The following is a 226,275-nucleotide window of genomic DNA, read 5'->3' as shown; positions in this document are numbered from 1 at the left end:
GAACGCGACGATCGGCCCCGACCGCTCGTACTTCATGGCGATGATGCAGCGCAGCGGCCCCGAGGCGGCCGGGCTCAACCTGCCCGCGTTCTCCCCGGAGCAGCATCTCCCGCTGTCCGGCGGCCAGATCACCATCGGCCGCCGCCGCGCCTCCACGGGCGAGTCCCCCGACATCGACCTGTCGGTGCCCCCGGAGGACCCGGGGGTCTCCCACCAGCACGCGGTCCTGGTCCAGCAGCCGGACCTCAGCTGGGCGGTGGTGGACCAGAACTCCACCAACGGCACCACGATCAACGGCGGCGAGGACCCGATCCAGCCCTACGTCCCGGTCCCCCTCGCCGACGGCGACCGCGTCCACGTGGGCGCCTGGACCACGATCACCATCCGCCGCGGCTGATCTGCTCCTGCGGCGCGACGACCGCCGGGCGCCCCTCACCGGGGCCCGGCGGTTCCCCGCCCGGCGGAGGGCCCGGATACGCGTACTAGTCTGCGCGGGTGCAGCGCCTCGCCCTCTTCGACCTCGACGACACGCTCATCGACCGCCGTCACGCCCTTGACGCGACACTGACGCGCTTCGCCTCCCGCCACGGCCTCACGGCGAACGAGCGGAACGCGCTTCTCGTCCGGCTGGACGAGCGGGCCCGCCCTGCGGACTTCTCGGTGATCCGTGAGCTCCACGGCCTTTCCACCCCGGCCCAGGAGCTGTGGCAGGAGTACCTGACGGACATGGCGACCCTCTCCGTATGCCCGGGCGACGTGCTGGACGGGCTGGACGACCTGAAGAAGCACGGCTGGCTGATCGGCATCGCGACGAACGGCTCCGCCGACATCCAGCGGGCCAAGCTGGAGGCCACCGGCATCGCGCACCGGGTCCACGCCGTATGCGTCTCGGCGGAACTGGGGCTTCGCAAACCCGACCCCCGGCTGTTCGCCACCGCTGCGGAGCTCTGCGGCGCGACCCCGCACGACGGTGGCTGGATGGTGGGTGACGACCCCGTCAAGGACATCGGGGGCGGGCGCTCCGCCGGGCTGGCCACCCTGTGGATCGGTACCCCCGACCGCTGGCCGGGGCAGTTGCCCGCCCCCGACCGGAGCGCTCCCAACGCACTCTCGGCCATCCACCTGCTCCTGGAACACACCGCCTGAAGGGGACGCACCGATGACGGAACCAGCCACCACGGTCGGACTGCTGCACCCGGGCAGCATGGGGGCCGCCTTCGGCGCCCAACTGCGCGCGCGGGGGGTCACCGCCCTGTGGTGCCCCGACGGCCGGAGCGACGTCACACGAAGGCGTGCCGAGCAGGCCGGCCTGGAGCCCGCGGCCTTCTCGGACCTCTTGGACCGCGCCGACGTGGTCCTGTCGCTCTGCCCTCCGGCCGCGGCCGAGGAGCTCGCCGCACAGGTCGCCGCTCACGGCTTCGCCGGGCGCACGTACGTGGAGGCGAACGCGATCTCCCCGGGCCGCGTGAGGCGCATCGCCGCCCTCCTGCCCGACGCGGAGACGATCGACGCCGCTGTGGTCGGTTCGCCGCCCGTCGGCGGCAAGAGGCCGACGCTCTACCTGTCCGGGGAGCCCGGCCGCACGGGCCGGGTCGAGCGGCTCTTCGCCGGGACCGACGTCCGTACGCACGACCTGGGCACCGAGTTGGGAGCGGCGTCGGCCCTCAAACTCTCCTACTCCAGCTACCAGAAGGCATCACGCGTCCTGGCCGCGTTGGCCTACGGCGCCGCCCAGGCGCACGGCGTCGGCGACGATCTCCTGGCCATCGCGGCCAAGCGGACGGGCAGCTACCTGAGCGAGACGGACTACATCCCCAAAACGGCCGCCCGGGCGTGGCGTTGGGGCCCCGAGCTGGCCGACGCGGCCACGCTGCTCAGCGACGCGGGCCTCCCCGACGACCTGATGCTGGCGGCCGTCTCGACGCTCGACCGCTGGGACACGGCGCGCGACGCAACCCTCACCGTGGAGGAGGCCCTGGAGCTGCTGCGCGGCGATCCGGACCGTGGCTGACGGACTTCCCCCGGGGTTGGCCCCGTCAGCGCACCAGCTTCCGGATGACGATGCCCACGGTCAGGGTCGTGAAGAGCAGCCCGCCGCCGGTGCAGCCCACGGCGAGCGCCGTCCAGGCGTGCGTCTTCAGCTCGGACGGGGCACCCACACCGACGTTCAGCCACAGGGCGCAGGCCAGGACGAGCGCCCTCCCCGCAGCCACCAGGTCGAGGACACCACCGTCCTGCGGGTCCCGAGCGGCACCGGAGAGGTGCAGGGCAACGGCCGTGGACAGCATCGCCGCGCCCAGGGTCCGCGCCGGGTTCCGCGCTCTCACACCCCACCCGAGGACGCCGCCGAGCAGCGCCCGGCCCGCGAGACGCCGGAGCAGGGGCCTCTCGGCCGCCTCCCGCTGCCGGGTGAAGTAGTACAGCTGGTCCCCCTCCGACATGCGCCGGCGCCCGGTCAGTGTCGAACGCACGGCCTCCAGTGCCCCGGGGCTCACCCGGGTGAACACCCGGTCGAGGAAACCCGTGACGTGCTCGTCGTTCCGGAAGACCGCGTCGCCGAGGTCCACCTCCTGGACACTGCTCGTGCCGGCCAGCCGGTACCGGGCCGGACCGACGGGCACCGCGAGCGCCCGGACCGAGCTGTCCGCAAGCTCCACCACCACCGGAGCCACCTCGTCGGCGCTGGCGGCGAGGCTGGAGATGATGGACGACCGGAAGACCAGCTCCGCGGCGGCGCCGGGGGCCGGCGCGGTGTCCGGCGCCGTATGCCGGCGCTGTGCGGGCACGGCCTCCGCATGGCGCAGACCCCGGACCACCACCGGGCCCCGGACCTCGCTGTCGAGCAGCGCACTGGCCTCGCCGGGCACCACCATGCCGTTGATGCGCAGACCGTCCCGGCAACGCACCCCCGTCCCGCGGAAGGGCGTGTCCACGCGGACCCGCCGCAGGAGCAGCGCAGCGACGTCGACCTCGTCGAGGGTGAGGGACGCCAGCCACAGGTCGTCGAGGGTGATGGTTTCGGTGACGTGCAGGTTCTCCAGGGACACCTGGGGCCGGCGCTGCCGCCCCACGGCGGCCTGGCTGCGCAGAGCCAGCGTGGCCGCCCGCAGTCGTTTGAGCTGGACCGGCCCCCGCATCGCCGAGATCTGCACCGAGTCGGACACGCGCACGCCCTCGAAGCGCGTCGGCCCGCAGGAGTGGACGTCGAGGGCTTCCAGCGCCGTCTCGCTCACGTCGACCTCGGTGTTGCGCGGGGTGTTGCGCACGACGAGCCGGCCGATCCTGGAGTTGCTCACGAGCAGGGCGTCGGCGGTGCAGTGGTCGACGACCAGCTCCTCGATGACGCACGATCGCAGGGTGATGGCCCCGGCCACGTTCACCCGGTGCAGGGCCAGCCTGCCTGCGGTGAGCGAATCGAGTACCAGGGGGTCGTCGATGTCCTTCTGTCTGATCGTCAGGTCCCGTTCGCGGCCTGTCGACGCGTCCGGGTCCGCCGCACGTGCCAGCGCGTCGAGCGTGCTGATCGTCGCCATGTGTGTCCCCTCCCCACCGTGATGCACGGACCGCCGCGCGACGTCATGCCCGCCGTCTCACCGTTCGGCGGTCGCGGCCTGACCGAGGAAGGCGGTCAGGGTCGCGGCCCGGTTCCGCTCCCCCTGGTGGTGCGCGTGGGCCCGGGCGATGATCTCGGCGGTCCGGTCCGGGTCCGTGTGGTCGGTGCGCAGCAGGAGATCGAACGGCTCCTCACCGTCCTGCACCGTGCCCAGATCGGCCAGCGCCTCGTCCCAGGCGGCGAGCCGGTCGGCGGTGTCCCGGTCGCCCCGGCCTCGGGACCGCTGCTCGCACACGTCGCGGGGCACCCACAGGAGCACGCACAGCCATGGTTCCCGGACGGCGGCGGTGAAGCTGCGCAGGTGCTCGACGCTGCCGATGTGCACGATCGGGATGCGGCCCGCCCCGGTCATGGCGTCCAGGTCGTCTCGGTCGATCGCGTACGTGTTGCCGTACCTCCGGGTCTCCAGCACCAGCCGACCGGCGGCGCGCAGGGCCGCCAGCTCATCGGCGTCGGCCATGCGATAGCCGGTGGTGCGCCCGGATCCCACCTTGATCTTGGTCAGCTGCCCGTATCGCGTGTCCAGGCCGGTCAGCGCGGCGCTGACCGTGTCCTTGCCTGCCGTCGGAGGTCCGAAGAGGACGACCCCTCGGGGGCTCCCGTCACGCTGGGCGTTCACTTTCGCGTTCACGTTCACGCCTGCCCCTCGCCGTATCGACGGGACAGGATCATGGCCACCGATTCCACCTGCTCGGCGAGGGGTGTCATCGCGGTGATCCGGTTGTCGACGAGGTGGAACTCCCCGACGGGGCGCCGCTCCAGGGAGATCGACCCGAGGTACTGGCGCCAGTTCGCGAGCTTCCACGTGTCCCGTGCCGCGTTGCGCGAGGTGAGCCGCTCGCGCATCGACGACGCGTCGCTGTCCACCCACACCACCTCCAGGCCGGCGTCCAGGCGCGAGCAGTGGCGACGTGTCCGGGCGGCCCACTGATCGTCGACGACCTCGGCGAGGAAGGGTGCTACGGCGACCACCGGCACCCCGCACTCGAGGTTCTCCCAGCACGCCTTCATCAGGGACTCGTACTCCAACGGACGCACGTTCTCGGCGTAGACGCTGCTGTGCCGGTCATCGGGGTCGCCGTTGAGATGGGACAGCAGCGACTCCGTGAGCGGCCTCGTCAGTGTGTCCTTGTCCAGCAGCGGCCAGCCCGTCGCCTGCGACATCATCTTCCCCGCCTCGGATTTGCCGGATCCGGCATATCCGGCGACGAGGACGAGCGCGAGCCCGTGCTCGTGTTCCTCCGAACCGATACTCAACGATGCTCCCCCGGGGCGTGACGCGAGCCTTCCATCCTCGGCACTCTAGCGCCAACTGATCAACATCGCGCCGGAGTTCGATATCCGTGGACAGGCAGTGGACAGGCACGGCCGACGCCGGGCAGCGGACCCGTCCCGCGGCTGAGTCAGGGCTCCCCCAGGGGCCATACGTAGGGGCCCTGGGGGTCGTCCAGCCAGGACCACTGGCCCTCCGCGCTGACCGAGACGCCGAAGCGTTCGCGGGACGGGCGGTCCTCGCGGCGCCAGAGGTCCAGGGCCTCGCGGGGGTGCAGGACGCCCGCGGTCAGGACCAGCATGAACTGGAAGCGCTCGTTCTCCACCAGCTCGTACGGGAGGCCGTACTCCGCGGTGGCCGGGTCGGGCGGGGGTGCGGCCGTGGCGCCGCGCAGCGGGACGAAGTACGCCGGGGTGTGCAGGAAGTTGCCCTCGGCGAAATCGGCGTCCCGGACGGTCAGTGCGATCAGGCCGGTCGACAGCGGGGCCAGGATCCGGGCCCCCGGCCGGCACTGGGCCGGCCAGGCGTGCGGGATCAGCGGCAGGGTGCAGGTCACCATGATCCGGTCGAACGGCGCCCGGGCGGGGCAGCCGCGCGCGCCGTCGCCGGTGATCACCGCGGGGTGGTAGCCGAGCTCGGCCAGGTGCGACCGCGCGGACTCGGTGATCTCCTCGTCCAGGTCGACGGTGGTGACGTGCTCGTCGCCGAGGCGGTGGCACAGCAGGGCCGCGTTGTAGCCGGTGCCCGCGCCGATCTCCAGTACGTCGTCGCCGTCGCGCACGTCCAGCGCGGCCAGCATCTTCGCCATCAGGGAGGGCTGGCTGCTGGAGGAGACCAGCCGGCCGTCGCGCAGCCGGGTCGCCAGCGGGGTGTCGACGTAGACCCCGCGCAGCCAGCGGGCGCGGTGTTCGGGGTCGGGGTCCTCGGCCCACAGCCGCTCGTGACCGGCGCCGCGGCCGGTCCAGAAGTACGGGACGAACACGTGCCGGGGGACGGCGGCGAACGCCGCCCGCCAGCGTGGGTCCTCCAGCACCCCGGCGGCGGTCAGCTCCCGCACCTGGGCGGCGTGCGCGGTGTCCCGCAGGTCCCGTGCCTCGATGCGTGCGGTGTGTGCGGCCATGCCTCCACTGTCCTGCGCCCGGGCGCAGCGTGCGAGTGCGAGGGGTCCTAGGACCGGGGTCCTGGTTCCGGGCGTCTGAGACGATGGTCGGGTGAATGAGATTCCGCGGGGCGCACTTCAGGAGCAGACGTTCTACGAGCAGGTGGGCGGCGAGGAGACCTTCCGTCGCCTCGTCCGGCGTTTCTACCAGGGGGTCGCGCAGGACCCGCTGCTGCGCCCGATGTACCCGGAGGAGGACCTGGGTCCCGCCGAGGAGCGGTTCGCGCTGTTCCTGATGCAGTACTGGGGCGGTCCGACCACCTACAGCCAGCACCGCGGGCACCCGCGCCTGCGGATGCGGCACGCACCGTTCCAGGTGGACGCGGCCGCCCACGACGCGTGGCTGAGCCATATGCGGGTCGCGGTGGACGAGCTGGGCCTGGCGCCGGAGCACGAGGCGCAGCTGTGGAAGTACCTGACGTACGCCGCCGCGTCGATGATCAATACGGCGGGATAGGGACCCTCCGGCCGGTCGGACCGGTCGGGAGTGGTCGGAGTGGTCAGACCGGCCGGACCTGGAGGGCGCCCAGGCCGCCCGTGACGCCGGGGCGGCGCATGGCGACGGAGCCGTACGGGGTGCGCAGCCTGAGCCAGGTCCCGGCGGCGAGCAGCGCCACCGGGGCGGGGACGGGGGCGCCGGGGCCGCCCGGTGCGGGAGCGGGAGCGGGCACAGAGGCCCGTACCGGCCGCAGGAAGCCCAGGGACTGCGCGGCGTGCACGGCGCGCAGCGGGAGTTCGGTGTCGCCCAGCGTGCGGGACCAGATCTCGCGGCCGATGCGGTCGCGCTCCGAGCGGGTCCGGTGCTGCACGGGCAGGGCCTCGTCACGGGCCCGGAACTCGGCGACGGCGGCAGCCACGGCCGCCCCCATCGCCTCGGGGCCGGGCAGCCCCGGGACCTGCCGCCAGCCGCCGCGGGGCGGGAGCACCCCGGCCCAGGGCGGTCCGGTGACCGGCCCGGGCACGGCGGCCTCGGCCGCGGACTCGTCGACGGACTCCAGCAGCTCCCCGGCGGACACCGTCAGGTCCAGCGGCGTCGCGACGGGCGCGGCGAGCCGCACCGTCCGGATGGCGAGGATGTCGAAGGACGGCGGCCGCCCGAAGACGGCGAGCGCGCCGCCACCCGCCTGGAGGCGGACGGCGGCGGCGCGGTCGTAGTGCACCAGCCGGCCCAGGAAGGCGGCGAGGTCCGCCGCCTCCCCGGAATCGGCGAAGCGCAACCGGTCGTTCATGCCGCGAGGGATCCGGTCGCGGAGCCGGATCCGGAAGACGACGCGGCCGCTGACGCGGACACGGCCTCGGACGCGGCCTCGGGCTCGTCGAGGTACTCCTGGAGGAAGCGCCTCTCCTCGGCCGTGATGCGGCGGGGCCGCCCGGCGGCGAGGTTGTAGGGCACGACCACGGTCTCGGCGCGCACGTAGACCGTCTCGGGCGCGTCCTCGGTCGCCTCGTCCTTGACCTCGTAGCGGATGGTCAGGGACGCGGCGCCTATCCGGGTCACCCAGGACTCGATGAGGACCGGCTCGTGGCGGTGCACGAGGGGCAGCTTGTAGTCGATCTCGTGACGGGCCACGACGGACCCGCCCGTGAAGGACTCACTGCCCTCCCCCGGCGCGAGGCGGAACATGAAGTCGATCCGCGCCTCCTCCAGGTAGCGGAGGAAGACGACGTTGTTGACGTGCCCGAAGGCATCCATGTCCGCCCAGCGCAGGGGGCACCGGTAGTGGTGTCTGGCCATGACGGCGACCTCAGCCTCGGGTGAGCTTCTTGTAGGTGGCACGGTGCGGACGGGCCGCGTCCGGGCCCAGCCGCTCGATCTTGTTCTTCTCGTACGACTCGAAGTTGCCCTCGAACCAGTACCACTTGGAGTCGCCCTCGTACGCCAGGATGTGCGTGGCGACCCGGTCCAGGAACCAGCGGTCGTGGGAGATGACCACGGCCGCACCGGGGAACTCCAGCAGCGCGTTCTCGAGCGAGGACAGGGTCTCGACGTCGAGGTCGTTGGTGGGCTCGTCGAGGAGGAGCAGGTTGCCGCCCTCCTTGAGGGTCAGCGCCAGGTTGAGGCGGTTGCGCTCACCACCGGACAGGACGCCGGCCGGCTTCTGCTGGTCCGGGCCCTTGAAGCCGAAGGCGCTGACGTAGGCGCGGGACGGCATCTCGACCTGGCCCACGTTGATGTAGTCCAGCTCGTCCGACACGACCGCCCAGAGGGTCTTCTTGGGGTCGATGTTGGCGCGGGACTGGTCGACGTAGCTGATCTTGACGGTCTCGCCGACCTTGACGGAGCCGGAGTCCGGCGCCTCCAGGCCCTGGATCATCTTGAAGAGCGTGGTCTTGCCGGCGCCGTTCGGGCCGATGATGCCGACGATTCCGTTGCGCGGCAGCGTGAAGGACAGGTCATCGATGAGGACCTTGTCGCCGAACGCCTTGGAGAGGTTGTTGACCTCGACCACGATCGAGCCCAGACGCGGGCCCGGCGGGATCTGGATCTCCTCGAAGTCCAGCTTCCGCATCTTGTCCGCCTCGGCGGCCATCTCCTCGTAGCGGGCGAGGCGGGCCTTGGACTTGGTCTGGCGGCCCTTGGCGTTGGAGCGGACCCACTCCAGCTCTTCCTTGAGGCGCTTCTGGCGCTTCTCGTCCTTGCGGCCCTCGACCTTGAGGCGGGTGGCCTTCTTCTCCAGGTAGGTGGAGTAGTTGCCCTCGTAGGGGTGCGCGCGGCCGCGGTCGAGCTCGAGGATCCACTCGGCGACGTTGTTCAGGAAGTAGCGGTCGTGGGTGACGGCCACGACGGCGCCCTTGTACTGGGAGAGGTGCTGCTCCAGCCAGTTCACGGACTCGGCGTCGAGGTGGTTGGTGGGCTCGTCGAGGAGGAGCAGGTCCGGGGCCTCGATGAGCAGCTTGCAGAGCGCCACGCGGCGCTTCTCGCCACCGGAGAGGGTGGTGACCGGCCAGTCGCCGGGCGGGCAGCCCAGGGCGTCCATGGCCTGCTCCAGCTGAGCGTCCAGGTCCCACGCGTTGGCGTGGTCCAGGTCCTCCTGGAGCTTGCCCATCTCGTCCATGAGCGCGTCGGTGTACTCGACGCCCATCAGCTCGGCGACCTCGTTGAAGCGCTTGAGCTTCTTCATGACGTCGGCGGCGCCGTCCTGGACGTTCTCCAGGACCGTCTTCGACTCGTCGAGCTTGGGCTCCTGCATGAGGATGCCGACGGTGTAGCCGGGCGACAGGAAGGCGTCACCGTTGGACGGCTGCTCCAGGCCCGCCATGATCTTCAGAACGGTGGACTTACCGGCGCCGTTGGGGCCGACCACACCGATCTTCGCGCCGGGCAGGAAGTTCAAGGAGACGTCATCAAGAATCACCTTGTCGCCGTGCGCCTTGCGCGTCTTGCGCATGGTGTAGATGAACTCAGCCAAGAGAAACCGTCCGGCAGATCGATGGTGGGCAGATACACCCCATCTTGCCGTACGTCCATACCCGCGGGCGAATGGGTAGGTCAGGACCCCGTGACCTGGGAGGCGTACCGCAGGGGGCGGTGAGCGGGGCGGTCGCCGGTCAGCGGTCTTCGGTCAGCGAGGGACGGTCGTCGGGGGGGCGGTCGTCGGTCAGCGGGGGCGGTAGACGGTCAGGGCGTCGGGGAGCTCGTCGAGGACGAGGGCGGTCGGGGCCTCCGCGTACTCGCCGTCATAGGCGAGCGGGGTGCCGGCGGGGATGTCTCCGATGCGCAGGCTGCGCAGGCGGGTGGCCACGTGGACCGGGGAGCGGCTCAGCGGCCCCGTGAAGGCGGCGGCCAGGAGCCGCGGGCCGGGACGGCCGCCGCCGTAGACGAGCCGCAGGTCCAGCAGGCCCTCGCCGAGGTTGTCGCGGCGGCGGGGGGTGGGGCCGGTGCCGTGGTAGGTGCCGTTTCCGGCGAAGAGCAGCCACACGCTCCGGGGCCGCCCGGCCAGCCGCAGCCGCACGGGCCGCTGGGCGCGCAGCACCCGCCAGGCCGCCAGCAGTGCGGCCGGGCCGCCGCCGATGCGCGGGGCCCAGCGCAGCCGGTGACCGAGCAGTTCCGGATACGCGCCGATGCTGAAGTTGTTCAGGAAGTAGCCGGGCTCTCCGCCGGGCCCCGGGGAGAAACGGCCGACGCCGACGCGAACGGCCTGGCCCTGGGCCACGGCCTCGCAGGTCGCCTGCGCTCCGGCGAGGCCGAGGTCCATCGCGAAGTGGTTGAGGGTGCCCCCGGGGAACACGGCCAGTGGCACCCCGGCGCGCAGTGCGGCGGTGGCGGCCGCGTTGATCGTGCCGTCGCCGCCGCAGATCCCGAGCACGGCGGCCCGCGAGGCCGCCTTCGCGAGGGTGGCGGTCAGCTCCGAGGCCTCGCACTCGATCACCTCGGCCTCGGGGAGGCGGGCGCGCACCGCGTCGAGGCCCGCGGCCGAGGCCGTCCCCGACGCGCTGTTGACCACCACGGTGAGGCCGGCCCCGTCGGGCAGGGCCGGGGCCCCGGCGGCCGGCCGCTCGTCGCCGGGCACGACCCGGGCCTCCTGCGCGTCCCGCGCGAGGCGGCGTACGACGAGGCCCGCGACCACCCCCAGGGATGCGCCCGCGAGTACGTCGGAGGGGTAGTGGACCCCGGTGTAGACGCGGGAGAACGCCACGGACGCGGCGACCGGGGCCAGCACGGCCCCCAAGCCGGGGGACGCCAGCGCCACGCCGGTGGCGAAGGCGAAGGCCGATGCCGAGTGCCCGGACGGGAAGGAGGTGGTCTGCGGCTGCGTGGCCAGCTGCCGGGTCAGGGGCACGCCCTCCAGCAGCGGCCGCGGACGGCGTACGGACCATTTGCCGACGGTGTTGATGGTCGCGGAGGCCAGTGCCAGCGAGGCGACCCCGCGCACGGCGGCTTTGCGGGCACCGTTGGAGCCGAAGACTGCGATCGCGGCGGCGGCCCCGCCCCACAGCACCCCGTGGTTCGCGGCCCGCCCGAGCCGCGGCAGCACCCGGTCGGCCCCGGGCCAGTGCCGCTGGGCCACCGCGTCGAACAGCCGGCGGTCCCATCGCGCGAGGGTGCCGGACCAGGTCAGTTGATCAGCCATCCTGTGCCCCTACCCCGGGCCGCGGATCCGAACCGGGGCCGACGGCCACTCGGCCCAGCCGGAGCACGGGCCCACGGCCGCGGCGCGCCGGGGCGCGGGCCACCGCGGCCCAGCCGGAGCGGCCCAGCCGCCCGGGCCGCGCGGGCCCGGTCCGACCGGCCGGCGCGGCACGGCGTCTCTACGCCTGGTCCTCCTCGTCCTGCGGGCGCTTGCGGAGCAGCAGCACCACCAGCCCGCCCAGGACCACCAGGCCCACCGCCAGGGAGGCGATGACGGGGGTGGCCGCCGAGCTGCCGCTGGTCGCCAGCCGCTCCTCGTCGGGGGAGGTCGTCGGGAGGGCCCCGGACTGCGCGCCCATGGCTTCGACCGTCGAGCCGGAGCCGGCTTCCCCGGCCGTGCCTTCGGCCGCGCCCGGGGTGGTGCCGACCGCGGTCGCCGGGGGCTGCGGCCAGAGCGCCGTGGCGGTGGCGGCGGCCGCGGACTCGCTGGAGCCAGCCACGATCTGCGCCTGCATCGGCAGCTCGCCGGTGAAGACCCGTCCGACCGGCACCTTGGTCGCGCCCTGGACGGTGACCGAGGCCGTCCCGTCCGGGGTGCCCGCGGGCACCTCGAAGTACAGCCGGCTCCCGTTGACCGCGGTGGTCAGCGGCTGCCCCTCGGCGTCCACCACCCGCACCCCCATCGCGACGGCCGCCGCGTCCGGGATCACCGACACGCTCCGCGCACCGGTGCGCACGGTCACCGGGCCGAGCCGGGTGCCCACCGCCCCGGACACGTCCCCCGGGTCCAGCCCGAGCGAGGCCGGGGGCTCCGGGAGCTGCCCCGCCGCCCGCTGCAGATAGTCGGCCAGCTTCTCGGCCGCCGGGTCCGTGGCCTCCACGTTCACCCCGTCCGCCAGCCGCCAGATCGCCACCTGCGTGCCGGCGGCCGCGCTCTCGGCGGTGAGGGATCCGGCCCCGGCCGCCTTGGCGAGGTCGGCCAGATCGTTCAGCTGCGGGTAGGAGTGTTCGAGGACCCAGCGGATCCGGCCCGCCTCCCGGTTCCCGGCGAGCGGGCTGCGGCCCCAGCCGCTCTCGGTGTACCGGGACTGCGGCTGGGCGTTGCCCGTCACGCCGACCCCGTACGTCTGGAGCATTCCGCCGCCATCGACCCGCATCTCGTAGAGCCCGGCCGGGATCTGCCGGACCGATCCGTCCCCGGAGCGCAGGACTGCCTGCCCGTACGTCTTCAGCCCGTCCAGCACGGCGCTCGCACCCTCGGGCGGTCTGGGCGCGCCCTGGCCGGAGTCGGCGGCCGCCCGCGCTCCGGGTGCGGCGGTGAGGGCCGCGGCCAGCAGGGCCGCCGCGAGCGGCCGGCGCGCGGAGCCCCGTACCGCCGCGGGAGATTCGGGAGAAGGAGGGGGAGGACAGGCGGAAGCAGGGGCAGGAGCGGCCGCAGGCGCAGGAGTCGGCGCAGGCGCAGGAATCGGCGCAGGAATCTGCGTAGCCGTCGGCGCAGGCGCAGGAGCGGAATCAGGAGCGGAGGATGCGGGAACGGCAATCGACACAGTCTTCCCCTTCGGGCCAAAGACCCTGGTGCCCGTGAGTACCGGGGAATCCTATCGGCCTCGAACACTCAGACCACCGCCGCGTTCTGAGTGGCCATCAGTGGTGTCTCCGTCCGGACCACGCGCCGGAAGGCGGCCGTACCGCGGTTCAGGTCGTGTCCGATGGCCGTGGCGTCGATGTCCGCCGAGAACCACCGGTTGCCCTCCCCGTCGGGCGGGTCCTCCCGCACGCGCAGCCGCCCGTGCACCACCAGCGGTTCGCCGACCGATACGGATCCGGCGAGGTTCACCGCGAGCGTCCGCCGCGCCCACACCGTGTAGAAGCTGGTGCTCCCGTCGATCCAGGCGTCCTTGCGGCGGTCGAAGTACCTCGGCGTGACCGCGAAGCGGAATCGCGCCGCCGGGCCGTGCGCCGTCTCCTTGTAGTCGATCTGCGTGGCGACATAGCCCACCAGCGTCACCTGGGTGTCGTTCATCCCGGCCGCCCTCCCCCGTGGTTCCCCGCCCGTACGGTCATCCGTACGAGCCTTCGCACGGACCATCCGTACGAGCTACGAACCATGCTGGGGCAGGCCGCCGTCCCCCCGCTCCGGCCTGTGGACTACTGGCGGGTTGTGGACAACTTGCTCCCCCCTGCGGCCACCGTGGCGTACTGCTCCCGCACCTCCCGGTAGCGCAGCAGCTCCGCCGCCACCGGTTCCAGCACCCGGGCCCGCCCGCATCCGGCCGCCGCCTGCCGCAGTCTGCGCTCCGCGTCCTGGCCGTAGCGCCGCGCCGGGCCCCGGGCAGCGATCGAGCAGGACCACTCCACGAGCGGCCCGCCGATGATGCCCGCCACCATCAGCAGCACGGGCGGCAGCAGCTTCGGCTCCAGGACCCCGACGATCTGGCCGACCAGCCACAGCCCGCCGTAGATCTGCAGCAGGGTCATGGCCGCCTGCGCCAGTACGGCCGCCGGCCACCACCTGGGGCGCGGCGGTCTGGCGCTCGGCACCGCGACCGCCGCGCCGAGGGTCACCGCGATCTCGTCCAGTGCCTCCGGGAGCCGGTCGGCGCCGCGCACCGCGGTTTCCCGGACCGCCTGCGCCCACGGCTCGGGCAGCCCGGAGACGGCCTCGTCGGCGACCGCCCGTACGGCCTGCTCCACCCGCTGGCGCGCCGTCACCTCCTCCTCGACCGGGGCCTCCGCGACCGCCGGGCTGCGGCCGCCGATCGCCGCCAGGGCGGCCAGCCCCGCCAGGGTGCGCGGCGCGCGGCGGCTTTCGTACCAGCGCCACAGCCGCAGCCACGGCGTCCCGCACGCCTTCCCGGCGTTGCGCCGCCACGCGCGCTCGGCGGCGAGCCCGGCCGCGTACGCCCCGACCGCCTCGGCGAGCCGGTCCTCGAACTCGGCGCGCGCCGCCTCCCCGATCTCCGGCCCGGCGTGTCCGTCGGCCACGTACAACGGGCGCAGGCGTGCGGCCGCGCGGTCGACGTCGGCGGAGATCCGCCGGGTGGCCGCGCCCTTCTCCTGGGTGAACTGTCCGAGCAGTTCGCGCAGTTCCCAGACGCCCTCCCCGGTGAGCGCGGACAGTCCGAGGACGGTGGCGCCGGGCTCGCCGTGCTCGCCGAGCGCGATCCCGTCGTCGTCGAGGAGCCGGCGCAGGTCGTCCAGTACGAGGTCGGCGGCCTCCCCGGGCAGCCGGTCGACCTGGTTCAGGACGACGAAGGTGACCTCCGCGTGCCCGGCGAGCGGTCGCAGGTACCGCTCGTGCAGGACGGCGTCCGCGTACTTCTCCGGGTCCACCACCCACACCACGGCGTCGACCAGCGCCAGTACGCGGTCCACGTGGTCGCGGTGCGCGCCGACCGCCGAGTCCAGGTCTGGCAGGTCGACGAGGACCATGCCGCGCAGCGCCTCCGCCTCCGAGGTCTCGCGGGGGCGGCGCCGCAGCCGGCCCGGGATCTCCAGCCGGTCCAGCAGTCCGGCTGCTCCGTCCGACCAGCTGCACGCGATGGGGGCGGCGGTGGTCGGGCGGCGCAGGCCCATTTCGGAGATCTGCACACCGGCGAGTGAATTGAACAGAGTGGACTTGCCACTTCCGGTGGCTCCGGCGATGGCGACGACCGTGTGCTGGGGCGACAGCCCGCGACGCGACGCCGCCTCGTCCAGGACCCGCCCCGCCTCGGCGAGGGTCTTTCCGTCGAGCCTGGTCCGGGACAGACCGACCAGTTGGCGCAGTGCGTCGAGGCGCAGCCGCAGGGCCTGTCCCTCGGGGCTGAGCGGGGGCGCGGTCGACTTGCCGCCGTCGCTGCCGGCGCCGGAGACGGCCCGGACGAGGGCGTCGTCGTTCTCGTCGGCCTCGTCCTCCTCCTCGCTCCCGTCGACGGCCCGGGGGCGCGAGCGCGCGATGAGTCCGTCGTCCCAGCGGTCGTCGGTGCGGTCGGTCAGGGCGGTCACCGCGTCACCTCTCCTTCTGCAGTACGGACAGCGCGGCAATCAGCTCGGCCTGTGGTTCCGGGGTCACTTCGAGCGCCTCCAGCGGGGCGAGCCGGCGGTCGCGTTCGGCGCGCAGCACTTGGTCGAGGTGGTCGCCGACCAGCTCGCCGCCCCGGTCGCGCAGTCGCAGGGCGGCCTGCGCGCCGATCCGTTCGGCGAGCTTCTCCCCCGCGGGCCGGGCCCGTTTGCCGCCGAGGAGGGCGGCGACGAGGAGGGCGGCGACCCCGTCGGCGTCGGGTGCGGGCTGCTTGTCGAGCTTGGCCACCTCCTCCTCGGCGAGTTCCTCCAGGACGCGCCGCCACCGGCGGACGGCCATGCCGATGCGTTCGCCGGCCTCCCGGTCGGGCGCGGGCAGCGCGACCGCGCCGGCGGCCGGTTCGCGCCGCCAGGCTTCGGCGATCCGCTCGTCGGCGGCGGCGACGGCGCACTGGAGGAGCGCGGCGAGGGATTCGGCGAGCGAATCCAGCAGTTCGTCGGCGCTCGTGTCGAGCGGGTAGCCGCGCCACCGGGTCAGTGCGTCCCCGGCCAGTACGGCGCCGTGGTCGAGCCGGTTGCGGACCCGCTTGCCCTCCCGCTTGTACGCGTCCTCGACGGCCGAGGTCAGCCGTACGGCGGCGGCGTGCTGGGCGGCGACGGCGGAGGCGAGCTCCGGCATCCGGCGCTTCAGCGAGTCCAGCGCGCCGAGTGCGGTGCGCCCGACGGCGTACTGCCGGGCGGCCGGATCCTGCGCGTGGTGGGCGAGCCAGGCGAACAGCGGGGCTACGGCACTGGCCGGCAGCAGCCCGCCCCCGCCGGCGGACTCGGGCAGTTCGGGAACGGTGAACCGCGGTACGTCGCCCAGCCCGGCCTTGGTCAGCAGGGCCCCGTACTGCCGCGAGACCTCGGTGAGCACCTGGTGCGGGACCCGGTCGAGGACGGTGACGAGGGTGGCCCGGTACTGCTTCGCGGTGCGCAGCAGGTGCCAAGGGACGGCATCGGCGTACCGCGAGGCGGTGGTGACCATCACCCAGACGTCGGCGGCGCAGATGAGTTCGGCGGCCAGGGTCCGGTTCTCGACCACGAGGGAGTCGATGTCGGGCGCGTCGAGGATGGCCAGGCCGCGCGGCAGGCTGGAAACGGTCTCGATCCGCATCTCGCGGGTCGCGTGGGTGTTGGCCGGGCCGCGATCGCGGACCCGGGGCTTGGCGGCGGGGGGCACCTCTTCTTCCTCGTGCGGCACCCAGACCCGCATCAGGTCGGGCAGTACACGCATTCCGGCGAACCAGTGGTGGTCATCCGGATGGCAGACGAGCACCGGGGTGCGGGTGGTCGGGCGCAGTACCCCGGCTTCGCTGACCTGTCGGCCGACGAGGGAGTTGACGAGGGTTGACTTACCGGCCCCGGTGGACCCGCCGACGACGGCGAGCATCGGCGCCTCGGGCGCCTTCAGCCGGGGTACGAGGTAGTCGTCGAGCTGCGCGAGCAGCTCGGCTCTGGTCTGGCGGGCGCGCGGAGCGCCGGGCAGGGGCAGCGGCAGACGCACGGACGCGACCCGGTCGCGCAGGGCGGACAGGGCATCGAGCAGCTGAGGCCGAACATCCAAGGTCACCACATGCGAAGAATGCCCAATTTGGGACCATTTTTGAAGCTTATACGTCCTCTGCGCGCCGACGGCGACTCCAGTGGGACATTCTGGGCACGACGGACGAGTGGGGCGCAGGCATAACGAGTGCACAACACCAGGGGCGTCGCGGCGCAAAAGCGATGCGAGAATCGCACCTGCCTGCGATTATCGGGACCGCTTCACCGAACCTCCACATCGTGGCCCGCGAGTGAAGCAACCGGGACAAGGCAACCGGAGCCCTATCCTTGACCCGGCACGGACCTCAGCCCCACCCCCACCAGGGGCTCCAGGCCCACCAAGGCCACTTTTCGGCCCCCGTAGCTCAGCGGATAGAGCAGGTGCCTTCTAAGCACTTGGCCGCAGGTTCGAGTCCTGCCGGGGGCACTCTTCCCGTCCCACTCGAAGCCCTCCCTCGCGGAGGGCTTTCGTGCAGGTCGGAGCAGCTTAGGGAGCGCCTCGTAGTGGCGCGGTAAGGGCTGGTCCGCGCGCGGACGGCATCCGGGGACAGGCCGCGGGCGTCCGGCGTCGGTCCGGTCCTGTGCGGCCGGGTCCGGGGTCCCTGCCAGCCGTCGCCCGTAACGCCGATTCGTTCGGGACCACTTGGGGTGCGGGTCGGCGTGCGCGGAGCCGGCGGTGGGGTGGATTGCGGCACCGCGGCGTCCATCTCGTACTGATCCAGGGCGGGTTCGACCGGTTCTTCGGCCGGGTCGTACGGCTTCGACAGTGGCCGGCGATCGGTGTCAGCAGGCCGTCAGTGGCTCGTCAGGGGGCGGTCGCATGGTTCTCCCGTCCACCAGGACCAGGACCGGATACGCGCACCCCGAGGAGAGACCTGACATGAGCGACAACGGCAACGGCATGCGGCGGGACGAGCTGGCCGCCTTCGTCGAGGCGACCGCCGAGGAGTTCGGTATCCCCGGGGTGGCCGTCGGGGTGCTGTGGGACGGTCAGGAGGTCAGCGCCGCGTACGGGGTGACCAACCTCGAACACCCGCAGCCGGTCGACGAGAACACCCTCTTCCACCTCGCGTCGGTGACCAAGGTCTTCACCGCCACCGCGCTGATGCGTCTCGTCGCGGAGGGCCGGGTGGAGCTGGCCGCGCCGGTCCGCCGCTACGTTCCCGAGCTGCGGCTCGCCGACGGGGCGGCGGCGGAGCGGATCACCGTCCTGAACCTGCTCAACCACACCGCGGGCCTCGACTGGAATTTCGTCTTCAGCGGCGACGAGGCCGACACCCTGGCCGGCTTCGTGGCCCACCTGCCCGAGCTGCCGCTGATCGCCCCGCCCGGTTCCCGCGCCTCCTACAGCCAGGCCGGATACAACCTGGCCGGCCGGATCATCGAGACCGTCACCGGCCTCCCCTTCGAGAAGGCCATGGACCGGCTGCTGCTGGAACCGGCCGGGCTGACGAACACCTTCTTCGACCTCGACGAGGTCATGGTCCGGCGGTTCGCCGTCGGTCACACCCCCGACGACCGGCGCGAGGAACTGCGGCCCGCCCGCCCGTGGGCCTCCTGGCGGGCGGGTGCGCGCGGCAACCACCCCGGCGGCGGTATCGCCTCCTGCGTGAGCGACCTGCTGCGGTGGTCCCGATTCCAGCTCGGCACGGGCGAGGGCGTACTGCCGGCCGAGGCCCTGCGGCGCATGACGGAGCGGACGGTCGAGCTGCCCGCCAGCACGCTCGGCGACGGGCTCGGCATCGGCTGGTTCCTGCGCGAGGTGGACGGTGTCCGCACCATCGGGCAGGGCGGCTCGGGCAACGGCCAGTTCGCCGAACTGCTGATCGCGCCGGAGCAGAGGTTCGCGGTGGTCTCGCTGGCCAATGCCGGCCCGCACGGCCACCTCTTCAACCAGGCCGTCGTGCGCTGGGCCCTGGAGCGCTGCCTCGGGGCCGTGGAGCAGGACCCGGAGCCGGTCGCGTACGACGGGGCGCGGGCGCGCGAGGTCGAGGGCCGGTACGCGAACGACGCCATGAACCTCGACATCGCCGACGACGGCGCCCGCCTCACGCTGGCGGTGGGGATCAAGCCGGAGATCCGCGGGGCCTCGGACGTGGACATGCCCGCCGACCACCCGCCGGCCGCCATCGGCTTCCTGTCCGCGACCGGCGACGAGTACGTCATCACCGAGGGCGGGCTGAAGGCGCAGCGCGGCCTGTTCCACCGCGACGCGCGGGGCGCGGTCGTGGGCGTCGACCTCGCCGGCCGGCTCTTCGGGCGGGCCGCCGTCACGTCCTGACCGACTTGCGGGAAGGCCGGGGATGCGGTTGCGTCGAAGGAGGTGGGTACGTGGTTTCCGTCTCCCCTGGTTTGGGGGTGAGCCAGCGTGCTGTTCACCCATCGCGCGGATGCCGGCGAGCGGCTCGCCGAGGCGCTCAGGCACCTGGCGGGGGACGATCCCGTCGTACTGGGCCTGCCCCGCGGCGGCGTCCCGGTCGCCTACCGGGTGGCCCGCGCGCTCGGCGCCCCGCTCGATGTGATCGTCGTACGCAAGCTCGGAGTCCCCCACCACCGTGAGCTGGGCTTCGGCGCCATCGGCGAGGGCGGCGTACGCGTCATCAGCGAGGACATCGTCCGCAGCAGCCGGCTCCGCCCGGAGGACCTCGCGGAGGTCGAACGCGCCGAGGAGGCGGAGCTCGCCCGGCAGGCCCGCCGGTTCCGCGGGGACCGGCCCCGGGTGCCCCTCGACGGCCGGACCGTGATCGTCGTGGACGACGGGATCGCGACCGGCGCCACGGCCGCGGCCGCGTGCGAGGTCGTCCGGGCGCAGGGCGCGGCGCACGTGGTGCTGGCCGTTCCGGTGGCGCCGCCGGACGCGGTCACCCGGCTGGGATCCGCCGCCGACGAGGTCGTGTGCCTCTCCACACCGCATGCCTTCCGCGCCGTCGGCGAGTGGTACCAGGACTTCTCCCAGACCTCCGACGAGGAGGTCGTCTTCCTGCTGGCGCGGGCGGCGGCCGATCCCGGCGCCCGCACGTCCGTCCGGGCCGCGGCGGTCGAGGTGGACGCCGGCGGCCTCACCCTGCCCGGGGACCTCGCCCTGCCGGAGGGCGCCGGGGCGGTCGTGGTGTTCGCCCACGGCTCCGGCAGCAGCCGCCACAGCCCGCGCAACCGGTCGGTGGCGGCGGACCTCAACCGGGCGGGCCTCGGGACGCTGCTCCTCGACCTGCTCACGCCCGCCGAGGGGGCCGGCCGGGGCCATGTCTTCGACATCGAGACGCTGGCCGGGCGGCTCGCGGACGCCACCGCCTGGGTGCGCGGCCGGGTGTCCGTGCCGGTCGGCTGGTTCGGGGCGAGCACCGGAGCCGCCGCGGCGCTGTGGGCCGCGGCCGCGGACCCGGACGTCGGCGCCGTGGTGTCCCGCGGCGGCCGCCCCGACCTCGCCGGCCCGCGGCTCGCCGCCGTACGGGCCCCCACGCTGCTGATCGTGGGCGGCCGGGACACGACGGTCCTCGACCTCAACCGACAAGCCCAGCGCGAGCTGCGCTGCGAGAACCGGCTCGAGGTCGTTCCGGGGGCCACGCACCTCTTCGACGAGCCGGGCGCGCTGGAGGAGGTGGCCCGCCTGGCCCGCGACTGGTTCACCGGCCACCTGACGCGTGACCCATGACCGGTGACCGGTGACGCGCGCCCCGTGACCAGTGACCAGTGACCAGTGGGGGCGTAGCGGTGGCGCGGCAGCGGTGCGGCGCGCGACCATGAGGAGATGGAGCAGGCGAGGGATCAGGCGCCTGTGCAGGTCCCGTCCCGGGAGCAGGAACGGGAGCCGCTGCGGGAGCCGGTACCGGAGCAGGTGCGCGAGCAGGTACGGGAGCAGGTGCGGGAGGTCAGCGCCCCGGGCCGCATCGCGGCGCCCGATGAGGACATCAGCCCCGAGGAGCTGGCGCTCGCGGCCCGCAACCACGGACTTCCCCTGGAAGCCCTGCGCTACGAGGTCACACCGCCCGGCCTCCACTACGTCCTGGTCCACTACGACATACCCGCCGCCGACGCCGCCCGCTGGTCCCTCTCCGTCGGCGGCCGGGTCCGTACGCCGCTGGCGCTGGACCTGGCCGCCCTGCGCGCCCTCCCGGCGGTCACCCACCGCGTCACGATGGAGTGCGCGGGCAACGGCCGGGCCCGGCTCACCCCCCGGCCGGTCAGCCAGCCGTGGCTGGTCGAGGCGGTGGGCACCGCCGACTGGACGGGTGTCCCGCTGCGTGTCGTACTCGCCGGGGCCGGAGTGCGGCCGGACGCCGTCGAGGCCGTGTTCACCGGCGCCGATCACGGGATCGAACGCGGCGTCGAGCAGGACTACCGGCGCAGTCTGCCGGTGGCGGACGCCACCGGGCAGGATCCGGAAGTGCTGATCGCGTACGCCATGAACGGCGCGCCCCTGCCCCCGCAGCACGGGTTCCCGCTGCGGCTGGTCGTCCCCGGCTGGTACGGCATGGCACACGTGAAATGGCTGCGCGAGATCACCCTCGTCGACGCGCCGTTCACCGGTTTCCAGCAGACCGTGGCCTACCGGTACCGGCGCTCCGTCGACGATCCCGACGACCCGGGCGAGCCGGTCACCCGGATCGCGCCGCGCGCCCTGATGGTCCCGCCGGGCTTCCCCGACTTCATGACCCGCACCCGCGTCGTGCACCCGGGCCCGGTACCGCTGGAGGGGCGGGCCTGGTCCGGCCACGGGGCCGTGGCCCGGGTGGAGGTGAGCGCCGACGGGGGCCGCTCCTGGGCCCGGGCCGAGGTCGCGCCGCAGGCGCACCGGTGGGCGTGGCAGGCCTGGTCCTGTGTCTGGCGGGCCGCACCGGGCCGCCACACGCTGACCGTCCGCGCCACCGACACCGAGGGCCGTACGCAGCCGCTCGAACAGCCGTGGAACCGGGGCGGCTTCGGCAACAACATGGTCCAGCACGTCCCGGTCCTGTGCTGCTGAGGCTGAGCGGGTCCTGCCGACCCCCTAGGAAATTCCGAGCAGCCGCACCGCTTGGTAGTAGGTCAGTGCGGTGCCCTCGCACGAGATCCTGCGGCTGCCCGAGTAGCGTGCGCAGACCCGCTTCAGGTCCGCGTGGAACGCCAGGTCCAGCCGTTCCTTGGCGGCCGGAAACAGCCCTGCCGCACGGTGGTTGCGGTAGCCGAAGTCGTGGCGCGCGCAGGCGTCCGCGAAGGGGAAGCCGAAGGGGTTGTCGGGGGACGAGGTGCACTGGTCCGTCGACCAGTCGAAGGCGTACGCGGCCCAGGCCGCCCGGTGCTCGCGCGCCTCGGCCCACGCGTGGTAGCTGGCGGCGCCGGTCTGCGTCCAGCGGCTCAGCACCTGCGGCTTGTCGGCCGGGACCTGCGGTGCGGCCCAGGCGGCCGGGGCAAGGGCGAGCAGCGCGGTGGCGGTGGCGGTGGCGAGAGCGGGGACGAGGCGGCGACGGCGCATGGGGTTCCTCGGTGCCTGGGCGGGGGCGGACGGGTCACACCTCGGCCAACTGCTCCGGGCAGCCTGCGGTTACTGCGCTTCGTTCGCTGCGCGCCGGCCGCCGCATTTCGTTCGCCGCGCGCCGTCACCGCACTTCGGCCACCGCGGCTCGCCCCGGCCGAAACCGACACCCTCCCAGGTATGAGTCCGTATGGGACCTCCGGCGCACTTTCGTTTCGTCCTGAGGAGGGACGCGCTGCGGGGCCCGCCCGCCGAGACTGGAAAGCATGAACCGCCGCCCGCTCGTCATCGCCGCAGCCACCGTGGGAGTGCTCGCCACCGCCGCCGTCGCGCTGCCCAACCTGCCGCCGAATCCCGTGACCGACACGATCGACAACAAGGTGTACAAGGAGGCGGGCAAGCGCTTCGCGAGCGCGGCCGATGCCCCCAAGCGTGAGAAGGCGCCGTTCGCCCTGCCGTCCTGGATACCCAAGGACGCCACCGACGTCCGCATACGAATACACACGACCGGCGAGGCCCGGATGATCCGGTTCACCCTCGGCGCGACCCCGCTGGACGGCCCCCAGTGCGGCGCGACCACGCCGAAGCCCGTCGGCGCCCCGGAGCTGCACGCCAAGTGGTGGCCGGGCGGCACCCTGCGGGACGGGGGCCGCTCCGAGTGCCGGGGCGCCCACCAGTACCAGGTCGTGGTGCGCGGCAAGCAGGTCTACGCCTGGACGGACGGCACCCCGGGCACCGGCCCCCGGGACGGCGCCCCCGCGCTCCGCGCCCACGGCTGACCACCCGGCGGTCGGACGGGCGTCCGGGATGGCGTCAGGGATGGCGTCCGGGCGGTTGGTTCCGGCTCCCGGTAGTGCTCAGTCGCGGGCCAGCGCCGCCGCGGTGGCCCGGGCGAAGCCTTCCGGGTTGTCGAGCATGATGTTGTGCCCGCAGTCGGGGACGGACACCACGGCCACGCCCGAGGCCTCCAGGGCTTCGGTGCCCGCCAGCGGGCCGTCCGCCTCCGGCAGCAGGTAGGTGCGCGGGATGTTCGACTCCAGCAGCAGCTCGCGCATGGTGGGAGTGGTCCCCGCGACCAGGTGGACGGCGGTGCGGTACAGGGCGGTTCGGCCGGTGAGCCGCATGGTGGCCCACCAGTGCGCGCCGACCCGGTCCCGCACCTCGGCCCAGCCCCCGCCCAGGAACTCCTCCTCCGTGTAGGAGGCGATCCCACTGCTCCCGGGCATGACGGGCACGGGCTGCTGCGGGTCCAGGTTCGCGTCGACGAGCACCAGCCGGGACACCAGGTGGGGGTGCCGGTGGGCGAGCACGATGGCGACGGCCCCGCCCATGCTGTGGGCGATCAGCTCGGCGCCCTTCGCACCGGCCTCCGTGAGGGCGGCGGCCAGCGCGTCGGCGTGTGCTTCGAGGGTGTAGGAGAACCCCTCGGGGCGGTCGCTGTGTCCGTGGCCGAGCAGATCGACCAGCAGCGAACGCCGCCCCGCCAGCCGCGGATGCGTGGCGCTCGCCGTGAAGTAGGCGGGCGAGGTGGCCCCCAGCCCGTGCACATAGACCCGGGCCGGCTCCTCCCCCGGCAGCTCGACCCAGCGGATCCGGTCGCCCTCCGGCGTGACCACGGCGTTCCTCACGATGCTCCCCCTCGCGTCTTGGCCCTTGACGGCCGGAACAGGCTAAGGGGTGCGCCGGCCGGGGCTTTCGCCGCCGCCACGCCGGGCCGTATATCGCCTGACCATTCGTCATGTGCGCACTATCGTGACCGCCATGGACATCCGCCGGGCCCACACCGCCGCCGAGCTCTCGGCCGCCGAATCCCTCTTCGACGGGCCCGCCCGCACGGAGTGGTCCGAGCGGTTCCTCTCCGCTCCGGGGCACGTGATGTTCATCGCCTACGTCGACGGCGTGCCCGCCGGGATGGTCTCCGGCATCGAGATGAGCCACCCCGACAAGGGCACCGAGATGTGCCTGTACGAGCTCTCCGTGGACGAGGGGTACCGGCGCCGCGGCATCGGCCGCGATCTGACCCTGGCCCTGGCCGAGGAGGCGAAAGCGCGCGGCTGTTACGGGATGTGGGTGGGGGTCGACACCGACAACGAGGCCGCCCTGGCCACCTACACCTCGGCCGGCGCGCGCGACGAGGGCGTCTTCTCGATGCGCGGCTGGCCCCTCGCCCCGTAGGCCGCACGGCCCCTTCCCGCACGGCATCCCCGGCAACCTCCAGGCCCTGCCCGGAGCTTAGGGTGGGCGCGGATCAACCCGTAGGTCGATCCGGGGATCAGGGGATCGGGGGAGGGCGATGAGCAGCGCGACCGAGGTGTTCGAGCCATTGCGGGCGGACGACCCGTCCGCCGTGGCCGGTTATCGCATCGCGGCCCGGCTCGGCGCGGGCGGCATGGGCCGCGTCTATCTGTCGCACACCCAGGGCGGCCGGCCGGTGGCCATCAAGGTGGTGCGGCCGGAACTGGCGGAGGACCCGTCGTTCCGGAGGCGGTTCCGCCGCGAGGTGGAGGCCGCCCGGCGGGTCCGGGGCGCGTACACCGCCGAGCTGATCGATGCCGACGCTGACGGGACGCCGCCCTGGCTGGCCACCCTGTACGTGCCCGGGCCGTCGCTGTCGCAGGCCGTGACGCGGCGCGGGCCGCTGCCCGTGCCCGCCGTGCTGTGGCTGATGGCGGGGGTGGCCGAGGCCTTGCAGGCCATCCACGCCGCGGGCATCGTGCACCGGGACATGAAGCCGTCGAACGTACTCCTGGCCGCCGACGGGCCCCGTGTCATCGACTTCGGTATCTCGCTGGCCTCCGACACCACCGCGCACACCACGACGGGCGCCACCATCGGCACGCCCCAGTACATGGCTCCCGAGCAGGCGTCGGCGGGTGAGGTCACGGCGGCAGCCGACGTGTTCGCGCTGGGGCAGACGGCCGCGTTCGCCGCACTGGGCGAGCCGCTCTACGGCACTGGCCCCTCCGCGTTGGTGCTCTACCGGATCGTGCACTCCGAGCCCGACCTGACCCGGCTGCCGCAGGAGCTGCGCCCGCTGATCGCCCGGTGCCTGGCCGCCGATCCGCGGGAGCGGGCCACGCCCGCGGAGATCGTGGCGTCGTGCCGGCAACTGATGGGCGAGGACGTCGACGCGGACAGTGGCCCGGCCCTCTGGCGGGAGGTGACCGGGCCCGAACCGGCCGTCCCGGCACCGGTTCCGGAGCCGGAGCCGGAGCCGGAGCCGGGCCCGGGAGCCGGACCGGAAGAGCCGGCCCCGACCCCGTCCCCCGCCCCGTCGCCCGCGCCGGGTCTTCCCTGGACGCCCGGCCGAGCACCCGCCGCCCCGCCCCGGCCGCCCCTCTCCCCGGACACGATGCGCCAGGTGTGGCAGCCACCGCAGAAGGCTCCGGAAACCCCGGAGCAACGGCGCAGGCGCCGGTGGCGCAACACACTGGTCACGGCCACGTCCGTGCTGACGGTCACCTTGATGCTGGGCTCGGGCTGGTTGGTCATCGAAGCGGCGGCGGACCGCGTGCGCGACGCCGCGCACTCCCCGACGACCGGGGGCACCCCGTCCGGGGCTGCCCGGGCGGCGAGCGGCAACCCGGCCCCGGGAGCCGCCGCGTCCACACCGAGCCCGGGTGCAAGCCCGAGCGCGAATCCGAACCCGAGCCCGAGTGGCCCGCCGAGGGCGATTCCCTATCCCATGCTGCGCCTTGAGGAGGACAACTCGATCGGGATCCAGGAGCCGGTCCAGCACGCCGACCGCGTGGGGGACCTCCGCCTGGAATGCGGAGACTACGACTGTTCGCTGGCGAGCAGCACCAGTGTGATCACCATGCTGCGGGGCAAGCCGAACGGCTCCCTCGACTCCTGCCTGACCGCCCTCAAGACCGCCACCGAGAAGAGCCGGCCGCTGGCCCTGGCGGCGGCCGGGAGCGAGTTCTGCATCAAGCACCCGTCGGGGGACATCGCGCTGTTCGTGATCACCATCAAGTCGACCTCGGATCCGTCCGAGCTGCCGCCCAGCGTGTCGGCCGACATGACGGTCTGGCGCGCGGGCTGACGGAGCGGGGCACCAGCGCGGCGACGGCCGGACGGCAGCGGGCGCGGATCCGCCCGGACGACAGCGGGCGCGGATCCGCCCGGACGGCGGCGTGTCGTGCGCCCACTCGGCGCACCCTCCGCGCGCCCGCACCGCCGCTCGCAGAGCATCGGCCGCATGACCGCAACCGCATTCGCCGCGCTCCTCCCCGCCGCCGCCCTGCTCGCCGCCACCGTCACCGGATCCCCGCCGGCTCCCGACCCCGGCGCCACCGCCCCTTACGTCGTCGTCCTCAAGGACACCACCTCCCGCGCCCCGACCCGCGCCCTGGCCGCCGACGCCGCGGACGCCGGGGACGAGGTCGGGCCCGTCTACGAGGCCGCCCTGAACGGCTTCGCCGTACGCACGACGGCCGCCCGCGCCGCCGCTCTGGCCGCCGACCCGCGGGTGGCCTCGGTGGAGCCGGACGCGGAGTTCCACACCCTCGACACCACCGACACCGACGCGCCGCAGACCCGGCCGCAGTCGCCCGCGCCCTGGTCCCTGGACCGGCTCGACCAGCGCGAACTCCCGCTCGACGGCTCGTACACGTACCCCACCAGGGCCGAGGGCGTCACCGTCTACGTCATCGACACCGGGATCAACACCGGGCACACGGAGTTCGGCGGCCGCGCGCGCAACGGCTACAACGCGGTGTTCCTCGGCAGTTCCCGTGACTGCAACGGCCACGGCACGCACGTCGCGGCGACCGTGGGCGGGCAGACGTACGGGGTCGCCAAGGGGGTCTCGCTCGTCGGTGTGAAGGTGGCCGACTGCCGCGGCTCCGCCGCCCTTTCGGCCATGCTGAAGGGTCTGGACTGGGTGGTGAAGGACGCCCGCAGGGCTCCTGCCACCCCGGCCGTGGCCAACATGAGCATCGGCGGCACCCGCAGCCACGCGCTCGACGCGGCGGTGAACCGGGCCGTCGCCTCCGGGATCACCTTCACCGTGGCCGCCGGGAACGACGGCCGGGACGCCTGTTCCGGCTCACCGGCCGCCGTCCCCCTGGCCATCACGGTCGGCGCGACCGATGCCGGGGACCGGCGGGCACGGTTCTCCAACCACGGCCGCTGCGTGGACCTGTCGGCGCCCGGCGTGGGCATCACCTCGGCCTGGAAGGACTCCGCCACCGCCACGGCCCGCGCCTCCGGCACCTCGATGGCCGCCCCGCACGTGGCCGGCGTCGCCGCCCTGGTCCTGGCCCGCGGTACGGTGCGCACGCCGGCGCAGGTGTCCCGGGAACTGCTGCACAGCGCCGTGCCCGACCGGATCACCGGCCTCCCGGCCGGCACCCCGAACCTGCTGCTCCACACCCCCACCGGGCGCTAGAGCACCGGAACGGCGGCTTCCCGCCCCACCCCGACCAGTCGGTATCCGATGGGCCATCAGACTCTCCCTGATGGCCCATCAATTTCTGTGTGCTTCGGGCGAAAGCAAGTCATTGACTTCTCATCACGGCGACGCGTCAATATCGGCCACCGCACCGGCTCGGCCTCCCCCACACAGCGGGTGGGGGGAGGGGTTCGTCATGACGAAGGAGTCGCGACCCAGTGAGTACGAGAACGCTCAGACGAAGAGTGCTGGCCGGGGCGGGAGCCCTGTCTCTGGCCCTGACGGGCGGCGTGGTGGCCCTGACGGGATCCGCGCAGGCCGCGACCAAGACCACAGCCGTCTTCGAGAACTGCGACGCCCCGGCGCCGCAGCCGGACGGCTCGGGCAACCAGAACTACACGGTCACCCTGCCCGACGGCGCCAAGGCCGGCGACGTCGTCCCGATCACGATCGACCCGGGTGCGAGCCCCCTGATCCCCTCGTTCTCCGTCACCACGGTGAACACGTCCAAGATCACCCTCAAGGTCGGGACCACCACCCAGGTGGTCACCAGCCCGCCGGAGACCGTCTCCGTCGTGGCCGGGCAGCCGCTCGACCCCAAGGCGTTCTCCGGAACGATCAAGATCCCGGACGGTACCGAGGGCACCACGGTCCAGGTCGCCCTCGACCTGGCGGTGACCGACGCGGACCTCTCCGGTTCGGTCTTCACCACCACCTGCACCCCGGCCCCCCGCCCGAGCGCCTCGCTCGGATCGGTCGCGGTCGAGGCCCTGCCCAAGGACCCGGTCACCACGAAGCTGACGCCCAACAGCGGCCCGGCGGGCACCGCCGTCGCCGTGACCGGCGCCAACTTCCCGGCCGGCCCCGTCACCTGCTCCGCCCTGCTCGCGGGCACGGCGACCGGTGACACCGGTGCGGGCACGGCCGACGCGTCCGGCGCGGCCACCTGCAACGTCACGGTCACCAAGAAGGCCGACGCGATCCGGATCGACGGCTCGATCACCCCGTACAAGGCCTTCGTCTTCCTGGAGGAGCAGGCCGGTGTGAAGAACCCGGTCGACGTCGAGGTCCTGCCCGGACCGCTGGCCCTCGGCCCCAAGGACGGCCAGCCGGCCGTCAGCTTCGGTGCGGTCACCATCAACGGCAAGCCCCAGTCGGTGGTCGGCGTCTTCAACGCCGCGACCGTCCAGGACTTCCGCGGCGGTTCGCTCGGCTGGGACGTGACGGCGACGCGTACGCCGTTCCTGAACCAGACCACCGGGCACTCGATGGCGAAGGCGCAGATCGGCATCCAGCCGTCCTGCACCGTGACCAACCCGGACAGCCCGAGCACCTGCACCGCGGGCACCCCCGGCGCGATCTCCGACGTCCCGATGAAGGTGGCCTCCCAGGCCGCCGGCGGGGACGAGCTGACCGGTGGTGAGTTCGCCGTCGGCGGCGCCGGAATGATCCAGCTCCCGCCCTTCATGTTCGCCGACACCTACCAGACGGTCGTGACGTTCTCGATCGCCTGACCCGTACGGCACACGGTGGTGCGGCGCCCCGGCGCCGCACCACCCCCGTTTTCCCCGTTCCGCGCCGACTGGAGACCGCCCATGCGCCCCCGTAGCCGCCCGCGTCGCCGTACGCGCAGCCGTACGCGCAGCCGCACCCGCACCCTCCTGTACGGTCTGCTCCTCGGCCTGCTGCTCGGTGCGGGCCTGCTGCCGGCCACCGCGGCGACGGCCGCGGACAACGGCACGTGGGGGGTGTTCCCGACACCCGCGGCCGGTGCGGCCATGACCGACCGCGCGTACTTCTTCCACCAGGGCGCGGCCGGGAGCACGCTCGCCGACAGCGTGACGATCCTGAACTCCTCCGACCGGGAGCTGACCTTCCAGGTCTTCGCCACCGACGCCGTGAACACCCCGGCGGGCGGGGCCTTCGCACTGCTGCCGGTGGAGACGAGGCCCAAGGACGTCGGCGCGTGGATCACCCTGGCGCCGGAGGCCGCGAGCACCGTCACCGTGCCCGCCAAGGGCCGCAAGGACATCCCGTTCACCGTGAAGGTGCCGGCGGACGCGACGCCCGGCGACCACGTCGGCGGGATCGTCGCCCTGGGCACCGCCGTGGAGGGCATCCAGAAGGAGGGCAAGGTCCAGGTCGGGGTGAAGCGCTCGGTGGGCGCCCGCCTGTACTTCCGGGTCCCGGGGCCCGTCACGGCGGGGCTGAGCGTGGAGGACGTACGGGTCAGCCGGTCTGCGCCGCTGCTGCCCTGGGTCAAGAACGCCCGCGCCACCGTGTCGTACGCGCTGGTCAACCGGGGCAACGTGGTCGTCGAACCCAGGGTGGCGGTCTCCGCCGAGGGGCTGTTCGGGCGCGAGGTGCTGAACCGGCCCGCCCGCGAGCTGAAGCTGTCCCTGCTGCCGGGCCAGCGGATCGAGCTGACCGAACCGTGGCCGGACGCACCCCAGTCGGACTGGGTGACCGTCAAGGTCACGGCGGGAGCGGCGGCCCACCCCGATCTGGTCTCGGAGTCCGCGACCGACTTCATCGCCGTACCCTGGCCGGCCGTCGGCCTGCTCCTGGTGCTGGCGGGCGCGGGCGCCACGGTGTGGGCGCTGCGCCGCCGCCGTCACGCGCAGGGCGAACATCAGGAACCCGTCCCGGACTTGGCTGGAACCCGCTGACCGGCGAAGGTGTCACTGGGTGACGGTATTCGGCCTCACCGTCGCGAGGGGGGCACCTGCAGTGGAACAACAGCACGACGGCGACGCGGCGAAGGGCACGGGGCTGCTGTCCCGCATCGAACGGGCGCTGGGCACCGGCACCGCCGCCTACCTGCCCGGCAACGGCTGGATCCGGCTGACCCTTCCGCTCGACGACGGCGGCCCGGCGCCCGTGACGGTGGACGTGATCGCGGACACCGTGCGGGCCCCGCAGGGGATCGTCTACCTGCTGCCCGGCGGCGGGCTGAACTTCGCGGCGGAGTTCTTCACCCCCGGCGGCCCGGGCCGCAGCAACCTCGCCCACGCACTGCGCCGCCGGGGCCTGCTCGTCGTCGGGGTCACCCCGCGCGAGGACGCCGCCACCGCGGCCGACATCACCGCCGAGTGGGGGCTCGCGGCGCACCGCCGGGACCTGGCCGGGGTGGTGGGTGCGCTGGACTCCGTACTGGGGCTGCCCTACACGTACGCGGGGCACTCCGCCGGGGCGGTCCTCGCCCTGGACGCGGCCTCCTACGACACCTGCCCGCGACTGCGCCGGGTGGTGGCACTGGACACGACCGGGCCGTACACGGGCGACCTGGCCGTGCGGGCGGCCGCGACGCGCGATGCGTACGCCACCCAGCTCGCGCAGGGCGTCACCACCGTCGATCCGGGGCTCGCGGCCGTCGTCGCGAAGGCGGTGGCCGATCCGGACGGCGTCTCGCCGGTGCCGTGGCCGCCGGACCCGTCCCGGCGCTTCACCCACGCGGGGCTCGCCCACTACGCGCTGCTCCGCACGGCCGCCCTCCCCGGCCCGGCGAACTGGATCTACGTCCAGGGCCACGGCGCCGGGAGCTACGCCTTCGGGCCCACTCCCGCCGAGGACCGGTTCGCGCCGGCCCACACCCCGCCGGCCGTCTGGTACGCGGCCACCTCCGCCCTGGGCAGCGGGCTCGTACCGACCGCCCTGATGCGGGACCTCGCCGCGGTCTGGGCGGGCGACGGCGAGCTGTACTCGATCGCCTGGGACCGGATCCGCGCCGAGGTGGCCTGGGTCAACGCCGAGCTGGGCCGCGGCGACCGGCCGCGCGGCGCCGAGCTGATCCGCGCGGCCGGGAACGAGCGGGTCTCCTTCAGCGTGGTCCCCGGTTACGGCCACGGCGACGTGGTCTGGGGCGCCGGGGCCGCGGCGGACGTCTGGTCGAGGTTCTGAGGGCCGCCGCCGGGCGCGGAGAACGGAACTCGCCCCCCGCGGTGAGGGTTGCGGGGGGCGAGTCGGATCTACGGGGCGTACGCCCGGTCAGTGGTTGCGGGGGAAGCCCAGGTCCACGCCGATGTGGCCCTCGGCCGGGTCCGGCCAGCGGGTCGTGACGACCTTGCCGCGGGTGTAGAAGTGGATGCCGTCGTTGCCGTAGATGTGGTGGTCGCCGAAGAGCGAGTCCTTCCAGCCACCGAAGGAGTGGTAGCCCACCGGCACCGGGATCGGGACGTTGACGCCGACCATGCCGGCCTCGATCTCCAGCTGGAAGCGGCGTGCGGCGCCGCCGTCGCGGGTGAAGATCGCGGTGCCGTTGCCGAACGGCGAGGCGTTGATGAGGGCCACGCCCTCCTCGTAGGTCTCGGCGCGCAGCACGCACAGCACCGGGCCGAAGATCTCGTCGCGGTAGGCGTCGGAGTCGGTCTTCACCCGGTCCAGCAGGGACAGGCCGATCCAGTGGCCGTTCTCGTTGCCCTCGACCGTGAAGCCGGTGCCGTCGAGGACGACCTCCGCGCCCTGGTCGGCCGCGCCCTTCACGTACGAGGCGACCTTGTCGCGGTGGGCGGCGGTGATCAGCGGGCCCATCTCGGAGGTCGGGTCGTTGCCCGGGCCGATCTTGATCTTCTCGGCGCGCTCGCGGATCCGCTCGACGAGCTCGTCGCCGATCGCGCCGACCGCGACCACGGCGGAGATCGCCATGCAGCGCTCACCGGCCGAGCCGTAGGCGGCGGAGACGGCCGCGTCGGCGGCGGCGTCCAGGTCGGCGTCCGGCAGCACCAGCATGTGGTTCTTGGCGCCGCCCAGGGCCTGGACGCGCTTGCCGTTGGCCGAGGCGGTGGTGTGGATGTGGCGGGCGATCGGGGTCGAGCCGACGAAGGAGACGGCCGCGATGCCGGGGTGGGCGAGCAGCGCGTCCACGGCCACCTTGTCGCCGTGGACCACGTTCAGCACGCCCGCCGGCAGACCGGCCTCGCTCGCCAGCTCGGCGAGCTTGTTGGCGGCAGAGGGGTCCTTCTCGCTCGGCTTGAGGATGAAGGTGTTTCCGCAGGCCACGGCCAGCGGGAACATCCACATCGGGACCATCGCCGGGAAGTTGAAGGGGGTGATGCCCGCGACGACGCCCAGCGGCTGGCGGATCGAGGAGACGTCCACCCGGTTGGAGACCGACGTGGACAGCTCGCCCTTGAGCTGCGTGGTGATGCCGCAGGCCAGCTCGACGATCTCCAGGCCGCGGGCCACCTCGCCCAGCGCGTCCGAGTGGACCTTGCCGTGCTCGGCGGTGATCAGGGCGGCGATCGCGTCGCGGTTGGCGTCCAGCAGGGCGCGGTAGGCGAACAGCACCTTGGTGCGGGCGGCCAGCGAGGACTGCCCCCAGGTGAGGAAGGCCTCCTTGGCGACCTGTACGGCCGCGTCGACCTCGTCGGCCGAGGCGAGCGCGACCTGCGTGGTGACCTCGCCGGTGGCCGGGTCGGTGACCGGGCCGTAGTTGCCCGACGCGCCCTCGACGGTCTTGCCACCGATCCAGTGGTTGACGGTCTTCATGCCTTGCTCCTTCACAGATGGCGACGTCGCTGAGCGGCTTGCCGGTCGTACTCTTCACGGGCCGTGGCGGCGGCCTTGCGGGTCGCGGTCTCGGCCACAGGAACATCCCACCACGCCTGTGCCGGGGGTGGGCCCGACACAGTGTCGGGCGTTCGGGTCTGTACGTAGACACATGTGGGACGTGTCGCCGAGCGGGCCTCGGCGAGGGCTTCGCGCAGGTCACGCGTGGTGCGGGCGCGAATGACGGCCATTCCGAGGGAGCTCGCGTTGGCCGCGAGGTCCACCGGAAGGACGTCCCCCGTATACCCGGAGTCGGGTGCCCGGAAGCGGTATGCGGTGCCGAAGCCCTCGCCGCCGACCGCCCCCGACAGGCCGCCGATGGAGGCGTAGCCGTGGTTGTCGAGGATGACCACCCGGATCGGGATCCCCTCCTGGACGGCCGTGACGATCTCGGTCGGATTCATCAGGTACGTCCCGTCGCCGACGAGCGCCCACACCGGCCGGCCGGGTGCGGCCAGTGCCACGCCGATGGCCGCGGGGATCTCGTAGCCCATGCAGGAGTACCCGTACTCCACGTGGTACTGGTCCTGGGACCGGGCCCGCCACAGTTTGTGCAGGTCGCCGGGGAGGGATCCGGCCGCGTTGATCAGGATGTCGCGGCCGTCGACGAGGGCGTCGAGGAGCCCGAGCACCTGGGCCTGGGTGGGCGGGGCGTCCTCGTCCGCCTCGGTGACGGCGTACGCCCGCTCGACGCTGCTCTCCCAGCGGGCCCGCTCCGCCGCGTACCGCGCCCGGTACGCCGGGTCCGTGCGGTGGCCGGCGAGGGCGCCCCGCAGCTCGTCGAGTCCCTCGCGGGCGTCGCCGACCAGGGGCAGGGCGGCGAGTTTGTGGGCGTCGTACGGGTCGAGGTTGAGGCCGACGAACCGGACGGCGGGGTGCTGGAAGAGGGTCGCGGAGGCGGTGGTGAAGTCGGTCAGCCGGGTCCCGGCGGCGATGACGAGGTCGGCCTCCCGGGCGAGCGCGGCGGCCGTGGAGGTACCGGTGTGGCCGATCCCGCCCACGTCGGCGGGGTGCCCGTGCGGCAGGACCCCCTTGCCCGCCTGGGTGACGGCCACCGGGATCCCGGTGGCCTCCGCGAAGGCGGCCAGCGCCGCGCCGGCCTGGCTGTGCCGGATCCCGCCGCCGGCGACGATCAGGGGGCGCGCGGAGCCCCGTACGGCCTGGGCGGCGCGGGCCAGCTCGTGCCGGTCGGGCCGCGGCCGGCGCACGCCCCACACCCGCTCGGCGAAGAACTCCTCGGGCCAGTCGTACGCCTGCGCCTGCACGTCCTGCGGCAGCGCGAGGGTGACGGCGCCGGTCTGCACGGGGTCGGTGAGCACCCGTACGGCCTGGAGCGCGGCCGGGACCAGGGCCTCGGGACGGGTGATCCGGTCGAAGAAGCGGGAGACGGGCCGCAGGGTGTCGTTGACGGAGATGTCCCCGGCGTACGGGACCTCCAGCTGCTGGAGCACGGGATCGGCGGGCCGGGTGGCGAAGGTGTCGCCCGGGAGCAGGAGCACCGGGATCCGGTTGATGGTGGCGAGGGCGGCGCCGGTGACGAGGTTGGTGGCGCCGGGCCCGATGGAGGTGGTGACGGCGTGCGCGGAGAGCCGGCCGCACTGGCGGGCGTAGCCGACGGCGGCGTGCACCATGGCCTGCTCGTTGCGGCCCTGGAGGAAGGGCATGGCCTGCGGCCCGCTCTCCAGCAGGGCCTGGCCGATGCCCGCCACGTTCCCGTGCCCGAAGATCCCCCAGGTGGCGGCGATCAGCCGGTGCCGGTGCCCGTCGCGCTCGGTGTACTGGCGGGACAGGAAGCGGACGAGCGCCTGCGCGACGGTGAGCCTCACCGGTGGTCCTCCGTTCGGGAGAAGGGCAGCCGGGGGTCGACGTCCTGCCCGTCCCAGCTGCCGCGGATCCAGCCGTGGTCGGGGTGGTCGCGGATCAGCCACTCCCGGGTCGCGCCCGGTCCGGCCATCACGTTCAGGTAGTACATGTCGTGCCCGGGGGCGGCGATGGACGGGCCGTGCCAGCCGTCGGGGATCAGGACCGCGTCGCCGGTGCGCACCTCGGTCAGGATGTCGGTCTTCCCGGCCGGGGAGGGGGTGACGCGCTGGTAGCCGAGGCCGGGGGTGTCCCCGTGCGGGGCGATCTCGAAGTAGTAGATCTCCTCCAGGCGGGACTCCTCGCCGGGGTGGTGCTCGTCGTGCTTGTGGGGCGGGTACGAGGACCAGTTCCCGCCGGGGGTGAGCACCTCGACGGCGATCAGGCGGTCGGCGGGGAAGGTGTCCGCGGCGGCGAAGTTGTTGACCTGGCGGGAGCAGTGGCCGGCGCCGCGGAGCTCCACGGGGACGCCTGCGGCGGGGCCGTACCGGGCGGGGAGCCGTGTCGCGCAGGGCGCACCGGCCAGCGCGAATCGCCCGCCGGCGGCCGAGCGGATCTCCGCGTCCGCGTCCCTCGGGACATACGCGAAGTCGGTGGGCCCGCCGAACACCCCCTCCCGCCCGCGGAGTTCAAACACCTGCGGCTCCGCTGCGGGGGCGCCGCCCCCGAACCCCCGCGCCTCAAACGCCGGCGAGGCTGGATCTCCCTCTTTCGGCCCCGCCGGCGTGTGAGGCGCGGGTCCGGGCAGAGCCCGGCAACGGACCCGGCACCCGCCCGACAGGGGGAGCACGATCCACTCGCACTCCCCGCTCGCGTGCGCGTACGCCTCCCCCGGGGCCAGCTCGAGGACCGTCAACCTCGTCCATTCCATCCGCCACTCAGACACCACCGGCACGCCCGAGCACCTCCTCCACCTCGTGGGAGAACGGCATCGCCACCGCACACGCCAGCCGCGAGGCGACGATCGCCCCGGCCGCGTTCGCGTACCGCATCACCGTCTCCAGTTCCCATCCCGCCAGCAGTCCGTGGCACAGGGCCCCGCCGAACGCGTCGCCCGCGCCCAGCCCGTTGACCACCTCCACCGGCACGGGTGCCACTTCCGCGACCGTCCCGTCGCGGTGGACCGCCAGCACGCCCTTCGGTCCGCGCTTGACGACCGCCAGTTCCACGCCCGCCGCGAGCAGGGCCCGCGCCGCCTCGTACGGGTCCGACTCGCCCGTGGCGATCGCGCACTCCTCCACGTTGCCCACGGCCACCGTCGCGGACCGCAGGGCCCGTTCGTAGAAGGGCTCGGGCTTCTCCCGCCACAGCATCGGCCGCCAGTCCAGGTCGAAGACGGTCGTCCCCGTCCGCGCGCGGGCCTCCAGCGCCGCCAGCGTCGCGGCCCGCGAGGGCTCCTCGCTCAGGCCCGTGCCCGTCATCCAGAACACGCGGGCCGCCCGCACCGCCGCCAGGTCCACCTCGTCCACCGCGATCTCCAGGTCCGGGGCCTTCGGCAACCGGTAGAAGTACAGCGGGAAATGGTCCGGCGGGAAGATCTCGCAGAAGGTGATGGGGGTCGGCAGCCCGGGGACCTCGGACACCCACCGGTCGTCCACCCCGAACCCCCGCAGTTCGGACCGCAGGTACCCGCCGAAGGGGTCCGCTCCGGTGCGGGTGATCACTGCCACCCGCCGTCCCAGCCGGGCCGCAGCGACGGCCACGTTGGCCGGGGAGCCGCCGAGGAACTTGCCGAAGGTCTCCGCCTCGGCCAGTGGAATGCCCGTCGCCAACGGGTAGAGATCCACCCCGATCCGGCCCATCGTGATCAGGTCGAAGGCGAGCGGATCGCCGGTGCCGGTCACAGTCAGTCCTCCCATTGGTCCTCCACCCTAAGGTGGCCGTTATGACGTCCTCCCCGCCCGCGTTGACCCGTATCCGCATCGGTTCGGCCCCGGACTCCTGGGGTGTCTGGTTTCCCGACGACCCCCGGCAGACCCCCTGGGAGCGGTTCCTCGACGAGGTCGCGGACGCCGGGTACGAGTGGATCGAGCTCGGCCCCTACGGCTATCTGCCCACCGATCCCGCCCGCCTCACCGAGGAAACGGCCAAGCGCGGGCTGCGCGTCTCGGCCGGAACCGTCTTCACCGGACTCCATCACGGGCCCGCCGTGTGGGAGGACACCTGGGAGCACGTGTCGCGGATCGCGGCACTCACCCGGGACATGGGCGCGGCGCACCTCGTCGTCATCCCCTCCTTCTGGCGGGACGACAAGACCGGGGAGGTGCTGGAGGACCGCGATCTCACGCCCGCCCAATGGCGTGAACTGACCTCCCAGACCGAGCGCCTCGGCCGGGAGGTCCAGGACCGGTACGGGCTGCGGATCGTCGTCCATCCGCACGCCGACACCCATATCGACACCCCTGAGAACGTGGCCCGCTTCCTGGACGCCACCGACCCCGGCCTGGTCTCGCTCTGCCTGGACACGGGGCACTACGCCTACTGCGGCGGCGACAGCGTCCGGGCGATCGAGACCTTCGCCGAGCGGATCGGCTACCTCCACCTGAAGCAGGTGGATCCGCGGATCCTCGCCGAAGTCGTCGCCGAGGGGCTGCCCTTCGGGCCGGCGGTGGGCCGCGGGGTGATGTGCGAGCCGCCCTCGGGGGTGCCCGCGCTGGAGCCGGTGCTCGTGGCGGCCCAGCGGCTCGGCGTGGACCTGTTCGCCATCGTGGAGCAGGACATGTACCCCTGTCCGCCCGACCGGCCGCTCCCGATCGCCCGGCGGACCCGCGCCTACCTCCGCTCCTGCGGCGCCCGCTGACCCTTCGGAAGGAAGAGGAGTACGACATGAGCACGCTCGGCATCGCCGTCATCGGCACCGGGAAGATGGGCGCCGACCACGTGCGCCGGATCGGGCGGACGGTCGGCGGGGCCCGCGTGGTGGCCGTGGCCGACCCGGACGGGGACCGGGTCAAGGAGGTCGCGGGCACCCTGGACGGGGCGACGGCGCACACCGACCCGGCGGCCGCGATAGCCGCGCCCGGGGTCGAGGCCGTGCTGATCGCCTCGCCCGGACCCGCACACGAGGAGGCGATCCTGCACGCGCTGGAGCGGCAGCTGCCGGTGCTGTGCGAGAAGCCGCTGACCCCGGACCCGGCGGGGGCGCTGCGCGTCATGGAGGCCGAACAGCGGCTGGGGCGGCGCCTGGTGCAGGTGGGTTTCATGCGGCGCTACGACAGTGAGTACGAACGGCTGAAGCAGCTGCTGGACGCGGACGGGATCGGGCGGCCCCTCTTCCTGCACTGCCGGCACCGCAACGCCTCCTCCCCGTCGTTCTTCACCAGCGACATGCTGATCAGCGACTCGGTGGTGCACGAGGTGGACGCGGCCCGCTGGCTGCTGGGGCAGGAGATCACTGCCGTCACCGTGCTCTCCCCCCGGTCCTCGGCGGCCGCTCCCGAGGGGCTGAGCGATCCCCGGCTGGTACTGCTGGAGACCTCCGGCGGGGCCGTCGTCGACGTGGAGATCTTCGTCAACTGCGGGTTCGGCTACCAGGTGCAGTGCGAGGCGGTCGGCGAGGCGGGCAGTGCCCGGATCGGTGACGGCCACGCCATGGTCGTGCAGTCGGCGGGCCGCTGGGGCGGCGAGATCGACCAGGACTTCACGGTGCGCTTCGCCGACGCCTACGACCGGCAGCTTCGCAGCTGGGTGGCCGCGGCCGGGCGCGGCCGGGTGGCGGGGCCCGACGCGTGGGACGGGTACGCGGCGGCCGCCGTCTCCGAGGCGGGCATCGCGGCGGCGCGCGGCGGCGTACGGACCCTGGTGGAGCTGGCCGAACGCCCGGCCCTGTACCGCTGACGCCCGGACCCGTCCGCGCCGGTCCCCTGTGGCCGTCTTGTCACGGGGGTCCCCGTTCCGTCACGCATGTCCGCATTACGCGGGTCTTCCGTCACAGGCGGTCAACAGGCGCTCCCCTGCCCTCACTCCGCGTCGTTCCCCGGGCAGAACCCGAGTGATCGTCAGTGTCCACGCGCCGGCTCCCCCGACGGCCTCCCGGCCGGCCCCGCGGCGTGGACAAGGAGGTGTCCAGCATGAGCGACCGACAGCTGTGGTCGTACAAGGAGATCGCTGCCCACATCCGGGTCCAGCCGGACACCGTGCGCTCCTATCGCAAGCACGGGCTGCTCCCCGCCCCCGACCACGTGGAAGGGGGAAAGCCCTACTGGTACGCCGACACCGTGCGTGCCTGGGTGGCCCGCCGGCCGGGGAACCGGGGCCGCCGCGAGGACTGATCACCGCGGCGGCGGGTGAGGGGAGCCGCCCCCGGTCCCCCTCGCCCCCGCCCGGCCGCGAGCCGCCCGGCCCGCCGGTCCGACCCGGCCGGGCCGGGCGGGCGCGTTCCTGAGGGATCCGTATCGGCCATTTACCTACAGTTCACCCATACCGGCCAACTTCCCCATGCGGTTCGGAAGACTGGCAGCGGATGCTCGCTTTTATACCCCCCAGGGGTATAGTCTCGAACAGTCGGGAGGACGGTGGAGCCATCGGCCACCCCTTCCGGTGACCGGCACACGCCCTTGAAGAGGAGAACGACATGACCGCCGAGACGGACACCCAGACCACCACCGTCTACCGGGTGACCGGCATGACCTGCGGACACTGCGAGGGCGCGGTGACCACCGAGATCTCCGCCCTCCCGGGCGTCAGCACGGTCAAGGCCGTCGCCGCGACCGGTGAGGTCACCGTGGTCTCCGCCGCCCCGCTCGCGGACGAGGACGTCCGCGCCGCCGTGGACGAGGCCAGCTACGAGTTCGCCGGACAGGTCTGAGCGCCCGGCCCCTCCCGCACGGCACCCGCGACAGCACCGCGGAACCCTGCCGGGCCGTGCCGGCCAGCTCATACTGGTCCCGTACGGCCCGGCCATCCCCCTGGAGCCGGAACATGACCAGCAGCACAGTGCACGACGGACCGATAGCGGCGGTCGAACTCTCGATCGGCGGAATGACCTGCGCCTCCTGCGCGGCCCGCATCGAGAAGAAGCTCAACCGGATGGACGGCGTCGAGGCCACGGTGAACTACGCCACCGAGAAGGCCCACGTCTCCTACACCGGTGACATCCGGGTCGCCGACCTGATCGCGACCGTCGTCAAGACCGGCTACACCGCCGAGGAGCCCCCGCCGCCGCCCGCCCCCGAAGCCGACGCCGCCACCGAAGGGGCGCCGGCCGGGGACGGGGCCGCGGCTCCCGACCCGGTGCTCGCCGCACTGCGCCGGCGCCTGCTGGTCTCCGTCGCGCTCGCCCTGCCCGTCGTCCTGCTCGCGATGGTCCCGGCCCTCCAGTTCGACAACTGGCAGTGGCTCTCCCTGACCCTCGCGGCCCCCGTCGTCGTCTGGGGCGGCCTGCCCTTCCACCGGGCCGCCTGGACCAACGCCCGGCACGGCGCCGCCACCATGGACACCCTGGTCTCCGTCGGCACCCTGGCCGCCTTCACCTGGTCGCTGTGGGCCCTGTTCTTCGGCCACGCCGGCATGCCCGGCATGCGGCACGGCTTCGACCTCACCGTCTCCCGCACCGACGGCTCCTCCGCCATCTACCTGGAGGTGGCGGCCGGCGTCGTCTCCTTCATCCTGCTGGGCCGCTACCTGGAGGCCCGCTCCAAGCGGAAGGCGGGCGCGGCCCTGCGGGCCCTGATGGAGCTGGGCGCCAAGGACGTCGTCGTCCTGCGCGCCGGCCAGGAGGTCCGGATCCCGGTGGGCGCGCTCGCGGTGGGCGACCGGTTCGTCGTCCGCCCCGGCGAGAAGATCGCCACCGACGGCACCGTCGTCGAGGGCAGCTCCGCCGTGGACGCCGCCATGCTGACCGGCGAGTCCGTCCCGGTCGACGTCACCGTGGGCGACTCCGTCACCGGAGCGACCGTCAACACCTCCGGACGCCTGGTCGTCGAGGCCACCCGGATCGGCGCCGACACCCAGCTCGCCCGGATGGCGAAGATGGTGGAGGACGCGCAGAACGGCAAGGCCGAGGTGCAGCGCCTCGCCGACCGGATCTCCGGGATCTTCGTGCCCGTCGTCCTGGTGCTCGCGCTCGGCACCTGGATCACCTGGCTGCTCATCACCGACGACCCCACCGCCGCCTTCACCGCCGCCGTGGCCGTCCTGATCATCGCCTGCCCGTGCGCGCTCGGCCTCGCCACTCCCACCGCCCTGATGGTCGGCACCGGGCGCGGTGCGCAGCTCGGCATCCTCATCAAGGGCCCCGAGGTACTGGAGTCCACCCGCCGCGTGGACACCGTCGTCCTGGACAAGACCGGCACCGTCACCACCGGACGGATGACCCTCGACGGCGTCTTCACCGCCCCGGGCGTCGACGAGCGCGAACTCCTGCGCCTCGCCGGATCCCTGGAGCACGCCTCCGAGCACCCCATCGCGCGGGCCGTGGCCACCGGGGCGGCGCAGCGGGCGGGAGCCCTCCCCGTACCGGAGTCCTTCGAGAACGTCGCCGGGCTCGGCGTCCAGGGCGTGGTCGACGGCCACGCCGTCCTGGTGGGCCGCGAGCGGCTGCTGGCGGACTGGTCGATCGAGCTGCCGGCCACGCTCGCCGGGGCCAAGGCGGCGGCCGAGGCCGCGGGCGGCACCGCCGTCCTGGTGGCCTGGGACGGGGCGGCGCGCGGGGTCCTGACCGTGGCCGACGCGGTCAAGGAGACCAGCGCCGAGGCGATCGCCCGGTTGCGGGCGCTGGGCCTGACCCCGGTCCTGCTGACCGGTGACCACCGGGCCGTCGCCGAGACGGTGGCCCGCGAGGTGGGCATCGACGAGGTGATCGCCGAGGTGCTCCCGCAGGACAAGGTGGACGTCGTACGCCGCCTGCAGGCGCAGGGCCGTACGGTCGCGATGGTCGGCGACGGGGTCAACGACGCGGCCGCGCTGGCCCAGGCGGACCTGGGGCTGGCCATGGGCACCGGCACGGACGCGGCCATCGAGGCGGGCGACCTGACCCTCGTACGGGGCGACCTGCGGGTCGCGGCGGACGCGATCCGGCTCTCCCGCCGGACCCTGGCCACGATCAAGGGCAACCTGTTCTGGGCCTTCGGCTACAACGTGGCGGCCCTGCCGCTGGCGGCCGCCGGTCTGCTCAATCCGATGATCGCGGGGGCCGCGATGGCCTTCTCCTCGGTCTTCGTGGTGACCAACAGCCTCCGGTTGCGGTCCTTCCGCTAGCGGGGCCCCCTCCCCACGGTCCGCACACTTCCTTCACAGGAGACGCAGATCACAGTGACCGCAACGTAACCATCCGGGGTCGCCATGGGTCTAATGGGGCGATACCAAGAACGTCTTGGGGGACGTTTCACGGAGGCCTGGGGGGTTTCCGTGGGTATCCGCCGGCCGGGACACGTACCCGCGGGAGGCTTTGAGCGGCCCTCCCGGATAACGGGTCCCGGCACACCGACGCCCCGGCTCGGGTCCCGTGGGGGGAATCCGTTTCGGGGAAAAGGGAAGCGCCCCGACCGTCGACCCGTGGGGGGATCGACGGCGGGGCGCTTCTCGCACACCTGGGGTGCCGCCGCGCGGCCGCACGCCGCGCGACGGGACGGCCTCGGGTCAGCGGGCCTCTACGGGAACGAAGTCGCGCAGGACCTCGCCGGTGTAGATCTGGCGCGGGCGACCGATGCGGGAACCCGGCTCCTTGATCATCTCGTGCCACTGGGCGATCCAGCCGGGCAGCCGGCCGAGCGCGAAGAGCACGGTGAACATCTCGGTGGGGAAGCCCATCGCCCGGTAGATGAGACCGGTGTAGAAGTCCACGTTCGGGTAGAGGTTGCGCTCGACGAAGTAGTCGTCGGCCAGCGCGTGCTCTTCCAGCTTGAGCGCGATGTCGAGCAGCTCGTCGCTCTTGCCGAGCGCCGAGAGGACGTCGTGCGCCGCAGCCTTGATGATCTTCGCCCGGGGGTCGAAGCTCTTGTAGACGCGGTGTCCGAAGCCCATGAGCCGGACGCCGTCCTCCTTGTTCTTCACCTTGCGGATGAAGGCGTCGACGTCGCCGCCGTCGTTCTTGATGCCTTCCAGCATCTCGAGGACGGACTGGTTGGCGCCACCGTGCAGCGGGCCCCACAGGGCCGAGATGCCGGCGGAGATCGAGGCGAACATGTTCGCCTGCGAGGAGCCGACCAGACGCACGGTGGAGGTCGAACAGTTCTGCTCGTGGTCCGCGTGCAGGATCAGCAGCTTGTCGAGCGCGGAGACCACGACCGGGTCCAGGTCGTACTCCTGGGCCGGCACGGAGAAGGTCATGCGCAGGAAGTTCTCGACGTAGCCGAGGTCGTTGCGCGGGTAGACCACCGGGTGGCCGACCGACTTCTTGTACGCGTAGGCCGCGATCGTCGGGAGCTTGGCCAGCAGCCGGATCGTCGAGAGGTGGCGCTGCTTCTCGTCGAACGGGTTGTGGCTGTCCTGGTAGAACGTCGACAGCGCGCTGACCACGGAGGACAGCATCGCCATCGGGTGCGCGTCCCGCGGGAAGCCGTCGTAGAAGCGCTTCACGTCCTCGTGCAGCAGCGTGTGCTGGGTGATCTCGTTGCGGAACGACGCGAGCTGGTCGACGGTCGGCAGCTCGCCGTTGATCAGCAGGTACGCGACCTCGATGAAGGTCGAACGCTCGGCCAGCTGCTCGATCGGGTAGCCGCGGTAACGCAGGATGCCCTGCTCACCGTCGAGGTAGGTGATCGCGGACTTGTAGGCCGCGGTGTTGCCGTACCCACTGTCCAAGGTGACGAGCCCGGTCTGGGCCCGCAGCTTCGAGATGTCGAAGCCCTGGTCACCGACGGTGCTCTCGACCACCGGGTAGGTGTATTCACCGTCCGCGTACCGGAGTACTACAGAGTTGTCGCTCACGTCATCCCTCACCGACGTAGTGCCTCTTCTTCGAGGTGCCCTGACTGCCTCTACCTTCCCCCATTTGGCGCAGGAGAGTGCACTCGGGGTCGGCGTTTGGTGCTTTCGACGGCACTCAGTGCCGTCAAGCTGCTCATCCTGCCCCCTCCGCACCGGTGCGGGAACCCCAAATGATCGATCATTTAGGTGATGTTTCCCACCGGTATCCGGCCGGACAGCCTGGCAGCGACCGCCGTGTACCTCCTGCCTGCGGAAACGGTACGCACCGCCTGACCGAGGGCCTTGCGGGACCCGACGAGGACGACCAGTTTCTTCGCCCTGGTCACGGCCGTGTAGAGGAGGTTGCGCTGGAGCATCATCCAGGCTCCGGTCGTGACGGGGATCACCACGGCCGGATATTCACTCCCCTGTGAACGGTGGATGGTGACGGCGTACGCGTGGGCCAGCTCGTCGAGCTCCCCGAACTCGTATGCAATCTCCTCGTCCTCCTCCGTCCGTACCGTCAGGCGCTGTTCGTCCACGTCCAGGCCGGTGACCACGCCGACCGTGCCGTTGAAGACGCCGTTGGCGCCCTTCTCGTAGTTGTTCCGGATCTGGGTCACCTTGTCGCCCACCCGGAAGACCCGGCCGCCGAACCGCTTCTCCGGCAGGTTCGGCCGGGCCGGCGTCATCGCCTGCTGGAGCAGCCCGTTGAGGTGTCCGGCGCCGGCCGGACCGCGGTGCATCGGGGCGAGCACCTGGACGTCCCGCCGCGGGTCGAGCCCGAATCTGGCCGGAATCCTTCGGGCCGCCACGTCCACGGCCAGCACCCCCGCCGCCTCGGTGTCCTCCTCCGGGAAGAGGAAGAAGTCCGGCAGGCCGTCCGTGATCGGCGGCAACCCGGTGTTGATCCGGTGGGCGTTGGTGACCACCCCCGACTGCTGGGCCTGCCGGAAGATCCGGGTCAGCCGCACCGCGGGCACCGGGCCGCCCTCGGCCAGCAGGTCCCGCAGCACCTCCCCGGCGCCCACCGAGGGCAGCTGGTCCACATCGCCGACCAGCAGCAGGTGCGCCCCCGGCGCCACCGCCTTGATCAGCTTGTTGGCCAGCAGCAGGTCGAGCATCGAGGCCTCGTCGACCACGACCAGGTCCGCGTCCAGGGGGCGGTCGCGGTCGTACGCCGCGTCCCCGCCCGGTTTGAGCTCCAGCAGCCGGTGCACCGTGGAGGCCTCGGCCCCGGTGAGCTCGGCCAGTCGCTTCGCCGCCCGGCCGGTGGGCGCGGCCAGCACCACCTTGGCCTTCTTGGCCCGGGCCAGCTCGACGATCGAGCGCACCGTGAAGGACTTCCCGCAGCCCGGCCCGCCGGTCATGACGGCGACCTTGCGGGTGAGCGCCAGCTTGACCGCGTCCCGCTGCTCGGGCGCGAGCGTGGCTCCCGTCCGCCCGGCGAGCCAGCCCAGCGCCTTCTCCCAGTCCACGTCCTGGAAGGCGGGCATCCGGTCGTCCTCGGCGTGCAGCAGCCGGCGCACCTGCCCCACCAGGGACAGCTCGGCCCGGTGGAAGGGCACCAGGTACACCGCGGTCAGCGGGTCCGGTCCGCCCTGCGGATCCGGGACGGGCTCCCGTACGACCCCTTCCGGGTCGGCGGCGAGCTCGGCCAGGCAGTCGATCACCAGCCCCGTGTCCACCTGGAGCAGCTTGACCCCGTCGGCGATGAGCCGGTCCTCGGGGAGGAAGCAGTGCCCCTGGTCGGTGGACTGGGACAGGGCGTACTGGAGGCCGGCCTTGACCCGTTCGGGGCTGTCGTGCGGGATGCCGACGGCCTGCGCGATGCGGTCGGCGGTGAGGAAGCCGATGCCCCAGACGTCGGCGGCGAGCCGGTAGGGCTGGTTCTTCACCACGGAGATGGAGGCGTCGGCGTACTTCTTGTAGATGCGCACGGCGATGGAGGTGGAGACGCCGACGCCCTGGAGGAAGACCATGACCTCCTTGATGGCCTTCTGCTCCTCCCAGGCGGCGCCGATCAGCTTCGTCCGCTTGGGGCCCAGCCCGGGTACCTCGATCAGCCGCTTCGGCTCGCCCTCGATGACGTCGAGGGTGTCGGTGCCGAAGTGGTCCACGATCCGCTCGGCGATCTTCGGGCCGATGCCCTTGATCAGGCCGGAGCCGAGATAGCGGCGGATGCCCTGGATCGTCGCCGGGAGCACGGTCCGGTAGTTCTCCACGGTGAACTGCTTGCCGTACTGCGGGTGGGAACCCCAGCGGCCCTCCATGCGCAGGGACTCCCCGGGCTGCGCGCCCAGCAGCGAGCCGACCACGGTGAGCAGGTCACCGCCGCCGCGGCCGGTGTCCACACGGGCGACCGTGTACCCGCTCTCCTCGTTGGCGTAGGTGATGCGCTCGAGGACGCCGTCGACCACCGCCAGTTGCACCGCCCGCGGCGCCCCGTCTGCTGCTGCCATGACCCGAAACTACCGGGCGCCGCCGACAGCGCGTCAGGCCTGTGGACAACGCAAAGGGGGTCCCGCCCTGCGGCCGGACCCCCTCACGGTTACCCCTCCCGTGTCGGACTTCCCGATCCCCCCAGATCCCTCCCCGGAAGCACCGACGCAACATACGACCCGCCATGTGCGTGAAGGGTTGCATCCGGAATCACAGCTTTACGTTTCCGTTACCCAACGCCTACTCAAGGTGCCGGTGAATCACCACAGAAGTAGCGTTTCAGGCATGAGCGAATCTTCATTCCAGGACGACGTGCTGGGCGAGCTCGGCGACGACAAGCTGACCGAGATCGCGGGCCTGCTCGGCACGGACACCGCCGGCGCCAAGGAGACCGTCGCCGAGACCGTCGGCGCCATGACGGGAGACCTGCAGCAGAAGGCGGCCGCCGGCGACGCCGACGGCGCGGAGGTGCGGCAGGCCTTCGCCGAGGTGGCCGAGCCGCCGCTGGAGGGCGTGGCCGCGTTCGGCGGCCTCGGCGGCCTGCTCAGCGGCGGAATGATGGCCGGGGTACTGGCCAAGGTGAGCAAGCCCGTGGCCAACGCCGTCTCGAAGAAGACCGGCATCCCCGCGGCCACCATCAGCCGGGTCATCGAGATGCTGATCCCGGTGGTGCTGGCGGTCCTCGCCAAGCGCTCCTCCGGCAAGGCTCAGGGCGCCGGGGCGGCGGGCTCCGGTGCTCCGGGCTCCGGGGCGGCGGGCGCGGCTCCGGGCACTCCGGGCACTCCGGGTGCGGCTCCCGGCACCTCCCCCGCCCCGGGCGGCGGCCTCGGCGACCTGCTGGGCCAGATCCTCGGCGGCGGCAAGAAGTAGCCCCTGCGGGGGACCCGACCCGGGCCCGCCCAACTAGAGTTGGCCCATGGCTGAGAGCGTGCGGCTCCGCGACCCGGAACCGGGGGACCTGGGGTGGATCGTGCAGCGCCACGGCGCGCTGTACGCCGCCGAGTACGGCTGGAACAGCGACTTCGAGGGCCTGGTCGCCCGGATCGTCGCGGACTTCGCCCAGGACCACGACCCCTACCTCGAACGGGTGTGGATCGCGGAGCTGGACGGCCGGCCCGTCGGCTCGGTGATGTGCGTACGGGAGGAGGGCGCGCCCGGCACCGCCCGGCTGCGGCTGCTCCTGGTGGACCCGAAGGGGCGCGGCCACGGCGTCGGCACCCTGCTGGTCGACACCGTCGTCGCCTTCGCCCGTTCGGTCGGCTACCGCGAGCTGGTGCTGTGGACCAACGACGTGCTGGCCGACGCCCGCGCGCTCTACCTGCGGGCCGGCTTCACCCTGATCGCGGAGCGGCCGCACCGCTCGTACGGAGCGGACCTGAGGGGGCAGGACTGGCGGCTGCCCCTCCAGGAGGGCTCCCCGCGCTGACGCCCGAACCGACCCCCGTACGGTTCACGGCGCGCGCGGGGGCCAGCGAGGTCAGGGCCACCCCGCCCACCAGCAGGACGGCCGCCAGCCAGCGCAGCCCCGAGACGGACTCCCCGAGGACCAGGGCCGCCGAGGACATCCCGAAGACCGGGACCAGCAGCGAGAACGGGGCCACCGCGGAAGCCGGATAGCGGCGCAGCAGATAACTCCAGGCGACGAAGCCGAAGACGGTGGAAACCCAGGCGACGTAGCCGATGACGGCCACCCCGGACCAGTCCAGGGACCGCAGCGCGGCCAGGTCCCGCTCGGGGCCCTCCAGCAGCAGCGAGAGCGCGAGCAGCGGCAGTACCGGAACCGTGCACACCCACACCATGAAGTTCAGGGCGTCGGGCGGCGAGGCCTTGCGGGTCAGCACGTTGGACACGCCCCAGCAGGCGGCGGCCGCCACGACCAGCGTGAAGCCGAGCACCGGCCCGGAGGTCCCGCCGTCCACGGCGGCGACCGCGATCCCGGCGAGCGCCACGCCCATGCCGAGCACCCGCACCCGGCCCGGCCGTTCGCGCAGCACGACGGCGGCGAGAACGGCGGTGAAGACGGACTGGATCTGCAGGACGAGGGAGGACAGCCCGGCCGGCATCCCGGCGGCCATGCCCGTGAAGAGCAGGCCGAACTTGGCGATGCCGAGGGCGATCCCGACCCCGACGATCCACTTCCAGGCGGCCTTGGGCCGCCCCACGAAGAACACGGCGGGCAGGGCGGCGACCAGGAAGCGCAGGGCGGACAGCAGCAGGGGCGGGAAGTGGTCGAGGCCGATCTCGATCACCACGAAGTTGAAGCCCCAGACGGCGGCGACGAGCACGGCGAGTGCGGTGTGTACGGGACGCATGCTTCGAGCATCGGATGCCGGACCATGTAGCACCAGCGCGGATCTCTTCCGGTATGGATGAAGCGTTGCTTACGGATATCCGCGGTGTCACGATGGGGGCATGCTCGATCTCGCCCGGCTGCGCGCCCTGCACGCCGTCTCCGTCCACGGCTCGGTCGCCGCCGCGGCGGCCGCCCTCGGCTACACCCCCTCGGCCGTCTCGCAGCAGATCTCCAAGCTGGAACGGGAGACCCGCACCACCTTGCTGGAGCGGCGCGGGCGCGGGGTCGCGCTCACCGAGGAGGCCCGCCATCTGGCCGATACCGCCCAGGAGTTGCTGGCGATCGTGGAACGCGCCGAGACCACCCTGGAGGAGCGGCGCGGGCAGCCCGGGGGGCTGCTGACAGTGGCGGCCTTCGCCTCGGCGGCGCGCGGGCTGCTGCCGCAGGTCCTGGCCGATCTGGCCCGCCGGCACCCCGCGCTGGACGTACGCCTCACGGAGGTGGACCCGCACCTGTCCGTGGAACTGGTGGCCCGCGGGGTCACGGATCTGGCGGTGGCTCATGACTGGGACATCGCCCCGCTGCCCGCGCCCGAGGGCATCGAACAGGCGGTGATCGGGGACGACCTCTGCGACCTCGTGGTGCCGGCCGGGCATCCCTTCACCACGCGCCGGGTCATCCGGCGCTCGGACCTGGGCGGCGAGCGCTGGGTCTGCCAGCCGCCCGGCCGGGTCTGCCACGACTGGCTGGTGCGGACCCTGCGCACCGCCGGGTTCGAGCCCGATGTCGCGCACGTCGCGGAGGAGAACCACACCATCGTCGCCCTGGTCGCGGCCGGGCTCGGGGTGGCCGTCGTCCCCCGGCTGGGCACGGGAGCGCTGCCGCCGGGTGCGGTCGCGGTACCGCTGGAGCCGGGCCCCGTGCGCCGGCTGTACGCCCTGTGGCGGACCGGGGCGGCCCGGCGGCCCGCGATCACCGAGGCCGTACGGACCTTGCAGGACCACTGGGCCTCCCACCGGTAGGGGGCGTCCGGGGTGCCGTCCGGGGTGCCGTCCGGGGGCCTTCCGCGTGTCCTTCCGAGTGTCCGTCACTCCCCGGGCCTACCCCGGCAGTAGGGTCCGGCGGGTGCCGTACCACGCCTCGCGCCGGAACCTGCTCGCCGCGGCCGCCATGGCCGCCGTCACGGCCGCCGGGGCCGCTTCCGCGGCCGTCGGCTCCCACCCCGCCCCCGACGACTCGCGGCCCCCGGGCAGCGGGCCCGGCCGCCGCCCCGGCCGGGCGCGCCTGCGCGCCCTCATGGACCGGATGAGCCTCGACGAGAAGATCGGGCAGCTCTTCGTCTCCCGGGCGTACGGGCATTCGGCGACCGATCCCGATCCGGTGGACGCCGAGCACAACCTCGCGGCGTTCGGCGTGCGCACCGCCGCCGAGCTGGTCTCCCGCTTCCACCTCGGCGGGATCATCTACTTCGCCTGGGCCCACAACACCCGCACCCCCCGGCAGATCGGCGCGCTCTCGGTCGCCCTCCAGCAGGCCGCCCTCACCACCGGCGCCCGGATCCCCCTGCTGCTCTCCACCGACCAGGAGCACGGCGCCGTCGCCCGGATCGGCCGGCCCGCGACCCTGCTCCCGGGGGCGATGGCGCTCGGTGCGGCCGGTTCGACCGCGCACGCCCGGCGGGCCGCGCGCATCGCGGGTGCCGAGCTGGCCGCCATGGGCATCCGGCAGGACTACGCGCCGGTGGCCGACGTCAACGTCAACCCGGCCAATCCGGTGATCGGCGTCCGGTCGTTCGGCTCCGACCCGCAGGCCGTGGCGGAGCTGGTCGCGGCCCAGGTCCACGGCTACCAGGGCGCCGGCGTGGCCGCCACCGCCAAGCACTTCCCGGGCCACGGCGACACCGAGACCGACAGCCATGTCGGGCTGCCGGTGATGCGGCACAGCCGGGCCGCCTGGGAGGAGCTGGACGAGCCGCCCTTCCGGGCCGCGGTGGAGGCGGGCGTGGACGCCATCATGACGGCGCACATCGTCTTCCCCGCGCTCGATCCCTCGGGGGACCCGGCGACCCTCTCCCGGCCGATCGTCACCGGCCTGCTGCGTGAACGCCTCGGATTCCAGGGGGTGGTGATCACCGACGCCCTCGACATGGCCGGCGTCCGCCAGAAGTACGGGAACGACCGCGTGCCCGTACTGGCCCTGCTGGCGGGCTGCGACCAGCTGCTGAACGCGCCGGACCTGGGGCTCGCGATCCGCAGCGTGCGGGCGGCCGTGGAGTCGGGCGAGCTGACGCAGGCGCGGATCGAGGAGTCGGTGCTGCGGATCCTGGAACTGAAGGCCCGCCGCGGCCTGTTCGACGAGGCCTACACCACCGGGCGGGAGATCGACTCCCTCGTGGGCGTCCAGCAGCACCTCGACGCCGCCGACACGATCGCGGCCGCCACCACGACCCTGTTGGCCAATCCGGGCGGGCTGGTGCCCCTCGATGCGACGTCCGGGCCACGGCTGCTGGTCACCGGGACGGACCCGGTCTCCCCCACGGGTACCACCGGGCCCCCTACGGTCGTACTGGCCCGGGAGCTGACCGCGCTGGGCTGCCGGGCGACGGCGGTGCCGCCCGCCCGGGCCGTGGCCGCCGCGGCCGGTCACGCGGCGGTGCTCGTGTGCACGTACAACGTCCCGGAGGGCGAAAGTCCGCAGCGCACGCTGGTGGCGGACCTGATCGCGACCGGGGTCCCGGTCGTCGTGGTGGCGGTCCGCAACCCGTACGACCCGGCCCGGCTGCCGCTCTGCGCGGCGGAGCTCGCCACGTACTCCTGGACGGACGTGGAGATGCGGGCGGCGGCCCGGGTGCTCACCGGGGCGGTGCGGCCCGCCGGCCGCCTCCCCGTCCCGGTCCCGGGCCGCTACCCGCTGGGCCACGGACTGACGCCCTGAACCCAGGGCGCCCACCCGCGGCCCGCGTCTCCCGCGTCCCGCGTCCGGTTACGGCCGCAGCTGCGGCTCGCGCTCCAGGTCGCGCTGGTCGAGCTGCGCGTCCGGCGCGGCCAGCGGCGCCGCCCGGCCCGCGTCGGCGAGCGCGGCGGCCGGGGCCACCCCGGCCCACTGGAGGATCTTCGCGGTGGCGAGGGCCTTCTCACCGTCCATCAGCTTGGCCACGTTCGCGCCGTGGTTGGCGCCCGGCGCGATCATCACGTAGCTGTCGCGCACCCCGTAGCCGAGGTGGAACGGCTCGGCGCCCCACGGGTCGTTCTGCCCGTACACGAAGAGCATCTGGTGGGCGTTGTTGCGCACCCACCTGTCGACGTCCGCCATCACCCCAGGCTGGAAGGCCATGGGGATGTCGCGGGGCACGAAGTTGCGCGGCGGCTGGTAGCCGTAGCGGCTCAGGCCCTTCAGGTGCGGCTGCTTGATGTCCGGGGAGCCGAGCTGCGTACCCGCCTGGTAGTAGTACGGCGTGTACGTCTCCAGGCCCTGGTCGGAGTAGGCCGAGAAGCCGGAGATCGCGTCGATCGTGTCCCAGATCTCCTGGTCGCTCGCGGCCTTGGCGTCGGGGACGGAGCCGCAGTCGGCGAGCAGGCTGTACTGCCAGAAGGCCCAGACGTAGTCGAGCACGACGGCCTCGTAGGCCTTGTCGAGGTTGCCGACCGTGGTGAAGGTCCAGCCGTTCTCGGCGGCGGCGACGGCGTACTTGGCCTCCAGCGGCTCGCGGCGCACCAGCGCCTCGCGCTGGACCGCGTTCAGCCTGTCGCGGCACTCCTTGGTGCCGACCTTGGCGAAGAAGCGGTCGTAGGCCGAGTCCTCGTTGTTGACGACGTCGTTGGGCGCGACGTACGCGACGACACCGTCCATGTCGCGCGGGTAGAAGCGCTCGTAGTACGTCGCCGTCATACCGCCCTTGCTGCCGCCCGTGGCCAGCCAGTTCTTCTTGTAGATCTTCTTCAGCGCGGTGAAGAGGCGGTGCTGGTCACTGGCGGCCTGCCAGATGTCCAGGTTCGACCAGTTGGCCGGGTCGGGCCGGGACGGCGTGAAGAATCGATACTCCAGGGATACCTGGTTGCCGTCGACGATGGTCGTCGGCTCACTGCGGCGCGGGCTGGTGTTGACGTTGTAGCCGGAGGTGAAGAACACCGACGGCCGCGAGACGTCCTTGTGCAACAGGGTCAGGCGCTGCTTGAAGGTGCCCTTCCACGGCTGCCGGTGGTCCACCGGCTGCTCGTAGTTCAGTACGAAGAAGCGGTAGCCGGGGTACGGCTTCTCCTCGATCAGGCTCATCCCGGCAATGCCGAGGATCTGGTCCTTGATGTCCGTGGCGGCCGCGGGCTCCGCGGCTGTGGCCGCTTGCGCCGTGGAGCCGGCCGCGCCCATGGTGCCGATGAGCACCACGAGCGACAGCAGCCATCCGAGCGTCTTGCGCATTCACCCTCCCCTTGAGTTCACTTCGGTCGCCGTGAACCTAGCCGGGCCAACACGCCACTGACCAGACCTGGTTGGGCCTGTTCATCAGCACAGGATCCAGCCGGAATCGACGGATCCGGCTCCCACGCTCCCCTTTACATACACGCAGCGGCTGATCGCCCCGACCGTGACAGGCCCGGCATATCGGGTGAATCCCCCGGCCTCGCGGACCGGGGCGCCGCCGCGCGGCTGAATGCTCACCGCCATCCGCCGGCGCTCGCCGAAGTTCCTGGCCACGGCCATCGCACAGGCCTGGTTGCGGCTCTTGTAGACGCGCACCTCGCCCGTCTCGAAGGGCACCGTCCTCGCCAGCCGGCCCGCGCAGCCCTCGGTCGCGGCCCGCGCCGCCGGCGGCGTGAGCAGTCCGCCCGCACAGAGCCACAGCGCCGCCACGAAAACCCCCAGGACCGCGGCCCGGCGGCCACGCCTCCTTCGCCCCTGCAACACCCTGTCCCCCGATCGGCCGTACGTACGGAGCACGCACGCACGTACGACGCCCGAGCCCGCCGGAAGGTTGCCGCGCGCAAGGGTCCTCCCGCCGGCGCCGCCACCCCTCCCTCGTACGAGTGCATCCGCCACCTCCCGGCGGGACAGCGGGAGTTCACCCCCGAAGGGGCGATTACGCTAGGTGACGAAAGACCCGCCCGCCGTAGCCGCACCGATACCCGTACCCGTACCCACCGGCTCAGCCGTGAAAGGCCATGAGATGACGAACGACCTGCTCGACCGCAAGCTGGAGCGCGCCTTCACGCACCTGGACGCCGACGGGAGCGGCGTGATCGACGCCGCCGACATCATCGCGCTCGGCACCCGGCTGCTGAAGGCCCTCGCGGAGCCGGACAGCTCACCCAAGGCGGACCTGGTGATGGGCGGGCTGGCGGACTTCTGGCAGGACCTGTTCACCGAGCTGGACATCGACCGGGACGGCAAGGTCACGCCCGACGAGTACAAGCAGGGCATGACCCGCCTCTACGCGCAGGGCGGCCCCGCGTACGAGCGCTCGTTCCGCCCGATGATGCGGGCGATCCTCACGATCGTCGACACGGACGACGACGGGCGCATCAGCCCGCAGGAGTTCCACCGGGCGCAGGAGGCCTTCGACACGCGGCTCAGCCCGGCCGACACCGAGGCGCTCTTCCGGCGGATCGACGCCGACGGGGACGGCTCGCTGACGGTCGACGAACTGCTCGGCGCGGTACGCGAGTACTACACCGGCACCGACGAGGACGCCCCGGGGAACCTGCTCTTCGGCGAGTTCTGACCCCGGGGCGCTCCGGACGGGCGAGAGACCTTCCGGCCTAGGCGGCGGCGCGCTCGTCCTCGCCGACGAAGGTGCGCCACAGCTCGGCGTACCGGCCGCCGCGCGCCAGGAGCTCGGCGTGGGTGCCGTCCTCCACGACCCGGCCGCGGTCCATGACCACGACCCGGTCGGCGCGGGCCGCCGTCGTCAGCCGGTGCGCGACCACCAGGGTGGTGCGCTTGCCCACGAGCCGGTCCGTCGCCTGGTTGACCTGGGCCTCGGTGGCCAGGTCCAGGGCGGCGGTGGCCTCGTCGAGCAGGAGGACGTCCGGGTCGACGAGCTCGGCCCGGGCGAGCGCGATCAGCTGGCGCTGGCCCGCGGAGAGGTTGCGGCCGCGCTCGGCGACGGTGTGCAGATAGCCGCCGTCGAGGGTGGCGATCATGTCGTGGGCGCCGACCGCGCGGGCGGCGGCCTCCACCTCGGCGTCGCTCGCGCCCGGGAGCCCGTAGGCGATGGCGTCGCGGACCGTCCCCGGGAAGAGGTACGCCTCCTGGGGGACGACCCCCAGACGGTGACGGTACGCCGTGAGTTCCAGCTCCCGCAGGTCGGTGCCGTCGGCGGTGACCCGGCCGGAGGTCGGGTCGTAGAACCGGGCCACCATCTTGACCAGCGTGGACTTGCCGGCTCCGGTCTCGCCGACGAAGGCGACGGTCTGTCCGGCGGGTATCCGCAGGTCGATGCCGGCCAGCGCCTCCCCCTTCTCGCCCCGCTCCTCGGCCGTCCCGTACTGGAAGCGGACGTTCTCGAAGGCGATCTCGCCGACCGGCGTCCGCAGCTCCCGCGGCCGCTCGGGCAGCGGGGTGGTGGTGGGCTCCCGCAGCAGTCCCTGGATGCGGCCGAGGGCGACCGTGGCCTGCTGGTAGCCGTCGAAGACCTGGGAGAGCTGCTGGACGGGGGCGAAGAACAGGTCGATGTAGAGCAGATAGGCCACGAGCGCGCCGGTGGTGAGCGTCCCGGCCTCCACCCGGCCCGCGCCGACGATCAGCACGGCGGCCGCGGCGCCCGAGGACAACAGCTGCACGAAGGGGAAGTAGACGGATATCAGCCACTGGCCGCGGACCCGGGCCTCGCGGTACGAGTGGCTGCGCTCGGCGAAGCGCTTGGCGCCCGAGCCCTCGCGGCGGAAGGCCTGGACGATGCGCAGGCCCGAGACGGACTCCTGGAGGTCGGCGTTGACCAGGCTGACCCGGTCACGGGCGAGCTCGTAGGCGGCCACGGACTTGCGGCGGAACACGATGGTGGCGACGACCAGGACCGGCAGGGTCGCGAAGACGATCAGCGCGAGCTCGACGTCCAGGACGAGCAGGGCGACCAGGATGCCGAAGAAGGTGAACACGGAGACCACGGCGGTGACCAGGCCGGTCTGCAGGAACGAGCTCAGCGAGTCCACGTCGGTGGTCATCCGGGTCATGATCTTGCCGGTCAGCTCGCGCTCGTAGTAGTCGAGGCCGAGGCGCTGGAGCTGGGCGAAGATCTTGACGCGCAGGGCGTAGAGCACGCGCTCGCCGGTACGGCCCGTCATCCGGGTCTCGGCGAACTGCGCGGCCCACTGCGCGACGACGACCACGAGGGCGAGCCCGGCGGCCACCCAGACGGCTCCGAGCACGGCCTGTTCCACGCCCTGGTCGATGCCGTGCCGGATCAGGATCGGCAGCAGCAGTCCGGCGCCCGCGTCCACGGCGACGAGGGCGAGGCTGATGGCGAGCGGCGCCCAGAACCCGCGGAGCAGGCGGCGCAGGCCGTAACTCTCCTCGGCGGCCGCGGCGCGGGTCTCGTCCACCTCGGGCAGGTCGACGGCGGGCGGCAGCGCGGCCACCTGTGCGAGCAGTTCCGGGGTGGCGGGCATCCCGGCGACGGCCCCGGCCATGGACGGCCCGGGTCCGGGCGCGCCGCCCCCGGCCGCGGGAGCCGCGCCGGACACGGTGGCAGTGGCGGTGGCGCCGGCGGCCGCGCTCTCGGCGTCCTCCTGGCGGCGCCAGAGCTCGGGGGTGACCCCGCCGGAGACCCGGCGCTTGGCATTGACGGGCTCGGAGTCGATCTCGGCCTCGAGCTCGATGCCGCGTTCCAGGTCGCGGTCGAGCTCGCGCTCGAACTCGGTCATCGTGCGGGCGTCCGGGGTGCGCGGCGAGCCGGCGCCGAGCGCCTCGGGGTCGGTGAGCAGCCTGCGGTAGAGCGCCGAGCGGCCCTCCAGCTGCTCGTGCGTCCCGATGTCGGCGAGGCGTCCGCGGTCGAGTACGGCGATCCGGTCGGCCAGCGCGAGAGTGGAGCGGCGGTGCGCGATCAGCAGGGTGGTCCGGCCGGCCATGACGGACCGCAGGGCCTCGTGGATCTCGTGCTCGACGCGGGCGTCCACGGCGGAGGTGGCGTCGTCGAGGAGCAGCAGCCGCGGGTCGGTGAGGATGGCCCGGGCGAGGGCGATGCGCTGGCGCTGGCCGCCGGAGAGGGTGAGCCCCTGCTCGCCGACCTTGGTGTCGTACCCGGCGGGCAGCGCCCGGACGAAGCCGTCGGCCTGGGCGGCGCGGGCGGCGGCCTCGATCTGCTCCTCGGTGGCGCCGGGGTGCCCGTAGGCGATGTTGGCGCGGATGGTGTCGGAGAAGAGGAAGGAGTCCTCGGGGACGAGGCCTATCGCGCCGCGCAGGGAGTCGTAGGTCAGCTCGCGGACGTCGTGGCCGCCGACGCGGACCGCGCCGCCGTCGGCGTCGTAGAAGCGGGGCAGCAGGAGGGCGACCGTGGACTTGCCGCTGCCGGAGGACCCGACGACGGCGACGGTCTCCCCCTCCGCCACGGTGAGCGAGAACCCGTCGAGGACGGGCCGCTCGGGGTCGTAGCCGAAGCGGACGTCGTCGAATTCGACGGTGGCGGGCGCGTCGGCGGGCAGTTCGTGGGCGCCCTCGTGGATCTCCGGCTCGGTGTCGATCAGCTCGAACACGCGCTCCGCGCCGGCCCGGGCCTGCTGGCCGACGGTGAGGACCATGGCGAGCATGCGGACGGGTCCGACGAGCTGGGCGAGGTAGGTGGAGAAGGCGACGAAGGTGCCGAGGGTGACCTGGCCGTTGGTGGCCATCCAGCCGCCGAGGGCCAGCATGGCGACCTGGGCGAGGGCGGGCACGGCCTGGAGGGCGGGGGTGTAGCGCGAGTTGAGGCGGATGGTCCGCATCCGCCCGGCGAACAGCCGGCGGCCCGCCTCGCGCAGCTTGCCGGTCTCCTGCTCCTCCTGCCCGAAGCCCTTGACGACGCGGACGCCGGTGACGGCCCCGTCGACGACGGTGGCGACGGCGGCGGCCTGGCCCTGGGCCCACCAGGTGGCGGGGAAGAGCTTCTTGCGGCTGCGCTTGGCTATGAACCACAGCGCGGGCGCCATGAGCAGGGCGACGAGGGTCAGCAGCGGCGAGAGCCAGAGCATGATCCCGAGGGACATCCCGAAGAGCAGGAAGTTCCCGATGGTCATGGGCAGCATGAAGAGCAGGCCCTGGATCAGCTGGAGGTCGCTGGTGGCACGGCCGATGACCTGGCCGGTGTTCAGCTCGTCCTGCCGCCGCCCGTCGAGGCGGGCGATCGTGGCGTACATGTCGGTGCGCAGGTCGTGCTGCACGTCGAGGGCGAGCCGCCCGCCGTAGTACCTGCGTATGTAGGTCAGCACGTACACGGTCAGGGCCGCGGCTATGAGCATGCCGGCCCAGGGCGCCATGGGCTTGGTCCCGTCCCCGATGACGTCATCGATGATCACCTTGGTGACCAGCGGGACGACCGCCATGACGGCCATGCCGGCCAGGGAGGAGCCGAGCGCCAGCAGCACATTGGTCCTGTACCGCCAGGTGTAGGCCGCCAGCCGCCTGCCCCAGCCCTGTTTTTCCCCAGCCGCTGTCTCTGCCGCCGCCACGTGAGGCCTCCCCGTTCGTCCTGACCTGCCGGAAGCCCCAACGCTCCGACCGGCGGATTTCATCCCGCCGCAACAATCGCACTGCCGTACGGCGAGGGCGCGCGGGCCGCGTCCGACCGGGGCGGGGCCAGGGGGGGGCGGGGGCGCGTCGGAGGGGAGGCAGGGGCGGGGCGGGGGCGGGGCGGGGGGCGCGAGTGGGCGGTGCCGGACCCTGTCAAGTCCCGACTTTCCGGATCTGGGCCCGAGGGGGTCCGCTGCCGATGCTGGAAGCACAGCCGATGCCGACCGCCGACCGGGGCGGCGGGACCGAAGGGATCCAGGGCCATGAGCACTTCGCAGCAGCAGACCCCCCACAGTCACAGCTTCGTGCAGCGGACCGCCCGGGCCGTCGTCCCCTTCGTCACCGCCTTCTTCATCGCGCTGTTCGCGGCGAAGGTCGTCAGCCTGGTGACCGACAACGGCTGGACCCGGCTGGCGACGGCGGTCGGGGTGGCCGTGATCAGCCTCCTGTTCCACCCCTACGAGGAGAACGAGAACCGGGCGGGCGCCTGACCGGCGCCCCGGGCCGCGGTGCCGGTCAGGAGGCCGGCAGGGGCTTCACCACGGGGGGCTTCTCCAGCGGCTTGTTCTCGCAGCCGAGCGCGTCGGTGACGCGGCGGGCCATGAGGTAGGTGAGGGCGGTCTGCCGGTCCTTGGCCGCCTGGTCGATGTCCGTCCGCCCGATATTGACCGTGTACGAACCCCTCGCGTACAGCCATACCGACTTCGACGGCTCGTCGAGGTCCCCGGGCATGTCGCACGGGACGAACAGCTTCGTGAGGAAGTAGTTGCTCTCACCGAAAGCACCGTTCACATCGAAGCGGCCTCCGTCGGACATGGACGGTTCGGCATCCTTCGAGGTGCGGGGCACCCACCCGACCTCGAACCGCGCGCGCTCGACTCCGGCCTGAGCAGCCGGCTTGTACGCGCACAAGGAGGTCGACAACGTCTTCGTGCCCGATCCGATCGCCCGCAGATCCCGCTCCAACGCCTCCACCACACGGCTCGTGCGGTTGGGGATGTCGGTCTCGAAGGCATCTGCGCGAAGGATCTCCCGAAGGAGCGCTTCCTCTTCCGAGGCAGCGCTGACAGTGCACAGGTGCTCGATCTTCGCCTCGGGCTCGCCCAAGGCGCACGAAGCCAGCATCACCACGGAGAGCAGGGCGGTCGTCGATCGCGCGAAGGCCTTGAGCACCTTACGGCCGGAGGTGAGCACGTGCAGCCTCCCGGCCCGTCGTGTATCCGTCGCCCGCCCCGTCCTTGGCATGCTCGAACGCAGGGTCTTGCCCCAGGTGGCGCTCGTCCCTCCATGCATCGAGCAACTTGTGGGTCCCCTCCAGGCCAGCCGTGTAGTTGTTGCTGGACTCCTTCTTGCTCTGCTCCTCGGCCGCGTCCTTGACGCTTTCGACCCAGTCGTACTTGGCGACGTCGATCAACGAACCTCCGATCGTGCTCACGACCGGGATCTCGCCGATGAGCGCGTTCCCGGCGGCAGCCGAGTACTCGGCGGTGCCCTCCGCCCACTTGACCTGGTCGTCTTCCTTGTCCTTGTAGACGTCGGCGCCGATGCCGTTGAGGGCGCCGTTGGCCACGCCGATGTCGTGTGCGCGGTTGTCCCAGTCGGCGCTCACCGAGTGCGGGGAGTCGGCCTTGAACGGGACTGCGGTCGCGAGCTGCTCCGCCGAGTACGCCTGCTCCGCCTCGACCAGCAGGGCGTAGGCCGGGCCGTCGTCCGCGATGCCGCGCATCACCCGGATCAGGCTGCCCTGGCCGACCGCGATCCGGGCCTTGTCGCCCGAACCGTGGATCCCGTCGTTGCCACCGATTCCACCCAGGTCGGAATTCTGGCCGCCGAGGATCTCGTGGGTGTCGCCGACGTAGTCGACCAGTGCCTTCGCCATCGGCTGGCGCAGGCCCTCCAGGTCCTCCGTAAACTCGTCCCCGCCCATCTCGTCGTCGAGCATCCGGATGGCGTGGTGCATCACGCGGGCCTGGCCCTCGGTGTGCGGGCCGGGTGCGCCCAGCCTCTCGCCGTCCACGTGACCGGTGGCCGCCGCCTGGATGGCGGCGCCCAGGCCCGCCGTCTTGTTGCCGTCCATCTCGATCGGCGGGCCGTAGCCGGTCGAGATCCAGGGATCCGGCATGTCACGGTCGGTGAGCATGTACTTCAGGTGCTCGTTCTTGTTGCCGGGCGCCTCGGGGTCGAGGAAGTACGTCGCCGAGTCCGGGTCCTTCGCCATGATGCCCAGGAGGCCGTCCAGCGGGTCGGAGACCAGGTTCGGGCGCTGCGAATCGTAGGCGTGGGAGTACATGTGCGGCTTCGACTTCTCGGCCCCGATCATGCCGTCGCCGAGGTCGTTGAGGAACTGCTTGCCGTAGCCGTCGCCGTTCGCCATCAGGGTGACGAGTGCCTGGTAGCCGTAGGTGGGGCGCAGGCCCTTGGCCACCAGTTCCGGGCCCTGCTCCTTGAGCCCGTCGACGAACGGCTTGTACGCGTAGCCGCCCGGGTCCTTGGTGCCCGAGGCGATCGTGCCCGCGAGGCCGGAGTTGATCGACTCGTAGAGCTTCTTGTCGGCCGCCGAGGCACCGCGGTCGTTCGACGCCAGATTCATCTGGTCCGCCAGCAGCAGGGTGTCCTTCGCTCCCAGCGCGTGCAGGTAGGCCTCGCCGAAGTGCGGGTCGGCCGAGTTCTGGCGCAGCAGGTCGCTGTAGTGCCGCAGCTCCTCGTCGGAGGCCTTGCCCGAGCGGATCTTGCTGGTCAGGGCCAGCGCCTCCACGGCCTCGACGTCGTTGACGGGCGTGGAGTTGAAGCCGAACATCGAGGTTCCGTCGGCCCCCGACGCGTTCAGCAGGGCCGTCTTGACGTCCTGGTCGAACTCGGTGACCGCCTTGACCGTGTCGCTGATCCGGCTCGTCCAGGACCGCTCGATCCCCGGGAGGTCGGGGTCGTGGCGGATCGCGTTCACGCTGGCCGGGTCGGCCTTGGAGAAGTCGTAGCTCGCTGTGCCGGAGTCCGAGACCTTCATGCCGGCGGCCACGGCGTCCGCCACGGCCGACACCACCCGGCCCTTGAGGTCGGTGAACCTGGCGTGCGCGTCCCGGAGCAGGGACTCCATGGCCAGGGCCTCCTTCTGCGCCGCCGCGAACTCCTTGCGCGTCATGGCGGAGTTGGTGGCGGCGGTCGTGGCACTGGAGCCCAGCCAGCCGTTGCCCGCGGAGACGCTCTGGACCTCGTCCTTGTAGACGTCCTCCATGGTCTTGAACTGCGTCGCCATGGCCTTCCAGCCGTCGGCGGCCGTGGTGAGCGCGGCCAGGTCCGTCCGCATGATCTCGGCGTAGTTCGGCACGTCTCCCCCTACAGTCCCGCGACCTTGGACTGCACGGGCTGGAAGCTGCTGCCTGTCAGCTGGTCGTTCCCGGTGAACAGGTTCGACGCGCCGCGCAGGGCCGTCTTCTCCGAGTTCAGGCGTCCCATCAGGCGTTTCACCTGGTCGTCCCAGTGCGTGTGCGCCTTCGACAGGCCCGACGCCGTCTCCCAGCCGCTGAAGGCCTTGACGGCGGTCCTGGTGGGCTCGTCGGCCGCGTCCGCAGCCTTCGTGGTGCCGGGCTGCAGGACGTTCTCGATGGTGTTGGCCGCCTTCTTCTTCTCGGGCGGGGCCGTGGCCAGCACCCCGTAGCCGGTGCCGGGCGCCGAGGGGCCGCCCTGGTCGGCGGGGAGCTGGTTCAACCGCATCTGCGGCGACGGTTCCGTCGGCCCGGCCGTCTGCTTGTGACTGCCCCATTCGGTCTCGAACGACACTGCTCCCCCTCGCGCTCCCTGCCCGGACTGATCGCGCCCACCCTAGCCAGCCCCGCGGAGCCCTCTAGACGTGCGTCGGGGCGAACATCCTCAGGGTGGCCGGAAGGACCAGCACCGAGGGGCCCGGGGTCGCCAGCGCCTTCTTGAGGTCGGCGGTCAGGGACTCGGGTGCGGTGGTGGCGGCCGGGACGCCGAAGGACTCCGCCAGGGCCGCGAAGTCGGGGCCGGGCAGCTCCGTACCGGTCGTGCAGCCGTAGTCGCGCAGGATGCCGTAGCCGCCGTCGTCCACGATCAGCCAGGTGACGTCGAGGTCGTGCTGGCGGGCCGTGGCCAGCTCCGCGACGGAGTACATGGCTCCGCCGTCGCCGGAGACCGCCAGGACCGGGGTGTCCGGTTCCGCGAGGCACGCGCCGAGGGCCGCCGGGAAGGCGTAGCCGAGACCGCCCGCGCCCTGGGCCGAGTGCATGGTGTTGGGGTGCTTCGGGTCGAAGGCGGACCAGGCCCAGTAGGACAGGATCGTCATGTCCCAGAACGACGGGGAGCGGGCGGGCAGGGCCGCCCGGATCGAGGTGAGGAGCTGCTGCTCCTGCGCCAGGCCCTGGGTGGCGAGGCGGGCCGCGATGTCGGCGAGGACCAGCCGGACGCGCTCCGGAGCGGAGGGGTCCGCGCGCTCGGACACCGTCTCCAGCAGGGCCTGCAGCGCCAGGCGGGCGTCCGCGTGGATGCCGAGGCCCGCGTGGTTGGACTCCAGCTTGCCGAGGTCCGCCTCGATCTGGACGACCCGGCCCGTCGGGAAGAACGTGTGGTAGTTCGACGAGAGCTCACCGAGTCCCGAACCGACGACCAGCAGGACGTCCGCGTCCTCCAGGAAGTCCGTCATGTGGCGGTCCTCCAGCCAGGACTGGAGGGAGAGCGGGTGGGTCCAGGGGAAGGCGCCCTTGCCGCCGAAGGTGGTGACGACGGGCGCGTTCAGCCGCTCGGCCAGCTGCTTGAGCTTGCCCGCCGCGTCCGAGCGGACGACGCCGCCGCCCGCGATGATCACCGGTCGGGTGGCGTTCTCCAGCCAGTGGGCGGCGAGCGCCGTGAGCTCGGGCCGCGGCGCGAGCTCGTGCGGGGTCGCGTCCACGCCCGTGACCTGCGGGACGATCGTCTCGGCCCGCAGCACGTCCTCCGGGATCTCGACGAACACCGGGCCGTGCGGGGCGCTCAGCGCCGACTCCCAGGCCTCGGCGATCACGGAGGGGATCTGGGAGGGGGTGCGGACCGTGTGGACGGACTTCACCACGTCCCGGAAGGAGGCCGACTGGTCCCGCAGCTCGTGCAGGTGCCCGCGCCGCCCGCCGCCCAGGCCCGCCACCGGGACCTGCGAGGAGATCGCGACGACCGGCGCCGATGCGGCCGCCGCCTCCGCCAGGGCGGGCAGCGCCATCAGCGCGCCCGGGCCGGTGGAGAGCAGCAGCGGCGCCGCCTCGCCGGTGATCCGGCCGTACGCGTCGGCCGCGAAGCCCGCGTTGTTCTCCGTGCGCAGTCCCACGAGGCGCAGGTCGCTGCGGCCGACCGCGTCGAAGAGGGCGAGCGCGTGCTGCCCCGGCAGACCGAAGACGGTGGTCGCGCCGAGGCCGCGGAGCGTTTCCACGACCAGGTCCCCGCCCGTCCGGCCCGGCGGCGGCGCGAGCGCGGCCGCCTTCTGGGCTTCGGTGGGACGGAGTACCAGGTCGTGGTCGTGCGTCACTTCGCTTACTTGCCCTTCGCCTGCGCGATCTGTCGCGACATGATCGTGGTCAGCTCGTACGCGGTGTGCGAGGCCGCGACCGAGGTGATCTCGGCGTGATCGTACGCCGGGGCGACCTCGACGACGTCGGCGGAAACGAGGTTGCAGGAGGACAGACCGCGGATGATCTCCAGCAGCTCGCGGGAGGTCATGCCGCCCGCCTCCGGGGTGCCGGTGCCGGGCGCGTGCGCCGGGTCGAGCACGTCGATGTCGATGGAGATGTACAGCGGGCGGTCGCCGATGCGCTGGCGCAGCTGGTCGGCGACCTCGTCGGCGCCGCGGCGGTAGACGTCGGCCGAGGTGACGATGCCGAATCCCATCTTGGCGTCGTCGTCCAGGTCCTGCTTGCCGTAGAGCGGGCCGCGGGTACCGACGTGGGAGAGCGCCTCGGTGTCGAGGATGCCCTCCTCCACCGCGCGGCGGAACGGGGTGCCGTGGGTGTACTCGGCGCCGAAGTAGGTGTCCCAGGTGTCCAGGTGGGCGTCGAAGTGGAGCAGCGCGACCGGGCCGTGCTTCTTCGCGACCGAGCGCAGCAGCGGGAGGGCGATGGTGTGGTCGCCGCCCAGGGTCATCAGGCGGGAGCCGGCGCCGATCAGCTCGTCGGCCGCGGCCTCGATCGTCTCGACGGCCTCGTTGATGTTGAAGGGGTTCGCCGCGATGTCACCGGCGTCGGCGACCTGCGCGAGCGCGAAGGGGGAGGCGTCTTGGGCGGGGTTGTACGGGCGCAGCAGGCGCGAGGCCTCGCGGATGGCGTTGCCGCCGAAGCGGGCGCCGGGGCGGTAGGACACGCCGGAGTCGAAGGGCACGCCGACGACGGCGACGTCGGCCTTGCCGCCGACCTCGTCGAGGCGGGGCAGCCGGGCGAAGGTCGCCGGGCCCGCGTAGCGCGGGATGCGGGAGGAGTCGACGGGTCCGCGCGGCTGCGTGCTCATGGCTGTGCCTCTTTCTCTGGCCTGACGTGTGCGGTCCTTCGAGCGTAAGCGGGCCGCCCGGGGGTGGGCAGTGTACGTTTCATCCATCTGGCAGAGCCGATGTGTACGGAGTATCCATGACCGCCGCTCCCCGCGACCCGGAGTACGGCAACGGCCCCGCCGGGGAGCCGCTCACCCCGCCGGTGCTCCTCTCCTCCCTGCTCGCCGACCGCGAGCTCGGCCTGCGCCACCTCGCCGGGCCGGCCGCCGCCGGGGTGCACGGGGTGCACGCCTCCGAGATGCCCGACCCCTCCCCGTACCTGCTCGGCGGCGAGCTGCTGCTGACCGCCGGGGCGGGCCCCGCCGACGACCCCGACGCCTACGTGGCCCGGCTGGCCCGGGCGGGGGCGGCCGGCCTCGGCTTCGGCGTGGCCCCGATGCACGAGGAGGTTCCGGCCGCGCTGGCCGAGGCGTGCGCCCGGCACGGGCTGCCGCTGCTGGAGGTCCCGCCGCGGACCCCGTTCTCGGCGGTCGCCCGCGCGGTGGGGCGGCTGACGGCGGAGGCCCGTACCCGGGAGCTGCGCCGGGTCACCGAGGCCCAGCAGGCCCTGGCGGCGGCCGCGGCCCGCCCCGACCCGGTCCCGGCGGTCCTGGCCCGGCTCGCCGCGAGCCTGGGCGGGTCGGTCGCCCTGTGGCCGGCCAGCCGGGCGGCGGGCCCGGAGCTGCCGGCTGCGGCCCGGGAGGCACTGTCCGCGCTGCTGGCCCGGGTCGGCCGCGAGGGCGGGCCCGTCACGGCCACCGACCGCGCGGGCGGGCACCACTTGGCCGCCTACGCCCTGGCCGGGCGGGCGGCGCTGGGCACGGCGACCCCGGCCCGCGCGCCCGGCGACCACACCGTGGCATCGGTGGCCGCGGTCCTGCTGACCCTGCTCACCGCCGAGCGGCCCGCCGGGGCGGAGGCCGCGGCGCTGACCCGGCTGCTGCTCGACGGGGATCCGGCCGCGGCGCTGACGGCCGGGCCCTGGTACGCCGTGCACGCTCGCGGGACCGGGGATCCGCAGGCCCTCGCGGCCGCGCTGGGCACCGTACTGCTCGACCCGCGCGAGGACTCCGTACGGCTGCTCACCGACCGGGACCCCGCCCCGCAGCCCGGCTGGCGGCTGGGGGTGAGCGCTCCGGCCGCGCCCGCGGCCCTGGCCACGGCCGGCGCGCAGGCCGAGCGGGCCCTGGGGCGCGCGGAGGCGGCCCGCACCCCGCTGGCCCGGCACACGGAGCCGGGCCTCGCGGGCCTGGTCGGCGAGGCCGAGGCCCGCGCCCACGCCGAGGCCCTGCTCGGACCGCTCTCCCCCGCCCTGCGCGACACCCTGCGCGGCTGGCTGGCCCACCACGGCAACTGGGACCGGACGGCCGCCGCCCTCGGCGTCCACCGCAACACCGTCCGCCAGCGCGTCGCCCGCGCCGGCGAACTGCTGGACCGGAACCTGGACGACCCCGACGTGCGGATGGAGCTGTGGTTCGCACTGCGGGTCGCCGCCGAATGAGGGCGGGTCGCAGGACGCGCCCCCTCCGCCGCCCCCTCCGCCGCGGCCACCGTCGTGGCCTCCGTCGCGGCCGCCGCCGGGGGGCCGGGGTGAGCCACCCCACGCTTTCCATGGTGCTTCCGCTCTGGACAGCCAGTTTGACTGGCCGGTAACTTAAGCTGAGCAAGCGCTTAGGCATGGCGGCGGACCGCCGCGACCGAAGGGAGCCGGCCGTGCGCCGTACCGTTTTCAGCGAGGACCACGAGGCATTCCGCGAGACCATCCGCGCCTTCATCGAGGCCGAGGTCGTCCCGGTCTACGACGAGTGGTTCGCGGCCGGCCAGGCGCCGCGCGACTTCTACTACAAGCTCGGCGAGCTGGGCGTGTTCGGCATCAACGTGCCCGAGGAGTTCGGCGGCGCGGGCCTGGACACCCACAAGTTCGAGGCCGTCCTCTACGAAGAGACCTCCCGCGCGGGCGTCAACTTCGGCGGCTCCGGCGTGCACGTGCTGCTCGCCCTGCCCTACATCAAGATGCTGGCCGACGACGAGCAGAAGAAGCGCTACCTGCCGAAGTTCGTCTCCGGCGAGGAGATGTGGGCCCTCGCGATGACCGAGCCGGGCACCGGCTCCGACGTCGCGGGCATGAAGACCACCGCCAAGCTCTCCGAGGACGGCACGCACTACGTCCTCAACGGCTCCAAGACCTTCATCACCGGTGGCGTGCACGCCGACCGCGTGATCGTCTGCGCCCGCACCTCCGCCCCGAGCGCCGAGGACCGCCGCTTCGGCATCTCCCTCTTCGCCGTGGACACCAAGTCCGAGGGCTACTCCATCGGCCGCAAGCTGGACAAGCTGGGCCTGCGCACCTCCGACACCGCCGAGCTGGCGTTCGTCGACGTGAAGGTCCCGGTCGAGGACCTGCTCGGCGAGGAGAACAAGGGCTTCTACTACCTCGGCGCCAACCTGCCCTCCGAGCGCTGGGGCATCGCCTTCGGCGCCTACGCGCAGGCCAAGGCCGCCATCCGGTTCGCCCAGCAGTACGTGACCGAGCGCACCGTCTTCGGCAAGCCGGTCGCCCACTTCCAGAACACCAAGTTCGAGCTGGCCGCCTGCCAGGCCGAGGTGGACGCCGCCGAGGCCGTCGCCGACCGCGCCCTGGAGGCCCTGGACGCCGGCGAGCTGACCGCCGCCGAGGCCGCCTCCGCCAAGCTGTTCTGCACCGAGGTCGCGCACCGCGTGATCGACAAGTGCCTCCAGCTGCACGGCGGTTACGGGTACATGAACGAGTACCCGATCGCACGCCTGTACGCCGACAACCGCGTGAACCGCATCTACGGCGGCACCAGCGAGGTCATGAAGTCCATCATCGCCAAGTCCATGGGCCTCTAGGAAAGTTCGGGCGCTTAGCCTTCACCCATGAACGAGGCACTGACGTCCCTCCTCGATCTGCTCGACCTCGAGCAGATCGAGGAGAACATCTTCCGCGGCACCAGCAGGCCTTCCCTGGTGCCGCGCGTCTTCGGCGGTCAGGTCGCGGCCCAGGCGCTGGTCGCGGCCGGGCGGACCGTCCCCGCGGACCGCACCGCCCACTCGCTGCACTCGTACTTCTTGCGCACCGGGGACACCGGCGCGCCCATCGTGTACTCGGTGGACCGGATCCGCGACGGCCGCTCCTTCACCACGCGCCGGGTCGTCGCCGTCCAGCACGGACAGCCGATCTTCCACCTCTCCGCGTCGTTCCAGAAGTACGAGGACGGCCTCGACCACCAGGTCGCGATGCCGTCGGCCCCCGACCCGGAGACCCTGCCCACCGCGGCCGAGTCGCTGCCCGCGTACCGGGAGATCTTCCGCGATCCCGGCACGGTGGAGCGGCTGATCGAGACCCGCGAGGCGGTGGACCTGCGCTACGCCACGACCCCGCCCTGGGGCAGCGTCGGCGAGCCCGTGGAGCCGCGCTCGCAGGTGTGGTTCCGTACGGCCGGCAAGCTGGACGGCGACGATCCGCTGCTGCACACCTGCCTGGCCACCTACGTCTCCGACATGACCCTGCTGGACTCGGTGCTGCTCGCGCACGGCCGGGGCGGCTGGGCGGTGGGCGACGTGGTCGGCGCCTCGCTGGACCACGCGATGTGGTTCCACCGGCCGTTCCGTGCGGACGAATGGCTGCTGTACGACCAGGAGTCGCCCTCGGCGGCCGCGGGCCGCGGCCTCGGCCAGGCCCGCATCTGGACGCAGGACGGCCGGCTGGCCGTGACGGTCATCCAGGAGGGTGTCGTCCGCGTCCCGCGCGCATGACGCGTCCGGCTCCGCGTCCGAATCCGCGTCCGGATCGCGGCAGGCAGTGATGACAGAAGAAGCCCCGGCCGGGGACACCGGCCGGGGCTTCTCGCCGTGCACCGCGCCCTAGGACGTCTCTTTCGGATCTTGTCGGATCAGCCCGGGTCGTCCGGCGCGGTACATCGCAAGGCGGAGGGGCGCCCGTGTACTGGACGTACTCGGGCGCCCCGACAACGCGGCGAGGTGCCGTGCCGGGCGGACCGGGCCCGACAAGATCCGGAAGAGACGGCCTAGGCCGTCAGGCCCGCCGCGTCCAGGAGGTACGCCACCATCGGGTCGTAGAAGCGGGGGTCGCGGACGTGGTCGTCCAGCGGGATCGCGACCTGGAGGGTGCCCTCGGCCTCGCCGAGGAAGAGCGCCGGGTCGTTGCAGTCGGCGTAGCCGACGGCGTCCAGGCCGCGCTGGGCCGCGCAGCCCGCCCAGCCGTGGTCGGCGACGATCAGGTCCGGCTGCGGGCGGTTCTCGGCCGTCAGGCCGTCCAGGATCGCGGCCATCGGCTCCGGTGAGTGGGTGTGCCACAGCGTCGCGCCCCGCTCCAGGACCGCGACGTCGGCGAACTGCCACACCGAGCCCTCGTCCGCCACCAGCCCGCGGGGGATCTCGACGATCTCGCAGCCCGCCGCGCGCAGGGCCGCCGCCGTCGCCCGGTGGACGTCCAGCAGGCCGCCCGGGTGGCCGGTGGCGAACAGCACGCTCTGCCGGTCCAGCGCCGCCTTGCGCAGCCGGGCCGCCAGCCGGTCCAGGCCGGCCACGGTCAGCTCCGGGTCGATGGTGTCCTGGCCGTAGCGGAACTCGGGGTCGTCCACCACCCCGCACCGCTCCGCCATCACCGCGAGCACGTCCTGCTCGTCCGCCCAGCGGTCCCCCAGCTCCAGCCCGAGCCAGTAGTGCCGGTCGCCGTTGGCGAGCTTGCGGTAGTGGCTGAGGTTGTTCTCGCGCGGGGTCGCCACCTGTCCCGCGATCCGCGTGCGGACCAGGTGGTCGATGAGTTCGGCACGGCTCGGCGTCTCTATCGGCTTCGGCATACGGGCCATTCTGCCGCCGCCGGGCCGGAGCCGGCGCGTCCATTCCGGTCGGCGGACACCCCGGCTCATGCCGACAGCGCCCCGAACGCGCCGTGCGCGAGGCGCCGCAGCAGCGCTTCCGTGGCCTCGCGCCCCAGCGCCGCCAGGTGCGGGGTCGAGTTGAGCAGGCCGAACACCGCGTGCACGGCGACCCGTACCTCGGCCTCGCCGACCTGCGGGTGCAGCTCCCGTACGACCTCCACCCACAGCTCCACGTACTGGCGCTGCAGCTGCCGTACGAGCTTGCGGTCGGCCTCCCGCAGCCGGTCGAGCTCCCGGTCGTGCAGGGTGATCAGCGCCTGGTCGTCGAGCGCGAAGTCGATGTGCCCGTCGATGAGGGAGGACAGGACCCGCTCCGGGGCGCCCGCGGCCTCGGCCACCCGGTGCCGGCCGCCGGTCAGCAGCCGCTCGCTGATGCCGACGAGCAGCTCGGCCAGCATGGCGTCCTTGCCCGCGAAGTGCCGGTACAGGCCGGGGCCGCTGATGCCCACCGCGGCCCCTATCTCGTCGACGCCGACTCCGTGGAATCCGCGTGCTGCGAAGAGACGAGCGGCCTCACTGAGGATCTGCTCGCGACGGGTGGGGGCGGCCGCTCTGGTGCTCATGGGAAACCATTCTAGACAGGGCCGTTAGCGCTCGTTAACCTAAGCCGTACATGCGTTAACGCTTATTAACAGCGTGCACCGAGCAAGGGAGCTCGACCGATGCAGCAGGCACCAGTGCTGACGAGCGCCGCGGACCCGGCGTCCGAGGCCTGGCGGACCAACGAGGCCGCCCACCGCGAGCTGACCGAGGGCCTGCGCGCCCGGCTCGACGCGGCCCGGCTCGGTGGCGGCGAGAAGGCCCGCGCCCGCCACACCGCCCGCGGGAAGCTCCTCCCGCGCGACCGCGTGGACACCCTCCTCGACCCAGGGTCGCCCTTCCTGGAGCTGGCCCCGCTGGCCGCCGAGGGGATGTACGGGGGCGCGGCCCCCGCCGCCGGGGTCATCGCGGGCATCGGCCGGGTCAGCGGCCGCGAGTGCGTGATCGTCGCGAACGACGCCACCGTCAAGGGCGGCACGTACTACCCGATGACCGTCAAGAAGCACCTGCGCGCCCAGGAGGTGGCTCTGGAGAACCGTCTCCCCTGCCTCTACCTGGTCGACTCGGGCGGCGCCTTCCTCCCCATGCAGGACGAGGTCTTCCCCGACCGGGAGCACTTCGGCCGCATCTTCTACAACCAGGCCCGCATGTCGGGGGCCGGCATCCCGCAGATCGCCGCCGTCCTCGGCTCCTGCACGGCGGGCGGGGCCTACGTACCGGCCATGAGCGACGAGGCCGTCATCGTCCGCAACCAGGGCACGATCTTCCTCGGCGGCCCGCCGCTGGTGAAGGCCGCGACCGGTGAGGTGGTCACGGCCGAGGAGCTCGGCGGCGGCGAGGTCCACTCCCGGATCTCCGGCGTGACCGACCACCTCGCGGAGGACGACGCGCACGCGCTGCGGATCGTACGGAACATCGTGGCGACCCTGCCCGAGCGCGGGGCCCTGCCCTGGTCGGTCGAGGCTCCGGAGGAGCCCAAGGTGGACCCGTACGGGCTCTACGGCGCGGTCCCCGTCGACTCGCGCACCCCGTACGACGCCCGCGAGATCATCGCGCGGATCGTGGACGGCTCCCGCTTCCAGGAGTTCAAGTCCGAGTTCGGCCAGACGCTGGTCACCGGCTTCGCCCGGATCCACGGCCACCCGGTCGGCATCATCGCCAACAACGGCATCCTGTTCGCCGAGTCCGCGCAGAAGGGCGCGCACTTCATCGAGCTGTGCGACCAGCGCGGCATCCCGCTGCTCTTCCTCCAGAACATCTCCGGCTTCATGGTCGGCAAGGACTACGAGGCCGGCGGCATCGCCAAGCACGGCGCCAAGATGGTGACGGCGGTGGCCTGCACCCGGGTGCCGAAGCTGACGGTGGTGGTCGGCGGCTCGTACGGCGCCGGCAACTACTCGATGTGCGGCCGGGCGTACTCGCCCCGCTTCCTGTGGATGTGGCCCAACGCCAAGATCTCCGTGATGGGCGGGGAGCAGGCGGCCTCGGTGCTCGCCACGGTCAAGCGCGACCAGATCGAGGGCGCGGGCCAGGAGTGGCCCGCCGAGGACGAGGAGGCCTTCAAGGCCCCGGTCCGCGCGCAGTACGAGGAGCAGGGCAACGCCTACTACGCCACCGCGCGGCTGTGGGACGACGGGGTCATCGACCCGATGGAAACCCGGCAGGTGCTGGGACTGGCCCTGACCGCGTGCGCGAACGCCCCGCTGGGCGACTCGGGCTTCGGCATCTTCCGTATGTGACGTGAGGACCTCACTGATGTTCAGCACTGTTCTGGTGGCGAACCGGGGCGAGATCGCGGTCCGGGTCATCCGTACCCTGCGGCAGCTCGGCATCCGCTCCGTGGCCGTCTTCAGCGACGCCGACGCGGACGCCCGCCATGTCCGGGAGGCCGACACGGCCGTCCGGATCGGTCCGGCAGCGGCCGCCGAGAGCTACCTCTCGGTGGAGCGGCTGCTGGATGCCGCGCGCCGCACCGGCGCCGAGGCCGTCCACCCCGGCTACGGCTTCCTCGCCGAGAACGCGGCCTTCGCGCAGGCCTGCGCCGACGCCGGCCTGGCCTTCATCGGGCCGCCCGCTTCGGCGATCTCCCTGATGGGCGACAAGATCCGCGCCAAGGAGACCGTGAAGGCGGCGGGCGTGCCCGTCGTACCGGGCTCCTCCGGCAGCGGCCTGACCGACGCCGAACTGGCGGCCGCGGCCGCGGAGATCGGCATGCCGGTGCTGCTCAAGCCCTCGGCGGGCGGCGGCGGCAAGGGCATGCGCCTGGTGCGCGACGAGGCGGTGCTGGCCGAGGAGATCGCGGCGGCCCGCCGCGAGGCGCGGTCCTCCTTCGGGGACGACACCCTGCTGGTCGAGCGGTGGGTGGACCGGCCGCGGCACATCGAGATCCAGGTGCTGGCGGACGCCCACGGCCATGTGGTGCACCTCGGCGAGCGCGAGTGCTCGCTGCAGCGCCGGCACCAGAAGGTGATCGAGGAGGCGCCGTCGGTCCTGCTCGACGAGAAGACCCGGGCGGCGATGGGCGCGGCGGCGGTCGACGCGGCCCGCTCCTGCGGGTACGTCGGCGCGGGCACGGTGGAGTTCATCGTCCCGGGCGGCGACCCCTCCTCCTACTACTTCATGGAGATGAACACCCGCCTCCAGGTCGAGCACCCGGTCACGGAGCTGATCACCGGGCTGGACCTGGTGGAGCTCCAGCTCCGGGTGGCGGCGGGCGAACCGCTGGGCTTCGACCAGTCCGAGGTGACGCTGACCGGGCACGCCATCGAGGCCCGCGTCTGCGCGGAGGACCCGGCGCGCGGGTTCCTGCCGTCCGGCGGCACCGTGCTGGCCCTGTCCGAGCCCTCGGGCGGTGCGGTGCGGACGGACTCCGGCCTGACGGCGGGCGTTCCGGTGGGCTCGACCTACGACCCGATGCTGTCCAAGGTCATCGTCCACGGCCCGGACCGCGCGACCGCGCTGCGGATGCTGCGGGCGGCGCTGGCCGACACCGTGATCCTGGGTGTGCAGACCAATGCGGGCTTCCTGCGCAGGCTCCTGGACCACCCGGACGTGGTCTCGGGCGACCTCGACACCGGGCTGGTGGAGCGCGACCTGCCGTCCCTCCTGCCGGAGGGGGTCCCGGACGAGGTGTACGCGACGGCAGCCCTGCTGGCGCAGCCCTTCACGAAGCCGAGGCAGGAGGGGTGGGTCGACCCCTTCGACGCGGGGAGCGGCTGGCGCCTGGGCGGTACGCCCGCCTGGACGGTGCACCACGTCCGCCTTCCGGGCCAGGACCCCGTGGAGGTCCGTAGCCGGCGTTCCGGCTCCGACACCGAGCTCGCACTTTCAGCCTCGCCGGCGATTGAGGCGCGGGGTCCGGGGCAGGGCCCCGGCGCACCGGCCCGGGCCCGGATCCTCACCCGCACCCCCGACACGGTCACCGTCGAACTCGACGGCGTCACGCACCGCTTCAGCCACGCCGCCTCCCCGGAGGGGACCTGGCTCGGGCGCGACGGCGACTCCTGGCACGTGCAGGCGTACGACCCCGTCGTGGCCCACCTCACCGGGGCCGGACGCGGCGGCGCGAACAGCCTCGCCGCCCCGATGCCCGGCACCGTCACCGTGGTCAAGGTCGCCGTCGGCGACCGGGTCGAGGCCGGGCAGAGCCTCCTGGTCGTCGAGGCCATGAAGATGGAGCACGTCATCTCCGCCCCGCACGCCGGCACCGTCACCGAGCTGGACGTGACCCCCGGCACCACGGTCGCGATGGACCAGATCCTGGCCGTCGTCACCCCCGACGAGGACGAGGAGGGGGCCGCGTGAACAGGCTGCCCATGAACGTGCCGGCCCCCGGCCTCCCGGCCCGGGTCCGCATCCACGAGGTCGGTGCCCGCGACGGGCTGCAGAACGAGAAGGGCGCGGTCCCCACGGCCGTGAAGGCGGAGTTCATCCACCGCCTCGCCGCCGCCGGGCTGACCACCATCGAGGCCACCAGTTTCGTGCACCCCAAGTGGGTGCCCCAACTGGCCGACGCGGAGGAGCTGTTCCCGCAGCTGGCCGATGTCGCGGCGGATCTGCCCGTGCTCGTCCCCAACGAGCGCGGCCTCGACCGTGCGCTGGCCCTCGGGGCGCGGCGCATCGCGGTCTTCGGGTCGGCCACCGAGACCTTCGCCTCGCGCAACCTCAACCGCACCGTCGCCGAGTCCCTCGCCATGTTCGAGCCGGTCGTGGCCCGGGCCAAGGAGGGCGGCGCGCACGTGCGCGGCTACCTCTCGATGTGCTTCGGCGACCCCTGGGAGGGCCCGGTCCCGGTCCACCAGGTCGTCTCCGTCGCCAAGGCCCTGCTGGACCTCGGCTGTGACGAGCTGAGCCTCGGCGACACGATCGGCGTGGCCACTCCGGGCCATGTCCAGGCCCTGCTCTCCGCGCTGAACGAGGCCGGTGTCACGACCGACCGTATCGGCGTGCACTTCCACGACACCTACGGCCAGGCCCTGTCCAACACGCTCGCCGCGCTCCAGCACGGCGTGAGCACCGTCGACGCCTCCGCAGGCGGCCTCGGCGGGTGCCCGTACGCGAAGAGCGCCACCGGGAACCTCGCGACCGAGGACCTGGTGTGGATGCTCGACGGCCTCGGCATCGAAACCGGGGTCGACCTGGCCGCCCTCACCGCCACGAGCGTGTGGATGGCCGAACAGCTGGGACGTCCCAGCCCCTCCCGTACCGTCCGCGCCCTCTCCCACAAGGAGTAGTCACACCATGTCCCTCGACCACCGGCTCACCCCTGAGCACGAGGAACTCCGCCGCACCGTGGAGGCGTTCGCGCACGACGTCGTCGCCCCGAAGATCGGCGACCTGTACGAGCGGCACGAGTTCCCCTACGAGATCGTCGCCGAGATGGGCCGCATGGGCCTGTTCGGCCTGCCCTTCCCGGAGGAGTACGGCGGCATGGGCGGGGACTACCTCGCCCTCGGCATCGCCCTGGAGGAGCTGGCCCGCGTCGACTCCTCGGTCGCCATCACGCTGGAGGCCGGGGTCTCCCTCGGCGCCATGCCCCTCTACCTCTTCGGCACCGAGGAGCAGAAGCGCGAGTGGCTGCCGAGGATGTGCTCCGGCGAGATCCTGGGCGCCTTCGGCCTGACCGAGCCGGGTGCGGGCTCCGACGCGGGCGGCACCCGCACCACCGCCGTCAAGGACGGCGACGAGTGGGTCATCAACGGCTCGAAGTGCTTCATCACCAACTCGGGTACGGACATCACCGGTCTGGTCACCGTCACGGCCGTGACGGGCCGCAAGGCGGACGGCCGCCCGGAGATCTCCTCGATCATCGTCCCGTCCGGCACCCCGGGCTTCACGGTGGCCGCTCCGTACTCCAAGGTGGGCTGGAACTCCTCGGACACCCGTGAGCTGTCCTTCGACGGCGTACGGGTCCCCCTGGCCAACCTGGTGGGCCAGGAGGGCCGCGGCTACGCGCAGTTCCTGCGGATCCTCGACGAGGGCCGCATCGCCATCTCCGCGCTCGCGACCGGGCTCGCGCAGGGCTGCGTGGACGAGTCGGTGAAGTACGCCAAGGAGCGGCACGCCTTCGGCAAGGCGATCGGCGACAACCAGGCGATCCAGTTCAAGCTGGCCGACATGGAGATGCGCGCGCACATGGCCCGCATCGGCTGGCGCGACGCGGCCTCCCGGCTCGTGGCCGGTGAGCCGTTCAAGAAGGAGGCGGCGATCGCGAAGCTGTACTCCTCGACGGTCGCCGTGGACAACGCCCGCGAGGCGACCCAGATCCACGGCGGCTACGGCTTCATGAACGAGTACCCGGTGGCGCGCATGTGGCGGGACTCCAAGATCCTGGAGATCGGCGAGGGCACGAGCGAGGTCCAGCGCATGCTGATCGCGCGCGAACTGGGCTTCGCCGGCTAGTCGTCGGGCCCGTCCGCGAGCGGACGGGGCGACGGGCTGAGCGAGGGGGTCCTGAAAAAACTTAGGACCCCCTTATCGTTTCAGGCCAAGGTTAGGCTAACCTTCCCCACGAACGGCTCAGTGGCCGCCCGGTACGCACGAAAACGGACATCGACATGCCCAAGTCCCGAACCTCCTCCTTCACCCGTCGCGGGTTCGTCGCGGCCGGTGGCGCCCTCGGCCTCGTAGCGGTCCTCGCCGCCTGCGGTGGCACCGACTCGGCGAAGGGTGACGGCGGCAAGGACAACGGCGCCGCGGCCTCCGGCCCCTGGACCTTCAAGGACGACCTCGGCAAGGACGTCAGCACCAAGTCCACGCCGAAGAACATCGTCGCCTTCACCGGCACCGCGGCCGCCCTGTACGACTACGGCGTCCCGGTCAAGGGCGTGTTCGGCCCGACGAAGACCGCCGACGGCAAGCCCGACGTCCAGGCCGGCTCGATGGACATCTCCAAGGTCGAGATCCTCGGCAACGTCTACGACGAGTTCAACGTCGAGAAGTACGCGGCCCTCCAGCCCGACCTGCTCGTCACCAACACCTGGGACGGCACGTACTGGTACGTCCCGGAGGCCTCCAAGGACAAGATCCTGAAGCTGGCCCCGGCCGCCGCTGTCAAGGTGGGCGGCGACGTCACCCTCGACAAGGCGCTGGAGCGCACCGCGGACCTCGCCAAGTCCCTCGGCGCCGACATGAACGCCAAGAAGACCGTCGACGCGAAGGCCCGCTTCGAGGCCGCCGCCGCGAAGGTCCGCGAGGCAACCAAGGCCAACCCGGGCATCAAGGTCCTCGTGGGCTCCGGCTCCGCCGACCTGTTCTACGTCTCCACCCCGGAGACCTCGGCCGACCTGAAGTACTTCCAGCAGCTCGGCGTCGAGTTCGTCACCCCCGAGAAGCTGGACGAGGGCGGCTTCTTCGAGAGCCTCAGCTGGGAGAACGCCGGCAAGTACAAGGCCGACGTCGTCCTGCTCGACAACCGCACCGGCACCCTGCAGCCCGACGCCCTGAAGGAGAAGGCCACCTGGGCCGAGCTCCCCGCCGTCAAGGCCGGCCAGATCACCCCGCGCGTGACCGAGCCGATCTTCTCGTACGACAAGTGCGCCCAGCTCCTGGAAGACCTCGCGAAGTCCATCCAGAGCGCCAAGAAGGTCAGCTGACCCTCGGCGCCCGGTGACCCCGGGCGCCAGGCAGGCCGTTCCGACTCCAGGGGGACCTCTCCGCATGACCGCCACCGCATCCGACGCCCCGGCCGTCGCCCACTTCCGGTTCTTCGAGCTCGAAGTCGTCCGCACGCGCCGTCTGGGCCACTCGTTCCTGCGGGTCACGTTCGGCGGGGAGTCCCTCGCGGCCTTCCGTTCGGGCGGCTTCGACCAGAGCCTGTCGCTCTTCCTGCCCCCGTCCGGCCAGGAGCACACGGTGCTCCCGTCCACGGACGAGGACACCTGGTTCGCCGCCTGGCGCGCCGTGCCGGAGGAGGAGCGGCCGGTGATGCGCTCCTACACGGTGCGCGAGCAGCGCCGTACGCCCGAGGGGGCGGACGAGGTCGACATCGACTTCGTCCTGCACGGGGACACCGGCCCGGCGTCCCGCTGGGCGGGGCAGGCCGTGGCCGGCCGCCGGATCATGGCGATCGGGCCGGCCGTCGCGGAGAACAAGTCCGTACGCTTCCAGCCGCCGGCCGGCACCGACGCGATCTGGATGTACGCGGACGAGACCGCCCTGCCGGCCGCGGCCGCGATCCTGGAGCGACTGGCCGACGGGACCGCCGTCCGGGCCTGGTTCGAGGTCCCGCACGAGGACGACCGGCTCGACCTGGCGGCGCCCGCCGACGCGGACATCACCTGGATCGTGCGCGAGAGCGAGGGCCGGGAGCGGACGGAGCAGGTGCTGAACGCGCTGCGCTCGGCCGGACCCGTCGCAGCCGAAGCCCCGTACGCCTGGCTGGCGGGCGAGGCGGGCACGATTCGCGCCGTGCGCCGGCACTTCGTGCAGGAACGTTTCGTCGACCGCCGCGCCGTCCGTTTCACCGGCTACTGGCGCCTCGGTGCGAGCGAGGAGCAGCTCCTCGCCGAGGCGTACGCGGGCAAGGCCCCGAGCGAGGACCCGGCGTCCGAGCTGTAGTCAGCTTCCTTACCCCATAGTGCAGTTGCGACGGGCCCCGGCTTTTCAGCCGGGGCCCATCTGCGTTTGGCGAAATACTAAGGTTAGGCTAACCTAATTCACACACGCCACACACCCCCCTTCTCCCCCCTGCCCGGAGGAAAGTTGATGCGCTCGCATCTGCTGAACGAGACGACCGCGGACCTCTACCGGCGCTCCGTCACCGAGGGCGTCGACCGCGTCGCCGCCAAACTCGCGACGACGCAGCGGCCCCACACCGGTATATCCGTCGACGAACTCGCCCCGGTCATCAACGGAATCGACCTGGACAAGCCGCTCGCGGACGCGGCCGCCGTCCTGGACGAGCTCGAGGACGTCTACCTGCGCGACGCGGTGTACTTCCACCACCCGCGCTACCTGGGCCACCTCAACTGCCCGGTCGTCATCCCCGCCGTGCTCGGCGAGGCGATCCTGTCGGCCGTCAACTCCTCGCTCGACACCTGGGACCAGTCCATCGGCGGCACGCTCATCGAGCGCCGCCTCATCGACTGGACCACCGAGCGCATCGGCCTCGGCCCCGCCGCGGACGGCATCTTCACCTCCGGCGGCAGCCAGTCCAACTTCCACGCGCTGCTCCTGGCCCGTGACGAGGCCTGCCGCCTCGTCATGAAGAAGGCGCTCGACGAGGGACGCGAGCTCACCAAGGCCGAACTCCTGCCGAAGCTGCGCATCTTCACCTCCGACGCCAGCCACTTCAGCGTCCAGAAGTCGGCCGCGATGCTCGGACTCGGCTACGAGGCCGTCATCTCCGTCCCGGTCGACCGCAACCGCCGGATGGACACCGCGGTGCTCGCCCTGGAGCTGGAGGAGTGCGCCGCCGAGGGCCTCTTCCCGATGGCCGTCGTCGCCACCGCCGGCACCACCGACTTCGGGTCCATCGACCCGCTCCCCGAGATCGCCCGCTTGGCCGACGAGCACTCCGCGTGGATGCACGTGGACGCCGCCTACGGCTGCGGGCTGCTGGCCTCCCCGACCCGCCGCCACCTCCTCGACGGCATCGAGCGCGCCGACTCGGTCACGGTCGACTACCACAAGTCGTTCTTCCAGCCGGTCAGCTCCAGCGCCATGCTGGTGCGCGACCGCGACACCCTCAAGCACGCCACGTACCACGCGGACTACCTCAACCCGCGCCGCATGGCCGAGGAGCGCATCCCCAACCAGGTCGACAAGTCCATCCAGACCACGCGCCGGTTCGACGCGCTCAAGCTCTGGGTGACCCTGCGCGTCATGGGCGCCGACGGTGTCGGCTCGCTCTTCGACGAGGTCATCGACCTGGCCGCGGCCGGCTGGGACATCATCGACGCCGACCCGCGCTTCGAGGTCGTCGTCAAGCCGCAGATCTCCACCCTCGTCTTCCGCTACGTCCCCGAGGGCGACGGGATCCGCAGCGACCTCGTCGACGAGGCCAACCTGCACGCCCGCAAGGCCCTGTTCGCCTCCGGCGAGGCCGTCGTCGCCGGCACCAAGGTGGACGGGAAGCAGTACCTGAAGTTCACCCTCCTCAACCCGCAGACCACGACGGCCGACATCGCGGCCGTCCTCGACCTTCTCGCCGCACATGCCGAGCAGTTCCTGGGAGAATCCCTTGCCCTCCACCGCTGAGACCCACGACTTCATCGGCATCGGCGTCGGTCCGTTCAATCTGGGACTCGCCTGCCTGACCGCCCCGCTCGACGAGATCGACGGTCTCTTCATCGAGTCGAAGCCGCACTTCGAGTGGCACGCCGGGATGTTCCTGGACGGCGCCCACCTGCAGACGCCCTTCATGTCGGACCTGGTCACGCTCGCCGACCCCACCTCGCCCTTCTCCTTCCTGAACTACCTGAAGGACAAGGACCGGCTGTACTCCTTCTACATCCGGGAGAACTTCTACCCGCTGCGGGCCGAGTACAACGACTACTGCCGCTGGGCCGCCGACCGCCTCGACAACGTCCAGTGGTCCACCTCGGTCACCGAGGTCACCTACGACGAGCAGGCCGGCCTGTACGAGGTCCACACCGACAAGGGCGAGACCCACCGGGCCCCCCGCCTGGTCCTGGGCACCGGCACCCCGCCGCACGTCCCGCAGACCTGCGAGGGCCTCGGCGGCGACTTCCTGCACAACTCCGCCTACATGCAGAACAAGGCGGAGCTGCAGAAGAAGAAGTCGATCACCCTCATCGGCTCCGGCCAGAGCGCGGCCGAGATCTACTACGACCTCCTCGCCGAGATCGACGTCCACGGCTACCGGCTCAACTGGGTGACCCGCTCCCCGCGGTTCTTCCCGCTGGAGTACACGAAGCTGACCCTGGAGATGACCTCCCCCGAGTACGTGGACTACTTCCATGCGCTCCCCGAGGACACCCGGTACCGGCTGGAGACCCAGCAGAAGAACCTCTTCAAGGGCATCGACGGCGACCTGATCAACGCCATCTTCGACCTGCTCTACCAGAAGAAGATCAGCATGCCGGGCCAGGTCCCGACCACCCTGATGACCAACACCTCCCTCAACAGCACCGCGTACGACACCACCACGGGCACGTACACGCTGGGGCTGCGCCAGGAGGAGCAGGAGCGGGACTTCTCCCTCACCACCGAGGGCCTGGTCCTGGCCACCGGCTACAAGTACAGCTTCCCCGAGTTCCTGAACCCGGTACGGGACCGCCTGAACTTCGACGGACACGGCCGTCTCGACGCCGCCCGCAACTACAGCATCGACACCACGGGCCGCGGGGTCTACCTGCAGAACGGCACCACCCACAACCACTCCCTCACCTCGCCCGACCTGGGCATGGCGGCGTACCGGAACGCGTACATCGTCGGTGAGCTCCTCGGCCGCGAGCACTACAAGGTCGAGAAGTCCATCGCGTTCCAGCAGTTCGCCGCCCCGGAAGGCACCCTCTGATGAGCACCACCGAACTCCTCTTCTCCCGCACCGACAAAGAACTCGGCTCCTTCGCCGTGCGCCCCCTGGACCCCTTCGCCGACGCGGAGCTGCTCCACGGCTGGGTCACCCACCCGAAGGCGTCGTTCTGGATGATGCAGGACGCGTCCCTGCCGGACGTCGAGCGCGAGTACATGAGGATCGCCGCCCACGAGCACCACCAGGCCTTCATCGGCCTGCACGAGGGCCGTCCCGCGTTCCTGATGGAGACCTACGACCCGTCCGAGCTGGAGCTGGTCGGCCTCTACGACGCCGTGCCGGGCGACGTCGGCATGCACTTCCTCGTCGCGCCCAGCGACACCCCGCTGCACGGCTTCACCCGCGCCGTGATCACCACCGTCATGGCCGCGATCTTCGCCGACCCGGCCACCGAACGCGTCGTGGTCGAGCCGGACGTCGCCAACACCGCCGTGCACGCCCTCAACGAGGCCGTCGGCTTCGTGCCGGAGCGCCAGGTCACCAAGCCGGAGAAGGAAGCGCTGCTGAGCTTCTGCACCCGCGCGCAGTTCGAGGCCGCCACGGCTGCCCAGGGGGTCTCCATATGAGCCTCGCCGACGCCGTCGCCCACCTCTCCCCCGAGCTGTGGGCCCGCGCCAACCGCGCCCTGGTCCGCAAGGGCCTCGCCGAGTTCTCCCACGAGCGCCTGCTGACCCCCGAGCCCCTCGGGGACTCCTGGTACGCGGTCCGCAGCGACGACTCCTGCGTCGAGTACCGCTTCAAGGCGGTCCTGCACGCCCTCGACCACTGGTCGGTCGACGAGGCCTCCATCACCCGCCACCGGGACGGCGCCGAGCTGGAGCTGGACGCCCTCGACTTCCACATCGAGCTGCGCGAGACCCTGGGGCTGAGCCCGGAGGTGCTGCCCGTCTACCTGGAGGAGATCTCCTCCACCCTGGCCGGCACCGGCTACAAGTACACGAAGCCGCAGGTCTCCTCCGACGTCCTCGCGAAGTCCTCCTTCCAGGACATCGAGACGGGCATGACCGAGGGCCACCCCTGCTTCGTCGCGAACAACGGCCGGCTCGGCTTCGGCGTGCACGAGTACCTCTCGTACGCCCCGGAGGCCGCCAGCCCCGTCCACCTCGTGTGGGTCGCCGCCCGCAAGGACGTCTCCACCTTCACCGCGGGCGCCGGCCTGGACCACGACTCCTTCATGCGCGAGGAGCTCGGCGACGAGACCATCGGCGTCTTCGCCGAGCGGATGACCGCGCTGGGCCTGGACCTGGCCGACTTCCACCTCTTCCCCGTGCACCCCTGGCAGTGGTGGAACAAGACCACGGTCACCTTCGCGGCCGAGATCGCGAACCGCCGCCTGGTGCTGCTGGGCGAGGGCCCGGACGCGTACCTCGCGCAGCAGTCGATCCGCACGTTCTTCAACCGGAGCGCGCCGCGCAAGCACTACGTCAAGACCGCCATCTCGGTCCTGAACATGGGCTTCATGCGAGGCCTGTCGGCCGCCTACATGGAGGCCACCCCGGCCATCAACGACTGGCTGCACCAGCTGATCGAGGGCGACGAGACCCTGAAGTCGGTGGACTTCTCGATCATCCGCGAACGCGCGGCGATCGGCTACCACCACCGCCAGTACGAGCGCGCCACCGACCGGTACTCCCCGTACCGCAAGATGCTGGCCGCGCTGTGGCGCGAGTCGCCCGTCAACCGGATCGAGGGCGACGAGCGCCTCGCCACGATGGCCTCGCTCCTGCACGTGGACGCCGAGGGCAAGTCCTTCGTCGGCGCGCTGATCGCGGAGTCGGGCCTGACCCCGGCCGAGTGGCTGCGCCACTACCTGCGCGCCTACCTGGTGCCGCTGCTGCACTGCTTCTACCAGTACGACCTCGCGTACATGCCGCACGGCGAGAACACCATCCTCGTCATCGAGGGCGGCCTGGTGAAGCGGGCGATCTTCAAGGACATCGCCGAGGAGATCGTCATCATGGACGCGGACGCGGTGCTGCCGCCCGCGGTCGAGCGGGTCCGGGCGGACATCCCCGAGGACATGAAGCTCCTGTCGATCTTCACCGACGTCTTCGACTGCTTCTTCCGCTTCCTCGGCGCGATCCTCGCGGACGAGGGCATCTGCGAGGAGGACACCTTCTGGCAGGCGGTCGCGGACTGCGGCCACGAGTACCAGGACTCGATGCCGCAGCTCGCGGAGCGCTTCGAGCGGTACGACCTCTTCGCGCAGGAGTTCCAGCTGTCCTGCCTGAACCGCCTCCAGCTGCGCAACAACAAGCAGATGGTCGACCTCGCCGACCCGGCTGCGGCCCTCCAGCTGATCGGCAACCTCAAGAACCCCGTCGCGGCCTTCGCCCGGCGGTGACACACGGGGCGGGGGAGGCATCGATACGGTCCCTCGACGCCTCCCCCGCCCCACCCCCGAGAACCGACGGCGTGACCGCGAAGCCCTGACTGGCCCTCTTCGCGGTCACGCCCTCGCTCTTCCTCCCCCTACGGCCAGGGCACCTCCGGCGCCCGGAAGAAGCCGATGCCCTGCGCGTCCAGCCGGGGCGCCTGAGCGGCCAGCCGCCGGCTGTACGCGGTCCAGTCGAGCGCGGAGGCCGGGGACCAGCCCAGTTCCGCCAGGCCCAGGACCCTTGGGAAGGCCAGCTCCTCCCACTGCGCCCGCGTCTGGACGGTCTCCGTCCACAGCGGCGCCTCCACCCCCAGGACCGCGGACTCCGGGACCCCGGCCAGATACGCCCCCGGGTTCCAGGAGTAGGCGCGCTGCACGGGGACGTACCCCGCCCACGCCAGGCCCGGCTTCGTCGCCGGGTCGTACTTCATGTCCAGGTACAGCCGGTCCGCCGGCGACAGGATCAGCGGGTGCCCGGCCTTCGCCGCCGCCACCACGGCGGCCTTGTCCGCGGCCGCGGTCCGGTCGTGCCCCCAGTACTGGAGCACCGCTCCCGGTGCCGGACGGGCCGCCGCGAGCTGGTGCCAGGCCACCACCGTCTTCCCGTACCGCCCCACCACCTCCTGCGCCCGGTCCATGAAGGCCGCGTAGTCCGCCGCCGGGGTCGCGTGCGCCTCGTCGCCGCCGATGTGCAGGTAGCGGCCGGGGGTCAGCTCCGCCAGCTCGCCGAGCACCTCGTCGATGAACTCGTAGGTCCGCTGCTTCGCCACGCACAGCGAGCTGAAGCCCACCTTGGTGCCGGTGTACCGCTCCGGTGCCTTCCCGTCGCAGTTCAGCTCGGCGTAGGAGGCGAGCGCCGCGTTCGTGTGCCCGGGCATGTCGATCTCGGGGACCACGTCCACGTACCGCTGCTGCGCGTGGGCCACCAGCTCGCGGTACTCGTCCTTCGTCCAGTGGCCGCCGGGCCCGCCGCCGACCTCGCTGCCGCCCCCGTACTGCGCCAGCCGCGGCCAGGAGTCGACCGCGAGGCGCCAGCCCTGGTCGTCGGTCAGGTGCAGGTGCAGGGTGTTGACCTTGTACTGGGCGAGCTGGTCCACGTACCTCTTCACCTGCTCCACCGTGAAGAAGTGCCGCGCGATGTCGACCATCGCCCCCCGGTAGGCGAAACGCGGCCGGTCGGTGACCGTGCCGCCCGGCACCGTCCCCGGGCCGGCCACCGGCACCAGCTGGCGCAGCGTCTGCCCCGCGTGGAACAGCCCGGCCGGCGTCCGCGCGGTGAGGGTGACCCCGCTCGGGTCCGACTCCAGCCGGTACCCCTCGTCACCCACCCCCTGCGCGCCCTCGTCGAGCCGGAGCCGGATCCCGTCGCCCTGCGCCCCGTCGACCACGGGCAGCGGCAGCCCGCTCGGGCCGCGCAGCTGCTCGGCGAGGAGTTCGCCGACCCGGCGGACCTCCTCGCCGCTGCCGCGGCCGGTACGGATGACCGTGCCCGCCCCGAAGGCGTACCCGGGGCCCGCGGCCCGCGCGGAGAGGGGTGCCGGCAGCAGCCGTTCGAAGGGGGTGAGGGCCGCCGGCGGATCGTCACCGGGCCGGGAGTCGTCACCGTGGGCGGAGGTGCAGGCCGTGAGCAGGGCCGGGGTCGCACCGAGGGCGAGGAGGGCGCCGAGCGTACGTCGCAGGACTCTCATGCGCACAGGTATAGGCCAAGTGGGACGTCCCGTCCGCTGCGGTCTTCCGGACCGGGCGGAAATCATCCGAAGGAGGGGCACGCCGAGCCCCCTTCTGGTCCAGACCAGGTGGATCCTGCCCGAAAACGGGCAGGATCTTTGCGTTCACCGCCGTTAGCCGCCAATATCTACGAATGCTCGATCGCCGCCCGTCGCATGACGACCTCGTCGACCACCTGGTGCGCAGCACCGCGCTGCAGCGCGGCGAAGCGGCCCGGGTGGTACTGGACGTGCTCGCCTACTTCGACGAGACGACCGAGGAGTTCGTCCGCCGCCGCCACCGGGAACTGCAGTCCGGCGGAGCGGTCAACGCGGAGATCTTCGAGCGGATCGCGGCCGAACTGCCGCACCGCGCCGTGGCGCCGCCGGAGCTCTCGCTCCGGCAGTTGCGCCGCATCGTCTACGGCTGAGCCGGCGGCCGCGGAGGCGGCTGCGGGCGGGTACACGAACCGAACCTCAGGAGGGGCTAAACCGTATGTGCGGAATCGTCGGTTACATCGGCAAGCGTGACGTGGCACCGCTGCTGCTCGAAGGTCTGCAGCGGCTGGAGTACCGCGGCTACGACTCCGCGGGCATCGTCGTGAACAGCCCGAAGGCCTCCACCCTCAAGGTGGTCAAGGCCAAGGGCCGGGTCCGCGAGCTGGAGTCCCGCGTCCCCAAGCGCTTCGCCGGCACGACCGGCATCGCCCACACCCGCTGGGCCACGCACGGCGCCCCGAGCGACATCAACTCGCACCCCCACCTGGACGCCGAGAACAAGGTCGCCGTCGTCCACAACGGCATCGTCGACAACGCCTCCGAGCTGCGCGCCAAGCTGGAGGCCGAGGGCGTCGTCTTCGTCTCGGAGACCGACACCGAGGTGATCGTCCACCTGATCGCCCGCTCCGAGGCCGAGTCCCTGGAGGACAAGGTCCGCGAGGCCGTCAAGGCGATCGAGGGCACCTACGGCATCGCCGTCATGCACGCCGACTTCGCCGACCGCATCGTCGTCGCCCGCAACGGCTCCCCGGTCGTCCTCGGCATCGGCGAGAAGGAGATGTTCGTCGCCTCGGACGTCGCCGCGCTGGTCGCCCACACCCGCCAGGTCGTCACCCTCGACGACGGCGAGATGGCCACCCTGAAGGCCGACGACTTCCGCACCTACACCACCAGCGGTGCGACCACGACCGCCACCCCGGAGACCGTGGAGTGGGAGGCCGCCTCGTACGACATGGGCGGTCACGACACCTACATGCACAAGGAGATCTCCGAGCAGCCCGACGCGGTCGACCGCGTGCTGCGCGGCCGGATCGACGACCGCTTCAACACCGTGCACCTGGGCGGCCTGAACCTGGACCCGCGCGAGGCGCGCGGCATCCGCCGGGTCAAGATCCTGGGCTGCGGCACCTCGTACCACGCGGGCCTCATCGGCGCCGGCCTCATCGAGGGCATGGCCCGCATCCCCGCGGACGCCGAGCCGGCCTCCGAGTTCCGCTACCGCAACCCGGTCGTGGACCCCGACACCCTCTACATCGCGGTCTCCCAGTCGGGCGAGACGTACGACGTGCTCGCGGCGGTGCAGGAGCTCAAGCGCAAGGGCGCCCGCGTCCTCGGCGTGGTCAACGTGGTCGGTTCCGCCATCGCCCGCGAGGCCGACGGCGGCGTGTACGTGCACGCCGGCCCCGAGGTCTGCGTCGTCTCCACCAAGTGCTTCACCAACACGGTCGTGGCCTTCGCGCTGCTCGCCGTGCACCTGGGCCGCATCCGGGACCTCTCGGTCACCGACGGCAAGCGGATCATCGAGGGCCTGCGCAAGCTGCCCGCGCAGATCCAGGAGATCCTCGACGGCGAAGAGGACATCAAGAAGCTCGCGGCCGAGTTCGCCGAGGCCAAGTCGATGATGTTCATCGGCCGGGTGCGCGGCTACCCGGTGGCGCTGGAGGCCTCCCTCAAGCTGAAGGAGATCTCCTACATCCACGCCGAGGCCTACCCGGCCTCCGAGCTCAAGCACGGCCCCCTCGCCCTGATCGAGCCCTCGCTGCCGACGGTCGCGATCGTCCCGGACGACGACCTGCTGGAGAAGAACCGGGCGGCGCTGGAGGAGATCAAGGCCCGCAGCGGCCGGATCCTGGCGGTCGCCCACCGCGAGCAGGAGAAGGCGGACCACACCATCGTGGTGCCGAAGAACGAGGACGAGCTGGACCCGATCCTGATGGGCATCCCGCTCCAGCTGCTGGCGTACCACACGGCCCTGGCCATGGGCCGGGACATCGACAAGCCGCGCAACCTGGCGAAGTCGGTCACCGTCGAGTAATCGACGTCCCCACAGCGGAGAACCCCCGTGCGCGGTGTGCGCACGGTGGTTCTCCGCTGTGGTGCGGTGGTGCCGTGTGTCCCGCCGCCGCTCAGCTCGCGGCGACCGCCCCGTGCCGGGCCTTGCCGAAGGCCATCGGCCAGTGCGCCAGCGCCGCGGTCGCCCCGTACCAGGCCAGCAGTCCGGTCACCGCGGCGACCCAGCCGCCCGCCTTGGCGAGCGCGCCGTTGTCGACGAAGGCGCCGATGGCCAGCAGGAGCAGCGACAGGGTCAGCAGGGCGTAGACGCCCTGGCTGAACAGACCGCTCGCGGCGGCGACCGTGAGGGTCAGCGCGAGCATCGCGAACAGGACAAGAAACGTTCCGGCGGCTTCGTCGGAGACCGAACCGCCCGCACCCTTGGCCCACGTGAACCAGAAGATGCCGAGGCCCGCGAACGCGGTGCCGTTGAACCCGTTGCCGCCGCGGTACTCGAGGAGCCCGAGGAGGAAGAGGGCCGCGCCGCCGACGTACATCGCGAGCGACACGGAGTTGGCAGCGGACACACCGTCGATGACACCGGTGTGGCCGATACCGAATGCGAGAAGGGTGAGACCCAGGGCTATGTTCCCCAGGGTCGAAGTCGAGGCCGTGCTTCCCGCAGAGACACCATTGTCCACGGCGGGCTCCCTTCGATCTGCAGTTGTTTGCTGCGTCCCAGCAGCATTTATCTACCCTTTACACGGGGGCACAACCGCACAAGCGACTTAACAAAGGGTCACAGGATGACAACGGCGTGCGACCGACCGGGTCGGCCACTCGTTCGAGGGAACGTCGCGAAATACGGGTGGCTCGTGAAGGGCACGGCTTTACGGTCGCGTCATGACGACACCAGGAAGGGCCGAGGATGCCGGGCATTTCGCCCGATACACCTTCAGGCTTCGGGTGTCATCCACTGCCCGTGCCTCCCTACTGGACGAGTGGGACCGAATCCGGTGGATCTGGAACGAGTGCGTGGCCAAGTCCAAGCAAGTCCACGCATGGAACATGACCAAGGCCGACGGCATGGACAAGCGCACCTGCGGTCCGGCGCAACTCGACAGAATGCTGACCGAGGCCCGGAAGGCCAACGCCTGGCTGAGAGAAGGCGCCTCGGTCCCGCAGCAGCAGCTGGTACGTGACTTCGGCAGGTCCAGGGCCAAGGCGCAGAAGGACATCAAGGACCGCCTACCCATGGCACGTCGGGCCGGGATGCCCAAGTACAGGAAGAAGCGTGAGGGCGCCCCGTCGCTGAATTACACAAAGCGTGGCTTCCGCCTGAAGAACGGCACTCTGCACCTGGCCGGGGGCATCATCCTGACGGTGGTGTGGTCGCGGGAGCTGCCCGCCGACCCGTCCAGCGTGCGCGTCCATCAGGACAGCCTCGGACACTGGTACTGCTCATTCGTCGTCCCGGCCCAAACCGAGTTGCTGCCTGCAACCGGACAGGTCATCGGTATCGACTGGGGCGTGCGCGAGACCGCGACCACCACCAGTGACCATCACGATCTGCCGCACGCCGAGCACGGCAGGAAGGCTGCCGCGAAGCTGACCCGGTACGACCGCATGATGGCCCGCCGGAAGCCCGAGAGAGGGCGGGCCGCGTCCAAGGGCCACCGCACGGCGAAGAGACAGCGCGCCAAGCTCCACAAGAAGGTCGCCCGGCAGCGGCAGGATGCAGCCCGGAAGTGGGCCAAGTCGGTGGTGCGCGACCACGATGCCCTTGCGGTGGAGGATTTCCGGCCGAAGTTCCTCGCGAAGACCACCATGGCCAGGAAGGCAGCCGACGCCGCCATCGGCGCCACCAAAAAGGCCCTGATCGAAATGGGCCGCAAGCACGGACGCGCCATGCACCTGGTGCACCCCGCGCACACCACGATGGACTGCGCGCAGTGCGGAGCGAGAGCCAAGCACGCACTGCCGCTGGGAGAGCGCACCTACACCTGCACCGCGTGCGGAGCCGTGTCCCCACGGGACAAGAACTCCGCACGCGTGATGCTCGTCCGGGCAGGCCTGACCCCGGCTGGTGCTGATCGCGGAAGACCTCCCGGGGCGCCGCCCCGGGAGGCTGCGTGAGCCAGGAATCCCCTCCCGTCAGGGAGGGGAGCAGTCAAGGAATGACAACGACGGGTCGCTGCGCGCGCTTGGCCAGGCGGCCGGCGACCGAGCCGAAGATCCGGCCGACGATCCCGTGCGTGGAGCCGACCACGATGGCGTCGGCCGAATACTCCCGGCCGACCTCCTCCAGCTCATGGCAGATGTCACCACCGCGCTCGACCAGGATCCACGGCACTTCCGCCAGGTAGTCCGCGCAGGCGAGTTCCAGCCCGAGCACCTCGGTCCGATGGTCCGGCACGTCGACGAAGACGGGCGGTTCGCAGCCGGCCCACACCGTGGTGGGCAGCCGGTTGGCGACATGGACGATGATCAGACCGGATCCGGAGCGACGGGCCATGCCGATCGCATAGGCGAGCGCGCGCTCGCTCGACGTGGATCCGTCGAATCCCACAACGACCCCGTGCCGGAAGGCCGGATCGCAGTGCGTGCGTGTCTGTTCCACCGCGCGCAGATCGGCGGCCGACGCGGGGTCGGCGACGCGTTTGCGCTTGCGGTCCGCGGGTTCGGAGAATTCGTGACCGGCCATGGGTGTCTCGGCGAGGAGGTCCTTGGAGGAAGCAACAGGGGCGAAATCGGCGACGCAGTGTGACGGAGCTATGTCCGGGAAGCATCTTCCCAAGCCCATACCCACCAGGGTACGGCGACACTCCTGTCCTGCACAGGGCATGCCGCCCTTGGAGAGCGTCCCAGGGAGCATGCCGGAGCGAACGCGCCTTGGCAATGGCCGCTGCCCCCTACAGCCAGTGACGAGACCGGCCAGCGCCACCCGTGCGCGCAGTGACCGAGCCCCGGCACCGGCCGTTGGGACATGCGTCCGACCAACAGGTAAGAGCCCGCAGGGAGCACGCCGTGCCCGGTCATCCGGTTCACCCCGTCCAGCCAGCTCAGCCGACGCAAGTCCCCCGCTCGCCCCTTCACTCGTCCGTGCGTCCCGCCGGGCACCCGCATGACGACCCCGCGGGTGACGTCGTGCGCTGGGCCGCCTTCAGCTGCCTGCTCGTCCCCGTGGTCCTCGTCGTCTACGGAACCTCCTACGGCGGGGCCGCCGTCGCGACCCTCGGCCTGCTCGCCGTCACGGCCGCGTGCCGGGTCCTGCTGCGCCACTCGGAGAAGGCGCAGCGGGCCGAGGCCCGGGTGCGCGCGCACGAGCCGCTGCCGCCCGCGCACCGCGGCCGGCACTCGCGCGGCGCCGCCGGGAACCGCCGCGGCTGCCGGGTCTCCGGACCCGGCTCCCCGCAGGACTGACTCATTCGCACACCCACACACGCATGTTTTCAGCCAACTTCCCGGCAAGGTGCCCTCCTTGCCGGAATGTCCCCCCGCCCCCCTCACCACCAGCGACGACAGACCGCGGGGGGCGTTCTGGCCCTACAGGTACTGGCCATGGCCGGGGAGCACGCTTCCTGTTCGGGTAGCGGAGTGGAACGCTTACTGATCGAATGCTTTTCGCCAAGTTGAGAAGTCGACATAGCGCTGCGTGCTGAACTTGTCACGCCGACACCACGGGACGCAGTAGATTCGATCATGTATTTACGGCGGGGGATCCACGTGCAAGGCCGAGGGGAAACGTGCAGGTGCGACCAGACCAAGGAGTCGCGACACCCAAGGGGGGCTTAGCGCCATGAGCCAGGATTCCACCGCCGTCGTCACAGCAGACGCCGGCCGGAAGCTCGCGGGGCGTCGCCGCAGGGAGATCGTCGCGGTGCTGCTCTTCAGCGGCGGACCGATCTTCGAGAGCTCCATTCCACTTTCCGTGTTCGGCATTGACCGGCAGGACGCGGGAGTTCCACGCTACCGATTGCTCGTGTGCGCCGGTGAGGACGGTCCGCTCAGGACCACCGGCGGACTCGAACTGACCGCGCCATACGGGTTGGAGGCGATCGCCCGGGCAGGAACGGTCGTCGTTCCCGCCTGGCGCTCCATCACTTCACCGCCACCGCCGGAGGCGCTCGACGCACTGCGTCTGGCGCACGAGGAGGGGGCCCGGATCGTAGGCCTGTGCACGGGAGCCTTCGTGCTCGCCGCCGCAGGCCTGCTGGACGGCCGGCCCGCGACGACGCACTGGATGTACGCGCCGACGCTCGCCAAGCGGTACCCGTCCGTCCATGTCGACCCGCGCGAACTGTTCGTCGACGACGGCGACGTGCTCACGTCCGCCGGCACGGCGGCCGGAATCGATCTGTGCCTGCACATCGTGCGCACGGACCACGGCAGTGAGGCGGCCGGGGCCCTGGCCCGCAGGCTCGTCGTACCGCCGCGGCGCACGGGCGGCCAGGAACGCTATCTCGACCGGTCGCTGCCGGAGGAGATCGGCGCCGACCCGCTGGCCGAGGTCGTCGCCTGGGCCCTGGAACACCTCCACGAGCAGTTCGACGTGGAGACGCTGGCCGCCCGCGCCTACATGAGCAGGCGCACCTTCGACCGGCGGTTCCGCTCGCTCACCGGCAGCGCTCCGCTCCAGTGGCTGATCACGCAGCGGGTGCTCCAGGCCCAGCGGCTGCTGGAGACCTCCGACTACTCGGTCGACGAGGTCGCCGGACGCTGCGGCTTCCGTTCGCCGGTCGCCCTGCGGGGTCACTTCCGGCGGCAGCTGGGGTCCTCCCCGGCCGCCTACCGCTCCGCCTACCGGGCACGCCGGCCGCAGGCCGACGTGGCACAGGTGGCCGAGATCAACTCCGGTCCGGTGCCGCACCAGCGCACCCCGCAGCCCCACCGGGCGGCGGCGGCCCTGGCCGCGGCGGGTCCCACGGTGACGGAGCTGTACGCACCGGGGCGGGCGCTGCGGGAACACGCGTAGCCGCTCGGCCCGTACGACGCACGAAGGTCCTCCATCGGTCACGGCCGATGGGGGACCTTCCGCATATGCGGTCCGCGCCACGGGGGACCGCATAAGGTGGGACACATGAACGATCGCATGGTGTGGATCGACTGCGAGATGACCGGGCTCTCGTTGGCGGACGACGCACTTATCGAGGTGGCCGCACTGGTCACCGACTCGGAGCTCAACGTGCTCGGCGAAGGCGTGGACATCGTGATCCGCCCGCCGGACGCCGCCCTGGAAACCATGCCCGACGTGGTGCGCGAGATGCACACCGCCTCCGGCCTGCTCGACGAGCTGGCCGGCGGGACCACCCTCGCGGACGCCGAGGCGCAGGTCCTGGCCTACGTGCGGGAGCACGTGAAGGAACCCCGCAAGGCGCCGCTGTGCGGAAACTCGGTCGGCACCGACCGCGGCTTCCTGCTGCGCGACATGGCCGCGCTGGAGGGCTACCTGCACTACCGGATCGTGGACGTGTCCTCGGTCAAGGAGCTCGCGCGCCGCTGGTACCCGCGGGCGTACTTCAACAGCCCGCCGAAGAACGGCAACCACCGGGCGCTGGCGGACATCAAGGACTCCATCACCGAGCTGCGCTACTACCGGGAGGCGGTCTTCGTGCCGCAGCCCGGGCCCGACTCGGACACGGCCCGCGGCATCGCCGCCAAGCACGCCACGCCCGGCGCCTAGGCGCGTCCGGGCGTCCGGGCGTCCGGGCGTCCGACCAGGCCCCTCCGGAGGGGGTGGCGGGAAACGGGGGAGCGAGCACCCTCCCGGACCCTGTACCCTTTTCTTCGGCCGGTCGGTTTTCCGACCGGACATGGTGGGTGTAGCTCAGTTGGTAGAGCACCTGGTTGTGGTCCAGGTGGCCGCGGGTTCAAGTCCCGTCACTCACCCTGTGGGAAGGCCCCGGTACGCGAAAGCGGACCGGGGCCTTCTGCATGCATCAGGACGATTCCCGGACCACCAGCCGGTTCGGCAGCACGGCGGCCGCCTCGCCCGTCTCCCCCGCGATCCTTCCCAGCAGCATCGCCGTCATGGTCCGGCCCATCTCCTCGATCGGCTGCCGGACGCTGGTCAGCGGCGGGTCCATGTGCCGGGCCACCACGGAGTCGTCGAAGCCGACCAGCGCCACGTCCTCGGGGATCCGGCGGCCGGCCGCGCGCAGCTCCCTGCGGGCGCCGGCCGCCATGACGTCCGAGGCGGCGAAGACGGCGTCGAGCGCGGGGCGGCGCTCCAGCAGTTCGCGCATGGCCCGTCGGCCGCCCTCCTCGGTGAAGTCGCCGACCGCGATCAGCGGCTCGTCGGCGGCGTGCCCGGCGGTGGCCAGGGCCTGCCGGTAGCCGTCGAGGCGGCACTGGGCGCCGTACACGTCCAGCGGGCCGGTGATCGTGGCGATCGTGCGGCGGCCCCGGTCGAGGAGGTGGCGTACCGCCTCGGCCGCGCCCGCCAGGTTGTCGGAGTCCACGCTGGGCAGGGTCTCGGCGGCGGAGCGGCGGCCGCTGATCACCGTCGGGATGCCGAGCTCGGCCAGCAGCTCCGGCAGCGGGTCCCCGGCGTGGACGGAGACGAGGAGCACTCCGTCGACGCGGTGCCCGGCCAGGTACTGGGAGAGGCGGCGGCGCTCGCGGTCGCCGCCGGCCAGGGTGAGGACGAGCTGCACCTCGGTCTCGGCGAGGGCGGCGCCGACCCCGCGGACCACTTCGGAGAAGTAGGGCTCGGCGAAGAAGCGGGCCTCGGGTTCGGGGATCACGAGGGCGATGGCGTCGGTGCGGTTGGCCGCGAGGGCGCGTGCGGCGCGGTTCGGTACGTATCCCAGCTCGGCCACGGCCGCCTCGACGGCGACCCTGGTCTGCTCGCTGACCTTGGAGGATCCGTTGATCACCCGGGAGGCCGTGCCGCGCCCGACTCCGGCGCGCGCCGCCACCTCCTCCAGGGTCGGCCGTCCCCCGCTGCGCCCGTGCCCGTTCATGGCTTCCTCCCGCTTGTGAATCTACCCCTTGACGACTATGGGAGCGCTCCCACACTGTGTCACAGACACCCGGCACGTTTCGTCCGTCAGGGAGGAAGCCCATGCGCGTCCGAGCCCGAACCCGAGCCCGATCCCGAAGAACCCTCCTCACAGCAGTCACCGCCGTCGGAGCGGCGGCCCTGCTGCTCGCGGGGTGCGCCCAGGACCCCGGGGAGGGCGCCGGGAAGGGCGCCCCGGCCGCCGGCAAGTCCGGCGGCGGCGCCACCACCACGCTCACCGTCGGCGTCTTCGGGGCCTTCGGCCTCCAGGAGGCCGGGCTCTACGACGAGTACATGGCGCAGAATCCCGGGATCCGCATCGAGCAGACCTCCATCGAGCGCAACGAGAACTACTACCCCCAGCTCCTCACCCACCTGGGGACGGGCAGCGGGCTCGCCGACATCCAGGCCGTCGAGGTCAACAACATCGCCGAGATCACCGCCACCCAGGCCGACAAGCTGGTGGACCTGGCCAAGGCACCCGGCGTGGACAAGGCCGCGTACCTGCCCTGGAAGTGGGCGCAGGGCACGGCGAGCGCCGCCAAGGGCGGGGCCACGGTCGGCCTCGGCACCGACATAGGCCCGCAGGGCATCTGCTACCGCAAGGACCTCTTCGAGGCGGCGGGGCTGCCCACCGACCGGGCGGCGGTCGGGGCGCTGTGGGCGGGCGACTGGAACAAGTACCTGGAGGCGGGCCGCGCGTACAAGGCGAAGGCCGGTGAGGGGAAGGCCTTCGTGGACTCGGCGTCGGGCGTGATGGCGGCGGTGACCGGCAGCAGCGCCCAGCGGTTCTACGACGAGCAGGGCAAGGTCGTCTACAAGACCAACCCGGCGGTGCGCGGGGCCTTCGACCTGGCGGCCTCCTTCGCCACCGACGGGCTGAGCGCCAAGCTCCAGCAGTTCACCCCGGCCTGGGACCAGGGCTTCTCCAACGGCTCGTTCGCGACGGTCTCCTGCCCGGCCTGGATGCTCGGCTACATCCAGGACAAGGCGGGCCCGGCGGGCAAGGACAAGTGGGACGTGGCGCAGGCCCCGAAGCCCAGCAACTGGGGCGGTTCCTTCCTGGTGGTGCCGAAGGCGGGCAAGCACGCGGAGGAGGCGGCGAAGCTGGCGGCCTGGCTGACGGCCCCGGCGCAGCAGGCGAAGCTCTTCGAGAAGCGGGGCAGTTTCCCGAGCGCGAGCGCCGCCTACAAGCTGCCGTCGGTGTCGGGTGCGCAGCACGCGTACTTCGGCGGCGCTCCGATCGGCGAGATCTTCGCGAAGGCGGCCGAGGGGGTGCCGGTGACCGTGGTCGGTCCGAAGGACCTGGTGATCGCTCAGAACCTGGCGGACATCGGGATGCTCCAGGTCGACCAGAAGGGGCGCAGCCCGCAGGAGGGCTGGGAGGCCGCGGTGAAGGCGATCGACAACGCCTTGGACCAGTGAGGCGCCGGTGACGGACGAGACGGCTGTTCTGTCCCCTTCCGCCGTCGGCCCGGAGCGGCCGGCGGCGGAGGGGGGCGGCCGGGGCCGGCCGGGCCAGGTGTGGCGTTCGCGCCGCTACCGCTGGGACCTGCGCTGGAGCCCGTACGCCTTCGTGGCGCCCTTCTTCCTCTTCTTCGCGGCCTTCGGGCTGTTCCCGCTGCTCTACACGGGCTGGGCGGCGCTGCACCAGGTGGAGCTGACGGATCCCGACAGCATGACGTGGGTGGGGCTGCGGAACTTCACCCGGCTGTGGGACGACGAGTTCTTCTGGAACGCCCTGCGCAACACGGTGACCATCGGGCTGCTGTCGACGGTGCCGCAGCTGGCGATCGCGCTGGGCCTGGCCCATCTGCTCAACTACCGGCTGCGGGGCTCGGCGTTCTTCCGGGTCGCGGTGCTCACCCCGTACGCGACCTCGGTGGCGGCGGCCACGCTCGTCTTCGTGCTGCTCTTCGGCCGGGACTACGGGATGGTCAACTGGGCGCTGTCGGCGGTGGGTTTCGACGCGGTCGACTGGCAGAACGGCACCTTCGCCTCCCAGTTCGCGGTCTCCACCATCGTGATCTGGCGGTGGACCGGCTACAACGCGCTGATCTACCTGGCGGCCATGCAGGCCGTACCGGGCGAGTTGTACGAGTCCGCCGCGCTGGACGGGGCCTCGCGCTTCCAGCAGTTCCTCCATGTCACGGTGCCCTCGCTGCGGCCGACCATCTTCTTCACCTGCGTGGTGTCGACGATCGGGGCGACGCAGCTGTTCGGCGAGCCCCTGCTGTTCAACGGCGGGGCGGGCGCGACGGGCGGCTCGGACCACCAGTTCCAGACGCTCGGGCTGTACCTGTACGAGCAGGGCTGGGTGAACCTGCACCTCGGGCGGGCCTCGGCGATCGCGTGGGCGATGTTCCTGATCCTGCTGCTGATCGCCGGGGCCGCACGGCTGCTGCGCGGACGGAAGGACGACTCCCGATGAGATCACTGCGCGCGGGCCGGCTCACCTACGTGGTGCTCGCCCTGTTCACGGCCGGCTCGCTCTTCCCGCTGGTGTGGACGGCGATCGCGGCCTCCCGGAGCAACACGCGTCTGGCCCAGACCCCGCCCCCGTTCTGGTTCGGCGGGAATCTGGGGCACAACCTCCGGGTGGCGTGGACGGACGCCAACATGGGCACCGCCCTGCTGAACACGGTGATCGTGGCGGGCACGGTCGCCGCCGGCACCGTCTTCTTCTCCACGCTCGCCGGGTTCGCCTTCGCCAAGCTGCGCTTCCGCGGCAGCCGTGGGCTGCTGGCGCTGGTGGTCGCGACGATGCTGATCCCGCCGCAGCTGAGTGTGGTGCCGCTGTACATGCTGATCGCGAAGCTGTCGTGGACCGACCGGCTCCAGGCAGTGATCCTGCCGGGCCTGGTGGGTGCCTTCGGGGTGTTCTTCATGCGCCAGTACCTGGTGCACGCGCTGCCGATGGAGCTGGTGGAGGCGGCGCGGACCGACGGGGCGAGTTCGCTGCGGGTGCTGTGGCACGTGGTGTTCCCGGCGGCCCGGCCCGCGATGGCGGTCCTGGGGATGCTCACCTTCGTCATGGCCTGGAACGACTTCTTCTGGCCGATCGTCGCGCTGACCCAGAACGGCAGCCCGACGGTGCAGGTGGCCCTGACCGGGCTGGGCCGGGGGTACATCCCCGACCAGTCGGTGATCATGGCGGGCGCGCTGCTGGGCACGCTCCCGCTCTTGCTGGTGTTCCTCGTCTTCGGCCGCCAGATCGTCGGCGGCATCATGCAGGGAGCGGTCAAGGGATGACGCACACGAACACGGACGCGGACGCGAGCACGGACGCGAGCACGCACACGATCACGGACACGGACGTCGGGGCGCGGGAACTGCGCTTCCCCGACGGGTTCCTGTGGGGCACGGCCACCGCGGCCTTCCAGATCGAGGGCGCGGCCGCGCTGCGCGGTCCGTCCATCTGGGACACCTTCTGCCGCACCCCGGGCAAGGTGTACGGCGGGCACACGGGCGAGGTGGCCGCGGACCACCACCGGCTGTGGCGGGAGGACGTCCGGCTGATGGCCTCGCTCGGGCTGGGCGCCTACCGCTTCTCGGTGTCCTGGCCGCGGGTGCTGGCCGGCGGGATCGGCTTCTACGACGCGCTGGTGGACGAGCTGCTCTCGTACGGGATCCAGCCCTGCGTGACCCTGTACCACTGGGACCTGCCGCAGGAGCTGGAGAGCGCGGGCGGCTGGCCCGAGCGGGAGACCGCCTATGCCTTCGCCCGGTACGCCGAGCAGGTCGCGGAGGTGCTGGCCGACCGGGTGGAGCTGTGGACCACCCTCAACGAGCCCTGGTGCAGCGCCTTCCTCGGCTACGCCTCGGGGGTGCACGCCCCCGGCCGAACCTCCCCCGCGGACTCGTTGCGCGCCGCCCACCACCTCAACCTGGCGCACGGGCTGGCCGCCGCGGCCCTGCCCGCCCGGGCCAGGGCGGGTATCGCGCTCAACCCCAGCGCGGTGCGGCCGCTGACCGGTTCGGCGGCCGACCTGGACGCCGCCCGCCGGATCGACGCCCTGGCCAACCGGGTCTTCACCGGTCCCCTGCTGCACGGGGCCTATCCCGAGGACCTGCTCGCGGACACGGCCGCGGTGACGGACTGGTCCTTCGTCCGCCACGGCGACGAGGCGCTGATCCACCAGCCGCTGGACTTCCTCGGGGTGAACTACTACACGCCGGCGGTGGTCTCGGCCGCCCCCGGAGGGAACGGCCCGCGCGCCGACGGGCACGGGGCGGCGGAGCACTCGCCCTGGCCCGCGGGGGACACCGTCGCCTTCCACCAACCGCCGGGCGAGCGGACCGACATGGGATGGTCGGTCGACCCGACCGGCCTGTACGACCTGCTGATGCGCTTCACCCGCGAGGCGCCCGGGCTGCCGCTGCTGGTCACCGAGAACGGTGCGGCGTACGCCCCCGACCTGCACGACCCGCAGCGCATCGGCTATCTGGAGGCCCACCTCTCGGCCGTCCACCGCGCCCTGACGGACGGCGCCCCGGTGGACGGCTACTTCCTCTGGTCGCTGATGGACAACTTCGAGTGGTCCTACGGCTACAGCAAGCGCTTCGGCATCGTGCACGTCGACTACGAGACCCAGGCCCGCACCCCGCGTTCCAGCGCCCACTGGTACGCCCGGCTGGCCCGGACGGGAGGCTTCCTCAGCTACGGGGACGAGGCGCTCTAGAGCCGCGCCACGGACTCAGCGGAAGGCCGGGGCGGAGCGGGCCGCCCAGTCCGTGAAGGGGCGCGGCGCCCGGCCGAGGATCTCGCGCACGGCCGGGCTGGGCTCCCGTTCGGCGGGCAGGGGTTCCCCGAGGATCGCGAGGGTGCCCTCCACGACCGGCTCGGGCATGAAGGTCAGCATCTGGGCGCGGGCCTCCTCGCGGGTCTGCTCGATGAAGCGGACGGGCTCGCCCAGGGCCGCGCCGATGGCCTCGGCCCGCTCCCTCGGGGTGACCGGGGCGGGTCCGGTGAGCTCGTGGGTCCGGCCGGCGTGGCCCGGATCCCGCAGGACGGCGGCCGCGACCTCGGCGATGTCGGCCGGGTCGACGGTCGGCAGCCCGACGTCGCCGAACGGCGCGGCGGCCGTGCGCGTCGTACGGATGCTCTCGGCCCAGGCGTAGGCGTTGGAGTCGAGGCCGCCGGAGCGCAGGATCGTCCACTCCAGGCCGCTGCGGCGGACGGCCTCCTCGAACCGCGCGGGGTGGGCGTAGACCTCCGGGCGGGTTCCGGCACCCTGGGACGAGAGCAGGACGACGCGTCGGATCCCGGCGGCCGCGGCCCGGTCCAGGATGCCCTGCGGGTCCTCGCCGGCGACGAGCAGGAACAGTGCTTCGGCCCCGTCCAGCGCGGGGGCGATGCTCTGCGGCTCGGCGAGGTCGCCCGGGTGGTGGCGGACCCCTTCGGGGAGCGGCCCCGGCCGGCGGGAGACGGCGGTGACGCGCTCGCCGCCCGCGGCGAGGATCCGTACGAGTTCCCGTCCCACGTTCCCGGTCGCACCCGTTACTACGATCATGACGATTCCCCCTGTGAGTTAGTCGGCTGACTTAGTTATGACCATAGCCCTCCCCCGGGCGCTCGTCTAGAGTCAGTCAGGTGACTGACTCAAAGAAGGTCCGGCGAGGTTCGGGCAAGCGGGAGCGGCTGGCATCCGCCGCGGCAGAGGTCCTCCACACCCAGGGCGTCGACCGGACCACGCTCGCGGACATCGCCCGGGCGGCCGAGGTCCCGGTGGGCAACGTCTACTACTACTTCAAGACCAAGGACCAGCTCGTCGAGGCCGCCATCGACGCGCACGCCCGGACCCTCGGCGACCTGATCGCCGCCCTCGACGAACTCCCCACCCCCGAGGACCGGTTGAAGGCCCTGCTGAACGGCTGGGTCGAACAGCGCGAGCTCACCGCCCGCTACGGCTGCCCCACCGGCACCCTCGCCTCCGAGCTCGACAAGCGCGCCGACGGACTCGACCGGTCGATCGCGGCGGTCATGCAGGTCCTGCTCGACTGGGCCGAGCGGCAGTTCGCACAGATGGGCCGCGCCGACGCCTGGGAACTCGCCGTCGCCCTGATCGCCGCCTACCAGGGCATCTCGCTGCTCACCAACACCTTCCGCGACCCGGACCTCATGACCACCGAGGCCCGCCGCCTGGAACGCTGGATCGACTCCCTCACCCGAGGAGCGCAGCAGTGACCGTGCACGCAGGTGACGGGCCGAGCCCCACCACGCCCCCGCGCCCCACCACGCCCCCGCGCCCCCTGGACGTGGAGTCCCTCTTCCCCGAACTGGCCGCCCACCGCCGGACAGCGACCCGGCTGCACCCGCGCCCCGGCGCACCCGGTCCGCACGACAGCCACGTCGGCGGGCCGCTGCTGTGGCCCGCCGACGACCCGTGGCCGGTGTGCACGACCCCGCACCGGCGCGCCCCCGGACCGGGGCCGCTGCCGCTGCTCGCCCTGGCCCAGCTCCACGCCGGGGACGTGCCGGACCTGCCGGCCGGGCCGGACGGCTGCGACCTGCTCCAGGTGTTCTGGTGCCCCTTCGACGCCCACGGGCCCACCGGCCACGGCATGTACGTGCACCTGCGGTGGCGCCGTGCGGCGGAGGCCGGCCCGGTGGCGGCGCAGCAGCCGGCGCCCGGGGCCGTCGGCTTCGACGGGTATGTGCCCACGCCCTGCCTGCTGCATCCGGAGCAGGTCACCGAGTACCCGTACATCGAGCTGCTCACCGGGGAGCTGGGGGCGGCGGTCGAGGAGTGGGAGGACGCCCAGGAGGAGGCCGCCTACGAGGCCGAGGAGGCGGCGGAGGCGAACGGCGAGGAGACCCCTCAGGAGGCCTGGCCGCCGTCCTACCAGGGCGATCTCTCCATCGCCCCCGGCTGGAAGGCCGGCGGGCACGCCGCCTGGAACCTCACCGGGCCCGGGTCCGTGGACTGCGAGGACTGCGCCGCTCCGATGGAGCTGCTGCTGACCGTCGCGACGAACGAGTGGTACACGGACAGCCTGAGCTGGAAGCCGGTGCAGGACGGTCCGCGGGATCCGACCGGGGTGGTCGTCGGCAACCACGGCAGGCTCAACATCTTCGCCTGCCCCCGGAACCCGGCCCACCCGCACGGATTCAGCATCCAGTAGCAGCTCCCGCGCCGCGTGCGCTGGAGCGGTGCGCCCTCAGGACCGCATCGCCGCCAGCCCCTTCGCCGGATCCTCGGCCGTCATCACGGGAGCGACCTCGACCTCGGCATTGAACTCCAGGAACAGGTCCTCCGTCAGCGACGGCATCTGCGAGCTGTCCTGGTGGTCGAAGACGATCCAGCAGGAGCGCACGCCCTCGTGCAGGCCGAAGTAGGCGGCCTCCGGCGGCAGGACAAGCCCCCGTCCGGGCCCGGCGAGGAGCCCGCCGGAGATCAGGGTGTCCCTGCCGCGGACCGTACCGGGACGGCGGGGTCACGCCTGCGCGGCGCGCCCCCGGTTACGTCGGGTGCCGCGCCGGCCGCGCCCGGCCCGCCCCGCGCCGGGTCCGCCGAGGCTCCGGCCGTCCAGGCCGATCCAGACCCGGACCTCCGTCCCGCCGAGCACCGAGCGTCCCAGCCGTACGTCGCCGCCGGTCGACTCGGCGACCCGGCGCACGATGTCCAGGCCGAGGCCCGTCGACCCGTCGCGGCCGCCGTCGTTGCCGCGGCGCAGGGCCGCGTCCGGGTCGGCGATCCCGGGACCCGCGTCCGAGACGAGCACGATGACCGCGTCACCCGCGTCGTGCACGTCCACCGCGAAGGGGGTGCCCTCCGGGGTGTGCCGGAAGACGTTGCCGAGCATCGCGTCCAGGGCGGCGGCGAGTTCGGGCCGGGCCACGGGGATCCGTACCGTACGGTCCACGCCCGCGAGCCGCACCTCGCGGCCCTCGTCCTCCGCGAGCGCCGACCAGAAGGCCATCCGGTCGCGGATCACCTCGGAGGCGTCGCAGCCGGCGCCCGCCCCGACCAGACCGGTGGCCGGGCGCTGCTCACGGGCCGTCCGAATGATCGTGTCGACCTCGCGCTCCAGCTGCTCCACGGCCGCCCGGGTCTGCTCGGCGGCCGGGCCGTCGCCGAGCGAGGCCGTGTTGAGCCGCAGCACGGTCAGCGGGGTGCGCAGCCGGTGCGAGAGGTCGGCGGCCAGTTCCCGCTCGTTGGCGAGGAGTTCGACGACCTGGTCGGCCATGGCGTTGAACGCGACGGCCGCCGAGCGGAGTTCCTTGGGCCCGTCCTCGGGCACGCGGGCGCCGAGCCGGCCCTCGCCGAGCTGGTGCGCCGCGTCCGCGAGCCGTTCGGCAGGCCGCACCAGCCGGGCGCCGAGCCGGTCGGCGACCCCGACCGAGCCCACGATCAGGGCGAGGCCGACGCCCGCGAGCACCAGCCAGGCGGTCGCGACCCCGTTGCTGACCTCGCTCTCCGGTACGAAGATCTCCACGACGGCGATGTCCCCGGACCCGAGCGCGGTCGGCTGGAGCAGCGCCGAGCCGCCCCCGGCCACCGAGGCCGTCGTGGCCCGGCCCATCCGCCGGGTCTCCGCGACGGCGCGCTCCCCGGCCCGGCCCTCGCCGATGCTGACCGGCGGGCTGTCGCCGATCGCGGGCACGTGGACGGCCATCCGCCGGGCGGCGCCCATCTGCGTGGACTCCACCGCCTTGCGCAGCTGCACGGGGTCGGTGGTGATGGACAGCGTCGGCCCGATGGTGGCGGCCTGCCGTTCGGCGTTGGAGAAGGCCCGGTCGCTGGCCATCTCCTGGACGACGAGCCCGAGGGGTACGGCGAAGGCCACGACCACCATGGCCGTGACCGCGAGGCACACCTTGACCAGCGCCCATCTCATCGCGCGCTCACCGGGGCGGCTCCAGCTTGACCCCGACCCCCCGCAGCGTGTGCAGGTAGCGCGGCCGGGCGGCGGTCTCGCCGAGCTTGCGGCGCAGCCAGGACAGGTGGACGTCGATGGTCTGGTCGTCCCCGTACGACTGCTGCCAGACCTCGGCGAGCAGTTCGCGGCGGGCCACGACCACCCCGGGCCGCTCGGCGAGGAAGGCCAGCAGGTCGAACTCGCGCCGGGTGAGGTCGAGTACGGCCCCGTCGAGCTCGGCCTGGCGGCGCAGCGGGTCGATGGCGAGCCCGCCGACGCGCAGGACGCGCGAGGGCGGTTCGCCGCCGGCGGCGGCGCGGGCCCGGCGCAGGACGGCGGACATCCGGGCGGAGAGGTGCTCGACGGAGAAGGGTTTGGTCAGGTAGTCGTCGGCGCCGTCGTTGAGCAGCCGGACGATCTCCGCCTCGTCGTCGCGCGCGGTGGCGATGATCACGGGCACGTCGGTGATGCCGCGCAGCATCTTCAGCGCCTCGGACCCGTCCAGGTCGGGCAGCCCGAGGTCGAGGATGACCACGTCGAAGCGGTGGTGCGCGACCTCGCGCAGGGCCTCCAGGGCCGTGCCGACGCTCCGCACGGCGTGCGAGGCCTCGGTCAGGTGCCGGATGAGGGCGGAACGTACGAACTGGTCGTCCTCGACCACGAGCACACTTGCCATGGCCCGCACCGTAGTCCATCCGGGCGACCCAGCGGGGTGTCGGGCTACTCTTGGGGCGCGTGGTGCAGTATGTGCCCTGATGCGACGAGGACTTCTACACGCCATGGCTTGGACGCTGGCGACCGGTGCGGCGGTGACGCTGTCCTGGTGGGGCGTCCACGCCGTCATGTCGGGAACGGCCTACGATCCACCGCTCGCGGTGCCCCTGGCCAGCCGGCCGCTGTCCTCGTCCACGCACGACGCGCAGGAGTCCCGGTCCCCGTCGGGGTCGGGGTCGCCGTCCGGGTCCCCGTCCCCGTCGCCCTCCGGATCGCCCGCCCCGGCCGCCTCACCGAGCACCGGGGCGACCCCGGAGAAGTCCCCGAAGCCCTCGGCCACCCCCGACGGGTACCGGCCGGCGGTGGGGCAGGACGCGGGCAAGGTGCAGGCCTACCCGGTGTCCGGTGGCCGCGTCGTCTTCTCGCTGGGCACGTCCACCGCCGAGCTGGTCTCGGCGACCCCGGCGGCCGGGTGGCGGATGCAGGTGTGGAAGCAGGACTTCTGGATCCGGGTCACCTTCACCCGCGACGGCCGTGAGGTGTCCGTCTTCTGCACCTGGCACGACCACCCGCCGATGGTGGAGATCGTCGACCCCTGAGATCCCTGCCCCGGACCTCGACCCTCGTAGCCCGAGGTCCCGGGACCGGGACCGGGGGTGCTACGCGGGAACGGTGCCGACCAGCACGAACTCGTTGTACGGGAAGACCTTGCCCATGGGGCGGGGGAAGGGGAAGGAGTAGGTCCGCCGGACCGCGATCCCCGCCCTGCCCGCGTGGCTGCGCATCTCCTCGAAGCCGACCCAGCGGATGTGGGTGGCGTCGGTGCGGTAGCCGAGCTCCTGCGGGGTGATCATGACGACCGAGCCGCCCGGCCTGACCAGCGGAAGGTACTGCTCCAGCAGCGAGGCCGCGGTCTCCTCGTCGATGTGCTCCAGCACGTGCGCGATCAGCATGCTGTCGAAGGACCCCGGCCCGCAGTCCGGCGCGGCGGCCAGCTCGTCGGGCGTGTACGCGTTCAGTCCGCGCTCACGGCAGGTCTGCACCGAGTGCGGGTTGTGGTCGACCCCGACGCTGTCGGGTCCGCAGTTCAGGAGGTTGCGGCCCAGGCCGCAGCCGACGTCGAGGACCCGCCCCAGCTGCAGCCGCTGCAGGTTCCACCGGTAGGGCGCCTGCGTGGGCACGAACCGCTTGATTCCGGACTGCTCCAGGCGCGCGAGCCGCTGGGTGTAGTCGGACGTGGCGGTGCTGGGAGCACTCGGGGTGCCCGAGGAAGGAGCACCGGGGGTGGCGGGGGATTCAGACATTGCTCGTGCCATCTCCTGAACGCGTCATAGAAGGGGGTGAACCTCCTCGGGGTTCACAGGCTACGCAGAGCTGGGGCTCACCGGGAGTACTCCCGGGGATCTTATCTGCCAAGGCCGCGTCCACATCGTGGGCCGGAGCCCTACCGGAACACCGAGGGCGGCGGCTGCGGCGAGGCCACCGCAGAGGCGTCCGCCACCGGGGCCGCGCCGCCCGCGAAGTCCGCGAGCGCCCGGCCGTGCTCGACACGGCCCGGGTGCGGGTCGCTCGCGACCCGGCGCGTGAAGTCCGCCACCGGCAGCTCCCGGTCGGCCGCCACCAGGACGGCGTTACCGAATCGTTTTCCCCGCCACACCACCGGGTCGGCGGCGAGCGCCAGCTCCGCGAACCGGGACGCGGCCGTCGCGATCTGGCTCCGCAGGTGGGTCAGCGGCGGGCCGTCCGCGAGATTGGCCACGTACCAGCCGGTGGGCGTAAGGGCACGGCGTACGTCGTCCAGGAACTCGACGCTCGTCAGGTGCGCCGGAGTCCGCGCCCCGCTGAACACGTCCGCGATCACCAGGTCCGCCCAGCCGTCCGGGACCTTCGCCAGACCCGCCCGTGCGTCCACCGCACGCACCCGCACCCGCGCCTGCGGATCCAGCGGCAGGTGCTCCCGTACGAAGGCCACCAGAGCGGCGTCGATCTCCACGATCTGCTGGGTGGAACGCGGCCGGGAGGCGGCGGTGTAGCGGGCGAGGGTGAAGGCGCCGCCGCCCAGGTGCACCACGTTCAGGGGCTGCCGGGCGGGCGCGACGAGGTCGATCAGGTGGCCGATCCGCCGCTGGTACGCGAAGTCCAGGTACCCGGGATCGGCCAGGTCCACGTGCGACTGCGGAGCCCCGTCGATCAGCAGCGTCCAGGCCTCGGCCCGCTCCCGGTCCGGCTCCAGCTCCGCCCGGCCGCCGTCCACCTGCCCGACGACCGCCTCGGCGCCGCCGCGTCCGCGCTGCTGCTTGCCCTTGTTCCTGTCCTTGCCCGCCACCCCACCATTGTGCGGGGCGGCGGACGGCGGCAGCTTCCGGACCGGTCAGCGGCAATTGTCCGCGGCCTCGATCAGCCGGGCCGCTTCGCCGAGCGCCGCCCGCAGCACGTCCGGGTCGGTGACCGGCCCGACCGCCTCCGGCGGGAGCAGCCAGCCCGTGGCACCCGCAGTGGGCGAGGCGGCGGCGTCACCGAAGCGCATCCCGCGCCCGTTGGTCTGCGTACACGCACTGCCCGGCAGGTCCCAGGCGTCGGCCGTGCCGGGCGGGACGAGGAAGCCGAGGGTGTCGCCGGACCCGTCGTGCAGGACCGGCCCGACCCCGCCGGCCTGACTGGCCGCGCGCCGGATGATGTCCACCGCCTCCAGCCCCTGCCGGGTGGGAACGGTCACCAGATCCAGGTCCGGGGCCGCGCCGGTCTCGGACGCGGTATTCGTTCCAGTGCTCTCCATGCCGCCCTCCACCAAGGGAACCCCTCCTCGATCCGTATCCGCATGGGTTCAACGCACGGGAACGTCAACGGGTGCGGTGGCAAGACGCCGCAAAGGATGGCAGTTCATGGCGGATCGCGGGTGAGATATCCGTTTTGTAGCCAAACATCGCATGAACACCCTGTCACTGGCGGTACGTTCATGCGCGCCGGACCCCAAGTCACAGCACCGGTGCTGCGTTCCTTGCCAGAGAGGCCACGTCCATGGCGGCGTCCCCCCACTCACCCAACTCCACGTTCCGGCGGCTGCGCGGTCAGCACTCCCCGGCCGAGTTCGCGGCCCTGGTGCGCCGGGCGGCGAAGGAAATCGGAGAAACGGTTTCCTGCGACGCGCGCTACATCGGCCGGGTCGAATCCGGCGAGATCCGTTGCCCCAACTACGCGTACGAACGCGTCTTCCGCCACATGTTCCCCGGCCGCGCCCTGGCCGATCTGGGCTTCTCCCCCCGCGAAAGCGTCCGAGGCCGCTCGGCCCAGCGCGACCCCTCCCCCGTCCCCACCCACCGTTCCCCTTCCAGTGCCAAGGAGAGCGACGTGCTGCGTCGCGCGTTCATGGCGGGCGGCTCCGCAACCGTGGCGGCCGCGACGCTCAGCCTCACCCTGCTCGGCGACACCCGCCGGCTCCCCTCCCGCGCCGGCGAGTCCGAAGCCGCCGCGGTCGAGGACGCCGTACGCCAGATCCGCCTGCTGGACGACCGGCACGGCGCCGACGCCCTGTACCGCCGGGCCGCCGAGCCGCTGCGCACCGCCTACGCGCTGCTCGACGCGGGAGCCACCCGGCAGTCCACCGAGGACCGGCTGCACTCGGGCGCCGGGGAACTGGCCGTCTCGGTCGGCTGGCTGGCCCACGATTCGGGCCGCTTCGACGACGCCCGCTCCCACTACGCGGAAGCCCTGGCCACGGCCCGGGTCGCCCGCGACGCGGGCCTGGAGGCGCACGCCTTCAGCAACATGTCCTTCCTGGCCCGGGACTGCGGGCGCTCCCGCGAAGCGGTACGGGCCGCCCAGGCGGGCCGCCGCGCCGCGCGCTCCCTCGGCTCCCCGCGGCTGCTGTCCCTGCTCGCCCTGCGGGAGGCCGGGGGCTGGGCGGGGCTGGGCGACCGCAGGGCCTGCGAGGAGGCGCTGACGCGGGCGCACACGGAATTCTCGCGGGGCGCGGCGGACGCCGACCCCGAGTGGATGTCCTTCTTCGGGCAGGCCGAGCTGGAGTCCCTGGAGGCCCGCTGCTGGTCGGCGCTCGGCGAGCACGCCCGCGCGGCCCGGCACGCCCGCCGCGCGGCCGACCTCCAGGACCCGCACTTCGCACGGAACGTGGCGCTGTACACGGCGGAACTGGCGGGCGATCTGGCGCGGGCGGGGGCGCCGGACGAGGCCGCGTGGGCGGGGGGCCGGGTGCTGGACCTCCTCGCGGAGGTGCAGTCGACGCGGGTCCGCTCCATGCTGTCGGAAACGGCCGACGCCCTCGTCCCCCACCAGCGCTCCCCCCGGGTGGCCACCTTCCTCACCCGCCACACCACACCCTGACCCCGCCGCTGCCCGGGCCTCCACCCCGCCGTTGCCCGGGGCTCGGCCCCGGACCCCGCGCGGGTTGCCCTGCGGGCGGCTTGGCGGAGTCGTGGGGTGGGTCGGTGCCCCGCACGAGGATCTCCTCGGCTCGGCGCGCGCGGCGGCGTCATGGCCGTGCGGCGGTGGTCGCGCCTCGTCCTGCGGGGACCCTCCTGCGTGTCCCCGCCCCACGGCAGGCTTCGGCTGTACGCGGGACCCGATTGGGGGGTAGGGCTTTCCCGGGGGTGTGTCGGCGGAGGGGAGTGGGGACGGGGCGGGGTGTCCCCGCAGGACGAGGCGCGACCACCGGGTACGGCCGAGACATGCCCGCGCGCGCCGAGCCGAGGAGACACCCCGGCCCGGCCCCGCGCACCGGCCCAGGCCGACATGCCCGCACCACTCAGCAACGCCGCTCACGAAGGCACGGGCCCGCACTACTCAGCCTCGCTGGCGATTGAGGCGCGGGTCCGGGCAGAGCCCGGCACACCACCGCAAGCCGGACACCGCCGAGCCGCCCGCAGGGCACCCGGCACACCGCCGCAAGGGCTACGCCAGGTGACCGGTGTCGTTCCAGCGTTCCAGGGCCGGCGCGCCGTACGCCCAGCCCAGGACCGACAGGGAGGTCGGCTCGAGACGGATCCGCGCCCCGAAGGCCGCTTCGAAGCCCAGCCAGCGCGCCGCCAGCGTCCGCAGGATGTGGCCGTGCGCGAAGACCAGGACGTCGCGCTCCGCCGCGCGGGCCCACGCGACGACCTCGTCCGCGCGGGCCGCGACGTCCGCCACGGACTCACCGCCCGGGACCCCGTCGCGCCAGATCAGCCAGCCCGGCCGGACCGCCTGGATCTCGGCCGGGGTCATGCCCTCGTAGTCGCCGTAGTCCCATTCCATGAGCGCGTCCCACGGCTCGGCCCTGGCTCCGAAGCCGGCCAGGTCGCAGCTTTCGCTCGCGCGCAGCAGCGGGCTGGTGCGGACCTCCACGCCGGGCAGTCCCCGCCACGGGTCACGGGCCAGCCGCTCGCCGAGCAGTTTCGCGCCCTGCCTGCCCTCTTCCAGCATCGGTACGTCCGTGCGTCCCGTGTGCTTGCCGAGCTGGGACCACGCCGTCTGGCCGTGACGGGCCAGCAGGATGCGGGGGGCCATGTGAATTCTCCCGGTTCGTTCGAGGTCCGTACATCATCCATCACCTGCTTCGACGGCCGGTTTCCGCGCTACGTCCACGATTGTCAGTGGCGGATGGGACACTTCCGCGGGTGAGCTCCTACCCGCCCAGCAGCCCCGCGCAGCCGACGACGCTGCGGCAGCGGCTCGCCGGTCTGCGCGGCCCTGCCGTGCCGCCCCGTCCGCTCGATGCCCGGGCGCTCGCGGCCCTGGCCGCGAATCCCGGCTGTGGCAGACGCGCCCTGCTCGACGGTGCCGGTGTGGACAAGACCGCCCTTGCCACGGCGCTCGGTTCCCCGGCCTCCTTCGGGCAGTCGCAGTTCGCCATAGTCCGCGGGAATTCCTTCGAGGCCAAGGTCAAGGGTGACGGTGGGGCGGAGCTGCTGCGGCTGGTCCACGCGCATCTGGCGCCCGCCGCCGAGCCCCCCGGGTCCCCCGGGGCCGGCGCCCTGGTCCCCGACCTGGCCGCGGCCGGGCCGGAGGGCCGTGCCGCCCGGACGGCGCTGGCGCTGCGCGAGGCGACTGCCGCCGCCCGCGAGAGCGGGGCCTGGACGCTGCTGGACCACCCGATGCTCGCCCTGGAGGTGGCTGGTTCCCCCGCCTACCTGGAGCCGGACGCCGTCGTCGTGCATCCCGACGGCCGCTGGACCGTCGTGGAGATCAAGTCGTTCCCGATGATCGACGGCGTCGCGGATGCCGCGAAGGTGGGCGCTGCCGCCCGGCAGGCCGCCGTCTACGTCTTGGCGCTGGAGAGGACCGCCGAGAAGCTGCCCGGCGCCGAGGTGGGGCACACCGTGCTGCTGGTCTGTCCGAAGGACTTCTCGAACCTGCCGACCGCCGCCCCTGTCGACATCCGCCGCGAGCGCTCGGTGACCCGCCGCCAGCTGGACCGGCTGACCCGTGTCGAGGTGCTGGCGGCCGCGCTGCCGGAGGGCCTCTGTTTCGATCCGGCGACCCGGACCACCGAGGAGCTCGTCGAGGCGGTGTCCGCGGTGGACGCCGCGTACGCCCCCGAGTGCCTGGCCGCCTGCGAGCTGGCCTTCCACTGCCGTGACCGGGCCCGCGCCGCTGACGGGGTGACCGCGCTGGGCCGGTCCGTGCGGGGTGAGCTGGGCGCGCTGACCACCGTCGAGGCGGCCCTCGCGGCGGCCGCCGGGGCCGGCTGCGCCGAGGATCCGACCGCCGTCGCGCTGCACCGCGCCGCCCGGCTGCGCGCCGAGGCCCTGGACGCGGCCGCCGCCCGTCCGCCGCACCACCTTCCGGAGACCCCCGCATGTCCCTGCTGAGCACGCTGGCCCGGCTGGAGGCGGTGCGCGCGGGCCGCGCCCAGCCGCTCGCGACCGTGCGGCACCGCCATCTGAGCGAGCACCCGATGGTCCTCGTGCCGCTGACCACCGCCGGTGAGGCGGGCGCGCCGCTCGGCGCCATGGTCGGTACCGACCGGCACGCGCCGCAGGTGTTCGTGATACCCCAGCCGCGCGACCGCGACCGGCGCTGGGCGTTCCTCGCGGACCTGGCGGTCCAGGTGCTGGCCCACATCGACGCGTACGCGGATGTCGTGGAGCCGGCCGAGCGCAGCGAGACCGACCCGGAGACGGGCAAGCGGGTCAAGGTCGAGACCGAGTTGTGCGTGGACGCGCCACAGTTGATCGTGCCGAGCCGGGCGGGCATCGAGTACGTACGGCTGCTCGGCCGCTCGATGCGGTTCCGGCGCACCGCCGAGGAGGACCCGGACAATCCGTATCCGGCACCTTCGCAGGTGCCGATGCTCGGGCGCTGGTTCACCCATCTCGCCGAGCGGTCCCGGGTGCCCGGTTCCTCGATGCTGCTGTCGGCCACCGACCTGCTGTCGCGGCACTGGGCCACCGGCCAGAGCAACCTGGAGGACCAGCACCTGGGCGCCCTGTTGGGCTGGATCGATCCGCCCGAGGGCCTTTCGGGCGCCGAGGCCGCCGACCGGGCGGAGCTGGGCCGGGACAAGGACGGCCAGCTGGTGTGCCCGCCCGCCGGTCCGGCCACCGACCCTGCGTTCGACAACAAGCTGCTGGCTCCGGCGATCGCCCGGTACGACGCCGCGCGCGCGGCGTCGGCTGCCGGTGCCGGGGGCGACGACCGCCGGGTCCGGGAGGCCGAGCAGGAGGTGCACCGGCTGGTTGCTTCCCAGCTGTCGGGCACGTGGTGGAGGACGTGGGAGGCGATCGACCTGTTGCGGGCGCTGCCGCCGGGTGAGCGTGCGGAGGAGCGCTGGACGCGCGACCGCTGGTCGTACACCGGTCATCGGGACCGCGTTCGGGCGGGTGAGCCGCCGCAGCCGCGCCGCGACGACGCGGTGACGGCGGCCCAGAAGCTGGCGACGCGGGAGACGGAGCAGGTGCGGCTCGATGCCCAGGAGGCCTTGGACGACCCGCTGGTGATGGCGGGCCGGCGGTTCGCGGGCGAGGCCTTCGCCGGTGAGGTCACCGAGGTGGTGATGGAGTGGACGGAGTCGAAGCGGCCGAGCCCGCGCCCGCTGGTGACCGTGGTGACGGAGGACCGGCCGCAGCTTTCGGAGGAGGGCGGCGGGAAGGTGTTCCGTTCGCTGGACGGGCGCCCGCAGAGCGCGCAGTTCGTCCGCTTCGAGGAGGACGGGCGGCTGGTGCTGCGGCTCCTCGACAAGATGGGCCGCGGCCGGGACCCGGAGCCGGGGTCGGTCCCGGAGAAGGGTGATCAGCTCTGCTGGACGCTGTTCGAGCACGACGCGCGCGGCGGCCCGAAGCTCCCGGAGCCCGAGCAGACCCCGTGGACCCATGGCGGCCCGCCCGGGAGCGCGGCCGTCCTCCCCCTGCCCGATTCCGTGACCGACGAGGACCTGCTGTGACCACGACCGCTTCCTTCGACCCGGGTGCCGCGGCGGCCCGGGCGACCGCCGCGATCCTGGCCGACACCCTGCACGGGACGGAGCGGGGGGTGGTCGTCGACTCCCCGCCCGGCGCCGGCAAGTCCACGCTCGTGGTCCGGGCGGCCCGGGAGCTGGCTGCGGCCGGGCGCCGGCTGATGGTGGTCGCGCAGACCAACGCGCAGGTCGACGACCTGGTGCTGCGCCTCGCCGACAAGGATCCCGGGCTGAAGGTGGGCCGGCTGCACAGCAGCGAGGGCGACGCCTACGATCCGGCGTTGCGCGAGCTGCCGTCGGTGACGCTGTCGGCCAAGCCGAAGGACCTGGCGGAGCTGCCGATCACCATTTCCACTGCGGCGAAGTGGGCGTTCGTCAAGGATGTGGAGCCTTGGGAGCACGCCATCGTCGACGAGGCGTACCAGATGCGTTCGGATGCGCTGCTGGCCGTGGCGGGGTTGTTCGAGCGGGCGCTGTTCGTGGGCGACCCGGGGCAGCTGGACCCGTTCAGTGTGGTCGGCGCGGAGCAGTGGGCGGGCCTGTCCTACGACCCTTCTTCGTCGGCGGTGAGCACCCTGCTCGCGCACAACCCTCAACTGCCGCAGCACCGGCTGCCGGTGTCCTGGCGGCTTCCGGCGTCGGCCGCGCCGCTGGTCTCCCGTGCCTTCTACCCGTACACGCAGTTCCGCAGCGGTACGGGCCCGGGCGAGCGGCGGCTGTCGTACGGGGTGCCCTCGGACGGGTCGGGCCCGGACCGGGTCCTGGACGAGGCGGCCGAGGCGGGCTGGGGCCTGCTGGAGCTGCCCGCCCGGCACACTCCGCGGACGGATCCGGAGGCGGTCCGGGCGGTGGCCCTGGTGGTGCGCCGGGCTCTGGACCGGGGGGCGGTGACCTCCGACGAGCAGTCCCCGGCCCCGGCTCCGCTGACGGCGGACCGGATCGCGGTGGGCACGGCGCACCGGGACCAGGCGGCCGCGGTGCGTGCGGCGCTGGCCGCGTTGGGGGTCGCGGGGGTCACGGTGGACACGGCGAACCGGCTGCAGGGCCGCGAGTACGACCTGACGGTGGTGCTGCATCCGCTGTCGGGGCGGCCGGACGCGACGGCGTTCCATCTGGAGACGGGCCGGCTGTGCGTGCTGGCGTCGCGGCACCGGCATGCGTGTGTGGTGGTGGCCCGGGCGGGGATTGCGGAGCTGCTGGACGACCACCCGTCGACGGAGCCGGTCCAGCTGGGTGTGACGGTGAAGTTCCCGGACGGCTGGGAGGCGAACCATTCGGTCCTGGCCCATCTGGCCGAGCACCGGGTGTCGTGGCGTCCCTGAACGGGTCGGGGCCGATCCGGCCCGCCGGCGGGTGGGCCGACGGGTCGGCACGCAGGGGGTGTTGTGGTCCGCTTCGGTGGGTCCGCCGTGCCGGTTGCTATAGATGACACATCAACAGCCGCATGGATCGGAAGCGTTCATCATGACCCGCCTGCACGTCATCTCCGCTGCCACCCGCCCCACTTCGTCGGGGCGCCCGCTCGCCCGCTGGGTCATCGAGCAGGCCCGCGAGCGGGGTGGCTTCGAGGTCACTCCCGTCGACCTCGCCGAGATCGCCCTGCCGTTCCTGGACGAGCCCGAGTACGCCTCCACCGGCCATTACGCGCATCAGCACACCCGTGACTGGAGCGCCCTGGTCGACTCGGCGGACGCCTTCGTCTTCGTCCTGCCGATGTACAACGGCGGTTTCACGGCCCCGTTCAAGAATGCGATCGACTTCCTCTACAACGAGTGGAAGGGCAAGCCGGTCGGCATCGTCAGCTACAGCGCGGGCCCCACGGGCGGTGTCCCGGCCGCGCAGATGCTGCTGCCCGTCCTCACCCGGCTCGGCATGCTGCCCGCCGAGCGCTCGGTCGCGATCCCGGGCATCCCCAAGCTGGTCGGTCCCGAGGGCTTCCTGGCTCCGGAGGCGCTCGCGGGCGAACTCGCCGGGGTCCTGGACGACGTGGCCGAGCTGGCGGCGCAGCGCGCCGCGCAGGCCGTCACGGTCTGACCTCCGCTTCGAGGGCGTCCGCGGGGAACTCCGCCGGGGAACTGCGCGGGCGCCCTTTGCCGTTGGCTCAGCCCCGTACGGCGGCCAGTGCCTCGTCGTAGAGGGACGCCAGGTCGGTGCGGCCGCCGCTGCGGACCCAGGCTTCGGTGGCGGCGTCCACGCAGGCGAAGACGGTCGCGACGACCGCCGCGGCGCGGACCTCGGAGACCGGGCCCTCCCCCGCGGCCATGCGGGCCGTGACGGCGGGCAGGACCAGTTCCTGCCAGCGCAGCCGCTTCTGGAAGTAGCGGGCGCGCAGCGACGGCGTGCCGAAGATCAGCGAGGTGATCTCCAGCAGCTGTTCGGGGCTGCCGTGGGCGTCCATGAGCGCCTCGAAGCCGGCCCGCAGGGCCTGCCACGGGGTGGCGGCGGCGGGCTGGGCCTCCACCGCCGCGCGGAGCAGTTCGCCGTGTTCCTCCTGCTCGCCGCAGACGATGTCCTCCTTGGTACCGAAGTACCGGAACAGCGACCGCTGGGAGATGCCCGCTTCCTTGGCGATCTGCGCGATCGTCGTGGCCTCGTAGCCCTGTTCGGCGAAGAGCCGCATGGCCGTGTCGAAGATGCTCGCGACCACGGCCTGCCGGGAGCGGTCCCACAGGCTCTGCTGCGTTGCGGTGGTCCCCATTCGGCCAGCATATAGGCGAACCGCCCATCTGTCCCTTACTGTCCGGTTGGCAGTGACTGCCAGGCGGGCATACAGTGATGCTCGAAGGTGTCCGTCATCCCATGTGCGAGGAGCCACTGTGAACGCGGTCGACTACCGAGGCAGGACCACCCTGATCACCGGCGCCAGCTCGGGCCTGGGCGCCGAGTTCGCCCGTCAGATCGCCGCGCGGGGCTCCGACCTCGTGCTCGTCGCCCGCCGCGAGGACCGCCTGAAGGAACTCGCCGGGCAGCTCTCCGCGGCCCACGGCGTCGCGGTGGAGACGATCACCATGGACCTGGCCGTCGACGGGTCGGGGGAGCTGCTGGCCGCCGAGGTCGACCGGCGCGGCATCAAGGTCACCGGCGTCGTCAACAACGCCGGCTTCGGCACCTACGGCCGCTTCCACGAGGAAGACCCGCAGCGCCTCCGTCAGGAAGTGGCCCTCGACGTGATGGCCGTCGTCGACATCAGCCGCGCGTTCATCGGGCGGCTGCGCGCCCAGGGCGAGGGCGTACTGGTGAACGTCGCCAGCATGGCCGCCTACCAGCCCGTCCCGAACATGGCCGTGTACGCCGCCACCAAGGCCTTCGTCCTCAGCTTCACCGAGGCCCTCTGGCAGGAGAACCGGGGCACCGGGCTGCGCGTCCTGGCCCTGTCGCCCGGCGCGACGAAGACGGAGTTCTTCGACGTGGTCGGCACGCAGGACGCCACGGGCGGCACGCGGATGCAGACCTCCGAGGAGGTCGTGCGCACCGCGCTGAAGGCGCTGGACCGCAAGAACCCGCCGCCGAGCGTGATCTCCGGGGGCCTGAACCGGGCCATGGCCTTCGCCGGACGGTTCGCGAGCCGCCGCACGGTCGTGCGGATGGTGGACCGGATGTCCGCCCCCCGCGGCGCGTAGCGCGACACCCGGAGCACCACCCCGGCGCACGGTGCCGGGGTGCCTCCCACGGGTGCGGATCCGGGCGCCGGTCGATCGTCCGCTCGACCCCCCCGCCCCGCGGGCCTCCCGTCCTGCTCCCCCGCCCCATCGCTCGTACAGGTGTTCCGGCCCGTCGCGCAGGGGTCTTGCGTGGCGTTGGACAATGGACGGTGGCCCGGAATCACTTCGCACGCGCAGCAGGAGGACACGCATGGCAGAGCCCGAGCGGACCGAGCGGCGGCTGCGGCCGGCGCCTCTGCTCTTCGAGCCCTCGGAGGCCGTGGCGGACCCGGAGCACTTCTTCGACCTGGAGTCGATCGAGGACCCGCGTGAACTGCTGGCCCGTGCGACCGAGCTGACGCTGGCCTTCCGGGCCGCGCAGGAGCGGGCGGTGGAGTTCCAGGCCCTGGCGGCGGCCCAGCTGGCGGACCCCCGGAGGTTCGACCGCCTGACGCCGGCGCTCATCGCCGAGCAGGCGGAGTGGACCGAGGACTACGCCCGCAAGATGATCGAGTTCGGCGAGACCCTCCAACGCGGCACCGGCACCGACCTCACCTGAGGGGTCGCCCCACGGCGGACGTGACGCAGGTCACGGGAACCCGCTCGTGGGTGCCGGACAGCCGACAGGAGTGACAACAGAAATGCGTACCCGGGTGCGGTCCGGGGATCCGGACGCCTATGCGGAGCTGTTCGACAGCTACGCCCGCACCGTCTACAACCATGCCTTCCGGATGACCGGGGACTGGGCCTCCGCCGAGGACGTCATGTCGGCGGTCTTCCTGGAGGCATGGCGGCTGCGCGCCACGGTCGACGCCGAGGGCGGTTCGCTGCGGCCCTGGCTCCTGGGGATCGCCACCAACCTCGCCCGCAACCACTGCCGCAGCAACCGGCGCTACCGGGCCGCCGCTGCCGCCGCCACGGCGGCGGCCGGCGCCGCGTCCGCGCCCGACCACGCCGACGAGGTGGCGGGCCGGCTGGACGACCGGCAGCAGATCGCGGCCACGCTGGCGCAGTTGAGCGCCCTGCGCGGACCCGAGCGCGAGGTCCTCCTGCTGTGCCTGTGCGAGGGCCTGGAGTACGCCGAGGCCGCCCGGGTCCTCGGCATCCCGGTCGGGACCGTGCGCTCGCGGCTGTCACGGGCCCGTTCGAAGCTGCGCAAACTCGCCGACGCGGAACTGAAGAAGAGCAGACGGGAACTCGCGGCTCGCCCCCGACAGACACATGGCGACCGCACGAAAGCGGTCCGGTCCGCACAGGAAGGAACCCGATGAACGCCGACCTTTCCCGCCCCCGCCCGGCCGGCCAGGAGGAGAGCTCTCCGCTCCTGCCGTTCGCCGAACGGGAACTGCCCGCGGGCCGCCACCAGTTCCACAAGGAGCGACTGATGGCCCAGATCCACGAAGACCTCCGCGCCGCCGACACCACCGCCACGGGCCCCGCCCGCACCGGCTCCCGCGCCAGGAGCTCCCGCAACCCGTTCCTGCGCCGCTCGTTCCTCGTGCCCGTCGCGGGCTTCGCCCTGGCCGGCGCGCTCGCCGTCGGCTTCTTCTCGTACGTGGACCGGGGCGCCGCGGACGGGTACGGCTCGACGATCGCCACGGGCCCGGCGCTGACCACCCGTATCGGCACCGCCGACCCCAAGGGCGCGACGCAGCTCCTGGACCGCATCTCCCTGGCGTCCTCGGCCACGGGCTCCGGCCCGGCGGTGCGCCCGGACCAGTTCATCTACATCGGCAGCAAGACGGCCACCACCTACGTGAAGACCGTCGACGACAAGAGCACGCTGGTCAGCCAGCAGCTGCACATGCGCCACGAGTGGAACTCCCCCGACGGCGCCAAGGGCTGGCTGATCGAGCCCGGCAACACCGGACCGAAGGGCGTGTCCCTGGACCGGCGCGTCGTCAACGGTCAGGCCGTGGCGCCGTACCTCAACGCACCCAGCTACGACTACCTCGCGGCGCTGCCCACCGACCCCGACGTGCTGCTCCGGCGGATCTACGAGGAGACCAAGGGCATGGGCCACGGCCCCGACCAGGAGGCCTTCACCACGATCGGCGACCTGCTGCGCTCCAGCTACCCGCCGGCCGAGCTCACGGCCGCGCTCTACAAGGCGGCGGCGAAGATCCCCGGCGTGGTGACGGTGGACGAGGCGGTCGACGCCGCGGGCCGCAGCGGCATCGCGGTCGCCCGGCTCGACGACTCCTCGGGCGTGCGCGAGGAGTGGATCTTCGACCGGCAGACCCTCGCGTTCCTCGGCGAGCGCAGCGTCCAGGTGCAGGGCGAGTCCGGCGAGCAGGGCCTGATCAAGCCCGGCACGGTCATCTTCACCAGCGCCATCACGACGCGCACGGTCGTCGACCGGATGAAGGAGATCCCGGCGGGCTGACTCGGCGTCGGCGCAACATACTCCAGGGGCACCCGCCGCGTCCCGGTTTTCGGTAACTCGGGGCATTCATATCGCTACGGCGGGTACACCTGGCATATGACGACGCTGACGACGGCACCCGCGCTCCCCGCTCCCGCCACCCACGTCACCCCGCAGGGCGCCGCCTGGCTCGCCTCGGCGGCCGCCCACCCCCGGCGCACCCTCGCGGTGTGGCAGGCGCGTCCCGCACTCCCCGCCACGCTGCCCTGCGGGGACCCCTTCGACGTCGTCAACGTCCCCCTCGTCCTCGGGCGCCGCGTCCTGGACCTGCTGCGGTCCGAGGGGCCCGGATCCGGGCCGGTCGCCGTGCACCGCGGCCGGATGCTGCTCTTCGCCGCCCCCGGTACCGCGCAGCGGCTGCCCGCCCTGCTGGCGTGGGAGGAATGGGGAGGTTCCCGTACCGCCCCGGCGCCGCTCTGCCACGGCCGCGGGGACGCCGTCACCGTGCCGCCGCTGGCCGCCGCACCCGGCCCCTCCCGGTGGCTCGTGGCGCCCGACGCGCGCGAGCCCTGGCTGCCCGGGCCCGAGGCCCTGCTCTGGGCCTTCGTCCGGGCGGCCCGTACCCAGGCACCGACCGGACCTGGGGATATCGATTTTTCGTTCCGCGGATCCTCCTGCTAATGTCTTCCTCGTCAGCAAGCGCCGCTAGCTCAGTTGGTTAGAGCAGCTGACTCTTAATCAGCGGGTCCGGGGTTCGAGTCCCTGGCGGCGCACAGACGGAAGAAGGCCTCCACGCGAGTGGGGGCCTTCTTCGTCGTCCGGCGGTGTCGCCCGGCCGTCAGGTCGTGATCTTCACCGTGTAGGCGCCGGACCGGGTGCGGTCCGCCACCTCGATGGTGATCCGCTCCCCCGGCACGGTGTACGTCTCGCCCACCTCCATGGGCGCGTCCGCCAGCGGCGGGTACACCGAGCGGTCCCAGCACGCCTCCGTCGACGGGTGTGCGTCCAGCACCTCGATGGGGCCGCCGCCCGACGCCGCCTCGTTGCGGACCCGGTAGACCAGGACGCCCTCCGTGCAGGTGTCCCCGTCGTTGCCGGCGGAGCCCCGCGCCTCGACGGCGATCGCGCTGCCGGGGCCCGTACGGATCACCGCGAGCCGGGTCCCGCCGGTCCCGCCGCTCGGCGGGGCCTCGGCCAGCGGCTGGAGGGTGTGCAGCGAGGAGCCCGACTGCACGCAGTCCACCTGGGACGCGTCCAGCCAGCCCAGCTTCCACTTGTGCCAGGCGAAGAGGTCCGGGGACATGCCGAACTGGCTGCCCATGACGTCCCAGTCCCCGACGTAGGTGTCCCAGTCGCCCTTGCCGTCCGTGGGCCGGTGGTAGAGGTCGGGCAGATCGAAGACGTGCCCGGTCTCGTGGGCCAGGACGTTGCGGTCCGGCGGGTGGCGCTCGAAGACGGTGACGATCCGCCGCAGTTCCGTGCCGTCCGCGACGATCGGGTGCTCGAAGTTGACGACCTTCGTGGCGTCGGAGTCCACCCCGGGCGCGTCCGGGTCGGCCACGAAGTACACGACGTCGTACTTGCGGAAGTCCACCTGCGCGTCGGCGGTGGCGACCGCGTCCCGCAGGTAGGCCGCCCGGTCCCCGGCGGCCCAGTCGCGCTTTATGCCGTACGCGGTGGACGGCCTGGGCATTTGGATCCACTGCTTCTGCGGGTGCGGGACCAGCCGGAACCGCCCGTACGAGGCCTGCTGGAAGAAGTCGCTGGTGGCGGGGAAGTAGTCGCCGACGATCTCGTCGGTCGTCAGGGCGCTGCGGTGGTCGGGGAAGGAGAGGAAGACCATGACCGCGTCGAGCGTGCGCTCGGGCTTGGGGTAGGCGCCGTTCCAGGTGTCCAGGCCGAGGGAGTGGTGCGCCGTGGTGCGGGTCAGCGCGCAGGGTCCGGCTCCGGAGTCGGCCACCGCGGGTCCGGCGACGAGCGACATAGCTGCCAGCGCCGTCAGGGAAGTGAGCGCCGCGGCGGTACTTCGGATGCGGGAGCGTTCCACTCCCCCGGGTGTCTGCTGTCGCGCCACATCGACCTCCGGTGGTGGATTCGTGCCTGTTCATCCACCTTGAGGCGATTGTCTTACTAATGCCCTGTTCCGCTGCCCCACACGAGTGAGCAATACGTCAAGCCGGTGACCCTCGAACTTCACGCCCCTGCCTACAGAACGTCACGACCGATCACCTGAGATCAGCAGAAGCATCCGCATGCTCAGAGCCGCGCAGAAACGATCGCCCGGTCTTCGGCCCGCGATCCGTCATCACACCGAACTGACCCGTCTCAACCGGTGGCGCCGCTGGATAGGGCCTCCCGGCAGCCTCTATGATCGGCACACTTTCCTGCGCGGACACTCACGAACACTGCGGGAGCCAACGGTGAGCGGAACCTCAGAAGGAACCGGTTCGGCGGCCGACAGCATCCGATCGGCCATTACGGAGCGTCACCCGGCAGTGCCGGCAGTGCCGTCGGCATCGGCCACCCGGGCCGCCCCGGCGGCGCCGCACCGCGCCGAGTCCGACCTGCGCGACTACCGGGCCGCCTTCAACGCGGCCCACCTCGCCATGGCCGTCGTGGACCGCGAGGGCTACGTCGTCGCCGCCAACCAGGCCTTCGCCGGGCTGCTCGGCAGTGAGCCCCGCGCCCTCGTCCACCGGTGCGCCGCCGACCTGGTGGACCTGGCCGCGGAGGCCCGCACCTGGGCCGCGTACCAGGAGGTGCTCCGCGGGCGCCAGGCCCGGCTGCGCTGCACCCGCCGCCTCAAACACCCCGACGGGCACTCGCTCTGGACCGAGGTCACCCTCGGACCCGTCCCCGGCACCGGGGACGTCCTGCTGTCGGTGGCCGACATCAGCGACCGCCGTGACCTCCAGGCCCGCCTGCGCCACCTCCAGATGCACGACCCGGTCACGCGCCTGCCCAACCGCGCCCTCTTCTTCGAGCGGCTCTCCGCCGCCCTGGAGGCCGCCTCGTACGAGCACGGCGGCGGCACCGGCCGGATCGGGCTGTGCTACCTGGACCTGGACGGGTTCAAGGCCGTCAACGACACCCTCGGCCACCGGGTCGGCGACCGGCTGCTCACCGCCGTCGCCGCCCGACTCACCCAGTGCGCCGACCAGTCCGGCTACGGGCGCACCGGCGGGCACCTGGTCGCCCGCCTCGGCGGCGACGAGTTCGCCCTGCTCGTCGAGGACTCCACCGGTACCGAACAGCTCGCGGACCTGGCACGCAGCGTCCTGGCCGCCGTACAGGAGCCCTTCGACCTGGCCGGGCAGCGGCTGTCCGTCTCCGCCTCGATCGGGGTCGTGGAGCGGGCGGCGGCCGGCACCACGGCGACCGGCCTGATGCAGGCCGCCGACACGACCCTGTACTGGGCCAAGGCGGACGGCAAGGCCCGCTGGACGCTGTTCGACCCCGAGCGCAACGCCCACCGCATGACCCGCCAGGCACTCTCCTCGACGCTCCGACCGGCCGTGGAGCGGGACGAGTTCGAGCTGGAGTACCAGCCGCTGGTGGACCTGGAGAGCGGCGCGGTGCGCGGCGTCGAGGCCCTGGTGCGCTGGAACCACCCGCAATTCGGCACACTCACGCCGAATCGGTTCATCGGGATCGCCGAAGAGGACGGCTCCATCGTCCAGTTGGGACAGTGGGTCCTGCGGACCGCTTGCCGGCAGGCCCGCCGCTGGCAGATCGAACAGCCCAGTGACGCCCCGGTCTTCGTATCCGTGAACGTCGCCGTCCGGCAGGTCTGGGACTCGGACCTCGTGGCGGACGTCGCGGAGATCCTGGCCGAGACGGGCCTCGCCCCGCAGCTGCTCCAACTGGAGCTGACCGAGTCGGCGGTGATGGGCTCGGCCGGGCGCCCCCTCCAAGCCCTTCAGGCGCTCAGCGACATGGGCGTGCGGATCGCGATCGACGACTTCGGCACCGGCTACTCGAACCTCGCCTACCTCAGCAGGCTCCCTGTATCAGTTCTGAAACTGGACGGCTCCTTCGTGCGCGGATTCCGCTACGAGGAGGGCACCCACCCGAATCCGGCCGACGAGACCATCGTCGAGGCGCTGGTCCAGCTCGCGCACCGGCTGGGCCTGACGGTCACCGCCGAGTGCGTGGAGACCGCCGGGCAGGCCGCACGGCTGCGCCGCGTGGGCTGCGACACGGGCCAGGGCTGGCTCTACTCGCGGGCCGTCGCCCCGGAGCGGATCGCCGAGATGATCGGCACCCGACCGGGTGCGGAGAACCGCCTCTAGCGTTATTCCACTTAGCTGTTCGGCGGGCAATTTGACGCGGTATGGGCGTTGGACAGCCCAAGCGCCCCCTGAAACGATCATCGAGCGAAAGGCTTTGACCGACTTCCGTGATTCCTGGGGGGAAACCAGCATGAAGCTCACCCGTTCCGCGCTCGCCCTGACCGTCGGCGCCCTGGCCCCGGCCCTGCTCCTCGCCACCCCGGCCCTCGCCGCCGGCCCGTCCGCCGCCGCGCCCGCCACCGCGCCCTCGAAGGTGGCGGCGCTGACGGCGGGGGAGTCTCCGTACGACACCATGTCGGACGCCGAGCTGCGCGCCGAGGTCACCCGGATCCTGGCCGCCAACCCGGGCAAGGGCGTGACCGGTGCCGCCCACGAGGCCCTGGCCGGCACCACCGAGGACGTGCGCACCTTCCTGAAGACGGGTCTGGCCAAGGCCCAGGACGACGACAACAAGGTCGCGATCCTGCGGATCCTGTTCACCAAGCCGGGCAAGGGCGTGACCCGCGAGGCCAACAAGGCCCTGGACGGCACCCCGGCCGACCGCGCCGCCTTCCTCGCCACCGGCCTCGCCAAGGCCCAGGACGACGACAACAAGGTCGCGATCCTGCGGATCCTGTTCACCAAGCCGGGCAAGGGCGTGACCCGCGAGGCCAACAAGGCCCTGGACGGCACCCCGGCCGACCGCGCCGCCTTCCTCGCCACCGGTCTGCGGCTCGCCCAGGCGGAGGACGACCGCGTCGCCGTCGCCACCATCCTCGCCCGCCCGGGCATCAGCGCCGCGCTGTACGCGGAGTGCCAGCGCGTACTGGACGACGGCACCCCGGAGGTGCTGCGCCACTTCATCACGGTCGGCCAGTACCAGTTCTGACACGAGGAGGCCGGACCGCCCGTCGGCGGTCCGGCCTGATCCACAGGACACTCCCTAGCCGCTGACGACCTTGTCGTAGCGCAGTGCGACGTAGCCCGAGGCGGCGTGACCCGCGATACGGCCGTCACTGCCGCCGTTGAGGTAGTCCTGACCGCGCATCATGTCGTCGTTCGTGTTGGCCTCGTGGATGTACGAGAACTTCCCGGCGGCCTTGTCGACCCACTTCTCGAAGAGCACCACGTGCCCGTCCAGGGTGTTCAGCGCGTCGCCGGGCTGCAGGTCGGACTTGGAGATGGTGGCGGTGACGCCCGGCAGGCTCTGCGTCGTGTAGCTGGTACCGGCGTGCCAGACCATGGAGACGAAGCCGGAGCAGTCGGTGCGGTAGGTGTGGTCGCCGTCCGGGTCGGAGGCGTACGCACCCTGGTTGTACGGGACGTCACGGCTCAGCCAGTTCGCGGCGCGGCTCATGATCTCGCTGCGGGCGATCTGCCCGCCCTTGGTGGAGGGCGTGGGGGTCGGGGGCGCCGGCGGCCGGTAGGTGCAGTCGTTGGCGAAGGCGGAGAGCAGGGTCTGCGTCCAGCCGCTCGCATCGACCGGATCGGCGGGGTGGTAGGCGATGTCGTCGCCCTTGCCGTCGGTGGGGTCGGCGTCGTGGTACCAGTACATCCCCCCGTTCGTCCGGCCGTAGTAGAGGCCGCCGCCGGGCGAGACCAGGTTGTCGACAGCCGACCAGCCGGAGCTCTTGAGCTGCGAACTCTCCCAGTCCCCGACACCGTTGATCTGGTACGAGAGCAGCCTGCCGTCGGCGGTGCTGGCGATCAGGACGTCGTCGCCCGCCGCGGCGAGCGTCTTGAGGACGAATCCCGTGTCGATCACCGCGTGCTTGGCGATGTGGGCCGGACCGCTGGGCTTGGCCTGGGAGACGTTGTAGCGGTGCAGCTCGCCGGCGACCGTGCCGTAGAGGTGGCCGGCGCCGTCGTAGGTCAGCTTGTCGAAGGTCCAGCCGCTGTCCCAGATCTTGGTGACTCCGGCCAGGGCCAGCGCGCTGTCGTTGGTCTGGATGTCGACGCGGTACAGCTCGCCGGCCGTCGACGTCACGAGGACGGTGTTGAAGTTGAGCGTGGCCATCGCCTTCGGCGTGAAGCCGAGGTTCGAGCCGATCAGGGTCTTCACCCGGTCGCCGGTGTTGGGGGATATCGCCGTGTAGGTGAGGCGGCCGTCGGCGAGGGTGCCGTAGATCGAGACGTCGCCGCCGCAGACCGCGGCGGCCTGGGCCGGTGCCGAGGCGACGGTGACCATGCCGAGGGTCGTGGCAGAGACGGCCAGGGTGGCGGCGAGGCGGCGCTTGAGGGACGACGGGAACATGGGTGTCTCCGGATTCTGGGCAGCCCTGACGTACGCGCGTCGGGCCGGGGAAGTGAGGGGGAGAGAGCGGGAGAGCGGGAGAGCGGGCGTGACTCGGGGGCCGCTCAGTACCAGTTGTTGTTCAGGAAGTGGGTCCAGGCGCCGCAGGGCGTGCCGTACTGGCCGTCGATGTAGGACAGGCCCCACTTGATCTGGGTGACCGGATTGGTGCGCCAGTCATCGCCGAAGGCATCCATCTTGGAACCGGGCAGGGCCTGGGGGATGCCGTACGCCGTGGAGTTCGGGTTGTCGGCCCAGTAGCGCCAGCCGCTCTCCTTGTCCCACAGCTGCTCCAGGCAGTTCCACTGGGTGGAGCTGTTCCAGGCGCCGCCGTCGTGCTTGTTCATCAGGTCGCGGCCGGCCGTTTTCACGGCGGGGATGTCCTTGCCGTCGAGCGGGTCCGCGGCGGTGGTGCAGCTGAAGGTCGCCGGCTGGGCGGAGAGCAGCTCCTGCGTCCAGCCGCCCGTGTTGACGGGGGTGTCGTTGTGGTGGGCGATGTCGGCGCCGCTGCCGTCGGCCGGATTGGCGTCCTTGTACCAGTACATGGCTCCCGTGGTTTCGATCCGGCCGTAGTAGAGGCCCCCGCCGGGCGATACGACCTGGTCGAAGCCGGACCAGCCGGTGCTCTTGAGGTCGTCGCGGTCCCAGCTGCCGTCGCTGCCGATCTTGTAGGAGTAGAGCGCGCCGGCCGACGTGGTGGCGAGCAGCCGGTCGTCGCCGACGGCCGTGAGGGTCTTCAGGACGAAGCCGGTACCGATCTCCTTGCGCTGCCCGATGTGCGCCGAGCCGGTCGGCTTGGGCTGAGAGACCAGGTACTGGAGGAGGAGCCCGCCGGCCGTGCCGTACAGGTGGCCGTGGCCGTCGTAGGTGAGCTTGTCGTGGGTCCAGCCGCTGTCGAAGATCTTGACGGGCGGGCGCTCCAGGACGAGGGACTCGTTGTTGGTGCGGACGTCGACGCGGTAGAGCGCTCCCGTCGTCGATGTCACCAGCACGGTGTTGAAGTTGAGGGTGGCCATCGCCTTCGGCTCGAACCCCAGGTCGACTCCGACGTGCACCTTCTTCAACTGCCCGGTGGCCGGGGTGATGCTGCTGAAGGTGAGCCGGCCGTCGGGGAGGATGCCGTAGATCGACGCGGTCCCGCTGCAGGTGGTCGCGGCCTGCGCGGTCGGCGCGGTGGCGACGGACGCGGCGGTGAGCAGTCCGGCTCCGATGGCGGCGGAGAGGGCGGCGACCGCGCTCTTGCGGGCAGCCTGACGGAGGGTGGTGGTCAATGCGTTCTCCTCGGGGAACGTTCAGGGGTACGGGCCGGCGGTGCGGTAGCCGTGCGCCCGCAGCGGGACACGGGCGCCGTCGAGGATGGCGCGGGCCTGGGTGAGGGCCGCGGCCTCGGAGGCGGCCCTCAGGAAGAGGTAGACGTGCACGCCGTCGTCGGCGGCTCGGGTCCGCAGGTGCTCCAGTCCATGCACGGCGGGAGTGTGGGCCCAGATCAGATCGGAGACGAGCGCGAGCGCGCCCTCCCGGTCCGGATCGTCACAAGGCCCCGACAGGGACGCTCGGATGACGCGCATGCCCGCTAGTCCCAGTTGATGCTGTCCCGGGCGGACTCCGGCGCCGTGTCCCAGTTGATGCTGCCGTCGACGGAGGCACTGACGTGGTGGCTCCCGTCGGGGACGACCGCCGGGGCGGTGGTGAAGGCGCCGGCGCACAGGGCGGTGAGGACGGCGGCGACAGCGGCGAAGCGGGTGGTACGGGACATGGTTCCCCCAGGTCACAGGCTCGGAAGCGATGCGTTCGGTGCGGTGTGCTGCGCGCTGGTCCGGATCGTCCTTGCGGCTCTGGCCTGAGTCGGGGACTCTCGTCCCCGCCGTCCCGGTGATCACCATGTTGCTGCCCCCGGGCCGGGCGCAGAAGAGGTTCCGGCTGTCACCAACGGGCCAGGCACCTTGGTGACAGATTTCGCCTACGATCGCGAAGGCGGCGCTCGCGGGGGGCGACCCAACTACAGCTGGGGGGCTGGGAGATGCTGCAAACGCTGGGTCTCGGGGCGGACGTGGAAGCCGTGTACCGGGGCATGCTGGCCGACCCATCGGGAGGGATCGCCGAGCTGAGCGCCCGACTCGGCCTCACCGAGACCCGGGTCCGCGAGAGCCTGGACCGGCTCGTCGACCTCGACCTGCTCAGACCGTCGCGGGACTGCCCGGGCGGGTTGCGTGCGGTGCGACCCGAACTGGGCCTGGAGCTGCTGCTGCGCCGCCAGGAGGAGGAGCTGGCCCGACAGCAGCAGGAGCTGGCCCGCAGCAAGGCGGCCGCGGCGCAGGTGGTCTCCGAGTTCGCGGAACTCAGCCCGAACACCGAGGTCGACGGCGCGGAACGGCTCGTGGGCATGGACGCCATCCAGAGCCGGCTGGAGCAGCTCGCCCACGGACTGACCCGGGAATGCCTGGCGATCCTGCCGGGCGGCGCACTGTCCGAAGCGAGCCTGGAGGCCTCCCGGCCGCTCGACCGGCGCGCACTGGCCCGCGGCATCGAGATGCGGTCGGTCTACCAGGACAGCGCGCGCAACGATCCGACGACGCTGGCCTACGCCCGTTGGCTGACGGAACAGGGCGGCCAGGTGCGGACCAGCCCGCTCCTGCCGCCCCGCCTCCTGATATTCGACCGGACGGTGGCGGTGGTCCCGATCGACCCCGACCACTCCCGGCTGGGCGCGCTGTGCACCAGCGCGCCCGGGATCGTGGCTTCCCTGGCCACCCTGTTCGAGCAGACGTGGAACTCCGCCGTACCACTGGGAGCGGACCGGCCCCGCCCGACCGACACCCGCCCCACCGCGACCGAGCTCGAACTGCTGAAGCTCCTCGCCTCGGGCATGACGGACGAGGCCGCCGGCAAACGCCTCGGGGTGTCGCTGCGTACCGTCAGGCGCCAGATGGCCGCCCTCATGGAACGCCTCCACGCGACGAGCCGCTTCGAGGCCGGCCTCAAGGCCGCCCAGCAGGGCTGGCTCTGAGGTCAGAGACTCCGCACGAAGGCGCCGAACGCGTCTGCCGTGACCGTGAAGACCGGCCCGCCGGGGTTCTTGGAGTCCCGGACCGCGACCCGGCCGTCTCCTCCGGTGGTTCCGCTGTACGCGGCCTCGCGCCACGCGGCTCCGCCGAGGGGGGTGCACTCCACGCAGTCGCCGCCGCTGGAGCCGCTGTAGGACGACTTACGCCACCGCGCGCCCGTCAGGTTCTGGATGCTTCCCATAGCGTTCCTCCATTACGCGAGCGATCAGCTCTGCCGACGCCCGGGGAGAAAGGGCCTCGGCTTGCAGGCGAGCGTAGCCGACCGAACGCTCCTTGATCACTTGCGCGTTGGCCGTCATATGGCCGGAGTCATAGCTCTCGCTGTAGTGGATGTCCGGATCGTCGTCGAACCGCAGCAGGTTGAACGAGCCCATCATTCCCGCATGCTGGCCCACTGCGAAGGGCAGCACCTGGATCTCGAGCCACTGCTGGCTCTGAAGGCTCAACAGGTGGGCGAGCTGGGCGCGCATGACTTCAGGCCCGCCGATCTCCCGGTACAGGGCGGCCTCATCCAGCACCACCCACAGCACTGGCGGATTCGCACGACCGAGGATCCGCTGCCGATCCATGCGAGCCGCCACAGCAGTGTCGAGCGTTCCGGGGTTGTCGACGCCGAGCACTGCTCGCGCATAGTCCGTCGTCTGGAGGAGCCCGTAGACCAGCTGGCACTGGTACGTGGAGATGAAGGTCGCCCGGGCCTCCATCTCGGCGTACGGCTGGAACCACGTCGGCAGGACGCTCCGTAGGACCAGCCCCACCAGGCGGGAGAACACACCGCCCGTGCCGAGCGCGGCATCCACCCGTTCCGAGAAGTCCCGTGTCGGGACCCGCTTGCCGTTCTCGATCATGCCGATCAGGGAACCGGTGCAGAAGATGATCGCGCCCAACTGCGCCTGCTTCAGGCCCGCCTCTTCCCTCAACCGCCGCAGCTCGTAGCTGTAGTAGTCCAGCGGCGAGGCGCTGGGATCGATGTCACGGACGACGGCCATGGGAACGGCACCCCCAAGCGGAGAACGAGCTTGTGGCCGAGCGTAGCGATACCGACACGCAGGGATGTCCGGAATCCGGCAACCATGTGACACACCTCCGCCCCGCCCCCGGAGAGGGGACAGGGCGGAGGTGTCGCTCGGCGCGGGGTGGGGGGAGATCAGCAGGCGCCGAGGTCCTTCCAGACACCCCATTCACCGGTGGTGCCCGGCGTCTCGTTCTGCGTCCACCACTGGGCCTTGTACTTGCGGCCGTTGTGGGAGACCTCGTTGCCGGCGGTGTAGACGGTGCCCGCGACGTACGCCGGGGTCGAGCCGCAGCCGGTGGTCGGCGGGGTCGTCGGAGGCGTGGTGGGCGGAGTGGTCGGAGGCGTCGTCGGCGGGGTGGTCGGCGGGACCGTGGTGCCGCCGAGGGCGTCCGAGATCTGGTTCAGCAGGGTGGTGTTGTTGTCCAGGCCGAGCAGGGAGTACATCATCGCGCCGGCCAGGCCGCGCTGCTTGCCGTAGTCGACCCGGGCCTGGATGGACTTCTGGTTCAGGCCGGTGAAGAACTCGCCGTCCTTGTAGAAGTACGAGGCCTTGGCCTGGTCGTCCCAGAAGGTGGTCGCCGCGTTGTCGACGAGGCCGCCGAGCTCCTTGTAGTTGGCGATGCCGGCCTGCTGGCTGGTGGGCCGGGCGCCCGAGGCGCCGGTCGCGGACTGGGCGAGGCCGTTGTTCGCCCCGGCGGGGACGCCCTTCCAGCCGCGGTAGTAGAACTCGTAGCCCAGCGTCAGCTTGCTGGCGGGGAAGCCGCCGGTGATGCCGTAGGCCGGGTTGCCGTCGATCCAGGAGTCGATCGCGTTGTCGATGCTGTACTTCTGGGTGCCCGGGGCGATCGGGTCGGTCGGGTCGCCGGCCGGGGAGTACAGCGGGGACTGGTGGTACGTCGGGCCGTCGCTGTCCCAGGCGCCGTGCATGTCGTACGTCATGATGTTCGCGTAGTCGAGGTACGCGCCGATCTTGTCCGTCTCGATGTACTTGATCTTGTCCTGGCCGGCCGGGAGCGCCGAGGTCAGCAGGTACTTCTTGCCGCCGTTGGCCTGGCCGTAGGCGTCGAGCTGCTCGCGGAACTCCTTGAGCAGGAGGGTGAAGTTCTGCTTGTCCTCGGGGGCGTAGTGGTTGCCGAGGTGGCCGCCGGAGGAGCCCGGGTACTCCCAGTCGATGTCGATGCCGTCGAAGATGCCGGCCGCGACGCCCTGGCCGCCGTAGCCGCCCTCGACGGGCAGGTTGCCCTTGATGTACTGGTCGATGCAGGAGGAGACGAGCTTCTTGCGGGAGGCGTCGGTCTTGGCCGCGTCGCTGAAGTACTTGGAGTAGGTCCAGCCGCCCAGCGAGATGTTGATCTTCAGGTGGGGGTACTTGGCCTTCAGCTGCTTGAACTGGTTGAAGACGCCGACGATCGGCTGGTCCCACTTGTCGGCGACCCCGCTGACGCTGTCCGCGGCGCTGAAGGACTTCTGGTAGTCGGCGTACGAGTCGCCCGCACCGTCACCGGCGTTGGGGTTGTTGTCGTCGCCCGCCGCCTTGTTCGCCTCGAAACAGGTGAGGTTGGTGGGGTGGATGTTGCCGAACGAGTAATTGATGACGTCCAGCTTGCCCGCTATGCCGCGGGTGTCGAGGTGCTTGGGGTAGAAGGCGTTCCCGTACACGCTCCACTGGTCGTAGTAGGCGATACGGACACCGCCCGCCGCGGCGGTGGTGCCGGCGCCGGCGGCCTGGGCCGTGCCGAGTCCCGCGAAGGAGGCAAGCGCTCCGGCTGCCAGCGCGGCCGTGGCGGCGGCCGCGATGAGGGGTTTACGGATGTGCATGAACTGCCTCCGGGGGGCTGGGAGGAGAGAGCAAGAGGTTCGGGTGAGAGAAGTGATAGCGATCACTCCAGCCCCGCGTCAATGGTTCGGACCAAAGAAGGACTAGACCACTCAGACGCTATTTCCCCAAGTCAGAGACTCGAGCGCACATCAGAAACCGCTCGCCACCCCGGGTGACGAGCGGTTTAAGGCTCCCTTCAGGAAGCTCTCCGCAAGATTTCGGCAACGAACCAGCAAAACCCCGTTCGCACTCCGTCAATGAGCGGCGGGCGCCTGCGCCGGCATGCCGTATACATCTGCGACGAGCCCGTACGAACGCAACCGGGCCGCCCCGCTGTGGGCGTTGGCGGTCAGCATCAGCTCGTCCGCCCCCGTCAGCTTCGCTAGGTCGTCCAGTCCGGTGCGGACCTCGTCGGGAGTGCCGTGGACGACGTTCGCGAGCCAGCTGTCCACGAACTCCCGCTCCGGCGCGGAGAAGGCGTACGCCGCCGCCTCCTCGGGCGTCGGGATCAGGCCGGGCCGCCCGGTCCGCAGGCGCAGCATCGACAGCGCGCCCGTCAGCACCTGGGCGCGGGCCTCCCCGTCGGTGTCGGCGGCGAGCGCCGAGACCCCGATGACGGCGTAGGGGGCGTCGAGGACGGCCGAGGGGCGGAAGCTCTGGCGGTAGAGGTCGAGCGCGGGCAGGGTGCCGGCGGCCGAGAAGTGGTGGGCGTAGGCGAAGGGCAGGCCGAGCTCGCCGGCCAGGCGGGCGCTGAAGCCGGAGGAGCCGAGCAGCCACAGCGGCGGGCGCCCGGTGGGGCCCTGCACCGGGCCGGGTACGGCGTGCACGCGGGCGTACGGGTGCCCGTCGGGGAAGTCGTCGTCGAGGAAGCGGGTGAGCTCCGCGAGGCGCCGGGGGAACTCGTCCGCGGCCTCGTCCAGGCGCCCGGGCCCGCGGAGCGCGGCGGCCGTGCGGCCGTCGGTGCCGGGGGCGCGGCCGAGGCCCAGGTCGATCCGGCCCGGGGCGAGCGCCTCCAGGGTGCCGAACTGCTCGGCGACGGCGAGCGGGGCGTGGTTGGGCAGCATGACCCCGCCGGAACCGAGCCGGATGCGGGAGGTGTGCGCGGCGAGGTGGGCCAGGATCACGGCCGGTGAGGAGCTGGCGACACCGGGCATGGAGTGGTGTTCGGCCACCCAGTGGCGGTGGTAGCCGCGCGACTCTGCGAGGCGGGCGATCTCCACGCTGGTGCGGAGGGAGGCGTGGGCGGTGCTGCCCGCACCCACGGTGACGAGGTCCAGGACGGAGAGCGGTACGGTCGCCCGGCCGTGGGCGGTGCCGCGGATCCCGCTCGCGTTCCGGTTCGCCGCCCCGCTCGCGCTCGCGCGGCCCTGCGCGTCGTCCCCTGCGTCACTCATCGTCGCTCCCGTTTCGCTCTTCCGTGCGCACGACATCAGTGCGACACCGTACGAAGAACTCGAACCGTGCGCGGCGGCCGGGCATTCCCGGCCGTGCGGGGTACCGTTCATGTCTGTGGCATATGCCAGAGGAGTAGGTCCAGGCAGACAGTCATGATTGAGCCATCAATCTCCTCAACAGGCGCTCCACATGGGCCTCTTGATGGCTATCGTGGTAGGGCAAGCGGTAACAACCTGCTAGGGGGAAACCGTGGCGCTGAAGCCCGAGCCGACCGCGCCGTTCCACTCGGTGCAGTACGCACTACGCGTACTCGAAACGATCGCGCGTCACACCGGGGGTGTGACGGACGTGCAGATCGCGCGTGAGACCGGCCTGCCCGCAGTCCATCTCGCCCCGATGCTGCTCATGCTGCGCCGGGAGGGGTACGTATTGCAGGTGTCCGACGGGGCGTACGCCATAGGGGACTCCCTCGTCCTGCTCGGCTCGGGCATCGACCGGCAGCAGGCGCTCACCGACAAGCTCCAGGAGACGCTGGACCGGCTGAGCGACTCGGTCGGCGCGGCCGTCTACATCAGCCGGTACGTGGACGGCGAGGTCCGGATCACCCAGTTCGCGGACAGTCCGCGCACCCCGAAGGTCCACGAGTGGGTCGACTTCCGCTCCGCGGCGCACGCCAGCGCGGTCGGAAAGTGCCTGCTGACGCAGCTCGACCTGAACGGGCGGCGCGACCACCTGTCCCGGCACAAGATCGCCCGGCTGACGTCGAAGACGATCGTGAACGAGCGGATCCTGTTCTCCAAGCTGGACGCGCAGCCGGCCACCGTGCCCGTGCTGGACCTCCAGGAATACGCGGTGGGCACGGTCTGCGCGGCGGTTCCGATCACGGCCGGGGCCTCGGTGGGCTGCCTGGCGCTGTCCATGCCGGTCGAGCACGCGCACCGGTTGCGGGCCGCGGCGGACACCCTGAACCGGAAGGCGGCACCGCTGCTGCTGTCGCTCACGCTCTAGGGCGGGGCCGGTGCGTTTGCGGGGCCGGAAAACACTTCGGGCGGTTCCCGGTGAACCGGAAACCGCCCGAAGGACAGGTGCGCCGCCAGGGACTCGAACCCCGGACCCGCTGATTAAGAGTCAGCTGCTCTAACCAACTGAGCTAGCGGCGCCTGCTGACAGAGAAAATACTACCCGGTCCTCGGGGGTGCTCAAAACCATTACCCGGGGGGCCGGTGCGGCCCAAGAACCTGGGGCTCCGCCCCGGACCCCGCGCCTCAATCGCCGGCGAGGCTGGATGCGCACCGGGGCAGGAGGTGGCTGCGGCCCTGGGCTTCGTACGTGGCGAGGAGGGTGGTCAGCGCCGGGGGGCCGAGGGGGGTGTAGGCCCCGGCCGGGGACCGGTGCCAGACCGGGTCCGCGCAGCGGAAGCCCGCGCGGCGGAGCGCGACGCGGTGGACCTTGTTCGTCGCCGTGGTCGGCATGGCCCCGACGATGCGGACGTAGCGCGGGGCCATCTTCGTGCCCAGGTCCGGCTGGCCGGCCAGGAAGGCCGCGAAGGCCTCCGGGGAGAATTCCGCGCCCTCCCGGAGGGCCAGCGCCGCCATCACCTGGTCCCCCGCCACCTCGTCCGGGACGGCGTAGACGGCGACCGCGGCCGCGTCCGCCCAGCGGGCCAGGATGTTCTCGATCATCGCCGCCGCGAGGTTCTCGCTGTCGACGCGGAGCCGGTCGTCGGTGCGGCCCGCGAAGTAGAGGAAGCCCGCCGCGTCGCGGAAGAAGAGGTCCCCCGTCCAGTACCAGCCGTCCCGGGTGCGGTCGACCTCCGCATCGGGGTTGCGCCAGTACCCCTCGAACAGGCTGCGGCCCCGGTTGACCAGTTCGCCGATCGCCGCCGAGCCGTTGAGCAGGCGGCCGTCCGGGGCGAGCAGCGCAGGCGGGCATTCCGCACCCGTCTCCGGGTCGATCACCGCCAGGTCGTCGCCCGCGCCCGCCCGGCCCAGGGCGCCCGGCGGGGTGTCCGGGGTGCGCTGGACGGAGGCGCCGCCCTCGGTGGCTCCGTAGCCCTCCACCAGCCGGACCCCGAACCGCTCGGCGAAGCGGGCCGCGTCCACCGCCCCGGCCTCGGTGCCGAAGCCGAGGCGCAGGGTGTGCGTGCGGTCGTCGGGGCGGGGTTCGGTGGCCAGGAGGTACTGGATCGCCCGCCCGACGTAGGTGAAGTACGTGGCCCCGTATCCCCGAACGTCGTCCAGGAACGCGGAGGCCGAAAATCGACGCCGCAGGGCCACCGCGGCCCCGCCGGCGAGCGCCGGCAGCCAGTCGGCGATGACGGCGTTGCCGTGGAAGAGCGGCATGCAGACGTAGTGGACGTCGTCGGGGGTGACGGAGAACTGGCGGGCCAGTGCCGAGCCGGCCGCGGCGAGCCGGCCCTGCGTGCAGATGGCGGCCTTGGGGGCGCCGGTGGAGCCGGAGGTGAAGTACAGGAGGAGGCGCGAGTCCGGGGCGGGGGTGCGCAGCGCGGCTTCGCCGGGCTCGGCGGCGGCGTAGGGGGCGAGGAGGGTCTCGTACTCCTCGGTGCCGGTGACCAGGATCCGTACGCCGGGCAGGTCGAGGTCGCGCAGCAGCGGCAGGTGGGCCCGCTCGGTGATCAGGATCCGGCAGTCGGTGTGCAGGATGTCGCGGGCCAGCTCGGAGCCGCGCCGGGTGGGGTTGATCCCGGCGACGGCGGCCCCGGCGAGGGCCGCCGCGCCGAGCCAGAACGGGAACTCGGGGGTGTTGTCGAGCAGGATCCCGAGGTGGGGCTCGGCCCCCGGGGGCATGAGGTCGACGAGGAGCGCGGCGCGCGCGGCGGCCTCCTGGGCGGTCCGGTGGTGGCTGAGGAGGCCGTCCTCGTGTTTCAGCCCGGGCCGGTGGTCGCCCCATTGGCGCGCTATGAGCTCCGCGACGGTGTCGGGTGCAGTCGTCGTCCGCATGCCGCCGGAGGGTAGCTGACGTACCGTCAGAATTGAACGTCGGAGCAGGCGTAGAAGGCCATCGGGGTGTCGTTGACGGTCCAGACGGCCAGGATCAGGTGCCGGCCCGACTTGCCGCTCGGCATGGCGCCCTGGTGCACGGTGGTCATGGCGGGGCGGGCGCCGTTGTAGGCGACGGTGAGGAAGGGCTGGGGTTCGAGGTCGGCACGGGTGAGGGCCTTGGTGCCGGTCCAGCCGTTCTTGGTGACGTAGTACTTGAAGTCGGTGGTGGAGTGGTTGGCGGTGAACTGCCACCGGAAGGCGTAGCTCTGCCCGCTGGTCACCTTGGTGGTGGGCCAGGCGCCACCGCGCGGGTTGTCGAGCTCGGAGAACTGGGAGAGTCCGCCGGCACATATCTTGCCGTCGGCGGGGCCGGCGGCCGGGAAGCCCTTGAAGCCCTCGACGCTCTGCGGCTCCCACTGGATCGCGCCGCAGTCGGAGACGGTCTTGTTGGCGCAGAGCTTCTGGCGGCTGATCGGGGTGTCGGTGTAGCCGTGGCTGCTGGCGGTGGGGGCGCTGACGAGGGTGATTCCGGCGACGAGGCCGAGGCCGAGCGCGGCGACGCCGGCGCGTTTGGGCATGCGGATGGGACGCATGATGCTCCTTGAACGTGGGGGGAGTTCGGTGAGAGCGCGCTCGCGTGGGGATTAGGTCTAGACCAAGTTCCAGATTATTGACGAGAGTTGGCCATGTCCATACCAATGGGAAAACGGGTGGTCCGGTAAATTCCGGCCACCCGCTCCCGTACCGCTGAATCTCCCCCCGGCCCCCTGCGGACTCCCCCGGTCGCCCTCCTACTCGGAGCGGCCCGTGTAGAAGGCGACCGTGAGGTCCTTCACCAGCGCCTTGCGCTCGTAGTCGTCGAGCTCCACCAGTCCGCGCGAGGTCAGCCGGTGGACGGTGTCGTCCACGGCGTCCACGACCGAGGTGAGCACGGTGTCCCGGTGCTTGGCGTCGATCGCCGCGACCCGGCGGCGGCGCATGGCCTCGGCCACCTCGGCCGCGTACTCGATCCGGGTCGGCTGGGCCGAGAAGACCTCGATCCCGACGGCCTCGGTCTCGGCCGCCAGCATCCGGGTCAGCGCGTCACCGACGGCCTCGGCGTCACGCAGGGTCGGGGCGTCCTCGTGGAAGGCGTCGGCGGGCAGCTGCGAGAGCACGCGGGCCATCGCCGACTCGACCTGCTCGGCGAGGTACTCCGTGTGGTCCTCGACGGCGAGGGTGGCCCGGGCGGTGTCCCTGACCTGCCAGACGACCTGGACGACGACCTGGAGGGCGAGGCCGCCCGAATCCACGGCGGGCATGGGATCGCTGCGCCAGTGCCGCAGGCGTACATCGACCCGGCGGCGCAGCAGGAGCGGACTCACCCAGGTCAGGCCGGTACGGCGGACCGTGCCGCGGTACCGGCCGAAGAGGGTGAGCACCCAGGCGTGCCCGGTACGGGCCCGGCCGAGGCCGCCGAGCGCCACGAGGGCGACGATGCCGAGGAAGGCCAGCGGGGGCCAGTGGGTGGCGCGCAGGCCGTGGTAGACCCGGGGGGCCGCGCCGAAGGCCGCCACGAAGGGGGCGGGGACGACACCGGCCCGCCAGAGCACGGCCACACAGCCGGCGAGCGCGAGCCCGCCGACGGACACGCCGACCCAGCCCGGCAGCACCGGGCCGCGGTGCTCCCGGAGCCGGTCGTCACCGCGGGGGACGCGGCGACCGGGGGCGGGGCGGGGGGCCCGGGCGGTGGACCGGGCGGGCGCGGGCCGCTCGGGCGTGGGCGCGGGCACCACCGGGAGCTGCTGCGTGCTGCGGAACGGGAGGTGCACCGGCACCTCGACGGCCGAGGCGCCCCGGTGGGCCGAGGGGAGCGGGAGGTCCGGCGCGGCCTCGGCCTCGCCCAGGCCGCGGGCCACGGCCCGGGCGACGATCTCTACCGGCCCGGGGCCGGGAATCCCGGAGTGCGGATGCGCCGCGACCGGCGCTCCGGGAGCGGGCCGCTCGGGCGCGGGCGCCGGCGCGGGTGCGGCTGCCGCCGGTGCGGGTGCGGGTCGCTCGGGTGCGGGCACAGGAGCAGGCGCGGGCGCGGGCGCGGGTGCGAAGGCGGGTGCGGACGCGTGTGCCTGTGCGGGCTCGACCTCGGGCGCGAGTGCGGGTGCGGGAGCGGAAGAGAAAGCGGGCGCGTGTGCGTGTGCGGGCTCGGCCTCGGGAGCGGGAGAGGGAGAGGCTGCCGCCGGTTCGGGCGCGGGCACCGGCTCGGGCGCCGACTCGGGAGCGTGTGCGGGTGCGGGCGCGGTTGCCGCGGGAGCGGGTGCGGGGTCGGATTCGGGGTCCGCCGGCGGCGTCGGCTCGGCGGCCCGTAGGCGCAGGGTGGCGACCCCGGCGTGGGCCTCCTCGTCCTGCGGGTGCGGGATGTCCAGGCCCGCTGCGGCGGCCGACGGGTCGGCGCCCTGGTCCCCCTCGTCGTACGGGTGGGCCCGGGCCGCCGGCACCTCCCACCCCTGCGGCAGATCCGCCGCGGACCGGCCGAAGGGATTCTGCTCCGTCATGGCGGGGCTGCTCACCATGGCCGGCGGCGGGCCCGGCTCGACCGCCTCGCGCGGCGCGGCCACGGCCACGGCCACCGCCGTGTGGGTGGGCGCGGCGGCGTACACAGGGTGGGCTGCGGGTGCGGGCGTCGGTTCGGGCGCGGCTGCGGGCACCGGCACCGCGGCGGGGGCGGGGGCGGGGTCCGCCGCCCAAACCGCCACCGGGGAGGCCAGCGGCGGCACTCGGAGGGTGCCCGTGGTCGAGGTGGTGCGCGTGGGGAACATCGTTACCTCCGTCATGCGAACAGCCGGCGCCAGGTTTCCGGGCCCGGGTAGCCGTTGGCCGAGGCCCCGGTCCAGCCCTGCGCACGCTGGAAGGCCTCGACGTTGCGGCGGTCGGCCTCGCTCCAGAGCGGGCCCGGACCGGATGTGTAGTACTTGCCGAAGCCCTTCTTCACCAGCTGGAGGCCGAGGGCCCTGATGGCCTCGCTCGGCCTGCCCGGGCGGAACACCGAGGCGCCCGGGTAGGCCCGTACGCCACCCGGCCCCGGCGCGCCCGCCACCGTCGGCGGGATGTTCTTGCCCTGCTTGTCGACCAGCAGCCGCCAGGTGTGAGCGCCCGGAATCCCGTCGGCCTCGGCGCCCGACCAGCCCTGCGCGCGCTGGAAGGCGGCGGTGGCGAGCTTGTCGTGGTCGCTCCACGTCCGGTCCGCCACCCCCTTGGGGTAGAAGCGGTAGGCGCCGCGCTCGATCAGCATGCGGCCGAGCTGGGCCACGTGGTCGTTGGTGGCGCCGGGGCCGAACTTGCCCGCGCCCGGGAAGGCCTTCACGTCCCCCGGCTTGGGGCCCGCGGGCGGATCGGCGGGGGTGTCCGGCAGGATCCCGCCCGGCACCCCGTTGAACCGGTACGGGACGTACTTCGTCGCGTTGCTCCAGTACCCGTAGGGCGTGGCCAGCTTCCGCGTGGTCGGGCGCGTCTGCTCGTAGGCGACGTAGTGCGTGTGCGTCTCGTCGACCCAGCCGCCGAAGATGACCACGTGCGAGCCGTTGTTCGGGTCCGCCGGATTGTGGAAGAGCAGCATGTCCCCCGGCAGCAGCTCATCCTTGGTGATCTTGGTGGCGAATTTGTCGAGGCTGCCGGTCCACTCGTTCGTACCGAGGTTCCAGACCATGGAGACGTAGCCCGAGCAGTCCTGCCGGTATCCGTCCGTCCAGTACTCGGACATGCTGTACGGGACCTTGGCGTCCAGCCACAGCTTCGCCCGGTTGATGATCGTCGCGCGGTCGATCCGCCGCACGGCGCCCGGCTTGGCCGGAGCGCCGGGCTTCCCGACCGGGCCGCCCTTCGGGCCGTGCAGCGGGGTCCGCCCGCCCTGCGGGGAACCGGGGTCGTCCAGGGCCACCGGCCCCGGCGCCGGCGTGGTCACGGCCACCGCGGTCGCGCTCGTGCCGCCGAGGACCACTCCCGCGGCGGTGGCCAGCACCAGCGCCCGGCGGGCGCCGCGTGCGGCCGGGTGCCCCCCGTCCCGGAGCGGTATGGCCCGCGCGCGGGCGAGGGCGCGGCGGCGCTGGGCGCAGCCCCGGCACGCACAGTCGCCCGCGGGCTCGTACTCCTCGAAACCGGGCATCGGCATCTGCACATGCGTCGTCGGAGGCTGCATCGTCATGCGGTTCCGTCCACTCCCCTGCTCATCCCACTCGTCCACTGGTCGGCGGAAGCCGCACCTGATAAGGCATCAGATGCGGCACGCGCAGACATATCGTGCACGATAAACCCGTCAAACATGGGTTAATCGGACAAGGCGGGCGTGGCTGGTCACGGACACCCCCGGACGTGGGGTAGAGTTTTCTCTGTCAGCAAGCGCCGCTAGCTCAGTTGGTTAGAGCAGCTGACTCTTAATCAGCGGGTCCGGGGTTCGAGTCCCTGGCGGCGCACAGACGGAAGAAGCCCCTCACAGCGAAAGCTGCGAGGGGCTTCTTCGTGTCGTCCTGCGTTCGTGTTGCGCCTCGTGCTGTGCTGCGCGGTCAGGCCGCGGTGCCCGGCGTGCCCGGGCGGGCTCCGACGCCCGTCAGATAGGCGGAGACCACCACGTTCGCCGTGTACTCCTTGGCCACCTTGTCGTACGAGCCCCCGCAGGTCACCAGCCGCAGCTCGGCGCGGCCGCGCACCCGCTGGCCGTAGGCCTTGTGCGGGTCGAAGGCGGCGCGCTCGTAGACCCGTACGTCCTCGATCGTGAACTCGGCGACCGAACCGTCCGCCCGCACCACCCGTACCTTGTCGCCCGGCTGCGCCGAGCTCAGGCCGTAGAACACCGCCGGCTTCGAACGCGTGTCCACATGCCCCACCATGAGCGCCGTCCCGGCCGCCCCCGGCCGGGTGCCCCGGCCCCACCAGCCCACCGTGCCCGGCTGGTCGTACGGGGGCGGCTCGATCGCGCCGTCCTTGTCCAGGTCCCGGGAGATCACCGGGGCCTGGATGCCTATGGAGGGCAGGTCGACGCGCTGCGGCAGGGACGCGGCGAGCGGGGCGTGCGCGGCCGGCAGCCCCGGACCCACCGTGCCGCCCGCCTGGCCCGCGGTCGGGGCCGGCGCGACAGTGAGCTGGCGGCCCCACAGCCACAGGCCGAGGACCAGCACCGCCCAGGCGGCGAAGGTCAGCAGCCGGCCGCCCGCGGAGGCCTTGTCCTCGCTCACCGTCCTCACTCACCGCTGCGGCGGCGGCGCAGCGTGAGCGCCCGGCCCGCGACGGCCAGGGTGGCCACGGCGGCGAGGATGGCGCCGATCAGCGTGTGCGGCAGCCCCGGACCGTCACTGCCGTGGTCCTTCTTGGCCGTGTCGGCCGCGAGCTCGGCGGCCATGCCGCCGCCTCCCGCGTGGACCGGCCAGACGGGACTGGGGTGGTGGGAGGGGCGGTACTGGGAGATCTGGATCGAGCCGCTGATCTTCTCGTGCCCGTCGCACATCACCCGGACGGAGTGCCAGCCGGGCGAGACGTGCGAGCTGATCGTCCCCTCGCCGTACAGCGGGCTGCGGCCGCCGTCCCGTCCGTAGAGGTCGACGTCGGACACGAAGGCGGCGGACTTGGCCGCTCCGCGGGTGCCGTCGCAGCCCTGGACGCGCAGCTTGACCTGCGCTCCGGGGTGAGCCGGATTCGGGTCGACCGAGATGCTGCCGCGGTCGCCGCGGCCACCGCGATCCTCCTCGCCCGCCAGGGCGGTCGGCGCGGTCACCACCGAGAACGCCGCCAGAGTGGCGGCCATCGCGGTGGCGCGGACAGCGATCGGAACACTGCGCATGGTGAACCTCCTCGACAAGGAGATTCACGCGCGGCGCGCCGCCGCGCATCCGGAGCGGCGCCGTACGTGTCGGCCGTACACCCCAAACGCGGTACGCCCGTTCGGCCGTACGCCGTCCGGGATCCGCGTCAGACCAGGTCGACCAGGTCCGCGATCGAGGCGACCGTCTTGGTCGGGCGGAAGGGGAACTTCTCGGTGTCCCGCTCGGTGGTCAGCCCGGTGAGGACGAGGAAGGTCTGCATGCCCGCCTCCAGACCGGCCAGCACGTCCGTGTCCATCCGGTCGCCGATCATCGCGCTGGTCTCCGAGTGCGCGCCGATGGCGTTCAGGCCGGTACGCATCATCAGCGGGTTCGGCTTGCCGGCGAAGTACGGCTTCTTGCCGGTCGCCTTGGTGATCAGCGCGGCGACGGCGCCGGTGGCCGGGAGCGGGCCCTCGGTGGAGGGGCCGGTCTCGTCGGGGTTGGTGCAGATGAAGCGCGCGCCCGCGTTGATCAGGCGGACCGCCTTGGTCATCGCCTCGAAGCTGTACGTCCGGGTCTCACCCAGGACCACGTAGTCGGGCTCGTGGTCGGTCAGGATGTAACCGATGTCGTGCAGGGCGGTGGTCAGCCCGGCCTCGCCGATGACGTACGCCGTGCCGCCGGGGCGCTGGTCGTCGAGGAACTTGGCGGTGGCCAGCGCCGAGGTCCAGATGTTCTCGACGGGAACGTCGAGGCCCATGCGGTGCAGCCGGGCCTGGAGGTCGCGGGGGGTGTAGATCGAGTTGTTGGTCAGCACCAGGAAGGGCTTGCCGGACTCGCGCAGCCGCTTGATGAAGGCATCGGCGCCGGGGATCGGGGTGCCCTCGTGGATGAGGACCCCGTCCATGTCGGTGAGCCAGGATTCGATCGGCTTGCGCTCTGCCACTGGACTGTTCTCCGCTCTCGGTGACCTGCGACATCTGGTCTCTACCACCCTATCGGGGCCGGGCCGTGGACGGCAGGGACGTCCACAGCCCGGACCCGAGGAGGCACCGGCCCCCGAGAGATCGGACCGGAGGATCAGCCGGATCAGCCCAGACGGACGTCGTCGACGGTCCAGTACCAGTTGTTGTTGCCGCTGTAGCGGAAGCGGACCTGGACGTCGGTGGCGCCGGCCGGGACCTGGAGGGCGATGGACTCGGACCTGGCGACGGCGTCGGCCGTGTAGGACTTCACCACGGTCGGGGCGGCCCCGTTGTAGGAGACCAGGACCTGGGCGGTCTGGCCGGCCTCCTGGCGGTAGTGCGTCCGGAAGGTCAGATTGCGGGTGCTGCCGCCGGTGACCGCCCACTTGGGGGTGATCAGGGTGGAGTCGAAGGTGCCGGTGTGGCTCTTGTCGTCCCACTCGTCGGAGTCGGCGACGGCGAAGACGTCACGGGAGCGGACGTTCAGCTCGCGCCACTGGTCGCGCTGCGACTGGCTCCAGAACTCGTCGGTCGCGAAGGCCCAGCCGGCCCACTCGGCGACCCCGCCGGTGCCCATCTTCGAGTTGTCGACGGACCAGCCGGCGGGCGGGGTGTGCGTGAAGCCCTTCACCCCGGCCGGGATGCCCGTCTCGTCCACCCGGGCCTGGAGGTTCGGCCGCAGGGTGTCGAAGGGGTCGGAGTCGGGGGCGTTCAGCGGGGTGCCGTCGATGCCGGGGGCGCCGACGCCGACCTGGGCGAGGGCCGTCGCGGCGACGTCGACCAGCTTCACGTCGTCGCGTACCGAACCGGCCGGGATGCCCGCGCCCCGGGCGATGACGAAGGTGCCGCGCTCCTGGATGGTGGAGCCGCCGTGGCCACCGGAGTTGGTGTGGCCGTGGTCGGTGGTGACCAGGACCTTCCAGTTCTCCTGGGCGTACGTCGGGCGGTTCTGGACGGCGGTGAGGAGCTGGCCGACCAGGGTGTCCACGCGGGCGATGGTGTCGAGGTACTGCTGGCTGGCCGCGCCGTAGGAGTGGCCGGCCGCGTCGATCTCGCCGAGGTAGACGAAGGCGGCGTCCGGGTTCTGGTCGCGCAGCTCGGCGGCGGCCGCGGCGGCGATCTTCGGGTCCTCGTTGCGGTAGCCGTCGCGGTCGCCCTTGAGGGAGAGGCGCTTGTCCACCTTCGGGGAGAAGATCGGGCCGTTCTGGTCGGTGGAGGTGATGGGCTCCCAGTCGGCGGCCGCATACGTGTTGAGCGCCGGCTTGGCGTTCTCGATGCGGGTCAGGAAGTCCGGGTAGGCCGTGTAGTTCTTGCCGGTGAAGGAGTTGTCCTTCACCCCGTGCTTGTCGGGCCAGGCTCCGGTGGCGATGGTGGACCAGCCGGGGCCCGAGGAGGTGGCAGCCATGGGGCTCGCGTAGAGGGTGCTGCGGGCGGTCAGACCCTGGGCCATCAGGCCGTTCAGGTGCGGTGCGTCGGCGGCCTTGACGCGGTCCAGGACCGCGCCGTCGATGCCGATGACGAGGACCTTGTCGGTGTTGGCGGCCGCGTCGGCGGCGCCGGCCGGGGTGGCCGCGACCGTGGCGGCGATCAGGGCGGAGGTGACGGCGGTCGCGGCGATGGCACGACGTCCGGGCAGGGCAGGGGACACGTACTCCTCCTGGGAGCAAGTGAGCGGCGAAAGGAGCGGGGCGTGGGGCGTGGGGCAGGTGCCGGGTCCGGACCGAAGGTGCGGTCTTCGGTCCAGACCCGTTATGCAAGCGTCACTCTGCCGGTCCTGGGTGGCCAGGAAGTAACCGGTCAGCTTCCGGTTGCCGACTTCCACGCGTCGACGTAGCCGGTCAGGTTCTTGTCGATGTCCGACCAGTCCGGCTCGAAGATATCGACACCCGCCATGAGCCGGGTCAGTTCGACGGCGTTGGCGTCGGTCGGCTTGACGTCCGTACGCGACGGGAAGCCGCCGCCGATCCCGCTGACCATCTCCTGGGCCTCCGTGCTCAGCAGGTGGTCGAGGAGCTTCTTGCCGTTCTCGGTGTGCGGGGCCTTGTCGACCAGCCCGGCCGCGTACGGCAGGGCGAAGGTGGTGGGCTTGCCGCCCTCCTTCGCGGGGAACCAGATGCCCAGGTTCGGCATGGACTTGGACTGCGCGAAGTTCATCTGGACGTCGCCGTTGGCGACGAGCAGCTCGCCCTTGTCGGTCTTGGGAGCCAGCTTGCTGGTCGAGGAGGACGGGCCGACGTTGTTGGCCTGGAGCTTCTTCAGGTACTCCATCGCCGGCTCCTTGCCGCCGAAGTCGTGCATCGACTTGATGAGCACGGCGGTACCGTCGCCCGCGACGCCCGGGGTGGAGTACTGGAGCTTGCCCTTGTACTTGGCGTCCAGCAGCTCCTCCCAGGTCTTGGGGGCCTCGGCGAGCTCCTTCTTGTTGTAGACGAAGCCGAAGTAGTTGTTGACGACCGAGGTCCACTTGCCGTCGGCGGACTTGTCCCCGCCGTTGACCTTGTCGGAGCCCTGCGGGCGGTAGGACTGCAACAGGCCCTTGCCGTCGGCCTGCTGGATGAAGGGCGGCAGGGTGATCAGCACGTCGGCCTGGGTGTTGGTCTTCTCGCGGACGGCGCGCTGCACCATCTCGCCCGAGCCGCCCTCGACGTATTTGACCTCGATGCCGGTCTTCTTGGTGAAGTCGGCGAAGACCTTGTCGTACCAGCCGTCGCCCTTCTCGCTCTTGAGCCCGTCGGCGCTGTAGACGGTGACGATCTTCTCGCCGCCCTCGGAGTCGGCGGCGGAGGAGCCGCCGCAGGCGGTGAGGGAGGAGGCGAGGGCGAGGCTGCCGGTGACGACGGTGGCGGTGCGCAGGAGTCTCGTGCCGGTCATGGAACTTCCTTACGGGGAAAGGGAGTCGGAAAGGGAGTCGCAAGGAGGACTGAAGGGAGGGAAGGGGGGCTGGAGGGGGGACGGTTCAGCGGTAGGAGGCCCTGGTGCGGACGCGGGAGACGGCCAGGAGGACCAGGAGGGTGGTGGCCATCAGGACCACGGCGACGGCGGAACCGCTGAAGAGCGAACCCCGGTCGGTGGCGGTGAAGATACGGACCGGCAGGGGCATCCAGTCCGGCGGGTAGAGCATCATCGTGGCGCTCAGCTCGCCCATCGACAGGGCGAAGCAGAGTCCGGCCGCGGCCGTGAGCGACGGCAGCAGGAGGGGGAGCTTGACCCGCCACAGCACGTAGGCGGGACGGGCCCCCAGGGAAGCCGCCGCCTGCTCGTACGCGGGGTCGAGTCGTACGATCGCCGCCGAAACCGACTGATGGGCAAACGCCGTCACAAGGATCGTGTGCGCCAGGATGACGATCGAGCCGGTGCCGTTGAGCAGGACCGGCGGCCGGCTGAACGCGACCAGCACGGCGAGGCCGACGACCACGGACGGCACGGCCACGGGCAGCATGAACAGCGCGTCCAGCAACCGCTTCCCGCGCTTCTTCAACGCGGCCGCGGCCAGCGCGGCCCAGGTCCCGACGGTCAGCGCGAGCAGGCTGGCGGCGACGGCGGTGACCAGGCTGGTGGTCAGGGCCTGGAGGGATTCGCCGCGCACGGCGCCGGCGTAGTTCTCGGTGGTCGGACCGGAGGGGAAGGCCCCGGACCAGTGGGTCGAGAAGGAAGCGGCCACCACGACGAGCAGGGGCAGGGCGAACAGCGGCAGGAAGAGGAGACCGAAGAGGCCCCAGGCGGCCCAGCGGCCGCTCTTGCTATGCACCAGCACGCTTGCCCACCACCCGGTAGAGGCCGAACAGGCCGACGGATATCGCGATGTTGACGACGGCGACCACGCAGGCGGCCGAGTAGTCGGATTCGAGGATCGCCTTGCCGTAGATGAGCATCGGGAGGGTCGTGACGTCCTTGGCGCCGGTGAACAGGACGATCCCGAACTCGTTGAGGCACATGACCAGGACGAGGCTGCCGCCGGCGGCGAGGGCCGGGAGGGCCTCGGGCAGGATCACCTGCCGGACGATCCGGGCGGGCCGCGCGCCGAGCCCGGCGGCGCCCTCGAGCTGGGCGGTGTCCAGCTGGGAGAAGGCGACGAGCAGCGGGCGCATCACGAAGGGCGTGAAGTATGTGATCTCCGCGAGCAGGACGCCCCAGGGTGTCGTCAGGAAGTGGAAGGGGCCTTCGGCAGCGCCGGTGAGGTCGGCGACGAGGCCGTTGGCCATGCCGACCGTGCCGTAGACGAAGAGGAGGGCGAGGGTGATGAGGAAGGAGGGGAAGGAGAGGAAGACGTCGATGAACTTGGCGACGGCTCGGGCCCCGGGGAAGGGCACGAAGGCGATGACCAGCGCGAGCGCGAAGCCGAGTACGAGGCAGCCGGCCGTGGCACCGACGGCCAGCCAGACGGTGGTCCCCAGGGCCTCACGGAAGCTCTGCGAGGCGAAGACGGAGGCGTACGCGTCGAAGGCGCCGCCGCCGCTCTTGGGACTGAACGACTGCTGGACGACCAGCCCGAGCGGATACAGGAACACGAGCCCGAGCATGACAACGGGCGGCAACACCCACAACCAACGAGCCACCCCGCCCCTCCCCACCGGGGACCTGTCCAGCCCCGCCGGGGACTTCTCGGGCCTCGCCGGGGGCCTCTCCGGCCCCGCCGGCGTTTGAGGCGCGGGGTCCGGGGCGGAGCCCCGATCCTGGGCCGGGACGGCCACGGCGCGCCGCGTGCGCTCAGCCATCCGACACCCCCGCCCCCAACAGCACCGCATCCCGCGGCTCGAAGTGCAGCGTCACCCGGTCCCCCAGCGCGGGCGTCTCCCGCAGCTCGGGGAGGTCCGCCTTCACCCGGTGCCCGCCGACGTCCACGTACAGCCGGTGCGTCGAACCGCGCCACTGGACCTCGGCGATGGTGCCGCTCAGCGCGTTGCGGCCGGCCCCGGCCTCGAGCCCGAGCAGGTGCGGCCGTACGCACAGGGTCGCCTTGGAGCCCGGCGCCGCGCGGCCGCGGTCGAGGGCCAGCGCCCGGCCCTCGAAGACCGCGCCGCCCTCGGCGACCGTCACCGGCAGCAGGTTCGCGTTGCCGACGAACGAGGCGGTGAACTCGGTGCGCGGGGCCCGGTACAGCTCCTGCGGGGTCCCGCAGTCCTGGAGCCTCGCCCGGTCCATGACGGCGATCCGGTCGGCCAGGGTGAGCGCCTCCACCTGGTCGTGGGTGACGTACAGAATCGATACGTCGGGCAGTTCTCGGTGCAGCCGGGCCAGCTCGGCCAGCATCCCGGAGCGCAGCTGCGCGTCGAGGGCGGACAGCGGCTCGTCGAGCAGCAGCACCCCGGGGCGGATCGCGAGCGCCCGGGCGATGGCCACGCGCTGCTGCTGACCGCCGGAGAGCTCGCGCGGGTAGCGCGTGGCGTACGCGGCCATGCCGGTCATCTCCAGCGCCTCGGCGACGCGTCCCGGGATCTCGGCCCTGGGCGCCTTCTGCGCCTTGAGGCCGAAGGCGACGTTGTCCTGGACCCGCATGTGCGGGAAGAGCGCGTACTGCTGGACGACCATGCCGATGCCGCGCTTGTGCGGCGGGAGCGCGGTGACGTCCCGGTCGCCGATCAGCACCCGGCCGTCGGCCGGGCGTACGAAGCCGGCGACGGCGCGCAGGGCGGTGGTCTTGCCCGAACCGGAGGGGCCGAGCAGGGCCATCACCTCGCCCAGTTCGACGGTCAGGTCGAGGGAGTCCAGGACGGTGTTGCCGCCGTACGCGACGGTGACGCCGTCGAAGCGGATCCCGCTCACGCCGACTCCACGAGGAGGGCGGGGAGTTCGGCGACGGAGGCGAGGACGTGCGTCGCGCCGTGCTCGGTGAGCGCCGCGCGGTCGTGGGCGCCGGTGAGGACGCCCGCCACGGTCCCGGCTCCGGCGCGGCGGCCGCTGAGCATGTCGTAGGCGGTGTCGCCCGCGACCACGAGGTCGCGTACGTCGTCCACGGCGCCGGTGCGCAGGAACGCGGTCAGCACCATGTCCGGGAAGGGGCGGCCGCGGCCGCCCGCGTCCGCGGGGCAGAGGGTGAGGTCGGCGAGGTCCTGCCAGCCCAGGGCCTCGAGGATGGCGTCCTGCGTGACCCGGGCGAAGCCGGTGGTCAGGACGACGGTGCGGCCGTCGGCGCGGAGCTTTTCGATCGCGGCGCGGGCGCCGGGGATCGGGGTGACGAGACCGCCGTCGACGAGTTCCCCGTAGGCCTCCTCGAAGGCGGAGTTGGCGCGCCGGGCGAGTTCCTCCGTACCGAAGAGGTGGCGGAAGACGGAGATCTTGGACTCGCCCATGGTGTCGAGGACGTACTGGAGCTTCTCGGCGTGGTCGGGGGTGCCGGGCTCGACCCCGAGGCGCTCGGCGGCCTGCCCGAAGGCGCGCTCGACGAGGCCGCCGTCGGCGACGGTGGTACCGGCCATGTCGAGGACGATCAGGTTCTGCGTGCGGTTCTCGGTCATCAGACTTACCAGCCCAGTTCGTTCGCGGTGGTCTCGGCTATGGCGGGCGAGCAGGTCATGCCGCGCCCGCCGGGTCCGGTCACCAGCCAGACGCCGTCGGCCACCTGCTGGCGGTGGACGACGCGGGTGGTGTCGGTGCACTGCGCGTACACGCCCGCCCATCGGTGGCGGATCCGCGGCAGCGGGCGGCCCAGGAAGGACTCGGCCACGGCGGCGACGTGCTCGTAGGGGTCTTCGAGGGTGTCGAAGGCGAAGGGGTGCTCGTACTCGTGGGTGTCACCGATGGTCAGTCCGCCGTCTCGGCGCTGGACCATCAGCAGCTGCATCTTGTGCGCGGCGGCGATGGGCGCCTGCTCCTGCTCGGCGTTGAGGACGTCGAGCGCGGGGGAGCCGTAGGCCGGGTAGTAGCGGAAGCTGTCGGCGTCCGCGACCGAGGTCGTCAGCTGCTCGCCGAGCGGGTCGGTCTGCATCATCTGGAGGCGGACGCGGCGCACGGGCAGGTCGGGGGCCAGTTCGCGGACCAGGCCGGACAGCCAGGCGCCGGTGGCCAGGACCACGGCGTCGGCGCGGTGCACGTCGCCGTGGTCGTCGCGGGCGGCTCCGGGGCCGACCACCTCGCGGACCTCGCGGCCGGCGAGGAAGGTGTAGCGGCCGGACGCGCGCAGGGCCTCGCGCAGGTGGAGCTGCGCGGTGCGCGGCTCGACGGCCGCGTCCCGCTCGCACCACAGGGCGGCCTCGAAGGTGCCGCGCAGCGCCGGGTTGATCTCCCGCGCCTCGGCCGCGGTGAGCAGCTTGTAGCCGCGGGCGGCGGCGTCCGGGCGGGCCAGGGCCGCCTCGGCGACCGCGAGTTCGCGGGCGGTGTGGACGGGGGTGAGGGAGCCGTTGGCGCGGAAGCCCAGGCCGGGCACCTCCGCGCCGATGCGCTCCCAGAGCTCGCGGGCCCGCAGGGCGGTGTCGAGCTCCTCGCCCCCGGCCCGTCCGCTGACCCAGATCTGGCCGAAATTACGCAGTGACGCTCCGCGGGCCTCCGCTTCTCGCTCGATCTGGACGACCTCGTGGCCGCGTTGGACTGCTTGCCAGGCGTGCATGGTGCCGACCACGCCGCCTCCGACGACTATGACTCTCACGTCGGCAACGGTGGGTGCGGACCGTGACCCGGGAGGGGCGGTGCGGCAACGCTCCGGTGAACAGACCTCGACACTTGGACTAGACCCGTTATCTTTCTGTGATCGAACAGCACCCCACTATGTCCGATACGGCGCGGTACGTCCTGGGCTATGCGGTCTGCAGACGGGTCGTGAAGCTGAACCGATCACCACGGTAGAGCGAACGGACCCGCTCGAGCGGCCGGCCGTCCTGGTCCCGTGAGAAGCGGTGGATGAGCAGCATGGGGAGGGCGGGTGGCGTGCCGATCAGCAGGGCCTCGCGGGGGGTCGCGAGGACCGTTTCCAGCTTCTCGTCGGCCTCGCCGAAGGAGATTCCGAGGCTGTCGCGGAGGTACGCGTAGAAGGAGGAGTCGGGCTGGAAATCGACGTCCAGGCGAGGGGCCCGGGCCACCCGGATGTACGTGCTCTCCAGGCCGACGCGCTCGTCGTCGGCGAGCAGGACCCGCTCCAGGTGCCAGACGGGCTCGCCGGGCTCGGCGCCGATACCGGAAGCGACGTCGGGCGGGCAGGGGAACTGCTCCAGGCCGATGAGGTGACGGCCCGGACGGCGGCCCTGGCGGCGCACGCCCTCGGTGTAGCTGGCGAGGGAGAGGGGCTGCTCCAGCTTGGGCCCGGCGACGACCGTCCCGCGGCCGGAACGGCGCAGCCGGCCCTCCAGCAGCAGCTCGCGCAGGGCCTGGCGGACGGTCTCGCGGGACACCTCGTACCGCTCGGCGAGATCCCGCTCGGTGGGCAGCGTGCCGCCCTCGCCGAGCTCGTCGAGGAGCTCGGCGATCCGGGCCTTGACGGCGTAGTACTTGGGGATGCGGCCGTGCTCGGGAATGCCGGAACGGACGGGTGAGCCGGGGCGGTGACGCTGGGTCTGTTCTTCCACGGTGGGACTCTATGCGGGGCGGCCGGGACGGCACGGTGACGGGCCGCGGCCCGGCACGGCCGCCGGGGTGCCGGGTGCCGGGGTGCTGGGGTGCCGGGGTGCCGGGTGCTGGGTACTGGGGCGCGCCGGGTGCCGGGGCGCGCCGGCCGCGGTCAGCTCGTGGGCGTACGGCGCAGGCGCCGGGCCCCCAGCAGCAGCCCGCCCCCGGTGGCGAGCGCGGTCACGGCCGCGGCGCCGTACGCCCACTCGCGGTGGCCGGTGTGGGCGAGGGAGCCCGCCTCGACGGGGTCGGCCGGTCCCTCGACCGAGAACTGGTAGCCGCCCGCCTCGCCGATCCAGTCGCCGTCGTCGCCCTTGCGCTGGACGAGGGCGGCATCGGCGACGACCTCGCCCACGGGGGCGTCGGGGGCGAAGGCGAGACCCACCTTGACGGTCAGGGAGCCGCCGGGACCGACCGTGAAGCCGGGGAAGGCGTCACCGCCGTCGAAGACGGCGATGATCTCGTCGCGGTCGCTCCGCTCCAGGCTGACGGGGAAGGTGCCGCCCGGGGCGTCGAACTCCATGCGCAGGTGGGCGGGGCGCAGGGTGCGGGCCTTGTCGGTGAAGACGACGATCGGGTGGATGGCCGTGCACTCGGAGTTCGTGGTGTTGGTCAGGTCCAGGAACCAGGTCTGCGGCCCGGCACCGGTGCGGTACACGGCCGGGCCGCCGCGGATGCGCGCCCCGATGGGGAAGGCGGTGCTCTTTCCGTCGCCGCAGGTGGCCTGCGTACGGGAGGGCAGCGCGGGCGCGGGACGGCCGCCGCCCGCACCGATGTCGGCCCCGGCGGTGGGCGCGGTGGCGGCGACCAGGGCGGCGGAGAGAACGGCGGTGAGGGCAAGGGCTTTGCGCAGTCGCATGGAAGACCTTCGCTGCTCGCCGGACGGGACGATGATCGGACCAGGTGACAATCGCCCCGGCCCTGCCCGCACCCTGCCACCCCCGCGCAACCCCCCTCCGGGAGCCACGCCTGAGTCGTTCCGGTTTACGCCCGAATGCCCCACAGGTCAACCCACCCCCTCCAGCCCCCTTCCAGCCTCGCCGGCGTTTGAGGCGCGGGGGTCCGGGGGCAGCGCCCCCCGGCAACGGCGCCGCACCCGGCACGACACCAGGCCCCGCACCCGGCTTGGGACCGTCACTCCGCCCGCCCGAACACCGGCCCGAGCGCCAGCTCCGCCGCCCCCTCCGCCACGCCCGCCCCCGCGAGGGCGACCACCGGCCGGGCCGGATCCAGCGCGCGGGCCGCGAGAACCGCCCCGACGCCGGCCACGAAGACGTCCGGCGCCGCCTCCACCACCCGCCCGCCGAGCAGCACGCGGTCCACGTCCAGCAGCGCGACCAGGTTCGCCGCGGCCTCGCCCAGGATCCGCGCCGCCTCGGGCAGATCGCCCCGGGCCACCGCCCCCAGGCACAGCACCTCCACGCAGCCGCGCGCCCCGCACCGGCAGGGCGGGCCGTCCATCAGGAGGACTTGGTGCCCGAACTCCCCCGCCGCCGAGCGCGCACCCCGGTAGACCCCGCCGCCCAGCCACAACCCCGCGCCGAGCCCCGTCCCGACGTGCAGGTACACGCAGGTGCGGGGCCCGCCGCCCGCATACCCGTACGCATCCGGCACGCCGCCCGCGGCGCCCGCCACAAGCCCCGCGTCCCCGTCCGCATCCGCATCCGCATCCGGCCACGTGGCCCGCAGCCACGCCCCGGCGGCGGCCGCCGCACCGGCGTTCGTGTCCTTGTCCAGCAGGACCGGCAGGCCCAGCCGCCCCTGGAGCACCCCCCGCAGCGGAAAGCCCTTCCAGCTCGGGAACCCGGTGACCCGCCCCATCGTCCCGGCCCGGTGGTCGAGCGGTCCCGGTGCGACCACTCCGACGCCCAGGAGCGGCAGCCCGACCGGGTCCGCGACCCGCGCGACGGCCCGTACGACCGCCTCCACCACCGCTTCCGGGCCGGCCCCGAAGTCCAGCGGGCCACGGCACTCGCCGACGACCCGGCCCGCCAGGTCCACCCGTACCGCCCGGAGCTCGTCGCGGTCCACGTGCACCCCGGCCGCGTGCCGCGCCTGCGGCACCAGGCGGAGCAGGGTGCGCGGTTTGCCGCCGGTGGACGCGGCGCGCCCGGCCTCGGCGATCAGCCCGTCCGCGCCGAGCCGGGCCGTGATCTTGCTGACGGCCTGCGGGGTGAGTCCCGTACGGGTCGCGAGCTCGGCGCGCCCCAGGCCCGCCGGGCCCGCGCCGCGCAGCAGATCCAGCATCAGCGCCTCGTTGTACCCGCGCAGTGCCGGCAGGTTCACCCCGCCGCGTCCGTGCCCGCTTCCCCTGTTCACGAGCCCATTGTCCACCTTCCTTGCACTCCAGCAACACTGTTGCCAAAGTGGCTCCATGAGCACCTCCGCCTCCTCCGCCTCCCCCACCTCTTCCGCCCCCGCACCCCTGCGCGTCGGCGTCATCGGCTACGGACTCGCCGGTTCCGTCTTCCACGCCCCCCTCGTGGCCGCGACGGACGGGCTGGCCCTCGACACCGTCGTCACCTCCGACCCGGCCCGGCAGGCGCAGGCCCGCGCGGAGTTCCCCGACGTCCGCATCGCCGCCACCGCCGACGAGCTGTGGGACCGGGACCTCGACCTCGTCGTGATCGCCTCCCCCAACCGGACGCACGTCCCGCTCGCCACCACCGCCCTCGAAGCCGGGGTTCCGGTGGTCGTGGACAAGCCGCTCGCCGCCACCGCCGCCGAGGCCCGCGAGCTCGCCGCTCTCGCGGACCGCAGCGGAACGTTCCTCTCCGTCTTCCAGAACCGGCGCTGGGACAACGACTTCCTCACCCTGCGCCGCCTGATCGCCGACGGGGAACTCGGCGAGGTCCAGCGCTTCGAGTCCCGTTTCGAGCGCTGGCGCCCGCAGCTGAAGGGCGGCTGGCGCGAGTCGGGCGCCCCGGAGGAGATCGGCGGCCTGCTGTACGACCTCGGCAGCCACGTCGTCGACCAGGCGCTCGTCCTGTTCGGCCCGGCGGTACGGGTCTACGCGGAGACCGACGTACGCCGCCCGGGCGCCGAGACCGACGACGACACCTTCATCGCGCTCACGCACGCGAACGGGGTCCGCTCCCACCTCTACGTCAGCGCGACCACCGCCCAGCTCGGGCCGCGGCTGCGCGTGCTGGGCTCCCGGGCCGGCTACGTGAAGTACGGCCTGGACCCGCAGGAGGGCGCCCTGCGCGACGGGCTGCGGCCGAACGGGGACCTGCCCTGGGGCGAGGAGCCCCCGCACCTGTGGGGCCGGCTGGGTTCCGGCGAATCGCCGCTGACCGGCGGCGGGATCCCGGTGCCGACGGAGCAGGGCGACTACCCGGCGTACTACGCGGCGGTGGAGGCCGCCCTGCGCACGGGCGGGCCCGCGCCGGTGACGGCGCAGGAGGCCGCGCAGTGCCTCGACGTACTGGAGGCGGCCCGCCGGTCGTCCCGCGAGGGTGTGGTGGTGGAGCTGCCCGCCGCGCAGTGAGGCATGCGGAAGGGGCGGGGCCACCACCGGCAGCCCCGCCCCTTCCGTGTTCCGTGTTCCGTGTTCCGTTCGTTGGCGCGCCGCTACGCGCCCTTGAACTCCTGGCGCTGACGGCCGAGACCCTCGATCTCCACCTCCACGACGTCACCGGCGCGCAGGTACGGCTTCGGCTCCGGCTGGCCCATGGCCACGCCCGCCGGCGTACCGGTCACGATGACGTCGCCCGGGTAGAGGGTCATGAAGTGGCTCAGGTACCGGACGACCTCGCCGACCGGGAAGATCTGGTCCGCGGTGTTGCCGTCCTGCTTGAGCTCGCCGTTGACCCAGAGCTTCACGTCCAGGTCCTGCGGGTCCGCCACCTCGTCGGCCGTGACCAGCCACGGGCCGAGCGGGGTGAAGGTCTCGCAGTTCTTGCCCTTGTCCCAGGTGCCGCCGCGCTCGATCTGGAACTCGCGCTCCGAGACGTCGTTGACCAGGACGTAGCCGGCGACGTGCCCGAGCCCCTGCTCCGCGGAGTCCAGGTAGCGCGCGGTGCTGCCGATGACGACGCCGAGCTCGGCCTCCCAGTCGGTCTTCACGCTGCCGCGCGGGATCAGCACGGTGTCGTCGGGGCCGACCACGGTGTCCGCGGCCTTCAGGAACAGGATCGGCTCGGCCGGCGGCTCCGCCCCGATCTCGGCCGCGTGCCCGAAGTAGTTCAGGCCGATGCCCACGACCTTGCCGATGCGGCCGACCGGCGCACCGATCCGCAGGCCCTCGGCGCCCAGCACCGGAAGCCCGCCGGATTCGGCCGCGTCCCGCACCCGGGTCAGCACGGCGTCGTCGGCGAGCAGGGCGCCGTCCACATCCGTGATCAGGCCGGACAGGTCACGGAGGGTGCCGTCCTGGTCGAGCAGCGCGGGGCGTTCCGACCCGACGGGTCCGACACGCAGCAGCTTCATGGGCATTCTCCCGTGGTCGTGGGTGGTCGGCCCATGGGCGTGCCCAGGGCCGGCCGATGGGTTGCGGCCATCGGAGGATTTGGTCGATCCTCCAAGATGGCCACCCAATCCGCAAGACCCTGTTCACAGACTGGAACGCACGCCTCCGTCCACGGAGTGCTCCGCCGCCTGCTCCGCACGCTCCTGCGCCCGATCCTTGCGGTACTGGAGCCAGGCCCGCTCCGCCACCGACCACGCGGTGGTGGTCACCAGGTAGAGCCCGGCGGCCAGGGGCACCACGGCGGCCGTGATCAGCGTCCCGAAGGAGAGCAGGGGCAGTACGCCGCCCAGCTTGCGCATGACCTCCTGCTGCTCGGCGCTTACTTCGGCCATGACCCCCGCCCCGGCGCCGGCACCCGCCCCGGCCCTCTTCGGGGCCCCGGCTTTCTTGGCGGCAGCGGCCTTCTTCGGGGCCGCGGCAGCGGCGGTGGCGGCAGCCTCCGCGGCCGCGGAGGCCGCCCGGCGCCCACGCACCGCGCTCCACGCGGCCACCACCGCGATCGCCGCGAACAGGCCGAGGAACACCAGCCCCTGCGCCCCGAACAGACCGCCCTCGCCCAGCGCCTCCGTCCACCGGGAACCCAGCGGCGCGGCGAAGAGCCGGTGCCCGAGCAACTCGTTGGCCTTCCCGCCCACCTCGGCGGAGGAGAACGCGTGGTACATGACGAAGAACACCGGCAGCTGGAGCAGCACCGGCAGGCACCCCGCCACCGGGGTCGCCCCGCGGAACGCGGCACGGCTCAGCGGGTGCAGGGCGAGCCGTACGAGCACGGTGAACAGCACGATCGCGGCAGCGGTCGCGGACTGCGCCAGCACCGGCTCGAGAAGCCGGCCCAGCTCAGCAACAAGGTGGGTGAAAACGGACACGCGGGCCCTCCGAAGGGTCTCGTCGAACGTCGAAAGAGATGCATTTCGGCGTGACGACCCGCGAGGGGCGACAACAGTGATCAGTCAGCAGAAGGCGGGATGTACTGCGCGCCCCTACGCGGCCGTCGGGACGGGACGACCGGGCGCCCTGGGCCGCGACCGGCCCGAGGCATCGGGATCGCGCTGCGGCAGGAACGCCGTGCGCTGCTCGCGATCACGGATCGCGGTGCGTATTCGGTGCGGCGGCACGGGCCGCACGAGCCGCGCGGCGGCGGCCAGGGCCGCGGTGCCCACGGAGACGGTGGCCGCGAAGGCGACCACCACGGCGCCGAGCCCGCCCTCCCCGGCGAACAGCCCGAGGAGACCCCCGAGCAGCACGAGCGGGAGCAGCACGGCAAGGACCCGAGAGGTCCGGGCGAACAGCGCGAAGGACAGCAGGCGGCCGCCGCCCCGATGCTGTGGTTGCTGCCGAGCCATACGGACCTCCTCCTCTCCACTCCCGCGCACGAACTCCCGTACGAGACCGATAGTAGCCGGGCCCACCGACAACCCACCGGGGCCGGACTACCGGGCCGCCCTGAGGGTCCCCCAGACCACGAGCCGGTACTTCGAGCTGTACTCGGGCGTGCAGGTGGTGAGCGTGATGTAGGCGCCCGGCTCGCTGTAGCCGTGGTCCGGCTTCACCACGCTCCGCGGCACGGGCGCGATCACCCCGGTGTCCCGCTCGGTCGTCTGGCTCAGGGTCTTCCCGACCACATACGTGTACCGGCGCCCCCGCAGGTCGACGATCAGCTCGTCGCCCGCCCTCAGCCGGTCGATGTGGCGGAAGGGCTCCCCGTGGGTGTTGCGGTGCCCGGCGAGGGCGTAGTTCCCCCGCTCCCCGGGCCCCGCGGTCCCCGGGTACTGCCCGGCGTAGCCCTTGTCCAGGACGGCCCGCTTGTCGACCCCCTGCGCGACGGGGACGACGAGGCCGAGGCGCGGGATGCGCAGGACGGCGTACGCCCGGTCCTGCCTGCCGTCCCCGCCCTCCCGGCCGCCCCGCTGCGCGGGCCCGGCCGCCGCGCCCGTCGCGGCGGGTTCCGGACCGCGCCCGGCGGGAGCCTGCGACGGGACCCCCGGCCCGGGACCGCCCCCGGCGGGAGCCTGCGGCGGGGGCCCGGGGTCGGGGCCGGCGCCATCCCAGGAATCCCAGGACCGTTCCAGGGCCTGCACCTGCTCGTGCGCGGCGGCCATCGCCTGCCGGTTGGTCCACCACACCTGGTGCACCACCAGTAACAGGACCACCACGCCCATGGTGACGATCAGCTCGGCGGACGCCCACAGCACACCGGCGAGACCGGCCCGGCGCCCCCGCCGGCCGCCCCCCTGCACCACCACAGGTACGCGATCTCGCACGGGCGGCACCTTAAGACCTCCCCCGTCAACTGACCAGGGCAGTACGGTGTGAACCATGCGCCCCGACACGCCTGCCGAGCACATCGCCGAAGCCGAGCGCCTCATCCGCACGGCGACCCGCTACCCCGAGGACCAGGAGCCCTTGCTCCTCCAGGCCGCGGCCCACCTCGAACTGGCCGACGCACGCGACCGGGCGAGTGCCCTGTACGACCAACTCCTCTCCTCCTCCCCGTCCGACCCCCACCTGGTCAAGGCCCTGCAGGCGGCGAACCTCTGGGAGTACGGCCACGAGGCCGAGGCCCGCGCCCTCATCTCGGGCATCCGGGCCGCCTCGCCGAAGGACCCGGCGCCGTGGGAGGTCATCGCGGAAGCCCTGGAGGCCCACGACGAGTTGGAGGCCTCGCACGACTGCTTCACCGAGGCGGCCACCCTCCTCATCACGGAGGACGACCCGCTGACCCCGGCCACCACCGCCCTCCTCACCGGCCGCCACCGCGTACGCCGGCTCCTCGGACGCCCGCACGACGACTGGGACATGGTCGCGGACACCCGCCACATCGGCCCGATCCCCCTCGACGAGCTCCACGACCCGAAGCGCATCTGGGCCCTGGGCTCCGACGACCCCACCGAGCTGCGCGCCGAGATCGCCCGCCTGCGCGCCGAACTGGGCGACCGCCGCGCCGCGCTCTCGCGCCCCTTCCCGGTGGCGATCCTCCACTGGCCGCAGCGCGAACTGTCCGAGCTGCTGACCAGCTACCCGACCCTCGCCTCCGAGTACCCCTCGCACGAGGCGCACCTGAGGGACATCGAGACGTCCCTGCGCGCCCTGGCCGCCTCGGGCACCACGAACCTCGGCATCGTCACGGCGAGCGTCCCGTCCTACGAGGCCTTCGCCGCGTCGGAGAAGACCTCCCCGGCCTCCCCGTCCCTCCTGGCCGAATACGCCACGACCCTGGCCGCCCGCGGCAAGGCCACCCCGTGGCCCCCGACCCCCACGGCCCCCTGCTGGTGCACCTCCGGCAAGCCGTACTCGGAGTGCCACAGCACCGGCTGAGTACGGGTCGACGGTGGACGGGGGAGGGGCTGACATCATGCGTGCATGACCGGTGCCGTCCCCTCCTCCCCCGGTGTCTCGGCGCGTATGAGTCGACAGGCCTCGCGCGACACGACACAGGAGTTGGCCGTGCGCCGTCTCCTGCACGCGTCCGGCCTGCGCTACCGCGTGAACCTCCCGGTTCCCGGCATACGCCGCCGCACCATCGACATCGCCTTCACCCGCGCGCGGATCGCCGTCTTCCTCGACGGCTGCTTCTGGCACGGCTGCCCCGAGCACGCGACGCGGCCGAAGGCGAACGCCGAATGGTGGCGGGCCAAGCTGGAGAAGAACATGTCCCGCGACCGCGAGACGACCGCCCACCTGGAGACGACGGGGTGGACGGTCCTGCGGTTCTGGGAACACGAAACACCGGAGGCAGTGGCCCGCACGATCACACTGACGCGCGCCGGCGCGCAGCGGGGCTAGGCCGTCTCTTTCGGATCTTGTCGGATCAGCCCGGGTCGTCCGGTGCGGTACATCGCAAGGCGGAGGGGCGCCCGTGTACTGGACGTACTCGGGCGCCCCGACAACGCGGCGAGGTGCCGTGCCGGGCGGGCCGGGCCCGACAAGATCCGGAAGAGACGGCCTAGCTCCGGCGGTCGGCGGCCGCGTACGTGGCCGCGGCCATTGCGGCGGCTGCCGTGAAGACCGCCGGCCAGGCTCCGATGCGCTTCGCCAGGGGGTGCGATCCCGCGAACGCGGCGACGTAGGCCGTGCCGAGGAGCGCCGTGGTCGTCGGGGACGTGCGGCGGTGCCATTCGCGGCCCGCGAGCGTGCCGGCGGCCGCGAGGATCACGCCACCGAGCGGGCGCCGGCCGGTCCAGCGGGCCGTGGCGTAGCCGCCGACGAGGCCGGCCGCCGCTATTGCCGAGGTGGGGATCTGCGCCATCGTGGGGCCTCCGGTCGTTCGAACGTGACGTCGGTACGAGGCTAACGCGCGCGCCGCGTGAAGCGGCGGGCGGCCATCACCCCGAGGACCACGACCGCGCCGCCGAGTACGCCCGGCGGCAGCGTGTCCTGGACGGCTCGGGGCAGCACCGCCATGACGCCCAGGATGATGAAGAACGCCACCGCGCACGCGGTGAGCCCGGCCAGGGCCCGGCGCAGGAGAGAAGTACGCACACGGGTTCAACGCCGCACCGGGGGACGGCGATACGGGCGGCCCGGACCGGGGACGGACGTCGGATTTGTCGCACACCCTCCGGATCCGCCCACGTGCCCTCCGTGGAACCTCCCCGGCGTAGATTCACTCTCCTACACGGGCGATACGACCGAAGACGCCCAAGCCGGCCCAAGGAGCTGCAAACGTGATCTGTTACGGACCGGCCGTGCTGGACCTGTCGGACGAACTGGCCGACACCTACAGCGAGGTCTTCTCCGCACCACCGTGGAACGAGGACGAAGAAACCATTCGCCAGTTCTCCCTCCGGCTCCAGGCCGACAGCCGCCGCGCCGGATTCCGTACCGCCTTCGCCCAGTCACCCGCCGGCATCGACGGCTTCGCCACCGCCTGGCTGACCCCTAAAACCTTCCCCCGCGACCGCGCGTACGGGCAGGTCGCGGCCCAGCTCGGCCGGCAGCGCGTACGGGAACTGCTCATCGGCGCCCTGGAGATCGACGAACTCGCCGTACGCCCCCACGCACGCGGACACGGCACCGGCCGCGCCCTGCTCGCCGAGATCACCGCCGACGCCCCCGACGCCCGGGCCTGGCTGCTCACCGCCCGGGTCGCCACCGACACCGTCGCCACCTACCGGCGCCTCGGCTGGCACGAAATCACCCCGCTGCCCGGAACGGAGAACGGCGTCGTCGTCTTCCTCGCCCCGAACCACCCCTCGGCCTGAGCATCGCGCGCACCCCACCGGGCATACCCCGGGCATGATCGCCTGTAGCGCCTCCCTCGCCCGCGTCGCCCAGCGCCAGCTGAACCTCGCCACCTACCACCAGCTCAAGCAGGCCGGCATCCCGGCCGGCACCATCAGCGGCCGCAGCCGCCGCGGAGGGCCCTGGCAGCGGCTCCTGCCACGGGTGTACCTGCTGCAGACCGGCCCGCCGGACACCCGGCAGCAGGCACTGTCCGCCGTCCTGTACGCCGCCCACCCCGCGGCCGATCCGCTCTCCGGATCCACCGCCGCACTCACGGGCGGCGCCGCCCTCGCGCTCCTCGGCATCCGCGACGCCCCGCCCGAGCCGCTGGACGTCCTCGTACGCGCCCCTCGTTCGCCGGCCGCCGCAGGCCGGGTCCGGCCCTGCCCGACCTCGCGCTGGCCCGCCACCATCCACATCCGCGGCGTCCCCAGCAGCCGCCCCGTCCGGGCCGCCGCGGACTTCGCGGCCCGGACGGACGATCCCGACCTGGTGCGCTCCGTACTGGCCAACGTCGTCCAGGGCGGCTGGTGCCACCCCCACGACCTGCACGCCGAACTCCGCGCGGCCCGGATCCGCGGCCGCCCCGCCGTCCGGGTCGCGGCCGCGGAACTCGTCGCCGGGGTCCGCTCGATCGCCGAGGGCCGCGCACGCGACACCCTCGCCGCCACCGACCTCCCGGCCCCGCTCTGGAACGCCCGCCTCCACGACCCGGACGGGACCTTCCTCGCCAGCCCGGACGCCTACTGGCCCGAGGAGGGCGTGGCCCTGGAGATCGACTCCGCCGAATACCACTACACGCGCGACGCCTGGCAGGCCACCCTGCACCGGCGGCTGCGCCTGGAGTCCCGGGGCGTCCTGGTGGCCAGTACGACGCCGGGGATCCTCCGCGACAGACCGGCGGACGTGATCGCCGCCCTGCGCGCCCTCCTCGCCCTGGGCGCCGCCCGCCCCGCGCCCCCGACGGTCACCGCCCGCGGCCACGCCCAGCTGGAACTGCCGCTCCCGCCGCCCTACGCCCCGAAGGCACGCGACACCGAATAGATCATCAGGCCGGCCAGGGCGCCGACCACCGTGCCGTTGATACGGATGAACTGCAGGTCACGGCCGATATGGGCCTCGATCTTGCGGGAGGTGTGCTCGGCGTCCCAGCCCGCCACCGTGTCCGTGATCAGCGAGGTGATCTCGGTCCGGTACGTGGTCACGACATACACGACCGCGCCCTCGATCCAGCCCTCCACCTTCGCCTGGAGCCGGCCGTCGGTGGCCAGTCGCGCACCCAGCGAGATCAGCGAGGCACGGACCCGCAGCCGCAGCTCGCTCTGCTCGTCCTCCGCCGCCGAAATGATCATCGAGCGGATGGCCGACCAGGCGGACGCGATGACGTCCTGGACCTCGTCACGGGCCAGGATCTCGGACTTCAGCCGCTCCACCCTCGCACGGGTCTCCGTGTCCGACTGGAGGTCGGCCGCGAAATCCGTCAGGAACCGGTCCACCGCCCCGCGCGCCGGATGCTCCGGCATGTCCCGCATCTCCGTGACGAACCGGAGCAGCTCCTTGTAGACGCGCTCGCCCACCTTGCGGTCCACGAACCGCGGGGTCCAGCCCGGGGCGCCGCCCTGGACCGCGTCCGTGATCGACGCCCCGTGCGTGACCAGCCAGTCATGGGCCTTGGCGCAAATGAGGTCGACGGCACGGCGGTGACCGCCGTCCTCGACGACCCGCTCCAGCGTCTTGCCGATGCCCGGCGCGATCTCGGCGGTCTCGGCCCGCCGCGTAATGGCCTCGCCGACGACAGCCTGCACATCGGAATCGCGCAGCACGGTCAGCGCGCCCCGGAGCGCCGCGGCCAGCTCGGCGGTGACCCGGTCGGCATGCTCGGGCTCGGCCAGCCAGGAACCGAGACGGCCGCCGATACCGAGGGCGTGCAGGCGGGCCCGGACCACGTCGGACGAGAGGAAGTTCTCCCCGACGAACTCGCCCAGGGACACACCCAGCTGGTCCTTCTTGGTCGGAATGATCGCGGTGTGCGGGATCGGCAGGCCCAGCGGACGCCGGAAGAGGGCGGTGACGGCGAACCAGTCCGCGAGCGCGCCGACCATGCCGGCCTCCGCGGCGGCCGCGACGTAACCGGCCCAGCCGCCGGCACCCCAGGCGTGCTGGGCGTACTTGGCCAGTACGTAGACCAGCGCGACCAGGACCAGCAGGCCGGTCGCGGTGGCCTTCATCCGCCGGACCCCGCGACGGCGCTCCTCATCGGCGGCGCTGAAGACGAACGCGCCGCGGGTGGGTGGCGCGACGCCGGTACCTCCGGTGGTACTGCGGTTACCTCCGGTGGTGCCGCTACCTCCGGTGGTGCTGCGGTTCTCCACGTGCTCCTGCCTTCCCCCGGGGGCGCCGGTTTTGTCTGCATAGCATCCGACTCCCGGGAGGGACGCGGAGTTCCCGCCACGCCAGTCCGCTCCCGCGGGGGCAGCAGTCCGGGCGCCCCGGCGGTGTCCGGCTCGGCGCCGTTGCCCTGCGGGCGGCTCGGCGGTGTGCGGCTCGCGGCGGTGTGCCGGGCGCTGCCCGGACCCGCGTCTCAATCGCCGGCGAGGCTGAGTGGTGCGGGCCCGTGCCTTCGTGAGCGGCGTTGCTGAGTGGTGCGGGGTGGTCGGCCTGGGTCGGTGCGTGGGGCCGGGGCGGGGTGTCTCCTCGGCTCGGCGCGCGCGGGCATGTCTCGGCCGTACCCGGTGGTCGCGCCTCGTCCTGCGGGGACACCCCGCCCCGTCCCCACTCCCCTCCGCCGACACACCCCCGGGAAAGCCCTACCCCCCAATCGGGTCCCGCGTACAGCCGAAGCCGGGCGTGGGGCGGGGACACGCAGGAGGGTCCCCGCAGGACGAGGCGCGACCCCCGCCGCACGGCCACGACGCCGCCGCGCGCGCCGAGCCGAGGAGACCCTCGTGCGGGGCACCGACCCACCCCACGACCCCGCCACATCAAGCCCCACCGGCGTTTGAGGCGCGGGGTCCGGGGCGGAGCCCCGAGCAACGGCGCGGCGGAGGCCCGGGCAACGGCGCGGCAGGGCTACAGGTCCTTGTGGAGGGACCGGCCGTCCAAGGGGCGTTTGCGCTTCTTGACCTTGACCTCCACGCCGCCCCAGAAGGCGAAGCCCGTCACGACCACCCGCGGAGCGCCCGGTTCGAACGGGCCCGGGTTGTCCCGCTGGTCGAACGCGCCCATGAAGCCGAAGCCGCGGACGTCCAGCTCCACCCCCGGCGGGACCGTGATCTCGATGCCGCCCATGATCGCGACGCAGTTGATCACCACCTCGCGCTGCGCGAAGTCCGCCTCGCGCAGGTCCAGCTCGCCGCCGCCCCAGAACGCCACCGCGTCGAACCGCGCCGGCACCGTCCACCGGCCCTTGCGCTGGAAGCCCGACATGACCGCCACCGCCGCCGACGAGCTGCCCGGCCCGCCGATCCGGCCCCTCCAGGGTTCCGCGGCGGCCTCCGACCGGTGGCCCACGGGACCGCCCGCCGGGGCCGGCAGGTCCCGCGTCAGTGGTTCCAGTTCCGCGTACGTCCGGGACTTGTACGCCGCCTCCAGCCGCTCCTCGAATTCCTCCATGTCGAGCCGGCCCTCGGCGACGGCGTCCCGCAGACGCTCCACCACCCGGTCCCGGTCGGCATCCGACGCCCTCAGCTCCGGCAACGGCTTCTCCGGCCGCTCGTCACTCATACGGACCAGACTATGCAGGGTTGTCGGGGAGTTGTATGGCCCGGCCCCTGAGATCGTCCCGGGATCGACCCCACCTTTCCCCCACCTTTTCCCGAGAACGCCCCGGGCCCGCCCCGGCATCACCCCCGGCCCGCGTACATCCTCGCGATCACGTCCTCGATGTCCGGCTCCCGCACCGACAGGTCGACCAGCGGGTAGTCCGCCGCCACCGCGGCCACCAGCGGCGCCGCCGACGCCCCCGCCGGGAAGGCCAGCCACTGCCGCGGCCCCTCCACCTTCACCACCCGCGCGCCCGGCACGCTGATCGGCGCCAGCTCCCGTTCCAGATCGACCACCAGGGTGCGCTCGCTCTCCCCCGCCGACCCCGCCGCGTGCAGCCCGCCCAGCGGCCCGTCGTACATCAGCCGCCCGTGGTCGATCACCATCACCCGCTCGCACAGCTGCTCGATGTCCTGGAGGTCGTGCGTCGTGAGCAGCACCGTCGTGCCGAGTTCCTCGTTCAGCTGCCGCAGGAAGCCCCGTACCTTCGCCTTGCTCACCACGTCCAGCCCGATCGTCGGCTCGTCCAGGTACAGCACCTCCGGATCGTGCAGCAGCGCCGCCGCGATGTCCCCGCGCATGCGCTGCCCGAGCGACAACTGCCGTACCGGTACGTCCAGCAGCTCGGCCAGGTCCAGCCGGTCCACGCAGCGCTCCAGGTTCTCCTCGAACCGGGCCCGCGGCACCCGGTACAGCCGCCGCATCAGCCCGTACGAGTCCTTCAGCGGCAGGTCCCACCACAGGGTGGTGCGCTGCCCGAACACCACCCCGATCCGGTGCGCGAGCCGCATCCGCTCGCGCGCCGGGTCGATGCCCGCGACCCGCAGCCGGCCGCCGCTCGGGGTCAGGATGCCGGTCAGCATCTTGATCGTGGTCGACTTCCCGGCGCCGTTCGGCCCGATGTAGCCGACCATCTCCCCGCGGGCGACCTCGAAACTGATCCCGTCCACCGCCCTGACGCGGTGTTTCTCCCGGCGCATCAGGCTCACCCGGCGCCGTACGTCAAAGACCTTCTCGACCCCGTCCAGCGAGATCAGCGCATCCGCCACAGCTCTAGCTCCCCGTGCTTCGGTACGAACGGACTCCCGCGCGCCACGCCAGCGACGCGGGCAGGAACACCACGAAGGCCACCAGCGGGCTCAGGTACGCCACCCAGCCGGGCAGCCCCAGCGGATCGGGCCGCCCCAACACGTGCAGTGCGGGCAGCCAGTTGACGAAGGCCAGCGGGACGACGAAGGTCACCCCGCGCAGCAGGTCCTTCGCGAAGATCGTCGGCGGGTACTGGAGCATCGTGCAGCCGCCGTAGGTGAAGGAGTTCTGCACCTCCGCCGCGTCGCCGGTCACGAACTGGAAGGCCGCGCCGGTGACCATCACCGCCGCGAAGATCGCCGCCCCGGCGAGGACCATCCCGGGGACCAGCAGCACCTTCCCGGCCGTCCAGTCCACGTCCAGCGTCCAGACCGCCCAGCCCATCACGCCGAGCCCCTGCCCGATGCGGCCCAGCCGGCGCAGCGCGAACCGGTCCGCCGCGACCTGTGCGAGGACGGGGACCGGACGCACCAGCATCGTGTCGAGCGAGCCGTCGCGGATCCGGGCGCCGATCCGGTCGGTGTTGCCCAGCAGCATGTCCGCCAGGCCCAGGGAGGCCGAGCAGGAGCCGTACAGCAGGGCGATCTCGGGCAGCGTGAAACCGCCGAGGGCCTCCACGTGGGAGAACATGATGTAGATCGCGACGAAGTCCAGCAGGGTGATCGCCGCGTGTCCGACGGTCGTCAGGACGAAGGACGTCCGGTAGGTCATCGTGGACCGGATCCACATGCCGACGATCAGCCGGTAGCCGCGCAGCCCTTCGCGGACCGGGCCGCCGCGCCGGGAATCGTGCCGCACCGGCGCCGGGCGGACCCCCACGACCCCGCCCACGGCCCCGCCCGCCGCCTCCCCCACGGCCGGCTCCCGCGTCGCCGCCACCTCCGCCTCAGCCACCCTGGACCACCACCTTCCGTGTCGCGGCCGACTGCAACAGCCGCCCCGTGCCCAGCAGTACGAGCGCCCACCCGGCCTGGAACCCCAGCGCCTCGGCCGCGCCCCCGGCCCCCGCGTGCTTGCCCAGCAGGACGTCCAACGGAACCTGGAGCATCGCCGACCACGGCAGGGCCCGGACGAACTCGCCGAACCCGCCAGGGAAGACGGTCAGCGGCAGCAGCATCCCGGAGAAGAAGATGGAGGTGACGGTGGCCATGATGTTGACGCCCGCACCGTCCATCAGCCAGAAGGCCACCAGCCCCACCATGTAGCGCAGCGCGAAGCTCACCACCAGGGCGAGCAGGACGGACACCAGGAACAGCAGCCAGCGCAGCGGATCGACGGGCAGCGCCAGCGGGAACGCCAGCGCCCCCGCCACCAGCGGCACCACCCCGCGCCCCAGCAACTGGAAGCCCGCCCGGCCCAGATCGGCCGCGAGCCACCACATCTGGAGGTCCGCGGGCCGGTACAGGTCGACCGCGATGTCGCCCGTCCGGATCCGCTCCTGGAGCTCCTCCTGGAACCCGCCGCCGATCAGCGCACCGGCGGCCAGCAGCGATTGGCTCACCCAGACGAAGGTCAGCGCCTGCGCCTGGTCGTATCCGCCGAGTCCGGGGCGCTCGTCCCACAGCGCGATGTACGTGTACGCGACGATGAACCCGAACACGGTGTTGGTGAACACCCCGGCCGCTGTCGCCGTCCCGTAGGTGGCGTACCGCCTGAATCCGCCTGCCGCGACCGCCAGGTAGAGACGCACTCTCCGGCGCACCGTATCCCTCCGTTTCCCACGTCGTTCCTACGTCGGCCAAAGCGCGCGAGCTTAGTGCGGAGGGGCGAGCCACGCGACCGATTTATGCCCGTCCGGAGCGGAATCAGCGGCCATCGGGTAGACACCATGAGGTACAGAAGTGGATATTTCGAACGGCGTCGAGGAGTCCTGGAGATGAGCGACCAGTCACCACCCCCGGGCTGGACCCCTCGCGACCCCGACACCCCGCCCGGCGCACCCCACGACCTCCCGCACCCGCGGGCGCACGAGCAGGACCGGCAGCAGGCGCCGAAGCCGCCCGGCCGGGGCAGAAAGCCCCGGCGCCCGAGGACCGGCTGGCGCCGCGCCGTCCCCACCTGGCGCATGGTCCTGGGCGGTCTCCTGCTCCTCGCCCTGCTGATCGGCGGCGCCCTCGTGGCCGGCTACCTGCTGGTCGACATCCCGCCCGCCAACGCCGCCGCCACCGCGCAGTCCAACGTGTACCTCTACTCCGACGGCTCCCTGATCGCGCGCGACGGCGAGGTCAACCGCGTCAACGTGCCCCTCTCACAGATCCCGCGGACCGTGCAGGAAGCCGTACTGGCCGCCGAGGACCGGGACTTCTACTCCGAACGGGCGGTCGACCCCAAGGCGATGCTCCGCGCCGCCTGGAACACCGCGACCGGCAAGGGCACCCAGTCCGGTTCGACGATCACCCAGCAGTACGTCAAGAACTACTACTTGGGCCAGGAACAGACGATCAAACGCAAGGTCAAGGAGTTCTTCATCGCGATCAAACTCGGCCGCGAGAAGTCGAAGAACTACATCCTCGAGGGCTACCTGAACACCAGCTACTTCGGCCGCAACGCCTACGGCATCCAGGCCGCCGCCCAGGCCTACTACGGCAAGGACGTCAACAAGCTCACCACCGCCGAGGGCGCCTACCTCGCCACCCTCCTCAACTCCCCCAGCGCCTTCGACGTCGTCTCCCACCCCCAGAGCCGCCCGCGCGCCCTCGCCCGCTGGAACTACGTGCTCGACGGCATGGTCAAGAAGCAGTGGCTGCCCGCCGCCGAACGCACGACGACCGCCTTCCCCGAACCGGGCAAGGTCCGCGCGGCCGCCGGACTGTCCGGCCAGCGCGGCTACCTCGTCGAAGCCATCAAGGACTACATCGTCGACAACAAGATCCTCGACGACAAAACCCTCGCCGAGGGCGGCTACCGCATCACCTCCACCATCGACAAACGCCGCCAGACCGCCTTCGTCGACGCCGTCGACGAACAGATGGTCAGCAAACTCGAACCCGAAACACGCAAGGCCGACCGGCTGGTCCGGGCCGGCGGCGCCTCCATCGACCCGGCCACCGGCAAGGTCGTCGCCATGTACGGCGGGATCGACTACACCAAGCAGTACGTCAACAACGCGACCCGCCACGACTACCAGGTCGCCTCCACCTTCAAGCCGTTCGTCTTCGCCGCCGCCGTCGAGAACGGCTCCCGCACCCAGGACGGCCGCCGGATCACCCCGAACACGATCTACAACGGCGACAACAAGCGCCCCGTCACCGGCGGCCGGATCCGCTTCGCCCCCGAGAACGAGGGCCAGGTCTCGTACGGCAACATCACCGTCAACACCGCCACCGACCTCTCCGTCAACGCCGTGTACGCACAGATGGCCGTCGACGTCGGCACCGGCAAGGTCAAGCAGACCGCCATCGGCCTCGGCATCCCCGAGAACACCCCCAACTTCGTACCCGGCCCCGCCATGGCACTCGGCACCCTCCAGGCCGGCGTCGTGGACATGGCCCAGGCCTACGCCACCCTCGCCGACCACGGCCGCCGCACCCCCTACACCTTCCTCGAAAAGATCACCAAGGGCGGCGACACGATCGGCCTGCCCCCACGCACCCCCACCCAGGCCATCAGCCGCGAGGCCGCCGACACCACCACGTCCATGCTGGTCAGCGTCGTCGACAACGGCACCGGTACGGCCGCCCTCGCCGCCGGCCACCCGGCCGCGGGCAAAACCGGCACCGGCGAACTGGACCGCTCGGCCTGGTTCGCCGCCTACACCCCCGAGCTGGTCACCGTGGTCGCGATGATGGGCCAGGACCCGGACACCGGAACCCTGCAATCCCTCTACGGCGCCCTCGGCGAGTCCCGCATCGGCGGCGGCGGATACCCCGCCCGCATCTGGGCCGCGTACACGAAGACCGCCCTGGAGGGCACCGACCCCGTCGACTTCGACCTGGAACTCCAGCCCGGCGCCGCACAGCCCCCGCCCTCGACCGGCCCCGAGACCGAACCGCCGCAGGAGACCCCCGGCGAACCCTCGCCCAGCACCCCCGAACGCCCCACCCGCCCCACCCCCTCGAACGGGACGGGCGGCCGCAACCAGGGCGGACAGAACAACGGCGGCCAGAACCAGGGCGGCCAGGACAACGGCGGCCGGACGAACGGCGGCCAGGGCGACGGCGGCCAGGGCGACGGCGGCCGGGACAGCGGCGGCACCACCCAGGGCGGCGACCAGGGAGGCACCACCCAGGGCACCCAGGGCAGCGCCCAGGGAGCCACGCAAGGAATCGACGGCGACCCGGCGGAGGGCCTGCGACCGCCGTCGGCGTTCCTCGAATAGAGCGACCGTTTTGGTCGGAATCAGTGACCGGAGGTCGCCTTCAGCCCCACCACGGCGACCAGCAGCAGACAGATGAAGAAGATCCGGGCGGCGGTGACGGGCTCACCCAGCACCGCCATACCGAGCACGGCCGCACCGGCGGCGCCGATACCCACCCACACCCCGTACGCCGTGCCGATCGGCAGGGTCTTCGCCGCATAGGACAGCAGCACCATGCTCGCGACGATCCCGGCGCCCGTGAACACACTGGGCCACAGCCGGGTGAAACCGTCGGTGAACTTCATGCCGATCGACCAGCCGACCTCGAGCAGACCGGCGACGAGAAGAAGAACCCATGCCATGACGGCACCTCCGAGACATCGAGCGATACGGGGTGCGTCGTCTTGTCGTACCCGGTACGGCGCGTCTCGTCGGGTTCCCCTCCACCGTAGCAAAAGGCAACGAAAAGGGCCGGTGACCTGCGCCACCAGCCCTCTCACAAGGTCCTACAGGTACAACCCGGTGGAGTCCTCCGACCCCTCCAGCCGCTCCGCGGCCACCGCGTGCAGGTCCCGCTCGCGCATCAGCACGTACGTCGCACCCCGCACCTCGACCTCGGCACGGTCCTCGGGGTCGTACAGCACGCGGTCCCCGGGCTCGACGGTCCGTACGTTCTGCCCGACCGCGACCACCTCGGCCCAGGCCAGCCGCTTGCCCACCGCGGCCGTCGCGGGAATCAGGATGCCGCCGCCCGAGCGGCGCTCGCCCTCCGGCAGATCGGACTTCACGAGCACGCGGTCGTGCAGCATGCGGATGGGCAGCTTGTCGTGGGTGGTGTTCTCGCTCACGCCCCGAACCTACCTGTCCGTACCGGCCCCGTACCGCTCAGGGTCATCCGCGCCTGCGGCGCGCCGACACCACGAGCAGCCCGACCAGGCCCACCGCGACCAGGGCCACGGGCACGATCCGGTCGACGCGCGGAGCCCCGTCCTCATGACGCAGGCCGTCCTTCAGGTCGGTCACGACCCGGTTCACCGTGGCGAAGGCCCGCCCGGCGGTGTTGTCGACGGTCGAGGCGACCCGCGCCTTCGCGTCCCCGATGATCGTCTTCGGGTGCATGCGCACGCCGATCTCGTCGAGCGTCTCGGCGAGCTGCTCGCGGCGGCGGACGATGTCCGCCTCGATCTGTGCGGGGGTCCTGGCTTCCGACACCGCGCTGCCTCCGTCGTCGTGGTCCTGTGGGGCGTAGTCCGCCATGAACAGTCTGTCAGCTTAGTCTCATGGCATACCGATCCCCTCCCGAGGAGAGTGTCAACGATGAGCGAGCGGCTCCAGCCGGGCGACACCGCCCCCGCCTTCACCCTGCCCGACGCGGACGGCAACGAGGTCTCGCTCGCCGACCACAAGGGCCGCAAGGTGATCGTCTACTTCTACCCGTCCGCGCTGACGCCGGGCTGCACGAAGCAGGCCTGCGACTTCACGGACAACTTGTCCTTCCTGACGGGACACGGCTACGACGTCATCGGCGTGTCCCCGGACAAGCCGGAGAAGCTGGCGAAGTTCCGCGAGAAGGAGGACCTGAAGGTCACCCTGGTCAGCGACCCGGAGAAGGAGACGCTGACGGCGTACGGCGCGTACGGCGAGAAGAAGCTGTACGGCAAGACGGTCACCGGGGTCATCCGCTCCACGGTGGTCGTCGACGAGGAGGGCAAGGTCGAGCACGCCTTCTACAACGTCAAGGCGACGGGCCACGTTGCCAAGATCATCAAAGACCTGGGCCTCTGACCCCCCGCCCTCCCTTCCACAAGCGGCCCGCACCCCCGGTGCGGGCCGCTCCGCTTATCGGACGAAACCAGCCGTAACCGTCCGACTATCGGCCCGTTACTCCATACGAGAGCCGCACAGGCGGCCGGACGTCACGGAAGGGCCACACCATGGGAGAACCGCACGACCGCGACACCCTGACCGCAGCGGTCGCCGCATCGAGGGGCTGGGCCGACCTGATGCGGCGCCTCGGCTTCAAGGAGAGCGGAGGGCGACGCCGCATGCTGCAGGAGAAGGTCACCGCCTACGGAATCGACACCAGCCACTTCGCGAAAAGGAGCCCGTGGCGCAAGTACCCCGATGAGGTCATTGCCGCGGCGGCAGCGACGTCCACCACCCTGCGTGAGGTTGCGGTGAAGCTCGGCGCACCCCCCGCCACAGGCACTCTGTCTCACATCGTCCGCCGCATAGCCGCCGCCGGTGTGGACATCAGCCATTTCTGCGGCATGCAACGGAGCGGCGTCGAGCTCCCGTTCACCAGGGAGGAGCTTGCCGGTGCCGCAGCCTCCGCGGACAGCGTGCGCGGCACGGCTCGCGCCCTGGGGGTGCCGGACGACAGTCGCTCCCGTGCCACCCTCGGAAGGATGCTGAAGGTGCACGGAATAGACACCACCCATTTCCGGAACACACGGATCCGCATCCCCGAGGACGCGCTGCGCGCAGCAGTTCCGGCAGCGCTGAGCTACGCGGACCTCATGCGCGCCCTCGGCCTGCACGTCGACGACGTGAACCACCGGCGCGTTCGGCGCCTGGTCGCTCGGCTCGGACTCGATGTCAGCCACTTCAAGCGGCGGGCCTGGGCAACCACTCAGGCAGCACCCCGGCGAAAGGATCCCGCCGACACCGTCCTGACCAGGCTTCCCGAGGGGGCGTCACGCGTTCATCGCCCCCGTCTGCACCGGGCACTACAGGAGATCGGTGTTCCCTACGCCTGCGAAGGCTGCGGCAACACCGGGGAGTGGCTCGGGCGACCGATCACCCTTCAGATCGATCACATCAACGGGGACTGGCGCGACAACCACCGCGAGAACCTCCGACACCTGTGCCCCAACTGCCACTCACTGACCGACACGTGGTGCCGAAACCGTCGCGCCAATGCTGGGACCCTGCCCGTAGACTGAGCACAGCCCAGACGGACCGAATATCCGAATTAGGCTACATGTCGCGGTTGTGGTGGAATTGGCAGTCACGCTTGGTTTAGGTCCAAGTGGGGTAAAACCCGTGGGGGTTCGAGTCCCCCCAACCGCACGTCCACACCGAAGGCCCCGTACGCACCACGCGTACGGGGTCTTCGGCGTCGTCGTGCGGGGCTCAGCCCAGGAGGGCGCGGACGAAGGGGACCAGGGCGCGGAAGGCCTGGCCGCGGTGGGAGATGGCGTTCTTCTCCGCCGCCGTCAGCTCCGCGCACGTGCGGGTCTCGCCCTGCGGCTGGAGGATCGGGTCGTAGCCGAAGCCGCCCGTGCCGGACGGGGTGTGGCGGAGGGTGCCGAGGAGGCGGCCTTCGACGACGCGTTCGGTGCCGTCCGGCAGGGCCAGCGCCGCCGCGCACGCGAAGTGGGCCCCGCGGTTCTCGTCGGCGATGTCCCCGAGCTGGGCCAGCAGCAGGTCCAGGTTGGCCTTGTCGTCGCCGTGGGTGCCGGCCCAGCGGGCCGAGAAGATGCCGGGGGCGCCGTGCAGGACGTCCACGCAGAGGCCGGAGTCGTCGGCGACCGCCGGCAGGCCGGTGGCGCGGGCCAGGGCGTGGGCCTTGAGGAGGGCGTTCTCGGCGAAGGTGACGCCGGTCTCCTTGACGTCCGGGATCTCCGGGTACGCGTCCGCGCCGACCAGCTCGTGCGGCAGGCCGGCGTCGGACAGGATCGCGCGGAGTTCGGAGACTTTGCCCGCGTTGCGGGTGGCCAGGATGAGGCGGCTGGGCGTCGAGGTCATGCCCCCATTATCCCGGGGGCCGGATCAGCCCGGGGTGCAGACCTTGGAGAGCTCGCTGGCCGCGTCCGCGACCGGCTGGATGTTCGGGGCGGTGTTGCCGCTCTCGATCGAGGTGCGGACGTTCTTGACGGCCGTGTTCATCGAGTCGATCGCCTTGCCGAGGTCGGCGTTGTCCGTCTGGTCGCCGATCTTCTTGAGGTTCGACTCGATCTGGTCGAGCGCGTTCTGGGCGTCCTGGGGGCTGTTGCCCGCCTGGGAGACGGCCTGCTGGAGGTCGTTGGCGCCGTCGGTGATGGCCACGGCCGTGTTCGCGCAGTCCATCGCGGTGGAGATCGCGTCGCAGGACGTCAGGGCCGGGACGGTCAGTACGGCTGCCACGGCCACGGCGGCTATGCGGAGCTTCATGCGGTTCTCCCCCTGAGGAGTTGACGATGCGGGCTTGGACGGACGGCTACGAGGACGGGCGCACGGCTGTGACACCGTGCGCCCGTATCTTCCTGGACGCCGGGCGGGGCCCGGCGGTTGCCCTACAGTTCGAGCGCGCCCAGCTGGATGGCTTCCAGGTCCGCGCAGCCACCGGCGGCGAGGTCGAGGAGGGCGTTGAGTTCCTTGCGGTCGAAGGGCTCGCCCTCGGCGGTGCCCTGGACCTCGACGAAGCGGCCGTCGCCGGTGCAGACGACGTTCATGTCGGTCTCGGCGCGCACGTCCTCCTCGTAGCAGAGGTCGAGGAGCGGGACGCCGTCGACGATGCCGACGCTGACGGCGGCGACGGTGCCGGTGAGCGGCTTGCGGCCGGCCTTGATGAGCTTCTTCTTCTGGCCCCAGGCGACGGCGTCGGCGAGGGCGACGTAGGCGCCGGTGATGGCGGCGGTGCGGGTGCCGCCGTCGGCCTGGAGGACGTCGCAGTCCAGGACGATGGTGTTCTCGCCGAGGGCCTTGTAGTCGATGACGGCGCGCAGGGAGCGGCCGATCAGGCGGGAGATCTCGTGGGTGCGGCCGCCGATCTTGCCGCGGACGGATTCGCGGTCGCCGCGGGTGTTGGTGGAGCGCGGCAGCATCGAGTACTCGGAGGTGACCCAGCCTTCGCCGCTGCCCTTGCGCCAGCGCGGGACGCCTTCGGTGAAGGAGGCGGTGCAGAAGACCTTGGTGTCTCCGAAGGAGATGAGGACGGAGCCCTCGGCGTGCTTGCTCCATCCGCGTTCGATGGTGACCGGGCGGAGCTGTTCGGGCGTACGGCCGTCGATGCGAGACATGGCTCCGAGCCTAGTCGGTGCCGGTGAACGCGAAGACCCCGTCCGGGTGGTTGCAGGACGGGGTCTGGTGGGGGCCGGGTGGCGGCCCCTAGGGGGTTCGTGTCACATCATGTCTTCGATGTCGGCGGCGATCGGGTCGGCGTCGGTGCCGATGACGACCTGGATCGCGGTGCCCATCTTGACGACGCCGTGGGCGCCGGCGGCCTTGAGCGCGGCCTCGTCGACGAGGGCGGGGTCCTTGACCTCGGTGCGCAGGCGGGTGATGCAGCCCTCGACCTCTTCGATGTTGTCGATGCCGCCGAGCCCGGCGACGATCTTCTCAGCCTTGGTGGCCATGTGTTTCTCCCTGAGTGATGCGAAGAACGGGTCTCAGCGGCCGGAACATGGATACCCACCCGCACGGCCCGCATTGTCACGGTAACGCACGGTTGGCCCATCTACGCGAGCGCGTGTCCGGTCCCTGCCGAATGATGGCGATCAGCGGCAACCTACCCACAACTGGTCTACACCAGTGTGCCGTAAGTGTTGCGGCAGCCAAAACGGGCCGGTCAGGGAGGACGCCTATGAGCGCGAGCAAGGCCGGAGCAGCTCCACGCCCGTCGTGGCAGAACAACCTGTACCAGGGGCTGCAGAAGATGGGGCGGAGCCTTCAGCTCCCCATCGCCGTACTGCCTGCGGCGGGCATCCTGCTGCGGCTGGGTCAGCCGGACGTCTTCGGTGCGGACGGCCTGCAGTGGACCGACGTCGCCAAGGTGATGGCGGGTGCGGGCGGGGCGCTGCTCGACCCCGATCTCGGCCTTCCCCTCCTCTTCTGCATCGGCGTCGCCATCGGCATGGCGAAGAAGGCCGATGGTTCGACCGCCCTCGCGGCCACGGCGGGCTTCCTCGTCTACCGGGGGGTGCTGCACGCGTTCCAGAAGGCGTGTCCGCCGGGGACCAAGGACATCGGGGGCGGCTGTCTGGGCCCGAACGACACCTTCGCGGCGTACACGTACCAGAACCCCGGGGTCTTCGGCGGCATCATCATGGGCCTGCTGGCAGCCTGGTTCTGGCAGCGGTACCACCGGGTGAAGCTGGTGGACTGGCTCGGCTTCTTCAACGGCCGGCGGCTGGTCCCGATCATCATGTCCTTCGTCGCGATCGCCTTCGCCGCGCTCTGCCTGTGGGTCTGGCCGCCGGTCGGGGACGCGCTGGAGAGCTTCTCCGACTGGCTGCGCGGGCTGGGCGCCTGGGGTGGTGGCATCTTCGGCGTCGCGAACCGTGCGCTGCTGGTGATCGGCCTGCACCAGTTCCTGAACGTGCCGATCTGGTTCCAGTTCGGGTCGTACACGGCGGCGGACGGGAAGACGTACCACGGCGACATCAACATGTTCCTGCACGGCGACCCGAACGCGGGCCTGTTCCTGTCCGGCTTCTTCCCCATCATGATGTTCGCCCTGCCTGCGGCGGCGCTGGCGATCACCCACTGCGCGAAGCCGCAGCGGCGCAAGGAGGTGGGCGGCCTGATGCTGTCGGTGGCCCTGACCTCGTTCGTCACCGGGATCACGGAGCCGCTGGAGTACTCGTTCCTCTTCGTGGCGCCGGCCCTGTACGCGGTGCACGCGCTCCTGACGGGCGTCTCGATGGCGGTGACCTGGGGGCTGGGCGTCCACGACGGCTTCAGCTTCTCGGCGGGCCTGATCGACTACGTCATCAACTGGAGCCTGGCGACGAAGCCCTGGCTGATCATTCCGATCGGGCTGTGCTTCGCGGTCGTCTACTACGCGGTGTTCCGTTTCGCGATCACGAAGTTCAATCTCGCGACGCCCGGCCGGGAGTCGGACGAGGAGATCGCGGCGATGGAGTCGGAGACGACCAAGGCCTGATTCCCCCCTCCCCGGCAGGGGGTTGAGGCGGTCCGTCAAGGGCCCTCGGATCACGATCCGGGGGCCCTTCGGCATACGTCGGGGTATGTGATCCAGGCCACAGGAAAACGAAGGTTCCTTATCTAACCCTCACCGTGTTACAACTGGTCTACACCACGATTGGTGTAGACCACGCGGGCCTGTCCGAGCCCGCGTATCCCCGTATCTGAGACGTCGCCGTCCCCCGTTTCCCTCTGGCGTCGCCTTGCCCACTGGAGGAAGTTGTGTCCACGGCTACCGCCCCCTCGGCGGAAAAGAAGAAGGGCGCTGGCGTGATGGCCGTCATGCAGCGCATCGGCCGGAGCCTCATGCTCCCCGTTGCCGTGCTGCCTGCCGGCGCGCTCCTGCTCCGCCTGGGCGCGGACGACATGCTCGGCGACAAGGACGTCTTCCCGACCTTCGTCCTGAAGATCGCCGGTTACATGGCGGCCGGCGGTGGCGCGATCCTCGACAACATGGCGCTGCTGTTCGCCGTCGGCATCGCCATCGGCTTCGCCAAGAAGTCGGACGGCTCCACGGCTCTCGCCGCCGTCACCGGTTACCTGGTCTTCCAGAAGGTCCTGGCCACCTTCACCGACAGCAACCTGCCCAAGGTCGCCAAGGTCGTCGGCGGGAAGATCGTCAACGTGGACGCTCCGGTCAACGCGGGGGTGCTCGGCGGTGTCGTGATGGGCATCATCACCGCCCTGCTCTACCAGAAGTTCTACCGGACCAAGCTGCCGGACTGGGCGGGCTTCTTCGGCGGCCGTCGCCTCGTCCCGATCCTCTCCGCCCTCGCGGGTCTGGTCACCGGTGTCGTCTTCGGTCTCATCTGGCCGGTCCTCGGTACGGGTCTGCACAACTTCGGTGAGTGGCTGACCGGTTCCGGCGCTGTCGGTGCGGGCATCTTCGGTATCGCCAACCGTGCGCTCATCCCGATCGGCATGCACCACCTGCTGAACTCCTTCCCGTGGTTCCAGGCCGGCTCCTTCGACACCGCGAACGGCGCCGTGCACGGTGACATCGGCCGCTTCCTCGCCGGTGACCCGACCGCCGGACAGTTCATGACCGGCTTCTTCCCGATCATGATGTTCGCCCTCCCGGCGGCCTGCCTCGCGATCGTCCACTGCGCCCGCCCCGAGCGCCGCAAGGTCGTCGGCGGCATGATGTTCTCCCTCGCGCTGACCTCCTTCGTCACCGGTGTGACCGAGCCGATCGAGTTCACCTTCATGTTCATCGCCCCGGTGCTGTACGCGATCCACGCGGTGCTGACCGGTGTCTCCATGGCCCTCACCTGGGCCCTGGGCATGCGCGACGGTTTCGGCTTCTCGGCCGGTCTCGTCGACTTCCTGCTGAACCTGGGCATCGCGGAGAAGCCGTGGATGCTGGCGCTCGTCGGCCTCTGCTTCGCCGCGGTCTACTACGTCGTGTTCCGCTTCGCGATCGTCAAGTTCAACCTGCCCACCCCGGGCCGCGAGTCCGACGAGGAGCTCGCCGAGCTGGTGAAGGCCGAGGCCAAGTAAGCAGCCCCGCAGAACCGAAGAAGCCCCCGCTCTCCCGGAAGGAAGGGCGGGGGCTTCCGCGTGTTCCGCAGGGCCGGACGCCTCAGACCTCGTAGACCGCGCCCGCGTGCGCCAGGTCGACCCGGCCGCCGTAGACCGCGCGGGCGTCGGCGAGGTTCTGCTGCGGGTCCGTCCACGGCGGGATGTGGGTCAGGACGAGCCTGCCGACGCCGCCGCCCGCCGCGTACTCGCCCGCCTCGCGGCCGTTCAGGTGCAGGCCGGGGATGTCCTCCTTGCCGTGCGTGAAGGAGGACTCGCACAGGAAGAGGTCGGTGCCCTCGGCGAGCAGGCCCAGCTCGGGGCAGGTGCCGGTGTCCCCGGAGTACGTGAGCGAGCGTCCGTCGTGCTCGATGCGGATGCCGTACGCCTCGACCGGGTGCGAGACCCGCTCGGTACGGACCTGGAGCGGGCCGATCTCGAAGGTCCCCGGCTTCAGCGTGCGGAAGTCGAAGACCTCGCTCATCGAGCGCTCGTCGGGGACGTCGTCGTAGGCGGTGGTCAGACGACGCTCGGTGCCCTCGGGCCCGTAGACGGGGATGGTGCCGCAGCGGCCGCCTTCGTGCCGGTAGTAGCGGGCCACGAAGTAGGCGCACATGTCGATGCAGTGGTCGGCGTGCAGGTGGCTCAGGAAGATCGCGTCGAGGTCGTAGAGACCGATGTGGCGCTGGAGCTCGCCGAGGGCGCCGTTGCCCATGTCGAGGAGCAGCCGGAAACCGTCGGCCTCGACGAGGTAGCTCGAACAGGCCGATTCCGCAGAGGGGAACGACCCCGAACAGCCGACGACGGTGAGCTTCATGGAGCGTGAACCTCCGAGGACGGTCCGTGGACGGAATGCGGGCCGTGCGTGGGTCGAGCGTAAGGCGCGAAACGTCCGGTCGCTCCTCCGCAGCAGGCCGTTGTGGGGGGAATCACCTGCGCTGTCACCCGGGGGAGCGACAGTGGGCACGGGCGTTGTCATGCCGGGGCGTTCCCGCGCGGCTACGGTCGAAACATGGACACGTCCTGGTGGCCCGCGGTGGCCGCGGTGGTGGCCGTGGCGCTGCTGGTGCTGTTCGCCGGGGGTCGGGCCGGGCTGCCCCGGCGGGTCCCGCCGGCGCACGGGACCGGTCCGCCCCCGCAGCCGAAGGCGGGTGAGCTGTGGTCCCTGGCGGACGGCCGTACGTGCCTGGTCCTCGCGGTGCGGTCGGTACGGGGGCACCGCGCGCGGGTCGCGTGGATCACCGCGAAGTACGACGACCGGCGGGCCGGGGTGATCCCGCTGCCCCCGGGGACGGTGGGGGCGCAGGGCCGGGCTCGTTTCCTGGAGGCGGACCGGCCGGCGGAGGTGTCGCTGTGGGAGTTCCGGACCAGGCTGGGGATGCTGGACCCTGCGGTGTGGGACGAGATCAAGGGCCTGGGAGGCGCGCGGTGACGCGGGAGCCGGTGATCCGCCTGCGGCGGGTGTACGACCCGCCGGAGCCGGCGGCGGACGGGGTACGGGTGCTGGTGGACCGGCTCTGGCCGCGCGGCCTGGCGAAGGCGGTGGCCGGGGTGGACGAGTGGCCGAAGGCGGTGACGCCGTCGTCGGAGCTGCGGAAGTGGTTCCACGGGGGTGGCTCCGCGGCGGAGTTCCGGGAGCGGTACCTCGCGGAGCTGGCCGGGCCGGGGGCGGAGGCGGAGCTGGCGCGGCTCCGGACGCTGGCCGCGGCGGGGCCGGTCACGCTGCTGACCGCGGTCAAGGACCCGGCGTCGAGCCATGCGGCGATCCTGGCGGAGCGGCTGTCGGCCTGACCGTGCGGCGCCGCTGCACGGGGCTCCGCCCCGGACCCGCGCCTCAAACGCCGGCGGGGCTGGATTTCAGCCCGCCCGGCGTCCGAGGACCGGGGTCGGGTTACGCCCAGAGTTGGCCCTGGAGGACCTCGATGGCTTCTTCCGTGGTCGCGGCCGTGTAGACGCCCGTCGACAGGTACTTCCAGCCGCCGTCGGCCACGACGAAGACGATGTCCGCCGATTCGCCCGCGGCCACCGCCTTGCGGCCGACGCCGATCGCCGCGTGCAGGGCGGCTCCCGTGGAGACGCCCGCGAAGATGCCCTCCTGCTGGAGGAGCTCCCGCGTGCGGGTCACCGCGTCCGCCGAGCCGACCGAGAAGCGGGTGGTGAGGACGGAGGCGTCGTAGAGCTCGGGGACGAAGCCCTCGTCCAGGTTGCGCAGCCCGTAGACCAGGTCGTCGTAGCGCGGCTCGGCGGCGACGATCTTGATGCCGGGTACGTGTTCGCGCAGGTAGCGGCCGACGCCCATGAGGGTGCCGGTGGTGCCCAGGCCGGCCACGAAGTGGGTGATCGAGGGGAGGTCCGCGAGGACCTCCGGGCCCGTGGTGGCGTAGTGGGCGCCCGCGTTGTCCGGGTTGCCGTACTGGTAGAGCATCACCCAGTCCGGGTGCTCCGCGGCCAGTTCCTTGGCCACCCGGACCGCGGTGTTCGAGCCGCCGGCGGCCGGCGACGAGATGATCTCGGCTCCCCACATGGCCAGCAGGTCACGCCGCTCCTGGCTGGTGTTCTCCGGCATCACGCACACGATGCGGTAGCCCTTGAGCTTGGCCGCCATCGCCAGCGAGATCCCGGTGTTGCCCGAGGTGGGCTCCAGGATGGTGCAGCCGGGCCGGAGCCGGCCGTCCTTCTCGGCCTGCTCGACCATGTGGAGCGCGGGGCGGTCCTTGATCGAGCCGGTCGGGTTGCGGTCCTCCAGCTTCGCCCAGATGCGGACGTCGTCCGAGGGCGACAGCCGGGGCAGCCGGACCAGCGGCGTGTTGCCGACCGCGGCCAGCGGGGAGTCGTAGCGCATTACTTCGATCCGCCGGCCACGGCCGGGAGGATGGTGACGCTGTCGCCGTCCTTGAGGGCGGTGGAGATGCCGTCGAGGAAGCGGACGTCCTCGTCGTTGAGGTAGACGTTGACGAAGCGGCGCAGCTGGCCGCCGTCGACGATGCGCTCCTCGATGCCCTTGTGACGGGTTTCCAGGTCCGCGAAGAGGTCGGCGAGGGTCGCGCCCTCACCGGAGACGGCCTTCTCGCCTTCGGTGTAGGTGCGGAGGATGGTGGGGATGCGGACCTCGATGGCCATGGCTGTCTCCAGTCGTCTGGGAGTGCGTGAGAAGCGTGAGAAGCGTGAAAAGGTGCGGCGCGCGGTTCGTCGGCCCTGCGCGCGGAAGGGCTCCGGATCAGAGCGCAGGACAGATGGCGCTGGCGAGGCGGCACAGGTCGACGTGCAGCCGCGCCACGAGCAGCAGCCTGCCGGGCGTCTCGATGCTCACGTCGTGGGAAACCATGCGGTCATGTTAACGATTCCCGGTCCCCCGTTTGGAGTGTGATCCCGCATCGTGGACGTCCACCGCTCACATGGTGGTCAGTAGGCCTCGACGACCTGCACTTCTTCCTCGGTGATCACTCCGTCGACGATGCGGTAGGAGCGGAACTGGAATTCGCCGAGGCCGTCCTCGTCCGCCGTCGAGACGAGGACGTAGTGGGCGCCGGGCTCGTTGGCGTAGGTGACGTCCGTCCGCGAGGGGTAGGCCTCGGTCGCGGTGTGCGAGTGGTAGACGATCACCGGGTCCTCGTCGCGGTCGTCCAGGTCGCGGTAGAGCCGCAGCAGATCCTTCGAGTCGAACTCGTAGAACGTGGGCGAGCGGGCGGCGTTGAGCATCGGGACGAACCGCTCGGGGCGGTCGGTGCCCGCCGGGCCGGCCACGACACCGCACGCCTCGTCGGGGTGGTCCTTGCGGGCGTGCTCGACGATCCGGTCGTACAGGTCCTGGGTGAGGGTCAGCATGAGCGACAGGATAAGCAGACGGGCCCTTCCGTACCGAGGAGTGGTACGGAAGGGCCCGCATGGTGGACACGAGGTCCGTGGGAGCGCGGTTCCCGGCCGCGGCAGGCGGCCGGGACCCGGTACTGCGGTGGTGCTCGGGGGTCCTACGAGGCCTTGCTGAAGGCCGCGCCGCGCGGGTCGCGGGACTTCATGACCAGGTAGGAGACGCCCAGGATCAGGCCCCACAGCGGGGCGCAGTACAGCGAGACGCGGGAGTCCTTGTCGGCGCCCATCATCACGATGACCATGCCGATGAAGAGCAGGGCGAACCAGCTGGTGTACGGGGCGCCGGGGGCGCGGAACGCGGACTGCGGCAGCTCGCCGCGGTCGGCCTTGGCCCGGTAGCGGATCTGGCAGACCAGGATCATGATCCAGGCCCACATGCCGGAGATGGTGGCGAAGGAGACGACGTAGTCGAAGGCCTTGCCCGGGGCGACGTAGTTGATCCAGACGCCGACCAGCATCAGCGCGGCGGAGAAGGTGGTGCCGATGAGGGGGGTGCCGCTCTTGGTGAGCTTGGTGAAGAACTTCGGGCCCTGGCCGTTGAGCGCGAGGTCGCGCAGCATGCGGCCGGTGGAGTACATGCCCGAGTTGCAGGAGGACAGGGCGGCGGTCAGCACGACGAAGTTGACGATCGCGGCGCCGACGCCGAGGCCCATGCGCTCGAAGGCGGCGACGAAGGGCGAGACGCCGGGCTGGAAGTGCGTCCACGGGACGACCGACAGGATCATGATCAGTGCGCCGACGTAGAAGACGGCGATGCGCCACGGCACGGTGTTGATGGCCTTGGGCAGGGTCTTCTCGGGGTCCTTGGACTCGCCGGCGGTGACGCCGACCAGCTCGACGGCGAGGAAGGCGAACATCACGATCTGCAGGGTCATCAGCGTGCCGCCGATGCCCTTGGGGAAGAAGCCGCCGTCGTTCCACAGGTTGGAGACGGTGGCGGTGTCGGCCGCGTCGGAGAAGCCGATGGTGAGGATGCCGGCGCAGATCAGGATCATGCCGACGATGGCGGTGACCTTGACCATGGAGAACCAGAACTCCAGCTCACCGAAGAGCTTCACGGAGATCAGGTTGGCGGCGTAGAGGATGACCGTGAAGATCAGCGCGTAGGCCCATTGCGGGAAGCTGTCATGGGTCCAGTACGACATGTACTGCGCGGCCGCGGTGACCTCGGTGATGCCGGTGACCACCCAGAACAGCCAGTACGTCCAGCCGGTGACGTAGCCCCAGAACGGGCCCAGGAACTCGCGGGCGTAGTCCGAGAAGGAGCCGGAGACGGGCCGGTACATGAGCAGCTCGCCCAGGGCCCGCATGATGAAGAAGATGACCAGGCCCGCGATGGCGTACGCCAGGATCAGGCTGGGGCCGGCCTTGGAGATCGCCTTGCCCGCGCCCAGGAACAGGCCGGTGCCGATGGCGCCGCCGATCGCGATCATCTGGATCTGGCGGGCGCCGAGCGTGCGGTGGTATCCCTCGCCGCCGTCGCCCTGCGTGCCCTCGCCGGGCTTCTTGTCGTGCTGCTCGACCTGCACAGAGGTCATGTCTGGTGCGCCTTTCTCCACGCCGACCCGCGCCGTCGTTGGCTGCGGATCGGGTCCTCGATCCCCCCGGATACGGATGGAGTTGCACGCCGGCGGTCAGCCGGTCCAAGCGAGCCGGGGGACATGGGTGGCGTCCCGTCGGCGATCGTGAAGATTTATCACGTGCTTACGGCTGCCCGAGGGGGAGAAATGTGGCGCAGGGCATCAAAAAATCACCCCAAAGCCCTAGAAGTGGATCAGATCACCGCATGGCGGTGATCTGATCGTTATCCGGATTTGAGCGTCCGCTGAGCGAACGATGTTCCCGCTTGAGGATTCTCAGAGGGTTTCGATCAAGGTTTCCTGGAGTCCGCCGAGCCAGAGGTAGGCCATCACCATCGGCTTGCGCGGGTCCTCGTCCGGCAGCCGGAACAGCATCGCGCTCTCGTCGTCCTCGGTGATGTCGAGGCGGGCCGCGATGGTCAGCCGCAGGTCGTTGAGCGCGCCGAGCCAGCGCAGCGGCAGCTCGCCGGAGAGCTCCAGCACCGCCGCCCCGTCGCCGGCCGGGGTGAGCCCGTTCAGGCTGCGTACGACCGCGAGCGCGTCCTCGCGCTTGCGGGCACGCAGGTCGTTCTCGGTGAAGCGGCGGAACTCCGCCGAACGGGCCTCCAGCTCCTGCGGGTCCACCCCCTTGTCGCCGCTCCCGTCCGGGGCCCCGTACGCGTCGGGGAAGAGCCGGGCCAGCGCCGGGTCGGACGGGGGCTCGGAGGGGCCCTCGGCGAACAGCGCGGCGAGCGGGTCGGCGTCCTCGGCCGGCTCCGGCTCGCCGGGGCCGATCAACTCCAGCAACTGGACGGCCAGGGAGCGCAGGATCGAGATCTCGATCTCGTCGAGCGCGATGGCGGCGCCGCCGCCCTTCATGGACTCGAAGGTGCCGCCCATCAGTTGCGGTCCTGCGAGAGGGTCGCCCACAGGCCGTAGCCGTGCATGGCCTGCACGTCGCGCTCCATTTCCTCGCGGGTGCCGCTGGAAACGACGGCCCGCCCCTTGTGATGGACGTCGAGCATCAGCTTGTGCGCCACGTCCTTCGAATAGCCGAAGTACGCCTGGAACACGTACGCCACGTAGCTCATGAGGTTGACCGGGTCGTTGTGCACCAGGGTCACCCAGGGGACGTCGGGTTCGGGGACCGCGAAGGTCTCTTCGGCGGATTCGGTGCGTTCGATCTCAACAGGAGCAACACTCACTCGTCCCATGCTGCCACCTCGACTGCGCCGCTGCCCAAACAGGGGCCGGACGGCCCCCGCCACCGACCGTTCCCCTGCCCCGTGACGGGCCCGTTCCACAATCGGCACCCACATCTCGTCACTTTGACGAAATGTGCGCTAGCATCCCAGCCATGAACCCTGCGGACCTGGGCCTGCCGGTGGACGTGCCGTCGACAGCGCTCTTCACGGACCATTACGAGCTCACGATGTTGCAGGCCGCCCTGGCCAACGGCACCGCCGACCGACGCTCGGTCTTCGAGGTGTTCACCCGGCGGCTGCCCGAAGGACGCCGCTACGGTGTGGTCGCCGGAACCGGGCGGGTGCTCGACGCGGTGGAGAACTTCCGCTTCGACGGCGCGGTGCTGGAGTTCCTGCGCGAGCGGGCCGTCGTGGACATGCGGACCCTGGACTGGCTGGCCTCGTACCGCTTCTCCGGCGACATCTGGGGCTACCCGGAGGGGGAGGTCTACTTCCCCGGCTCCCCCGTCCTGCGGGTGGAGGGCAGCTTCGCCGAGTGCGTGCTGCTGGAGACCGTGATCCTGTCGATCCTGAACCACGACTCGGCGATCGCCGCGGCCGCCTCCCGGATGTCCTCGGCGGCGGGCGGACGCCCGCTGATCGAGATGGGCGCCCGGCGCACCCACGAGCTGGCGGCCGTCGCCGCGTCGCGGGCCGCGTACGTGGGCGGCTTCACCTCCACCTCGGACCTGGCGGCCGGATTCCGGTACGGGATCCCGACGGTGGGCACCAGCGCCCACGCCTTCACCCTGGTCCACGACAGCGAGCGGGACGCCTTCACCGCGCAGGTGGCCTCGCTGGGGCGGGGCACCACCCTGCTGGTGGACACGTACGACGTGGCCGAGGCCGTCCGCACGGCTGTGGAGATCGCCGGACCGGAGCTGGGCGCGGTCCGGATCGACTCGGGCGACCTGCTGCTGGTGGCCCACCGGGTGCGGCAGCAGCTGGACGAGCTCGGCGCGACCTCGACGAAGATCGTGGTCACCTCGGACCTCGACGAGTACGCCATCGCCTCGCTGGCGGCCGCCCCCGTGGACGCGTACGGCGTGGGCACCCAGCTGGTGACCGGCAGCGGGCACCCGACGTGCTCGATGGTCTACAAGCTGGTCGCGCGGGCCACCTCGGCCGACCCGAAGGCGGCGCTGGCACCGGTGGCGAAGAAGTCCTCGGGCGGCAAGACCTCGATCGGCGGCCGCAAGTGGGCGGCGCGGCGGCGGGACGCGGAGGGGGTGGCGGAGGCGGAGGTGATCGGCGTGGGGCCGGTGCCGGCGGCCCTGGCCGACCAGCAGCTCCTGACCCAGCTGGTCAAGGCGGGCGAGGTGGTCGCCCGCGAGCCGCTGGAGGCGGCCCGGGACCGCCACCGCGCGGCCCGCGCGGGCCTGCCGCTGTCCGCGACGCAGCTGTCCCGCGGCGAGGCGGTGCTCCCCACGGAGTACGTGTAGCCGCGCCTCCGCGGCCGGGGCGCCGCCCGGACCCCTACGGCGCTCCGCGCCCGCGTCTGGAACGCCGGCGGGGCCGGTCCGGCCGGGGCCGCCCGCCCGGCGCCGCTCGGGTCGCCCGCAGGGCGATCCCGGCCCCGACGGCGTTTGAGACGCGGGGGTCCGGGGGCAGAGCCCCCACGCGGCGCAGCCGCCGTACAGCACAGCGGGGAAGGGGCCGGGCGGGGCAATGGCCCCCGCAGGGCCCCGCCGCCGCACAGACACATCGAGCCGAAGGACACGTCATGCACCGCGCACTGATCGTCGTCGACGTACAGAACGACTTCTGCGAGGGCGGCAGCCTCGCGGTCACCGGCGGAGCCGACGTCGCCGCCGCCGTCACCGAGTACATCGGCCAGGCCACGCCCACGTACCGGCACGTCGTCGCCACCCGTGACCACCACGTCGACCCCGGGTCGCACTTCGCCCGCCCCCCGGCCGAGCCGGACTACGAGACGTCCTGGCCCGTCCACTGCGTGGCCGGGACCGAGGGCGTGGGCTTTCACCCGAACTTCGCCCCCGCCGTCGCCTCGGGAGCCGTCTCCGCCGTCTTCGACAAGGGCGCGTACGAGGCCGCGTACAGCGGCTTCGAGGGCGCCGACGAGAACGGGACGACGCTCGGCCAGTGGCTGCGGGACCGGCAGGTCACCGAGGTGGACGTGGTCGGGATCGCCACCGACCACTGCGTGCGGGCCACCGCCCTCGACGCCGCCCGCGCCGGCTTCGGCACGCGCGTCCTGCTGGACCTGACCGCCGCCGTGGCCCCGCACACGACCGCACGGGCCCTGGACGAGCTCCGTGCGGCCGGGGTGACCCTCGTCGGCGGCCGGGCGGACACCCCCTAGGCCGAGACGGCCCGGGGACCCCCTGGGCCTAGGTGCCCAGCAGGGCCCGGATGGGGTGCCAGAGCTCCTGCGCCCGGTCCGGTGCGCCCCGCCAGAGCAGCCCGTCCGGGTGGTGCAGGACGGCCGTGACCTCGTCCGGCGTGGGCGGGTGCGCGTTGCCCCGCAGGTACACCGCCCGCATCCCGAGGTTCCGCAGCCTGGTCAGGGCGCGGGCCCGGTTCGCGGCGTGCACCAGCACGCGGACATTTCCACCTTCTCCGGACGGCCTCGGCAGCATGAGTGCAACCACCACACTGCCGCCCGGCAATCTGACAAAACCTCCGCCTGGCATGGCTGTCATCTCCCCCGTCAATAAGAAACTCGTACCGGGCATCTAAACGCGAACGGCCGCCGCCCGCTAGAGGGCGACGGCCGATCATGCTTTGACCTGCGGTTTTACCGAATTACTTCGAGGAGGGACCCACCTCGACGGTCATGACCTCACCGTCGTAGGTCTCCTTCAGGATCTTGATCTTGGTGTTGGTGTCAGTGACCTTCACCGATCCGGTCGGGTTCTCGTCGTAGTAGTACTTGCCCTTGTGGTCGTCGAAGACCAGGTTGGCGGGCTTCGGCTTCAGGAACAGCTCCTCGCCGTTCTTGTGCAGCGTGAAGGCATCCGTCGAGTACGCGCTGAAGGTGGCGTCGTACGGCTGGATCTTGTTGCGCAGCAGGGTGCCGTCCGCCCACTTCATGGGCTTGGCGTTGGCGTCGATCGGCAGGATCAGGCCCTGGCCCGGGTGGACGCTGGTGTTGTTGTCCTTCTGGCTGGTGTCCCACTGCCAGATGAGCAGACCGTCCTGGTACGGGTAGTGCTCGACCCAGTCCGGCTTGGTGTTGCCGAAGCCGAAGTTGTACGGACCCACCTTGAGGGTGGAGTCGTACGACACGTAGCGGCGGTTCTCGGCCAGGTAGTACTGCGCGTACTCCTTGGTGAAGCCGCTGCCGATGCGCGAGAAGCCCTTGCCGGTCCAGCCGTTGTCGCCGTTCTCGGCGCCGTCGGTGAACAGCGCGGAGCCGTCCGCGGTGATGTTGAGGGCGTCGGCCGCGAAGCCCTTGCCGCCCGCGCCGCCGTCCGTCTGGTAGCGGAAGCGGAGGTCGACCTTCTTGCCCGCGTAGGCGTCGAGCGGGAAGTTCAGGTTCTTCCAGGCACCCGAGACACCGGTGAGCGACGGGCTGCCGGAGGCGTCGGCCGGGATGGCCGTGCCGTCGGCGGTGCCGGCGAGGGCGGTCCAGGTGGCGCCGCCGTCCGTGGACACCTCGGTGTAGAGGTAGTCGTAGTCGGCCTCGATGTCCCACCAGCCCTTGAGGGACAGGGCGGCGGACTTCTTGCCCGTCAGGTCGACGGAGCGGGTGAGGGTGTTCTTGAGGTCGTCACCCATGTTGCTCCACCACTGGGCGGAGCCCTCGGCGGGAGCGACGATGTCCGTCTGGACCTTCTTCTTGGGCAGCTCGACGACCAGCGCCTGCTTGTCCTTGGTGTTGAAGGCCGACACGCCCAGCTTGTGGGTGGACTTCGTCGCGGCCTTGGCCGTGTCGTAGTTCAGCCAGCCCAGCTGGAGCTTGTCCCAGGCGGTCATGTCGCCGGGGAGGTCGCCGATGGAGTCCTTGCCCTTGCCGAGCCAGGAACCGGCCGACATCAGGGACCAGAAGCCGACGCTGTTGTCGCCGCCACCGGAGGTGTCGTACAGGTCGGGCAGGCCGAGGTCGTGGCCGTACTCGTGCGCGAAGACGCCGAGGCCGCCGTTCTCGGGCTGCATCGTGTAGTCGCCGACCCAGATGCCCGTGCTGCCGATCTGGGTGCCGCCGGCCTTGTTGTTGTCCGGGCCGGTCTTGCCCGCCGCGGTGCCGTAGGCGTACCAGCGGTGCGCCCACAGCGCGTCGGGGCCCTGCACGCCGCCACCGGCCGACTCGTCCTCGCCCGCGTGGACGATCTGGAAGTGGTCGATGTAGCCGTCGGGCTCGTTGAAGTTGCCGTCGCCGTCGAAGTCGTAGCGGTCCCACTGGTCGTACTGGGACAGCTGCGCCTTGATCTGCGCGTCGGTCTTGCCGGCCTTCTTCTGCGCCTCGGACCAGGCGGTGACGCCGTCCTTGACGGTGTCCCACACGTTGGAGCAGTTGCTCTGGCCGCAGAAGTTGGAGCCGTAACGGGCCTCGTTGTACGGGACCTTGACCCAGTCGGCGACCTCGCCCTCGACCGAGTAACGGCCCGAGGAGGTCTTCTCGTAGTAGGTCTTCAGCGAGTCCTTGCCCTGACCCGTGGCGAAGTACAGGTCCTGGAAGTACTGACGGCTGAAGTCCTTGCGCCAGGCGGTGCTGTTGTCCTTGGCGCGGTCCGGCTGGGCGATCGTGTTGTGCATCGGACCCGGCGTACCGCCGAACTTCGGAACGGCCGGCTTCGGGCCGGGGCCGTCCGGGTCGTGCATGGTCGTGTTGTCGACCTGGTCGCCGAACTCGACGAGGATCGTGAAGATCTTGTCGGTCTTCTCGCGGCCGAGCTCGACGTACTTCTTGTCGTCCAGCTTGACGACCTTGGAGGCGCCGCGCTGCTCGACGCCCTTCTTGCCCTGGAGCACCTGGTCCAGAGCGGCCTTGCGCTGCTGGGCCTGCTGCTCGCTGAACGGGCCCTTGAGGTCGTGCTCGACGACCTTGGCAGGAGCGGTCGGGTCCTGCCCGTCGGCCCCGGCCACGGGTGCGGCCTGGACCTTGCCCTCGGCCTGGGCCGCGGTGACGGTGAAGAAGGTGGCGCTTGTCGCACAAGCGGCCATGGTCACGGTGACGGCGGCAGCACGTATCGCACGCCGTCTGGCGGAATTGCTGGTCACTTGATGTCGTTCCCCTCCCGCGGCCGCAACGTTGGTCGGAACTTCTCCATAGGAGCGGGGGGTTCCGCGCGGCGCGCGTCTCAAGTGACGACATTTGACCGGAGGGAAGCAAGAAAAGACAGACCTTGACTTGACCCTTACAACTGCACTATGCGGTCAGGGAGTTCCGCTATCCGGACGTTCCACAGCCATACGGGGCGAACGCCCCTTCCCGACCCCGCTGACGGTCCGTCCCGTCCCCCTTTCTCCCCCCGGCACCACCCGGAAAATGATCCCGTGCGCCCCCTGTGCTCCGGCACCGTGTGTTAGGTCACGCTTACCGGCGGTCCGGCTCGGGCATCCCGTCGTAGAGTCCCTCGACGCGCGAACCGGTCGAGCCGACTCCCCCTCCCCTCCCGAGGACGGATATCGCCATGCCGCGACCGACTGCCGCACAGCTCGCGTACGGGTCCGCCACGGTCGTCGTGTCGACGATCGCCATGCTGCTGCTCTCGCAGACGACCACCGGCCTCGGCGTCGCGGTCATCTCCGCCGCGGCGCTCGCCCTGGGTCTGCTCGTCGCCCTCACCGTGCCCCTCCCGCGCCGCCGCGGCCGCCATGCGGCCCGTACGGGCGCCCCCGCGACCGACGCGTCCCCCGCGGACCGGCAGGGCGCGACCGGGGCCGCCCGGGTGCCCGAGCCCCGGACGGCCACGGCCGAACACCCCGTGCACCACTGAGGATCCGCTGACGCTCCGCCGGCGATCCGCTGAGGATCCGCGCCCGACGCGGCGCGGGCGGCCTCCCCGGAGGGAGACCGCCCGCGTTGCGCTGCGTGGTGCCCGCGTGATGCCCGCGCCCGCGCCCGGCGCCTAGGTGGTGGCCCGGACCACGACCGTCTTGGCCACCTTGTCGTGCAGGCCCTGCTTGTACGGCTTGTCGACCAGGATCGAGACGATCAGCGCGATCGGCCACAGGCAGGCGCAGCACAGCAGCGTCGGCAGCCAGAGGACCGCGGCCCGGGTCAGCGAGGCACTGGAGCCCGGCACGCTGCCGTCGTTGAGCATCGCGACGCGCAGGCCCATGGCCTTCTTGCCGACCGTCTGGCCGCTCTTCTTGGTGAACCACCAGTCGTAGCCGACGTACGCGACGATCGAGATCAGGGTCATGATCAGGCCGCTGCCGCTGTAGGACCTGGTGACGACCTCGCTGACGTCCTCGCCCTGGTCCGTGTTGAACCGGTAGCGGTTGGTGCCGAAGGCCAGCTGGATGAGTGCCAGCGGGATGGCGATGATCAGGACGTCGATGATGCGCGCGAGGAGCCGCTTGCCGAAGTCGGCGAGCGGGGGCATCCCGGCGAGCGGGTCGGGCATGCCGTAGCCGCCGCTCCCGCCGTACGGGTCCCCGCCGCCGTACGGGGGCGGCGGTGGCGGGTAGCCCCCGCCGCCGCCCGGGCCTCCGGGCGGGGGCGGCGGCGGACCACCGCTTCCGGGGGGCGGCGGCGAGCCGTACGGCGAACCGCCCGACGGAGGCGTCGGTTCCTGGGGCTTCTTGAGGAACGGGTCGTCCTCGGGCGGCTGGCCCGGCGGCGGCTGGTCGGTACTCATGGCCCGAGTCGAACCCGGCTCCGGCGGCCCCGCAACGGGACCGCGTCCATTCGGGGGGAGGGCCGGTTCGGGAGGCGGCGGGACGCGCTCAGCGGGCCACGTACGTCCCTGCCGCCTTGTCGTGCCAGGCCTGGCGGCGCGGGCGGTCCACGAGGCACCAGAGGCTGCCGGGAAGGCCCAGGAGGGCGTACACCAGCCAGCGGCGCAGGGCCGCACCGAAGGTGGGCGGGCGCAGGGTGGCGGTGGCCAGGACCCGGACGCCCAGCAGCTTCTTGCCCGGGGTGCGGCCCCAACGGGCGGTGGGCAGCGCCTCGTACAGGATCCCGAAGAGGAGGACCGCGCCGAGGACCAGGCCCAGCCGGCCGGCGATGGTGGCGTCGAGGAGCCAGACGGTGGTGGTGCGGCCGCTCACCCGGGCGGCGTCGACCTTGGCCTCGATGTGGGCGGTGGCTCCGGGCAGCAGGGGCCGGGCGACCGCGGCCGCGACGGCGGCCAGGACGAGGGAGTCCAGCACGCGGGCCACGGCGCGGCGCACCAGCCCGGCGGGGCGCACGGCCCGTTCGGCCATGCGCTCGAACACTTCCCGGGGCGTACGGGCCCCCGCGGGCCGGGAGCCGGAGTCGCCCGGGCGGGCCTCCTCGGGCCCGCGCGGCTCGGGCGTACGCGGCCGGGGCTCCGCGGCGATCCTCGGGCGCACTCCGGCGGGGCGCGGCGCCCACACCTCGGGCCGGTCGGCGGCCGGGGTTTCGGGGGTGGGCGCGGGAGACGGCGCTGCCGGGCGGGGCCGGGCCGGCGCGGGGGCGGGCGTAGGCGCGGGCGTGGGGGCGGGGGCTGCGGCGGCAGCCTCGGGCCAGGAGGAGGTGAGCCCGGACCCGCCGGCTCCGGGGGCGTCGGGCCACTGCGGGGCCGGGGCCGAAGCCGGGGCCGAAGCACGGGCCGGGGCGGGGGCCGGGTTCTGGGCGGCCGGGGAGCGCACCGACAGGATCCCCGCGGAGGCCTGCTCGGGCCGTCTCGTGGGCGCCTCGGCGGGGGCGGCCGCAGCGGCCGCCGTACGGGCCAGCGAGATGCCCGCCGACCGCGGGGAGGGTTCCGGGACCGGTTCCGGATGGGCTTCCGGTTCGCGTTCCGGTTCGGGTTCCGGATCCGGCGCGCTGCCCCACGACACCCGGTGGTCCCGGGGCCCGCCGAAGCCGGCCTGGTGCACGGGGTCGGCCTGCCACACCACGGGCTCCGCGGCCGCCTCGGCAACGGGCGCGGGGGCGGGTGCGGGGACATGGGCGGGAGCGGGCGCGGGTGCGGGCTCCGGAAGCGCCTCGGTCATGGAGGTCTCGTCCAGGAACACCGGACCGGTCTCGTCGGCGCGCGGAACGTGCCCGCCGCGGGCCGCGGGGGCGGCCGGCGCGGCGAGGGGAGCGGCCTGCGCGGCGGGGGCCGACTGCGGGGCAGGACGGCTCGTGCCCGGAACCCAGGCCGCGCCGTTCCAGTAGCGGATGTACCCCGGGATGGACGGATCCGGGTAGTAGCCCTCGCGGGCCGCGTGCTCGCCGTCACCAGGGGAGGCCGTCATGTCCCCAACTCCGATCGTGGCTTGAGGCTTGTGCAAGGGAGGACCATAGCCAAGAACCTCCCCCCGACAGGTCCGGTAACGGGAGAATCCAAGCAAACGAGCGAACGTCACCCTGCGCGATGGTTTTCGGTCAGCCGAAAGAAATCGGCCAATCTCCGGTTCGCTTCCCGAAGTCGCGTCATACCCGGGCACAAGGGCGCTCTCTGCGGGTGTGGGGCGCCGTCCGGCCCCGCACACCGAACCGAAGTGAGGCCGTCATGCACCACCCCGTCATCGAGCGCGAGCTGGAACTGAAGCTGGTCCTGTCCCCCGAGCGCAGCATCCCCGTCCCCGCGCGGCTCCTCTACCTCACGGACGACCCGTACGCCGTGCACATCACCTTCCACACCGGCTCCCATACGCCCGTGGACTGGACCTTCGCCCGCGAGCTGCTCGTCGAGGGCGTGTTCCGCCCCTGCGGCCACGGAGACGTCCGGATCTGGCCCACCAAGGTCGACAACAGGGCCGTGCTCTGCATGGCGCTCACCTCCCCCGACGGCGACGCCCTCCTGGAGGCGCCCGCGACGTCCGTGTCGGCCTGGCTGGAGCGCACCCTGCGCGTCGTCCCGCCCGGCACCGAGTCCGAACGGCTGGGCCTGGACGCCGCGCTGGCCGAGCTGCTCACCCCGACCCCGGCCGACGACCTGTGGCTGCGCGACCCGTGGCCGTCGGACGAGTCGGCGGACGGGGAGCTGTGATGGCGGGCGACCGCACGCCCGGCGGCCGCCCGCCGCGGGAGGCGTCAGAAGAGCTTGCCCGGATTGAGCAGCCCCAGGGGGTCGAAGGCCTGCTTGACGGCCCGCTGCATCTCCAGCCCCACCGGGCCGAGTTCGCGGGCCAGCCACTCCTTCTTCAGCACGCCGACGCCGTGCTCGCCGGTGATGGTCCCGCCCAGGGAGAGGCCGAGCGCCATGATCTCGCCGAAGGACTCGCGGGCCCGCCGCGTCTCGTCCTCGTCCGCGGGGTCGAAGCAGACGATCGGGTGGGTGTTGCCGTCCCCGGCGTGCGCGCAGACCCCGATGAGCAGGTTCTGGGCGCGGGCGATGGCGGCCGTCCCGTCCAGCATCTCGCCGAGCCGCGAGCGCGGTACGCACACGTCGTCGATCATCGTCGCGGGCCGCAGCGCCTCCAGCGCGGGGAAGGCCATCCGTCGGGCCTGGAGCAGCAGTTCGGTCTCCGCCTCGTCCTCGGCGGGCACGACGGAGGTGGCGCCGGCGGCCGTGCACAGCTCCCCGACGGCCGCGAGGTCCTCGGGGGCGTGCGGGGTGTCGAAGGCGGCCAGCAGCAGGGCTTCGGTGTCCTCCGGGAGCCCCATCCTGCCGAGCCGGTTGACGGCGTGGACGGTCGTACGGTCCATCAGCTCCAGCAGCGAGGGGGTCAGGCCCGCCTCCATCACGGCGCACACGGCCTCGCAGGCGGCCGCGACGGAGGGGAACTCGGCGGCCAGCGCCAGCTGCCGGGGCGGCGCCGGGCGCAGGGCGAGGACGGCCTGGACGACCACGCCCAGGCTGCCCTCGGAGCCCACGAAGAGCCGGGTGAGGTCATAGCCGGCCACGCCCTTGGCGGTACGCCGGCCCGTGCGCAGCAGCCGCCCGTCGGGCAGGACCACGTCGAGGCCGAGCACGTACTCGGCGGTGACCCCGTACTTGACGCAGCACAGGCCGCCGGAGGCGGTGCCGATGTTGCCGCCGATGGTGCACTGCTCCCAGCTGGAGGGGTCGGGCGGGTAGTACAGGCCCTGGCGGGCGACCTCCCGCGAGAGCACGGCGTTCACGACGCCCGGCTCGACCACCGCGATCCGGTCGACGGCACTGATCTCCAGGATCCGGTCCATCTTGACGAGCGAGAGCACGATGCAGCCGTCGGAGGCGTTGGCGCCGCCCGACAGGCCCGTCCGGGCGCCCTGCGGGACCACGGGGATCCGTAGGGCGGTGGCGGTGCGCAGGACGTGCTGGACCTGTTCCACGGTCCGGGGCAGGACGACGGCGGCCGGGGTGCCGGCGGCGCAGAAGCTGGCCATGTCGGTGGCGTAGGAGGTGGTCACCTGGGGATCGGTGAGCAGGGCCTCGGCGGGGAGCCCCTCGAGCAGGCCGGCCCGCAGACGTGCGAAGAGATCGTCATCCATGGGACCAGCGTGGCAGCCGGGGCCATCGGTGTGAACACGCCCGCGCACTGCTTCGGACACCTCGGCGAACTCTTCATATTGACGCACAGTGACCCCATGGACCGTATCGACGAGGAATCGCAGACCCCGGCGCCGCCCGTGACCTTCACCGGCCGCAAGACGCTCGTGGCGGCCGCGGTCGCCGTGGTCCTGATCGCCGGGGCCCTGCTGATCCGGCCCGCCAGGACCGATGACGACGCCCGACCGCCCCGGCCGAGCGAGCGCGCCGCCTCCGCGGTGGGGATGGGCGCGCCCGCGGCGGTGGTGGATCTGAAGGCGCTGGTGGCGGACCGGGAGAAGTGGCTCAGCGCGCATCCGGACGACGAGGCCTCCTGGGCCGTCCTCGGTTCCGCCTACCTAGAACAGGCGCGGCGCACGGCCGATTCGGGCTGGTACCCGAGGGCGGAACAGGCCCTGAAACGGTCGTTGGAGCTCCGGCCGGCCGAGAAGGGCAACTTCGACGCGATGACGGCCATGGGCGCGCTGGCCAACGCCCGGCGGGACTTCGGGACGGCCCGCAAGTGGGGCGAGCTCGTACGGGCGCAGGCGCCCAAGCGGTGGACGGCGTACCCGGTGCTGGTGGACGCGTACACCGGGCTCGGCGACTACAAGGGCGCGCAGAAGGCGATGGAGCTGCTGCTGGAGATGCGGCCGGGCCTGGTCGCCTACGTCAGGGCCGCGCAGGTCTACCGGGACCGCGGCTGGCGCGAGGACGCGGTGGTGGCGATGGAGCACGCGGCGGGCGCGGCGAAGGCCCCGGCGGAGAAGGCGTACGCGCTGTTCCGGCTCGGGGAGCTGTCCTGGGAGCGGGGCGACCCGGCGGAGGCCCTGCGGCAGTACGAGGGCGCGCTGCGTACGGATCCGGCGCAGGCGGAGGCGCTGGGCGGGCGGGCGCGCGCGCTGGCGGCGCTGGGGCGCGGCGGCGAGGCGGTGCGGGACTACCGGATGGCGCTGGGACGCACCCCGGTGCCGGAGCTGGCGCGGGAGCTGGGCGAGCTGCTGGAGTCGCTGGGCCGGGGGCAGGAGGCGCGCGCCCAGTACGGGACGCTGGCCTCGATGGCGACCCGGGACAGCCGCAACGGGGTGGACGCCGATGTGGTCCTCGGCCTGTACGAGGCGGACCACGGCGATGCGGCGGCGGCGGTCCGGCGGCTGTCGGAGGAGTGGTCGCGGAACAAGAGCGTGCAGGTCGCGGACGCGCTGGGCTGGGCCCTGCACCGGGCCGGCGAGGACGAGGCGGCGCTGGAGTACGCGAAGAAGGCCACGGAACCGGGCCTGCGGAGCGCTGAGTTCGCCTTCCACCGGGCGATGATCGAGCGGGGCCTCGGCGACCAGGAGGCGGCCCGGCGGCATCTGGAGGAGGCCGTGCGGACGAACCCGTACTTCTCGCCGCTGCGCGGGCCGCTGGCGAAGGAGACCCTGGCGGCGATCGCCGCTCCGCCGCCGGGTGGGCCGGAGAACATCCGGCCGACGGCCCCGTGGGTGGAACCGGAGCTGCCGAAGGCTGCGAAGCCGAAACCGACTCCGTCGGGGCGCTGAGGTCCGGCCCGGCCGGCGTTCGGGGCGCGCGGGTCCGGGGTCGGGGCCCCGGGAAACACGGCGGCGCCGCACCCGGAAGCGGGTGCGGCGCCGAGGCCCCCCTCGGGCCGGGCCGTCGGCGGCTAGAGGTTGCCGCGCTTGTCCTGCTCGCGCTCGATCGCCTCGAACAGGGCCTTGAAGTTGCCCTTGCCGAAGCCCATGGAGCCGTGCCGCTCGATGATCTCGAAGAAGACCGTCGGGCGGTCCTGCACCGGCTTGGTGAAGATCTGCAGCAGGTAGCCGTCCTCGTCGCGGTCCGCGAGGATCTTCAGCTCGCGCAGCTCGTCGATCGGCACGCGGGTGTCGCCGACCCACTCGCCGAGGGTGTCGTAGTAGGTGTCCGGGACGGACAGGAACTGGACGCCCGCCGCACGCATGGTGCGGACCGTGGAGACGATGTCGTTCGAGGCCAGCGCGATGTGCTGGACACCGGGGCCGTTGTAGAACTCCAGGTACTCGTCGATCTGCGACTTCTTCTTCGCGATCGCCGGCTCGTTGATCGGGAACTTGACCTTCTTGGTGCCGTCCGCGACGACCTTGGACATCAGCGCCGAGTACTCGGTCGCGATGTCGTCGCCCACGAACTCCTTCATGTTCGTGAAGCCCATGACCTTGTTGTAGAACGCGACCCACTCGTTCATCCGGCCGAGCTCGACGTTGCCGACGCAGTGGTCGATGGCCTGGAAGGTGCGCTTGGCCGGGGGCTCGACCATGGGGGCGGCGGCCACGTAGCCGGGCAGGTACGGGCCGGTGTACTCGCCGCGCTCGACCAGCGTGTGGCGGGTCTGGCCGTAGGTCGCGATGGCGGCCAGTACGACCGTGCCGTGCTCGTCCTTGACCTCGTACGGCTCGTCCAGACCGCGGGCGCCCTGCTCGACGGCGTACGCGTAGGCCGCGCGGACGTCCGGGACCTCGATGGCGAGGTCGATCACGCCGTCGCCGTGCTCGGCCACGTGCTCGTCGAGGAAGCGGCCGTGGTCGGTCGTCGCCTTGATGACCGAGGTCAGCACGAAGCGGGCGGAGCCGTTGGTCAGGACGTAGCTGGCCGTCTCGCGCGAGCCGGTCTCCGGTCCGGAGTAGGCCACGAGCTTCATGCCGAAGGCGGTCGAGTAGTAGTGCGCGGCCTGCTTGGCGTTGCCGACGGCGAAGACGACCGCGTCCATGCCCTTCACCGGGAAGGGGTCTGCCTCACGCGCGGTGTGCGGGGTGGTTTCGAGGTTCGCCAGAGACTCAGTCATGAGCGCAGAGTCCCGCCGATCCACAAGCTGCGCAATAGTTTCCTGATCGGCTGTACAAACTGCCCAGGATGACCGCAGGCTGGCTGAAACATCTGTGCACTATGACCACCCGCGAGCACGCGTGGGCACTCGGAGGCATCCATGGGCATCGACGAACTCGACGGCCGGCTCATCGTCCTGCTCGCCCGCGAGCCGCGGATCGGGGTCCTGGAGGCCTCGCGCAGGCTCGGCGTGGCCCGCGGGACGGTCCAGGCACGCCTGGACCGGCTCCAGTCGAACGGGGTGATCCGAGGGTTCGGCCCGCAGGTCGACCCGACCGCCCTCGGCTATCCGGTGACCGCCTTCGCGACGCTGGAGATCAAGCAGGGGCAGGGGGCGGACGTACGGGCGCACCTGAACGGGGTGCCGGAGGTGCTGGAGCTGCACACCACGACCGGAACCGGGGACATGCTGTGCCGGCTGGTGGCCCGGTCCAACGCCGACCTCCAGCGGGTGATCGACCGCGTCGTCGGCTTCGAGGGGATCGTGCGGGCGTCGACGGCGATCGTCATGGAGAACCCGGTGCCGCTGCGGATCATCCCGCTGGTGGAGCAGGCGGCGGAGGACGACACCCGGGGCTGAGGGCGAGGAGTCCCACTCGCATCCGGCAGAAGTTGCAAAGAAATCCTTGCATAGAAGTCTTTGCAACTCTATCGTCGAGCCATGCCCGAGAACCCCGTAGAGCCCAACGTCCGCGCGCTCGACGCCCGTTCACTGCGCGGTCTCGCCCATCCCCTGCGCATGCGGATGCTGACCGCCCTGCGCCACGAAGGACCGGCGACCGCCTCCCAGCTCGCCGAGCGCTTCGGCGAGTCCAGCGGATCCACCAGCTACCACCTGCGCCAGCTGGCCGCCCACGGCTTCGTCGAGGACGCGCCCGGGCACGGCAAGGGCCGCGAGCGCTGGTGGCGGGCCGCCCACGAGGGCACCAGCCTCGACGAATCCCTGATGCGCGACGCCGACCCGGCCACGCGCGGCGCGGCGGACGTCTTCCTGCGGGAGATCGCCGCGACCCACGCGCAGGAGCTCGACGCCTGGCTCCGGGACGCGCACAACTGGTCCGCCCCGTGGCGCGGCGGCTCCGACCTCAGCAACTTCACCCTGCGGCTGACCGCCGGGCAGAGCGAGGAACTGCTCCACAGGATCCACGACGTGATCAACAGCTACCGGGGACTGCCCGAGGCGCAGGACACGCGGACGGTCCGCCTCCACACGCACGTCTTCCCGCTCGGCGCGGCCGAGTAGCGGCCCGGCCGCGCCACCGCCGCCCCCGGCCGTCCACTGCCGCCGCACCGCCCCCACCACCCCTCCCCCGCCATCCGAGGAGTCCAGCCGTGCACGCCTTGATATCCGACGGGTCGCCGCGCGCGGAGCGCCGCAGCGACATGCGCCCGCTGGCCGGCGTACTGGCCGCCAACACCATCTCCATCGCCGGGAGTTCCCTCACCCTCATCGGCGTGCCGTGGTTCGTGCTCCAGACCACGGGCAGCGCCGGCCGGGCCGGGATCGTCGCCTTCTGCGCCACCCTGCCCGTCATCGTGGCCGCTCTGGTCGGCGGACCGGTCATCGACCGGATCGGCCGCCGCCGGGTCTCCGTCGCCTCCGACCTGATCAGCGGAGTGTCGGTCGGCGCGATCCCGCTGCTGCACTACGCGGGCCTGCTGGAGTTCTGGATGCTGTGCGCGCTGATGGCCGTCGGCGGCCTCGTGCACACCCCGGGGCTGACCGCCCGCGCCGTGCTCCTGCCGAATCTCGCCGAGCACGCCGGCACCACCATCACCCGGGCCGCCGGCCTCTACGACGCGGTCTCGCGCGGCGCCCGGATGATCGGGGCCGCGGTGGCCGGCCTGCTCATCGCCGTGTTCGGCGCCGAGACCGTCCTGCTGCTGGACGCCGCCACCTTCGGGGCGTCGGCGCTGCTGATCACCGCCTTCCTGCGCGGGGTCCCGGCCGCCGAACCGCAGCGCACCGCCGGAAAGGTGTCCGTCAAGGCCTACCGGGCCGAACTCGCCGAGGGCTGGGCCTTCATGGTCCGCACCCGGCTGCTGCTGGGCGTCACGGTGATGGTGATGATGACCAACGGCCTGGACCAGGGCTGGTCCGCGGTCCTGCTGCCGGTGCACGGCCGCGAGACCCTCGGCGGCGCCACCGCGATCGGCCTGATGATCTCCCTCTTCGGCGGCTTCGCACTGCTCGGCGCCCTGCTCTACGGGATGTGGGGCGAACGCTTCCCGCGCCGGGCGGTGTTCACGGCGGCCTTCCTGCTCTCCGGGGCGACCCGGTACGTGGTGGCCGCCGTCACCGACACCACCCTGCCGCTCGCGGTCACGATGGCGCTGGCCGGGCTGGGCGCGGGCATGCTCAACCCCATCCTGACCACGGTCATGTACGAGCAGGTGCCGGAGTCGCTGCGCAGCCGCGTCTCGGGGGTGGCCACGGCGGGCTGCGAGCTGACCATGCCGCTGGGCGGACTCGCCGCGGGCCTGCTGGTCGACGGGTTCGGGGTCGCCCCGGCGCTGCTGCTGTTCGGCGGCACGTACCTGCTGACGACGCTCGCCCCGATGGCCTTCCCGGCCTGGCGCGGACTGGACCCGGAGCCGGCCGTCAGCAGCTCGGAACGGCCTCTCCCCGGTTCAGTGCCCGAAGGGAGTTCACCGCATCCGTCAGCGAAGTGACGGGCACGAGCCGCAGCCCCTCGGGAAGCTCCGACTGCGCGTCCGCGCACTCGGCCTTCGGTACGAGGAACACGCTCGCCCCGTCGCGCCGCGCGGCCTGCGTCTTGAGGGCCACCCCGCCGACCGCGCCGACCTGGCCGTCGGCGGTGATGGTGCCCGTACCGGCGATGCTGCGACCGCCGGTGAGGTCGCCGCCGCTGCCGTCGCCGTCGAGCTTGTCGACGATGCCGAGGGAGAAGAGCAGCCCGGCGCTCGGGCCGCCGACGTCGGCGAGGTTGAGCTCGACCTTCACGTCCTTGGGGTCCTTGTGGAGATAGCCGAGGGCGGCGTCGGCGGCGGCCGACTGCGACTTGGCCATTTCCTCCAGATTGTGCTTCTCGATCTCCTCGTCGCTTCCGCCCGTGGAGTAGACGGCCTCCCTGGGCATGACCGCCTGATCGGTCTTGAACCAGTACCCGACGAGCTCGTGCAGCTTCATCGACGAGGACGGGCCGGTGGCGCGGATGGTGGTCATCCGCAGCTCGCCCTTGGTGTCCCGGACCGGGGCCCCGGTGACGCTGATGACCGGCTTGCCCTGATCGGACCCCAGAACGTCGGCCGTGAGCCCCGGAATGGCGACCACGAAGGGCAGCGGCGCGAAGGCCGCCGCGACGAACAGCCCGAGCACGGGCACGGCGCAGACGGCCAGGGCGGCGGGACGCGGCAGACGTGTGAGGCGTGAGAGCACCCGCCCAATCTATCCGCCCACGTCACCCAACCCCGCCACGCTCCCGCCCGACGCCGATCCAGCCCCGCCCGGCGCCCTTCCAGCCGCCGGCGTTTGAGGCGCTCTTCAGCCCCGCCGGCGTTTGAGGCGCGGGGGTCCGGGGCAGCGCCCCCGCAACGGCGCCGCACCCGGCAACGCGGCAGAAGGCCCGGATCCGCCGAGCCCGCGGCCTAGCGAAGGGCGTCGGCGACCTCCCGCGCCGCGTCGACCACCCGCGGCCCCACCCGCTCCGGCACCGCATCCGCCAGCATGACGACGCCGACGCTGCCCTCCAGCCCGGTGACGCCCACGAGCGGCGCGGCAGCGCCACTGGCGCCCGCCTCCAGCTCCCCGTGGGTCAGCGTGTACCCCGGCTCGATGAGGGAGCCCTGACGGGCCGCCAGGATGGCCCGCCCGGCGGCCCCGCGGTCCAGCGGGTGGCGGAAGCCGGCCCGGTAGGCCACGTGGTAGTCCGTCCAGGTCGGCTCGACGACGGCGACGGCGAGCGCCTCGGTGCCGTCGACGAGGGTCAGGTGCGCGGTGGCACCTATGTCCTCGGCGAGGGACCGCAGCGCGGGCAGGGCGGCCTCGCGCACGAGCGGGTGGACCTGCCGGCCCAGCCGCAGCACACCGAGGCCGACCCGGGCCCGGCCGCCGAGGTCACGGCGGACCAGGGCGTGCTGTTCGAGGGTCGCGAGGAGCCGGTAGACCACGGTGCGGTTCACACCGAGGCGGTTGGAGAGCTCGGTGACGGTCAGACCGTGGTCGGTGTCGGCGAGCAGTTTGAGGACTCTGAGCCCTCTGTCGAGAGTCTGGGAGGTTTCCGCGGTCACGACGCCTCTCCCTCTTTCGGTGAGCGGCGGTGACTCTCGAGGTGGCACGTCGCCGGTCCCGCGGCGACGCACGGAGAGGCCGCCGGTAGCGGCCATTGCACCGGCTGCGCTCCCGCGGCGGCGCTGCCACGGTGCGTTTGATGCGGGGACATTAGCGAGCAGGTTCGCTCAGCGGAAGGGCTCGTCCAGAATCCGGGCGCGCGCTACCTGTTTATGCCGTTTCCTGATCGGTCTCGGTGTCATTTCGTGACCTCGATCCGCCGGAAGAGGGGACGGGGCCCGTGCGAACCTCCGCACGGACCCCGTCCCCTCTTCTGTTCCTCCGTATGAACTCACCGCATACGGGTGGCCCACTCCTGAACCTTCTTGATCCGCTCGCGCAGCTGCCCCGCCGTCGCCTCGGCGCTCGGCGGACCGCCGCACACCCGGCGCAGCTCCGTGTGGATCACCCCGTGCGGCTTGCCGCTCTGGTGGACGTACGCGCCCACCATCGTGTTCAGCGACTTCCGCAGTTCCAGCAGTTCCTTGTGCGAGACCACGGGCCGCCGGTCCGCCGGCAGCTCCAGCAGGTCCGCCTCCGCGTCCGGCTTGCGCCGGCTGTGCGCGATCTGCCGCGACTGGCGCTTCTGCAGCAGCATCTGCACCTGGTCCGGCTCCAGCAGCCCGGGGATGCCGAGGTAGTCCTGCTCCTCCTCGCTGCCGGGGTGCGCCTGCATGCCGAACTCGGCGCCGTCGTAGAGGACCCGGTCGAAGACCGCGTCGGACTCCAGCGCCTCGAAGGACATCTGCTCGTCCTCGCCGGTGTCCTCGTCCTCCTGCTTGTTCGCCTCGTCCATCTCCTTCTCGGACTCGGCGTACGGGTCCTCCTCGCCCTGCTTCTTCGGCTTGTCGAGGACGTGGTCGCGTTCGACCTCCATCTCGTTCGCGAAGCCGAGGAGGTAGGGGATGGTCGGAAGGAACACGGACGCGGTCTCGCCGCGCCTGCGCGAACGCACGAAACGCCCGACGGCCTGCGCGAAGAACAGGGGCGTCGAGATGGTGGTGGCGTAGACGCCCACCGCGAGGCGCGGTACGTCAACGCCCTCGGACACCATGCGGACCGCGACCATCCAGCGGCTGCCGTCCTCGCTGAACTCGTCGATCCGCTTCGACGCGCCGGTGTCGTCGGACAGCACCACGGTCGCCTTGCTGCCCGTGATCTCCCTGAGCAGCTTGGCGTAGGCGCGTGCCGAGTCCTGGTCGGAGGCGATGACGAGGCCACCGGCGTCCGGGATGCCCTTGCGGACCTCCGTCAGCCGCTGGTCGGCGGCGCGCAGCACGTTCGGCATCCAGTCGCCGCGCGGGTCCAGCGCGGTGCGCCAGGCCTGGGAGATGGCGTCCTTGGTCATCGGCTCGCCGAGCCGGGCGGCGATCTCGTCGCCGGCCTTGGTCCGCCAGCGCATGTTGCCGCTGTAGGAGAGGAAGATGACCGGCCGGACGACGCCGTCGCCGAGCGCGTTCCCGTAGCCGTAGGTGTAGTCGGCGGAGGAGCGCCGGATCCCGTCGTTCCCCTCCTCGTACGTGACGAAGGGGATCGGGTTCGTGTCGGACCGGAAGGGCGTACCGGTCAGGGCCAGCCGCCGGGTGGCCGGGTCGAAGGCCTCCAGGCAGGCCTCGCCCCAGGACTTCGAGTCACCGGCGTGGTGGATCTCGTCGAGGATGACGAGGGTCTTGCGCTGCTCGCAGCGGTTGCGGTGCAGCATCGGCCGCACGCCGACACCGGCGTAGGTGACGGCGACCCCGTGGTAGTCCTTGCTGAGCGGTCCGGCGGAGTACTCCGGGTCGAGCCGGATGCCTATCCGCGCCGCCGCTTCGGCCCACTGCTTCTTCAGGTGCTCGGTCGGCGCGACGACGGTCACCTGCTGGACGATGTGGTGGTGCAGCAGCCAGGAGGCGAGGGTGAGCGCGAAGGTGGTCTTGCCGGCGCCGGGCGTGGCGACCGCGAGGAAGTCCCGCGGCTGGTTCTGGATGTAGCGGTCGAGCGCCCCCTGCTGCCAGGCACGCAGCTTGTTGGCGGTACCCCACGGGGCACGGCCGGGGAAGGCGGGTGAGAGATGGTGGGAGGCGGTAGTAGTCACGGTCTCCGGTTCGTGCTCTCGGCGTATCTGGTACGGGTGGCAGGCAGTCGTACGTAGGACAACCGGGCCACCCTACCGGCCCGGGCCCGCCCCTCGCGGAGGGACAGGCCCGTGACCTCGGCGGGTGCGGCGAGCGTCACATCTCTTCGAACAGCGCCCGCAGTCGGCGGGCGATCGAGGCGATGCCGCTCTCGTGTCCGGCGGCCACGTCGATGACCAGTGCGTACGCGGCCTCCTGGTCCGCGTCGCCCGGGTCGGCCCCGTTCACGGCGAGGAAGGTCGCCGCGGCGAGCCAGGCGGTGCGCTTGTTCCCGTCGACCAGCGGGTGGTTCGTCGCGATGCCGTGCAGCAACGCGGCGGCCTGCTCGTACGGGTCCTCGTAGGCCGGGGTCCCGTACATCCGGGCCCGGGGCCGGTGCACCGCCGACTCCAGCAGGCCGGGGGCGCGCAGTTCGACGGGCTGGTCCTGGGCCAGGCAGGCGTGCCGGGCCAGGTCGAGGACCTCGGCGAGCGTGAGGTGGCGCACCGGGGCGGGGGCCGCGTTCACTCGCCGAGCCGCTTCAGCAGCGGCGCGTGCCGCAGCGCGAGCCGCTGCGCCTCGGCCCCGACCCGGTCGCGCTCGGCCCGCAGCCGGTCCCGCAGGGCGTCCAGCGCGAGCTCCTCGGGGGTCCGGCCGCTGGCGTCGGCCAGGTCGGCGCATTGCGCGTGCTCGGCGTCGGACAACCGGATGATCAGCTCGTTCATGAACCGGAACGGTAGCGACACGGCCGCGGTGACGCAGCCCCATATCCCGGGGGCTCACGCGTCCCCCGGGGCTCACACGTCCCCCGGGGGCTCACACGTCCCCCGGGGGCTCACACGTCGGCGGGCTCCAGCCGGGTCGCGACCCAGGCGCCGACCAGCGCCACGCAGGCCATCGGCAGGAACACCACGGCGAAGGCGGCCGGGTGCGAGGCGGACGCCCCGTCCGTCAGGGCGTGGGAGGCGCCGACGGCGCCACCGCCCAGCGCGGCGAAGGCGGCGCCCCCGCCGGCCAGCAGCACCACGTTCGCCAGCGCATCGGAAATCTGCAGCGCGGCCGAGTTGGACCCCGCCTCCTCCGGCGCCGACAGCTGGAGCAGCAGCACGCTCGTGGAGCCGATCACCAGGCCCATGCCCAGGCAGCCCACCGCCCAGGCCACCGCCAGCGTCCACACCGGCACCGACGGGATCAGCACGGCGGGCGCCGCGGCGATGGCCAGCGCCACCATCACCATGCCGCCCACCATCAGCCTTTCCCGGTACGGCGCCATCCGCCCCTTGGACTGCACCCACGAGCCGCCCGCCCAGGTGAGCCCGCCCAGCGCGAGCGAGAACCCGGCCAGCGTCGGGCTCAGCCCCCGCTGGGTGACCAGCATCAGCGGGACAAAACTCTCCGCCGCGATGAACGACCCGGCGGCCACCCCGCGCAGCAGCACCACGGAGGGCAGCCCGCGCCGCGCCCGGTAGGTCCCGCGCGGCAGCAGCCCCAGCACGGCGGGCACCAGCAGGGCGGCGCCGGCGATGCCCGGCAGGAGCGACAGCCACCGCAGGTCCTGGGCGGCGTACTGGAGCAGCCCCGCCCCCACCGAAATACCGAGGGCCAGCCGGATCCGCCGCCGGTCGAAGGCCACGGGCGGGGCGTCGGGGTCGACGGGCCCGGACGCGGTCCGCCGTATCGCGGGCAGCGCCACCACGAGGGGGACCACCACCAGCGCCGGAATCCCGAGGAACACCCACCGCCACCCGAGGTGCTCGGTGACCGTCCCGGAAGCCAGCGGTCCGACGATGGAGGGGACCACCCAGCTCGCGGCGAAGGCGGCCATGATCGCCGGCCGTAGCCGCTCCTCGTAGGCCCGGCTGACGACGACGTACAGGGCGACGATGACCAGCCCGCCCCCGAACCCCTGCACGGCCCGGCCGAGCACGAACAGCCACATGGCGCCGGCGGTCCCGGAGATCACGAGCCCGGAGGCGAAGGCGGCGATCCCGACGGTCAGGGGCCGCAGCGGCCCCTGCCGGTCGGCCCACTGGCCGGCCAGGACCATGCCGAAGAGGCTGGTGGTGAAGTAGGCGGAGAAGGCGAAGGCGTAGAGCCCGACCCCGTCCAGCTCGCGGGCGGCGACGGGCATGGCCGTACCGACGGCGGTCGCCTCGAAGGCGATGAGGAAGACGACGGAGATGATCCCGACGCTGAGCGTCCGGTACGCGGGCCCGAGAACCCCGCCCCCGGGCAGGGGCGGAGGCGGTGCGGTTCGCTGGGGCACGCGGGGTTCAAGGGCGCTCATCGCCCCAGAGTAAGGTGCGTAGCCCCGGAGTGACCCTGTCAATTCGACGGATCCCGCCCTCGGCCGGGAGTCCTAGGTCCACCCGACTGTGAACGCGGCATGGCAGTCGCATTGCACGACCCGGCAATCCCTTCCCCACCCTCGCGGGCCCCCGTACGGTCATGCACATCACCACCACACAGCCGTGTGCCCGAGAGGTTTAGGGACTCGCCTGCAAAGCGAGTTACGCCGGTTCGATTCCGGTCACGGCTTCGCGGCGGGCCGCTCAGGGGCAGGCGCACCCCTGAGCGGCCTTCGCCTTTTCCGGGCCTGAACAGCCGCGCTGTTCAGCGGTTGCGGCGCATGACGACCACGGTCACGGCCCCACCGAGCAGTACGCAGGCCCCGAGCCCGAGCGCGATCCAGGTGAGCGAGCTGCCGCTCTTCTTCTCCTCGGCCTTGGCGGCCGGCTTGGACGCCGCAGAGTCGGACGCCTTGGCGTCGGGAGCCCCGGAGGGCGTCCCGCCGGCTGCGGCAGCCAGGTCGGGCAACGGGAACACATCGGCCGGCCCGGGGTCACCGGGCGTCTTCAACGCGACGTTGGGGCGGACGATTCCGTGGCCGACGTAGTCGTTGCGCCCGGAGCCGTCGACGGGCTTGCCGGCGGTGTTCAGGAGGACCCGCAGAACCTGATTGTTGGTCCAGTCGGGGTGAGCGGACCAGATGAGGGCGGCGGAGGCGGAGACGAGAGCGGAGGCGTCACTAGTGCCGTGGGTCTTGCACAGTCCCGACTTGCCGCTGCAAGCCGTGACGATGTCGATACCAGGCGCCGCCAGATCGACCTGAGCTCCGTGCTGTGACTCCTTGGTCGGCTCCCCGTTGGCGTCCACAGCAGCTACCCCTACCACCCCGGGCGTCGCACCAGGGTAGGAGACCCAGTTGGTCGAGTTGCCGGTGTTGCCCACGGCAGCAAAGACCAGCTTGCCCTTCGAAAGGGCGTACTTCACCGCTTCGGCTCGGCCCTTGTCATCCTCTGGCTTGCTGGCGATGCCCAGGGACATGTTGATGATCTTGGCGTCTGAGTCTGCCGCGTACCGAATCGCCGCGACCCACGTCGGCGTTGCCCCTTCCGTGTTGGAGACACGGATTGGAAGAACCTTGGCCCCAGGCGCAAGCCCAAAGCCACCGTCACCAGTCGGATGTTTTCCCGTACCAGCAATCAAGGCAGCCATGGTCGTGCCGTGACCGCTCTGATCGCTCCGCCCGTTTCCTCCTTGCGACACGAGATCCGTGCCGGGGACAACCTGGCCCTCTAGTTCCGGGATCTCCTGGAGGCCATCGTCGATTACCGCGACGGTGACGCCCTTCCCGCTACTGAGTTTCCACATCTCGTCGGCTTTCATGGCGTCGAGATGCCATTGCTGCGATCGGATGGTCTCCGCATGAGCCGGGGTCGCGGCGACCCCGGCCAGCAGGAGGCCCACCAGGGCCGAGGTCGCCTTACGCATGCGCATCCCGTGCAATGTCCGTTCTGCTCAGTCGATCACAGGCGGGGCAACGCGGCGGTTGCCCTGCCAGGTCTCTTCGTCCTCGGTCAGATAGTCGGGGCGCTCGCCACCCTGGTCGTTCCGTCGCTTGCCCGGAGCCTGCGTACCTGCGCCTGCGTGGCCCATGGGACCCGCGCCGTTACGCACGAGACCCGAGCCGCCCTGGGTGAACGGCTGACCGCCGGCGATCGGGCGACCGACCGCACCGGCCTGACGCCCTCCGAGCACGCCACCCGGCTCCGTGGCCAGTCGACGGCCGGCCGGGAGGCCTCCCTGGCCGACGCCGTGGCCGCCTCCGGCACCGTGGCCCATCCCGCCGCCGCCCATGGGACGGCCGGTCTGAGTACCACCTTCGCCGATGACTGTGCCACGCGGGATGCCCGAGCTGGGTCCGGTGGAGGTCACGGGACGGCCGCCCACGATTCCGCTGTCACGCGGGAGCAGGCCGGGCGCACCGACAACCTTGCCGCCCGGGGCACCGGGACCGGTCAGACCCGGGTACGGGCCGATACCGGAACCGCCACCGACGGGACCCTTCAGTCCACCGACCGGCGGGAAAGCCATCGGCGGAGCAATGGGGCCCGGCGTGGGGCCAACAGGGCTGGTCGGAGGCAGGCCACCGGGTGTGGTCGTTACCGGAGGCGCCGTCCGGTCCGGAAGTGTGGTGACGGAGTCGAGGTCGACGTCCACCTCGCGGTCCGGAATCGGAGCAACCGGCGGGAGCGAGCTGTCTGGCTTCGACTGGTGTCCAACCGGACCAAGGTCATCCGATGACGTGCGCCCCGTATCGCCGGAATTCGCATGGTAAGAGGACCCCGTTGAGCCGCTTGAGCCACCGTAGGTAGCTCCGGTGCCTCCAGAGCGGGCCATCTCCTCGCTGCCGCCGAGGTCCGGCGGCACGAGCACATCCGGCGGCGGCGGGAACGTCGGGATCGTGGCCTTGTCCATCTGCGTCGACGACTGCTCGTACGACCCGGCCAGCTTGTTCATCGCGTCCACGGCCCGCGCGTGGTCTCCGCTCAGCTTCGACCACGCCTCCTGGCCGAGCTGCACCGCGTCCGGGTCGTTGTGGTATTCGCGGGACGTCGCGAGGTTCTCCTTGAGGGTCGCCTCCGCCGACGCGCTGTACTTCGGCATGTCGCCCGTACCGCTCTTCGGCTTGACCTCGCGCATGACCTGGGCCGTCTGCGTCATGTACTTGCCGCCCGCGGCGCTGTACTCGGCCAGGACCAGCGTGGCGCTCCCCGCCTGGTTCACCCAGTTCTGGAACGCCTCGGCCGCCTCGCCCTCCCAGCCCTTGACCTTGTGGTCCTTGAGCTTGTTGCCGATCTCCTCGATCGTCTTGGCGGCCTCGGTGAGCTGCGTTCCCCGGGCGCTGACCACCTCGTCGTCGAGCGCGGCGATCATCGCGTAGAGCTGTGCGTGCGTGTAGCTCTCGAATCCGCTCATCCGTAGGACGCACCCTTCTTCTTCCCGTTCGGCTCGGGCTGCGAGCCCTCGGCCGGCTTCACCGCATACGGGTCGCGCTTCTCCACGTACTGGTCGTGGGCCTGCTTGGCGAGGGCGGCCATGCGGCGCTTCGTCTCCTCGTCCACCCCGCTGTAGCCCTTGCCCGCGGACTGGACGGCGATACCCAGGGCCTCGATCTGCACCGCCAGGCCCTTCGACAGCTTCTGCAGCTCCGAGTGGACCTTCTTGTAGGCCGTGTTGAGCTTCTCGGCCGCGGGGAAGCCCGTGCCGAGGACTCCCGCCGGGATCGTGCCGTCCGCAAGCTTCCCGTGGTGTGCCGGGGACTCCTGAAGCTTCGTCAGGAGGCCGTCCACCAGGTTCTTGTAGTCCTTCAGGTCGTCGTACTGGATCCGCAGCGCCGCCGCCGCGCCCTGCGCGGCTGCCTGCGCGGCGATCCCGGCCGCAACTCCGGCCGCGATGTCGACCCCGATCAGACCTACCCCGTTGTCCTCTGCCACGCTGGCCTCCCGACTCCCCGTCATCCCCGTGGTCGCAGCGCTCGCGCCGCTCCCCGTCCCCGTTCGCACCCGCGTGCACACGTACACGCGCATCCGTACCGATCACTCTAGCGACCGGCACGGACAGCCCCAAGTCCGGGGTTGCACGTGCAATGTGGGTCACACGGTCACGAGTTGGACGCACCCACCGCCGCGGAGGGCCTGATCGGCAGGCGGTTGACCGGGCGGCCCGTGGCCGCGCGGACCGCGGAGGCCACCGCCGCCGGGGTCGTGACCACGGGGATCGCACTCGCGGCCTTCGCCCCGAAGGGGGCCACCACGTCGCGTTCCTCGACCAGTTTGACGATGCGGACCGCCGGGGCGTCCAGCGCCGTCGGCAGGGCGTAGCCCGTCAGGTCCGGGTGGCGGACCAGGCCGGCGACCGTGCGGAGGTTCTCGGTCAGGGCCGCGCCGACGCCCTGGGTGACGCCCGCCTCGATACGGGCCTCCAGCTGACGGGGGTTCAGGATGCGGCCCACGTCCTGGGCGACGGCGAGTTCCACGACCCGTACCGAGCCCAGTTCGATGTCCACGTCCACCACCGCGCGGATCGCGCAGAAGGCGAGGCCCACGAAGGCGTCGCCCTGGCCGTCCGCGTCCAGGGGTTCCGTCGGGTGGGGGCGGCACTGGGCCGTCGCCCAGAGTTCCTTGCCGGCCATCGCCTCGGAGACCGACATCGAGAACGCCCCGTCGTACGAGGTGATCCGGCCGTCCTGGATCTGCAGCAGCTCCGTCGACATGCCCAGCTTGTGGGCCATCGGCTGGAGGAGCTGGGTGCGGACCATCTTGGCCGCGCGCTCCACGGCGCCCCCGGACACCCACGTGTGGCGGCCGTGCGCCGCCGGGCCGGCCGGCGGCTGGTCGGTGTCGACCGGGGCCGTGGTGACCTCGTCGACGCCCAGGACCTCCTGGACGATCTGCCGGGCCAGCGTGGCGAAGCCCTGGCCGGTGTCGACGGCCGCGCAGATGACCGTGGCGGCGCCGTTGACCACCTTCACCGTGGCCGTGGAGACCTCGTCCGTGCCCTCCGCGCCGAGCATGTGCACCATGCCGACGCCGTAGCCGACCCCGCGGCGCACCGCGCCCGGCTCGCCCGCGCCCTCCGGGCCGCCCGGCAGCAGCCATTCGTCCTCGGGGGCGTCCTTCGGCAGGGCGGGAAGTTCGAAGTCACGGACCGCGCGGAGGAGTTCGGCCACCGGTGCCGGGCAGGTCACCGTCTGTCCGGTGGGCAGCAGGTCGCCCGTCGCCAGGACGTTGCGCAGGCGCAGCTCGGCCCCGTCGATGCCGAGGGCGGCCGCGAGCTTGTCCATCTGGCCCTCGTACGCGGCGCACACCTGCATGGCGCCCTCGCCGCGGACGTGGCCCGACGGCGGGTTGTTGGTGCGTACCGCCCAGCCCTCCACGAAGGCGTGCGGGACGACGTACGGGCCGCAGGCGAAGGCGACCGCCGCGGCCAGGGATTCCGCGGAGGCGTCGGCGTAGGCGCCGGCGTCCATCAGGATCTGTGCCTCGACCTTGACGAGGCGGCCCTCGGCGTCCGCGTGGTGGCGGTAGCGCAGCAGGGTCGGGTGGCGGTGCGTGTGGCCGAGGAAGGACTCCTCGCGGGTGGCGGCCAGTTTGACCGGGCAGCCGGTGCGCAGGGCGAGCAGGCCGAGCGGGAGCTGGAAGGCGGCGTCCTCGCGGTCGGCCGTGGCGCCCGGCACGCCGGTGACGACGACGCGCACGCGGTCCGGATCCAGTCCGAAGCAGGCGGCGGCCAGGTCGCGGTCGCTGTGCGGGTCGGTGGAGGCGGTGTAGAGCTCCACGCCGCCGTCGGGGCGCGGCACGGCCAGTCCGGCCTCGGCGCCGATGGGGGCGGGGTCCTGGCGGCCGATCCGGTACAGGCCCTCGACGACCACCTCGCCGGTGGCCTCCGGGTCGCCGTAGCGCAGCGGGATGTGCCGGATCAGGTTGCCGTCGGGGTGCAGGGCGGGCGCGCCGAAGGACTGCTCGGGGTCGGTGACCGGGTCGAGGAGTTCGTACTCGACGGTGATCGCGGCCGCGGCGAGCCGCGCCGTGTCCGGGTGGTCGGCGGCGACGGCGGCGATGGGCTCGCCGTGGTGGCGTACGACGTCGTGCGCGAACACAGGCCGGTCCGCGATGCGGCGGCCGTGCGTGGTGGCGCCGGGCACGTCGGCGTGGGTGACGACGGCGCGGACGCCGGGCATCTCGGCGGCGGCCGTGGTGTCGATGGACAGGATCCGGGCGTGGGCGTGCGGGGAGCGCAGCACGGCGGCCCACAGGAGGCCCTCGGCCCACAGGTCGGCGGCGTAGGGGAAGGTGCCCTCGGTCTTGGCGCGGGTGTCCGCGGCCGGGACGGAGGCGCCGATCCCGCGCGGTACCTGCTGCTCGGAGGCCTCCGGGCCGGTGGCGGCGGACAGCGCCGTCACCGTGGTGTTCACCGTTGTCGTCGCGGTCGCCGCGTCCTGCCCGCTCACGCCGTGCCTCCGTGGTGGATGCCGCCCTCGCCGGGCGCTGCCTGGTGCGGGATGCGCGGCTCCGGTGCACCCGGGCCGCCGGTGGCCGCGCCCGAACCGGGGGCCGCGGGTTCCGCGGCCGCCGCCTCGCGCTCGGCGACGACCTCGCGCACGGCGTCGACGACCCCCGCGTAGCCGGAGCAGCGGCAGAGGTTGCCGCAGAGGGCCTGCCGGGTCTCCAGCTCGCTGGGGGCGTGGTTGCCCTCCAGCAGGTCGTGGATGGTCATGGCCATGCCGGGCACGCAGAACCCGCACTGCACCGCGCCCGACCTGCACAACGCCTGCTGGACGTCCGAGAGTTCCCCGTCCGTCGCGAGACCCTCGACGGTACGGACCTCGCTGCCGGCGGCCGTCGCCGCGGGCACCAGGCAGGAGGCGACGAGACGGCCGTCGACCTGCACGGCGCAGGCGCCGCACTCGCCCTGCGAGCAGCCGTCCTTGGCGCCGGCGAGGCCGAGGCGCTCGCGCAGCACGTACAGCAGGGACTCGCCGATCCAGGCGCCGGTGACGGGCCGGTCCGCGCCGTTGACGCGCAGGACGTAGGAGGCCGACGGGTGTTCGTGATGGGCGACGGCCCCGGCGGTCGCTTCTTCCTCGTACGTCGCCACCTCGGCCGGGGGACCCGCGGGGGCGCCCTCGTCCGGGAGTCCGTCCGCGCTGTCGGCGGTGTCCGCGGTCGGCACGAGGCCGGCCGGGGGCTCCTGCTCGGCCGGCCCGTCCCCGCTCCCGGGGTCGGGCTCGGCGGCGGGCTCGCCCGCGTAGGCGTCCTCGTGCGCGACCGGGTGGGCGACGTGCGGCGCCTGCTCCGGCGCAGTTTCCGGTACCGGTGCGGCCCCGGGCTCGGGCTCGGGCGCGTGGCCGAAGGCGCTGAAGCCGTGCCCGTCGGTTCCATCGGTGCCTTCGGAGCCGTCCGGGCCCTCGGTGCTCGCGGCGCCGTCGGGCTGCGCGGACTCGGCGGCCGGAGCCTGCTCCTGCGCGCGCACCCCGCCGAAGAGGTCCAGGCCGCCGGGGGCCGCCGGCTGCTGCTGCTCGGTGGCGGCGACGGCCGCGACGGCCGCGGCGGCCTGCTCGGCGTAACCGGCCGCCTCCGCGTACCCGGCGTACTCGCCCTGCCCCGTGTGCCCCGCGTAGTCCGCGTGTCCCGCGTGGTCGGCGGCCCGGGCGCCCTCGGCCGGCTCCGCCGCCGGGCCGTGCGCCGCCTCGATGTCGTGCGGGGCCTGGTGCACCGGCTCGCCCTCGGGCAGCGGGGTGCCCACGCCGGGTCCGCCCAGTACCCGCGGCCCGCGGCCCGCGGCGCCCACCCCGGGCCCGCCGAGCAGCCGCCCGGCGGCGTGCGCGGTCGCGGCTGCGGCGGCCGAAGCGGCGGCGGCCTCGTCGGTGCCCGGCAGCACACCGGCGCCCGCACCGGCCGCCGTACCCGCACCGGTGTCGGCGTGCGGGTCCGCGGCGGGCTGCTGCGTCAGGTAGGCCCACGGCGCCGGGGCGCCGCCCGGCAGCGTCGCCGGGGCCTGGCTCCAGTCGGCGTCCAGCGCGCCCGGCCGGAAGTCGTTCTGCGGTTCGGGATATTCGTTGTACTCGCCGTACTCGGGCACGGCCCACTGACCGGTCGCCGAGGAGGCCGCCTCGGGCTCGTGCGCCGCCTCCGGGAACCGCCACTCGGCGGTCGCGCTCGGATCGGTGGCCGGCTGCTCAGGCTCCGCCTCGGCGAAGGCCGCCGCGACCGACGCCGGGATGGGGATCGACGCCGGGATGGGCCCGCCCACCGAACCGGCCCCCGGACCCTGCCCCTGGCCCGAGCCGCCGTGACCCGTGCCGCCCTGGCCCGCGCCGCCGTGTCCCGCGTCCGCCTGGCCCGTGCCGCCCGCCTCCGGCCACTGCACCGGAATCGTCCACGTGCCCGTGGCCGCCGGATCCGTACTGGCCGAGCCGAGCGGCACGATCATCGGCGGCGGCACGTAGCCGTGCCCGGGCGCCGCGAGCGGCTCGCCGGTGCCGAGTGCGTCCAGCATGTCCTGCGGCAGTTTCACGAAGGCCGTGGCGTCCGAGTCGTACTCGCCGCCCTGCGGGACCGGTTCCCAGCCCCAGCCCGCCGTGCCGTTCCCCTGGGTCACGTTCTCGTTCTCGTTCTCGCTCATGAGGTCAGCGCCCTCCCGAGGGCCCTGCGCGCCAGCACGGCCACCGTCCGCCGCAGATGCAGTACTCCGGGAGCCACCGGTTCGCCCTGGTCGGGCACGCAGGCCGCCGCGACGTACTCGCCGAAGGCCTCCAGCGCCTCGGGGGCCAGGCTCCGCCCGCCGTCCCAGTCGATCAGCGAGGCCACCCACTGCTCGGCCTCCAGCGGCCGCAGCGGCATCGGGGCGACCGCGCCGATCGCGCAGCGCACGCCCCGGCGCGCGGGGTCCAGGACGAGCCCCACGGAGGCCACCGCGCGACCCGGGCCGGTACGGCCCGTGGCCTTCAGGAACACCTGCGGCGCGTGCAGCAGCGGCACCCGCACGAAGCCGATCAGCTCACCGGGCCGCAGCATCTCCCGCCCGGCCAGCAGGTAGGACACCGGGATCTCCCGCTGCCCGCCCGGGCCGACGATGACGAGTACGGCCTCCAGCGCGGCCAGCACGGGCAGTGCGTCACCCGTGGGCGCGGCGGTGGCGATGTTGCCGCCGAGGGTGCCGGCATTGCGGATCTGCGGGGGGCCTGCGGCGCGGGCCGCGGCCGCGAGCGCGGGGATCAGAGCGGCGAAATCCGGCCGCCCCATCCGTGCGTGCGTGAGTCCCGCGCCGAGCAGCGCGTGGCCGTCCTGGTACTGCCAGCCGCGGATCTCGTTGATCCGGCCCAGGCCCACCAGGGCGGCGGGCCGCAGCAGCCCCGCGTTGACGGCGGCCATCAGGTCGGTGCCGCCCGCGACCGGCACGGCGGCGGGCATGGCGGTGAGCGCCGCCACGGCCTCGTCGAGCGAGGCCGGCAGCGTCACGGACTGCGCCGCCTGCGGGCCCTGCGGCCCCTGAGGTGAATCCAGTGCGTGCGGTGCGTGCGTGGTCAACCCAGCTGCCCCTTCCCGATGTCCCGGTCCCCGGCGCTCACGCCTGTCCGCCGTACGGTACGTGCTCACCGCCGGGACGTGGCAACTCTGGCACATCTTCCGGGCCGCCCGGCGCGAGGGTCCGCCCACCGCCCCCGCCGCCGCGCGCGGTGTCCCGTACGGGGTGCGGGGCCCCGTCGCGCGGCCTTCGGCGACCCTCCTCCCCGATTGCCCGGTTTTCCCCGTATAGCCGGAAATTGAGGCAGAGTTCCGTTCCCGTTCCCTTTCGGTTCCGGTGCGCATCGTCACCTGCTTGTCACACGTTCGGGGGCGCGCCCTCGATCGGGCGCCCCGGCACTCCGGGCCGCCGCTGCCGCGGCAACGGCCCGCCCGGCGGCCGATAATCGACCCCCTGCGCGGCCAACCGCGCGTAGTGCGCGGCCATCCGCCCCTCGAACCGCGCGAAGTCGCGCTCCTCGGGCGCCGGCTGCGACGACCAGACCACCTCGGCGAAGGCCGCCAGCCGCGGGAACACCTGGTAGTCGACCCGGTCCTGGTTCTCCATCACTTCGGTCCAGACGTTGGCCTGCGCGCCCAGCACGTGGGCGGCGGCCTGCGCCGACAGCTTCGGCGGCACCGGCTCGAAGCGGTACACGTCCTCCAGCGTGCGCACGTACCCGATGGGCATCGGCTCGTCCGCGCCGCCCGCCTGCCGGTGGTCCAGGTACACCTGCTGCTCGGGGCACATGACCACGTCGTGCCCGGCCTCGGCGGCGGCGATCCCGCCCGCGTAGCCGCGCCACGAGGAGACCGCGGCGCCGTCCGCGAGCCCGCCCTCCAGGATCTCGTCCCATCCGATCAGCCGCCGCCCGCGTGCGGCGAGCCAGCCGTCGAAGTGCCGGACGAACCAGGACTGCAGCCCCTCCTCCCCGTCCACGCCCAGTTCGCGGATCCGCTCCTGGGCGACCGCCGAGGCCTTCCACTGCGCTGTGGGGCATTCGTCCCCGCCCACGTGCACGAAGGGCGAGACCTCCACGGGGAACAGCTCGAGCACTTCCTCGAAGACGCCTTCGTAGAACCGCAGCACGGCCTCGGTCGGCGCGAGCACGTTCTCGGTGATCCCCCAGTCGTCCCACACCCCCAGGGCGGCGGTGTCGACCACGTCGGTGTTCCCCAGCTCCGGGTACGCGGCGATCGCGGCCTGCGAGTGCCCCGGTACGTCGATCTCCGGGACCACCCGGACGTGCCGCTCGGCGGCGTACGCGACGATCTCGCGGATGTCGTCCCGGGTGTAGAAGCCGCCGTGCGGGGTCTCGTTCCACTGCGGCGAGGCCCGGTGGCCCCGGCGGCTGCGCGGCCGCCAGCCGCCGACCTCGGTGAGCCGCGGGTACCGCTCGATCTCGATCCGCCAGCCCTGGTCGTCGGTCAGGTGCAGGTGCAGGACGTTCAGCTTGTGGGCGGCGAGCAGGTCGATGTAGCGCAGCACCCCGTCCTTGGGCATGAAGTGCCGGGCCACGTCGAGCATCATCCCGCGCCAGCCGAAGCGCGGGCCGTCCGCGACGGAGGCGTACGGCAGGCTCCACGTGCGGCCCGGCAGCGGCGCCTTGCGGTACGCGTCGGGCCCCAGCAGCTGACGCAGCGTCTGGGCGCCCCAGAAGAGCCCGGCGGCCGTCGCGCCCGCCAGCTCCGCCCCGTCCGGGCCGATGTCGAGGCGGTACGCCTCCGGGCCCCGGTCCCCCGCGACGCCCGGGTCGATCCGCAGCCGCAGCTCCGCGACCGCGCCCGCCCCGGAACCGGACCCGGACCCGCTCCCGGACCCGTTCCCGGCACCCGCCCCGACCCCGGGCAGTTCCCAGCCGGTGGCCGCTCCCAGCTCCCGCCGCAGCCAGCGGGCGACGGACCCGGCGCCCGGCCCGGCGTCGAGGACCGGCTCGGGTCCGAAGGCGAAGCGGCGCCCGTCCTCGTCGAGGAGTACGGCCTGCGGTGCGGGGATCAGATCCATGCGTCAGCCCTTCACGACCACGTGTTGCGCGCTGCGCAACGCTCGTTCCGCAGGGCGCTCGTGGCGCCGACCCTAACGCGCCGTGCGGGCACGGCAAAGACCCCCGGACGCGCTGTGGCGCGCACCGGGGGTCTCGGTCCTGCGGAAAAGGGGGGCCGGGGGTCGGACTACTTGTCCTTGCCGCCCTTGTCCTTGTCCCCACCGGGGCCCATGGACTCGTAGATCTCCTTGCACATGGGGCAGACCGGGTACTTCTTCGGGTCCCGGCCCGGTACCCAGACCTTGCCGCAGAGCGCGACGACGGGGGTCCCGTCGAGGGCGCTCGCCATGATCTTGTCCTTCTGGACGTAGTGGGCGAAGCGCTCGTGGTCGCCGTCACCGTGCGACACCTGCGGCGTCGGCTCTACGAGGGTCCCCGTGCCAGTCCCGCGCTCGGGCTCAAGAGTGCTCATGGAACCCAGGGTACTTAACCCCGCGCCAGTCAGTTGAGCGACGGGTCGTCCGGATAGGTGGCGACCATCGCGAGGTCGCTGCGCTGGCGGCGCAGCACCGCCCGCCAGAGCCGCTCCGGGTCGGGGAAGGACACGTCCCCGGGCTCCGACTCGACCACGTACCAGGCGCCCTCGCCGAGCTCCGTCTCCAGCTGCCCCGGTCCCCAGCCGGAGTAACCCGCGAAGATCCGCAGGCCTCCCAGGGCCGCGGCCAGCAGCTCCGGCGGCGCCTCCAGGTCGACCAGGCCGATCGCCCCGTACACGCGGCGCCAGCCCAGCGGACCCTCCTCGCCCGGGATGACCGCGAGGCCCAGGGCCGAGTCCAGCGCCACGGGCCCGCCCTGGAAGACCACACCGGGGTCGCCCGCCAGGGGCGCCCAGGGCAGCAGGACGTCGCCGACGCCCACGGGCGTCGGCCTGTTGAGGACCACGCCGAGGGAGCCCTGCTCGTCGTGGTCGAGCAGCAGCACCACCGCGCGGTCGAAATTCGGGTCCGCGAGGGCTGGGGTGGCCACGAGCAGCCGCCCTGTGAGGGAGGACACCTCGGTCATGCCGCCATGATCCCGCACATCGGCCGATTAGGGGGAGCGGGCGCGGAGATCGGATCGCCCGCAGCTCAGGGCGCACGGCAGCAGCGAGGAGCGCGCACGGACGGAGTAGGCGGAACGCAACACTCCGCCATGTGGTGGATACGGAGGGTGTTGTGCCGAATTCATGACAGTCCTACGGCCACGTCGGCCTTACGAACAAGGGGGTGGTGACCCTTACCCTTTTCCCTGGCCCCCTGCCCACCCCTCTCCGGAACGCGAGATTCATGACCGGCATCAGTGACGATGTACTGCTTGTCCACGGCGGTACCCCGCTCGAGGGCGAGATCCGTGTCCGTGGTGCGAAGAACCTCGTGCCCAAGGCCATGGTCGCCGCTCTGCTCGGCAGCGAACCCAGCCGGCTGCGCAACGTTCCCGACATCCGTGACGTGCGCGTCGTCCGCGGGCTGCTCCAGCTGCACGGGGTGACGGTCCGTCCCGGCGAGGAGCCGGGCGAACTCGTCCTCGACCCCACCCACGTCGAGAGCGCGAACGTCGCCGACATCGACGCCCACGCGGGCTCCTCACGCATCCCGATCCTGTTCTGCGGCCCCCTGCTGCACCGGCTCGGCCACGCCTTCATTCCGGGTCTGGGCGGCTGCGACATCGGCGGCCGGCCGATCGACTTCCACTTCGACGTGCTCCGCCAGTTCGGCGCGACCATCGAGAAGCGCGAGGGCGGCCAGTACCTGGAAGCCCCGCAGCGCCTGCGCGGCTGCAAGATCCGCCTCCCCTACCCGTCGGTCGGCTCGACCGAGCAGGTGCTGCTGACGGCCGTCCTGGCCGAGGGCGTCACCGAGCTCAGCAACGCCGCGGTGGAGCCGGAGATCGAGGACCTCATCTGCGTCCTGCAGAAGATGGGCGCGATCATCTCCGTCGACACCGACCGGACCATCCGGATCACCGGCGTCGACCGCCTCGGCGGCTACAACCACAAGGCCCTCCCGGACCGTCTGGAAGCCGCCTCCTGGGCTTCCGCGGCCCTCGCCACCGGCGGCAACATCTACGTGCGCGGCGCCCAGCAGCGTTCGATGATGACCTTCCTGAACACCTTCCGCCGGGTCGGCGGGGCGTTCGAGATCGACGACGACGGCATCCGCTTCTGGCACCCGGGCGGCCCGCTCAACGCCATCGCGCTGGAGACGGACGTCCACCCCGGCTTCCAGACCGACTGGCAGCAGCCGCTGGTCGTGGCCCTGACGCAGGCCTCCGGCCTGTCGATCGTCCACGAGACGGTCTACGAGTCCCGGCTCGGCTTCACCTCCGCGCTCAACCAGATGGGTGCTCACATCCAGCTGTACCGCGAGTGCCTGGGCGGCTCGGCCTGCCGCTTCGGCCAGCGCAACTTCCTGCACTCGGCGGTCGTCTCCGGCCCCACCAAGCTGCAGGGCGCCGACCTGGTCATCCCCGACCTGCGCGGCGGGTTCTCGTACCTGATCGCGGCGCTGGCCGCCGAGGGCACCTCGCGCGTCCACGGCATCGACCTGATCAACCGCGGCTACGAGAACTTCATGGAGAAGCTCGTGGAACTCGGCGCGAAGGTCGAGCTCCCCGGCGGCGACCTCGTCTGAGCCGTAACGGGACGTACGAGCCGTGCCGCGCGCGGCACGTACGCAACAGCCCCCCGGGCCCCGCACAGGGCCCGGGGGGCTTTCTCGTGGCCTCCTGCGGCCGGGTGGGGCATGCCACGGGCATACCGGGGCCCCGCCAAGGGCCCTGACGGGGCCTCACAGGGCCTGCCGGACCGCCCCGGACCACCGGGGCCGGACCGGCCCCGGACAGGCCGATGGGCGGCCACCCCGCCCGGGGGTGACCGCCCATCGTCGTTCTGCGTGCTACTGCCGTTCCAAAGACCTGTGCGGCCCTCGGCGCCGGGGCAGGACTTACTTGCCCTTGGCGGCTTCCTTGAGCTTGGAGCCCGCGGAGACCTTCACGCTGTAGCCGGCCGGGATCTGGATGGGGTCGCCGGTCTGCGGGTTGCGCGCGGTGCGAGCGGCACGGTGGGTGCGCTCGAAGGTCAGGAAGCCGGGGATGGTGACCTTCTCGTCGCCCTTGGCGACAATCTCGCCGACGGTCTCGGCGAGCGCGGCCAGAACGGCGTCGGCGTCCTTGCGGGTCACCTCGGCGCGCTCGGACAGAGCGGCCACCAGCTCACTGCGGTTCATGTTGTACTCCCGTGTTCAACTTGCCTTAGAGGCGTGAGATCGAAGCCGATGCTGCCAGGGCCCTAGGACAGTCCCCGGACCCGGGTCTGAACGTCAGACCCTCTCGCCCGGTTACGCATCCTGCCCCCACCAGCGGCGGGAAAGCCAATCCGGCACCCGTCGGGGTCACACGAAAAGCGCCACAGTCACGCCGCGGTGACGCTCCGTCCACGCCCTCGCTCACACGCCGCTGCGGACCGCGGACCTCGCGGGCATCCCCGCAACCCTAGAGGCGGCCCGTCGGGCCCGCATCTCGCGACGCGCCGGGATCAGCGCGTCGTGAGGGCCGTCACAGCGGGGCTCACGCCCCCGAGGCGGCCTTGCGGACGGCACCCGCGACCGCACCGGCGACCTTGTCGTTGAACACCGACGGGATGATGTAGTTCGCGTTCAGCTCGTCCTCGCCGACGACGTCCGCCAGCGCGCTCGCGGCGGCCAGCATCATCTCCGTGTTCACGGTGCGGGACTGAGCGTCCAGCAGACCGCGGAAGACACCCGGGAAGACCAGCACGTTGTTGATCTGGTTCGGGAAGTCGGAACGGCCGGTGGCGACGACGGCGGCGGTCTGGCGGGCGACGGCCGGGTCCACCTCCGGGTCCGGGTTCGCGAGCGCGAACACGATCGCGCCCTCCGCCATGGCGGCGACGTCCTCGCCGGACAGCACGTTCGGGGCCGAGACGCCGATGAACACGTCGGCGCCGACCACGGCCTCCTTCAGCGTGCCCGTGTAGCCCTCGGGGTTGGTGTTGTCGGCGATCCAGCGCAGCGGGGAGTCGGCCGCGGCGTCGACGAGGTCGGGGCGGCCCGCGTGCACGACACCGTGGATGTCGGCGCTCACCGCGTTCTTGACGCCCGCCGCGAGGAGCAGCTTGAGGATGGCGGTACCGGCCGCGCCGGCGCCCGACATGACGACCTTGACGTCGCCAACTGCCTTGCCCACCACGCGCAGTGCGTTGGTGAGGGCCGCGAGCACGACGATCGCGGTGCCGTGCTGGTCGTCGTGGAAGACGGGGATGTCGAGGGCCTCGCGCAGGCGTGCCTCGATCTCGAAGCAGCGCGGCGCGGAGATGTCCTCCAGGTTGATGCCCGCGAAGCCGGGGGCGATCGCCTTGACGGCGGCCACGATCTCGTCGGGGTCCTGGGTGTCCAGGCAGATCGGCCAGGCGTCGATGTCGGCGAAGCGCTTGAAGAGGGCCGCCTTGCCCTCCATGACCGGCATGGCGGCCATCGGGCCGATGTTGCCCAGGCCCAGCACGGCGGAGCCGTCCGTCACGACTGCGACGGTGTTGCGCTTGATGGTCAGGCGCCGGGCGTCCTCGGGGTTCTCGGCGATCGCCATGCACACGCGGGCCACGCCCGGGGTGTAGATCATCGAGAGGTCGTCACGGTTGCGGATGGGGTGCTTGGACGCCATCTCGATCTTGCCGCCGAGGTGCATCAGGAAGGTGCGGTCGGAGACCTTGCCGAGGCTGACGCCCTCGATGCCGCGCAGCTTCTCGACGATCTCGTCCGCGTGCGCGGTGGAGGTCGCGGCGATGGTGACGTCGATCCGGAGCTTCTCGTGGCCGGATGCGGTCACGTCGAGGCCGGTGACCGATCCGCCGGAGGACTCCACGGCGGTGGTGAGCTGGGAGACCGCGGTTCCGCTCGCGGGCACTTCCAGACGGACCGTCATCGAATACGAGACGCTGGGCGCCGTTGCCATGGCCGTGTTCCTCTTCTGTCCCTGGTTCGCTGTAACACACAGAGCCCCGCTGCACAGCAGGTGCGGCAGGACCTGTTGTCCGATCGTCCCACCTACCAGCCAGTACAAGGTAACCAGCTACAAAATTCGGAAAGACTCTTCCACCATACGAGATTCCAGGGGGGTTCGGAATGGTGGGGTCATACAAAACAGGTCCGCGCCCCCCACAGGTGGGGGACGCGGACCTGGTCATTCATACGTCTATGACACCGACCCGCCATGCTCGCCTCGCGGCAAGTGGTCGCTCTGAGCGACGAAGGTTGGGCCCGGGGGCTTGGATCGAGTCGGTGCCGTACCCAGGCTAACAAAGGATCGCCGAAAGTGATCCCCCTGCTCGCGCTCGTATCCGAGCACCACGCGCCTGGCCGCGGACCATCCGGCCGTACGGCCCGCCCCTACGGCAGCAGCAGCTCCGGCACCCCGTCCGCGTCGGGCTTGTCCCGGTCCGCCGAGACCACCGTCAGCTGCTGCGTCGCACGCGTCAGCGCCACGTACAGCACCCGCAGGCCCGCCGGGGACTCGTCCGCGATCTCCGCCGGGGAGACGACCACCGTGGCGTCGTACTCCAGGCCCTTGGCCTCCAGGCTGCCCAGCGCCACCGCCCGCTCGCCGAGGTCCGCGAGCCAGCCCGCGGCCTCCGCGCGCCGGTCCATGGCCACGACCACGCCCACCGTGCCGTCCACCTGATCCAGCAGCCGCCGGGTCTCCTCCCGCACCGCGGTGCCCAGATCGCCCGGGGCGGCCGTGAACCGCGGCTCCAGCCCCGTGGAGCGCACCGCGGTCGGCGGCTCCATGCCGGGCATCGCCAGGCGCAGCACCCGGGAGGCGACCTCGGCGACCTCGGCCGGGTTGCGGTAGTTCACCGTCAGGGTGAACCGCCGGCGCGGTCGCGACCCGAGGGCCTCGTCGCGGGCCGCGGCGGCCTCCTCGGGGTCCGTCCAGGAGGACTGCGCCGGGTCGCCGACGACCGTCCACGTGCCGTGCCGGCCGCGGCGGCCCACCATCCGCCACTGCATCGGCGTCAGGTCCTGGGCCTCGTCCACGATGACGTGCGCGTACTCGGTGCGCTCCGCCGCGAGCCGCTCGGCCCGCTCCCACTGGGTCTCCTCGCGGGTCGGCATCAGCTCCTCCAGCCCGCTGAGCTGGTCGAGCGGGTCCATCTCCCGCTTGCGCCTCGGCCGGGCCGGGGCGCCGAGCAGCTGCTGGAGCTCGTCCAGCAGCGCCACGTCGTGCACCGACAGGGGGCCCTTGCCGTCCGGGCCCACCCGGCGCAGCGAGCGGGCCAACTGGCGGGTCTCGCGCGGGTTCAGGTCCCGGCGCGACCAGCGGCCGAGGTGGCGCTCGTCGGCGAGCGCGGCGAGCACCCGGCGCGGGGTCAGCTCGGGCCACCAGGCATTGAGGAAGTCGATGAAGGCGTCCTCGGTGGAGATGTCCTCGTCGAAGGCGGAGCGCAGCTCGGCGGCCAGCTCCGGGTCGCTGTGCCGGCCGGACCCGCCCGACTTCGCGTAGAGGGCGTCGAGCAGCAGCTTGCGGGCGCGCGGGCGCAGCAGGTTGACCGGGGCGGTGCCGCTGAGCACGTTCTGCCGGATCCGGTTCAGCTCGTCGGCCTCCAGCTCTTGGCGGCGGCCGAAGGCCACCACGCGCAGCCGGTCGGGGGCGCCGCCGAGTTCCAGTGCGCCGCGTACGGCCTTGCGGAGCACCTTCAGCATCCGCGAGGAGCCCTTGACGCGGGCCACGGCCGGGGAGTCGTAGGTGGTGGCCTCCGCGCCGTCGACGAGCGAGCCGAGCGCCCGGATCGCCACCTGGCCCTCCTCGCCGAGCGAGGGCAGCACGCCCTCGGTGTACGCGACGAGCAGCGGGGTCGGGGAGACGATCAGGATGCCGCCGGAGTAGCGGCGCCGGTCCTGGTAGAGCAGGTAGGCGGCGCGGTGCAGGGCGACGGCCGTCTTGCCGGTGCCGGGCCCGCCGGCGACCTCGGCGACGGAGGCGGCGGGGGCCCGGATGACCAGGTCCTGTTCGGCCTGGATGGAGGAGACGATGTCGCGCATGGAGTGCGTACGGGCCCGCCCGAGGGCGGCCATCAGGGCGCCGTCGCCGATGGCGGGGAGCTCCCGGCCGTCCAGGAACGCGCTGACCTCCGGGCGCATCAGGTCGTCCTCGACGCCCAGCACCTTGCGGCCCTTGGAGCGGATGACGCGGCGTCGCACCACCCGGCCGGGGTCCTTGGGCGTGGACCGGTAGAACGGCGCGGCCGCCGGCGCGCGCCAGTCGATGACCAGCGGCGCGTAGTCGGAGTCCAGGACCCCGATGCGGCCGATGTGCAGCGTCTCGGCGATGTCGGCGGTGAGGTCCTCGCGGATCGCGTCGTCGGCGGGCTCGACGGAGGTGTACGCGCCGTCCGCGCCGCGTTCCCCGTCCTTGCCGAGCACCAGGTCGATGCGGCCGAAGAGGAAGTCCTCGAACTCGTTGTTCAGCCGGTTCAGGTGGATGCCCGCCCGGAAGACCTGCGCGTCGCGCTCGGCGAGTGCGCCGGGCGTACCCACCTGGCCGCGCTTGGCGGCGTCGTTCATGAGGAACTCGGCCTCGTGGATCTTCTCCTCAAGGCGTCGGTACACCTGGTCGAGATGCGTCTGCTCGACCGCGATCTCCCGATCGCGGACGGAATCCGCCGTGCTGTCGACAGCGGCATTCTGCGCGGCCACCAAGGCCCCCTTCTGACGTGCATGGGCGACCGTCAACCGTACGCGAATCGGCCCCTTGTCCGCACGCCCGTTCCGGAATGGGTCTCGCCTGGTGGTACGCGGGGCGGTGCGCCCGTCTAGCGGGATCCGGCGGCCAGGGCCCGGCGGCGGTGCCGGGCCACCCGCTCGCGGTTGCCGCAGCGCTCGCTGGAGCACCAGCGGCGCCGGTGCCCGCGGGAAGTGTCCAGGTAGACGCGGGTGCAGCCGTCGCCGTCGCAGGCCCGCAGCAGGGCCCGGTCACCGGGGTCGGTCAGCAGCTCGACGGCGTCGCGGGCGACGGCCGCGAGCAGCGCGCCGCACTCCACGCCGCCGCACAACTCCCGTACGAGGTGCCCTTCCTGGTCCCGTACGGCACACAGTCCCGGGGGTGGTCCGGCGGCCAGGGCGTTGACCCGGGCGAGGGCGTGGTCGTCGGGATCGGTGCCGAGCAGCTCCGCCCGTACGAGGGTTTCCACGTCGGCGCGCAGGGCCCGGAAGGCCGCGGCCCAGTCGGGCCCCACCCGGGCGAGCGGCGTGCGGTCGGGGACCAGGCCGGCCCCGGCGAGCCACAGCCGCAGCTCGTCTCCGTCCGGGATCGCCTCGTGGGGGGTGAAGGTGGCCACCAGGTCCAGGCAGACCCGCCCGGAATCGAACCGCATGCCGTCAGCCTCCCGTCGTGGGGGTGCCGTACCAGATTGCCGCCCGGCGGGCCACAGCGGAAGCCCCCGAACCGGTGGGCCCGTCCCAGCCTCGCCGGCCGATCTCAGCCTCGCCGGCGTTCGAGGCGCGGGGTC

205 protein-coding genes, 7 tRNA genes, 2 pseudogenes and 1 riboswitch (1 of these 215 running past the window's edge) are annotated in these 226,275 nt (G+C 72.3%); of the genes and pseudogenes, 92 read left to right on the top strand and 122 right to left on the bottom strand.

The genetic code is table 11. The features are described 5' to 3' along the window. The 3 genes from B6R96_RS23090 to B6R96_RS23080 all read left to right on the top strand — a co-directional run. Positions 1-397: the 3' end of an FHA domain-containing protein gene (locus B6R96_RS23090; RefSeq protein ID WP_081523530.1), read on the top strand. Its footprint begins 617 nt before the window's first position; the window shows 397 of its 1,014 coding nt (coding positions 618-1,014); its start codon lies beyond the left edge, outside the window; its stop codon occupies positions 395-397. A gap of 98 nt (positions 398-495) precedes the next feature. Beyond that, positions 496-1,146, top strand: a complete 651-nt coding sequence (locus tag B6R96_RS23085) for an HAD family hydrolase (protein ID WP_081523529.1) — start codon at positions 496-498, stop codon at positions 1,144-1,146. A 13-nt stretch (positions 1,147-1,159) separates the two neighbouring features. Beyond that, complete coding sequence (locus tag B6R96_RS23080; protein WP_081523528.1) at positions 1,160-2,011, top strand: DUF1932 domain-containing protein; 852 nt, start codon at positions 1,160-1,162, stop codon at positions 2,009-2,011. A 25-nt stretch (positions 2,012-2,036) separates the two neighbouring features. Here B6R96_RS23080 and B6R96_RS23075 read toward each other — a convergent pair whose 3' ends face one another. The 4 genes from B6R96_RS23075 to B6R96_RS23060 all read right to left on the bottom strand — a co-directional run bounded on the left by B6R96_RS23075 (position 2,037) and on the right by B6R96_RS23060 (position 6,006). Continuing rightward, positions 2,037-3,533, bottom strand: coding sequence for a hypothetical protein (locus B6R96_RS23075; RefSeq protein ID WP_081523527.1), 1,497 nt, complete (start codon positions 3,531-3,533; stop codon positions 2,037-2,039). A 57-nt stretch (positions 3,534-3,590) separates the two neighbouring features. Further along, entirely contained in the window at positions 3,591-4,244 is a 654-nt protein-coding gene (locus B6R96_RS37320) for a guanylate kinase (RefSeq protein ID WP_159396357.1), read from the bottom strand. Positions 4,245-4,246: 2 nt separating this feature from the next. After that, positions 4,247-4,870 (bottom strand): AAA family ATPase, encoded by a 624-nt coding sequence (locus tag B6R96_RS23065; RefSeq protein ID WP_081523525.1) that lies wholly within the window; start codon positions 4,868-4,870, stop codon positions 4,247-4,249. A 146-nt stretch (positions 4,871-5,016) separates the two neighbouring features. After that, the gene (locus tag B6R96_RS23060; RefSeq protein WP_081523524.1) at positions 5,017-6,006 is read right to left on the bottom strand and encodes a methyltransferase domain-containing protein; all 990 of its coding nucleotides are present in this window, start codon (positions 6,004-6,006) and stop codon (positions 5,017-5,019) included. Between the two features lie 91 nt (positions 6,007-6,097). Here B6R96_RS23060 and B6R96_RS23055 point away from each other — a divergent pair, with 91 nt between their 5' ends. Then, positions 6,098-6,502, top strand: coding sequence for a globin (locus B6R96_RS23055; protein ID WP_030384741.1), 405 nt, complete (start codon positions 6,098-6,100; stop codon positions 6,500-6,502). A gap of 43 nt (positions 6,503-6,545) precedes the next feature. Here the strand turns inward: B6R96_RS23055 and B6R96_RS23050 are convergent, their stop codons facing one another. From B6R96_RS23050 to B6R96_RS23015, 8 genes are all read right to left on the bottom strand, one after another. Continuing rightward, positions 6,546-7,274, bottom strand: coding sequence for a hypothetical protein (locus B6R96_RS23050; RefSeq protein WP_030384742.1), 729 nt, complete (start codon positions 7,272-7,274; stop codon positions 6,546-6,548). After that, entirely contained in the window at positions 7,271-7,780 is a 510-nt protein-coding gene (locus tag B6R96_RS23045) for an acyl-CoA thioesterase (protein WP_079404957.1), read from the bottom strand. The genes B6R96_RS23050 and B6R96_RS23045 overlap by 4 nt, the downstream gene beginning before the upstream one ends. Positions 7,781-7,790: 10 nt before the next feature. Next, on the bottom strand, positions 7,791-9,455 hold the full coding sequence (gene ettA, locus B6R96_RS23040; protein WP_030384744.1) for an energy-dependent translational throttle protein EttA: 1,665 nt from the start codon (positions 9,453-9,455) through the stop codon (positions 7,791-7,793). A 189-nt stretch (positions 9,456-9,644) separates the two neighbouring features. Further along, on the bottom strand, positions 9,645-11,117 hold the full coding sequence (locus B6R96_RS23035) for a bifunctional phosphatase PAP2/diacylglycerol kinase family protein (protein ID WP_053704074.1): 1,473 nt from the start codon (positions 11,115-11,117) through the stop codon (positions 9,645-9,647). 178 nt (positions 11,118-11,295) lie between these two features. Then, positions 11,296-12,360 carry a thioester domain-containing protein gene (locus tag B6R96_RS23030; RefSeq protein WP_237291497.1) on the bottom strand — a complete coding sequence of 355 codons (1,065 nt, stop codon included), beginning with the start codon at positions 12,358-12,360 and terminating at the stop codon, positions 11,296-11,298. A gap of 371 nt (positions 12,361-12,731) precedes the next feature. Next, a complete protein-coding gene (locus tag B6R96_RS23025; protein WP_081523522.1) occupies positions 12,732-13,139 on the bottom strand; it encodes a single-stranded DNA-binding protein in 408 nt (135 codons plus the stop codon). A 125-nt stretch (positions 13,140-13,264) separates the two neighbouring features. Beyond that, positions 13,265-15,103: a GTPase gene (locus tag B6R96_RS23020; protein WP_081523521.1), complete on the bottom strand. Its 1,839-nt coding sequence runs from the start codon at positions 15,101-15,103 to the stop codon at positions 13,265-13,267. A gap of 4 nt (positions 15,104-15,107) precedes the next feature. Then, complete coding sequence (locus B6R96_RS23015; RefSeq protein ID WP_030384749.1) at positions 15,108-16,724, bottom strand: dynamin family protein; 1,617 nt, start codon at positions 16,722-16,724, stop codon at positions 15,108-15,110. A gap of 332 nt (positions 16,725-17,056) precedes the next feature. Here B6R96_RS23015 and B6R96_RS23010 point away from each other — a divergent pair. The 4 genes from B6R96_RS23010 to B6R96_RS22995 all read left to right on the top strand — a co-directional run bounded on the left by B6R96_RS23010 (position 17,057) and on the right by B6R96_RS22995 (position 21,665). Next, a tRNA-Arg gene (locus B6R96_RS23010) sits at positions 17,057-17,129 on the top strand. 453 nt (positions 17,130-17,582) lie between these two features. Continuing rightward, positions 17,583-18,983: a serine hydrolase domain-containing protein gene (locus B6R96_RS23005; protein ID WP_237291496.1), complete on the top strand. Its 1,401-nt coding sequence runs from the start codon at positions 17,583-17,585 to the stop codon at positions 18,981-18,983. 87 nt (positions 18,984-19,070) lie between these two features. Beyond that, positions 19,071-20,354 carry a phosphoribosyltransferase family protein gene (locus B6R96_RS23000; protein ID WP_081523520.1) on the top strand — a complete coding sequence of 428 codons (1,284 nt, stop codon included), beginning with the start codon at positions 19,071-19,073 and terminating at the stop codon, positions 20,352-20,354. 96 nt (positions 20,355-20,450) lie between these two features. Further along, on the top strand, positions 20,451-21,665 hold the full coding sequence (locus tag B6R96_RS22995) for a sulfite oxidase (RefSeq protein ID WP_081523519.1): 1,215 nt from the start codon (positions 20,451-20,453) through the stop codon (positions 21,663-21,665). A gap of 24 nt (positions 21,666-21,689) precedes the next feature. On the opposite strand, the gene B6R96_RS22990 is transcribed toward B6R96_RS22995, so the two are convergent. Beyond that, positions 21,690-22,154 carry a phospholipase gene (locus B6R96_RS22990; protein ID WP_053704054.1) on the bottom strand — a complete coding sequence of 155 codons (465 nt, stop codon included), beginning with the start codon at positions 22,152-22,154 and terminating at the stop codon, positions 21,690-21,692. A gap of 266 nt (positions 22,155-22,420) precedes the next feature. On the opposite strand from B6R96_RS22990, the gene B6R96_RS22985 reads away from it, so the two are divergent. Further along, entirely contained in the window at positions 22,421-22,933 is a 513-nt protein-coding gene (locus B6R96_RS22985; protein ID WP_081523518.1) for a hypothetical protein, read from the top strand. 78 nt (positions 22,934-23,011) lie between these two features. On the opposite strand, the gene B6R96_RS22980 is transcribed toward B6R96_RS22985, so the two are convergent. Beyond that, positions 23,012-23,782: an alpha/beta fold hydrolase gene (locus B6R96_RS22980; protein WP_081523517.1), complete on the bottom strand. Its 771-nt coding sequence runs from the start codon at positions 23,780-23,782 to the stop codon at positions 23,012-23,014. Positions 23,783-23,894: 112 nt separating this feature from the next. Here B6R96_RS22980 and B6R96_RS22975 point away from each other — a divergent pair, with 112 nt between their 5' ends. The 6 genes from B6R96_RS22975 to B6R96_RS22950 all read left to right on the top strand — a co-directional run bounded on the left by B6R96_RS22975 (position 23,895) and on the right by B6R96_RS22950 (position 31,449). Beyond that, on the top strand, positions 23,895-24,329 hold the full coding sequence (locus tag B6R96_RS22975; RefSeq protein WP_257789500.1) for a GNAT family N-acetyltransferase: 435 nt from the start codon (positions 23,895-23,897) through the stop codon (positions 24,327-24,329). A 118-nt stretch (positions 24,330-24,447) separates the two neighbouring features. Continuing rightward, positions 24,448-26,199, top strand: coding sequence for a serine/threonine-protein kinase (locus B6R96_RS22970; protein ID WP_081523516.1), 1,752 nt, complete (start codon positions 24,448-24,450; stop codon positions 26,197-26,199). A 156-nt stretch (positions 26,200-26,355) separates the two neighbouring features. Next, positions 26,356-27,546: a S8 family peptidase gene (locus B6R96_RS22965; protein WP_237291495.1), complete on the top strand. Its 1,191-nt coding sequence runs from the start codon at positions 26,356-26,358 to the stop codon at positions 27,544-27,546. A gap of 221 nt (positions 27,547-27,767) precedes the next feature. Then, the gene (locus B6R96_RS22960) at positions 27,768-29,063 is read left to right on the top strand and encodes a hypothetical protein (RefSeq protein WP_237291494.1); all 1,296 of its coding nucleotides are present in this window, start codon (positions 27,768-27,770) and stop codon (positions 29,061-29,063) included. An 81-nt stretch (positions 29,064-29,144) separates the two neighbouring features. Continuing rightward, positions 29,145-30,218: a WxL protein peptidoglycan domain-containing protein gene (locus B6R96_RS22955; protein ID WP_081523514.1), complete on the top strand. Its 1,074-nt coding sequence runs from the start codon at positions 29,145-29,147 to the stop codon at positions 30,216-30,218. A gap of 61 nt (positions 30,219-30,279) precedes the next feature. Continuing rightward, the gene (locus B6R96_RS22950) at positions 30,280-31,449 is read left to right on the top strand and encodes a hypothetical protein (protein ID WP_081523512.1); all 1,170 of its coding nucleotides are present in this window, start codon (positions 30,280-30,282) and stop codon (positions 31,447-31,449) included. Positions 31,450-31,536: 87 nt separating this feature from the next. Here B6R96_RS22950 and B6R96_RS22945 read toward each other — a convergent pair whose 3' ends face one another. Genes B6R96_RS22945 through iolC form a run of 4 tightly spaced genes read right to left on the bottom strand, consistent with a single transcriptional unit; the run spans position 31,537 to position 36,815 of the window. Then, entirely contained in the window at positions 31,537-33,036 is a 1,500-nt protein-coding gene (locus B6R96_RS22945; protein ID WP_030384763.1) for a CoA-acylating methylmalonate-semialdehyde dehydrogenase, read from the bottom strand. Between the two features lie 11 nt (positions 33,037-33,047). Further along, on the bottom strand, positions 33,048-34,922 hold the full coding sequence (gene iolD, locus B6R96_RS22940; RefSeq protein ID WP_081523510.1) for a 3D-(3,5/4)-trihydroxycyclohexane-1,2-dione acylhydrolase (decyclizing): 1,875 nt from the start codon (positions 34,920-34,922) through the stop codon (positions 33,048-33,050). Beyond that, positions 34,919-35,827: a 5-deoxy-glucuronate isomerase gene (iolB, locus tag B6R96_RS22935; RefSeq protein WP_081523509.1), complete on the bottom strand. Its 909-nt coding sequence runs from the start codon at positions 35,825-35,827 to the stop codon at positions 34,919-34,921. The genes iolD and iolB overlap by 4 nt, the downstream gene beginning before the upstream one ends. A gap of 7 nt (positions 35,828-35,834) precedes the next feature. Further along, the gene (gene iolC, locus B6R96_RS22930; protein ID WP_079404973.1) at positions 35,835-36,815 is read right to left on the bottom strand and encodes a 5-dehydro-2-deoxygluconokinase; all 981 of its coding nucleotides are present in this window, start codon (positions 36,813-36,815) and stop codon (positions 35,835-35,837) included. Positions 36,816-36,841: 26 nt separating this feature from the next. Here iolC and B6R96_RS22925 point away from each other — a divergent pair, with 26 nt between their 5' ends. From B6R96_RS22925 to B6R96_RS22905, 5 genes are all read left to right on the top strand, one after another. Then, positions 36,842-37,756: a sugar phosphate isomerase/epimerase family protein gene (locus tag B6R96_RS22925; RefSeq protein WP_030384767.1), complete on the top strand. Its 915-nt coding sequence runs from the start codon at positions 36,842-36,844 to the stop codon at positions 37,754-37,756. Positions 37,757-37,782: 26 nt separating this feature from the next. Next, the gene (locus tag B6R96_RS22920; protein ID WP_053704044.1) at positions 37,783-38,793 is read left to right on the top strand and encodes a Gfo/Idh/MocA family protein; all 1,011 of its coding nucleotides are present in this window, start codon (positions 37,783-37,785) and stop codon (positions 38,791-38,793) included. A gap of 233 nt (positions 38,794-39,026) precedes the next feature. Next, positions 39,027-39,227 carry a helix-turn-helix transcriptional regulator gene (locus B6R96_RS22915; RefSeq protein WP_030384769.1) on the top strand — a complete coding sequence of 67 codons (201 nt, stop codon included), beginning with the start codon at positions 39,027-39,029 and terminating at the stop codon, positions 39,225-39,227. 302 nt (positions 39,228-39,529) lie between these two features. Continuing rightward, positions 39,530-39,763 carry a heavy-metal-associated domain-containing protein gene (locus tag B6R96_RS22910; protein ID WP_081523507.1) on the top strand — a complete coding sequence of 78 codons (234 nt, stop codon included), beginning with the start codon at positions 39,530-39,532 and terminating at the stop codon, positions 39,761-39,763. Positions 39,764-39,876: 113 nt separating this feature from the next. After that, positions 39,877-42,153, top strand: coding sequence for a heavy metal translocating P-type ATPase (locus B6R96_RS22905; protein ID WP_081523505.1), 2,277 nt, complete (start codon positions 39,877-39,879; stop codon positions 42,151-42,153). Between the two features lie 381 nt (positions 42,154-42,534). Here B6R96_RS22905 and B6R96_RS22900 read toward each other — a convergent pair whose 3' ends face one another. Continuing rightward, a complete protein-coding gene (locus B6R96_RS22900) occupies positions 42,535-43,824 on the bottom strand; it encodes a citrate synthase (protein ID WP_030010215.1) in 1,290 nt (429 codons plus the stop codon). A gap of 182 nt (positions 43,825-44,006) precedes the next feature. Then, positions 44,007-46,265 (bottom strand): SF1B family DNA helicase RecD2, encoded by a 2,259-nt coding sequence (gene recD2, locus B6R96_RS22895; protein ID WP_081523503.1) that lies wholly within the window; start codon positions 46,263-46,265, stop codon positions 44,007-44,009. A gap of 265 nt (positions 46,266-46,530) precedes the next feature. Here recD2 and B6R96_RS22890 point away from each other — a divergent pair, with 265 nt between their 5' ends. Beyond that, complete coding sequence (locus B6R96_RS22890) at positions 46,531-47,115, top strand: DUF937 domain-containing protein (RefSeq protein ID WP_081523501.1); 585 nt, start codon at positions 46,531-46,533, stop codon at positions 47,113-47,115. A 43-nt stretch (positions 47,116-47,158) separates the two neighbouring features. Continuing rightward, positions 47,159-47,671: pseudogene (locus B6R96_RS22885) on the top strand (GNAT family N-acetyltransferase); the annotation flags it as partial. Here the strand turns inward: B6R96_RS22885 and B6R96_RS22880 are convergent. Further along, positions 47,577-48,557, bottom strand: a complete 981-nt coding sequence (locus B6R96_RS22880) for an EamA family transporter (RefSeq protein WP_081523498.1) — start codon at positions 48,555-48,557, stop codon at positions 47,577-47,579. The pseudogene B6R96_RS22885 and the gene B6R96_RS22880 overlap by 95 nt on opposite strands. Before the next feature lie 100 nt (positions 48,558-48,657). On the opposite strand from B6R96_RS22880, the gene B6R96_RS22875 reads away from it, so the two are divergent. Beyond that, positions 48,658-49,560 carry a LysR family transcriptional regulator gene (locus tag B6R96_RS22875; RefSeq protein ID WP_081523496.1) on the top strand — a complete coding sequence of 301 codons (903 nt, stop codon included), beginning with the start codon at positions 48,658-48,660 and terminating at the stop codon, positions 49,558-49,560. A gap of 103 nt (positions 49,561-49,663) precedes the next feature. Further along, positions 49,664-51,472, top strand: coding sequence for a glycoside hydrolase family 3 protein (locus tag B6R96_RS22870; protein ID WP_237291493.1), 1,809 nt, complete (start codon positions 49,664-49,666; stop codon positions 51,470-51,472). Positions 51,473-51,520: 48 nt separating this feature from the next. Here the strand turns inward: B6R96_RS22870 and B6R96_RS22865 are convergent, their stop codons facing one another. Both B6R96_RS22865 and B6R96_RS22860 read right to left on the bottom strand, forming a co-directional pair. Then, positions 51,521-52,954, bottom strand: a complete 1,434-nt coding sequence (locus B6R96_RS22865; RefSeq protein WP_053177242.1) for a S28 family serine protease — start codon at positions 52,952-52,954, stop codon at positions 51,521-51,523. 84 nt (positions 52,955-53,038) lie between these two features. Beyond that, on the bottom strand, positions 53,039-53,386 hold the full coding sequence (locus B6R96_RS22860) for a hypothetical protein (RefSeq protein ID WP_234437897.1): 348 nt from the start codon (positions 53,384-53,386) through the stop codon (positions 53,039-53,041). Between the two features lie 313 nt (positions 53,387-53,699). Here B6R96_RS22860 and B6R96_RS22855 point away from each other — a divergent pair, with 313 nt between their 5' ends. Continuing rightward, a complete protein-coding gene (locus B6R96_RS22855) occupies positions 53,700-54,254 on the top strand; it encodes an EF-hand domain-containing protein (RefSeq protein ID WP_081523494.1) in 555 nt (184 codons plus the stop codon). Positions 54,255-54,291: 37 nt separating this feature from the next. Here B6R96_RS22855 and B6R96_RS22850 read toward each other — a convergent pair whose 3' ends face one another. Beyond that, complete coding sequence (locus tag B6R96_RS22850) at positions 54,292-58,173, bottom strand: ABC transporter ATP-binding protein (RefSeq protein WP_081523492.1); 3,882 nt, start codon at positions 58,171-58,173, stop codon at positions 54,292-54,294. A 324-nt stretch (positions 58,174-58,497) separates the two neighbouring features. Between B6R96_RS22850 and B6R96_RS22845 the strand changes: the two genes are divergently transcribed. Further along, entirely contained in the window at positions 58,498-58,725 is a 228-nt protein-coding gene (locus B6R96_RS22845; RefSeq protein WP_081523490.1) for a hypothetical protein, read from the top strand. A 25-nt stretch (positions 58,726-58,750) separates the two neighbouring features. Here B6R96_RS22845 and B6R96_RS22840 read toward each other — a convergent pair whose 3' ends face one another. The 5 genes from B6R96_RS22840 to speB form a co-directional block, all read right to left on the bottom strand. Next, positions 58,751-59,428, bottom strand: coding sequence for a hypothetical protein (locus B6R96_RS22840; protein ID WP_081523488.1), 678 nt, complete (start codon positions 59,426-59,428; stop codon positions 58,751-58,753). Further along, positions 59,409-61,559: a DUF6571 family protein gene (locus B6R96_RS22835; protein WP_081523486.1), complete on the bottom strand. Its 2,151-nt coding sequence runs from the start codon at positions 61,557-61,559 to the stop codon at positions 59,409-59,411. The genes B6R96_RS22840 and B6R96_RS22835 overlap by 20 nt, the downstream gene beginning before the upstream one ends. 8 nt (positions 61,560-61,567) lie before the next feature. Then, positions 61,568-62,011 (bottom strand): hypothetical protein, encoded by a 444-nt coding sequence (locus B6R96_RS22830; RefSeq protein WP_237291492.1) that lies wholly within the window; start codon positions 62,009-62,011, stop codon positions 61,568-61,570. Positions 62,012-62,075: 64 nt separating this feature from the next. Continuing rightward, positions 62,076-63,743 (bottom strand): thiamine pyrophosphate-binding protein, encoded by a 1,668-nt coding sequence (locus tag B6R96_RS22825; RefSeq protein ID WP_081523484.1) that lies wholly within the window; start codon positions 63,741-63,743, stop codon positions 62,076-62,078. Between the two features lie 5 nt (positions 63,744-63,748). Continuing rightward, on the bottom strand, positions 63,749-64,714 hold the full coding sequence (gene speB, locus B6R96_RS22820) for an agmatinase (protein WP_030384784.1): 966 nt from the start codon (positions 64,712-64,714) through the stop codon (positions 63,749-63,751). Positions 64,715-64,830: 116 nt separating this feature from the next. Between speB and B6R96_RS22815 the strand changes: the two genes are divergently transcribed. From B6R96_RS22815 to tesB, 3 genes are all read left to right on the top strand, one after another. Further along, positions 64,831-66,234: a PucR family transcriptional regulator gene (locus tag B6R96_RS22815; RefSeq protein ID WP_081523482.1), complete on the top strand. Its 1,404-nt coding sequence runs from the start codon at positions 64,831-64,833 to the stop codon at positions 66,232-66,234. Between the two features lie 212 nt (positions 66,235-66,446). Beyond that, a complete protein-coding gene (locus B6R96_RS22810) occupies positions 66,447-67,604 on the top strand; it encodes an acyl-CoA dehydrogenase family protein (RefSeq protein WP_081525207.1) in 1,158 nt (385 codons plus the stop codon). 27 nt (positions 67,605-67,631) lie between these two features. Further along, positions 67,632-68,510: an acyl-CoA thioesterase II gene (gene tesB, locus B6R96_RS22805; RefSeq protein ID WP_030384787.1), complete on the top strand. Its 879-nt coding sequence runs from the start codon at positions 67,632-67,634 to the stop codon at positions 68,508-68,510. 272 nt (positions 68,511-68,782) lie between these two features. Here the strand turns inward: tesB and B6R96_RS22800 are convergent, their stop codons facing one another. Next, the gene (locus tag B6R96_RS22800) at positions 68,783-69,586 is read right to left on the bottom strand and encodes a phosphatase (protein WP_081523480.1); all 804 of its coding nucleotides are present in this window, start codon (positions 69,584-69,586) and stop codon (positions 68,783-68,785) included. Positions 69,587-69,642: 56 nt separating this feature from the next. Then, positions 69,643-70,221, bottom strand: coding sequence for an SACE_7040 family transcriptional regulator (locus B6R96_RS22795; RefSeq protein ID WP_052871562.1), 579 nt, complete (start codon positions 70,219-70,221; stop codon positions 69,643-69,645). Between the two features lie 99 nt (positions 70,222-70,320). On the opposite strand from B6R96_RS22795, the gene B6R96_RS22790 reads away from it, so the two are divergent. From B6R96_RS22790 to B6R96_RS22745, 10 genes are all read left to right on the top strand, one after another. Beyond that, positions 70,321-71,937, top strand: a complete 1,617-nt coding sequence (locus B6R96_RS22790) for a carboxyl transferase domain-containing protein (protein WP_030388537.1) — start codon at positions 70,321-70,323, stop codon at positions 71,935-71,937. A 16-nt stretch (positions 71,938-71,953) separates the two neighbouring features. Beyond that, positions 71,954-74,002 (top strand): acetyl-CoA carboxylase biotin carboxylase subunit, encoded by a 2,049-nt coding sequence (locus tag B6R96_RS22785; protein ID WP_081523478.1) that lies wholly within the window; start codon positions 71,954-71,956, stop codon positions 74,000-74,002. Between the two features lie 11 nt (positions 74,003-74,013). Further along, positions 74,014-74,931, top strand: a complete 918-nt coding sequence (locus B6R96_RS22780) for a hydroxymethylglutaryl-CoA lyase (protein ID WP_030388539.1) — start codon at positions 74,014-74,016, stop codon at positions 74,929-74,931. Positions 74,932-74,938: 7 nt separating this feature from the next. Beyond that, positions 74,939-76,099 (top strand): acyl-CoA dehydrogenase family protein, encoded by a 1,161-nt coding sequence (locus tag B6R96_RS22775; RefSeq protein WP_030388540.1) that lies wholly within the window; start codon positions 74,939-74,941, stop codon positions 76,097-76,099. A gap of 155 nt (positions 76,100-76,254) precedes the next feature. Next, positions 76,255-77,292, top strand: a complete 1,038-nt coding sequence (locus B6R96_RS22770) for an ABC transporter substrate-binding protein (RefSeq protein ID WP_081523476.1) — start codon at positions 76,255-76,257, stop codon at positions 77,290-77,292. A 64-nt stretch (positions 77,293-77,356) separates the two neighbouring features. Further along, positions 77,357-78,256, top strand: coding sequence for a siderophore-interacting protein (locus B6R96_RS22765; RefSeq protein ID WP_081523474.1), 900 nt, complete (start codon positions 77,357-77,359; stop codon positions 78,254-78,256). A 147-nt stretch (positions 78,257-78,403) separates the two neighbouring features. Next, positions 78,404-79,897 (top strand): pyridoxal phosphate-dependent decarboxylase family protein, encoded by a 1,494-nt coding sequence (locus B6R96_RS22760; protein WP_053704209.1) that lies wholly within the window; start codon positions 78,404-78,406, stop codon positions 79,895-79,897. Beyond that, entirely contained in the window at positions 79,881-81,179 is a 1,299-nt protein-coding gene (locus B6R96_RS22755) for a lysine N(6)-hydroxylase/L-ornithine N(5)-oxygenase family protein (protein ID WP_081523472.1), read from the top strand. Before B6R96_RS22760 ends, B6R96_RS22755 begins: the two co-directional genes overlap by 17 nt. Further along, positions 81,179-81,763, top strand: a complete 585-nt coding sequence (locus B6R96_RS22750; protein WP_081523470.1) for a GNAT family N-acetyltransferase — start codon at positions 81,179-81,181, stop codon at positions 81,761-81,763. Before B6R96_RS22755 ends, B6R96_RS22750 begins: the two co-directional genes overlap by 1 nt. Beyond that, complete coding sequence (locus tag B6R96_RS22745) at positions 81,760-83,541, top strand: IucA/IucC family protein (RefSeq protein ID WP_081523468.1); 1,782 nt, start codon at positions 81,760-81,762, stop codon at positions 83,539-83,541. Before B6R96_RS22750 ends, B6R96_RS22745 begins: the two co-directional genes overlap by 4 nt. Positions 83,542-83,669: 128 nt before the next feature. On the opposite strand, the gene B6R96_RS22740 is transcribed toward B6R96_RS22745, so the two are convergent. Continuing rightward, complete coding sequence (locus B6R96_RS22740) at positions 83,670-85,262, bottom strand: beta-N-acetylhexosaminidase (protein ID WP_081523466.1); 1,593 nt, start codon at positions 85,260-85,262, stop codon at positions 83,670-83,672. A 173-nt stretch (positions 85,263-85,435) separates the two neighbouring features. On the opposite strand from B6R96_RS22740, the gene B6R96_RS22735 reads away from it, so the two are divergent. Both B6R96_RS22735 and glmS read left to right on the top strand, forming a co-directional pair. Continuing rightward, the gene (locus tag B6R96_RS22735; RefSeq protein WP_030008735.1) at positions 85,436-85,711 is read left to right on the top strand and encodes a hypothetical protein; all 276 of its coding nucleotides are present in this window, start codon (positions 85,436-85,438) and stop codon (positions 85,709-85,711) included. Between the two features lie 65 nt (positions 85,712-85,776). Continuing rightward, positions 85,777-87,594 carry a glutamine--fructose-6-phosphate transaminase (isomerizing) gene (gene glmS, locus B6R96_RS22730; protein WP_030388548.1) on the top strand — a complete coding sequence of 606 codons (1,818 nt, stop codon included), beginning with the start codon at positions 85,777-85,779 and terminating at the stop codon, positions 87,592-87,594. Positions 87,595-87,685: 91 nt separating this feature from the next. Here glmS and B6R96_RS22725 read toward each other — a convergent pair whose 3' ends face one another. Then, positions 87,686-88,252 (bottom strand): acetate uptake transporter, encoded by a 567-nt coding sequence (locus B6R96_RS22725; RefSeq protein WP_053704204.1) that lies wholly within the window; start codon positions 88,250-88,252, stop codon positions 87,686-87,688. Positions 88,253-88,454: 202 nt separating this feature from the next. On the opposite strand from B6R96_RS22725, the gene B6R96_RS22720 reads away from it, so the two are divergent. After that, positions 88,455-89,687, top strand: a complete 1,233-nt coding sequence (locus B6R96_RS22720) for an RNA-guided endonuclease InsQ/TnpB family protein (RefSeq protein WP_081523464.1) — start codon at positions 88,455-88,457, stop codon at positions 89,685-89,687. Positions 89,688-89,721: 34 nt separating this feature from the next. Here the strand turns inward: B6R96_RS22720 and B6R96_RS22715 are convergent, their stop codons facing one another. Continuing rightward, positions 89,722-90,255, bottom strand: a complete 534-nt coding sequence (locus B6R96_RS22715; protein WP_030388550.1) for a universal stress protein — start codon at positions 90,253-90,255, stop codon at positions 89,722-89,724. A 443-nt stretch (positions 90,256-90,698) separates the two neighbouring features. On the opposite strand from B6R96_RS22715, the gene B6R96_RS22710 reads away from it, so the two are divergent. The 4 genes from B6R96_RS22710 (at position 90,699) to B6R96_RS22695 (ending at position 93,440) form a co-directional block, all read left to right on the top strand. After that, a complete protein-coding gene (locus B6R96_RS22710) occupies positions 90,699-90,974 on the top strand; it encodes a hypothetical protein (protein WP_384507206.1) in 276 nt (91 codons plus the stop codon). 376 nt (positions 90,975-91,350) lie between these two features. Further along, positions 91,351-92,526 carry a helix-turn-helix domain-containing protein gene (locus B6R96_RS22705; protein ID WP_030388552.1) on the top strand — a complete coding sequence of 392 codons (1,176 nt, stop codon included), beginning with the start codon at positions 91,351-91,353 and terminating at the stop codon, positions 92,524-92,526. Positions 92,527-92,631: 105 nt separating this feature from the next. Continuing rightward, positions 92,632-93,234, top strand: coding sequence for an oligoribonuclease (orn, locus tag B6R96_RS22700; protein ID WP_081523462.1), 603 nt, complete (start codon positions 92,632-92,634; stop codon positions 93,232-93,234). A gap of 133 nt (positions 93,235-93,367) precedes the next feature. Continuing rightward, positions 93,368-93,440 (top strand) — tRNA-His (locus B6R96_RS22695). Between the two features lie 50 nt (positions 93,441-93,490). On the opposite strand, the gene B6R96_RS22690 is transcribed toward B6R96_RS22695, so the two are convergent. Next, positions 93,491-94,516, bottom strand: a complete 1,026-nt coding sequence (locus tag B6R96_RS22690; protein WP_053176416.1) for a LacI family DNA-binding transcriptional regulator — start codon at positions 94,514-94,516, stop codon at positions 93,491-93,493. A 101-nt stretch (positions 94,517-94,617) separates the two neighbouring features. Between B6R96_RS22690 and B6R96_RS22685 the strand changes: the two genes are divergently transcribed. Genes B6R96_RS22685 through B6R96_RS22670 form a run of 4 tightly spaced genes read left to right on the top strand, consistent with a single transcriptional unit; the run spans position 94,618 to position 99,236 of the window. Then, a complete protein-coding gene (locus tag B6R96_RS22685; protein WP_081523460.1) occupies positions 94,618-95,979 on the top strand; it encodes an ABC transporter substrate-binding protein in 1,362 nt (453 codons plus the stop codon). A 7-nt stretch (positions 95,980-95,986) separates the two neighbouring features. Then, entirely contained in the window at positions 95,987-96,985 is a 999-nt protein-coding gene (locus tag B6R96_RS22680; protein ID WP_107089566.1) for a carbohydrate ABC transporter permease, read from the top strand. Next, positions 96,907-97,806: a carbohydrate ABC transporter permease gene (locus B6R96_RS22675; protein WP_051779592.1), complete on the top strand. Its 900-nt coding sequence runs from the start codon at positions 96,907-96,909 to the stop codon at positions 97,804-97,806. The genes B6R96_RS22680 and B6R96_RS22675 overlap by 79 nt, the downstream gene beginning before the upstream one ends. Beyond that, a complete protein-coding gene (locus B6R96_RS22670; protein WP_081523458.1) occupies positions 97,803-99,236 on the top strand; it encodes a GH1 family beta-glucosidase in 1,434 nt (477 codons plus the stop codon). Before B6R96_RS22675 ends, B6R96_RS22670 begins: the two co-directional genes overlap by 4 nt. Before the next feature lie 15 nt (positions 99,237-99,251). On the opposite strand, the gene B6R96_RS22665 is transcribed toward B6R96_RS22670, so the two are convergent. Then, positions 99,252-100,067 (bottom strand): SDR family oxidoreductase, encoded by an 816-nt coding sequence (locus B6R96_RS22665; RefSeq protein WP_081523457.1) that lies wholly within the window; start codon positions 100,065-100,067, stop codon positions 99,252-99,254. 80 nt (positions 100,068-100,147) lie between these two features. Here B6R96_RS22665 and B6R96_RS22660 point away from each other — a divergent pair, with 80 nt between their 5' ends. Both B6R96_RS22660 and B6R96_RS22655 read left to right on the top strand, forming a co-directional pair. Then, positions 100,148-100,741 (top strand): TetR/AcrR family transcriptional regulator, encoded by a 594-nt coding sequence (locus B6R96_RS22660; RefSeq protein WP_081523455.1) that lies wholly within the window; start codon positions 100,148-100,150, stop codon positions 100,739-100,741. Next, entirely contained in the window at positions 100,738-101,679 is a 942-nt protein-coding gene (locus B6R96_RS22655; RefSeq protein WP_237291491.1) for a hypothetical protein, read from the top strand. Before B6R96_RS22660 ends, B6R96_RS22655 begins: the two co-directional genes overlap by 4 nt. Before the next feature lie 36 nt (positions 101,680-101,715). Here B6R96_RS22655 and B6R96_RS22650 read toward each other — a convergent pair whose 3' ends face one another. The 3 genes from B6R96_RS22650 to B6R96_RS22640 all read right to left on the bottom strand — a co-directional run bounded on the left by B6R96_RS22650 (position 101,716) and on the right by B6R96_RS22640 (position 104,092). Beyond that, a complete protein-coding gene (locus tag B6R96_RS22650) occupies positions 101,716-101,871 on the bottom strand; it encodes a hypothetical protein (protein WP_203351645.1) in 156 nt (51 codons plus the stop codon). Positions 101,872-101,991: 120 nt separating this feature from the next. Beyond that, positions 101,992-103,395, bottom strand: coding sequence for a sensor histidine kinase (locus tag B6R96_RS22645; RefSeq protein WP_053704197.1), 1,404 nt, complete (start codon positions 103,393-103,395; stop codon positions 101,992-101,994). 7 nt (positions 103,396-103,402) lie between these two features. After that, a complete protein-coding gene (locus tag B6R96_RS22640) occupies positions 103,403-104,092 on the bottom strand; it encodes a response regulator transcription factor (RefSeq protein ID WP_030388564.1) in 690 nt (229 codons plus the stop codon). A gap of 79 nt (positions 104,093-104,171) precedes the next feature. On the opposite strand from B6R96_RS22640, the gene B6R96_RS22635 reads away from it, so the two are divergent. Next, entirely contained in the window at positions 104,172-104,729 is a 558-nt protein-coding gene (locus B6R96_RS22635) for a hypothetical protein (RefSeq protein WP_081523452.1), read from the top strand. 60 nt (positions 104,730-104,789) lie between these two features. Here the strand turns inward: B6R96_RS22635 and B6R96_RS22630 are convergent, their stop codons facing one another. The 3 genes from B6R96_RS22630 to B6R96_RS22620 form a co-directional block, all read right to left on the bottom strand. After that, positions 104,790-105,434, bottom strand: a complete 645-nt coding sequence (locus B6R96_RS22630) for a class I SAM-dependent methyltransferase (protein ID WP_053704196.1) — start codon at positions 105,432-105,434, stop codon at positions 104,790-104,792. 140 nt (positions 105,435-105,574) lie between these two features. Continuing rightward, positions 105,575-106,456, bottom strand: coding sequence for a spermidine synthase (locus B6R96_RS22625; protein ID WP_081523451.1), 882 nt, complete (start codon positions 106,454-106,456; stop codon positions 105,575-105,577). Positions 106,457-106,501: 45 nt separating this feature from the next. Further along, positions 106,502-106,906, bottom strand: coding sequence for a hypothetical protein (locus B6R96_RS22620; RefSeq protein ID WP_030388568.1), 405 nt, complete (start codon positions 106,904-106,906; stop codon positions 106,502-106,504). Between the two features lie 242 nt (positions 106,907-107,148). On the opposite strand from B6R96_RS22620, the gene B6R96_RS22615 reads away from it, so the two are divergent. Next, entirely contained in the window at positions 107,149-108,468 is a 1,320-nt protein-coding gene (locus B6R96_RS22615) for a transcriptional regulator (RefSeq protein ID WP_081523449.1), read from the top strand. Positions 108,469-109,035: 567 nt separating this feature from the next. On the opposite strand, the gene B6R96_RS22610 is transcribed toward B6R96_RS22615, so the two are convergent. Next, positions 109,036-109,629 (bottom strand): histidine phosphatase family protein, encoded by a 594-nt coding sequence (locus B6R96_RS22610; RefSeq protein ID WP_081523448.1) that lies wholly within the window; start codon positions 109,627-109,629, stop codon positions 109,036-109,038. Between the two features lie 110 nt (positions 109,630-109,739). On the opposite strand from B6R96_RS22610, the gene B6R96_RS22605 reads away from it, so the two are divergent. The 4 genes from B6R96_RS22605 (at position 109,740) to B6R96_RS22590 (ending at position 114,553) form a co-directional block, all read left to right on the top strand. Next, on the top strand, positions 109,740-110,933 hold the full coding sequence (locus tag B6R96_RS22605) for a hypothetical protein (protein WP_107475565.1): 1,194 nt from the start codon (positions 109,740-109,742) through the stop codon (positions 110,931-110,933). Next, entirely contained in the window at positions 110,921-112,504 is a 1,584-nt protein-coding gene (locus tag B6R96_RS22600; RefSeq protein WP_081523445.1) for a hypothetical protein, read from the top strand. Before B6R96_RS22605 ends, B6R96_RS22600 begins: the two co-directional genes overlap by 13 nt. Next, positions 112,501-113,841, top strand: coding sequence for an AAA domain-containing protein (locus tag B6R96_RS22595; RefSeq protein WP_053171697.1), 1,341 nt, complete (start codon positions 112,501-112,503; stop codon positions 113,839-113,841). Before B6R96_RS22600 ends, B6R96_RS22595 begins: the two co-directional genes overlap by 4 nt. Positions 113,842-113,983: 142 nt before the next feature. After that, on the top strand, positions 113,984-114,553 hold the full coding sequence (locus B6R96_RS22590; protein WP_053704772.1) for an NADPH-dependent FMN reductase: 570 nt from the start codon (positions 113,984-113,986) through the stop codon (positions 114,551-114,553). 67 nt (positions 114,554-114,620) lie between these two features. Here B6R96_RS22590 and B6R96_RS22585 read toward each other — a convergent pair whose 3' ends face one another. Next, positions 114,621-115,217 carry a TetR/AcrR family transcriptional regulator gene (locus B6R96_RS22585; protein ID WP_081523443.1) on the bottom strand — a complete coding sequence of 199 codons (597 nt, stop codon included), beginning with the start codon at positions 115,215-115,217 and terminating at the stop codon, positions 114,621-114,623. A 118-nt stretch (positions 115,218-115,335) separates the two neighbouring features. Here B6R96_RS22585 and B6R96_RS22580 point away from each other — a divergent pair, with 118 nt between their 5' ends. From B6R96_RS22580 to B6R96_RS22555, 6 genes and pseudogenes are all read left to right on the top strand, one after another. Further along, complete coding sequence (locus B6R96_RS22580; RefSeq protein ID WP_081523441.1) at positions 115,336-116,139, top strand: SDR family NAD(P)-dependent oxidoreductase; 804 nt, start codon at positions 115,336-115,338, stop codon at positions 116,137-116,139. Positions 116,140-116,371: 232 nt separating this feature from the next. Further along, positions 116,372-116,719: a hypothetical protein gene (locus B6R96_RS22575; protein WP_030388577.1), complete on the top strand. Its 348-nt coding sequence runs from the start codon at positions 116,372-116,374 to the stop codon at positions 116,717-116,719. A gap of 82 nt (positions 116,720-116,801) precedes the next feature. After that, on the top strand, positions 116,802-117,431 hold the full coding sequence (locus B6R96_RS22570) for an RNA polymerase sigma factor (RefSeq protein ID WP_237291490.1): 630 nt from the start codon (positions 116,802-116,804) through the stop codon (positions 117,429-117,431). Then, positions 117,428-118,546, top strand: a complete 1,119-nt coding sequence (locus tag B6R96_RS22565) for a CU044_5270 family protein (RefSeq protein ID WP_081523438.1) — start codon at positions 117,428-117,430, stop codon at positions 118,544-118,546. The genes B6R96_RS22570 and B6R96_RS22565 overlap by 4 nt, the downstream gene beginning before the upstream one ends. Before the next feature lie 96 nt (positions 118,547-118,642). Then, positions 118,643-119,234, top strand: a pseudogene (locus tag B6R96_RS22560) (bifunctional DNA primase/polymerase). Continuing rightward, positions 119,225-119,298, top strand: a tRNA-Lys gene (locus B6R96_RS22555). Before B6R96_RS22560 ends, B6R96_RS22555 begins: the two are co-directional and overlap by 10 nt. 65 nt (positions 119,299-119,363) lie before the next feature. Here B6R96_RS22555 and B6R96_RS22550 read toward each other — a convergent pair. Next, positions 119,364-120,599, bottom strand: coding sequence for a M6 family metalloprotease domain-containing protein (locus tag B6R96_RS22550; protein ID WP_199829409.1), 1,236 nt, complete (start codon positions 120,597-120,599; stop codon positions 119,364-119,366). A gap of 346 nt (positions 120,600-120,945) precedes the next feature. On the opposite strand from B6R96_RS22550, the gene B6R96_RS22545 reads away from it, so the two are divergent. Together B6R96_RS22545 and B6R96_RS22540 are read left to right on the top strand one after the other, a co-directional pair. Beyond that, complete coding sequence (locus tag B6R96_RS22545; protein WP_199829410.1) at positions 120,946-122,817, top strand: putative bifunctional diguanylate cyclase/phosphodiesterase; 1,872 nt, start codon at positions 120,946-120,948, stop codon at positions 122,815-122,817. 130 nt (positions 122,818-122,947) lie between these two features. Then, entirely contained in the window at positions 122,948-123,685 is a 738-nt protein-coding gene (locus tag B6R96_RS22540) for an ALF repeat-containing protein (RefSeq protein ID WP_081523437.1), read from the top strand. A 54-nt stretch (positions 123,686-123,739) separates the two neighbouring features. Here B6R96_RS22540 and B6R96_RS22535 read toward each other — a convergent pair whose 3' ends face one another. The 4 genes from B6R96_RS22535 to B6R96_RS22520 all read right to left on the bottom strand — a co-directional run bounded on the left by B6R96_RS22535 (position 123,740) and on the right by B6R96_RS22520 (position 126,845). After that, the gene (locus tag B6R96_RS22535; RefSeq protein ID WP_053171717.1) at positions 123,740-125,050 is read right to left on the bottom strand and encodes a tachylectin-related carbohydrate-binding protein; all 1,311 of its coding nucleotides are present in this window, start codon (positions 125,048-125,050) and stop codon (positions 123,740-123,742) included. A 104-nt stretch (positions 125,051-125,154) separates the two neighbouring features. Next, positions 125,155-126,360: a peptidase S1 and S6 gene (locus tag B6R96_RS22530; RefSeq protein WP_081523435.1), complete on the bottom strand. Its 1,206-nt coding sequence runs from the start codon at positions 126,358-126,360 to the stop codon at positions 125,155-125,157. Positions 126,361-126,381: 21 nt separating this feature from the next. Then, on the bottom strand, positions 126,382-126,657 hold the full coding sequence (locus B6R96_RS22525; protein WP_081523434.1) for a hypothetical protein: 276 nt from the start codon (positions 126,655-126,657) through the stop codon (positions 126,382-126,384). Between the two features lie 5 nt (positions 126,658-126,662). Next, positions 126,663-126,845: a hypothetical protein gene (locus B6R96_RS22520; RefSeq protein ID WP_081523432.1), complete on the bottom strand. Its 183-nt coding sequence runs from the start codon at positions 126,843-126,845 to the stop codon at positions 126,663-126,665. 264 nt (positions 126,846-127,109) lie between these two features. On the opposite strand from B6R96_RS22520, the gene B6R96_RS22515 reads away from it, so the two are divergent. Beyond that, positions 127,110-128,096, top strand: a complete 987-nt coding sequence (locus tag B6R96_RS22515; RefSeq protein ID WP_053171724.1) for a helix-turn-helix transcriptional regulator — start codon at positions 127,110-127,112, stop codon at positions 128,094-128,096. Between the two features lie 2 nt (positions 128,097-128,098). On the opposite strand, the gene B6R96_RS22510 is transcribed toward B6R96_RS22515, so the two are convergent. The 4 genes from B6R96_RS22510 to B6R96_RS22495 all read right to left on the bottom strand — a co-directional run bounded on the left by B6R96_RS22510 (position 128,099) and on the right by B6R96_RS22495 (position 132,382). Next, positions 128,099-128,335: a DUF397 domain-containing protein gene (locus tag B6R96_RS22510; RefSeq protein WP_081523430.1), complete on the bottom strand. Its 237-nt coding sequence runs from the start codon at positions 128,333-128,335 to the stop codon at positions 128,099-128,101. Next, positions 128,295-129,143 (bottom strand): helix-turn-helix domain-containing protein, encoded by an 849-nt coding sequence (locus B6R96_RS22505; RefSeq protein ID WP_081523429.1) that lies wholly within the window; start codon positions 129,141-129,143, stop codon positions 128,295-128,297. Before B6R96_RS22505 ends, B6R96_RS22510 begins: the two co-directional genes overlap by 41 nt. Before the next feature lie 158 nt (positions 129,144-129,301). Beyond that, positions 129,302-130,987, bottom strand: coding sequence for a glycosyl hydrolase family 18 protein (locus B6R96_RS22500; RefSeq protein WP_081523428.1), 1,686 nt, complete (start codon positions 130,985-130,987; stop codon positions 129,302-129,304). 255 nt (positions 130,988-131,242) lie between these two features. Further along, on the bottom strand, positions 131,243-132,382 hold the full coding sequence (locus tag B6R96_RS22495; protein ID WP_081523426.1) for an LLM class flavin-dependent oxidoreductase: 1,140 nt from the start codon (positions 132,380-132,382) through the stop codon (positions 131,243-131,245). A gap of 250 nt (positions 132,383-132,632) precedes the next feature. Here B6R96_RS22495 and B6R96_RS22490 point away from each other — a divergent pair, with 250 nt between their 5' ends. Further along, positions 132,633-133,391, top strand: a complete 759-nt coding sequence (locus B6R96_RS22490; RefSeq protein ID WP_081523424.1) for an IclR family transcriptional regulator — start codon at positions 132,633-132,635, stop codon at positions 133,389-133,391. Between the two features lie 78 nt (positions 133,392-133,469). Here B6R96_RS22490 and B6R96_RS22485 read toward each other — a convergent pair. The 5 genes from B6R96_RS22485 to B6R96_RS22465 all read right to left on the bottom strand — a co-directional run bounded on the left by B6R96_RS22485 (position 133,470) and on the right by B6R96_RS22465 (position 139,529). Further along, positions 133,470-133,543: transfer RNA gene (locus tag B6R96_RS22485), tRNA-Lys, on the bottom strand. Between the two features lie 105 nt (positions 133,544-133,648). Further along, positions 133,649-135,343, bottom strand: a complete 1,695-nt coding sequence (locus tag B6R96_RS22480) for an AMP-binding protein (protein ID WP_081523422.1) — start codon at positions 135,341-135,343, stop codon at positions 133,649-133,651. A gap of 26 nt (positions 135,344-135,369) precedes the next feature. Beyond that, entirely contained in the window at positions 135,370-135,978 is a 609-nt protein-coding gene (locus tag B6R96_RS22475) for a lytic polysaccharide monooxygenase auxiliary activity family 9 protein (protein WP_384510414.1), read from the bottom strand. A gap of 198 nt (positions 135,979-136,176) precedes the next feature. Then, positions 136,177-138,180, bottom strand: a complete 2,004-nt coding sequence (locus B6R96_RS38655; RefSeq protein ID WP_261341249.1) for an SPFH domain-containing protein — start codon at positions 138,178-138,180, stop codon at positions 136,177-136,179. Positions 138,181-138,191: 11 nt separating this feature from the next. After that, positions 138,192-139,529, bottom strand: coding sequence for a peptidoglycan-binding protein (locus B6R96_RS22465; RefSeq protein WP_081525204.1), 1,338 nt, complete (start codon positions 139,527-139,529; stop codon positions 138,192-138,194). 227 nt (positions 139,530-139,756) lie between these two features. On the opposite strand from B6R96_RS22465, the gene B6R96_RS22460 reads away from it, so the two are divergent. Then, positions 139,757-139,830: transfer RNA gene (locus tag B6R96_RS22460), tRNA-Lys, on the top strand. A gap of 90 nt (positions 139,831-139,920) precedes the next feature. Here the strand turns inward: B6R96_RS22460 and B6R96_RS22455 are convergent. The 13 genes from B6R96_RS22455 to B6R96_RS22395 form a co-directional block, all read right to left on the bottom strand. Beyond that, positions 139,921-140,589: a class F sortase gene (locus B6R96_RS22455; protein ID WP_053171738.1), complete on the bottom strand. Its 669-nt coding sequence runs from the start codon at positions 140,587-140,589 to the stop codon at positions 139,921-139,923. Positions 140,590-140,594: 5 nt separating this feature from the next. After that, entirely contained in the window at positions 140,595-141,191 is a 597-nt protein-coding gene (locus B6R96_RS22450; protein ID WP_053171740.1) for a hypothetical protein, read from the bottom strand. Positions 141,192-141,319: 128 nt separating this feature from the next. After that, positions 141,320-142,099 carry an HAD-IIA family hydrolase gene (locus B6R96_RS22445; protein WP_030388598.1) on the bottom strand — a complete coding sequence of 260 codons (780 nt, stop codon included), beginning with the start codon at positions 142,097-142,099 and terminating at the stop codon, positions 141,320-141,322. Between the two features lie 143 nt (positions 142,100-142,242). Beyond that, entirely contained in the window at positions 142,243-143,766 is a 1,524-nt protein-coding gene (locus B6R96_RS22440) for an alkaline phosphatase family protein (RefSeq protein WP_203351644.1), read from the bottom strand. Positions 143,767-143,915: 149 nt separating this feature from the next. Further along, positions 143,916-144,989 carry a 2-aminoethylphosphonate ABC transporter substrate-binding protein gene (locus B6R96_RS22435; RefSeq protein WP_081523420.1) on the bottom strand — a complete coding sequence of 358 codons (1,074 nt, stop codon included), beginning with the start codon at positions 144,987-144,989 and terminating at the stop codon, positions 143,916-143,918. Between the two features lie 85 nt (positions 144,990-145,074). After that, positions 145,075-145,872, bottom strand: coding sequence for an ABC transporter permease (locus B6R96_RS22430; protein ID WP_053171744.1), 798 nt, complete (start codon positions 145,870-145,872; stop codon positions 145,075-145,077). After that, positions 145,859-146,833, bottom strand: a complete 975-nt coding sequence (locus tag B6R96_RS22425; RefSeq protein WP_081523418.1) for a 2-aminoethylphosphonate ABC transporter permease subunit — start codon at positions 146,831-146,833, stop codon at positions 145,859-145,861. Before B6R96_RS22425 ends, B6R96_RS22430 begins: the two co-directional genes overlap by 14 nt. After that, complete coding sequence (locus tag B6R96_RS22420; RefSeq protein WP_081523417.1) at positions 146,826-147,881, bottom strand: ABC transporter ATP-binding protein; 1,056 nt, start codon at positions 147,879-147,881, stop codon at positions 146,826-146,828. The genes B6R96_RS22425 and B6R96_RS22420 overlap by 8 nt, the downstream gene beginning before the upstream one ends. Next, positions 147,878-148,573, bottom strand: a complete 696-nt coding sequence (locus tag B6R96_RS22415; protein ID WP_081523416.1) for a phosphonatase-like hydrolase — start codon at positions 148,571-148,573, stop codon at positions 147,878-147,880. The genes B6R96_RS22420 and B6R96_RS22415 overlap by 4 nt, the downstream gene beginning before the upstream one ends. Positions 148,574-148,578: 5 nt before the next feature. Next, positions 148,579-149,700, bottom strand: coding sequence for a TIGR03364 family FAD-dependent oxidoreductase (locus B6R96_RS22410; RefSeq protein WP_081523414.1), 1,122 nt, complete (start codon positions 149,698-149,700; stop codon positions 148,579-148,581). A 148-nt stretch (positions 149,701-149,848) separates the two neighbouring features. Further along, positions 149,849-150,613 (bottom strand): GntR family transcriptional regulator, encoded by a 765-nt coding sequence (locus tag B6R96_RS22405; protein ID WP_081523412.1) that lies wholly within the window; start codon positions 150,611-150,613, stop codon positions 149,849-149,851. Positions 150,614-150,765: 152 nt separating this feature from the next. Further along, a complete protein-coding gene (locus B6R96_RS22400; protein ID WP_030388607.1) occupies positions 150,766-151,512 on the bottom strand; it encodes a hypothetical protein in 747 nt (248 codons plus the stop codon). Between the two features lie 275 nt (positions 151,513-151,787). Further along, the gene (locus tag B6R96_RS22395) at positions 151,788-152,900 is read right to left on the bottom strand and encodes an ROK family transcriptional regulator (RefSeq protein ID WP_237291687.1); all 1,113 of its coding nucleotides are present in this window, start codon (positions 152,898-152,900) and stop codon (positions 151,788-151,790) included. Positions 152,901-153,027: 127 nt separating this feature from the next. Here B6R96_RS22395 and B6R96_RS22390 point away from each other — a divergent pair, with 127 nt between their 5' ends. Then, positions 153,028-154,143: a Gfo/Idh/MocA family protein gene (locus B6R96_RS22390; RefSeq protein ID WP_051779596.1), complete on the top strand. Its 1,116-nt coding sequence runs from the start codon at positions 153,028-153,030 to the stop codon at positions 154,141-154,143. A gap of 83 nt (positions 154,144-154,226) precedes the next feature. Here B6R96_RS22390 and B6R96_RS22385 read toward each other — a convergent pair whose 3' ends face one another. The 4 genes from B6R96_RS22385 to B6R96_RS22370 form a co-directional block, all read right to left on the bottom strand. Then, on the bottom strand, positions 154,227-155,084 hold the full coding sequence (locus tag B6R96_RS22385) for a fumarylacetoacetate hydrolase family protein (RefSeq protein WP_081523411.1): 858 nt from the start codon (positions 155,082-155,084) through the stop codon (positions 154,227-154,229). 123 nt (positions 155,085-155,207) lie between these two features. After that, positions 155,208-155,990: a YidC/Oxa1 family membrane protein insertase gene (locus tag B6R96_RS22380; protein ID WP_081523409.1), complete on the bottom strand. Its 783-nt coding sequence runs from the start codon at positions 155,988-155,990 to the stop codon at positions 155,208-155,210. A gap of 114 nt (positions 155,991-156,104) precedes the next feature. Continuing rightward, the gene (locus B6R96_RS22375) at positions 156,105-156,467 is read right to left on the bottom strand and encodes a DUF6412 domain-containing protein (protein ID WP_107475564.1); all 363 of its coding nucleotides are present in this window, start codon (positions 156,465-156,467) and stop codon (positions 156,105-156,107) included. Positions 156,468-156,554: 87 nt separating this feature from the next. Next, positions 156,555-157,385: a class E sortase gene (locus tag B6R96_RS22370; protein WP_237291489.1), complete on the bottom strand. Its 831-nt coding sequence runs from the start codon at positions 157,383-157,385 to the stop codon at positions 156,555-156,557. Between the two features lie 55 nt (positions 157,386-157,440). Here B6R96_RS22370 and B6R96_RS22365 point away from each other — a divergent pair, with 55 nt between their 5' ends. Together B6R96_RS22365 and B6R96_RS22360 are read left to right on the top strand one after the other, a co-directional pair. Further along, positions 157,441-158,439: a tetratricopeptide repeat protein gene (locus B6R96_RS22365; RefSeq protein WP_030388614.1), complete on the top strand. Its 999-nt coding sequence runs from the start codon at positions 157,441-157,443 to the stop codon at positions 158,437-158,439. Positions 158,440-158,484: 45 nt separating this feature from the next. After that, the gene (locus B6R96_RS22360) at positions 158,485-158,907 is read left to right on the top strand and encodes a very short patch repair endonuclease (protein WP_078626576.1); all 423 of its coding nucleotides are present in this window, start codon (positions 158,485-158,487) and stop codon (positions 158,905-158,907) included. A gap of 160 nt (positions 158,908-159,067) precedes the next feature. On the opposite strand, the gene B6R96_RS22355 is transcribed toward B6R96_RS22360, so the two are convergent. Both B6R96_RS22355 and B6R96_RS22350 read right to left on the bottom strand, forming a co-directional pair. Next, entirely contained in the window at positions 159,068-159,370 is a 303-nt protein-coding gene (locus tag B6R96_RS22355; protein WP_081523406.1) for a hypothetical protein, read from the bottom strand. A gap of 41 nt (positions 159,371-159,411) precedes the next feature. Continuing rightward, positions 159,412-159,603: a hypothetical protein gene (locus B6R96_RS22350; RefSeq protein WP_081523404.1), complete on the bottom strand. Its 192-nt coding sequence runs from the start codon at positions 159,601-159,603 to the stop codon at positions 159,412-159,414. Between the two features lie 185 nt (positions 159,604-159,788). On the opposite strand from B6R96_RS22350, the gene B6R96_RS22345 reads away from it, so the two are divergent. Together B6R96_RS22345 and B6R96_RS22340 are read left to right on the top strand one after the other, a co-directional pair. Further along, positions 159,789-160,325, top strand: coding sequence for a GNAT family N-acetyltransferase (locus B6R96_RS22345; protein ID WP_037861010.1), 537 nt, complete (start codon positions 159,789-159,791; stop codon positions 160,323-160,325). A gap of 34 nt (positions 160,326-160,359) precedes the next feature. After that, on the top strand, positions 160,360-161,391 hold the full coding sequence (locus B6R96_RS22340) for a hypothetical protein (protein ID WP_081523402.1): 1,032 nt from the start codon (positions 160,360-160,362) through the stop codon (positions 161,389-161,391). Here B6R96_RS22340 and B6R96_RS22335 read toward each other — a convergent pair. From B6R96_RS22335 to B6R96_RS22315, 5 genes are all read right to left on the bottom strand, one after another. Continuing rightward, on the bottom strand, positions 161,361-162,719 hold the full coding sequence (locus B6R96_RS22335; protein ID WP_081523400.1) for a DUF445 domain-containing protein: 1,359 nt from the start codon (positions 162,717-162,719) through the stop codon (positions 161,361-161,363). The genes B6R96_RS22340 and B6R96_RS22335 overlap by 31 nt on opposite strands. Before the next feature lie 697 nt (positions 162,720-163,416). Continuing rightward, positions 163,417-164,070, bottom strand: coding sequence for a DUF1707 SHOCT-like domain-containing protein (locus B6R96_RS22330; RefSeq protein ID WP_081523398.1), 654 nt, complete (start codon positions 164,068-164,070; stop codon positions 163,417-163,419). A gap of 119 nt (positions 164,071-164,189) precedes the next feature. Beyond that, positions 164,190-165,158: an ABC transporter ATP-binding protein gene (locus tag B6R96_RS22325; protein WP_053704976.1), complete on the bottom strand. Its 969-nt coding sequence runs from the start codon at positions 165,156-165,158 to the stop codon at positions 164,190-164,192. A 4-nt stretch (positions 165,159-165,162) separates the two neighbouring features. Next, positions 165,163-166,029: an ABC transporter permease gene (locus B6R96_RS22320; RefSeq protein WP_443070019.1), complete on the bottom strand. Its 867-nt coding sequence runs from the start codon at positions 166,027-166,029 to the stop codon at positions 165,163-165,165. A 55-nt stretch (positions 166,030-166,084) separates the two neighbouring features. Continuing rightward, positions 166,085-166,888 (bottom strand): ABC transporter permease, encoded by an 804-nt coding sequence (locus B6R96_RS22315; RefSeq protein WP_053171774.1) that lies wholly within the window; start codon positions 166,886-166,888, stop codon positions 166,085-166,087. A 186-nt stretch (positions 166,889-167,074) separates the two neighbouring features. Between B6R96_RS22315 and B6R96_RS22310 the strand changes: the two genes are divergently transcribed. Beyond that, positions 167,075-169,516: a transglycosylase domain-containing protein gene (locus tag B6R96_RS22310; protein WP_081523396.1), complete on the top strand. Its 2,442-nt coding sequence runs from the start codon at positions 167,075-167,077 to the stop codon at positions 169,514-169,516. Between the two features lie 20 nt (positions 169,517-169,536). Here the strand turns inward: B6R96_RS22310 and B6R96_RS22305 are convergent, their stop codons facing one another. The 3 genes from B6R96_RS22305 to B6R96_RS22295 form a co-directional block, all read right to left on the bottom strand. Then, on the bottom strand, positions 169,537-169,857 hold the full coding sequence (locus B6R96_RS22305) for a DMT family transporter (protein WP_030009036.1): 321 nt from the start codon (positions 169,855-169,857) through the stop codon (positions 169,537-169,539). A gap of 31 nt (positions 169,858-169,888) precedes the next feature. Further along, a riboswitch (guanidine-III (ykkC-III) riboswitch) is annotated at positions 169,889-169,959 on the bottom strand. 42 nt (positions 169,960-170,001) lie between these two features. After that, entirely contained in the window at positions 170,002-170,343 is a 342-nt protein-coding gene (locus tag B6R96_RS22300) for a GroES family chaperonin (RefSeq protein ID WP_030009035.1), read from the bottom strand. Positions 170,344-170,386: 43 nt separating this feature from the next. Continuing rightward, positions 170,387-170,707: a DUF3618 domain-containing protein gene (locus B6R96_RS22295; protein WP_030390456.1), complete on the bottom strand. Its 321-nt coding sequence runs from the start codon at positions 170,705-170,707 to the stop codon at positions 170,387-170,389. Positions 170,708-170,812: 105 nt separating this feature from the next. Here B6R96_RS22295 and bcp point away from each other — a divergent pair, with 105 nt between their 5' ends. The 3 genes from bcp (at position 170,813) to B6R96_RS22280 (ending at position 172,567) form a co-directional block, all read left to right on the top strand. Further along, positions 170,813-171,280, top strand: coding sequence for a thioredoxin-dependent thiol peroxidase (gene bcp / locus B6R96_RS22290; protein WP_030009033.1), 468 nt, complete (start codon positions 170,813-170,815; stop codon positions 171,278-171,280). A 149-nt stretch (positions 171,281-171,429) separates the two neighbouring features. Then, positions 171,430-172,440 carry an HNH endonuclease signature motif containing protein gene (locus tag B6R96_RS22285; RefSeq protein WP_203351643.1) on the top strand — a complete coding sequence of 337 codons (1,011 nt, stop codon included), beginning with the start codon at positions 171,430-171,432 and terminating at the stop codon, positions 172,438-172,440. Positions 172,441-172,483: 43 nt separating this feature from the next. Next, a tRNA-Leu gene (locus tag B6R96_RS22280) sits at positions 172,484-172,567 on the top strand. Between the two features lie 63 nt (positions 172,568-172,630). Here B6R96_RS22280 and rdgB read toward each other — a convergent pair. From rdgB to B6R96_RS22260, 4 genes are all read right to left on the bottom strand, one after another. Beyond that, positions 172,631-173,245, bottom strand: a complete 615-nt coding sequence (gene rdgB, locus B6R96_RS22275) for an RdgB/HAM1 family non-canonical purine NTP pyrophosphatase (RefSeq protein ID WP_030390454.1) — start codon at positions 173,243-173,245, stop codon at positions 172,631-172,633. Positions 173,246-173,269: 24 nt separating this feature from the next. Then, positions 173,270-173,650 (bottom strand): hypothetical protein, encoded by a 381-nt coding sequence (locus B6R96_RS22270; RefSeq protein WP_030390453.1) that lies wholly within the window; start codon positions 173,648-173,650, stop codon positions 173,270-173,272. Between the two features lie 122 nt (positions 173,651-173,772). Then, positions 173,773-174,498, bottom strand: a complete 726-nt coding sequence (gene rph, locus B6R96_RS22265) for a ribonuclease PH (RefSeq protein WP_030390452.1) — start codon at positions 174,496-174,498, stop codon at positions 173,773-173,775. 102 nt (positions 174,499-174,600) lie between these two features. Then, positions 174,601-174,834, bottom strand: a complete 234-nt coding sequence (locus tag B6R96_RS22260; protein ID WP_030390451.1) for a glucose PTS transporter subunit EIIB — start codon at positions 174,832-174,834, stop codon at positions 174,601-174,603. Positions 174,835-175,061: 227 nt separating this feature from the next. On the opposite strand from B6R96_RS22260, the gene B6R96_RS22255 reads away from it, so the two are divergent. Both B6R96_RS22255 and B6R96_RS22250 read left to right on the top strand, forming a co-directional pair. Continuing rightward, positions 175,062-176,363: a PTS transporter subunit EIIC gene (locus tag B6R96_RS22255; RefSeq protein WP_081523395.1), complete on the top strand. Its 1,302-nt coding sequence runs from the start codon at positions 175,062-175,064 to the stop codon at positions 176,361-176,363. A 314-nt stretch (positions 176,364-176,677) separates the two neighbouring features. Further along, positions 176,678-177,904 (top strand): PTS transporter subunit EIIC, encoded by a 1,227-nt coding sequence (locus B6R96_RS22250; RefSeq protein ID WP_184791777.1) that lies wholly within the window; start codon positions 176,678-176,680, stop codon positions 177,902-177,904. An 82-nt stretch (positions 177,905-177,986) separates the two neighbouring features. Here the strand turns inward: B6R96_RS22250 and B6R96_RS22245 are convergent, their stop codons facing one another. Further along, the gene (locus B6R96_RS22245) at positions 177,987-178,739 is read right to left on the bottom strand and encodes an MBL fold metallo-hydrolase (RefSeq protein ID WP_081523393.1); all 753 of its coding nucleotides are present in this window, start codon (positions 178,737-178,739) and stop codon (positions 177,987-177,989) included. A 195-nt stretch (positions 178,740-178,934) separates the two neighbouring features. On the opposite strand from B6R96_RS22245, the gene B6R96_RS22240 reads away from it, so the two are divergent. Together B6R96_RS22240 and B6R96_RS22235 are read left to right on the top strand one after the other, a co-directional pair. Beyond that, positions 178,935-179,354 carry a hypothetical protein gene (locus B6R96_RS22240; protein WP_030390447.1) on the top strand — a complete coding sequence of 140 codons (420 nt, stop codon included), beginning with the start codon at positions 178,935-178,937 and terminating at the stop codon, positions 179,352-179,354. Continuing rightward, entirely contained in the window at positions 179,351-179,713 is a 363-nt protein-coding gene (locus B6R96_RS22235) for a DUF488 domain-containing protein (protein ID WP_237291488.1), read from the top strand. The genes B6R96_RS22240 and B6R96_RS22235 overlap by 4 nt, the downstream gene beginning before the upstream one ends. Positions 179,714-179,813: 100 nt before the next feature. Here the strand turns inward: B6R96_RS22235 and B6R96_RS22230 are convergent, their stop codons facing one another. The 7 genes from B6R96_RS22230 to clpS form a co-directional block, all read right to left on the bottom strand. Then, positions 179,814-180,764: a PLP-dependent cysteine synthase family protein gene (locus B6R96_RS22230; RefSeq protein WP_030390445.1), complete on the bottom strand. Its 951-nt coding sequence runs from the start codon at positions 180,762-180,764 to the stop codon at positions 179,814-179,816. After that, positions 180,764-181,042, bottom strand: coding sequence for a MoaD/ThiS family protein (locus tag B6R96_RS22225; RefSeq protein ID WP_030010597.1), 279 nt, complete (start codon positions 181,040-181,042; stop codon positions 180,764-180,766). The genes B6R96_RS22230 and B6R96_RS22225 overlap by 1 nt, the downstream gene beginning before the upstream one ends. 97 nt (positions 181,043-181,139) lie before the next feature. Then, positions 181,140-181,247, bottom strand: coding sequence for a putative leader peptide (locus tag B6R96_RS38810; protein ID WP_314252769.1), 108 nt, complete (start codon positions 181,245-181,247; stop codon positions 181,140-181,142). A gap of 77 nt (positions 181,248-181,324) precedes the next feature. Beyond that, positions 181,325-181,747 (bottom strand): Mov34/MPN/PAD-1 family protein, encoded by a 423-nt coding sequence (locus B6R96_RS22220; protein WP_030390443.1) that lies wholly within the window; start codon positions 181,745-181,747, stop codon positions 181,325-181,327. Between the two features lie 143 nt (positions 181,748-181,890). After that, positions 181,891-183,330 carry an amino acid permease gene (locus B6R96_RS22215; protein WP_030390442.1) on the bottom strand — a complete coding sequence of 480 codons (1,440 nt, stop codon included), beginning with the start codon at positions 183,328-183,330 and terminating at the stop codon, positions 181,891-181,893. 318 nt (positions 183,331-183,648) lie between these two features. After that, complete coding sequence (locus tag B6R96_RS22210; protein ID WP_030390441.1) at positions 183,649-184,251, bottom strand: DUF2017 domain-containing protein; 603 nt, start codon at positions 184,249-184,251, stop codon at positions 183,649-183,651. Next, entirely contained in the window at positions 184,251-184,565 is a 315-nt protein-coding gene (clpS, locus tag B6R96_RS22205; protein WP_030010601.1) for an ATP-dependent Clp protease adapter ClpS, read from the bottom strand. The genes B6R96_RS22210 and clpS overlap by 1 nt, the downstream gene beginning before the upstream one ends. Positions 184,566-184,708: 143 nt before the next feature. Between clpS and B6R96_RS22200 the strand changes: the two genes are divergently transcribed. Both B6R96_RS22200 and B6R96_RS22195 read left to right on the top strand, forming a co-directional pair. Continuing rightward, entirely contained in the window at positions 184,709-186,037 is a 1,329-nt protein-coding gene (locus B6R96_RS22200; RefSeq protein ID WP_030390440.1) for a nicotinate phosphoribosyltransferase, read from the top strand. A gap of 281 nt (positions 186,038-186,318) precedes the next feature. Further along, the gene (locus B6R96_RS22195; protein WP_030390439.1) at positions 186,319-186,918 is read left to right on the top strand and encodes a nicotinamidase; all 600 of its coding nucleotides are present in this window, start codon (positions 186,319-186,321) and stop codon (positions 186,916-186,918) included. A gap of 28 nt (positions 186,919-186,946) precedes the next feature. Here B6R96_RS22195 and B6R96_RS22190 read toward each other — a convergent pair whose 3' ends face one another. Continuing rightward, complete coding sequence (locus B6R96_RS22190; protein ID WP_030011756.1) at positions 186,947-187,249, bottom strand: hypothetical protein; 303 nt, start codon at positions 187,247-187,249, stop codon at positions 186,947-186,949. Positions 187,250-187,361: 112 nt separating this feature from the next. Continuing rightward, positions 187,362-189,722 carry an immune inhibitor A domain-containing protein gene (locus tag B6R96_RS22185; RefSeq protein ID WP_051779889.1) on the bottom strand — a complete coding sequence of 787 codons (2,361 nt, stop codon included), beginning with the start codon at positions 189,720-189,722 and terminating at the stop codon, positions 187,362-187,364. Positions 189,723-190,192: 470 nt separating this feature from the next. On the opposite strand from B6R96_RS22185, the gene B6R96_RS22180 reads away from it, so the two are divergent. Continuing rightward, on the top strand, positions 190,193-190,498 hold the full coding sequence (locus B6R96_RS22180; protein ID WP_081523392.1) for a hypothetical protein: 306 nt from the start codon (positions 190,193-190,195) through the stop codon (positions 190,496-190,498). A gap of 132 nt (positions 190,499-190,630) precedes the next feature. Here B6R96_RS22180 and B6R96_RS22175 read toward each other — a convergent pair whose 3' ends face one another. Both B6R96_RS22175 and B6R96_RS22170 read right to left on the bottom strand, forming a co-directional pair. After that, positions 190,631-191,365: an RDD family protein gene (locus B6R96_RS22175; RefSeq protein WP_030390435.1), complete on the bottom strand. Its 735-nt coding sequence runs from the start codon at positions 191,363-191,365 to the stop codon at positions 190,631-190,633. 88 nt (positions 191,366-191,453) lie between these two features. Continuing rightward, positions 191,454-192,932 carry an RDD family protein gene (locus B6R96_RS22170; protein ID WP_081523390.1) on the bottom strand — a complete coding sequence of 493 codons (1,479 nt, stop codon included), beginning with the start codon at positions 192,930-192,932 and terminating at the stop codon, positions 191,454-191,456. Positions 192,933-193,189: 257 nt separating this feature from the next. On the opposite strand from B6R96_RS22170, the gene B6R96_RS22165 reads away from it, so the two are divergent. After that, positions 193,190-193,669 carry an SsgA family sporulation/cell division regulator gene (locus B6R96_RS22165; protein WP_030388687.1) on the top strand — a complete coding sequence of 160 codons (480 nt, stop codon included), beginning with the start codon at positions 193,190-193,192 and terminating at the stop codon, positions 193,667-193,669. A 44-nt stretch (positions 193,670-193,713) separates the two neighbouring features. Here B6R96_RS22165 and B6R96_RS22160 read toward each other — a convergent pair whose 3' ends face one another. Continuing rightward, complete coding sequence (locus B6R96_RS22160) at positions 193,714-195,096, bottom strand: FAD-binding oxidoreductase (protein ID WP_081523389.1); 1,383 nt, start codon at positions 195,094-195,096, stop codon at positions 193,714-193,716. Positions 195,097-195,192: 96 nt separating this feature from the next. Here B6R96_RS22160 and B6R96_RS22155 point away from each other — a divergent pair, with 96 nt between their 5' ends. Continuing rightward, positions 195,193-196,674, top strand: coding sequence for a tetratricopeptide repeat protein (locus B6R96_RS22155; RefSeq protein WP_237291487.1), 1,482 nt, complete (start codon positions 195,193-195,195; stop codon positions 196,672-196,674). Positions 196,675-196,796: 122 nt separating this feature from the next. On the opposite strand, the gene hppD is transcribed toward B6R96_RS22155, so the two are convergent. Further along, the gene (gene hppD, locus B6R96_RS22150; protein WP_030388684.1) at positions 196,797-197,951 is read right to left on the bottom strand and encodes a 4-hydroxyphenylpyruvate dioxygenase; all 1,155 of its coding nucleotides are present in this window, start codon (positions 197,949-197,951) and stop codon (positions 196,797-196,799) included. A gap of 141 nt (positions 197,952-198,092) precedes the next feature. Between hppD and B6R96_RS22145 the strand changes: the two genes are divergently transcribed. The 3 genes from B6R96_RS22145 (at position 198,093) to B6R96_RS22135 (ending at position 200,665) form a co-directional block, all read left to right on the top strand. After that, positions 198,093-198,572, top strand: coding sequence for an Lrp/AsnC family transcriptional regulator (locus B6R96_RS22145; protein ID WP_030388683.1), 480 nt, complete (start codon positions 198,093-198,095; stop codon positions 198,570-198,572). 81 nt (positions 198,573-198,653) lie between these two features. After that, on the top strand, positions 198,654-199,235 hold the full coding sequence (locus B6R96_RS22140) for an ArsR/SmtB family transcription factor (RefSeq protein ID WP_081523387.1): 582 nt from the start codon (positions 198,654-198,656) through the stop codon (positions 199,233-199,235). A gap of 140 nt (positions 199,236-199,375) precedes the next feature. Further along, complete coding sequence (locus B6R96_RS22135) at positions 199,376-200,665, top strand: MFS transporter (RefSeq protein ID WP_081525197.1); 1,290 nt, start codon at positions 199,376-199,378, stop codon at positions 200,663-200,665. On the opposite strand, the gene B6R96_RS22130 is transcribed toward B6R96_RS22135, so the two are convergent. The 6 genes from B6R96_RS22130 to B6R96_RS22110 form a co-directional block, all read right to left on the bottom strand. Then, a complete protein-coding gene (locus tag B6R96_RS22130; RefSeq protein ID WP_051779610.1) occupies positions 200,595-201,392 on the bottom strand; it encodes a S16 family serine protease in 798 nt (265 codons plus the stop codon). The genes B6R96_RS22135 and B6R96_RS22130 overlap by 71 nt on opposite strands. Positions 201,393-201,601: 209 nt before the next feature. Continuing rightward, positions 201,602-202,243 carry an IclR family transcriptional regulator gene (locus tag B6R96_RS22125; RefSeq protein ID WP_030388679.1) on the bottom strand — a complete coding sequence of 214 codons (642 nt, stop codon included), beginning with the start codon at positions 202,241-202,243 and terminating at the stop codon, positions 201,602-201,604. Between the two features lie 332 nt (positions 202,244-202,575). Continuing rightward, positions 202,576-204,360, bottom strand: coding sequence for a DEAD/DEAH box helicase (locus tag B6R96_RS22120; protein WP_030388678.1), 1,785 nt, complete (start codon positions 204,358-204,360; stop codon positions 202,576-202,578). 136 nt (positions 204,361-204,496) lie between these two features. Beyond that, entirely contained in the window at positions 204,497-204,907 is a 411-nt protein-coding gene (locus B6R96_RS22115; protein ID WP_237291486.1) for a type II toxin-antitoxin system death-on-curing family toxin, read from the bottom strand. Further along, positions 204,904-205,104, bottom strand: a complete 201-nt coding sequence (locus B6R96_RS36920) for a hypothetical protein (protein WP_107475734.1) — start codon at positions 205,102-205,104, stop codon at positions 204,904-204,906. The genes B6R96_RS22115 and B6R96_RS36920 overlap by 4 nt, the downstream gene beginning before the upstream one ends. A gap of 110 nt (positions 205,105-205,214) precedes the next feature. After that, entirely contained in the window at positions 205,215-206,666 is a 1,452-nt protein-coding gene (locus B6R96_RS22110; protein WP_030388675.1) for an MFS transporter, read from the bottom strand. Positions 206,667-206,846: 180 nt separating this feature from the next. On the opposite strand from B6R96_RS22110, the gene B6R96_RS22105 reads away from it, so the two are divergent. Beyond that, a tRNA-Cys gene (locus B6R96_RS22105) sits at positions 206,847-206,918 on the top strand. Between the two features lie 74 nt (positions 206,919-206,992). On the opposite strand, the gene mycP is transcribed toward B6R96_RS22105, so the two are convergent. The 9 genes from mycP to B6R96_RS22060 all read right to left on the bottom strand — a co-directional run bounded on the left by mycP (position 206,993) and on the right by B6R96_RS22060 (position 218,777). Next, entirely contained in the window at positions 206,993-208,159 is a 1,167-nt protein-coding gene (mycP, locus tag B6R96_RS22100; RefSeq protein WP_081523384.1) for a type VII secretion-associated serine protease mycosin, read from the bottom strand. Between the two features lie 21 nt (positions 208,160-208,180). Continuing rightward, complete coding sequence (locus B6R96_RS22095) at positions 208,181-209,641, bottom strand: WXG100 family type VII secretion target (RefSeq protein ID WP_081523382.1); 1,461 nt, start codon at positions 209,639-209,641, stop codon at positions 208,181-208,183. Next, entirely contained in the window at positions 209,638-210,159 is a 522-nt protein-coding gene (locus B6R96_RS22090) for a hypothetical protein (protein ID WP_053702253.1), read from the bottom strand. The genes B6R96_RS22095 and B6R96_RS22090 overlap by 4 nt, the downstream gene beginning before the upstream one ends. Before the next feature lie 167 nt (positions 210,160-210,326). Beyond that, positions 210,327-212,675, bottom strand: a complete 2,349-nt coding sequence (locus B6R96_RS22085) for a xanthine dehydrogenase family protein molybdopterin-binding subunit (RefSeq protein ID WP_081523380.1) — start codon at positions 212,673-212,675, stop codon at positions 210,327-210,329. Beyond that, on the bottom strand, positions 212,672-214,849 hold the full coding sequence (locus B6R96_RS22080) for a 2Fe-2S iron-sulfur cluster-binding protein (RefSeq protein ID WP_237291485.1): 2,178 nt from the start codon (positions 214,847-214,849) through the stop codon (positions 212,672-212,674). The genes B6R96_RS22085 and B6R96_RS22080 overlap by 4 nt, the downstream gene beginning before the upstream one ends. After that, on the bottom strand, positions 214,846-215,850 hold the full coding sequence (locus tag B6R96_RS22075) for an FAD binding domain-containing protein (protein ID WP_078626585.1): 1,005 nt from the start codon (positions 215,848-215,850) through the stop codon (positions 214,846-214,848). Before B6R96_RS22075 ends, B6R96_RS22080 begins: the two co-directional genes overlap by 4 nt. Positions 215,851-216,049: 199 nt before the next feature. Continuing rightward, positions 216,050-217,735, bottom strand: a complete 1,686-nt coding sequence (locus tag B6R96_RS22070) for a beta-N-acetylhexosaminidase (RefSeq protein ID WP_081523378.1) — start codon at positions 217,733-217,735, stop codon at positions 216,050-216,052. A gap of 167 nt (positions 217,736-217,902) precedes the next feature. Next, complete coding sequence (locus tag B6R96_RS22065; RefSeq protein ID WP_030010729.1) at positions 217,903-218,187, bottom strand: DUF3039 domain-containing protein; 285 nt, start codon at positions 218,185-218,187, stop codon at positions 217,903-217,905. 29 nt (positions 218,188-218,216) lie between these two features. Next, positions 218,217-218,777, bottom strand: a complete 561-nt coding sequence (locus tag B6R96_RS22060; protein ID WP_030388666.1) for a YqgE/AlgH family protein — start codon at positions 218,775-218,777, stop codon at positions 218,217-218,219. A 263-nt stretch (positions 218,778-219,040) separates the two neighbouring features. Here B6R96_RS22060 and murA point away from each other — a divergent pair, with 263 nt between their 5' ends. Further along, a complete protein-coding gene (gene murA / locus B6R96_RS22055; RefSeq protein WP_053172528.1) occupies positions 219,041-220,384 on the top strand; it encodes a UDP-N-acetylglucosamine 1-carboxyvinyltransferase in 1,344 nt (447 codons plus the stop codon). A gap of 312 nt (positions 220,385-220,696) precedes the next feature. Here the strand turns inward: murA and B6R96_RS22050 are convergent, their stop codons facing one another. From B6R96_RS22050 to B6R96_RS22035, 4 genes are all read right to left on the bottom strand, one after another. Beyond that, entirely contained in the window at positions 220,697-220,978 is a 282-nt protein-coding gene (locus B6R96_RS22050) for an HU family DNA-binding protein (RefSeq protein ID WP_007264399.1), read from the bottom strand. Between the two features lie 340 nt (positions 220,979-221,318). After that, a complete protein-coding gene (locus B6R96_RS22045) occupies positions 221,319-222,722 on the bottom strand; it encodes an NAD-dependent malic enzyme (RefSeq protein ID WP_033224466.1) in 1,404 nt (467 codons plus the stop codon). Between the two features lie 434 nt (positions 222,723-223,156). Beyond that, positions 223,157-225,463 (bottom strand): HelD family protein, encoded by a 2,307-nt coding sequence (locus B6R96_RS22040; protein WP_081523376.1) that lies wholly within the window; start codon positions 225,461-225,463, stop codon positions 223,157-223,159. Between the two features lie 116 nt (positions 225,464-225,579). Continuing rightward, on the bottom strand, positions 225,580-226,140 hold the full coding sequence (locus tag B6R96_RS22035; RefSeq protein WP_081523374.1) for a CGNR zinc finger domain-containing protein: 561 nt from the start codon (positions 226,138-226,140) through the stop codon (positions 225,580-225,582). Between the last annotated feature and the right edge of the window lie 135 nt (positions 226,141-226,275).

The organism is Streptomyces sp. Sge12 (genome assembly GCF_002080455.1).
Taxonomy (GTDB): domain Bacteria; phylum Actinomycetota; class Actinomycetes; order Streptomycetales; family Streptomycetaceae; genus Streptomyces.
This window is presented reverse-complemented; position numbering and strand designations above follow the sequence as displayed.

What these genes read in the sequence shown, in the direction of transcription:
- B6R96_RS22670 (WP_081523458.1), top strand. Translation starts at nt 97,803, where the DNA reads ATGACGCACACGAACACGGACGCGGACGCGAGCACGGACGCGAGCACG.
- B6R96_RS22190 (WP_030011756.1), bottom strand. Translation starts at nt 187,249, where the DNA reads ATGCCAGGCGGAGGTTTTGTCAGATTGCCGGGCGGCAGTGTGGTGGTT.
- B6R96_RS22305 (WP_030009036.1), bottom strand. Translation starts at nt 169,857, where the DNA reads ATGGCATGGGTTCTTCTTCTCGTCGCCGGTCTGCTCGAGGTCGGCTGG.
- B6R96_RS22635 (WP_081523452.1), top strand. Translation starts at nt 104,172, where the DNA reads ATGCGACGAGGACTTCTACACGCCATGGCTTGGACGCTGGCGACCGGT.
- B6R96_RS22520 (WP_081523432.1), bottom strand. Translation starts at nt 126,845, where the DNA reads ATGTCCCGTACCACCCGCTTCGCCGCTGTCGCCGCCGTCCTCACCGCC.
- B6R96_RS22110 (WP_030388675.1), bottom strand. Translation starts at nt 206,666, where the DNA reads ATGAGCGCCCTTGAACCCCGCGTGCCCCAGCGAACCGCACCGCCTCCG.
- B6R96_RS22990 (WP_053704054.1), bottom strand. Translation starts at nt 22,154, where the DNA reads ATGCGCCGTCGCCGCCTCGTCCCCGCTCTCGCCACCGCCACCGCCACC.
- B6R96_RS22620 (WP_030388568.1), bottom strand. Translation starts at nt 106,906, where the DNA reads ATGGAGAGCACTGGAACGAATACCGCGTCCGAGACCGGCGCGGCCCCG.
- B6R96_RS22355 (WP_081523406.1), bottom strand. Translation starts at nt 159,370, where the DNA reads ATGGCGCAGATCCCCACCTCGGCAATAGCGGCGGCCGGCCTCGTCGGC.
- B6R96_RS22035 (WP_081523374.1), bottom strand. Translation starts at nt 226,140, where the DNA reads ATGCGGTTCGATTCCGGGCGGGTCTGCCTGGACCTGGTGGCCACCTTC.
- recD2 (WP_081523503.1), bottom strand. Translation starts at nt 46,265, where the DNA reads ATGGCAGCAGCAGACGGGGCGCCGCGGGCGGTGCAACTGGCGGTGGTC.
- B6R96_RS22515 (WP_053171724.1), top strand. Translation starts at nt 127,110, where the DNA reads ATGCTGCAAACGCTGGGTCTCGGGGCGGACGTGGAAGCCGTGTACCGG.
- B6R96_RS22230 (WP_030390445.1), bottom strand. Translation starts at nt 180,764, where the DNA reads ATGCGCTACGACTCCCCGCTGGCCGCGGTCGGCAACACGCCGCTGGTC.
- B6R96_RS22565 (WP_081523438.1), top strand. Translation starts at nt 117,428, where the DNA reads ATGAACGCCGACCTTTCCCGCCCCCGCCCGGCCGGCCAGGAGGAGAGC.
- B6R96_RS22965 (WP_237291495.1), top strand. Translation starts at nt 26,356, where the DNA reads ATGACCGCAACCGCATTCGCCGCGCTCCTCCCCGCCGCCGCCCTGCTC.
- B6R96_RS22795 (WP_052871562.1), bottom strand. Translation starts at nt 70,221, where the DNA reads ATGAGCACCAGAGCGGCCGCCCCCACCCGTCGCGAGCAGATCCTCAGT.
- iolB (WP_081523509.1), bottom strand. Translation starts at nt 35,827, where the DNA reads ATGGAATGGACGAGGTTGACGGTCCTCGAGCTGGCCCCGGGGGAGGCG.
- B6R96_RS22630 (WP_053704196.1), bottom strand. Translation starts at nt 105,434, where the DNA reads ATGTCTGAATCCCCCGCCACCCCCGGTGCTCCTTCCTCGGGCACCCCG.
- orn (WP_081523462.1), top strand. Translation starts at nt 92,632, where the DNA reads ATGAACGATCGCATGGTGTGGATCGACTGCGAGATGACCGGGCTCTCG.
- B6R96_RS22760 (WP_053704209.1), top strand. Translation starts at nt 78,404, where the DNA reads ATGCGCTCGCATCTGCTGAACGAGACGACCGCGGACCTCTACCGGCGC.
- B6R96_RS22785 (WP_081523478.1), top strand. Translation starts at nt 71,954, where the DNA reads ATGTTCAGCACTGTTCTGGTGGCGAACCGGGGCGAGATCGCGGTCCGG.
- B6R96_RS22050 (WP_007264399.1), bottom strand. Translation starts at nt 220,978, where the DNA reads ATGAACCGCAGTGAGCTGGTGGCCGCTCTGTCCGAGCGCGCCGAGGTG.
- B6R96_RS23045 (WP_079404957.1), bottom strand. Translation starts at nt 7,780, where the DNA reads ATGGCCAGACACCACTACCGGTGCCCCCTGCGCTGGGCGGACATGGAT.
- B6R96_RS23035 (WP_053704074.1), bottom strand. Translation starts at nt 11,117, where the DNA reads ATGGCTGATCAACTGACCTGGTCCGGCACCCTCGCGCGATGGGACCGC.
- B6R96_RS22915 (WP_030384769.1), top strand. Translation starts at nt 39,027, where the DNA reads ATGAGCGACCGACAGCTGTGGTCGTACAAGGAGATCGCTGCCCACATC.
- B6R96_RS22255 (WP_081523395.1), top strand. Translation starts at nt 175,062, where the DNA reads ATGAGCGCGAGCAAGGCCGGAGCAGCTCCACGCCCGTCGTGGCAGAAC.
- B6R96_RS22080 (WP_237291485.1), bottom strand. Translation starts at nt 214,849, where the DNA reads ATGAGCGAGAACGAGAACGAGAACGTGACCCAGGGGAACGGCACGGCG.
- B6R96_RS23075 (WP_081523527.1), bottom strand. Translation starts at nt 3,533, where the DNA reads ATGGCGACGATCAGCACGCTCGACGCGCTGGCACGTGCGGCGGACCCG.
- B6R96_RS23005 (WP_237291496.1), top strand. Translation starts at nt 17,583, where the DNA reads ATGAGCGACAACGGCAACGGCATGCGGCGGGACGAGCTGGCCGCCTTC.
- B6R96_RS22920 (WP_053704044.1), top strand. Translation starts at nt 37,783, where the DNA reads ATGAGCACGCTCGGCATCGCCGTCATCGGCACCGGGAAGATGGGCGCC.
- B6R96_RS22450 (WP_053171740.1), bottom strand. Translation starts at nt 141,191, where the DNA reads ATGCGCAGTGTTCCGATCGCTGTCCGCGCCACCGCGATGGCCGCCACT.
- B6R96_RS22210 (WP_030390441.1), bottom strand. Translation starts at nt 184,251, where the DNA reads ATGGGCGGCACCTTCGAGTCCATGAAGGGCGGCGGCGCCGCCATCGCG.
- mycP (WP_081523384.1), bottom strand. Translation starts at nt 208,159, where the DNA reads ATGCGCATGCGTAAGGCGACCTCGGCCCTGGTGGGCCTCCTGCTGGCC.
- B6R96_RS22070 (WP_081523378.1), bottom strand. Translation starts at nt 217,735, where the DNA reads ATGGATCTGATCCCCGCACCGCAGGCCGTACTCCTCGACGAGGACGGG.
- B6R96_RS22510 (WP_081523430.1), bottom strand. Translation starts at nt 128,335, where the DNA reads ATGGGAAGCATCCAGAACCTGACGGGCGCGCGGTGGCGTAAGTCGTCC.
- B6R96_RS22500 (WP_081523428.1), bottom strand. Translation starts at nt 130,987, where the DNA reads ATGCACATCCGTAAACCCCTCATCGCGGCCGCCGCCACGGCCGCGCTG.
- B6R96_RS22750 (WP_081523470.1), top strand. Translation starts at nt 81,179, where the DNA reads ATGAGCACCACCGAACTCCTCTTCTCCCGCACCGACAAAGAACTCGGC.
- B6R96_RS22665 (WP_081523457.1), bottom strand. Translation starts at nt 100,067, where the DNA reads ATGATCGTAGTAACGGGTGCGACCGGGAACGTGGGACGGGAACTCGTA.
- B6R96_RS22735 (WP_030008735.1), top strand. Translation starts at nt 85,436, where the DNA reads ATGCTCGATCGCCGCCCGTCGCATGACGACCTCGTCGACCACCTGGTG.
- B6R96_RS22195 (WP_030390439.1), top strand. Translation starts at nt 186,319, where the DNA reads ATGCACCGCGCACTGATCGTCGTCGACGTACAGAACGACTTCTGCGAG.
- B6R96_RS22310 (WP_081523396.1), top strand. Translation starts at nt 167,075, where the DNA reads ATGAGCGACCAGTCACCACCCCCGGGCTGGACCCCTCGCGACCCCGAC.
- B6R96_RS22045 (WP_033224466.1), bottom strand. Translation starts at nt 222,722, where the DNA reads ATGGCAACGGCGCCCAGCGTCTCGTATTCGATGACGGTCCGTCTGGAA.
- B6R96_RS22780 (WP_030388539.1), top strand. Translation starts at nt 74,014, where the DNA reads ATGAACGTGCCGGCCCCCGGCCTCCCGGCCCGGGTCCGCATCCACGAG.
- B6R96_RS22985 (WP_081523518.1), top strand. Translation starts at nt 22,421, where the DNA reads ATGAACCGCCGCCCGCTCGTCATCGCCGCAGCCACCGTGGGAGTGCTC.
- B6R96_RS22185 (WP_051779889.1), bottom strand. Translation starts at nt 189,722, where the DNA reads ATGGCCGCTTGTGCGACAAGCGCCACCTTCTTCACCGTCACCGCGGCC.
- rph (WP_030390452.1), bottom strand. Translation starts at nt 174,498, where the DNA reads ATGTCTCGCATCGACGGCCGTACGCCCGAACAGCTCCGCCCGGTCACC.
- B6R96_RS22160 (WP_081523389.1), bottom strand. Translation starts at nt 195,096, where the DNA reads ATGGATGACGATCTCTTCGCACGTCTGCGGGCCGGCCTGCTCGAGGGG.
- B6R96_RS22435 (WP_081523420.1), bottom strand. Translation starts at nt 144,989, where the DNA reads ATGACCGGCACGAGACTCCTGCGCACCGCCACCGTCGTCACCGGCAGC.
- B6R96_RS22065 (WP_030010729.1), bottom strand. Translation starts at nt 218,187, where the DNA reads ATGAGCACTCTTGAGCCCGAGCGCGGGACTGGCACGGGGACCCTCGTA.
- B6R96_RS22365 (WP_030388614.1), top strand. Translation starts at nt 157,441, where the DNA reads ATGCGCCCCGACACGCCTGCCGAGCACATCGCCGAAGCCGAGCGCCTC.
- B6R96_RS22705 (WP_030388552.1), top strand. Translation starts at nt 91,351, where the DNA reads ATGAGCCAGGATTCCACCGCCGTCGTCACAGCAGACGCCGGCCGGAAG.
- B6R96_RS22865 (WP_053177242.1), bottom strand. Translation starts at nt 52,954, where the DNA reads ATGCGCAAGACGCTCGGATGGCTGCTGTCGCTCGTGGTGCTCATCGGC.
- B6R96_RS22770 (WP_081523476.1), top strand. Translation starts at nt 76,255, where the DNA reads ATGCCCAAGTCCCGAACCTCCTCCTTCACCCGTCGCGGGTTCGTCGCG.
- B6R96_RS22175 (WP_030390435.1), bottom strand. Translation starts at nt 191,365, where the DNA reads ATGAGTACCGACCAGCCGCCGCCGGGCCAGCCGCCCGAGGACGACCCG.
- B6R96_RS22400 (WP_030388607.1), bottom strand. Translation starts at nt 151,512, where the DNA reads ATGCGACTGCGCAAAGCCCTTGCCCTCACCGCCGTTCTCTCCGCCGCC.
- B6R96_RS22200 (WP_030390440.1), top strand. Translation starts at nt 184,709, where the DNA reads ATGAACCCTGCGGACCTGGGCCTGCCGGTGGACGTGCCGTCGACAGCG.
- clpS (WP_030010601.1), bottom strand. Translation starts at nt 184,565, where the DNA reads ATGGGACGAGTGAGTGTTGCTCCTGTTGAGATCGAACGCACCGAATCC.
- B6R96_RS22790 (WP_030388537.1), top strand. Translation starts at nt 70,321, where the DNA reads ATGCAGCAGGCACCAGTGCTGACGAGCGCCGCGGACCCGGCGTCCGAG.
- B6R96_RS22540 (WP_081523437.1), top strand. Translation starts at nt 122,948, where the DNA reads ATGAAGCTCACCCGTTCCGCGCTCGCCCTGACCGTCGGCGCCCTGGCC.
- B6R96_RS22180 (WP_081523392.1), top strand. Translation starts at nt 190,193, where the DNA reads ATGCCGCGACCGACTGCCGCACAGCTCGCGTACGGGTCCGCCACGGTC.
- speB (WP_030384784.1), bottom strand. Translation starts at nt 64,714, where the DNA reads ATGAGCACGCAGCCGCGCGGACCCGTCGACTCCTCCCGCATCCCGCGC.
- B6R96_RS22570 (WP_237291490.1), top strand. Translation starts at nt 116,802, where the DNA reads ATGCGTACCCGGGTGCGGTCCGGGGATCCGGACGCCTATGCGGAGCTG.
- B6R96_RS22285 (WP_203351643.1), top strand. Translation starts at nt 171,430, where the DNA reads ATGGGAGAACCGCACGACCGCGACACCCTGACCGCAGCGGTCGCCGCA.
- B6R96_RS22720 (WP_081523464.1), top strand. Translation starts at nt 88,455, where the DNA reads ATGACGACACCAGGAAGGGCCGAGGATGCCGGGCATTTCGCCCGATAC.
- B6R96_RS22955 (WP_081523514.1), top strand. Translation starts at nt 29,145, where the DNA reads ATGCGCCCCCGTAGCCGCCCGCGTCGCCGTACGCGCAGCCGTACGCGC.
- B6R96_RS22575 (WP_030388577.1), top strand. Translation starts at nt 116,372, where the DNA reads ATGGCAGAGCCCGAGCGGACCGAGCGGCGGCTGCGGCCGGCGCCTCTG.
- tesB (WP_030384787.1), top strand. Translation starts at nt 67,632, where the DNA reads ATGAACGAGGCACTGACGTCCCTCCTCGATCTGCTCGACCTCGAGCAG.
- B6R96_RS22260 (WP_030390451.1), bottom strand. Translation starts at nt 174,834, where the DNA reads ATGGCCACCAAGGCTGAGAAGATCGTCGCCGGGCTCGGCGGCATCGAC.
- B6R96_RS22910 (WP_081523507.1), top strand. Translation starts at nt 39,530, where the DNA reads ATGACCGCCGAGACGGACACCCAGACCACCACCGTCTACCGGGTGACC.
- B6R96_RS22715 (WP_030388550.1), bottom strand. Translation starts at nt 90,255, where the DNA reads ATGGCCGGTCACGAATTCTCCGAACCCGCGGACCGCAAGCGCAAACGC.
- B6R96_RS22590 (WP_053704772.1), top strand. Translation starts at nt 113,984, where the DNA reads ATGACCCGCCTGCACGTCATCTCCGCTGCCACCCGCCCCACTTCGTCG.
- B6R96_RS22395 (WP_237291687.1), bottom strand. Translation starts at nt 152,900, where the DNA reads ATGCTGGATCTGCTGCGCGGCGCGGGCCCGGCGGGCCTGGGGCGCGCC.
- B6R96_RS22075 (WP_078626585.1), bottom strand. Translation starts at nt 215,850, where the DNA reads ATGTGCCAGAGTTGCCACGTCCCGGCGGTGAGCACGTACCGTACGGCG.
- rdgB (WP_030390454.1), bottom strand. Translation starts at nt 173,245, where the DNA reads ATGACCTCGACGCCCAGCCGCCTCATCCTGGCCACCCGCAACGCGGGC.
- B6R96_RS22995 (WP_081523519.1), top strand. Translation starts at nt 20,451, where the DNA reads ATGGAGCAGGCGAGGGATCAGGCGCCTGTGCAGGTCCCGTCCCGGGAG.
- B6R96_RS22905 (WP_081523505.1), top strand. Translation starts at nt 39,877, where the DNA reads ATGACCAGCAGCACAGTGCACGACGGACCGATAGCGGCGGTCGAACTC.
- B6R96_RS22690 (WP_053176416.1), bottom strand. Translation starts at nt 94,516, where the DNA reads ATGAACGGGCACGGGCGCAGCGGGGGACGGCCGACCCTGGAGGAGGTG.
- B6R96_RS22945 (WP_030384763.1), bottom strand. Translation starts at nt 33,036, where the DNA reads ATGAAGACCGTCAACCACTGGATCGGTGGCAAGACCGTCGAGGGCGCG.
- B6R96_RS22270 (WP_030390453.1), bottom strand. Translation starts at nt 173,650, where the DNA reads ATGAAGCTCCGCATAGCCGCCGTGGCCGTGGCAGCCGTACTGACCGTC.
- B6R96_RS22645 (WP_053704197.1), bottom strand. Translation starts at nt 103,395, where the DNA reads ATGAGATGGGCGCTGGTCAAGGTGTGCCTCGCGGTCACGGCCATGGTG.
- B6R96_RS22890 (WP_081523501.1), top strand. Translation starts at nt 46,531, where the DNA reads ATGAGCGAATCTTCATTCCAGGACGACGTGCTGGGCGAGCTCGGCGAC.
- B6R96_RS22925 (WP_030384767.1), top strand. Translation starts at nt 36,842, where the DNA reads ATGACGTCCTCCCCGCCCGCGTTGACCCGTATCCGCATCGGTTCGGCC.
- B6R96_RS22745 (WP_081523468.1), top strand. Translation starts at nt 81,760, where the DNA reads ATGAGCCTCGCCGACGCCGTCGCCCACCTCTCCCCCGAGCTGTGGGCC.
- B6R96_RS23025 (WP_081523522.1), bottom strand. Translation starts at nt 13,139, where the DNA reads ATGAACGACACCCAGGTGACGCTGGTGGGCTATGTCGCCACGCAGATC.
- B6R96_RS22170 (WP_081523390.1), bottom strand. Translation starts at nt 192,932, where the DNA reads ATGACGGCCTCCCCTGGTGACGGCGAGCACGCGGCCCGCGAGGGCTAC.
- B6R96_RS22600 (WP_081523445.1), top strand. Translation starts at nt 110,921, where the DNA reads ATGTCCCTGCTGAGCACGCTGGCCCGGCTGGAGGCGGTGCGCGCGGGC.
- B6R96_RS22480 (WP_081523422.1), bottom strand. Translation starts at nt 135,343, where the DNA reads ATGCGGACGACGACTGCACCCGACACCGTCGCGGAGCTCATAGCGCGC.
- B6R96_RS22155 (WP_237291487.1), top strand. Translation starts at nt 195,193, where the DNA reads ATGGACCGTATCGACGAGGAATCGCAGACCCCGGCGCCGCCCGTGACC.
- B6R96_RS22640 (WP_030388564.1), bottom strand. Translation starts at nt 104,092, where the DNA reads ATGGCAAGTGTGCTCGTGGTCGAGGACGACCAGTTCGTACGTTCCGCC.
- B6R96_RS22095 (WP_081523382.1), bottom strand. Translation starts at nt 209,641, where the DNA reads ATGAGCGGATTCGAGAGCTACACGCACGCACAGCTCTACGCGATGATC.
- B6R96_RS22535 (WP_053171717.1), bottom strand. Translation starts at nt 125,050, where the DNA reads ATGTTCCCGTCGTCCCTCAAGCGCCGCCTCGCCGCCACCCTGGCCGTC.
- B6R96_RS22775 (WP_030388540.1), top strand. Translation starts at nt 74,939, where the DNA reads ATGTCCCTCGACCACCGGCTCACCCCTGAGCACGAGGAACTCCGCCGC.
- B6R96_RS36920 (WP_107475734.1), bottom strand. Translation starts at nt 205,104, where the DNA reads ATGAACGAGCTGATCATCCGGTTGTCCGACGCCGAGCACGCGCAATGC.
- B6R96_RS22390 (WP_051779596.1), top strand. Translation starts at nt 153,028, where the DNA reads ATGAGCACCTCCGCCTCCTCCGCCTCCCCCACCTCTTCCGCCCCCGCA.
- B6R96_RS22505 (WP_081523429.1), bottom strand. Translation starts at nt 129,143, where the DNA reads ATGGCCGTCGTCCGTGACATCGATCCCAGCGCCTCGCCGCTGGACTAC.
- B6R96_RS22220 (WP_030390443.1), bottom strand. Translation starts at nt 181,747, where the DNA reads ATGCTGACCCTCACCCAGGACCTGTACGACCGGATCGTCGAGCACGCC.
- B6R96_RS22740 (WP_081523466.1), bottom strand. Translation starts at nt 85,262, where the DNA reads ATGAGAGTCCTGCGACGTACGCTCGGCGCCCTCCTCGCCCTCGGTGCG.
- B6R96_RS22880 (WP_081523498.1), bottom strand. Translation starts at nt 48,557, where the DNA reads ATGCGTCCCGTACACACCGCACTCGCCGTGCTCGTCGCCGCCGTCTGG.
- B6R96_RS22385 (WP_081523411.1), bottom strand. Translation starts at nt 155,084, where the DNA reads ATGAAGCTGCTGCGTGTCGGACCCGTCGGGTCGGAACGCCCCGCGCTG.
- B6R96_RS22330 (WP_081523398.1), bottom strand. Translation starts at nt 164,070, where the DNA reads ATGAGTGACGAGCGGCCGGAGAAGCCGTTGCCGGAGCTGAGGGCGTCG.
- B6R96_RS22610 (WP_081523448.1), bottom strand. Translation starts at nt 109,629, where the DNA reads ATGGCCCCCCGCATCCTGCTGGCCCGTCACGGCCAGACGGCGTGGTCC.
- B6R96_RS22615 (WP_081523449.1), top strand. Translation starts at nt 107,149, where the DNA reads ATGGCGGCGTCCCCCCACTCACCCAACTCCACGTTCCGGCGGCTGCGC.
- B6R96_RS22250 (WP_184791777.1), top strand. Translation starts at nt 176,678, where the DNA reads ATGGCCGTCATGCAGCGCATCGGCCGGAGCCTCATGCTCCCCGTTGCC.
- B6R96_RS22245 (WP_081523393.1), bottom strand. Translation starts at nt 178,739, where the DNA reads ATGAAGCTCACCGTCGTCGGCTGTTCGGGGTCGTTCCCCTCTGCGGAA.
- B6R96_RS22970 (WP_081523516.1), top strand. Translation starts at nt 24,448, where the DNA reads ATGAGCAGCGCGACCGAGGTGTTCGAGCCATTGCGGGCGGACGACCCG.
- B6R96_RS23050 (WP_030384742.1), bottom strand. Translation starts at nt 7,274, where the DNA reads ATGAACGACCGGTTGCGCTTCGCCGATTCCGGGGAGGCGGCGGACCTC.
- B6R96_RS22845 (WP_081523490.1), top strand. Translation starts at nt 58,498, where the DNA reads ATGAGCACTTCGCAGCAGCAGACCCCCCACAGTCACAGCTTCGTGCAG.
- B6R96_RS22415 (WP_081523416.1), bottom strand. Translation starts at nt 148,573, where the DNA reads ATGACCGAGAACCGCACGCAGAACCTGATCGTCCTCGACATGGCCGGT.
- B6R96_RS22240 (WP_030390447.1), top strand. Translation starts at nt 178,935, where the DNA reads ATGGACACGTCCTGGTGGCCCGCGGTGGCCGCGGTGGTGGCCGTGGCG.
- B6R96_RS22140 (WP_081523387.1), top strand. Translation starts at nt 198,654, where the DNA reads ATGCCCGAGAACCCCGTAGAGCCCAACGTCCGCGCGCTCGACGCCCGT.
- B6R96_RS22165 (WP_030388687.1), top strand. Translation starts at nt 193,190, where the DNA reads ATGCACCACCCCGTCATCGAGCGCGAGCTGGAACTGAAGCTGGTCCTG.
- B6R96_RS22855 (WP_081523494.1), top strand. Translation starts at nt 53,700, where the DNA reads ATGACGAACGACCTGCTCGACCGCAAGCTGGAGCGCGCCTTCACGCAC.
- B6R96_RS22145 (WP_030388683.1), top strand. Translation starts at nt 198,093, where the DNA reads ATGGGCATCGACGAACTCGACGGCCGGCTCATCGTCCTGCTCGCCCGC.
- B6R96_RS22060 (WP_030388666.1), bottom strand. Translation starts at nt 218,777, where the DNA reads ATGACCGAGGTGTCCTCCCTCACAGGGCGGCTGCTCGTGGCCACCCCA.
- B6R96_RS22360 (WP_078626576.1), top strand. Translation starts at nt 158,485, where the DNA reads ATGACCGGTGCCGTCCCCTCCTCCCCCGGTGTCTCGGCGCGTATGAGT.
- B6R96_RS22875 (WP_081523496.1), top strand. Translation starts at nt 48,658, where the DNA reads ATGCTCGATCTCGCCCGGCTGCGCGCCCTGCACGCCGTCTCCGTCCAC.
- B6R96_RS23080 (WP_081523528.1), top strand. Translation starts at nt 1,160, where the DNA reads ATGACGGAACCAGCCACCACGGTCGGACTGCTGCACCCGGGCAGCATG.
- B6R96_RS38655 (WP_261341249.1), bottom strand. Translation starts at nt 138,180, where the DNA reads ATGTTCCCCACGCGCACCACCTCGACCACGGGCACCCTCCGAGTGCCG.
- B6R96_RS23060 (WP_081523524.1), bottom strand. Translation starts at nt 6,006, where the DNA reads ATGGCCGCACACACCGCACGCATCGAGGCACGGGACCTGCGGGACACC.
- B6R96_RS22585 (WP_081523443.1), bottom strand. Translation starts at nt 115,217, where the DNA reads ATGGGGACCACCGCAACGCAGCAGAGCCTGTGGGACCGCTCCCGGCAG.
- B6R96_RS22525 (WP_081523434.1), bottom strand. Translation starts at nt 126,657, where the DNA reads ATGCGCGTCATCCGAGCGTCCCTGTCGGGGCCTTGTGACGATCCGGAC.
- bcp (WP_030009033.1), top strand. Translation starts at nt 170,813, where the DNA reads ATGAGCGAGCGGCTCCAGCCGGGCGACACCGCCCCCGCCTTCACCCTG.
- B6R96_RS22425 (WP_081523418.1), bottom strand. Translation starts at nt 146,833, where the DNA reads ATGGCTGAGCGCACGCGGCGCGCCGTGGCCGTCCCGGCCCAGGATCGG.
- hppD (WP_030388684.1), bottom strand. Translation starts at nt 197,951, where the DNA reads ATGACTGAGTCTCTGGCGAACCTCGAAACCACCCCGCACACCGCGCGT.
- B6R96_RS22815 (WP_081523482.1), top strand. Translation starts at nt 64,831, where the DNA reads ATGACCGCCGCTCCCCGCGACCCGGAGTACGGCAACGGCCCCGCCGGG.
- murA (WP_053172528.1), top strand. Translation starts at nt 219,041, where the DNA reads ATGACCGGCATCAGTGACGATGTACTGCTTGTCCACGGCGGTACCCCG.
- B6R96_RS22475 (WP_384510414.1), bottom strand. Translation starts at nt 135,978, where the DNA reads ATGCGTCCCATCCGCATGCCCAAACGCGCCGGCGTCGCCGCGCTCGGC.
- B6R96_RS22465 (WP_081525204.1), bottom strand. Translation starts at nt 139,529, where the DNA reads ATGCCGATGCCCGGTTTCGAGGAGTACGAGCCCGCGGGCGACTGTGCG.
- B6R96_RS22375 (WP_107475564.1), bottom strand. Translation starts at nt 156,467, where the DNA reads ATGGCTCGGCAGCAACCACAGCATCGGGGCGGCGGCCGCCTGCTGTCC.
- B6R96_RS22225 (WP_030010597.1), bottom strand. Translation starts at nt 181,042, where the DNA reads ATGGCCATCGAGGTCCGCATCCCCACCATCCTCCGCACCTACACCGAA.
- B6R96_RS22340 (WP_081523402.1), top strand. Translation starts at nt 160,360, where the DNA reads ATGATCGCCTGTAGCGCCTCCCTCGCCCGCGTCGCCCAGCGCCAGCTG.
- B6R96_RS22215 (WP_030390442.1), bottom strand. Translation starts at nt 183,330, where the DNA reads ATGACCTCTGTGCAGGTCGAGCAGCACGACAAGAAGCCCGGCGAGGGC.
- iolC (WP_079404973.1), bottom strand. Translation starts at nt 36,815, where the DNA reads ATGGGAGGACTGACTGTGACCGGCACCGGCGATCCGCTCGCCTTCGAC.
- B6R96_RS38810 (WP_314252769.1), bottom strand. Translation starts at nt 181,247, where the DNA reads ATGGTTTCCCACGACGTGAGCATCGAGACGCCCGGCAGGCTGCTGCTC.
- B6R96_RS22495 (WP_081523426.1), bottom strand. Translation starts at nt 132,382, where the DNA reads ATGAGTGACGCAGGGGACGACGCGCAGGGCCGCGCGAGCGCGAGCGGG.
- B6R96_RS22685 (WP_081523460.1), top strand. Translation starts at nt 94,618, where the DNA reads ATGCGCGTCCGAGCCCGAACCCGAGCCCGATCCCGAAGAACCCTCCTC.
- glmS (WP_030388548.1), top strand. Translation starts at nt 85,777, where the DNA reads ATGTGCGGAATCGTCGGTTACATCGGCAAGCGTGACGTGGCACCGCTG.
- B6R96_RS22800 (WP_081523480.1), bottom strand. Translation starts at nt 69,586, where the DNA reads ATGGCCCGTATGCCGAAGCCGATAGAGACGCCGAGCCGTGCCGAACTC.
- B6R96_RS22135 (WP_081525197.1), top strand. Translation starts at nt 199,376, where the DNA reads ATGCGCCCGCTGGCCGGCGTACTGGCCGCCAACACCATCTCCATCGCC.
- B6R96_RS22765 (WP_081523474.1), top strand. Translation starts at nt 77,357, where the DNA reads ATGACCGCCACCGCATCCGACGCCCCGGCCGTCGCCCACTTCCGGTTC.